Source organism: Rhizobium sp. 18055 (genome assembly GCF_902706285.1).
Lineage (GTDB): Bacteria > Pseudomonadota > Alphaproteobacteria > Rhizobiales > Rhizobiaceae > Rhizobium.
In genome coordinates this window covers 56426-219040 of the sequence record NZ_CACSKD010000009.1, presented here as the reverse complement: position 1 = coordinate 219040, position 162615 = coordinate 56426, and the positions used below count along the sequence as shown (strand labels likewise).

154 protein-coding genes, 1 tRNA gene and 1 pseudogene (1 of these 156 running past the window's edge) are annotated in these 162615 nt (G+C 62.2%); 69 read left to right on the top strand and 87 right to left on the bottom strand.

The features are described 5' to 3' along the window. From GVL52_RS17350 to GVL52_RS17340, 3 genes are all read left to right on the top strand, one after another. On the top strand, nt 1-289 hold a 289-nt coding region (locus GVL52_RS17350; RefSeq protein ID WP_160009335.1), incomplete at its 5' end, for a LysM peptidoglycan-binding domain-containing protein. A gap of 126 nt (nt 290-415) precedes the next feature. After that, nucleotides 416-1453: a ferrochelatase gene (hemH, locus tag GVL52_RS17345; RefSeq protein WP_160009333.1), complete on the top strand. Its 1038-nt coding sequence runs from the start codon at nt 416-418 to the stop codon at nt 1451-1453. Nucleotides 1454-1553: 100 nt separating this feature from the next. Continuing rightward, nucleotides 1554-1955, top strand: coding sequence for a hypothetical protein (locus tag GVL52_RS17340; protein WP_160009331.1), 402 nt, complete (start codon nt 1554-1556; stop codon nt 1953-1955). A gap of 123 nt (nt 1956-2078) precedes the next feature. Here GVL52_RS17340 and queE read toward each other — a convergent pair whose 3' ends face one another. From queE to queC, 3 genes are read right to left on the bottom strand one after another with little or no spacing between them, the layout of a single operon-like run. After that, nucleotides 2079-2816 (bottom strand): 7-carboxy-7-deazaguanine synthase QueE, encoded by a 738-nt coding sequence (gene queE / locus GVL52_RS17335; protein ID WP_160009329.1) that lies wholly within the window; start codon nt 2814-2816, stop codon nt 2079-2081. Beyond that, a complete protein-coding gene (gene queD / locus GVL52_RS17330) occupies nt 2813-3169 on the bottom strand; it encodes a 6-carboxytetrahydropterin synthase QueD (RefSeq protein ID WP_160009327.1) in 357 nt (118 codons plus the stop codon). The genes queE and queD overlap by 4 nt, the downstream gene beginning before the upstream one ends. Continuing rightward, entirely contained in the window at nt 3169-3879 is a 711-nt protein-coding gene (queC, locus tag GVL52_RS17325; RefSeq protein ID WP_160009325.1) for a 7-cyano-7-deazaguanine synthase QueC, read from the bottom strand. Before queC ends, queD begins: the two co-directional genes overlap by 1 nt. Nucleotides 3880-4090: 211 nt before the next feature. On the opposite strand from queC, the gene GVL52_RS17320 reads away from it, so the two are divergent. Both GVL52_RS17320 and GVL52_RS17315 read left to right on the top strand, forming a co-directional pair. Then, nucleotides 4091-5101, top strand: a complete 1011-nt coding sequence (locus tag GVL52_RS17320; protein ID WP_160009323.1) for an SPFH domain-containing protein — start codon at nt 4091-4093, stop codon at nt 5099-5101. A 3-nt stretch (nt 5102-5104) separates the two neighbouring features. Further along, nucleotides 5105-5560 (top strand): NfeD family protein, encoded by a 456-nt coding sequence (locus tag GVL52_RS17315; RefSeq protein WP_160009321.1) that lies wholly within the window; start codon nt 5105-5107, stop codon nt 5558-5560. A 20-nt stretch (nt 5561-5580) separates the two neighbouring features. Here the strand turns inward: GVL52_RS17315 and GVL52_RS17310 are convergent, their stop codons facing one another. Beyond that, nucleotides 5581-6576, bottom strand: a complete 996-nt coding sequence (locus GVL52_RS17310; protein ID WP_160009319.1) for an SIS domain-containing protein — start codon at nt 6574-6576, stop codon at nt 5581-5583. A gap of 139 nt (nt 6577-6715) precedes the next feature. On the opposite strand from GVL52_RS17310, the gene GVL52_RS17305 reads away from it, so the two are divergent. Further along, nucleotides 6716-8245 carry an outer membrane beta-barrel protein gene (locus GVL52_RS17305; RefSeq protein ID WP_160009317.1) on the top strand — a complete coding sequence of 510 codons (1530 nt, stop codon included), beginning with the start codon at nt 6716-6718 and terminating at the stop codon, nt 8243-8245. A gap of 18 nt (nt 8246-8263) precedes the next feature. Here the strand turns inward: GVL52_RS17305 and galU are convergent, their stop codons facing one another. Continuing rightward, nucleotides 8264-9151, bottom strand: coding sequence for a UTP--glucose-1-phosphate uridylyltransferase GalU (gene galU / locus GVL52_RS17300; RefSeq protein WP_160009315.1), 888 nt, complete (start codon nt 9149-9151; stop codon nt 8264-8266). 201 nt (nt 9152-9352) lie between these two features. Here galU and GVL52_RS17295 point away from each other — a divergent pair, with 201 nt between their 5' ends. Both GVL52_RS17295 and GVL52_RS17290 read left to right on the top strand, forming a co-directional pair. Then, on the top strand, nt 9353-10576 hold the full coding sequence (locus GVL52_RS17295) for a lytic murein transglycosylase (RefSeq protein WP_160009313.1): 1224 nt from the start codon (nt 9353-9355) through the stop codon (nt 10574-10576). 87 nt (nt 10577-10663) lie between these two features. Beyond that, on the top strand, nt 10664-11875 hold the full coding sequence (locus GVL52_RS17290; protein ID WP_160009311.1) for an SGNH family hydrolase: 1212 nt from the start codon (nt 10664-10666) through the stop codon (nt 11873-11875). 20 nt (nt 11876-11895) lie between these two features. Here GVL52_RS17290 and GVL52_RS17285 read toward each other — a convergent pair whose 3' ends face one another. The 5 genes from GVL52_RS17285 to gltB all read right to left on the bottom strand — a co-directional run bounded on the left by GVL52_RS17285 (nt 11896) and on the right by gltB (nt 21497). After that, entirely contained in the window at nt 11896-13938 is a 2043-nt protein-coding gene (locus GVL52_RS17285) for a diguanylate cyclase (protein WP_160009309.1), read from the bottom strand. A 190-nt stretch (nt 13939-14128) separates the two neighbouring features. Beyond that, the gene (locus tag GVL52_RS17280; RefSeq protein ID WP_160009307.1) at nt 14129-14761 is read right to left on the bottom strand and encodes a LysE family translocator; all 633 of its coding nucleotides are present in this window, start codon (nt 14759-14761) and stop codon (nt 14129-14131) included. A 204-nt stretch (nt 14762-14965) separates the two neighbouring features. Further along, nucleotides 14966-16420 carry a glutamate synthase subunit beta gene (locus GVL52_RS17275; RefSeq protein WP_160009305.1) on the bottom strand — a complete coding sequence of 485 codons (1455 nt, stop codon included), beginning with the start codon at nt 16418-16420 and terminating at the stop codon, nt 14966-14968. Nucleotides 16421-16472: 52 nt separating this feature from the next. Then, nucleotides 16473-16721: a hypothetical protein gene (locus GVL52_RS17270; protein WP_160009303.1), complete on the bottom strand. Its 249-nt coding sequence runs from the start codon at nt 16719-16721 to the stop codon at nt 16473-16475. A 51-nt stretch (nt 16722-16772) separates the two neighbouring features. Then, on the bottom strand, nt 16773-21497 hold the full coding sequence (gene gltB / locus GVL52_RS17265; protein WP_160009301.1) for a glutamate synthase large subunit: 4725 nt from the start codon (nt 21495-21497) through the stop codon (nt 16773-16775). 539 nt (nt 21498-22036) lie between these two features. On the opposite strand from gltB, the gene GVL52_RS17260 reads away from it, so the two are divergent. After that, nucleotides 22037-23086, top strand: a complete 1050-nt coding sequence (locus GVL52_RS17260) for a low specificity L-threonine aldolase (RefSeq protein WP_160009299.1) — start codon at nt 22037-22039, stop codon at nt 23084-23086. Nucleotides 23087-23170: 84 nt separating this feature from the next. Here GVL52_RS17260 and cyoD read toward each other — a convergent pair whose 3' ends face one another. The 6 genes from cyoD to GVL52_RS17235 form a co-directional block, all read right to left on the bottom strand. Beyond that, nucleotides 23171-23524 carry a cytochrome o ubiquinol oxidase subunit IV gene (gene cyoD / locus GVL52_RS17255; RefSeq protein ID WP_244619215.1) on the bottom strand — a complete coding sequence of 118 codons (354 nt, stop codon included), beginning with the start codon at nt 23522-23524 and terminating at the stop codon, nt 23171-23173. Next, the gene (cyoC, locus tag GVL52_RS17250; protein WP_160009297.1) at nt 23521-24147 is read right to left on the bottom strand and encodes a cytochrome o ubiquinol oxidase subunit III; all 627 of its coding nucleotides are present in this window, start codon (nt 24145-24147) and stop codon (nt 23521-23523) included. The genes cyoD and cyoC overlap by 4 nt, the downstream gene beginning before the upstream one ends. Before the next feature lies 1 nt (nt 24148). Beyond that, entirely contained in the window at nt 24149-26149 is a 2001-nt protein-coding gene (cyoB, locus tag GVL52_RS17245; protein WP_160009295.1) for a cytochrome o ubiquinol oxidase subunit I, read from the bottom strand. Next, on the bottom strand, nt 26136-27224 hold the full coding sequence (gene cyoA / locus GVL52_RS17240) for a ubiquinol oxidase subunit II (protein ID WP_160009293.1): 1089 nt from the start codon (nt 27222-27224) through the stop codon (nt 26136-26138). Before cyoA ends, cyoB begins: the two co-directional genes overlap by 14 nt. Before the next feature lie 216 nt (nt 27225-27440). Beyond that, on the bottom strand, nt 27441-27569 hold the full coding sequence (locus GVL52_RS31195; protein WP_280179109.1) for a hypothetical protein: 129 nt from the start codon (nt 27567-27569) through the stop codon (nt 27441-27443). A gap of 164 nt (nt 27570-27733) precedes the next feature. Continuing rightward, entirely contained in the window at nt 27734-28588 is an 855-nt protein-coding gene (locus GVL52_RS17235; protein WP_160009291.1) for a LysR family transcriptional regulator, read from the bottom strand. Between the two features lie 146 nt (nt 28589-28734). Between GVL52_RS17235 and GVL52_RS17230 the strand changes: the two genes are divergently transcribed. After that, nucleotides 28735-29739 carry a bile acid:sodium symporter family protein gene (locus tag GVL52_RS17230; RefSeq protein WP_160009289.1) on the top strand — a complete coding sequence of 335 codons (1005 nt, stop codon included), beginning with the start codon at nt 28735-28737 and terminating at the stop codon, nt 29737-29739. 98 nt (nt 29740-29837) lie between these two features. Here GVL52_RS17230 and GVL52_RS17225 read toward each other — a convergent pair whose 3' ends face one another. Next, nucleotides 29838-30305, bottom strand: coding sequence for an Hsp20 family protein (locus tag GVL52_RS17225; RefSeq protein WP_160009287.1), 468 nt, complete (start codon nt 30303-30305; stop codon nt 29838-29840). A gap of 435 nt (nt 30306-30740) precedes the next feature. Between GVL52_RS17225 and GVL52_RS17220 the strand changes: the two genes are divergently transcribed. Further along, nucleotides 30741-31715 (top strand): alpha/beta fold hydrolase, encoded by a 975-nt coding sequence (locus tag GVL52_RS17220; protein ID WP_160009285.1) that lies wholly within the window; start codon nt 30741-30743, stop codon nt 31713-31715. Nucleotides 31716-31901: 186 nt separating this feature from the next. Then, entirely contained in the window at nt 31902-32789 is an 888-nt protein-coding gene (locus tag GVL52_RS30930; protein ID WP_160009283.1) for a cell wall hydrolase, read from the top strand. Here the strand turns inward: GVL52_RS30930 and GVL52_RS17210 are convergent. The 3 genes and pseudogenes from GVL52_RS17210 to GVL52_RS17200 form a co-directional block, all read right to left on the bottom strand. Beyond that, nucleotides 32731-33630: pseudogene (locus GVL52_RS17210) on the bottom strand (PAS domain S-box protein); the annotation flags it as partial. The gene GVL52_RS30930 and the pseudogene GVL52_RS17210 overlap by 59 nt on opposite strands. Before the next feature lie 272 nt (nt 33631-33902). After that, a complete protein-coding gene (gene hisN, locus GVL52_RS17205) occupies nt 33903-34676 on the bottom strand; it encodes a histidinol-phosphatase (RefSeq protein WP_160009279.1) in 774 nt (257 codons plus the stop codon). A 360-nt stretch (nt 34677-35036) separates the two neighbouring features. Then, a complete protein-coding gene (locus GVL52_RS17200; protein WP_160009277.1) occupies nt 35037-35918 on the bottom strand; it encodes an N-formylglutamate amidohydrolase in 882 nt (293 codons plus the stop codon). 188 nt (nt 35919-36106) lie between these two features. Here GVL52_RS17200 and cpdR1 point away from each other — a divergent pair, with 188 nt between their 5' ends. The 3 genes from cpdR1 to GVL52_RS17185 all read left to right on the top strand — a co-directional run bounded on the left by cpdR1 (nt 36107) and on the right by GVL52_RS17185 (nt 37277). Further along, on the top strand, nt 36107-36469 hold the full coding sequence (gene cpdR1 / locus GVL52_RS17195; protein ID WP_003542883.1) for a response regulator CpdR1: 363 nt from the start codon (nt 36107-36109) through the stop codon (nt 36467-36469). Between the two features lie 82 nt (nt 36470-36551). Beyond that, a tRNA-Val gene (locus GVL52_RS17190) sits at nt 36552-36626 on the top strand. A 291-nt stretch (nt 36627-36917) separates the two neighbouring features. Further along, on the top strand, nt 36918-37277 hold the full coding sequence (locus tag GVL52_RS17185; protein WP_160009275.1) for a hypothetical protein: 360 nt from the start codon (nt 36918-36920) through the stop codon (nt 37275-37277). Between the two features lie 190 nt (nt 37278-37467). Here the strand turns inward: GVL52_RS17185 and GVL52_RS17180 are convergent, their stop codons facing one another. Together GVL52_RS17180 and GVL52_RS17175 are read right to left on the bottom strand one after the other, a co-directional pair. Further along, nucleotides 37468-38637, bottom strand: a complete 1170-nt coding sequence (locus GVL52_RS17180) for a TMEM43 family protein (RefSeq protein WP_160009273.1) — start codon at nt 38635-38637, stop codon at nt 37468-37470. A 132-nt stretch (nt 38638-38769) separates the two neighbouring features. Beyond that, the gene (locus tag GVL52_RS17175) at nt 38770-39105 is read right to left on the bottom strand and encodes a hypothetical protein (protein WP_160009271.1); all 336 of its coding nucleotides are present in this window, start codon (nt 39103-39105) and stop codon (nt 38770-38772) included. A 221-nt stretch (nt 39106-39326) separates the two neighbouring features. Between GVL52_RS17175 and GVL52_RS17170 the strand changes: the two genes are divergently transcribed. Continuing rightward, on the top strand, nt 39327-39806 hold the full coding sequence (locus GVL52_RS17170; protein ID WP_160009269.1) for a hypothetical protein: 480 nt from the start codon (nt 39327-39329) through the stop codon (nt 39804-39806). 23 nt (nt 39807-39829) lie between these two features. On the opposite strand, the gene GVL52_RS17165 is transcribed toward GVL52_RS17170, so the two are convergent. Then, complete coding sequence (locus GVL52_RS17165; RefSeq protein WP_160009267.1) at nt 39830-40552, bottom strand: hypothetical protein; 723 nt, start codon at nt 40550-40552, stop codon at nt 39830-39832. 265 nt (nt 40553-40817) lie between these two features. On the opposite strand from GVL52_RS17165, the gene GVL52_RS17160 reads away from it, so the two are divergent. After that, on the top strand, nt 40818-41381 hold the full coding sequence (locus GVL52_RS17160) for a dual specificity protein phosphatase family protein (protein ID WP_160009265.1): 564 nt from the start codon (nt 40818-40820) through the stop codon (nt 41379-41381). A 127-nt stretch (nt 41382-41508) separates the two neighbouring features. Here the strand turns inward: GVL52_RS17160 and GVL52_RS17155 are convergent, their stop codons facing one another. Then, the gene (locus tag GVL52_RS17155) at nt 41509-41688 is read right to left on the bottom strand and encodes a hypothetical protein (protein WP_160009263.1); all 180 of its coding nucleotides are present in this window, start codon (nt 41686-41688) and stop codon (nt 41509-41511) included. Between the two features lie 48 nt (nt 41689-41736). After that, nucleotides 41737-41988, bottom strand: coding sequence for a hypothetical protein (locus tag GVL52_RS17150; protein WP_160009261.1), 252 nt, complete (start codon nt 41986-41988; stop codon nt 41737-41739). A gap of 393 nt (nt 41989-42381) precedes the next feature. On the opposite strand from GVL52_RS17150, the gene GVL52_RS17145 reads away from it, so the two are divergent. Next, nucleotides 42382-43506 (top strand): DUF475 domain-containing protein, encoded by a 1125-nt coding sequence (locus tag GVL52_RS17145; RefSeq protein ID WP_244619213.1) that lies wholly within the window; start codon nt 42382-42384, stop codon nt 43504-43506. A gap of 138 nt (nt 43507-43644) precedes the next feature. Here GVL52_RS17145 and GVL52_RS30415 read toward each other — a convergent pair whose 3' ends face one another. Continuing rightward, nucleotides 43645-43812 carry a hypothetical protein gene (locus tag GVL52_RS30415; protein ID WP_200847845.1) on the bottom strand — a complete coding sequence of 56 codons (168 nt, stop codon included), beginning with the start codon at nt 43810-43812 and terminating at the stop codon, nt 43645-43647. A gap of 222 nt (nt 43813-44034) precedes the next feature. Between GVL52_RS30415 and GVL52_RS17140 the strand changes: the two genes are divergently transcribed. Then, nucleotides 44035-44235, top strand: a complete 201-nt coding sequence (locus GVL52_RS17140) for a hypothetical protein (RefSeq protein WP_160009259.1) — start codon at nt 44035-44037, stop codon at nt 44233-44235. Nucleotides 44236-44333: 98 nt separating this feature from the next. On the opposite strand, the gene GVL52_RS17135 is transcribed toward GVL52_RS17140, so the two are convergent. Continuing rightward, nucleotides 44334-45365: an aldo/keto reductase gene (locus GVL52_RS17135; RefSeq protein ID WP_160009257.1), complete on the bottom strand. Its 1032-nt coding sequence runs from the start codon at nt 45363-45365 to the stop codon at nt 44334-44336. A gap of 68 nt (nt 45366-45433) precedes the next feature. Beyond that, nucleotides 45434-46459 carry a chlorophyllase gene (locus GVL52_RS17130; RefSeq protein ID WP_160009255.1) on the bottom strand — a complete coding sequence of 342 codons (1026 nt, stop codon included), beginning with the start codon at nt 46457-46459 and terminating at the stop codon, nt 45434-45436. A 120-nt stretch (nt 46460-46579) separates the two neighbouring features. On the opposite strand from GVL52_RS17130, the gene GVL52_RS17125 reads away from it, so the two are divergent. Together GVL52_RS17125 and GVL52_RS17120 are read left to right on the top strand one after the other, a co-directional pair. Then, on the top strand, nt 46580-47230 hold the full coding sequence (locus tag GVL52_RS17125) for a TetR/AcrR family transcriptional regulator (RefSeq protein WP_244619212.1): 651 nt from the start codon (nt 46580-46582) through the stop codon (nt 47228-47230). Nucleotides 47231-47314: 84 nt separating this feature from the next. Next, a complete protein-coding gene (locus tag GVL52_RS17120; protein WP_160009251.1) occupies nt 47315-47896 on the top strand; it encodes a dienelactone hydrolase family protein in 582 nt (193 codons plus the stop codon). 75 nt (nt 47897-47971) lie between these two features. On the opposite strand, the gene GVL52_RS17115 is transcribed toward GVL52_RS17120, so the two are convergent. From GVL52_RS17115 to GVL52_RS17105, 3 genes are read right to left on the bottom strand one after another with little or no spacing between them, the layout of a single operon-like run. After that, nucleotides 47972-49489: a tripartite tricarboxylate transporter permease gene (locus GVL52_RS17115; protein WP_160009249.1), complete on the bottom strand. Its 1518-nt coding sequence runs from the start codon at nt 49487-49489 to the stop codon at nt 47972-47974. A gap of 10 nt (nt 49490-49499) precedes the next feature. Continuing rightward, nucleotides 49500-49991, bottom strand: a complete 492-nt coding sequence (locus GVL52_RS17110; protein ID WP_160009247.1) for a tripartite tricarboxylate transporter TctB family protein — start codon at nt 49989-49991, stop codon at nt 49500-49502. Then, a complete protein-coding gene (locus GVL52_RS17105) occupies nt 49988-50932 on the bottom strand; it encodes a tripartite tricarboxylate transporter substrate binding protein (protein ID WP_160009245.1) in 945 nt (314 codons plus the stop codon). Before GVL52_RS17105 ends, GVL52_RS17110 begins: the two co-directional genes overlap by 4 nt. Nucleotides 50933-51256: 324 nt before the next feature. Between GVL52_RS17105 and GVL52_RS30925 the strand changes: the two genes are divergently transcribed. Next, nucleotides 51257-51457 (top strand): hypothetical protein, encoded by a 201-nt coding sequence (locus GVL52_RS30925; protein WP_244619211.1) that lies wholly within the window; start codon nt 51257-51259, stop codon nt 51455-51457. 43 nt (nt 51458-51500) lie between these two features. On the opposite strand, the gene GVL52_RS17095 is transcribed toward GVL52_RS30925, so the two are convergent. From GVL52_RS17095 to GVL52_RS17085, 3 genes are all read right to left on the bottom strand, one after another. Continuing rightward, nucleotides 51501-52691, bottom strand: a complete 1191-nt coding sequence (locus tag GVL52_RS17095) for a HAMP domain-containing sensor histidine kinase (RefSeq protein WP_244619210.1) — start codon at nt 52689-52691, stop codon at nt 51501-51503. Nucleotides 52692-52807: 116 nt separating this feature from the next. After that, nucleotides 52808-53437 carry a response regulator gene (locus GVL52_RS31190; protein WP_280179108.1) on the bottom strand — a complete coding sequence of 210 codons (630 nt, stop codon included), beginning with the start codon at nt 53435-53437 and terminating at the stop codon, nt 52808-52810. Between the two features lie 35 nt (nt 53438-53472). Then, nucleotides 53473-54540 carry an ABC transporter substrate-binding protein gene (locus GVL52_RS17085; protein ID WP_200847844.1) on the bottom strand — a complete coding sequence of 356 codons (1068 nt, stop codon included), beginning with the start codon at nt 54538-54540 and terminating at the stop codon, nt 53473-53475. Between the two features lie 193 nt (nt 54541-54733). On the opposite strand from GVL52_RS17085, the gene GVL52_RS17080 reads away from it, so the two are divergent. Then, a complete protein-coding gene (locus GVL52_RS17080; RefSeq protein ID WP_160009239.1) occupies nt 54734-56578 on the top strand; it encodes an adenylate/guanylate cyclase domain-containing protein in 1845 nt (614 codons plus the stop codon). 38 nt (nt 56579-56616) lie between these two features. Here GVL52_RS17080 and GVL52_RS17075 read toward each other — a convergent pair whose 3' ends face one another. Next, nucleotides 56617-57126 (bottom strand): GNAT family N-acetyltransferase, encoded by a 510-nt coding sequence (locus GVL52_RS17075; RefSeq protein WP_160009237.1) that lies wholly within the window; start codon nt 57124-57126, stop codon nt 56617-56619. Between the two features lie 188 nt (nt 57127-57314). Between GVL52_RS17075 and GVL52_RS17070 the strand changes: the two genes are divergently transcribed. The 14 genes from GVL52_RS17070 to GVL52_RS17005 all read left to right on the top strand — a co-directional run bounded on the left by GVL52_RS17070 (nt 57315) and on the right by GVL52_RS17005 (nt 79843). Next, nucleotides 57315-58007 (top strand): response regulator transcription factor, encoded by a 693-nt coding sequence (locus tag GVL52_RS17070; protein WP_160009235.1) that lies wholly within the window; start codon nt 57315-57317, stop codon nt 58005-58007. Beyond that, complete coding sequence (locus tag GVL52_RS17065; protein ID WP_160009233.1) at nt 58004-59383, top strand: sensor histidine kinase; 1380 nt, start codon at nt 58004-58006, stop codon at nt 59381-59383. Before GVL52_RS17070 ends, GVL52_RS17065 begins: the two co-directional genes overlap by 4 nt. A gap of 270 nt (nt 59384-59653) precedes the next feature. After that, complete coding sequence (locus GVL52_RS17060) at nt 59654-63028, top strand: DUF2126 domain-containing protein (protein ID WP_160009231.1); 3375 nt, start codon at nt 59654-59656, stop codon at nt 63026-63028. A 33-nt stretch (nt 63029-63061) separates the two neighbouring features. Further along, complete coding sequence (locus tag GVL52_RS17055; RefSeq protein WP_160009229.1) at nt 63062-65479, top strand: circularly permuted type 2 ATP-grasp protein; 2418 nt, start codon at nt 63062-63064, stop codon at nt 65477-65479. Then, a complete protein-coding gene (locus GVL52_RS17050) occupies nt 65476-66363 on the top strand; it encodes a transglutaminase family protein (RefSeq protein WP_160009227.1) in 888 nt (295 codons plus the stop codon). The genes GVL52_RS17055 and GVL52_RS17050 overlap by 4 nt, the downstream gene beginning before the upstream one ends. Nucleotides 66364-66542: 179 nt before the next feature. Beyond that, the gene (locus GVL52_RS17045; protein WP_306440364.1) at nt 66543-67739 is read left to right on the top strand and encodes a pilus assembly protein TadG-related protein; all 1197 of its coding nucleotides are present in this window, start codon (nt 66543-66545) and stop codon (nt 67737-67739) included. A 280-nt stretch (nt 67740-68019) separates the two neighbouring features. After that, nucleotides 68020-70482 carry a glycogen/starch/alpha-glucan phosphorylase gene (locus GVL52_RS17040; protein WP_160009223.1) on the top strand — a complete coding sequence of 821 codons (2463 nt, stop codon included), beginning with the start codon at nt 68020-68022 and terminating at the stop codon, nt 70480-70482. Beyond that, nucleotides 70479-72686 carry a 1,4-alpha-glucan branching protein GlgB gene (glgB, locus tag GVL52_RS17035; RefSeq protein ID WP_160009222.1) on the top strand — a complete coding sequence of 736 codons (2208 nt, stop codon included), beginning with the start codon at nt 70479-70481 and terminating at the stop codon, nt 72684-72686. Before GVL52_RS17040 ends, glgB begins: the two co-directional genes overlap by 4 nt. A gap of 20 nt (nt 72687-72706) precedes the next feature. Then, nucleotides 72707-73969, top strand: coding sequence for a glucose-1-phosphate adenylyltransferase (gene glgC / locus GVL52_RS17030; RefSeq protein WP_160009220.1), 1263 nt, complete (start codon nt 72707-72709; stop codon nt 73967-73969). A 3-nt stretch (nt 73970-73972) separates the two neighbouring features. Next, on the top strand, nt 73973-75415 hold the full coding sequence (glgA, locus tag GVL52_RS17025; RefSeq protein WP_160009218.1) for a glycogen synthase GlgA: 1443 nt from the start codon (nt 73973-73975) through the stop codon (nt 75413-75415). Nucleotides 75416-75421: 6 nt separating this feature from the next. Then, entirely contained in the window at nt 75422-77053 is a 1632-nt protein-coding gene (locus GVL52_RS17020) for an alpha-D-glucose phosphate-specific phosphoglucomutase (RefSeq protein WP_160009216.1), read from the top strand. A gap of 10 nt (nt 77054-77063) precedes the next feature. Beyond that, on the top strand, nt 77064-79031 hold the full coding sequence (gene glgX, locus GVL52_RS17015) for a glycogen debranching protein GlgX (RefSeq protein ID WP_160009214.1): 1968 nt from the start codon (nt 77064-77066) through the stop codon (nt 79029-79031). An 88-nt stretch (nt 79032-79119) separates the two neighbouring features. Further along, complete coding sequence (locus GVL52_RS17010) at nt 79120-79605, top strand: MaoC family dehydratase (RefSeq protein WP_160009212.1); 486 nt, start codon at nt 79120-79122, stop codon at nt 79603-79605. 1 nt (nt 79606) lies between these two features. Then, complete coding sequence (locus GVL52_RS17005; RefSeq protein WP_160009210.1) at nt 79607-79843, top strand: hypothetical protein; 237 nt, start codon at nt 79607-79609, stop codon at nt 79841-79843. 125 nt (nt 79844-79968) lie between these two features. On the opposite strand, the gene GVL52_RS17000 is transcribed toward GVL52_RS17005, so the two are convergent. The 5 genes from GVL52_RS17000 to GVL52_RS16980 all read right to left on the bottom strand — a co-directional run bounded on the left by GVL52_RS17000 (nt 79969) and on the right by GVL52_RS16980 (nt 85937). Continuing rightward, nucleotides 79969-80364, bottom strand: coding sequence for a VOC family protein (locus GVL52_RS17000; protein WP_160009208.1), 396 nt, complete (start codon nt 80362-80364; stop codon nt 79969-79971). A 422-nt stretch (nt 80365-80786) separates the two neighbouring features. Continuing rightward, nucleotides 80787-81335, bottom strand: coding sequence for a sarcosine oxidase subunit gamma (locus GVL52_RS16995; RefSeq protein WP_160009206.1), 549 nt, complete (start codon nt 81333-81335; stop codon nt 80787-80789). Further along, nucleotides 81328-84336 (bottom strand): sarcosine oxidase subunit alpha, encoded by a 3009-nt coding sequence (locus GVL52_RS16990; protein WP_160009204.1) that lies wholly within the window; start codon nt 84334-84336, stop codon nt 81328-81330. Before GVL52_RS16990 ends, GVL52_RS16995 begins: the two co-directional genes overlap by 8 nt. Then, nucleotides 84333-84671 (bottom strand): sarcosine oxidase subunit delta, encoded by a 339-nt coding sequence (locus tag GVL52_RS16985; RefSeq protein WP_160009202.1) that lies wholly within the window; start codon nt 84669-84671, stop codon nt 84333-84335. The genes GVL52_RS16990 and GVL52_RS16985 overlap by 4 nt, the downstream gene beginning before the upstream one ends. Before the next feature lie 12 nt (nt 84672-84683). Further along, complete coding sequence (locus GVL52_RS16980; RefSeq protein WP_160009200.1) at nt 84684-85937, bottom strand: sarcosine oxidase subunit beta family protein; 1254 nt, start codon at nt 85935-85937, stop codon at nt 84684-84686. A 248-nt stretch (nt 85938-86185) separates the two neighbouring features. Between GVL52_RS16980 and GVL52_RS30920 the strand changes: the two genes are divergently transcribed. After that, entirely contained in the window at nt 86186-86551 is a 366-nt protein-coding gene (locus tag GVL52_RS30920; protein ID WP_244619209.1) for a BA14K family protein, read from the top strand. Nucleotides 86552-86875: 324 nt separating this feature from the next. On the opposite strand, the gene GVL52_RS16970 is transcribed toward GVL52_RS30920, so the two are convergent. The 4 genes from GVL52_RS16970 to GVL52_RS16960 all read right to left on the bottom strand — a co-directional run bounded on the left by GVL52_RS16970 (nt 86876) and on the right by GVL52_RS16960 (nt 88062). Then, on the bottom strand, nt 86876-87103 hold the full coding sequence (locus GVL52_RS16970; protein WP_160009198.1) for a hypothetical protein: 228 nt from the start codon (nt 87101-87103) through the stop codon (nt 86876-86878). A gap of 39 nt (nt 87104-87142) precedes the next feature. Continuing rightward, on the bottom strand, nt 87143-87382 hold the full coding sequence (gene rpsU / locus GVL52_RS16965; RefSeq protein ID WP_007527643.1) for a 30S ribosomal protein S21: 240 nt from the start codon (nt 87380-87382) through the stop codon (nt 87143-87145). Between the two features lie 54 nt (nt 87383-87436). After that, complete coding sequence (locus GVL52_RS30915; RefSeq protein ID WP_244619208.1) at nt 87437-87727, bottom strand: cold-shock protein; 291 nt, start codon at nt 87725-87727, stop codon at nt 87437-87439. Nucleotides 87728-87852: 125 nt separating this feature from the next. Then, complete coding sequence (locus GVL52_RS16960; RefSeq protein WP_160009196.1) at nt 87853-88062, bottom strand: cold-shock protein; 210 nt, start codon at nt 88060-88062, stop codon at nt 87853-87855. Between the two features lie 437 nt (nt 88063-88499). Here GVL52_RS16960 and rpsU (GVL52_RS16955) point away from each other — a divergent pair, with 437 nt between their 5' ends. The 4 genes from rpsU (GVL52_RS16955) (at nt 88500) to GVL52_RS16940 (ending at nt 92708) form a co-directional block, all read left to right on the top strand. Beyond that, nucleotides 88500-88724, top strand: a complete 225-nt coding sequence (gene rpsU / locus GVL52_RS16955) for a 30S ribosomal protein S21 (protein ID WP_160009194.1) — start codon at nt 88500-88502, stop codon at nt 88722-88724. 133 nt (nt 88725-88857) lie between these two features. After that, complete coding sequence (locus tag GVL52_RS16950; RefSeq protein WP_160009192.1) at nt 88858-89727, top strand: tetratricopeptide repeat protein; 870 nt, start codon at nt 88858-88860, stop codon at nt 89725-89727. Nucleotides 89728-89754: 27 nt separating this feature from the next. Next, entirely contained in the window at nt 89755-90831 is a 1077-nt protein-coding gene (locus GVL52_RS16945; protein ID WP_160009190.1) for an FAD-binding oxidoreductase, read from the top strand. Nucleotides 90832-91049: 218 nt separating this feature from the next. Next, the gene (locus GVL52_RS16940; protein WP_160009188.1) at nt 91050-92708 is read left to right on the top strand and encodes a sensor histidine kinase; all 1659 of its coding nucleotides are present in this window, start codon (nt 91050-91052) and stop codon (nt 92706-92708) included. A 41-nt stretch (nt 92709-92749) separates the two neighbouring features. Here the strand turns inward: GVL52_RS16940 and GVL52_RS16935 are convergent, their stop codons facing one another. The 7 genes from GVL52_RS16935 to GVL52_RS16905 form a co-directional block, all read right to left on the bottom strand. Continuing rightward, the gene (locus GVL52_RS16935; protein ID WP_160009186.1) at nt 92750-93142 is read right to left on the bottom strand and encodes a DoxX family protein; all 393 of its coding nucleotides are present in this window, start codon (nt 93140-93142) and stop codon (nt 92750-92752) included. A 147-nt stretch (nt 93143-93289) separates the two neighbouring features. Beyond that, nucleotides 93290-94684: an NAD(P)(+) transhydrogenase (Re/Si-specific) subunit beta gene (locus GVL52_RS16930; RefSeq protein WP_160009184.1), complete on the bottom strand. Its 1395-nt coding sequence runs from the start codon at nt 94682-94684 to the stop codon at nt 93290-93292. Between the two features lie 7 nt (nt 94685-94691). Then, on the bottom strand, nt 94692-95090 hold the full coding sequence (locus GVL52_RS16925) for a proton-translocating transhydrogenase family protein (protein WP_160009182.1): 399 nt from the start codon (nt 95088-95090) through the stop codon (nt 94692-94694). Then, the gene (locus GVL52_RS16920; RefSeq protein WP_160009180.1) at nt 95090-96238 is read right to left on the bottom strand and encodes a Re/Si-specific NAD(P)(+) transhydrogenase subunit alpha; all 1149 of its coding nucleotides are present in this window, start codon (nt 96236-96238) and stop codon (nt 95090-95092) included. Before GVL52_RS16920 ends, GVL52_RS16925 begins: the two co-directional genes overlap by 1 nt. A gap of 100 nt (nt 96239-96338) precedes the next feature. Next, nucleotides 96339-96563 carry an aa3-type cytochrome c oxidase subunit IV gene (locus tag GVL52_RS16915; protein ID WP_160009178.1) on the bottom strand — a complete coding sequence of 75 codons (225 nt, stop codon included), beginning with the start codon at nt 96561-96563 and terminating at the stop codon, nt 96339-96341. Nucleotides 96564-96766: 203 nt separating this feature from the next. Continuing rightward, nucleotides 96767-97519, bottom strand: a complete 753-nt coding sequence (locus tag GVL52_RS16910; RefSeq protein WP_160009176.1) for a hypothetical protein — start codon at nt 97517-97519, stop codon at nt 96767-96769. 147 nt (nt 97520-97666) lie between these two features. Beyond that, a complete protein-coding gene (locus GVL52_RS16905; RefSeq protein ID WP_160009174.1) occupies nt 97667-99973 on the bottom strand; it encodes a bifunctional diguanylate cyclase/phosphodiesterase in 2307 nt (768 codons plus the stop codon). Between the two features lie 367 nt (nt 99974-100340). Between GVL52_RS16905 and GVL52_RS16900 the strand changes: the two genes are divergently transcribed. Further along, nucleotides 100341-100880 carry a TRAP transporter small permease subunit gene (locus GVL52_RS16900; RefSeq protein WP_160009172.1) on the top strand — a complete coding sequence of 180 codons (540 nt, stop codon included), beginning with the start codon at nt 100341-100343 and terminating at the stop codon, nt 100878-100880. A gap of 21 nt (nt 100881-100901) precedes the next feature. Then, the gene (locus tag GVL52_RS16895) at nt 100902-102422 is read left to right on the top strand and encodes a TRAP transporter large permease subunit (RefSeq protein WP_160009170.1); all 1521 of its coding nucleotides are present in this window, start codon (nt 100902-100904) and stop codon (nt 102420-102422) included. A gap of 336 nt (nt 102423-102758) precedes the next feature. On the opposite strand, the gene GVL52_RS16890 is transcribed toward GVL52_RS16895, so the two are convergent. Further along, on the bottom strand, nt 102759-103865 hold the full coding sequence (locus GVL52_RS16890; RefSeq protein ID WP_160009168.1) for a TRAP transporter substrate-binding protein: 1107 nt from the start codon (nt 103863-103865) through the stop codon (nt 102759-102761). A 304-nt stretch (nt 103866-104169) separates the two neighbouring features. Between GVL52_RS16890 and GVL52_RS16885 the strand changes: the two genes are divergently transcribed. After that, nucleotides 104170-104949, top strand: a complete 780-nt coding sequence (locus tag GVL52_RS16885) for a gamma-glutamyl-gamma-aminobutyrate hydrolase family protein (protein WP_160009166.1) — start codon at nt 104170-104172, stop codon at nt 104947-104949. Between the two features lie 22 nt (nt 104950-104971). Here the strand turns inward: GVL52_RS16885 and GVL52_RS16880 are convergent, their stop codons facing one another. The 8 genes from GVL52_RS16880 to GVL52_RS16845 all read right to left on the bottom strand — a co-directional run bounded on the left by GVL52_RS16880 (nt 104972) and on the right by GVL52_RS16845 (nt 111817). After that, nucleotides 104972-105394 (bottom strand): hypothetical protein, encoded by a 423-nt coding sequence (locus GVL52_RS16880; RefSeq protein ID WP_160009164.1) that lies wholly within the window; start codon nt 105392-105394, stop codon nt 104972-104974. After that, nucleotides 105394-106053 carry a DUF3313 domain-containing protein gene (locus GVL52_RS16875; RefSeq protein WP_160009162.1) on the bottom strand — a complete coding sequence of 220 codons (660 nt, stop codon included), beginning with the start codon at nt 106051-106053 and terminating at the stop codon, nt 105394-105396. The genes GVL52_RS16880 and GVL52_RS16875 overlap by 1 nt, the downstream gene beginning before the upstream one ends. 125 nt (nt 106054-106178) lie before the next feature. Next, nucleotides 106179-107534 (bottom strand): HAMP domain-containing sensor histidine kinase, encoded by a 1356-nt coding sequence (locus GVL52_RS16870; protein ID WP_160009160.1) that lies wholly within the window; start codon nt 107532-107534, stop codon nt 106179-106181. After that, on the bottom strand, nt 107531-108259 hold the full coding sequence (locus GVL52_RS16865; protein WP_160009158.1) for a response regulator: 729 nt from the start codon (nt 108257-108259) through the stop codon (nt 107531-107533). The genes GVL52_RS16870 and GVL52_RS16865 overlap by 4 nt, the downstream gene beginning before the upstream one ends. Before the next feature lie 233 nt (nt 108260-108492). Continuing rightward, entirely contained in the window at nt 108493-108882 is a 390-nt protein-coding gene (locus tag GVL52_RS16860) for a hypothetical protein (protein ID WP_160009156.1), read from the bottom strand. Between the two features lie 265 nt (nt 108883-109147). After that, nucleotides 109148-110095, bottom strand: a complete 948-nt coding sequence (locus tag GVL52_RS16855; RefSeq protein ID WP_160009154.1) for a 2-hydroxyacid dehydrogenase — start codon at nt 110093-110095, stop codon at nt 109148-109150. Between the two features lie 42 nt (nt 110096-110137). After that, the gene (locus GVL52_RS16850; RefSeq protein ID WP_160009152.1) at nt 110138-111160 is read right to left on the bottom strand and encodes a LacI family DNA-binding transcriptional regulator; all 1023 of its coding nucleotides are present in this window, start codon (nt 111158-111160) and stop codon (nt 110138-110140) included. Nucleotides 111161-111298: 138 nt separating this feature from the next. Continuing rightward, nucleotides 111299-111817: a MarR family winged helix-turn-helix transcriptional regulator gene (locus GVL52_RS16845; protein WP_244619207.1), complete on the bottom strand. Its 519-nt coding sequence runs from the start codon at nt 111815-111817 to the stop codon at nt 111299-111301. A gap of 179 nt (nt 111818-111996) precedes the next feature. Here GVL52_RS16845 and GVL52_RS16840 point away from each other — a divergent pair, with 179 nt between their 5' ends. The 7 genes from GVL52_RS16840 to cysE all read left to right on the top strand — a co-directional run bounded on the left by GVL52_RS16840 (nt 111997) and on the right by cysE (nt 117237). Continuing rightward, nucleotides 111997-112788 carry a creatininase family protein gene (locus GVL52_RS16840; RefSeq protein ID WP_160009148.1) on the top strand — a complete coding sequence of 264 codons (792 nt, stop codon included), beginning with the start codon at nt 111997-111999 and terminating at the stop codon, nt 112786-112788. 70 nt (nt 112789-112858) lie between these two features. Further along, nucleotides 112859-113185, top strand: a complete 327-nt coding sequence (locus GVL52_RS16835) for a type II toxin-antitoxin system Phd/YefM family antitoxin (RefSeq protein WP_160009146.1) — start codon at nt 112859-112861, stop codon at nt 113183-113185. After that, nucleotides 113182-113580: a type II toxin-antitoxin system VapC family toxin gene (locus GVL52_RS16830; RefSeq protein ID WP_160009144.1), complete on the top strand. Its 399-nt coding sequence runs from the start codon at nt 113182-113184 to the stop codon at nt 113578-113580. The genes GVL52_RS16835 and GVL52_RS16830 overlap by 4 nt, the downstream gene beginning before the upstream one ends. 120 nt (nt 113581-113700) lie before the next feature. Continuing rightward, nucleotides 113701-114846 (top strand): GTP-binding protein, encoded by a 1146-nt coding sequence (locus GVL52_RS16825; RefSeq protein ID WP_160009142.1) that lies wholly within the window; start codon nt 113701-113703, stop codon nt 114844-114846. Further along, nucleotides 114846-115835, top strand: a complete 990-nt coding sequence (locus GVL52_RS16820; protein WP_160009140.1) for a WD40 repeat domain-containing protein — start codon at nt 114846-114848, stop codon at nt 115833-115835. Before GVL52_RS16825 ends, GVL52_RS16820 begins: the two co-directional genes overlap by 1 nt. 16 nt (nt 115836-115851) lie before the next feature. Then, a complete protein-coding gene (locus tag GVL52_RS16815; RefSeq protein ID WP_160009138.1) occupies nt 115852-116340 on the top strand; it encodes a GNAT family N-acetyltransferase in 489 nt (162 codons plus the stop codon). An 87-nt stretch (nt 116341-116427) separates the two neighbouring features. Further along, entirely contained in the window at nt 116428-117237 is an 810-nt protein-coding gene (gene cysE, locus GVL52_RS16810; protein ID WP_160009136.1) for a serine O-acetyltransferase, read from the top strand. A 28-nt stretch (nt 117238-117265) separates the two neighbouring features. On the opposite strand, the gene GVL52_RS16805 is transcribed toward cysE, so the two are convergent. The 4 genes from GVL52_RS16805 to odc2 all read right to left on the bottom strand — a co-directional run bounded on the left by GVL52_RS16805 (nt 117266) and on the right by odc2 (nt 121472). Continuing rightward, nucleotides 117266-118423: a GGDEF domain-containing protein gene (locus GVL52_RS16805; RefSeq protein WP_160009134.1), complete on the bottom strand. Its 1158-nt coding sequence runs from the start codon at nt 118421-118423 to the stop codon at nt 117266-117268. 114 nt (nt 118424-118537) lie between these two features. Further along, entirely contained in the window at nt 118538-118768 is a 231-nt protein-coding gene (locus GVL52_RS16800) for a DUF6719 family protein (protein ID WP_160009132.1), read from the bottom strand. A gap of 891 nt (nt 118769-119659) precedes the next feature. Continuing rightward, complete coding sequence (locus GVL52_RS16795; RefSeq protein WP_160009130.1) at nt 119660-120250, bottom strand: GNAT family N-acetyltransferase; 591 nt, start codon at nt 120248-120250, stop codon at nt 119660-119662. Nucleotides 120251-120338: 88 nt separating this feature from the next. Further along, nucleotides 120339-121472 carry an ornithine/lysine decarboxylase gene (odc2, locus tag GVL52_RS16790; RefSeq protein ID WP_160009128.1) on the bottom strand — a complete coding sequence of 378 codons (1134 nt, stop codon included), beginning with the start codon at nt 121470-121472 and terminating at the stop codon, nt 120339-120341. A 547-nt stretch (nt 121473-122019) separates the two neighbouring features. On the opposite strand from odc2, the gene GVL52_RS16785 reads away from it, so the two are divergent. The 5 genes from GVL52_RS16785 to GVL52_RS16765 all read left to right on the top strand — a co-directional run bounded on the left by GVL52_RS16785 (nt 122020) and on the right by GVL52_RS16765 (nt 125312). Beyond that, nucleotides 122020-122241 (top strand): antitoxin MazE-like protein, encoded by a 222-nt coding sequence (locus tag GVL52_RS16785; RefSeq protein ID WP_244619206.1) that lies wholly within the window; start codon nt 122020-122022, stop codon nt 122239-122241. Continuing rightward, nucleotides 122238-122567 (top strand): type II toxin-antitoxin system PemK/MazF family toxin, encoded by a 330-nt coding sequence (locus GVL52_RS16780; RefSeq protein WP_160009126.1) that lies wholly within the window; start codon nt 122238-122240, stop codon nt 122565-122567. Before GVL52_RS16785 ends, GVL52_RS16780 begins: the two co-directional genes overlap by 4 nt. Nucleotides 122568-122601: 34 nt before the next feature. Further along, nucleotides 122602-123495, top strand: coding sequence for a LysR family transcriptional regulator (locus GVL52_RS16775; protein ID WP_160009124.1), 894 nt, complete (start codon nt 122602-122604; stop codon nt 123493-123495). A gap of 105 nt (nt 123496-123600) precedes the next feature. After that, the gene (locus GVL52_RS16770; RefSeq protein WP_160009122.1) at nt 123601-124242 is read left to right on the top strand and encodes a DUF1007 family protein; all 642 of its coding nucleotides are present in this window, start codon (nt 123601-123603) and stop codon (nt 124240-124242) included. Beyond that, nucleotides 124236-125312, top strand: a complete 1077-nt coding sequence (locus GVL52_RS16765) for a nickel/cobalt transporter (protein WP_160009120.1) — start codon at nt 124236-124238, stop codon at nt 125310-125312. Before GVL52_RS16770 ends, GVL52_RS16765 begins: the two co-directional genes overlap by 7 nt. Nucleotides 125313-125502: 190 nt before the next feature. Here the strand turns inward: GVL52_RS16765 and GVL52_RS16760 are convergent, their stop codons facing one another. The 3 genes from GVL52_RS16760 to GVL52_RS16750 form a co-directional block, all read right to left on the bottom strand. Beyond that, nucleotides 125503-125718 (bottom strand): hypothetical protein, encoded by a 216-nt coding sequence (locus GVL52_RS16760; protein ID WP_160009118.1) that lies wholly within the window; start codon nt 125716-125718, stop codon nt 125503-125505. Nucleotides 125719-125852: 134 nt separating this feature from the next. Next, on the bottom strand, nt 125853-126566 hold the full coding sequence (locus tag GVL52_RS16755; RefSeq protein WP_160009116.1) for a tellurite resistance TerB family protein: 714 nt from the start codon (nt 126564-126566) through the stop codon (nt 125853-125855). Between the two features lie 176 nt (nt 126567-126742). Next, complete coding sequence (locus tag GVL52_RS16750) at nt 126743-127381, bottom strand: 2-dehydro-3-deoxy-phosphogluconate aldolase (RefSeq protein ID WP_160009114.1); 639 nt, start codon at nt 127379-127381, stop codon at nt 126743-126745. A gap of 155 nt (nt 127382-127536) precedes the next feature. On the opposite strand from GVL52_RS16750, the gene GVL52_RS16745 reads away from it, so the two are divergent. From GVL52_RS16745 to GVL52_RS16735, 3 genes are read left to right on the top strand one after another with little or no spacing between them, the layout of a single operon-like run. Next, entirely contained in the window at nt 127537-128025 is a 489-nt protein-coding gene (locus GVL52_RS16745) for a CYTH domain-containing protein (protein ID WP_160009112.1), read from the top strand. Then, nucleotides 128003-128911, top strand: coding sequence for a CHAD domain-containing protein (locus tag GVL52_RS16740; protein ID WP_160009349.1), 909 nt, complete (start codon nt 128003-128005; stop codon nt 128909-128911). The genes GVL52_RS16745 and GVL52_RS16740 overlap by 23 nt, the downstream gene beginning before the upstream one ends. 59 nt (nt 128912-128970) lie before the next feature. Further along, nucleotides 128971-129906 (top strand): rhodanese-related sulfurtransferase, encoded by a 936-nt coding sequence (locus GVL52_RS16735; protein ID WP_160009347.1) that lies wholly within the window; start codon nt 128971-128973, stop codon nt 129904-129906. A gap of 40 nt (nt 129907-129946) precedes the next feature. Here the strand turns inward: GVL52_RS16735 and GVL52_RS16730 are convergent, their stop codons facing one another. The 6 genes from GVL52_RS16730 to GVL52_RS16705 all read right to left on the bottom strand — a co-directional run bounded on the left by GVL52_RS16730 (nt 129947) and on the right by GVL52_RS16705 (nt 137264). Beyond that, nucleotides 129947-132157 (bottom strand): EAL domain-containing protein, encoded by a 2211-nt coding sequence (locus GVL52_RS16730; RefSeq protein WP_160009110.1) that lies wholly within the window; start codon nt 132155-132157, stop codon nt 129947-129949. A 153-nt stretch (nt 132158-132310) separates the two neighbouring features. Further along, on the bottom strand, nt 132311-132862 hold the full coding sequence (locus GVL52_RS16725; protein ID WP_160009108.1) for an NADPH-dependent FMN reductase: 552 nt from the start codon (nt 132860-132862) through the stop codon (nt 132311-132313). Between the two features lie 110 nt (nt 132863-132972). Next, the gene (locus tag GVL52_RS16720) at nt 132973-133749 is read right to left on the bottom strand and encodes a MetQ/NlpA family ABC transporter substrate-binding protein (RefSeq protein ID WP_160009106.1); all 777 of its coding nucleotides are present in this window, start codon (nt 133747-133749) and stop codon (nt 132973-132975) included. A 56-nt stretch (nt 133750-133805) separates the two neighbouring features. Further along, a complete protein-coding gene (locus GVL52_RS16715; protein ID WP_160009104.1) occupies nt 133806-134474 on the bottom strand; it encodes a methionine ABC transporter permease in 669 nt (222 codons plus the stop codon). Continuing rightward, complete coding sequence (locus GVL52_RS16710) at nt 134464-135495, bottom strand: methionine ABC transporter ATP-binding protein (protein WP_160009345.1); 1032 nt, start codon at nt 135493-135495, stop codon at nt 134464-134466. The genes GVL52_RS16715 and GVL52_RS16710 overlap by 11 nt, the downstream gene beginning before the upstream one ends. Nucleotides 135496-135890: 395 nt before the next feature. Further along, a complete protein-coding gene (locus GVL52_RS16705) occupies nt 135891-137264 on the bottom strand; it encodes a GH1 family beta-glucosidase (protein ID WP_160009102.1) in 1374 nt (457 codons plus the stop codon). A 237-nt stretch (nt 137265-137501) separates the two neighbouring features. Here GVL52_RS16705 and GVL52_RS16700 point away from each other — a divergent pair, with 237 nt between their 5' ends. The 3 genes from GVL52_RS16700 to GVL52_RS16690 all read left to right on the top strand — a co-directional run bounded on the left by GVL52_RS16700 (nt 137502) and on the right by GVL52_RS16690 (nt 139739). Beyond that, nucleotides 137502-138491, top strand: a complete 990-nt coding sequence (locus tag GVL52_RS16700; protein ID WP_160009100.1) for an acetylxylan esterase — start codon at nt 137502-137504, stop codon at nt 138489-138491. Then, nucleotides 138463-139191, top strand: a complete 729-nt coding sequence (locus tag GVL52_RS16695) for an esterase family protein (RefSeq protein WP_160009098.1) — start codon at nt 138463-138465, stop codon at nt 139189-139191. The genes GVL52_RS16700 and GVL52_RS16695 overlap by 29 nt, the downstream gene beginning before the upstream one ends. A gap of 137 nt (nt 139192-139328) precedes the next feature. Further along, nucleotides 139329-139739: a DoxX family protein gene (locus GVL52_RS16690; protein WP_160009096.1), complete on the top strand. Its 411-nt coding sequence runs from the start codon at nt 139329-139331 to the stop codon at nt 139737-139739. 183 nt (nt 139740-139922) lie between these two features. Here the strand turns inward: GVL52_RS16690 and GVL52_RS16685 are convergent, their stop codons facing one another. The 5 genes from GVL52_RS16685 to GVL52_RS16665 form a co-directional block, all read right to left on the bottom strand. Further along, complete coding sequence (locus tag GVL52_RS16685; protein ID WP_160009094.1) at nt 139923-141110, bottom strand: Gfo/Idh/MocA family protein; 1188 nt, start codon at nt 141108-141110, stop codon at nt 139923-139925. 180 nt (nt 141111-141290) lie between these two features. After that, entirely contained in the window at nt 141291-142343 is a 1053-nt protein-coding gene (locus tag GVL52_RS16680; RefSeq protein WP_160009092.1) for a sugar phosphate isomerase/epimerase, read from the bottom strand. 440 nt (nt 142344-142783) lie between these two features. Beyond that, a complete protein-coding gene (locus GVL52_RS16675; protein WP_160009090.1) occupies nt 142784-143731 on the bottom strand; it encodes a substrate-binding domain-containing protein in 948 nt (315 codons plus the stop codon). Nucleotides 143732-143808: 77 nt separating this feature from the next. Then, nucleotides 143809-144810 (bottom strand): ABC transporter permease, encoded by a 1002-nt coding sequence (locus tag GVL52_RS16670; RefSeq protein ID WP_160009088.1) that lies wholly within the window; start codon nt 144808-144810, stop codon nt 143809-143811. Between the two features lie 148 nt (nt 144811-144958). Beyond that, on the bottom strand, nt 144959-146482 hold the full coding sequence (locus GVL52_RS16665) for a sugar ABC transporter ATP-binding protein (RefSeq protein WP_160009086.1): 1524 nt from the start codon (nt 146480-146482) through the stop codon (nt 144959-144961). Nucleotides 146483-146649: 167 nt separating this feature from the next. Between GVL52_RS16665 and GVL52_RS16660 the strand changes: the two genes are divergently transcribed. After that, nucleotides 146650-147681, top strand: a complete 1032-nt coding sequence (locus tag GVL52_RS16660; protein WP_160009084.1) for a LacI family DNA-binding transcriptional regulator — start codon at nt 146650-146652, stop codon at nt 147679-147681. 53 nt (nt 147682-147734) lie between these two features. On the opposite strand, the gene GVL52_RS16655 is transcribed toward GVL52_RS16660, so the two are convergent. After that, entirely contained in the window at nt 147735-148112 is a 378-nt protein-coding gene (locus GVL52_RS16655) for a helix-turn-helix domain-containing protein (RefSeq protein ID WP_160009082.1), read from the bottom strand. Nucleotides 148113-148208: 96 nt separating this feature from the next. Between GVL52_RS16655 and GVL52_RS16650 the strand changes: the two genes are divergently transcribed. After that, a complete protein-coding gene (locus GVL52_RS16650; protein ID WP_160009080.1) occupies nt 148209-149267 on the top strand; it encodes an SDR family oxidoreductase in 1059 nt (352 codons plus the stop codon). Between the two features lie 87 nt (nt 149268-149354). Here GVL52_RS16650 and GVL52_RS16645 read toward each other — a convergent pair whose 3' ends face one another. The 7 genes from GVL52_RS16645 to GVL52_RS16615 all read right to left on the bottom strand — a co-directional run bounded on the left by GVL52_RS16645 (nt 149355) and on the right by GVL52_RS16615 (nt 158311). Continuing rightward, a complete protein-coding gene (locus GVL52_RS16645) occupies nt 149355-150137 on the bottom strand; it encodes a TIM barrel protein (RefSeq protein WP_160009078.1) in 783 nt (260 codons plus the stop codon). A gap of 159 nt (nt 150138-150296) precedes the next feature. Then, nucleotides 150297-151607: a xylose isomerase gene (xylA, locus tag GVL52_RS16640; RefSeq protein ID WP_160009076.1), complete on the bottom strand. Its 1311-nt coding sequence runs from the start codon at nt 151605-151607 to the stop codon at nt 150297-150299. 216 nt (nt 151608-151823) lie between these two features. Beyond that, the gene (gene xylB / locus GVL52_RS16635; RefSeq protein WP_160009074.1) at nt 151824-153278 is read right to left on the bottom strand and encodes a xylulokinase; all 1455 of its coding nucleotides are present in this window, start codon (nt 153276-153278) and stop codon (nt 151824-151826) included. 18 nt (nt 153279-153296) lie between these two features. Next, on the bottom strand, nt 153297-154322 hold the full coding sequence (locus tag GVL52_RS16630; RefSeq protein WP_160009072.1) for a LacI family DNA-binding transcriptional regulator: 1026 nt from the start codon (nt 154320-154322) through the stop codon (nt 153297-153299). A gap of 87 nt (nt 154323-154409) precedes the next feature. After that, nucleotides 154410-155405 (bottom strand): alpha/beta fold hydrolase, encoded by a 996-nt coding sequence (locus tag GVL52_RS16625; protein WP_160009070.1) that lies wholly within the window; start codon nt 155403-155405, stop codon nt 154410-154412. A 97-nt stretch (nt 155406-155502) separates the two neighbouring features. Then, complete coding sequence (locus GVL52_RS16620; protein ID WP_160009068.1) at nt 155503-157095, bottom strand: DHA2 family efflux MFS transporter permease subunit; 1593 nt, start codon at nt 157093-157095, stop codon at nt 155503-155505. A gap of 22 nt (nt 157096-157117) precedes the next feature. Further along, nucleotides 157118-158311 carry an HlyD family secretion protein gene (locus GVL52_RS16615; RefSeq protein WP_160009066.1) on the bottom strand — a complete coding sequence of 398 codons (1194 nt, stop codon included), beginning with the start codon at nt 158309-158311 and terminating at the stop codon, nt 157118-157120. A 155-nt stretch (nt 158312-158466) separates the two neighbouring features. Between GVL52_RS16615 and GVL52_RS16610 the strand changes: the two genes are divergently transcribed. Both GVL52_RS16610 and GVL52_RS16605 read left to right on the top strand, forming a co-directional pair. Continuing rightward, the gene (locus GVL52_RS16610) at nt 158467-159138 is read left to right on the top strand and encodes a TetR/AcrR family transcriptional regulator (RefSeq protein WP_160009064.1); all 672 of its coding nucleotides are present in this window, start codon (nt 158467-158469) and stop codon (nt 159136-159138) included. Nucleotides 159139-159380: 242 nt separating this feature from the next. Beyond that, entirely contained in the window at nt 159381-160142 is a 762-nt protein-coding gene (locus tag GVL52_RS16605) for a TerC family protein (RefSeq protein WP_160009062.1), read from the top strand. Nucleotides 160143-160226: 84 nt separating this feature from the next. Here GVL52_RS16605 and GVL52_RS16600 read toward each other — a convergent pair whose 3' ends face one another. After that, complete coding sequence (locus tag GVL52_RS16600) at nt 160227-160772, bottom strand: glutathione peroxidase (RefSeq protein WP_160009060.1); 546 nt, start codon at nt 160770-160772, stop codon at nt 160227-160229. 163 nt (nt 160773-160935) lie between these two features. Here GVL52_RS16600 and GVL52_RS16595 point away from each other — a divergent pair, with 163 nt between their 5' ends. Together GVL52_RS16595 and GVL52_RS16590 are read left to right on the top strand one after the other, a co-directional pair. Next, on the top strand, nt 160936-161694 hold the full coding sequence (locus GVL52_RS16595) for a hypothetical protein (protein ID WP_160009058.1): 759 nt from the start codon (nt 160936-160938) through the stop codon (nt 161692-161694). Nucleotides 161695-161768: 74 nt separating this feature from the next. Further along, nucleotides 161769-162615, top strand: partial view of an MFS transporter gene (locus GVL52_RS16590; protein ID WP_244619205.1) — the 5' portion only. The gene runs 29 nt beyond the window's last position; only the first 847 of its 876 coding nucleotides appear in the window; the start codon lies at nt 161769-161771; its stop codon lies off the right edge, out of view.

The following is a 162615-nucleotide window of genomic DNA, read 5'->3' as shown; positions in this document are numbered from 1 at the left end:
AGAGAAAGCCCCTGCAACCCCGGCCCCCGCAACGCCGGCTGCACCAGCAACGCCTGCCCCGGCGGCGCCTGCAGCAACGCCAACACCCGCCCCTGCCGCCGAGGCACCGGCAGCGCTGGCCCCGAACACCCCGACCAGCCACGTCATCGCATCGGGCGATACGCTCTGGGATCTCGCCAAGCAGTTCTATGGCGACGGCACGCTCTGGAAGAAGATCTCGGAGGCCAACGGCAAGCCGACGCCACGTCACCTGACGGTTGGCAAGGAGCTGCAGATCCCGTCCAGGTAAGACGATTTGTCCCAAGCTTCAAAGCCGGTCCGGGGGTTCCCCGGGCCGGTTTTTGTTCCTATAGGATGAACCATCCGGGCCGGGCTGCGTATGAACCGGTCAGAGAAGATGAGCATTGGGGTTTTGATGACGACCGTTGATACCACGCACCGCCCGGCGGACCATCCTGTCGTGACGTTCGGCAAGGTCGGCGTCCTGCTGGTCAATCTCGGCACTCCCGATGGCACCGACTACACCTCGATGCGCCGCTATCTCAAGGAATTCCTGACCGACAAGCGCGTCATCGAATGGTCGCCGTGGAAGTGGTACCCGATCCTGTTCGGCATCGTCTTGAACACCCGCCCCGGCAAGGTCGGCAAGGCCTATGAGCTGATCTGGAACAAGGAACGCGACGAAAGCTACCTGCGCACCTACACCCGCAGCCAGGCCGAACTGATGGGTGAACGGCTGAAAGACCTGCCCAACGTCCAGGTCGACTGGGCGATGCGCTACGGCACCCCGTCGATCGCCTCGCGCATCGATGCGTTGAAGGCCGATGGCTGCGACCGGATCGTGCTCTTCCCGCTCTATCCGCAATATGCGGCGGCGACGACCGCCACCGTCAACGACAAGGCCTTCCAGCATCTGCTGAAAATGCGCTGGCAGCCGGCGCTGCGCACCGTGCCCGAGTATCACGACAACGACAGCTATATCGAGGCGCTGGCCAACTCGATCACCATGCATCTGGCAACGCTCGACTGGCAGCCGGAAAAGATCCTCGCCTCGTTCCACGGCATCCCGATGTCCTACTTCAAGAAAGGCGATCCCTATCACTGTCAGTGCATGAAGACCGGCCGCCTGCTGCGCGAAAAGCTCGGCCTGTCGAAGGACCAGTTCATGATCACCTTCCAGTCCCGCTTCGGACCGGAAGAATGGCTGCAGCCCTATACCGACAAGACAGTGGAGAAACTCGCTCAGGACGGCGTCAAGCGCATCGCCGTGCTCAACCCCGGCTTCGTCTCCGATTGTCTCGAGACCCTGGAAGAAATCGCCGAGCAGGCAGCGCACTCGTTCCATGAGAACGGCGGCGAGAAGTTCACCCATATCCCCTGTCTGAACGACAGCGAGGATGGCATGCGGGTGCTGGAGACGGTGGTGCGGCGCGAATTGCTTGGCTGGGTGTGATTGGCTGCTGGATTTGAAACCATCCTCAGATTTCGCCGCGCTCGCTAAGCAAGGGCCGTTGATCATCCAGCAGGATTGGGCCGCGTGAAGGAGACCAAGAGTGCAGAAGACTGTGGATACAGATCAGGCAATTGAAGATGCATTTGGTCTATGGATCAGCAGTCTATTCAGTGCGATTGGCGGGCGAAACCCAGAGCTCCCGTTCAACAAGCACGTCGAAGTATTTTTCAGTGTCATTACGCAGCTGCTTAAAGCCGAGAGAATTTATTTCATCGCTCCCGATGCGGATTGCTACACGTCACCTTCCAATCCCCACCCTCGACTTACAATCGAAGATACTGCTGCCCGATGGAACGCTCCAGTGGAAGAGATCGTCAGTGCACTTCGGAGCGACTGGCCGTGTCACGTCGACCACCCGGACCACATAGACTTACTCGTATATTTCTATGAAATACCGGGCGTGATCTGGGTTGCGGCCGATGGGACGTTCGTCGGCTCTTAAAGCCACTTGCTAAGCTTTTTTTCGTTTGAGACGACTGCTGATCAGGTCCTGGAGTGACGTGTGAGCATCCTTTTGCCTCCCAGGCGGATGAGGGTTAGCTACACGGCACATCCTCTCCAAAACTCACACCCCTCGCTTGTTCCCCCACAACAGCACATGCAGCTGCGGCAAGACCCGCGCCGCAAACCAGCGATCATCCGTCACCTTGCGGACCAGCCAAAGCATCCGCTCCATGATCCCGTCGATATCGATCCGGGCGTCATCATCGTCTGGCGGGGGCGGCGTGTGGTTCCCCGGCTGCAGGTAGACCGGCAGATCCGGATAGCGAGCCGACGCGTCCCGCGCATAGGCATAATCCCGATCATCGAACACCACAATCTTCAGCGCCACCTGCGGCCCTGAAGCCGCCATGCGCAGACAGTCGTCGAATGCGCCCCAGTCCGTCTCCATCCCGCTCGACGGCGGCTTCGGGCTCAGCACCAGCGTATCGAGATCGGCAAACCAGTCCTTGGCGACGCTGCCCTGCGTCTCCAGCGCAAACGTATAGCCCTGATCATGCCCGTGGGCGATCAGCGGCCCGAACGGCTGGATTGCCGGATTGCCGCCGGAGAGCGAGACGGTCAGCGGCTGGCCGCCCGATAGGGCTACCACTTCCGCCCAGATTTCGCTGACCGACATCGGCCGCCACTGGTCGCGATAGTCGCTATCGACGGCATGCAGCGTATCGCACCACGAACAGCGATAGTCGCAGCCCCCGGTCCTGACGAACACGGTGGGCAGCCCGATCAGCAAGCCCTCCCCCTGGATCGTCGGCCCAAAGATCTCGCTGACGCGGATCGGTGCCTGGCGAGCCCCACTCATGGCCGGTATTCCGCCCAGGTCTTCGGCGTCTCGCTGACCCGCACCGCCGACGTCTCCGGCATCAGCGCCTTGCACCAGTCGTAAAAATGCTTTGCGAGAAATTCGGAAGTCACCCGCTCATTCCCGAGCACCTCGTTCAGATGCCGATGGTCGAAGCGATCGTCGATATAGAGCTTCAGCGGCGCCAGCTCGTGATAGTCGCGCACGAAGCCGTCATCGTTGAGCTCGGCTGCTGCAAGCTCGACCACGACGATGTAATTGTGCCCATGCAGCCGGGCGCACTGATGATCGGCAGGCAGATGTGTCAGCTGGTGCGAGGCGGAAAAGTGGAATTCCTTGGTGATGCGAAACACTACTTCACCTCCTGCGCCGAGAACCCGCTCGTCGCAGCCACCCAGAAATCGGCATCGTCATACCCGGTCGGATCGATAACGCCGGCCAGATGGAAGGCCTCACGCCGTTCGACGCAGGTGCCGCAGCGGCCGCAATGGCGAAGCCCGCCCTTGTAGCAGGACCACGTCTCGGCAAACGGCGTGCCGTTCTTCGTGCCGTCGGTCACGATATCGGCCTTGGAGCCGTTCACGTAAGGTGCATAGAGCGAAACGCTGGCATAGCCGTCGAGCGCCTCGTTCTGCATCGCCTGGAAGGCGTCGATGAAGCCCGGCCGGCAGTCCGGGTAGATGAAATGGTCGCCGCCATGCACGGCAACGGCCACCGCATCGGCCTTCTGCGCGGCGGCAAGTCCGAAGGCAATGGCCAGCATGATGGCGTTGCGGTTGGGAACCACCGTCGCCTTCATCGTCTCCTCGGCATAGTGACCGTCGGGCACGTCGATATCATCGGTCAAGGCCGAGCCGGTCAGATGGGCGCCGATCGGGCGGATGTCGATGATCTGGTGCGGCACCCCGAGCCGGTTGGCACAGGCCGCGGCAAAGTCCAGCTCCTTGCGGTGCCGCTGGCCGTAGTCGAAGGAGAGCAGGCCGATAAGCTGTTGTTCCGCTGCCACCTTGTAGGCGAGCGAAATGGAGTCCAATCCGCCGGAGCAGATGACGATTGTCTTCATGATGTCAGATCCCTTGTTTTGACCGGGTGGGCTGCGACCGGATACGAGGCGCCTTCTAGGCCAAAGCATCCCCGTTGTGAAGAACCAATCGAAACCCCATATCAGGGGGGCGACGAAATGGCGCGATCAGCGCCGGGTCGGCGAAGAGCGTGGCTTTCGGGATCGTCTCGGCTAAAGTGCGCTCATTCGATTCGGATTGCGGAGGAATTTCATGGTTTTGGGCGGCTTCGACATCATGGTCATCGCTTTGGTGATCTTCGTCATTCTGGTGCTGTTTGCCGGCATCAAGACCGTGCCGCAGGGATATCAGTACACGGTGGAGCGCTTCGGCCGCTACACCCGCACGCTGGAACCCGGCCTCAACATTATCACCCCGTTCATCGAGCGCGTCGGCGCCCGCATGAACGTCATGGAACAGGTGCTGAACGTTCCGACCCAGGAAGTCATCACCAAGGACAATGCTTCGGTCTCCGCCGACGCCGTCTCCTTCTACCAGATCCTCAACGCCGCCCAGGCCGCCTACCAGGTCTCCAACCTCGAAAACGCCATCCTCAACCTGACGATGACCAACATCCGCTCGGTCATGGGCTCGATGGATCTCGACGAGCTGCTCTCCAACCGCGATGCGATCAACGACCGGCTTCTGCGCGTGGTCGATGACGCCGTCCGCCCCTGGGGCATCAAGGTCACCCGCGTCGAGATCAAGGACATCCAGCCGCCGCGCGACCTTGTCGATGCCATGGCGCGGCAGATGAAGGCCGAGCGTGAGAAGCGCGCCCAGGTTCTCGAAGCCGAAGGCTCCAGAAACGCCCAGATCCTGCGCGCCGAGGGCGCCAAGCAGTCGGCCATCCTGCAGGCCGAGGGCCAACGCGAGGCAGCCTTCCGCAACGCCGAAGCCCGCGAACGCTTGGCCGAAGCCGAAGCCAAGGCAACGAAAATGGTGTCCGAAGCAATCGCCGCCGGTGACGTGCAGGCGATCAACTACTTCGTGGCGCAGAAATACACCGAAGCGCTGACAGCCATCGGCTCGGCCAGCAATTCCAAGGTGGTGCTGATGCCGATCGAGGCGTCCGCCATTCTCGGCTCGCTGAGCGGCATCGGCGCCATCGCCAGGGAAGTGTTCGGGGACAGCGGCAATCCGCCCGCAGCACCGGCGCCCCGTCAGGTGGCGACGCGCACGACGCCGCAGGTCAATCCGTTCAATCCGAATTCGGAGCGCTGATCGATGTTCGCCGCCATCACATCGGAGTTGGGGCCATGGAGCTGGTGGGTGATCGGCCTCGTGCTGCTCGCCGCCGAGATGATGGTGCCCGGCTTCTTCCTGGTCTGGATCGGCCTTGCGGCGATTGCCGTCGGCGCCCTGTCGCTGCTGTTCTGGGATAGCGCCTTCTGGGCCTGGCAGCTGCAGGCGATCCTGTTTGCCGCCTTCGCGGTCGCCGCCACCTTCATCGGCCGCAGGCTGACCCGGGATCACGGCCAGACTGACGAACCCTTCCTCAACCAGCGCGGTGCCAGCCTTGTCGGCCGCACCGCCACCCTGGCCGAACCGATCCTCGAAGGCCAGGGTCGCATCAGGCTGGACGACACGCAATGGCGCGTCAGCGGTCCCGATCTGCCGGTCGGAACGCGGGTAAAGGTCGTGTCGAGCAATGGTCGCGACCTGACGGTCGAGCAGGCCTGATACGATCAAGTATGCCTCGATCAGGCGACGCCGATCCTCAGCAGATCGTGGAAATGCACCAGCCCGACCGGTCGGTTGTCGTCATCGACGACAATCAGCGCCCCGATGCTGTGCTTGTTGAGCAGAGCCAGCGCCGCCGTCGCCAGCACATTGGCTTTCACCGTCTTCGGCGATGCCGTCATGATGTCGTCGACGAGCAGCTCCGACAGGTTGCGCGTCAGATTGCGCGCCATGTCGCCCTCGGTCACGATCCCGCAAAGCCGGCCATCCTCGTCGAGAATGCCGACGCAGCCGAAATGCTTGCGCGAGAGCGTCGAGATCGCCTCGGGCAAAGGCGTCCCCTTTGCCACCAGCGGCACGCGTTCGCCGGTGTGCATGATATCGGCAACGTGGCTGAGCGCTGCGCCGAGCTTGCCGCCCGGATGGAACACATGGAAGTCGCGGGCGGTGAAGCCGCGTGCTTCGAGCAGCGCGATTGCCAGCGCATCGCCCATGGCAAGCTGCATCATCGTCGAGGTGGTCGGCGCCAGTCCGTGCGGGCAAGCCTCCTGCGCGTTCGGCATCAGCAACACGATGTCGGATGCCCTGCCGAGCGAAGATGTTTCCGAACAGGTCATGGCGATCAGCGGAATGGAGAAGCGACGCGTGTAGGCAATGATATTGCGCAGCTCCGCGCTTTCTCCGCCCTTGGAAAGGGCAATCACCGCATCGCCCCTGCCGACCATGCCGAGATCGCCGTGATTGGCTTCGGCCGCGTGCATGAAGAATGCCGGCGTTCCCGTTGACGCCAGCGTTGCTGCGATCTTGACGCCGATATGGCCACTCTTGCCGACACCGGTGACGATCACCCGCCCCGATATCTCGCCGATCATCTCGACTGCCTGCAGGAAGGGACCGGCGAGATCGCCGTCGAAGGCCTGTTCGAGGGCTTCCAGCGCCCGTCTCTCCGTGCCGAGCGTCCGCTTGGCCGAGTCGAGCACGCCATTCTCGATGAGGTTTACCGCTCTCTTGATCATGCCAATGCGTTAGCCGCTTTCTCGCATTCTGTCCACCGGGACCGGTGATTGAGCGCCCGCCAGACAGCCTTCGCAACGAATGATTAACCACGAGGCTTTACGTTCGGGTAACCACTTCGAAGCATGCCGAGCGTAATTTATGGGCCATTGGAGATACACGAGCAGTCTGACGCCGCTCCGCGCGGCAGGCATTGCCGTATCCATGGCGCTGGCCGGCGGTCTGCTTCTGGCCCCTGTTGCCTCGCGCGCGCAATCCGCACAAGCATCCGCATCGCCCGCCCGCGCCGGACAATCCTCCTATGTCGCGACGCCCGATGCCACGGGTGACGAGCCCGACGATGGCACCACGGTCCCGAGCACGGCAAGCGCAGCCGACGACACGACCGCCGCCGATGCCGCCAACAGGAAGGCCTCAAGCGACGACCAGCCGAGCGACGAAACCACCGGCTCGATCCTCGACGAGGACATCATGCGGCTGAACACCCGCGAAGCGCCGCTGGACGACCGGAGACCGCGCAAGCCCGACGCCAACCTGTCCACCGAGGAGACCCCAGGCATCCGCATCGGCACCTTCGTGCTGCGGCCGACGGTGACCCAGAGCATCAACACCGAGACGCAAAAGGACGGCGGCACCAAAGAGACCCGCGCCTTCCTCGAAACCGACATGCTGACGACGCTGACCTCGGATTGGGCGCTGCATCAACTGCTGATCACCACCGAAGGCGCCTGGCAGAAGAACGTCAGCGGCGAAGGCGAGGAACAGCCCGATTTCAAGATCAACGGCGATCTGCGGCTCGACCTGCCGGCGGAGACGACGGCGCATCTGACCGGCGGCTACCACTTCTATCGCCAGGATACGGACGATCCGAACGCCATCCAGAACGCCGACCAGCAGTCGGACGTGCAAGAACTCAATCTCGGCGCGGCAATCCAGCGGGACTTCGGCATCCTGCGCGGCAGCACCGGCATCGACCTCGCGCGAACAATCTATTCGGACGCCACGCTGTCCGATGGAACGACCGTGTCGCTGAGTGACCGAAACCAGACCAGCGGCACATTGCGCGGACGCATCGGCTACGAGCTGTCGCCGGCCCTCATCCCCTTCATCGAAGCGAATGTCGGCAAGACGGTCTACGACGAAACGACCGACGCGCAGGGCTACCAACGCTCCGGCAATTCCTACGGCGCCAAGGCAGGCGTCGAGGTTGATCTCGGCGAAAAGCTGCGTGGTGAAATCGGGCTCGGCTACGAGATCGGCACCTTTGACGACGACCGACTGTCCGATCTTGACGCAACCGTTGTCGATGCCAGCGTCCGCTGGTCGCCGCTCAGAGGGACCGATATCGACTTCGGGCTGCAGACCAGCCTCCAGCCGTCCACCACTGCGGGCGAATCAGGCTACATCTCGCGGGCGATGACGACGACCGTCACGCATCAACTGCGCGACAATCTGGTTGGAACATTCCTGGGCGGGATTACCTTGCGCGACTATCCCTCGGATAGCAGCACCAGCGACGAGACGGTCTACACGACCAGCGCTGGCCTCACCTGGAACATCAACCGATATCTCGATCTGACGAGCACCATCGGCTACGAACTGACATCCAGAAAAGCCGGCGCCGACTCGCAGCAATGGCGAGCCGGCGTCGGTCTCAAGCTGAAACGCTAGAGCAACAACGGACCTCGATCAGAGGTCCTTGGTCAGCGCCTTGAAGCCCTCGATAACGGTCGGACGAATGTCCGCACGCTCGAGCGCGAAGGCGACGTTGGCGAGGATGAAGCCATCCTTGGCGCCGCAGTCGTACGTCGTGCCGCGGAAGTGATAACCGGAGAAATCCTGGTCCTTCAGCAGCTTCAGCATACCGTCCGTCAACTGGATCTCGTTGCCGGCACCGCGTTCCTGCGTTTCGAGGATCTTGAACACCTCGGGCTGCAGGATGTAGCGGCCGTTGATGAAGAAGTTCGACGGTGCCGTGCCCTTGGCAGGCTTCTCGACCATGCCGGTGATGTGGAAACCATCGCCGATCGGTTCACCGACGCCGACGATGCCGTATTTGTGGGCCTGGTCGGGCGCGCACTCTTCGACAGCGACGATGTTGCCACCGCTCTGCGCATAAAGGTCGATCATGCCCTTCATGCAGCCCTTGGTGTCACTCTTCATGATCATGTCGGGAAGCAGCAGCGCGAAAGGCTCGTTGCCGATGATCTCGCGGGCGCACCATACGGCGTGTCCGAGGCCGAGCGGCTCCTGCTGGCGCGTGAAGCTGACGGTACCAGCCTTGGGAAGCTGGCCGGCAAGCAGCGTGATCTCGGCACTCTTGCTGCGTTCGCGCAGCGTCTGCTCGAGTTCGAAGTGAATGTCGAAATAGTCTTCGATGATGTGCTTGTTACGTCCGGTGACGAAAACAAAGTGTTCGATCCCGGCTTCCAGCGCTTCGTCGACGACATATTGGATGATCGGCTTATCGACGACCGTCAGCATTTCCTTCGGCACGGCTTTCGTGGCCGGAAGAAAGCGGGTGCCGAGTCCGGCAACCGGAAACACAGCTTTGCGAACTTTTTTATGCTCTGTCACACAATCCTCCTGCGATGATTCGATCGCTTGAAATATAACGTATAATTGATTGGATTAGATGAGATTTGCTGGCGTTTTGCAAATAGTGACTGCGTTCGTTCGTCATGGTAAAGAATTTGTTGACTCCGTTCGGGTAGTCTCAGGCCCGAGCGAAAATTTCGCGCTCTGCTGTGCCTGAAACGAAAGGACGGATGACCGCCGATGACTCAAAATCACAAATACTCCCTTCGTGGTCTTGCTCTCGCATTCATCATGACCGCGTCTGCTGGTCTGGCTCCCATAAACGCGAAGGCCGACCAGCAGTTCCAGAAGTGGATTGCGGACTTTTACCAAACAGCCGCTCAAAATGGCATCAACAAGGCAACCTATCGCAAAGCCTTTGCGGGTGTGAGCGATCCGGACCCCACGGTGCTGGAAAAAGCAGCCTATCAGCCTGAATTTACAACGAAAATATGGGACTACGTAGATTCTCGTGTAAATCCCTATACCGTGCAAATCGGCCGCAAAATGATGGCAAAACACGCGTCCACGTTGAGCGCGATCGAGCGTCATTCCGGTGTCGACAAAACGATTCTCCTGGCAATCTGGTCGATGGAATCGAATTACGGCGCGGTTCTCGAAAAGGATGACAGGTTGCATTATGTGCCGCGCGCACTCGCAACGCTTGCTTATGCCGATCCGCGCCGTGCCAAGTTCGCACAAAAGCAACTGATCGCAGCGCTGAAGATATTGCAGAACGGCGACATCTCACCTGATGGAATGACCGGTTCCTGGGCAGGCGCGATGGGCCACACCCAGTTCATTCCGACCAGCTATCTGCTCTACGCCGTCGATGCCGACGGCAATGGCCACCGCGACATCTGGAATTCGATTCCCGATGCGCTGGCGACGTCTGCCAACCTCTTGATGAAAAACGGCTGGGATGCCGGCAAGACCTGGGGCTATGAAGTCCGAGTTCCGTCAAGCGCCCTGAAGCAGGCCGGCAAGACGCTGACCCTGTCGCAATGGGCAGCGCTTGGTGTGAAACGTCCGAATGGTAGCGGCTTCAAGAATGGCGCCGACAAGGCCGTGCTGAAGATGCTGGCTGGCAGCGATGGCCCGGGCTTCCTGATGACCAGCAACTTCTACACCATCAAGAAGTACAATTCCTCCGACAGCTACGCCATCGCCGTTGGCCTGCTCGCCGACGAGATCGCCGGTTATGGCGGCATGAAACAGCGCTGGCCGCGCCCGGATGGCACACTCGACGTCAAGGAAAAGTTCGAACTGCAGACCCGCCTGAAGGCACTCGGCTACTACGACGGCGAGGTCGATGGCAATTTCGGCAGCGGGTCGAAGGCCGCGATTGCAGCCGTTCAGGGACGGATCGGCATGCAGGCCGACGGCGAACCGTCCATGCCGCTCCTGAATGCGCTTCGCAAATAGGCGATCAAAATGACACGCACCGCGCTTTGGGGTGTGGACGCACGTCCCGCTCCATGAGAAAATAGCGCCGATGCGAGGCGGCTGACGATGCGTAAACGAGTAAACAAAACAATGGCCCGCTGGGGCGCCCTTGGCGCCGCCGCACTGGTATTGTCATCGGGGATAGTGCCGCCTGTCCCCGTGGCGCAGGCGCAGGAACGATATTACCAGCGCCGCTCGATCATGGATTTCTTCATGGGCCGCCGCTATATCGAGGAGGCACCGCAGGCGCCCGGAGGATATGCACCGCCAAGAACCGCTCCTCCGCAAAGGAAGAAGGCGCCGCCGAAAGCAGCCGTTTCGGCTCCGCGCCCGGCACCCGTCATCGCGCCGGAAGAAAAGACCGTACAGAAGCTCGACAATGCCCAGAAGATCCTCGTGGTCGGCGATTTCCTGGCCGGCGGCCTCGGTGTCGGCATGGATGCGGCATTTGAGGATTCACCGGGTATCCTGATCGAAACCCACAGCAACGTCGCCTCCGGCCTGGTCCGCGACGATTATTATGACTGGCCGGCGCAGCTCACCAAATTCATCGACGAGGCCAAGCCCGCCATGGTCGTCGTCATGCTCGGCGCCAATGACCGCCAGCAGATGGTCACCGACGTCGGCAAGGAGAAATTCCGCACCGACGGCTGGTACGCCGAATATCAGCGCCGCGTGCTCGCCTTCGGCAAGGACGTGACATCGCGCAAGATCCCGCTTCTCTGGGTTGGCCTGCCGGCCTTCGATTCACCCTCGATGATGGCCGATGCCGTGCAGCTGAACCAGATCTACCGCAAGCAGGTCGAATCGATCGGCGGTGAGTTTGTCGACATCTGGGACGGCTTCGTCAGCGAAGGTGGCGAGTTCATTGTCACCGGCTCCGATATCAACGGCCAGCAGGTACGCCTGCGCACCTCCGATGGAATCAACATGACAGACGCCGGTCGCCGCAAGATCGCCTTCTACGTCGAAAAACCCGCACGCCGCATTCTCGGCACCCAGGCAAGCCCGGATCTTGTGCGCCTCGACAGCAGCAACCTGCCGTCCCTCGACCTGTCATCCAACCCTGCCGACCATACCGACCCGATCGGACTCTCCGATCCCAATCTTGACGGCGGAATGGCGCTGCTGGGCGGCGGCGTACAGCCCGTCAGCAACATCAAGTCGCCGCGCGACAGACTGGTCGAGGACGGCGAAATGGCCAAGCCACCAGCCGGCCGCGTCGATGACTACAGCATGCCGGCGGCAAAGCCAGCAGCCGAGATGTCGGCGAAGTAGCGCGGACTGGATGTGCGGCATCACCGATGCTGGCGATCATCCGCCATGCTGACCGACGCAGCCTGCGGCTGGTATTGCGCAACGCAGTCTCTGCCCTCTGCTTTCGCCGTGTAGAGCGCCTCGTCCGCCCTTTTCAGAAGCTCCGCTCCCGGCAGCTGGCTTCGCCGGGTTGTGGTCGCCACACCGACGCTGATGGTGACATAGCCTTTCTCGCCCGCAGAATGCTGCAGGTTGAGCGCAGCCACAGCCTGCCTGATCACGTCGCCGCGCGCAGCCGCGCCATCGGCGGACGTATTCGGCAAGATCACCGCAAACTCTTCGCCGCCATAACGCGCAGATAGATCACCCGGCCGGCGCAGGCATTTGGAGATGGCTGCCGCGACCTCCTTGAGACAACGGTCACCCTCGGGATGCCCGTAAACATCGTTGAACGCCTTGAACCGATCGACATCGATGAACAGCATGCTGAGATCGGAGCCATCGCGATAGCTTTGCCTGCTTTCCCGCTCTACCAGCCTGTTGAACTCCCGTCGGTTGTTGAGCCCGGTGAGCTCGTCCGTCGTCGCCAGCCTCGAAAGCTGGTCGTTCGCCGCTTCCAGCTGAGCCTCCACTGTCTTGCGCTTGGCTATGTTGCGCATGGTGAAGACATAGCCGCTGTCATCGGTCATCCGACGGCCGTTGACCTCGACCCATAAGATCGTGCCATCGCGGTGGCGCACACGATACTGCTCGCTGGCGCCCTTGGCCGACGTCCGGATCTCTTCGAGAAAGCTCGCGACAACGCGCTGGTCTTCCTTGAGCACCAGGTTCTTCGGATCCTGGCCCACCAGTTCGTCAGGCTCATACCCGAGCATCTCGCGCGATGCGCCGGAAACAAACGTCCGTTTTCCCGAATTATCGACGGTGGTGATCATGTCTGCCGTGTTGTCCGCAAGCAGCCTGAAGCGCCGTTCGCTTTCGATGGTCTTCTGTTCGGCCTCGTGTGCCAGCGACAGCTTGTCGGCACTCTTGTTCAAGCTGGTCGCCAGGCCGCGGAACTCCATGGCCTGCCACCGCTCCATCGAAACCGGTGTCGAGAAATCGCCATCACCGATTCGCTCCGACATTTGCGCCAACCGCCTGATCGGCCTGAGCTGCGTCCAGTAGGCGATGGTCGTCGCAAGCGCGATGGCAACGAGAAAGGCCGACAGCGAGAAAATCAGTGCCCACAGCGATCTGCTTTTCACCTCGGAGAAAGCCTCCTGTTCGGGAAACCCACGCGCGAGTGCCAGCGAACTGCCGGTGGCATCCGAAACAGGTGCGAAGCCGAAAAAGCGCGGGACGTCGTCGAATCCGACCGAAAATGTCGTCCCTCCTTCAGGATGCAGCGCAACACCACGAATAAGGGGATGGTTAGGGAACGGCGTCCCGAAAGCGGCGATGTTCGGCCACCTGACGAGCACCCGCTCGCTTGCCGTGTCGATCAGCGCAACGGTATGGTTGGTGTTGCCCGCGATCGCTTTTGCAACCTCCTGGAAAACGTCGAGATTGAGCGATCCGAACACGGAAATTTCCTGCCCGCTGGCAGTATTCGGCAGGCGCATGGCGACCGCGACGGTCGGCTTCTTGCTCACCGGACCGACCATGAACCGGCCGACGACAAGATCATCCGCACGGGCTTTGAGCATTCGCACGGCAAGGTCATGGTCACCGAAGAGGCCGGTTGCCGCCAGCTTGTTGTGGCACACGATATTGCCGGCTGCATCGATCAATCCCATTGTCACGAACATCGGCTGGCTTGCCAGAACCTTCTGCATGAAGCCATCGCAACGCGAACGATCCTGGATTTGCAGCGGCGGCATTCCACGCAAGGTACCAAGCACGACCTTTGCATCCAGGAATACGCGCGAGAACTTGGCAGCGCCGAGCTGAGCATCATAGGTCACGGTGGCGCGCGCATCGCGGTCTGCCTCGGCGTAGGAATAGGCAATCCCGGCGCCGATCAACCCGGCAAACGGAAGAATCGCCGCAGAAATAAGTGCGATCATGCGTGAGCGTACACCCATGTTGTGAAGCACGATCATTTCTCTCTCCGTCGGAAACTGCGCCGGGTCATCCAATCGAGCTGCAATATCACGCGGCCATTAACAGATGAACAAGTGCTGATATACGGTTTCTGACGGGTCAGTTCCTCTATGCGTTCCGTTTCATGGCAAACTGGCACGAAAACATCATCGGAAACGGACGCCCTTTTGCGCCCCACGGCGCCTCCTGCTAACTCCTCTGCAGCGCCAGATGTGCTCCGAGCCCGACCAGCATCGCCCCACCGGCACGCTGAACCAGCCGCTGCGCCGAACGCGATTGCCGCAGCCTCGAGACGATGGCGCCCGCCAGCATCACGCAGACCACGTCGGCAGACGAAAAGGTGAAATTGACGATCGTGCCGAGCAGCACGAACTGCAGCCACACCGGAAAGCCGGCCGACGGATCGATGAACTGCGGCAGGAAGGCGAGGAAGAAGATCGCCGTCTTCGGGTTCAGCACCTCGATCGAGATGCTCTCGATGAACGCCCGCCGCCCGGATTTCGGATCGACGGCGGCAAGCTGCGGTTCCCCCTGCCCCTTCGCGCGAAACAGCGAAATGCCGAGCCAGACCAGATAGGCAGCACCGACAAGCTTGACCGCCATGTAGAGCACCGGCACCGCATGGAAGATGATCGACAGGCCAGCAGCCGCAGCGATCACATGCACATAGCAGCCGACATGGATCCCGAGCGTCGCCATCAACCCTGCCCGCCGCCCACGCGCCAGGGTCTGCGCCGCGGCGTAAAGCATCGCCGGACCCGGAATATAGGCGAACAGGGTGGTGGTGATGAAGAAGGTGATCAAAAGCTCGGTCGATGGCATTGCGTCGTCCTCTGTGGGGCAGTGCAGCCGTGGCGAGAGCCGGACGCACGCTGGAGCATAGATCGGTGCGCTGTCCTTTGCCATGGCTCCGCTCATTTCTCGATCGATGGCAGACAGCGTGTCAGCGGCAGGCAAAAGCCCCACAAAAAAGCCCTGGGATGCATCACGCAGCCCAGGGCCCAATGTCAATCGATCGGCCGTTTGTTACCGCGGCAGAACCGTCGAACCCATCAGCGCCTCGTCGATGGCGCGCGCTGCCTGACGTCCCTCGCGGATCGCCCAGACCACCAGCGACTGGCCGCGACGCACGTCGCCCGCCGTCCAGAACTTGTCGACCGAGGTCTTGTAGTCGCGGTCGTTGGCAACGACGTTGGTCGAGCCACGGCGGTCGGTGTTCAGCGTCAGCTTGCCGTCGAGCTCCTTCAGCACGCTGTCTGTGAACGGGCCGCTGAAGCCGATGGCGATGAAGGCGAGGTCGGCCTTGATGATGAACTCGGTGCCGGCAATCGGCTTGCGGCGTTCATCGACTTCGCAGCACTTCACGCCTGTCAGCACGCCGTCTTCGCCGACGAACTCAAGCGTTGCCACCTGGAACTCGCGAACGGCACCTTCGGCCTGCGACGACGAGGTCCGCATCTTGGTCGCCCAGAACGGCCAGACCGCAAGCTTGTCTTCCTTCTCCGGCGGCTGCGGGCGAATGTCGAGCTGGGTGACCTTTACGGCACCCTGACGGAACGCCGTACCGACGCAGTCCGACGCGGTATCGCCACCGCCGACGACGACGACATGCTTGGCACCGGCGAGGATCGGGTCCGACGCCCAGCCGACGCTGTCGATGTTTTCGCGGCCGACGCGCTTGTTCTGCTGCACCAGGTAAGGCATCGCATCGTGAACGCCAGCGAAATCGAAGCCCGGAATGCCGGCTTCGCGCGGCGTCTCGGAACCGCCGCAATAGAGCACGGCATCATGATCGGCGAGCAGCTGCTCGACCTTCATGTCGACGCCGATATTGACGCCATAATGGAAGGTGACGCCTTCACCGGAGATCTGCTCGACGCGGCGATCGATGAAGTTCTTCTCCATCTTGAAGTCGGGAATGCCATAGCGCAGCAGGCCGCCGGCCTTGCTTTCGCGCTCGAAGACATGGACTTCGTGACCGGCGCGGCCAAGCTGCTGGGCCGCCGCCATGCCTGATGGACCGGAGCCGATGACTGCCACCTTCTTGCCGGTGCGAACGGCTGCCGGCTGCGGCCGGATGAAGCCGAGCTCATAGGCCTTGTCGGCAATCGCCTGCTCGACGGTCTTGATGGCGACGGGCGCATCCTCGAGGTTCAGCGTGCACGCCTCCTCGCAAGGGGCCGGGCAGACGCGACCGGTGAACTCGGGGAAATTGTTGGTGGAATGCAGGTTCTGGATCGCTGCTTCCCAGTTGTTGTTGTAGACCAGATCGTTCCAGTCGGGGATCTGGTTGTGCACAGGACAGCCGGTCGGGCCATGGCAATAGGGGATGCCACAGTCCATGCAGCGCGCGGCCTGTTTCTGCACTTCCGGGTCCGACATCGGGATCGTGAATTCACGGAAATGCCGGATACGATCCGACGCCGGCTGATACTTCGCAACCTGCCGGTCGATTTCCAGAAATCCTGTTACCTTACCCATACTGCTGTCTTCCCTCAAAGTCATGACCGCCTCTTTCGTCAGCGCAGCCAGTTCAACCTATGTCCCATTTCGGCGTCTCAACCGGCCAAGTTTCGTTTTCCCATTCAACGAATGGATTGAACCTTGCCCACAATTCTTCCCTGGCATGCTCTTCCGCAGGGTGGATTGAGATTGTGCCGTCTCGTTCCTGACGGACCGTAACCTCTTCGCCTATCAGGAAAATCTCTTCCGGAATGACAATCATCCGAACACCGTCTTCCCGAATAACTCTGCTCTGCAAGCTTTTCGAAACTGGTCCCATCGGCGCCTCCAATATTGAGTTCTACCCATATCACAAGGCGCCGATTGTCAGCTACTCCGCAGCGATCCCCATCCGGGCCCGCTCCATGTCCTCGAGCGCACGGCGGTATTCGACCGGCATGACCTTGCGGAACTTCGGGCGGTACTCGACCCAGTTGTCCAGGATCTGCTTGGCACGGGTGGATTCCGTGTAGTGCAGATGGTTGGAGATCAGCTGGTAGAGGCGTTCCTCGTCATGGCGGGTCATGTCACCGGAGACGTCGACGCGTCCCTTGTGCGCAAGATCGCCGCCGTGATGATGCAGCTTCTCCATCATGTCGTCCTCTTCCGGAACCGGCTCAAGCTCGACCATCGCCATGTTGCAGCGCTTGGCGAAATCGCCGCTCTCGTCGAGAACATAGGCCACGCCGCCCGACATGCCGGCTGCGAAGTTGCGGCCGGTTTCACCCAGCACGACAACAACGCCGCCCGTCATGTATTCGCAGCCGTGGTCGCCCACGCCTTCGACGATGGCGATCGCACCGGAGTTGCGCACCGCGAAGCGCTCGCCCGCAACACCGCGGAAGTAGCACTCGCCTTCGGTCGCACCGTAGAGAACGGTGTTGCCGACGATGATGGAGTCTTCGGCGAGAATCTTCGAGTTTTCAGGCGGGCGGATGATGATCTTGCCGCCCGAGAGACCCTTGCCGACATAGTCGTTGCCGTCGCCGATCAGCTTGAAGGTGATGCCGCGCGCGAGAAATGCTGCGAACGACTGGCCCGCCGTGCCGCGAAGCGTCACATTGATCGTGTCTTCCTTCAGGCCGCGGTGGTTGTAGCGCTTGGCGACTTCGCCGGAGAGCATCGCACCGGCAGACCGGTCGACGTTCTTGATGGCGACGTCGAACGACACCGGTGTCTTCGATGTCAGCGCCGGCATCGCCTCTGCGATCATCTTGCGGTCGAGAATGTCGTCGATCGGGTGCTTCTGGCGCGTCGTCCAGTAGGTCTCTTCCTTCGGCGCTTCGACCTTGTGGAAGATGCGGCTGAAATCGAGGCCCTTGGACTTCCAGTGCGCCAGCATTTCATCTTTCTCGAGCAGCTCCGAAGCGCCGATGATCTCGTCGAACTTGGTGAAGCCGAGCGAGGCCAGGATTTCGCGCACTTCGTTGGCGACGAAGAAGAAGTAGTTGATGACGTGCTCGGGCGTGCCCTTGAAGCGCTTGCGCAGAACCGGGTCCTGCGTGGCGACGCCGACCGGGCAGGTGTTCAGATGGCACTTGCGCATCATGATGCAGCCGGCCGCAATCACAGGTGCCGTCGCAAAGCCGAATTCGTCGGCACCGAGAAGCGCGCCGATGATGACGTCGCGGCCGGTCTTCAGGCCACCATCGACCTGCAGCGCGATGCGCGAGCGCAGGCCGTTCAGCACCAGCGTCTGCTGGGTCTCGGCAAGGCCGATTTCCCATGGCGAGCCGGCATGCTTCAGCGAGGTCAGCGGCGATGCGCCGGTGCCGCCGTCGAAGCCGGAGACGGTGATGTGGTCGGCGCGCGCCTTGGCAACGCCGGCAGCAACCGTGCCGACGCCGACTTCCGAGACCAGCTTGACCGAGACATCGGCGGTCGGGTTGACGTTCTTCAGGTCGTAGATCAGCTGCGCCAGATCTTCGATCGAATAGATGTCATGGTGCGGCGGCGGCGAGATCAGGCCGACGCCCGGCGTCGAGTGGCGGGTCTTGGCGACGGTCGCATCGACCTTGTGGCCGGGCAGCTGGCCGCCCTCGCCGGGCTTGGCACCCTGCGCCACCTTGATCTGCAGCATGTCGGCATTGACGAGATATTCGGTGGTCACGCCGAAGCGCCCCGAAGCGATCTGCTTGATCGCCGAACGTTCCGGGTTCATCGAACCGTCAGCCAGCGGCATGTAGCGGTCGGACTCTTCGCCGCCCTCGCCGGTGTTGGACTTGCCGCCGATCCGGTTCATCGCGATCGCCAGCGTCGTATGCGCCTCTCTTGAGATCGAGCCGAACGACATGGCACCCGTCGAGAAGCGCTTAACGATATCGACCGCCGGCTCGACGTCATCGACAGAAACCGGCGTGCGGCCGAGCTGTTCGGCGCTCTTGATGTTGAACAGGCCGCGGATGGTGTTCATCCGCAGCGCTGACGTGTTCACCATCTCGGCGAACTCGCGGTAGCGGTCCTCGGAGTTGCCGCGAACGGCGTGCTGCAGCGTGGCCACCGCATCCGGCGTCCAGGCATGGCTTTCGCCGCGCATGCGGTAGGCATATTCGCCACCGATATCGAGCGTGTTCGCCAACAGCGGATCCTTGCCGAAGGCGGACGTGTGGCGGGCGACGGTCTCCTCGGCGATTGCCGCGAGATCGACACCTTCGATCATCGTTGCCGTGCCGAAGAAATACTTGTCGACCAGCTGCTGCTGCAGGCCGATCGCATCGAAGATCTGGCCGCCGCAATAGGACTGATAGGTCGAGATACCCATCTTCGACATCACCTTGAGGATGCCCTTGCCGACCGCCTTGATGTAGCGGTAGACAACCTCAGACGCATCCACTTCCTTCGGGAATTCGCCGCGCATGTGCATGTCGGTCAGCGTGTCGAAGGCAAGGTATGGGTTGATGGCCTCAGCGCCGTATCCGGCCAGAAGACAGAAGTGGTGCACCTCGCGCGGCTCGCCGGTTTCGACGACGAGGCCGACCGATGTGCGCAGACCCTTGCGGATCAGGTGATGGTGCACGGCAGCGGTGGCCAGCAGCGCCGGGATGGCGATGCGGTCAGGCCCGACCTGACGGTCCGACAGCACGATGATGTTGTAGCCGCCCTTGACCGCCGCTTCGGCGCGCTCGCAGAGACGGTCGAGCATCTCGGGCATGCCTTCGGCGCCACGCTCGACATCATAGGTGAAGTCGAGCGTCTTGGTGTCGAAACGGTCTTCCGTATGGCCGATCGAGCGGATCTTTTCGAGATCGCCATTGGTAAGGATCGGCTGACGCACTTCCAGCCGCTTGGCGTTGGCAGCGCCCTCATGGTCGAGCAGGTTCGGCCGCGGTCCGATGAAGGAGACGAGGCTCATGACAAGCTCTTCGCGGATCGGATCGATCGGCGGGTTGGTGACCTGCGCGAAGTTCTGCTTGAAGTAGGTGTACAGCAGCTTCGACTTCTCGGACATCGCCGAGATCGGCGTATCGGTGCCCATCGAGCCCACGGCTTCCTGGCCCGTCGTCGCCATCGGCGACATCAGGATCCGGGTGTCTTCGGTCGTGTAGCCGAATGCCTGCTGGCGGTTCAGAAGCGACACGTCGCGACGAAGCGCGCGCGGCTCGACCGGCTTCAGGTCTTCGAGGATCAACTGCGTGCGGTTCAGCCAGCTGCGGTAAGGATGCTTGGTGGCCAGCTCGGACTTAACTTCCTCGTCGGAAACGATCCGACCCTTTTCCATGTCGATCAACAGCATCTTGCCCGGCTGCAGGCGCCACTTCTTGATGATGCTCTCTTCCGGCACCGGCAGCGTGCCGGCTTCGGATGCGAGGATGACGCGGTCGTCGTTGGTGACGAGATAGCGGGCCGGACGCAAACCGTTGCGGTCGAGCGTCGCGCCGATCTGCTTGCCATCGGTAAAAGCAACGGCGGCGGGGCCGTCCCACGGCTCCATCAGCGCTGCATGGTATTCGTAGAACGCCTTGCGCTCGGCCGCCATCGACTGGTTGCCGGCCCAGGCTTCCGGGATCAGCATCATCACGGCATGCGCCATGGAATAGCCGCCGCGCACGAGGAACTCGAGCGCGTTGTCGAAACAGGCCGTATCAGACTGGCCTTCATAGGAGATCGGCCACAGCTTGGAGATATCCTCCCCAAACAGCGGAGAGGACACAGACGCCTGACGCGCCGCCATCCAGTTGACGTTGGAGCGCAGCGTGTTGATTTCGCCGTTATGGGCGACCATGCGATACGGGTGCGCCAGCTTCCACGACGGGAAGGTGTTGGTCGAGAAGCGCTGGTGCACCAGGGCAACCGCACTTTCGAAGCGCGGATCGGCCAGGTCCTTGTAATAGGCGCCGACCTGATAGGCCAAGAACATGCCCTTGTAGACGATCGTCGCCGACGACAGCGACACCGGATAGAAGTGGCTCTCCTCGCCGTCGAATTCGTCGTAGATACGATTGGAGATCACCTTGCGCAGCGTGAACAGGCGGCGTTCGAATTCATCGTTCGTCGCGGCGTCTTCGCCGGCGCCGATGAAGATCTGACAGTGATGCGGTTCGGTCGCGGCAATCTCGGGCGCCTTCGACAGCGAAGAGTTGTCGACCGGCACGTCGCGGAAACCGAGCAGAACCTGGCCTTCCTCGGTGACGACGTCCTTCATCACCTTCTTGAAATGCTCGATCTGCTTTTCGTCGCGCGGCATGAAGATATGGCCGACACCATATTCGCCGGCCTTCGGCAGGGTGACGCCCTGCTTGGCCATTTCCTCGCGGAAGAAGCGATCGGGGATCTGCACCAGAATACCGGCACCATCGCCCATCAGCGGATCGGCGCCGACGGCACCGCGGTGCGTCAGGTTCTCGAGAATGAACAGACCGTCGCGCACGATCTGGTGCGACTTCTGGCCCTTCATATGGGCGACGAAGCCGACGCCGCAGGCATCATGCTCGTTGCGCGGATCGTAGAGGCCCTGTTTGGCCGGCAGACCGGAGAAGGGTTTGCGCGTATTGGCCACCGCGCGCGCGTCTGCTGCTGCGAACTGGTCGATACCCGTGGATGGCGTGTTCTTCGTCATCGTTTTCCCTCCTGTCAGAGCCCGCGGCTTGCGGGCGGCTCTTCGTCGCACACCGTCCCTGATCGTAGGTCCGGCGCGTGACAGCACTGTTGCATTATCGAAGATCCGGTCGCCGGCGGCAGTCTCTCCCTCGGGGAAACCAGCCGTTGCGCTCCGCGCCTGCCATGCATTCCGTGCGGGAATAATTTTCCGCGCGTCATGAACTATAGCGTGAAACCCAACAAGTGTAAGGTTTTTTGGCGCCTCTTCGGCCGTAGCGGCCAAAATAGGACAGCAACCCTGTCCTAATTCATCAGTTCTATGCCAGAAACCTGACGGCTTCGCAAGAGCCGGGAATTAAAAAAATGATAAGGCGCGACGGAAGATTGCCGAATTGGCCGAACTCGCGACATAAAATTACGCCAATGCGTATTATATTGATTGTTGATTGCTGAATTCAATTTTTGTGATGGGTTGCGCCTCAATTGCTTGATCCAGTGAAGCTTTGGATTAAGCTCCCGATCCGAACCCGCCTTACCCCTTTCCCCTAGGTTTTCTCCATGTTTTTTGCTTCCGACAACTGGGCTGGCGCCCATCGTTCCATTGCCGAAAGGCTGCTGCAGGAATCCACAGGTTTTGCCGCCGCCTATGGCACCAGCGATCTCGATCGCCGTGTCGAGGCCCGCTTTGCCGAAATCTTCGAGCGCGACGTCTCCGTGTTCTTCGTCGCCACCGGCACCGCCGCCAATTCGCTGTCGCTGGCGAGCGTCCAGCGCCCCGGCGGCATCACCTTCTGTCATTCGGAGGCCCACGTCATCGAAGACGAATGCGGCGCGCCCGATTTCTTCAGCCAGGCCCGCCTTGCCGCCGTCGAGGGCGACGCCGGCAAGATCGATCCGGCCGGGCTGGTAAAGCGGATCGCAGGCTTCCCTGAAAACGCCGTGCATCACGGCCGCGCCACCGCAGTGACGATCACCCAGGCAACCGAGATCGGTACCGTCTACTCGCTGGACGAAATCGACGCCATCTCGGCGATCGCCAAGGCGAACAAGCTGCCGCTCCACATGGACGGCGCCCGCTTCGCCAATGCGCTGGTGGCGCTCGGTGCCACGCCTGCCGAAATGACCTGGAAGCGCGGCGTCGACATCCTCTCCTTCGGCGGCACCAAGAATGGCTGCTGGTGCGCGGAGGCAATCGTCTTCTTCAACCCGGAGCAGGCAAAGGAAATGCCGTTCATCCGCAAGCGCGCCGCCCAGCTCTTCTCCAAGTCGCGCTTCATCGCCGCCCAGTTCGATGCCTATCTGGAAAACGATCTCTGGCTCGGCCTCGCCCGCCACGCAAACGCCATGGCCGACCGCATGCGCGCCGGCATCGGCGCCAGCAATTCCGCCCGCCTTGCCTGGCCGACCACCTCCAACGAGGTCTTCGCGGTGATCCCGAAGGCTGCGGCCAAGACGGCGGAAGACAAGGGCGCGAAATTCTACGAATGGCCGGTACCGGCAGCAAGACCCGAACTGGTCGGCGCCGACGAAACCTTGATCCGCCTCGTCACCAGCTTTGCCACCGAAGCGGCCGACGTCGATGGCTTCCTCGCCTGCCTCGCATCCTGACACGGAAACGACATCGGCCCGCCAATCCTGAGATTGCCGGGCCGCATATCATCGCGTCGCCGCTGAGGGCAAAGCGTTGTCGCGTCACATCGCGTTCATCTCGCCGACGCTCATCGGCATCATGTTGGCGTTCAGGTGGTACATCACCCAGATGGTGCCGATGATCGTGATGCCGACGATGATCGCCGTGAAGATGAAGGCGAGCAGCGTCCAGCCGTCCTCGGAACGGCTGTTGACATGCAGGAAGCAGACGACGTGAACGACGATCTGCACCATCGCGAAGACGAAGATCGTCGCAGCGGTGGCCGTGGCGCTTTCGAGAGCCCCCGACATGACAAGCCAGAACGGAATGACGGTGAGGATGATCGAAAGGATCGACCCGACCCAGATGCTGCTCGCGCTGCCATGAGCCGAGGCGCCGGAATGATGTGCGGTCAACGGAGTGCTCCAAACAGGTAGACGAAGGTAAAGACGCCGATCCAGATGATGTCGAGGAAGTGCCAGAACATCGACAGGCACATCAGCCGGCGCTTGTTGTCATCGGTCAGCCCGCGTTGCGCGACCTGGACCAGCAGGGTGACCAGCCAGACCAGCCCGAACAGCACGTGCAGGCCGTGGGTGCCGACAAGCGTGAAGAAGGCCGACAGGAAGGCGCTGCGCTGCGGCGTGGCACCTTCGGCGATCAGCGTGGCGAACTCGTAGAGTTCGACGCTGAGGAAGGCCAGACCGAGCAGACCGGTGATCGCCAGGAGCACCCATGTCCGCTGGCGGTTACCCGCATCCAGCGCCCGCATGCCGATGGAAAGCACGATCGACGACGCCAGCAGGAAGCCGGTGTTGAGCGCCACCAGCGGCAGCTCGAACAGATGCTGCGGCGCCGGCCCACCCGCATAATTGCGGCTGAGCACGCCATAGACGGCAAACAGCGAGGCGAAGATCAGCGCATCGCTCATCAGGTAGATCCAGAAGCCGAGCATCGTGGCGCCGCCACTGTGCTGATGCGCCTCTTCGGGAAGGTGGTAGACGCGCCCGGCGTCCTTGTTGACGAGTTGAATGGTCATGTCAGGCCCTCACTTCCGACGCCTGCATGCGCTTGCCTTCGGCAAGGGCAATCGTTTCGGCCGGGATGAAATAGTCGCGGCTGTAGTTGAAGGTGTGGGCGATCTGGACCACCAGGATGCCCGCGAAACTGATCGCGGCCAGCCACCACATGTACCAGATCATGCCGAAGCCGAGCGTTACGGCCAAAGCCGATACAATCAGGCCGGTTGCCGTGTTGCGGGGCATGTGAACAGGGCGGAAGCCGTCCGTCGGACGCTTGTAGCCGTGAGCCTTCATGTCGTGCCAGGCGTCCAGTTCGTAGACGACGGGCGTGATCGCGAAGTTGTAGGCCGGCGGCGGCGACGAGGTGGACCATTCCAGTGTCCGCGCATCCCAGGGATCGCCGGTGACGTCGCGCAGCTTGTCACGCTTCACGATGCCCATGACGATGGCCATGACGAAGCCAAGAACGCCGATCAGGATGATCACCGCACCGATCAGGGCGATCACGAAATAGGGCTGCAGCGTAGGATCGTCGAAGTGGTTGACACGACGGGTGGTGCCCATCAGGCCGACGATATAGATCGGCGTCCAGGCAACCCAGTAGCCGATGACCCAGCCCCAGAAGGCAACCTTGCCCCAGAACTCGTCCATCTTGAAGCCGAAGGCCTTCGGGAACCAGTAGGTCATGCCGGCAAACAGCCCGAACACGACACCGCCAATGATGGTGTTGTGGAAATGCGCCACCAGGAACAGCGAGTTGTGCAGCACGAAGTCGGCTGCCGGAACAGCCAGAAGCACACCCGTCATGCCGCCGACCACGAAGGTCAGCATGAAGGCGACGACCCACATCATCGGCAGTTCGAAGCGGATTTCGCCACGGAACATCGTGAACAGCCAGTTGAACACCTTCGCCCCGGTCGGAATGGCGATCACCATCGTGGCGATCCCGAAGAAGGCATTGACGCTCGCACCCGACCCCATGGTGAAATAGTGGTGCAGCCAGACGAGGTAGGACAGGATGGTGATGACGACAGTGGCGTAGACCATCGACGAATAACCGAACAGGCGCTTGCCGGTGAAGGTCGAGGTGATCTCGGAATAGATGCCGAAGGCCGGCAGCACGAGAACATAGACCTCGGGGTGACCCCACATCCACACCATGTTCCAGTAGAGCATGGCGTTGCCGCCGAGATCGTTGATGAAGAAGGCGGTGCCGAGATAGCGATCGAGAAGCAGCAGGAAGAATGCCGCGGTCAGTGCCGGGAAGATGGCGACGGCCAGCACGTTGCTGCACAGTGCCGTCCAGGTGAAGACCGGCATCTTCATCATCGTCATGCCGGGAGCGCGCATCTTGACGACCGTCGCGACCATGTTGACCGCCGATAGCGTCGTGCCGATGCCGGCGATTTCGAGCGACCACAGATAATAATCGACGCCGGAATCGGGACTGTAGGCAGTCTCCGCCAGCGGCGCGTAGGAGAGCCAGCCGGTGCGTGCGAACTCGCCGACGAACAGCGAGATCATCACCAGCACCGCACCCGCGACCGTCAGCCAGAAGCTGAGATTGTTGAGATAGGGGAAGGCGACGTCGCGCGCGCCGATCTGCAGCGGCATCACGAAGTTGACGATGCCGACGACCAGCGGGATCGCCACGAAGAAGATCATGATCGTCCCGTGGGCGGTAAAGATCTGGTCGTAGTGGCTCGAATGCAGGAAGCCCTCATTGCCCCCGAAGGCAACCGCCTGCTGCAGTCGCATCATCACCGCATCCGAGAAACCGCGCAGCAGCATGATGATGCCGAGCACGATGTACATGATGCCGATCTTCTTGTGATCGACACTGGTGAACCACTCCTTCCACAGGTAGCCCCAGAGGCGGAAGTAGGTGAGTGCGGCAACGACGATCAGGCCGAGCGCGGCAACTGCGATGAAGGTGCCGACCAGGATCGGCTCGTGGATCGGCAGTGAATCGAGCGTCAGCCGCCCGAACACCATCTTTGTGAGGTTAAAGTCTTCCATTGGAGCCCTGCGATTCCGGCGCGCTGGGCGCGCCAATGTTAGAAAGGTCACGATTGATCGCGCGGTCGGGAGCGGTCTCGTTGAACGCACTGTCCGGTAAGGTTCGGCAGATGTTCGAGGACGGCAGCGCCATCAGACCGCCGTTGTCGCGATCCATGGCGCGATCCTTGCGCATGACGTCCGCGATGCAGGGCGAGCCGGCCACGACGCAGCGGTTGGCAACCCTGTCGAAGAGTTCGAAGGCAACGGCGGAGAAATGCATCACCGGCACTTTTTCGCTGGGTTCCTCCAGGGCCTGATATCGTGCTGTCGATAGCGTCTCGCCCGAGGCCTTTACCCCCGCGGCCCATTGATCGAACCCTGCCTTGTCGAGGCCGTGCAGCTGGAAGCGCATGTCGGAATAGCCGCGGCCGGTGTAATTGCCCGAATAGCCCCAGCTATCGCCCGGCGCGTTGAGCACGGCATGCAGCACCGATTTCATGCCCGGCATCGCATAGATCATGCCTGCCAGCGTCGGTATCGAGAGCGTGTTGAACTGGCTTGTGGACGTGATGGTGAAACGCACGGGGACATCGACCGGCAGGGCCAACTCGTTGACCGTCGCGATGCCTTGTTCGGGGTAGATGAACAGCCACTTCCAATCCATGGATACGACCTGGATGTCGAGCGGCTTGGTGTCCTTGGAAAGCGGCTTATCGGCGGAAATCCGGTCGAGTGGCCGGAACGGATCGAGGCTGTGGGTGGTGACCCAGGTGACCACGCCGAGACATGCGATGATCAGCAACGGTATCGACCAGACCACCAGTTCGATCGGCGTCGAATGGGTGAAGGTCGGATCGTACCGCTCCGGCGCTCGGCCCTTGCGGTATCGGAACGCGAAGACCACGATCATGGTCAGCACCGGAATGACGACGATGAGCATCAATCCGAGCGCGACAAGAATGAGGTTACGCTCCTGAAGAGCGATGTCCCCCGTTGGGCTCATCACCACCATCTTGCAACCGCTGAGGAAAAGCAGCGCAAGGGGTGCGACAAACCGGCGAAAGTTTCGAGATATGAATGTTTTCTGGCGCATCCGCGGAAGCTATGTTGCGCCCGGTGCGGCAGCTTTGACATAGATCAAACTTCCCGGGTCGTGCAGGCCGATTTGGCTGCGACATTTTGTAAGGAAGATAATATCTTGGCCGCTGTGCCCGCGGTCATGGCGATAACGCGTGAGCCTGCACGGTGATCCGCCGCTTAATCCAGCAGATCACCGTTGCAAAAGACGCCTTGTGATTCTCCGAAGAGGCTAGTTCTGGTGCAGCATGACGGCCGATGGCGGCGCGCCACTATCTGTCGTCGATGCGTCGTGGCCACTGACGACAATCAGCATCACGCAGGCAACCAGCCCGGAAACGAAGAGTGCTCCATATATCATCGGTCCGTTCTCCCGTTTGCCCCGAACTCGACCTTGAGCAAGAGCTAAACTAGGAGCTTGAGGTAACCAGAAACCTAAGCGACAGGGTTGAGGCATTGTTAAAATGCCGCGCAGCGGATTAACCAAGCGGCAAGCAAACCGGATTTGCATGGCATCACCGGCGCTCAGCCCGACCGCAGGCTGCGGACCTTGGCCAGGATATCGTCCGACAGCGCCGAGACCAGCGTCTGGTCCGCCCCCTTGCGCGGCACCAGCACGAACTCGACATCCTCGAGCACCGGCAGCTTGCCCTTGCCGATCTCCCTGAGCCCCGATGGCGCCATGCTGCGCGGCTGCACCAGCACGCCCATGCCGGCCCGCGCCGCCGCCGTCAGCCCGCTGAGGCTGCCGCAGGTGCAGACGATCCGCCAGGCGATCTGCTGCCGCCCAAGCGCCTCCAGCGAAATGCTGCGGGTAACGCTCGGCGGCGGAAAAGCGATCAGCGGCAGCGGCGTGATGCTCAATATATGCTCCGGATCGCGCGCCAGCCACACCAGCGGCTCGCGATAGACCAGCCGCCCGCGCGCATCCCCCAACCGCCGCTTCGCCAGCACCAGATCGATCTCGCCATTGTCCTGCATCTCATAAAGCGTGCCCGACAGCGCCACCGTCAGCTCCAGATCGACCGACGGATGCGAGCGCACGAAATCCTCGAGCACCGCCGGCAACTGGCTGGTGACGAAATCCTCCGATACGCCGAGCCTCAGACTGCCGCGCAGGCTGTGCCCGGTGAACAGCGACTGCACCTGCCCCTCGATCGACAGCATGGCGCGGGCATGCGAGAGCAGCGCCTCGCCATCGGTCGTCAGCACCACCTTGTGCGTATCGCGCGCCAGCAAGCGCCGCCCGACCGATGTCTCCAGCCGCTGGATGTGCTGGCTGACAGTCGATTGCCCCAGCCCCAGCCGCTCGGCGGCAAGCGTGAAGCTGCCCATCTGCTCGACGGCCACGAAACTGCGCAATTGGGTCAGATCCAGCATCGTCATCCCGTTTCGTGATAACTGTTATTTCTTGCATCCAGTATCATAATGGAAGAAACAGGATTGATCCATCCTTAGCCGAGTAAAGCCCAGAGCCGGGCAAAGCCCACAAAACCGGGTTAAGCCCCCAAAGTCGAGTTGAACCAATGCGCCGCTTCCTGCCCGACACCTTCACCATCCTGCTCGTCTGCACGGTCATCCTGGCCTCGCTGCTGCCGGCGAGCGGCGCCTTTGCCGGTTACTTCGGCATTGCCACCACGCTCGCCATCGCGCTGCTGTTCTTCCTGCACGGCGCAAGGCTGTCGCGCGACGTGGTGATCGCCGGCCTGCTGCACTGGCGGCTGCATCTGGTGATCCTGCTCACCACCTTCGGCATCTTCCCGCTGCTCGGCATGGGCCTCGGCTTCCTGCCCGACTCGATCCTGCCGCATCCGCTCTACCTCGGCATTCTCTTCCTCTGCGTCCTGCCGTCCACGGTACAGTCCTCGATCGCCTTCACCTCGATGGCCGGCGGCAACGTGCCGGCAGCGATCTGCTCGGCCTCTGCGTCCAACATCTTCGGCATGTTCCTGACGCCGCTGCTCGTCGGCCTGCTGTTTTCGGTCGGCGGCCATGGCGGCTTTTCCTGGAATGCGCTGCTGCAGATCTTCACCCAGCTGCTGCTGCCCTTCATCCTCGGCCAGATCCTGCAGCCGTGGATCGGCGACTGGATCCGCGCCAAGAAGAAGCTCCTGATGCCGGTTGATCGCGGCTCGATCCTGATGGTCGTCTATCTCGCCTTCAGCACCGCCGTCGTCGAGGGCCTGTGGCACACTTTCTCGATCTCCGATATCGCCGTGGTCATCGTCGCCGACATGGTGCTGCTCGCCGTGGTCCTCTGCATCACCACCTTCGGCAGCCGCCTGCTCGGCTTCAACGAGGCCGACCAGATCACCATCACCTTCTGCGGCTCGAAGAAGAGCCTCGCCAGCGGCGTCCCGATGGCCAACGTCATCTTCGCCGGCCAGGCGATCGGCGCCATCGTTCTGCCGCTGATGCTGTTCCACCAGATCCAGCTGATGGTCTGCGCCGTCATCGCCCAGAAATACGCCGCCGCCCACAAGCGCCGCGTCACCAACGCCGAAGTCGAACAGGCCGCCAACCCGGCCTGAGCAGGCGCCCCCGGCCTGATCGACACCAGAGCAACAGACAACAAAAAGGCGGCGCCCGTATCGAGCGCCGCCTTCGGCATTATCCCAATAGGGATCGGTTAGTTGGTGATCTGGGCCTCGATCGACTTCGGTGCGCTCACCGGCTCGGCGGCGATCGAAATCTTGCGTGGCTTCATGGCTTCGGGAATGCTGCGAAGCAGGTCGATATGGAGCAGACCGTTCTTCAGCGACGCAGCTGTCACCTCGACGTGGTCGGCAAGCTGGAAGCGACGTTCGAAGGTGCGCTTGGCAATGCCGCGGTAGAGGAATTCGCTGCCTTCCGCATTGTCTTCGCTCTTCTCGCCCTTGACGGTCAAAGCGTGGGCCTGTGCCTCGATCGAGATTTCGGTTTCGTCGAAACCGGCAACGGCCATGGTGATGCGGTAGGTGTTCTCACCGGTGCGCTCGATATTGTAGGGCGGATAGGTCTGGCCCTGGTCGGGCTGGCCCAGGCTGTCGAGCATGGTGAACAGGCGGTCGAAACCGACCGTGGAGCGATAGAGCGGGGAAAAATCGACGTGACGCATGGTGTCCTCCTGAGGAAGCGACTGATTGCGATAGATTGCCCTGAAACCCCTTGATCGGCAGCTTCGGGACGGTTCTGCGGACCCGTTCTGGCGTCCGCTACCATGAGATGGTGATAGGGTTTTCGGACTTCAAGACCCTGCGAATATACCCGGATTAACCACCGTGAACCCGGTATGAACGCCCGGTTCGGCATCCGTTCAGACGCGCTGCATTAGAGATTGCGTCATCGGGTTACACTGGCTCGATGGCTGGGGAGTATCGTCCCTTCGTCTCCAGCCCGATCTCCGGCCGGCATTGCGCTCCCCTCAGGTCCCGCATGCCGGCCACTTTTTTCGAGGCGATCACCGTCCCGCTTTTTTCTTTGATTTGACAGGCCGATCGCCTATCCGCTTTACTTCATTCCGAATCCGCCTGAAGGACACGCGCGAACTGCTATGGACCAGGTTCTGTTTTCGACACCCGGCAATCCGGTTCCGGAAAACCGCACGGAAGGTTTCTTCGAAACCCATGACGGCCTGCAATTGCGCTACGCCGTGTTCCGCTCCAGCGCTCCGGTGGCCAAGGGCACGGTGGTGCTGCTTCATGGCCGCAACGAATTCATCGAGAAATACTACGAGACCATCCGCGACCTGACCGACAAGGGTCTCTGGGTCGCGACCTTCGATCTGCGCGGTCAGGGCAATTCGGCCCGCATGCTGAAGAAGCGCCACTACGGCCATGTCCGCCGCTTCATCGATTACGAGCACGACCTCGATACCTTCCTCGAAAAGATCGTGCTGCCCGACACCCGCCTGCCCTTCTACATGCTGGCGCATTCGACCGGCGCATTGATCGCGCTGTCGGCCGCGCCCTATCTCACCACCCGCATCGAGCGCATGGTGCTGACCGCACCCTTCATCGGCCTGGCCGGCCAGGCAGCCTCTCCAGGCACCATCAGGCGCCTTGCCACCATTGCCTGCTCGCTGGGTTTGGGCTCGATGCCATTGTCGGGCAAGCTCCGCGAAAAGCCGTTCCGCGACAATCCGCTGACCTCGGATGAAGTCCGTTTCGAACGCAACGTGGCGATATCGGCCGCATATCCGGAACTCTCGCTCGGCCCCCCGACGGCGCGCTGGCTGTTTGAATCCTTCCGCACCATCGAGCGCGTGACGTCGCCGAACCACCTGTTCTCGATCACCATACCGACCGTGGTGATCGCGCCGACGCGCGACACCATCGTGCCCTATATCGCCCAGGAACGCCTTTCCCGCTATTTCCGCGCCGGCCAGCTGGTGCCGATCAACGGCGCCCGCCACGAGGTGCTGCAGGAGCGCGACGTCTACCGTAAGGCCGCACTTGCAGCCTTCCACGCCTTCATTCCCGGGGCCGATGCCGAGGTGGCCGAGGAGTTGGAAGGCTTCGGCACCTGAACAACCCCTCCGTGCAGGTATCGGGCAATTGCTGCGCTGCAGTTTCAATCTGGCGTAGGCGCTGAATTTTTGATCACATTTTGCGACAAAAATGTAACGCAGCGTTTGAATTTTTTACGATTGTAAGATAATAGTTACTCACTTTTTCGATAAGGGCTGAACTAATCACATAGGGGGCACCTGGCGTTGAGGGCGCAATACGTAATGGGACGATCCCTCTTCGGGATCATGATTGTAGGCTTGGCTGCGACGGGGTGCACGACGGCACCGAAGACCACCGGCAGCATACAGACGACAAAACGTCTGCAGACGGGCGCACCTGGAAAGGTGACCTACAACTACACGACCGAGGATCGCTCCTGCCTGAAGCGGGCGATGTATTTCGAATCACAGCATTCCGACCACGATGGCTACATGGCTGTCGGCAGCGTCGTGATGAACCGGCTGACATCGCCGGCCTACCCCAAATCGATCTGCGGCGTCGTCGCCCAGGCAAAGCAGTTTGCCCCCGGCGTCATGACCCGCGAAGTGAAGTCCGCAGCCGAGCCCGATCTCGATGCTGCAGCCGACGCACTTCTGAAGGGCGAGCGCAACAAGGACGTCAGGGAAGCCATGTTCTTCCACACGGACGGCCTGAAATTCCCCTACGACAACATGCATTATGTAGCGGTCGCCGGCGGCAATGCTTTCTATGAAAAGCGCGGCCCCGACGGCGAGTTGCAGACCCCCTCGCCGCTTCCGGCCTACGAAGTCGCGATGAACTACATGCCGACGCACGGTGACATGTCTGCGCAGTTCGAGTTGCTCGTGCCGCCGGTTGCTCCGGTGCCGACGCCGATGCCGATGGTCGAAGGCGTGGTCAACACCCAGTTCGAAGAGCCCGCGGCACCAACGGCAGTTGAGGCGCCACAGGCAGCAGCCGAAGCCGATGTCTTCACCATCCCGACGGCAGTGGCCGTTCCGATGCCGCGCCCGGCATCCTTTGACAATGCCCGCATGCGCGGCGGCATTGAAACGCAATGGCGCGCATCGCCGAGCGGAGACGACCGATCGACGCATTGTAGTCGGTCCTGAGCCTCTCGAGCGAGGCGATGAAGGGCTTGTCGATGGTCTGGTTCAGATCGCCGTCGGCCATCGACTGCAGGCCGTCGCCCAGTTCCCTGACCGCACGCACACGCTCGCTGACGTCGCTTGCAAACTTGACGACCTTGAACACCTTGCCGTTCATGTCGAAGATCGGATTGTAGGAGGCCTGGATGAACACCTTGCGGCCGCCCTTGCCGATGCGCGTGAATTCGTCGGCCGCAAACTTGCCGGCGCCGAGGTTGCGCCAGAATTCCCGATACTCCGCGCTACCGGCATATTGCGCATCGCAGAACATCGAATGGTGCTTGCCGCGGATTTCCTCCAGCGTGTAGCCGAGCGTCTTCAGAAAATTCTCGTTGGCGGTCAGGATGTGCCCGTCCGGCGTGAACTCGATGGTCGCCTGCGCCCGCGACAATGCATCCAGCTTGCCGGCGTCTTCGGCGCTCTTCAGCTTCGTCTCCGTGATGACAGTGGCGAACTTGACGACCTTGTAGGGCGTCGAACCCTTGAACACAGGATTGTAGGAGGCTTCGATCCAGACCTCGCGACCACCCTTGCCGATCCGCTTGTACTGCCGGCGATCGAATTCGCCCTTGCCCAGCTGCTTCCAGAACGTCGCATATTCCGCGCTCTTTGCCTCCGCGGGCTCGACGAACATGCTGTGATGCCGGCCGATGATCTCTTCGAGCCGATAGCCCAGGGCCTGACAGAAATTCTCGTTGGCAAACAGGATCTTGCCGGTAAGATCAAATTCGATGACGGCCTGCGAGCGGCTCACGGCATCGAGGACGGCTTTGGCGCCACGGCTACCGGAAGAAAAAAACTGCATTGTGACTTGCCCTAAACTGAGAAACGGGATGCCGACGAGGCAAAGAATCCGAAATGGACGTTTCGGCGGCAAGATTTGCAGCGAAACGTTTCCCGTCCATTAACAATCAGCCCATGCGCGAATAGTAACGTCATGTAATGGCAAATTTACTACTAAATATAAATTTTAAATATGCTTAAATTTGCAACGCAACCCGTAGATACATATTGCCCGGTCAAGACTGCCGAGAAGCTCGCAATACGCCAATTGCGGGCGCCTTCAGCAACCGCCGTCTACTGGTTCAAAAGAGCCATCGCTGCGTCATAGACCGCCCGGCTGCCGGCCGCGATGATCGAGCCGCCATTCTCCGGTCGCCCGCCGTCCCAGGTCGTGATGATCCCGCCGGCTTTCTCGATCACCGGAATGATGCCGCCGACATCGTAAGGCTTCAGATTGTTCTCGATGACGAGATCGATATGGCCGGCCGCCAACAGCGCATAGGCATAGCAATCCGTACCATAGCGGAAGAGCCGGACCTTGCTTTCGACACTCTGGTATCTCGGCAATTCGTCCTCGCCAAAGATATGCGGCGACGTGGTGAACAGGATGGCATCGGAAAGCGCCCCGCAGTCGCGCACCTTCAGCGTCCGTTCGCCCTCGGGGCCGGTGTAGAACGATCCGCTTTCGTCGGCGAAATAGCGCTCGCCGGTAAACGGCTGCTCGATCATCCCCATGATCGCCCTGCCATTCTTCTGCAGGCCGATCAGCGTGCCCCAGACCGGCACGCCGGAGATGAAGGCACGCGTGCCGTCGATCGGATCGATCACCCAGACATATTCGCGGTCGAGCCCGATATTGCCATGCTCCTCGCCGAGAATGCCGTGCTCGGGGAAATGCGCCTCGATCAGCGTCCGGATCGCAGCTTCAGCCGCCCGGTCGCCTTCGGTCACCGGATCGAACCCGCCCGCAAGCTTGTTCGTGACGCTGACGCCCGAACGAAAACGCGGCAGCGTCTCGGCCTTGGCAGCTTCGGCAAGGCGATTGAAGAACGAGCGATCGGGGAACATGGGCAAAATCCGTTTGATAGCGGTCGGTGGCGCTTTTCATAGCCGAAACCGGGCCCGTTGCAAACGCAAGCGGCAGTTTTTAGCCGGCTGCCTATTGTTTTTGCATCGCAATAAAATGATTGACAATTGTGCAGCGCAATAGTAGCCTCTCCTCACAGTCTTCTGACTGTAAATACCCTCCTTGGGTGTTTCCTCCCTAGACTTGGACCGCCGCAAGGCGGTCTTTTTTTGGAGCATGAGTTGAGCGGCTGACTCAGCCTACATCGATTTGACGACAGCAATTGTACGCTCGGCCGCCATTCTGGCGAAGCTTGACGAATTGGCCGTATTCAAAAAGATTGGGCGCCGCAAGGAAACCCGCTACTCGGCAGCCAGCGCCGTATCGCCGGCGAACTTCGCGACGTAATCCGCCATCTGCTGCATAAACGACGTGATCGCCCCGGCGACGACAGGGAAGTCGGCGCGCCGTTCCAGCGTCACCTCATCCACATAGATCGACCGGTTGACCTCGATCTGCAGCGCATGCAGCCCGCGGGAAGGTCGGCCGTAATGCTCGGTGATGAAGCCGCCGGCATAGGGCTTGTTGCGGATCGCCGCAAAGCCCATCTCCTCGAAGATACTGACGGCCATGCGCGACAGCTCGGCAGAGGCACTGGTGCCATAGCGATCGCCGATGATGAAATCGGGCCGCGAGGTGGCGCCGGCAACGCGGATATTGCCCGGCATCGAGTGGCAATCGATCAGCACGCCGAACCCGAACTGCACATGGGTGCGGGCAATCAGCCGCCGCAGCGCCGCGTGATAGGGCTTGTAGACCGCCTCGATCCGGTCGAGCGCCTCCTGCACCGGCAGCCGTCTGGCATAGATTTCCATGTTCTCGGCAACGATGCGCGGAATGGTGCCGAGACCGCCGGCAACCCTGAGCGAATTGACGTTGGCATAGGGGGGCAGCAATCCGTCGAACATCCGGGGGTCGAGCTCGTAGGGCTCGCGGTTGACGTCGAGATAGGCGCGGGGAAAGTTCGCGACCAGAAGCGGTGCACCGAGCGCGCCCGCGGCCCCGAAAAGCTCGTCGACATAGTGATCCTCCGAGCGTCGGATCGACATGCCCTGCAGTCTCGACTGCGCAATGAAGTCCGGCGGATAGATACGGCCGCTATGGGGGGAGTTATAAACGAATGGAATGGTATGTGATGCGGGCTCCCGGATCTCAAAAATCTCGTACTCGGGAATCTCGTGCACCTTTTTGCCTCTTAACCATGCCCACAAGCAGCTGCTTCGCGCATGTTGCCAGTTGCCAGCGTCCAAGTCCATACTATCTCATGGGGATGACGCTTTCCACAGGCAGTTCACCGGTTGTTTACTGGCCGAATTCTAGTGTAAATGACCAACGCCCCACGCATAAATTCCACTGATCAGCGGTCTGGATAATGACTCAGAAAATACTTCTCGCAGAAGACGACAACGACATGCGCCGCTTCCTTGTGAAGGCGCTCGAAAAGGCAGGCTACAAGGTCCTGTCCTACGACAATGGTGCAAGCGCATACGACCGGCTTCGCGAGGAACCTTTCTCTCTCCTCCTCACCGATATCGTCATGCCCGAAATGGACGGCATCGAGCTGGCGCGCCGCGCCACCGAACTCGATCCCGACCTCAAGGTGATGTTCATCACCGGTTTCGCGGCGGTTGCGCTCAATCCTGATTCGAAGGCACCGAAGGACGCAAAGGTCCTTTCCAAGCCTTTCCACCTTCGCGACCTGGTCGACGAAGTGAACAAAATGCTTGCTGCCTAAGGGTTCTTGCGGCGCGTTTCACAAATCCAAAAAAGCCTATTGACGGCCAAAAAGGTTTGTGGTCTATGCGCCGACATCGGATGGGCGTGTAGCTCAGCGGGAGAGCACTACGTTGACATCGTAGGGGTCACAGGTTCAATCCCTGTCACGCCCACCATCCAGATTTCAAGGGCTTAGCGAGACATCGCTGAGCCCTTTGACATTTTGGGGCAGCCGCTCATACGGCCTGTGCAGCCTTTGGCAATGACAGGTGAAAGTCTCCGCCGCGACCGTTGTCGTGTCGCCGTCGAGTGGACCGTCCGATCCAAACCGCCGCTAAAACCGCAATCCACTAAAACACAATCCTGTTGAGTAGGATTGTTCAGAAACCATTAAGCTGGCTGATGCCATGTTGTGCGCATGTTGAGAGGCTATCAGCCGCCTCAATCCCAATGGAGACGCATGCACAATGAAGAAGTTGGTTCTGTACGCTGTGGTTGCCGCAACCACGTTCAGCAGCGTCTTGGCGACCTCGGCGCCCTCGATGGCCCAACAGTATGATCGCCGCCCGCCGGGCTACGGCTATCGCAATGACCCGCCACCACCGCCCCCGCCGCGCAGGCGCCATAACAACAACGGCGCCGTGATTGCCGGCGGCCTTGCAGCCGGCGTTCTCGGCGGCCTGATCGGTGGCGCAATTGCCAATGGCGGAGGAAACTACGCAGAACCGCCACCCCCGCCGCGCCCGCGTTGCTGGTTCGAGGATCGCCCGGTGCAGAACGCCTATGATGGCGGCTCGCACATGGAAAGCATCCGCGTCTGCAACTGATCAGCCGCCTGGCTTCCAGCGAAGGCTGATCAACGGCAAATCATCACCGCCCCGGTTTTTCCGGGGCGTTTTGCTATCTGGCTTGGGGATGTGGCTGACGTGATGGCGCAGGCATCGCACCGCGAAATCTTGCGCGTCGTTGCCGACACGCAGATGCCCATCAGAGCGACCCGTCATGCCTGGCGCTACACTACACTGCCGCCGGCCGAGCCGTGACGGCGCTGCGGCGGCGCCTGACCAGCAGAAACGCAACCACGGCAGCCGCCACCAGGACGCCGATCGCCACCAGCGGCCGATACGCCACCCAGCCGATCGCGATCACCACGGCGCCGAGCAGCAATGTCAGCACGAAGGCGAACAACGACGTGCCGAAGCTGACGATCGACCCGACGAACGGGATGATATCGGCCAGCACGCCGAAGATCGCAAACATCAGCACGAAGCCGATGAACATCGCCAGCAGCCCGACCAGCCTGAGGATCCAGGTGATCACAGTGTTCTCGCTCTGCGCCGCCTTGAACATCGAGACCGCATCGGCATCGCCGGCGCCACTGAGGAAGATATCGCGGCCATTTCTGGAGATATAGGCGGTGAGCGCGTCGCCGCTCTGCTTGCCGACGAAACTTGCCTGCCGGGCGTCGATCCGTTCGAACGATATCTTCAGGTCGCCGATATCAGGGCTCGTCGATGACTGGCCGACATAGAGGCCCTGGCCGTCGCGCTTCACCGGCCGGTTGGCCGACAATCGCTTGGTGGCCTCGGCAGCGTCGGCATCGGTCAGCGACACTGCAGTGCGCTGGCCGATATCGGCCACCATACCGGCCGGCACCGAGAAGGCACCGACATGGGCGGCATCGGCAACGAAGGTCTGGCCATCCGGCATGGTGTCGGGGTTGGCATGGTCGTCGGGATGCTTGAAGCGGCTGGAATCGACACGGCCCGAGCGCCATTCCTTCTGGTAGGAATAGGTCGTGGTGGTTTCCTCGCCGCCGCCGATCTTCTTTTCCGTCTTGCTCTCGCTGCTTTCCACCCACTGGTACATCTCGACGTCACGGGCAAGACCGACGGCCTTTTCGGCCGATATGCCGAACATCTCGTCGCGGGGCACGCCATCCACGGTCACAGCCGCGCTGATGTGCACCAGCTTGCCGTCATTGCCGGGATCGCGCTTGGCGCCATCCACCGACACGACATTGGCAGCGCCCTCGGCAAGCGCCCGGTATGTCTGGATCGCCCGCCCCTCGTTCCAGATCAGCAGCACGATGCTGCCGACCAGAAACAGCAGGCCGACGAGAAGACCGGTCAGCGCCTTCTTGATGCGCCCGAACCAGGAAGTGGAGGTGGTTTCCGTAAAACTCATGTCGATCAAACCGCAAAACAGAGGGAAGGTGGATACAAGAAAGACCCGGCAACGGTTTGCCGGGCCTCGTCAGCCAAGTCGATGTTGGCGCGAGCGCCTGTTCGCGGCCTATTGGTGGCCTTATGCCTGGCCTTACTCGTGGATCGTGTACGAGCCCATTTCGCAGAGGTTCTGCGTATCGGTCGTGGTGTCGAGATCGGAGTCTTCTTCGAACTCGAATTTCATGTCGTACTTGCAGACCTCGCGACCGTCGCCGATGGTGATGTCCATGCTTTCGCCGGGGTTCAGCACCTGCTTGCCGAACACGTCGTCTTCCCACTCGTTGACGCCGACCGGCGACGTATAGAAGTTGGTCAAGACGGACTTGGTACCGTTCTTCAGCGTGAAGACCAGGTCTTCAGCATGAGATACGCCTGCGAATGCCAGAAATGCGATGGCAGAGACTGCCGACAGCTTGATATTTTTCATGATTCCACCCTGTTACCCCGTCTGGGGCGCCGACGCGTCATAGTATCGGATTGAAGGATGTAAAAGTGGTTTCAAGCGCCCATTTCTGGTGGCTTTTGCTTCCGATGCGAAGTTCCGCATCCCTGCATTGAAAGTCTAGCCCGCAGACCAATTTCGAACACAGAACAATGGCATGGCGTCCGCGCTGTGGCGTTATTGCGAATGGATGACGAGGTATTGACATGAGACTGGTAATTTTGACCGCTGGCGCATTGCTGTGCGCATCCCTGGCGCAGGCAGCGGGCGAGACACAACAGAACTTTCCGGGCGCCCCGGGCGCGCTGACGCTGGCCGGCAGATGCAGCAAGCTTGTCGTCGGCAAGGTCGATGCGTCGAAGGCCTGCGAGAACGAACTGGCAAGCGTCACGCTGGTCAACGGTCAGGTCACCTTCATCTTCACCGCCGGTGGCAAGATGCTCGGCTTCCAGGGTGACGGCACCAAGATCAAGGCCGCTTCCGCTGGCACTGTTACCTTTCCGCTCAACATGATCGTCACAGGCGCCGGCCAGAAGATGACCGGCCAGGTGAAGGTCTCGGGCAGTTGCACCATGGGCAATCCTTACGGCGGCAAGCCGGTGACCATCGAATGCACGGCCAAGAGCACCGACACCGCCTTTTCCAGCACCTTCAAGACCAACGGCAAGGCACCGAAGCAGAAATAGGCTTCACTGGCCCGGCAGCGATATCAGGCGCAGAAGGCGCCTGTGCCGGGCTTTCGCGCCAGCCCCTCGTTGACCATCTGGCCGCCGAGCGAGCGGCCGTCACGCGAGATCACCCGCGGCGAACCGGCCTTGTCGGGCTGGCCGGCGGCGTTCATCGAAAACGATCCGGCATTCAGCAGGTTCAGCAGTCTGAGCTTGGCGGCAAAGCCGACCTTGCGCTCGCCGTCGCAGCGCGCATTGTCGATGCCGGGGCTGACGATATCGGCAATGACGATCTTCTCGCCCTTGTACCAGAAGGTGCCGCCGTCGGCGACGCAGTTGATATGCTCGCCCTGCCCGCAATAGCCGAACGCCGCCTTTGCGGCCTCGGTTTGGCCGGGCGAAATCGACACCGGCACCGCCTTCTCCACGACGGCAGGTGCTTTGGCAGCGGGGATCGGCACGGCGGCGGGCGGCAGGATGCGCGAGATCGAGGAGATCGACGCCGTCTCCTTCGGCCCCGCATCGCGCTCGCGTTCACGCACCGGCATGCTCTTCGCCACGCTGACCGGTCGCGAGACGGCAGGGGCTGGCGTATGCGAGGCCAGCATCGGCTTGACGCTCTTCCAGTTGTCGTAGACGGCAATGCCGCCAACGGCGAGAACGCCGATGATCACCCACGGAACGGCACTGCCGCCGCCGCTGCTTCTGGCGCCTGATCTCGATCGTGTCGGTGCCTTGCGGCGGCGTGTCGCTGTCTTGGCCATGTTGCGAATCCCGTTTGCGGGATTATCGCCGCGCAATCCTTTCCGAAAGGTTGGCGATCACCATTTGCCCCTTCCAGTTTTGTCAAAGTGGCAAGTTTTGCGAGCGCGCCATATTTTGCAACACAGCCGCCACACGATCGTAGCAATTGACGATTAGGGTGGCGGACAGTCACGTTTCCTTGAATTGGATCGCATCTGAAAGCCCGCCTCCCCATGTGAAGGGCGATGATGAAGCGCGGTCACAGGGACTGCCGAAGTTAGAGATATGAAGCTCAGACATTTCGCATTTTTGAAATGGCCGGTGCGCCTGGTCCTTGCCGCAGCCCTGCTGGTCCTTGGCCATGCAGGCATCGGGCAGTTGACCGGAAATTTCCATGAGGTCATCCCCGGCGAACTGTATCGATCCGCCCAGCCGAGCGGCTCCGATATCGCCACCTACGCCCATGACTACGGCATCAAGACCATCCTGAACCTGCGCGACGAGAAACGAACCGCCTGGTATCAGGCCGAGACCGACGCCGCCACCAAGGCTGGCATCACGCTGATCGATTTCCCGATCTCGTCGTCGAAGGTGCTGCCGATCGCCGAATCCCAGCGGCTCGCCAAACTGATGGCCGACGCACCCAAACCGCTGCTGATCCACTGCGAGCATGGTGCCAACCGCACCGGGCTTGCCTCGGCGATCTATGTCGGCGCCGTCCGCCAGCTCAGCGAAACCTTCGCCGAATTCCAGCTCAGCCCCTATTTCGGCCACTTCGCCATCCCCGGCATCGGCCGCTACGAGATCTCCCAATCCTGGGACGAGTTCGAGGAAACGATCGGCTTCTGAGGGTGTAGGCTCAAGATGACCGGAAGGCGATCGACCGCGTACCGTTCAGCGCAGTCCCTTTCCTCCATCATCGCCAAACATGACGCCCTGACAAAAGCAGGGCATCATCTATAGAACGGATGTCCGCTCAACCGGCTGGTAAGACCTTGCCTGCATCCGGGCGCGATCCATCCTTCACCGGGAAGGCATACCCCAGCCGCGTCTCGATCGTCCGCAGATCCAGCTTGCTGTCGGCGATCTGCCGCAGCGCCTGCCATTCGTTCTCATGCTTAAGGTAGATCTCGTCAGGCACGGTATTGGTCTTCATCGTTCTCTCATCATTGATTGGGGAAGTCGCTCCAATGGAAACGCCAGCTCAGCGCTTGCCATCACTCTTGTCTTCGGACGCCGGCAACGGCCCCTTGCGGGACAGGTCGCCACCCGTCACATGGGCGGGAACGTGAATGTCGTGGTGGACGCCCGGCGTCAGGGTCAGGTCCACGTGATGCGGCGGCATCACCTGCGCATTGCGCATCCGGTTCGGCTTGGCCCGCTTCATCCGGTCAGGTGCCTGGGTGCGTTTGTCCGGAATATGGGTATCCGGGCCATGGGTGGAACTGTGCATCATCTGCCTCCCGTTTTGCATGTGAAGTCGGCTTGCATGTGAAGTCGGCACGCCTGCGATGTATCCACCGCATAACTCAACCCTAACGACGAAATGGCCGGATGGTTCCGAAGAAAAGCAGGCTGCCTGCAGGGCGTCGATCTTGACTGCGGAAATAACATCACTACCTTCCCTTGATCCCACAGCCTCAGACATCGGCTGACGGGACAACCTGGTGCCGGGCCCCTCTGGCGAGAGTTTTTACGGCGCTCTCGTGATGTCGGTACCGCCTGCAAATAAGCCGGCGGATTTTCAGTCTATGAAAAAGCACACCATGCCTTGCGCGCATGCCCGTTGTGGTATGTCGCGTTTTTCCCGCATCTTCTCTCTCGCCACCACTGGCTGCGAGGTGCGGTCATGACCCCTACCACGCAGAAATCCTCGCTCAGCTATTTCACCTGGGCCTTCGTCGTCACCGTCCTCGGCCTGATCCTCGGTGCTGCCCTCGGCTGGCAGACCACAGGCACCATCGGCGGCATGGCGACCGTCTTCTTCATCTGCACGGTGCTCGCCGTGCTGGAGATCTCGCTCTCCTTCGACAACGCCATCGTCAATGCCAACAAGCTGAAAGACATGACGCCCGAGTGGCAGCACCGGTTCCTGACCTGGGGCATCATCATCGCCGTCTTCGGCATGCGCATCGTCTTCCCGCTGGCAATCGTCGCCATCGCCGCGCAGATCGGCCCCTGGGAAGCCCTGGTTCTGGCTGCCCGCGAGCCGGCAGAATACGCCCGCATCATGAACGACGCTCATCTTCCGATCGCAGCCTTCGGCGGCACCTTCCTGATGATGGTCGGTCTCAACTACTTCTTCAACCACGAGAAGGAGGTCCACTGGATCGCCGGCCTCGAGAGGCTGATGGCGCGTTCCGCCACCATCAAGGGCATCGAGATCGCCTTCGTCCTGGCGCTGGTCCTGATCTTCTCGTCCTTCCTGCCGGAGGAAGAAGCCAGCACCTTTGTCCACTGCGCGATCTACGGTCTCCTGACCTTCCTCGCGGTCGAAGTGGTCGGTGGCCTGCTCGATGCCTCGCAGCAGACCATGAGCGCTGCCGCCAAGGGTGGCCTCGGCGCCTTCATCTATCTTGAAGTGCTCGATGCCAGCTTCTCCTTCGACGGCGTCATCGGCGCCTTCGCGCTGACGCAGAACCTCTTCGTCATCGCCATCGGCCTCGGCATCGGCGCCATGTATGTGCGCTCGATGACCATCATGCTGGTGGAGAAGGGCACGCTTGCCGAATACCGCTATCTCGAGCACGGCGCCTTCTACGCCATCCTGATCCTCTCGGTGATCATGTATGTGCAGACGATGTTCCACATCCCCGAGGTCATCACCGGCCTCGGCGGCGCGACGCTGATCGGCATCTCGCTGTGGTCCTCCATCCGCCACAACAAGAAAGAGCGTGCGGAAGAACACGCACTTGCTGAGACGCCAGAGCCGCAGACGCCAGAACTGAAGCGGGAGCCGCAGGTCCAGGCCTGACCGGCAACGAGGCTGCAGCGCCCGGCGCTGCGGCCAACCCACGCACAGAACTGAAGACAAAAATAAAGCCCGCGACCATCCGGTTGCGGGCTGTTTTGTATCCGGCGATCGGGACCGCCTTTATCACGCTATATCGCGTTAGTGGCCGTTGCGGCCGAACATGGCAGGATCGATGCCGAGTTCGCGCAGATCGCGCTGCCTCGGGCGACGGCCGGATTCGAGCGTTGCGGTGACGGCATTGGCGGCACCGATCATCGCAAAGGCGCGACCAAGGAAGCCGTCACGAATGGACTGACGGAAGGACATTGTGTTTCTCTCTTTTGCTTATCATTGACTGCTTACATATGGGCGTGCGCAGGCCTGATCACAACAGCCGCAAACTCAACCCAGCCATGCAGGAATGGGCGGGCGGGCTCGAAGTCCCGGCCATCAAGCGAAGCTTCAGGTAACTGACAGCTTTGTAGGGTACAATCGCCAGTGGTTAAACGATCGCCGCGAACAAGGCTGCAGTCCGACGAGGCAATCAAAATGACGGAAGACAGAGCTATGATCTGGCTGGCGGGAATAGCCCTTGGCGCGGTCGCCCCTTGGTTGGTCAAACGAAACGCGCTGATATACGCATTCAGGCATATTGGGGTCGCAGCGGGCATTCTGCTTTGGACGCTGATCAGCGTCGTGACCATTCCTCTGATGGCGATGGCTATTGTGGTCGCACGAGAGGTTTTCTGACACTTCCACAACATCGACTTTCGGCGCTGGCGCCAGATCGGCAGAAGAGCAGCCGCACCTTCGGCGGCTGCTCTTCCACATTATCCCGCGTCGGCCACTCAGGCCGCAGAACGCTCGCTCACCGGCCGCCGGCGCAAACCGGCCTGCATCACCGCCGGCGGATTGTAGCCCGCCTCGTTGATCCCGACATCCGTGCCCGGCGGAACGATGGCGTCGATCCGGTCGAGGATCTCATCGGAAAGCCGCACCTCGGCACCATCCAGCAACCCGTCGAGATGCTCCATCGTCCGCGGCCCTAGGATCGCCGAGGTGACGCTGCGGTGGGCGGTCACGAAGCCCATCGCCATGTGCATCAGCGACAGCCCCGCCTCTTCTGCCAGCGGGATCAGCTGCTCCACCGCATCCAGGCTTTGCTCGTTCGACATCTGCCTGGGCATGTAGCGTGCGCGCAGGCTGTCGGGCATCTCGCGGCCCTTGCGGTAACGGCCGGTCAGCAGGCCCTTCGACAGCGGGCTCCACACCATCACCCCCATGCCGTATTTCTCGCAGACCGGCAGCACCTCGCGTTCGATGCTGCGGTCGAGGATCGAATAGGGCGGCTGCTCGGTGCGGAAGCGGGCGAGACCCCGCCGCTCGGCCACCCATTGCGCCTCGACGATCTCAGAGGCCGGGAAGGTCGATGCGCCGATCGCCCGCACCTTGCCCTCCCGCATCAGATCGGTGAATACCGACAGCGTCTCCTCGATATCGGTGTCGGGTGCCGGCCGGTGGATCTGGTAGAGGTCGATGTAATCGGTCTGCAACCGGCGCAGCGAACCCTCCACGGCACGGGTGATCCAGCGGCGCGAATTGCCCTGTTCGTTCGGATCGTCGCCCATCGGCCCATGCACCTTGGTGGCCAGCACCACATGCTCGCGCCGGCCCTTCAACGCCTTGCCGACGATCTCCTCGGACTCGCCGCGGCTATACCGGTCGGCCGTATCGATGAAATTGATGCCGGTATCCAGCGCCTTGTGGATCATCCCGATCCCCTCGTCGTGATCCGGATTTCCAAGCCCGCCGAGCATCATTGCACCCAGGCAATAGGGGCTGACCTTGATGCCGGTTTTTCCAAGTGAGCGATATTGCATGACTGTTTTCCTTCTTCCGTGAAATCGTTGCGCGGTGTCGCGAACAAGCCGTTGCGCGTTTCAAGCCATCACCTGGCCTCGACCCGGCCGAGCGCCGCCAACCCGTCAAGGGCGGCACAAGCCTCCGACCAGGCAGTGTCCTCGGGATAGAGCGCGCTGCGCAGATAGGCCCATGTCAGCCGCTGCACGACGGCCACCCGCTCGATGCTCTCGTCATCCGTCTCGGCGGCGTCATAGCCGGCAATGCCGCCGAGCCCGTGTCCGCCGCCTTTGAGCGTCAGCAGCGACTTCGGGCCGGAACTCAGCCTGTAGGGATCGGCATGCCAGTCGGCGCCGCGCACTGTCAGATGCGGCGAGACATCGGCATCGCCTGTCACAACAAGCGCCGGCGTCGTCATTCCGGCAAAGCTGATATGGCGGAAGAACGAATAGTTCTCGTAGGCGTAGGCACTGAGGTCGTCCCCGCCATTGCCGGGTGCGGCCAGCAGCACACCGGCCTTGATCCGCGGTTCGGCCAGATCGATCAGCGTCCCGTCATCGGGATCGGTCAGCTGCGCGCCGAGCAGCATGCTCGCCGTATGCCCACCCATCGAATGCCCGGCAACTGCCACCCGTGAGCGGTCCAGCCGCCCGGTGATCTGCGGCACGCAGGCCTCGATCACCTCGAGCTGGTCGAGAATGCGCGTCATGTCCTCGATCCGCGAGCGCCAGAACAGCGGCCCGCCGGCACTGGCCGGATCGAGGCTCAGCGACTTCGAGCTCAGATGCGTCGGCTGGATCACCACGAAGCCATGTGCCGCCCAGAAGCTGGCAAGCGGCCCGTAACCGTTCAGCGACGACAGATGGTTCGAGCGGCCATGCCCGTGCGAAAGCAGGATGATTGGCAGGTCGCGGCCGGTGGTCGGCGCCGAAATCCGCATTTGCAGGTCGATGGTGCGATCCGACGCCAGCAGCGTCACCGGGCTGACGGACACGACCGGCGACGCCGCACCGACGGGAATGCTGGCCGCCTGGCCGATCAGCGCATGATCGCGAAAATGACTGGCCGCAGCGGATGTCGCGCCGGTGGAGGTGTCTGCGGTCTTGTCGAGCATGGTGATCTTCCTTTATCTGTCGATCTGTGGTCAACGCCGCCCGGTCGTGCTAGAACGATCAAGCGGAACCACATTCCGTTTTTATACGGAACATTGTTCCGTTTAGCAAGGCAAGATTGCGTGTCCGACGAATCCGACCATCAGCATGGTGCTCCGCAGCCTGAAAAAGGCCCCACCGACAGCCTCGGCACTGGCACTGGCACTGGCACTGGAAAGCGCGTTCGCGCCGACGCCCAGCGCAATCTCGATGTCCTGTTGCAGGTTGCTTTGCAGGTGTTTTCGGCATCCGGCGTCGATGCGCCGGTGCGCGAGATCGCCAGCAAGGCCGGTGTCGGCGTCGGCACCCTCTATCGCCATTTTCCGCAGCGCTCCGACCTGATCAAGGCCGTCCTGCGCCGCGAGATCGACGCCTGCGCCAACGCTGCTTCGGCTCTGTCGGCGGAATATGGGCCGGGTGAAGCACTGGCGCGGTGGATGCAGCGTTTCGTCGATTTCATCTCCGCCAAACGCGGCCTCGCCGCCGCGCTCCACTCCGGCGACCCGGCCTACGAGGCGCTCCCCGCCTATTTCGACCAGCGGCTCCGCCCGGCGCTCGACAGTCTGCTGGACACCGCGACCAGGGCCGGCGAGGTCCGCACCGGCATCGATTCAAACGATCTGCTGCATGCCCTCGCCAAGCTCTCGACCCCGGGACCCGATGGCGATACCGCACCGGCCCGCCGCATGGTCGCTCTCCTCGTCGATGGCCTGCGCTACGGCGCCAAACCATAGCGCATCACGCCAGCCCCTCTCTGATGCCTATACCGTATGGACTTCCCGCCCGCCTGTCATAGCTATTGGGTGAGGAGGTATCCGATGGCCGAAGTTCTGCTGTTCCATCACGCATTGGGTCTGACCCCAGGCATCCACGTCTTCGCCGAGCAGCTTCGGCACGCCGGCCATATCGTCCACACGCCAGACCTGTTCGACGGCCACGTCTTCGCCAGCATCGACGCAGGCCTCGCCTATATCGATGCGATCGGCCCGGATGCACTCTTGGAGCGTGGCGTCCATCTGGCCGACGACCTGCCCACGCCGCTGGTCTATGCCGGCTTCTCCTTCGGCGTCATGCCGGCCCAGAAACTTGCCCAGACCCGACCCGGCGCCCGCGGCGCCCTGCTCTTCTATTCCTGCATCCCGGTTACGGGCGAATGGTCCTTCGGCCCTTGGCCTGATGGCGTCCCGGTGCAGATCCACGCCATGGACGCCGACCCGATTTTTACCCGCGAGGGCGATCTCGATGCCGCCCGCGAGATCGTCGCGACAACAAGCGACGCCGCCCTCTTCCTCTATCCCGGCGACCAGCACTATTTCGCCGACAGCGCGCTGCCCTCTTATGACGCAGACGCCACAGCCGTTCTGACCCACCGGGTGCTGACTTTCCTCAGGCGCGTATAACAGCCCCCAAGACGCAAATCGGCCGGCGCGTGTTGCCACGGCCGGCCAGTTTTTGGGGTTTGGGCAGTCTTCTTGTTAGTCTTCGTTGGCCGCCAGCTGCGACAGAACCTGGCCGCGGCCACGCAAGCGAAGGATCAGCGGGATGATGAAGGCAGCCGCTGCGACCAGAAGCAGCCCGGCCGCGATCGGCGACATCACAAGCGTCGTCACGTCACCCTGGCTGATCGCCAGCGCCCGGCGCAGCTGCTGTTCGGCCAGCGGCCCGAGGATGAGCCCGACCACGGCAGGCGCGATCGGATAGCCGAACAACCGCATGATGTAGCCGAGGATACCGAAGGCGAGCAGCATGCCGAGTTCGAACACCGACGGATTGGCGCCGATGGTGCCGAGCGTCGCAAACAGCAGGATGCCGGCATAGAGCCACGGCTTCGGAATGGTCAGAAGACGCACCCACAGCCCGATCATTGGCAGGTTCAGCACCAGGAGCATCGCATTGGCGATCAAAAGGCTGGCAATCAGCCCCCAGACCAGCTGCGGATTGTTGGCAAACAGCAGTGGTCCCGGCTGCAGCCCGTATTGCTGGAAGCCGGCCAGCATGATCGCCGCCGTCGCCGTCGTCGGCAGCCCGAGCGTCAGCAGCGGCACCAGCGTACCGGCAGCCGACGCATTGTTGGCAGCCTCGGGACCGGCAACGCCTTCGATGGCGCCATGGCCGAACTCTTCCGGGTTCTTCGCCAGCCGCTTTTCGGTGGCGTAGGAGAGGAACGTGCCGATCTCGGCACCGCCCGCCGGCATCGCCCCGATCGGGAAGCCGATCAGCGTGCCGCGCAGCCACGGCTTCCACGACCGCGACCAGTCCTCGGCCGTCATCCACAGCGAGCCTTTGACGGCCTCGATCTTCTCTTCGATGCTGTTGCCCTGGGCGGCGATATAAAGCGTCTCGCCGATCGCAAACATGGCGACCGCCAGCGTCGTCACCTCGACACCGTCGAGCAGGTCTGGAATGCCGAACGAAAGCCGCGCCTGACCGGTCTGCTGGTCGATGCCGACCATCGCCAGCGCAAAGCCGATGAACAGCGACGTCAGCCCGCGCAGCGCCGAGTCACCGAAGGCCGACGACACCGTGACGAAAGCCAGCACCATCAGCGCAAAATACTCGCGCGGCCCGAACACCAGCGCCAGCTTGACGATGAACGGCGCGATGAAGGCGAGGCCCAGCGTGGCGATCAGCCCTGCGACGAACGAGCCGATCGCAGCCGTGGCCAGGGCAGGACCGCCGCGCCCGGCACGCGCCATCTTGTTGCCCTCGAGCGCGGTGACGATCGAGGCGCTTTCACCCGGCGTGTTCAGCAGGATCGAGGTCGTCGACCCGCCATACATGCCGCCGTAATAGATGCCGGCGAACATGATCAGCGAGCCGGCCGGATCGAGTTGGTAAGTGACGGGCAACAGAAGCGCCACCGTCAGCGCCGGGCCGATGCCCGGCAGAACGCCGACAGCCGTGCCCAGCGTCACGCCGACGAAGGCATAGAGCAGGTTCATCGGCTGCATGGCGACCAGGATGCCCTGGAACAGGAATTCGAAGGTATTCATCGCATGGGTCCTAGAAAAACAGGCGTTCAAGCGGCCCGGCGGGCAGCGTCAGCTTCAGGAGCTGCGAGAAGATCGCCCAGACGACGAAGCTGAGAACGATGCCGAAGGGGATCGAGAACCACAGCTTGCGACGGCCGAAACCGCGGGCGGTAAAGGCAAACATCAGGCCCGTGGCGATCGAGAAACCGGCAACCTTCAGGAGCAGCATCTGCGCCGCAAGCCCGGCGATGACCCAGACGACGGGGGCGACTTCCTGGCGCTCACGCTCCGGAAACTCGCCGCGCCACGCCTCGAACACCGTCCAGATGCCAAGTCCGATCAGCCCGAAGGCCACCACCTTCGGCGCGGTTGCCGGTCCGATGCGGTCATATTGCGCGATCACCCGCATATGCGCGGCATCCCACAGCATCACCGCAGCAACGGCGAAAAGACAGATGGCAATCACCAGCGCCGCCCAATCAGGGCGGCGCTTCGTTGCCACGGGTTCGTTGCCCATGCTCATTGAACAAGTCCGATGTCTTTGAGGATCGTTTCGGTCGAGGCGACATCCTTGTCGAGCTGCGCCTTGAACGCGTCACCGGCAAGGTAGGTGTCGGCCCAGCCCTTGGTCTTCAGCATTTCCTGCCAGCCGGCGGACTTGGAAAGCTTGTCGAAGTCTGCTGTCACCGCTGCGGTCTGCTCGGGCGTCAGGCCCGGAGCTGCAGCCACCATGCGCCAGTTCTGCAGGCTGACATCGATGCCGGCTTCCTTCAGCGTCGGTGCATCGACGCCGTCGATACGCTTGTCGCCGGAAACGGCGAGCAGGCGAAGCTGGCCCGACTTGATCTGCGATTCGAACTCGCCATAGCCGGAAACGCCGGCCGTGACCTGTCCACCCATGATCGCCGCCAGTGCCTCGCCGCCGCCGGAAAAGGCGACATAGTTGATCTTGGTCGGATCGACGCCCGATGCCTTGGCGATCAGGCCCACTGCGATATGGTCGGTACCACCGGCAGAGCCGCCGCCCCAGGACACAGCACCTGGCTCGGCCTTCAGCTTGGCCACCAGATCGGCCATCGTCTTGATGTCGGACGAGGTCGGAACGACGATCGCCTCGTATTCGCCGGTGAGCCGCGCGATCGGCGTGACGTCCTTCAGCGTGACCGGAGACTGGTTGGTCAGGATGGCGCCGACCATGACATAGCCGCCGACGATCAGCGCATTCGGGTTGCCGCTGTTCTGGCCGGTGAACTGGGCGAGACCGATGGTGCCGCCGGCGCCCGGAACGTTCATCACCTGAACGTTGCTGGAGATGCCCTCTTTCTGCATCACCGTCTGCAGCGAACGGGCCGTCTGGTCCCAGCCGCCGCCGGGTGCCGCCGGCGCCATGATGGTGTAGTCGGCCGCGAAGGCCGGCAGGGCGATCGCCGCTGCAAAAATGCTCGTCAGGAAAATGTGCTTCACGATAGATCCTCCGTAAGCGCGGCTGAGGCACCACGCATTGTTCTCGATGAGATCGGGGGAAAAGGCGCAGAAAGCGGACGTGTACCGTCCGGCATGCCTGGCAAGTCTCCTCCCGAAACTTCAACCTCTCCGCCTCCACGGAGCTGAAGTTACCGAACCCGACCACAACAAGCTGTCATTTAGCTGACGCCGGTGGTTTATCCAGTAATCCAGACACTTTTTTGCCGCAATTTAGCGCCGCAGGCCCTGCCGCATATTTCTGCTCCGCCGATGGAACCAGTTTGCGGTTTCGGCGTTAGACGAAAGTATGGGGGAGATTGCGCCATGAGCACGCACGTAGACATCAATCAAATTGACGATGACCGCCAGAACGACCGGCTGAGGGAAGTGTGGAGCGTTGCGGAGTTTTCGCGCCGCCACCGCCTTGAGAAAGCCGAGGAGCAGCGTCTTCTGAAGCTGTTCGGATCGTTCGCGACCAAGCAGGAACTTCTGTCCAACGCCCAGCGCCCTTGCCGTTTCCGATAGAGAAAACGCACTTTTGCAGCCGATATCAATCATCGCAATGCCGTTATTCGGCGGCCTTCTCGTTTGCGTGAACGATCGCTGGCATGTGCAGTGTGAAACGCGTTTCTGAAGCGTCGGAAACCACACACAGCGTTCCGCCATGCGCTCTCGCAATTTCCGCCGCAATATAGAGCCCGAGCCCAAGCCCCTCCCCCTGCACGCCACGCCGTTTGAAAGGCAGGAAGATGCCGGCGATCATCTCGCCCGGGATCGACACGCCGCCATTGGCGACCCAAAGCTCGAACACGCCGCCCGCCTCGCTGGCGCCGCAGCGTATCCCGCCATTGCTGTCACCATGCAGGATTGCGTTCGACAAAAGATTGGCAAACAGCTGGCCGAGACGGCCACGATCGACGTAAAGGTCGTTCGGCACGGCAAAGCCGGTCTCGATCCGGCGCTCCGGATAGAGCTGCGAAAACTCCGCGACGATCGCTTCCAGCATCTCGCCGACCGGCGTGAACTCCGGCCGCAGCGCCATGCCGCCGCCAAGCCCGCGGGCAAAGTCCATCACGTTATCGACGATGTTGGAGACCCGCTTGACGCTCTGCTCCATCAGGCTGAGGATCGTCTTGCCCTGCGGATCGCTCACCGACTTGCGCAGCAGCCGCGCGCCGGCATCGATCGACGCCACCGGGTTCTTGATGTCGTGGCCGAGGATGGCGATGAACTGGTCGCGCAGATGCGACGTCTCGAGCTCGGTGGTCAGCCGCTGCTCCGTCTCGACCAGATGCCGCCTGGCATCGAGATGGCGGGCGATCAGGTCGGCAAACAGCTTCGCCATGCCGATTACCCTGGGATTGTCCACCTGCGCCGGGTTCGGATCGACCGCGCACAGCGTCCCGAAGAACGAGCCGTCCCCGAGGATGATCGGCACGGAAATATAGCTCTGCAACCCGTATTGCAGCGGCGTGTGATGGCCGATCCAGATCGGGTTCTCGCTGAAATGATCGACCGCGACCAGCTGGTGATCCTGGCGGATCTCATCGCAGATGGTCGATTTGACGGTCAGTTCGCCGCCGGGTCCGAGACCGAAATCGATCATGTCGAGCACCGCGCAGGCCACCCAGCGCTCTTCCGTGACGCGGGCAACGGCCACGAAGCCCATGCCTGTCGTCGCCTGCATCACCTGCAGGATCGATGGAACGACCGCGATGGCGGCGACATCATCGATATCAGCCTGAAATTCGTGAATCACCGCAGGTTTCCTTCCCTCGACAAGACACGCACGATATCATTTCTATCGTCGCTTGCACCGTCTGTGATGCCCACAGGACATCGCCTCATCAACACCGACGCTGAGCCCCGGCCTGCCTATTCCGCAGCCTGTTGTGCTGCCAGCGGCATCAGGAACCGGGGGGAGATCAGCGACTGGCCGAAGCGGATGGCCGCGGCATAGTCGAGCGCTTCGGAAACCTTTTCCGGCCAATGCGGCTTCGACACCACGCCGACCGCGCTGCGGCTGTCGCGCACCATCTCCGGATTGCCGGTGACGAAAACCACGGTGACGCCATGCTCGTTGGAGAGGCGCTCGGCAATTGCCGGGCCGGTGACGCCATCGGCAAGCTGAACATCGACAAGCGCGACCTCGGCATCGCCGGCAAGCTCGAGCGCTTCATTTAGCGTCCGGGCCGGGCCGATGACCTTGTGACCAAGATCCTCGACCATGGATTCGAGATCGAGTGCGATCAGCAGCTCGTCTTCAACGATGAGAATGTTCATGCGGAATTGCCCATACCGATTAAATGCACGCTTGCCCGTGAGCCCTGATAACGCCCGGAGAGGCGTTTGGTTCCCAAGCCTTCGAATTTCCCAATATGGCTCGCAACTATTAAAAGAATAATATTCGGCTGCCGCCTTTTTCAGCTTCGCTGATGCAGTACAGCGAGCCGATTGATCTATGATTTCATACAGATCCTGTGGATATATATTGATGCAACGCAACCGGTAGACCTGATCTGGAACATCACGCGTGACGTCTATTGCGTGCGCAGAACTTCGTTCCAGTGGGCGATCAGCCGCGCCCGCTTCACCTGGTCGAGATAGACCATCAACCCGGGGCTGACGGGCACCGGCCGAAGCTGTGCGCCGAGCAGCGCCTGCATGGTGTTGGCGGTATTTTCGCCCGTCACCTCGGGGCTGACCGCCGGGATCTGCAGCTCGCGCGCCATGATCGTCTGCCCCTCCTTCGACATGAAGAAGGAGAGATAGCGCCGCCCGAGCTCCGGATTGGCGGCTGCCTGCGGCACCAGCCCGATCCGCGACATCACCACGGTATAATCCTTCGGCAGCACGATGCCGACATCGGGATGGCGCTTGGCCCAATCGGCCGCATAGGAGCCGAGGATGTTGTAACCGAGCACGAAGCGCCCGTCCGACACCCGCTCGAGAATGGCCGAGCTGGTCGAGTAAAGCTTGACGCCCGCCGCCCCCATCGCCCCGATCACCGACCAGATATCGCCGAACTGCTCCTGGTCGCGCGCCATGAACAGGAAGCCGACGCCGGAGCGCTCGATGTCGTAGGTGCCGATCCGCCCGTGCACGGCATCGCCCTTGCGCTTCAGATAGTCCACGAACTCCGCCCGCGAACTGGGCGGCGGCTCGCTGGTGAAGCTTGGCTTGTGATAGACGAACACGGCAGGCTCGAAGGTCAGCGCATAGGCGGTGTTGCGCCAGTTCGCCCATTTCGGCCAGGCGCCGCTCATCGCCAGGTTGCTCGGCTGCGCATAACCATCGTTGGAGAGCTTCACCTGCAGGTCCATCGCCGACGAAAAGGCAAAATCCGCCGTCCGCTGGCCGGCATCGGTCTCGCGCACGATCCGGTCGTAGATCTCCCCGGTCAGCATGTCCTCGTAGGTGACGGATACATCGGGATTGGCCTCTTGGAACCCGCGGATCATCGGCTGCGCCAGCGGCTCGTCGAGCGACGAATAGACGACAAGCACCGGCGCATGGGCATCGCCCGATACCGCCGGATAGAACACCGGCTCCGCCAGGGCCAGACCCGGACAGAGCAACAGACAGATCAGAAATGGCAGTCTCCTCATATCAGCAGATATGCATGACTGCCCGGCCGGACACAAGGGTGCAGCGCCGCGTACAAGGGGGCGGCAGCATCGCTGCACCTGCGCCATCCTCCTCCAAAGACGTAACCGCCGTCCGCGACAACAACCCCCAAAGGCGCTAGACTTCGCCCAACCCACTCGCCTGACCAATCTCGCCAAAATCGCGGAGGACGCATTGGAGCGACGACTGACAGCCATTCTTGCCGCCGATGTCGTCGGCTATTCCAGGCTGATGGGCATCGACGAGGCGGGAACCCTTGAGGCCGTCAACCGCCACCGCATCCAGATCATCGAGCCTGCCGTCAGCGGACACAATGGCCGGCTGGTCAAACTCCTCGGCGATGGCCTGCTGGTGGAATTTCCAAGCGTCGTCAATGCGGTAGCCTGCGCCGTCGATATCCAGCGCGGCATCGTGCGCGCCAACGAGGGCGTGGCCGAGGATCGCCGCATCCGCTTCCGCATCGGCGTCAATCTCGGCGACGTCATCGTCGAGGGCGGCGATATCTTCGGCGATGGCGTCAACGTCGCGGCACGGCTGGAGGCCATCGCCGCGCCCGGCGGCATCGCCGTCTCGTCCTCCGTCCGCGACCATGTAGGCACGCGCCTCGACCTACGCTTCGAAGACCGCGGCAGGCAGGCGCTGAAGAACATCCGGCAGGAAGTCCACGTCTACGCCGTGCTGTTCGACCACCCGGACGACACCCCTGCCCCCGGCGCCCCTGCCGCCGACGACCGCTCGATCGTCGTCCTTCCCTTCACCAACATGAGCGGCGACCCCGACCAGGAGTATTTCTCCGACGGCCTGACCGAAGACATCATCACCGACCTGTCGAAAATTTCAGGCCTGCTGGTCATCCCCCGCAACACCACCTTTGCCTACAAGGGCCGCGCCGTGAAGATCGGCCAGATCGGCCGCGAGCTGTCGGTGCGCTATATCCTGCAGGGCAGCGTCCGCAAGTCAGGCGAGCGCGTCAGGATCAGCGCCCAGATGATCGACGCCGGCAACGAGGATCACCTCTGGGCCGACCGCTACGACCGCGACCTGACCGACATCTTCGCCATCCAGGACGAGATCGCCCACGCCATCGTCGGCCAGTTGAAGATCAAGCTCAGGCCCGAGGAAATCAAAGCGCTCGAGAGCGACCCGACCACCAATGTCGAGGCCTACACCTATTATCTCCGTGGCCGCAAATTCGCCCGCACCATGACCATGTCCTATCTGACGCTGGCGCGGCGGATGTTCTCCAAGGCGGTCGAACTCGATCCCGACTATGCCCGCGCCTATGCCGGCATCGCCGATTGCGATTCAGCCCTTTACATCTGGTACGCCGCCGAACTGCCGATCGACGAGATTCTCGAGATGACCGAAAAGGCGCTGACGCTCGACCCCGATCTCGCCGAAGCCCACGCCGCCCGCGCCATCGCGCTCCACCACAACGACCGCGACGCGGAGGCAGACACCTATTTCGCCCGCGCGCTGGAACTCGACCCCAACCTGTTCGAGGCCAACTTCCACTTCGCCCACCGCCTGTTCAAGCGCGGCCAGTTCGAGGACGCCACCGTCTATTTCCAGCGCTCCGCCGCCCTCTACGCGGAAGACTATGTCTCACCTGTGCTGCTTGCCGCCGCCTATCGCTCGCTGGGCCGCCCGCAGGAAAGCCTCAAATGGGCAGCCGAGGGCGCGGCGCGGGCCGAGCGCGCCGCCGAACACAACCCCGGCAACTCGGCCCCTGTCCACCGCGCCGCCCTCGCCTATGCCCAGATCGGCGACCGCCCCCGCGCCATCTCCTGGATCAACCGCGCGCTTGCCATGGACCCGCACGACGTCATCACCCGCTACAACGCCGTCTGCGTCCACGCTTTGCTCGGCGACACAGACCGCGCCATCGCGCTGCTGGAAACGCTGCTGCCCAACAGCTCCTTCTACCAGATCGGCTGGTTCGACAACGATTCCGACCTCGACAACATCCGCCCCGACCCGCGCTTCCGCAGGCTGATGGAAGCGATTGCGCAGCAGTGATCGAACACCCGATCGGACCTGATGTTTCGGACCTGATGTTAAAGTGGCCGTTCGAAGAACCGCAGCAATTCGACAAGCTCTGGCGTCGTCTCATAATAGGGGCCGCGCTGCACGAAGCCGATACGCCGATAGAGCGCAATCGCCTCGGTCTGGTGCTTGCCCGTATCGAGCCGCATGGTTTGGTATCCATCTGCCTTCGCCTGCGCCATCGATGCCGCGCAGAGTGCTGCGCCGACGCCGTGACCGCGGGCTGCATCCGATACGAAAAGCCGCTTCATCTCGACGATGCCGGGCGCATTCTGCTGCTGCATGACGCAGCCGACAGGCACGCCGTCGAGCCGTGCCAGAAAGATCGCGCCTTGCGGACGACGATGAAGCTCCGGCAGCCTGGCAAGCAGCGCCTCGAATGTCTTGGGATTGTAGTAGACATCGACCGTTGCGAGGTCATCCGGGTAGCGTTCGTAAAGCCAGCTGCGAAAAGCGCGACAGAAATCCTGAACCGCAGAGATCGCCTCCGCCCCCTCCACCAACTCCACGGTAATAGCCATTCCGCTCTCCTCCGAGTGAATGCCGAAGCTCACTATGCCCGAATGGCGGTCAGAAATCGATGTTGCGGTTCGCCGGAGGCGATCTCGACACGACCGATCATCGGGCGCAACGGCGCCGGCGGCGAGAAATCACTGTGACATCGCGCAATTCTGCTTGTAGTCTCCTCGCAAAAATCAAGGGAACATCCGTGCGTATTCTACTGGTGGAGGACAATATCGCGCTGGCCGATGGGCTGTCGGCGATCCTGCGCGGCACCGGACATGCCGTCGATGTCGTCCATGACGGTGCATCCGCCAATGCGGTGACCGCCGCCGAAGCCTTCGATCTGGTGGTGCTCGATCTCAACCTGCCGGAAATGGACGGCCTCGACGTGCTGCGCGCCATGCGGGCGCGGCAGAACCAGGCGGCCGTGCTGATCCTGACGGCCCGCGGCACCCCGGAAGAGCGGGTCAAGGGGCTGGATCTCGGCGCCGACGACTATCTGATCAAACCTTTCGACATCTCCGAATTCGAGGCCCGTGTGCGCGTCCTGCTGCGCCGCCAGGCCGGCCTGCATTCGGCAACGGTGAGCTTCGGCGGCCTCACGCTCGATCTCAACTCGCGCGCCTTCTTCTCCGGCACCACGCCGCTCGATATCCCGGCCCGCGAACTCGGGTTGCTCGAAATCCTCTTCATGCGCGCCGGCAAGGTGGTCTCCAAGGAAGCGATCATCCAGTCGCTCACCGCCTTCGACGACGACATCTCCGCCAACGCCATCGAGCAATATGTCAGCCGCCTGAGAAAGCGCCTCGCGACGCACGGCCTGACGGTGAAGACCGCCCGCGGCATCGGCTACTATCTCGACAAGCTGCCCGAGCCCATATCGCCCGAGGCGTCATGACATCAGCCTATTCGCTGCGCCGCCGCCTGCTGTTCTGGCTGCTGATCTCGACCGCCGGGCTCGGCGTCGTGGCGCTGGCCGATACCTATCGCGAGGCGGTGCAGACCTCCAACATCGTCTCCGACCGCGTGCTGGCAGGCTCGGCGCTGGCGATTGCCGAGCGCGTCGTCGTTGCCGAGGATGGCTCGCTGCAGGTCGATATTCCCTATGTGGCACTGGAGATGCTGACCTCGGCAGCGCAGGACCGCGTCTTCTACCGCGTCGATGGCCCGCCCGGCGATTTCATCACCGGCTATCAGGCGCTGCCGGTGCTGAAGGAGACCCAGGGCGACGGCGCCGTCTTCGCCGATGACAGCTTCCGCAACGAGCCGATCCGCGTCGCGACGCTGCGCCGCTCGGCCTCGACAGGCATCCGCTCCGTCCCCTTCACCGTCACCGTCGCCGAAACCACCATCGCCCGGCGCCAGCTCGCCCGCGCCATCCTGCTGCGCTCGGCGCTGCGGCTGCTGTTCATGATCGCAGGCGCCGCCATCATCGTCTGGATTTCGGTCACCGTGGCGCTGCGTCCGCTCTATAAGCTCCGCGACGCGATCGGCGAACGCAGCCCCGACGACCTGCACCCGATCGAGCAATCGGTACCGAGCGAGGTGCAGCCGCTGGTCGACACCGTCAACGGCTTCATGGTCCGCCTGCAATCGGCGCTCGATGCACTGCGCAACTTCACCGGCAATGCCAGCCACCAGCTGCGCACCCCGCTGGCCATCATCCGCACCCAGCTGGCGCTCTCGGCCCGCGCCACCTCGCTGGCAGAGGCTCAAGGGGCGGCCCTGAAGGGCGACCAGGCCGTCGCCCATGCCGAGCGCATCCTGGCGCAACTGCTGCTGATGGCAAAGATCGACGCCGCCACCGCCAAGGAAGCGCTGACTGCCGCCTCGATCGACCTCACCGCCATCGCCCAGGAGATCACCGGCGACCTGATCCCGATCGCCGCCGCCGCTGGCATCGATCTCGGCTTCGAGGGCGACGGGCCGGAGACCATCCACGCCGAACCGCTGCTGATCGGCGAGCTGCTGCGCAACCTGATCGGCAACGCCATCGCCTATGCCGGCAAGGGCGCCGAAGTCACCGTCCGCATCACCAGCACCGCAGATGCCGTCCGCCTCGAAGTCGAGGACAACGGGCCCGGCATTCCGCCGGAAAAGCTCGACGCCGTGCGTCAGCGGTTTTCGCGTGGCAACGACACGGCAAGCCCCGGCGCCGGTCTTGGCCTGCCGATCGTCGAGGAAATCTGCGGCTTGTTCAACGCCCGCCTGGATCTGGAACCCGGCAGAGACGGCAAGGGGCTGAAGGCTTCGGTGACGTTCGAGCGGCGGTGATTTTTGGATGAGAGTGTGCCGTGTGGCCCCCTCATCCGACCCTTCGGGCCACCTTCTCCCCGTGGGGGAGAAGGAAAGGTCGGCGTGAACGGCCCGACACGGGTCTCTTCTCCCCTTGGGGAGAAGGTGGCGGCAGCCGGATGAGGGGGCCACCCGGCACCACCTCCACCCACGCCCTTTCCGCCTTGCTTTCTATCGCTGCATTGCACACACTGCTTTTTCGGGAACAAGAAATGCCGCACGAAGATGTGGCGCCAGATAAGGCAAGATATGTCGATCAAAGCCAGCATCTATCATCTGACGCACTATAAATATGACAAGCCGGTTCGCCTCGGCCCGCAGATCATCCGGCTGAAACCGGCATCGCACTCGAAGACGCATGTCATCAGCCATTCGCTGAAGGTCACGCCGGCGAACCACTTCGTCAACCTGCAGCAGGACCCCTACGGCAACTATCTCGCCCGCTACGTCTTCCCCGACCCGGTCACCGAATTCAAGATCGAGGTCGATCTCGTCGCCGACATGACGGTCTACAATCCGTTCGATTTCTTCATCGAGGAAACCGCCGAGAGCTGGCCCTTCGTCTATCCCGAAGACATCCGCGACGACCTGAAGATCTACATGCAGCCGCAGCCGATGGAACCGGCACTGGCAGAGTATGTCGCCGGCATCGACCGCACGCCGATGCGCACCATCGATTTCATCGTCGGCCTCAATGCCCGGCTGAAGGAAGACATCGAGTATGTCATCCGCATGGAACCGGGCGTCCAGACGCCCGAGGAAACGCTGAGGCTGGCACTCGGCTCCTGTCGCGACAGCAGCTGGCTGCTGGTCGAGATCCTGCGCAATCTCGGCCTCGCCGCCCGCTTCGTCTCCGGCTACCTGATCCAGCTGACGCCCGACCTGAAGGCGCTTGACGGCCCCTCCGGCACCGAGGTCGATTTCACCGACCTGCACGCCTGGTGCGAGGTCTATCTTCCCGGCGCCGGCTGGGTCGGCCTCGATCCGACCTCCGGCCTGTTGACCGGCGAAAGCCACATCCCGCTAGCCGCCACGCCGCATTTCCGCAACGCCGCGCCGATCTCCGGCGCCCTGTTCGGCCAGGCCAACACCGAATTCGACTTCGCCATGAGTGTGTCGCGCGTGGCCGAGCATCCGCGCATCACCAAGCCGTTTTCCGACGACAGCTGGGATGAGTTGAACGCACTCGGCGCCAAGGTCGACAGCATCCTCGCAGCAGAGGACGTGCGCCTGACCATGGGCGGCGAGCCGACCTTCGTCTCGATAGACGACTTCGAATCCGAGGAATGGAACACCGCCGCCGTCGGCCCGACCAAGCGCGAGAAAGCCGACGAGCTGATCCGCAAGCTGCGCGAACGCTTCGCCCCCGGCGGCTTCCTGCATTATGGCCAGGGCAAGTGGTATCCCGGCGAAAGCCTGCCGCGCTGGACCTTCTCGCTCTACTGGCGCAAGGACGGCAAGCCGATCTGGCAGAACCCGGAGCTGATCGCCGGCGAAGGCAAGGACACCGGTGTTGCGGCCGAAGACGCCGCCAACCTGATCGGCGCCATCGCCAGGGAGCTGGCGATCGAGCCGGAGATGATCCTGCCGGCTTACGAGGATCCGGCCGAATGGATCATCAAGGAAGGCAGCCTGCCGGAGAATGTCGATCCGTCCAATTCCAAGCTGAAGGACCCGGAAGAGCGCAGCCGCATCGCCCGCGTCTTCGAGCGCGGCCTGACGACGCCCACCGGCTACATCCTGCCGGTACAGGCCTGGAACGCCAAGGCCTCCGGCCACCGCTGGGTCAGCGAAAAATGGAAGACCCGCCGCGGCAAGATATTCCTCGTTCCCGGCGACAGCCCCGTCGGCTACCGCCTGCCGCTCGGCACCCTGCCCTACGTGCCGCCGGCCCGCTATCCCTATATCCACACCGCCGATCCCTCGATCCCGCGCAATCCGCTGGCCGAAGTCTTCGTCCCCGCCGGCCGCGCCCCGACACCTGTTCGCGCATCGACCCCGGCTCGCCCCGTGCCGGCTGGCCGCGCCATGCCCGAAGCCTCGCGTCAGAGCGACGACAGCGGCCAGACCCGCGTCGAGCAGACCGTCGGCGAGATCGGCGGCGCCGTGCGTACCGCGATCTCGGTCGAGCCGCGCGATGGCCGGCTCTGCATCTTCATGCCCCCCGTCGAGCGCATCGAGGATTATCTCGAGCTGATCGCCGCGGCTGAAAACGCCGCAGCCGAACTCGGCCTGCCCGTCCACATCGAAGGCTACTCGCCGCCGCAGGACGAGCGTATCAACGTCATCCGCGTCGCGCCCGATCCCGGCGTCATCGAGGTCAACATCCATCCCGCCTCCAACTGGCAGGATTGCGTCGACATCACCACCACGGTCTACGAGGAAGCCCGCCAGACCCGCCTTGGCGCCGACAAGTTCATGATCGACGGTCGCCACACCGGCACCGGTGGTGGCAACCATGTGGTCGTCGGCGGCGCCAATCCCGGCGACAGCCCGTTCCTGCGCCGTCCTGATCTGTTGAAGAGCCTGGTGCTGCACTGGCAGCGCCACCCCGCGCTCTCCTACATGTTCTCCGGCATGTTCATCGGCCCGACCAGCCAGGCGCCGCGCATCGATGAAGCCCGCCACGACAGCCTCTATGAGCTGGAAACGGCGCTGGCCCAGATCCCGCCACCCGGCCAGGGCGTGACGCCACTGCCGTGGATCACCGACCGGCTGTTCCGCAACACGCTGATCGACGTCACCGGCAACACCCACCGTGCCGAGATCTGCATCGACAAGCTGTTTTCGCCGGATGGCCCGACCGGCCGCCTCGGCCTCGTCGAGTTCCGCGGCTTCGAAATGCCGCCGAATGCCCGCATGTCGCTGGCCCAGCAGCTGATGGTCCGCGCGCTGATCGCCCGTTTCTGGCTGAACCCTGCCGATGGCAAGTTCGTCCGCTGGGGCACGACGCTGCACGATCGCTTCATGCTGCCGCACTTCGTCTGGCAGGATTTTCTCGACGTGCTCGGCGACCTCAAGCAGAACGGCTTCGACGTCAGCGCCGAATGGTTCAAGGCACAGCTCGAGTTCCGCTTCCCCTTCTGCGGCGAGGTCGAATACGAGGGCTCGAAGCTGGAACTGCGCCAGGCGCTGGAGCCGTGGAACGTCATGGGCGAAGAGGGTGCGATCGGCGGCACCGTGCGCTATGTCGACAGCTCCGTCGAGCGCTTGCAGGTCCGCCTCGAAACCAGCAACGCCGCGCGCTACACCGTCACCTGCAACGGCCGCACCGTGCCGCTGACCCCGACAGGTACCTCGGGCGTCTCGGTTGCCGGCGTCCGCTACAAGGCCTGGCAGCCGGCGTCGGGATTGCACCCGCTTCTGCCGGTCAACACGCCGCTGACCTTCGACATTTATGATACATGGTCGAAACGTTCGATCGGCGGCTGCATCTATCATGTTGCCCATCCGGCCGGCCGTAACTATGAGACCTTTCCGGTCAATGGTAACGAAGCGGAGGCGCGGCGGCTGTCGCGATTCGAACCATGGGGCCACACGGCAGGCGGCTATATCCCGCAGCCGGAAACCGGATCGCCTGAGTTCCCGCTGACGCTGGATCTCAGACGCCCGCCCGGATTTTGAAAGACCTTTGAACGGCTGTAGACTTAGGATTGTATGGGCAAGAAATCGGCAAGAGCGCTCCGGCAGACCAGCAAGCCCCGTATCGGCAACGATGCGGCGCTTGGCTATAAACCGCCGCCCGGCGTTGCCGACGAGATGGTCGACAGCAACGGCGCCATCCGCCCGGTCTGGCAGAACTTCATCGCCCATCTGAGCAGCATGCCGGAAAAGGATCTGACCGAGCGCTTCGCCCGCGCCGATCGATATCTGCGCGATGCTGGCGTCTTCTACCGCGCCTATGGCAGCACCGGCAGTGCCGAGCGCTCCTGGCCGCTGTCGCACATCCCGGTGCTGATCGACGAGACCGAATGGGAAACGCTGTCTGCCGGCCTCGTCCAGCGCGCCGACCTGCTCGAAGCGATCGTCGCCGATATCTACGGCCCCAACAAGCTGATCGAGGACGGCGTACTGCCGCCGGCGCTGATCGCCGCCAATCCGGAATTCCAGCGCCCGCTGGTCGGCATCACGCCGGCCGGTGGCCACTACCTGCATTTCTGCGCCTTCGAGATCGGCCGCGGCCCTGACGGCAACTGGTGGGTGCTGGCCGATCGCACCCAGGCACCGTCCGGCGCCGGCTTCGCGCTGGAAAACCGCGTCGCCACCACCCGCGCCTTTTCCGATGTCTTCGCCGAAACCCCGGTGCACCGCCTCGCCTCCTTCTTCGGCGCCTTTCGCGATGCGCTGCAGGGCATGAAGCACAGCGGCGACGACCGCATCGCCGTCATGACGCCCGGCCCCGCCAACGAAACCTATTACGAACACGCCTATATCGCCCGCTATCTCGGCTTCATGCTGCTGGAGGGCGAGGACCTGACCGTCGTCAACGGCAAGGTGATGGTCCGCACCGTCTCCGGCCTGAAGCCGATCACCGTGCTCTGGCGCCGCCTCGATTCGGGCTATGCCGATCCGCTCGAACTCGACCAGAACTCGCACATCGGCACCCCCGGCCTCGTCGAAGCGCTGCGTGCCGAAAGCGTCACCATCGTCAACGCACTCGGCAGCGGCATCCTGCAGACCCGCGCGCTGCTCGCCTTCATGCCGACCATCTGTCGCGAGCTGTTCGACGAAGAGCTGAAGCTGCCATCGATCGCCACCTGGTGGTGCGGCCAGAAGAGCGAGCGCGAGCATGTCGCCGCCAATATCGAAAAGATGGTGATCGGCCCGGCCTATTCGCGGGCGCCGTTCTTCGACGACAATGGCGAATCCGTGCTCGGCTCGGCCCTGCGCGCCACCGCCCGCGATTCGATCAGCGACTGGCTCACCACCGACGGCCCCAAGCTGGTCGGCCAGGAAGCCGTGACGCTGTCGACCACGCCGACCTGGGTGAACGGCAAGCTGATGCCACGGCCGATGAGCCTGCGCGTCTTTGCCGCCCGCACCGCCAATGGCTGGCAGATCATGCCCGGCGGCTTTGCCCGCATCGGCGCCGGCGACGATGTCGCGGCTATCGCCATGCAGTCGGGCGGTGCCGCAGCCGACGTCTGGATCGTCAGTGACAAGCCGGTCGAGCGCCACACGCTGCTGCCGACCGAAAGCAGTTTCACCCGCAACATGCCGGGCAGCCTGCCGAGCCGCGCCGCCGACAACCTGTTCTGGCTCGGCCGCTATATCGAGCGCGCCGAAGGAGCGCTGCGTATCCTGCGCGCCTGGCACGCCCGCTTTGCCGAGGCAGCCGACCCCAGCCAGCCGCTGCTCGCCGATGTCAGCGAATATCTCGCCCATGTCGATATCGACACCGAGGACGCGGTCCCCGACACGCTAATGCGCAACATCGACAGCGCCGTCTATTCCGCCAGCAACATCCGCGACCGCTTTTCGCCGGATGGCTGGCTGGCCCTGACCGATCTGGCCAAGACCGCGCGCCGGTTCCACGCGACGATTTCGGCCGGTGACGATGCCAGCCATGCGATGACCATCCTGCTGCGCAAGCTCGCGGGCTTTGCCGGTCTGGTCCACGAAAACATGTACCGCTTCACCGGCTGGCGCTTCCTGTCGCTCGGCCGCCATATCGAGCGCGCTTTGCACATGACCCGCCTGCTCGGCCACATGTCCGGCCCGGAAGCCCCCGACGGCGCGCTCGACATGCTGCTCGAGATCGGCGACAGCGTCATGACCCATCGCCGCCGCTACAACGTCAACACCGCCCGCCTGACGGTCACCGACCTTCTGGCGCTCGACCCGCTGAACCCGCGTTCGGTGCTGTTCCAGCTGAACGAGATCCTGCGCGAGGTCGAGCAGCTGCCGAATGCGCTCAGCAACGGCCAGATGTCGCCGTTCTACCGCGAAGCCATGCGGCTGCGCTCCGGCCTTGCCGTGATGACGCCGGAAACGATGACCGACGACGTCTATCGCAGCCTTGAGCGCGAGCTGGAAAACCTCTCCGATCTCCTCGCGCAAACCTATCTGGGGTGATGCCTGTGCTTTACGATCTGTCGATGCACATGGGCTATATCTACGATTCACCGGCGTCGGGTGCCCGCCACATCATGCGGCTGATGCCGCTGTCGCTGCCGGATCGCCAGCGCCTGATCGCGGGCTCGATCAAGGTTTCGCCGACGCCCGACGAACAATCGAATTTCGTCGATTTCTTCGAGCACCCCGCCACCGCCTTCATGGTCCGCGCCCACCACGAAAAGCTCGATATCCGCATGCACGCCCGCGTTCAGGTCGAGAGCCATTCGATCAGCGCCGATTTCTCGCCATTTCTGGCCGATCTGCCCGATATACTGTCCGGCGTCTGGTCGCTGAAGCCGCAGTCGCCGCATCATTTCCTCGGCAACAGCCCGCGGCTGAGCGAAACCCCTGCCATCTCGGACTATGCCCGGGGGAGCGCCAAGCCGACGCTGACCGTGCTGCAGATCGCCACGGCGCTGTGCGCCGCGATCCACAAGGACTTCAAATACGATGCCGAGGCGACATCGGTCGACACCACTCCGCTGGAGGCCTTCAAGCTGAAGCGCGGCGTCTGCCAGGACTTTTCGCATGTGATGATCCTGGCGCTGCGCAGCCTCGGCATTCCCGCAGGCTACGTCTCCGGCTTCCTGCGCACCTTACCGCCACCGGGCAAGGAGCGGCTCGAAGGCGCCGACGCCATGCATGCCTGGGTCCGTGTCTGGTGCGGCGAGACCACCGGCTGGGTGGAGCTCGACCCGACCAACAACATCCCGGCTGGCACCGACCACATCGTCGTCGCCTATGGCCGTGATTATTCCGACGTCGCCCCTGTGATCGGCGTGCTGAAGAGCTATGGCGGCCAGCGCGCCGTGCAGGCGGTCGATGTCATCCCGCTGAAGTAAGACAGCGCCGCTCCAGACCCAAAAACATGGGGTTCACCAGAAATGGTCACGGTTTCAGGCGCAGATTCGCGCTGTAAAGCGACAATTCGCTAGATTTGTAACGAATGCGTAAGTGCAACCTCAATACATGTGGCTCATGAATAGCGTCATTATTTGGGGCAACCACTCAGGTGAACATGATGAGCACCTTGCATTCTATTAAAAACAGCATTTCGGCACTTTGGCATGATCGCGGCGGCAATTTCGCGATGATGACCGCTATCCTGCTTCCGGTCAGCATCGGCGCGGCAAGCCTCGCGATCGATATTACCAACGCAACCATGTCGCAGCGCCAACTGCAGGATGCCGCAGATTCTGCAGCTCTCGCTACGGCATCGGCCTTGGCTGCCGGAAAGATCGACACGACTGGTGCATCTGCCTATGCCAAGGATTTCGTTGGCGGCCAGATGGCCAATTACATGAGCGACACCACCGCAGTTAAAAATGCGACAACGGTGACAGCGACGAAGACAACATCCTCCACCGCAACAAGCTATAACGTCAGCGTCTCCGCCAATTACAGCCTACAATTGAGTGGCCTGGCACAAGTTGCCGGTTTCAAGGCAACCAATGTCGCAGCGCTGAGCAAGACCGCCAGCGGCACAGACCAGACCAAGAGCGCACTGTCGATGGAACTCCTCCTCGACCAGTCCGGCTCAATGGCCTACGACACCACCACGTGCTCGGTCTACAAGAAAAACAGCACCACAAAGTGCAAGACCTACGTGATCAAGATGGACGCCCTCAAGGCGGCCGCCGCCAAGCTTTTCGATGCTCTGGACACTGCCGACCCGACGCACGTTCTGGTGCGTACCGGCGTCATGTCCTATGCCAATGGCCTTCTGCGCGACAATAGCGACAAGATCAAAAGCGTCAGCGCCATGGACTGGGGCACGTCCGCCAGCAGGAGTTACGTCAGCACGCTTTCTGCCAGCGGTGGCACGGATGCCACCGAGCCGATGCAGCAGGCCACGACCGCCATCAAGAAGACCAGCGACGGCAAGGACACGGAAAGCGTCCAGCACGCCAACAAGGGCAATACCAACGCCGATCGCTATATCGTGCTGATGACCGACGGTGAAATGACCGGCAACAGCAGCGAGTGGAACAGCGCAAAAGACGCAAACGTCCGTGCAGCCTGCGACGCGGCAAAAACGGCAAATGTCACCATTTTCACGGTCGCCTTCATGGCTCCGGACAAGGGCAAGAGCCTGCTGAAATACTGCGCCTCTTCCACAAGCAACTATTTTGAAGCCGAGACGATGGAAAACCTGATCGACGACTTCGACAGCATCGCCCAGACGGCAACTCAGGCCATAACCCGCCTGACAAACTGAGCCGAACACCCCATTTCACCGAACAAAAAAAGCCGCCCCGGAACAAACCGGAGCGGCTTTTCGTTGTTCTGAAAACCCCATCTATCAAACTCAGAAAGGCGATTGAAATCAAGTTCTTTCACGCATGACCCACCCGCCCTCGTCAATTTTTTCGTTTGCTGATTTTCCCTTGTTGCAACTGCGTAGTAACGGTGCATAAACTGCACGGCTAGTGCGTGAGTAAATCGATTGAAGTACCGATAACATACTGAAACCAAAACAGAATTGGCGAGCACTGACGATGACAACCGTTTCGAAGCCCACCATCCCCTCTCCCGCACCGCGCAGTTCCAAGCCGGAAATCCTCGCAGAAGAAATTATCGAGCGCCTGACCTACCGCATCGGCAAGGATGCCAAGGTTGCCAAGCCGCATGACTGGCTGACCGCCACCATCCTCGTGGTGCGCGACCGCATCATCGACAACTGGATGGAATCCACCCGCAAGGTCTACTCGACCGGCGCCAAGCGCGTTTACTACCTGTCCCTCGAATTCCTCATCGGCCGCCTGATGCGCGATGCCGTTTCGAACCTCGGCCTGATGGAAGAAGTTCGCGACGCGCTCGCTTCGCTCGGCGTCGATGTCGCCGTGATCTCCGGCCTCGAGCCTGACGCAGCGCTGGGCAATGGCGGCCTCGGCCGTCTCGCCGCCTGTTTCATGGAATCGATGGCAACCGTCGACGTTCCCGCCTATGGCTACGGCATCCGCTATGTCCACGGCCTGTTCCGCCAGCAGATGGCAGACGGCTGGCAGGTCGAGCTGCCGGAAAGCTGGCTCGCTCACGGCAATCCGTGGGAATTCGAACGCCGCGAAAGCGCCTATGAAATCGGCTTCGGCGGCACCGTCGATGTCGCCAGCGATGCCGATGGCGATCCGCGCTATGTCTGGAAGCCGGCCGAGCGCGTCATCGCCGCCGCCTTCGACACCCCTGTCGTCGGCTGGCGCGGCAAGCGCGTCAACACGCTGCGCCTCTGGTCGGCCCAGCCGATCGACCCGATCCTGCTCGATGCCTTCAACGCCGGCGACCACATCGGCGCCCTGCGCGAAAGCAACAAGGCCGAAAGCCTGACCCGCGTTCTTTATCCGGCCGACGGCACCCCCGCCGGCCAGGAACTGCGCCTGCGCCAGGAGTTCTTCTTCTCGTCGGCCTCGCTGCAGGACATCCTGCGCCGCCACCTGCAGCAGTATGACGACTTCACCTCGCTGCCCGACAAGGTGGCGATCCAGCTGAACGACACCCACCCGGCCGTCTCCATCTGCGAGCTGATCCGCCTGCTCTGCGACGTGCACGGGCTGGAGTTCGACCAGGCCTGGGACATCACCCGCGGCACCATCGCCTACACCAACCACACGCTTCTGCCCGAAGCGCTGGAAAGCTGGCCGGTGCCGCTGTTCGAGCGCCTGCTGCCGCGCCACATGCAGATCATCTACGCGATCAACGCCAAGGTGCTGCTCGAAGCCCGCAAGACCAAGAACTTCTCCGAGACCGAAATCCGCTCGATCTCGCTGATCGAGGAAAGCGGCAATCGCCGCGTGCGCATGGGCAACCTTGCCTTCGTCGGCTCGCATTCGATCAACGGCGTCTCGGCGCTCCACACCGATCTGATGAAGATCACCGTCTTCGCCGATCTGCACAAGCTCTACCCTGATCGCATCAACAACAAGACCAACGGCATCACCCCGCGCCGCTGGCTGCAGCAGTGCAACCCGGGCCTGACCGGGCTGATCCGCGAGGCGATCGGCGACGACTTCCTCGACGATGCCGAAAAGCTGACGCCGCTCGACAAGTTCGCCACCGATGCAAGCTTCCAGGAGAAGTTTGCCGCGGTGAAGCGCACCAACAAGGTGGCACTTGCCAATCTCGTAGCCGCCCGCATGGGCGTGAAGATCGATCCGTCGGCGATGTTCGACATCCAGATCAAGCGCATCCACGAATACAAGCGCCAGCTCCTCAACGTCATCGAGGCCGTCGCCCTCTACGACCAGATCCGCTCGCATCCCGAGCTCGACTGGGTGCCGCGGGTCAAGCTGTTCGCCGGCAAGGCGGCGCCGAGCTATCACAACGCCAAGCTGATCATCAAGCTGATCAACGACGTCGCCCGCACCATCAACAACGACCCGGCCGTGCGCGGCTTGCTCAAGGTGGTGTTCGTGCCGAACTACAACGTCACGCTCGCCGAAGTCATGGTGCCCGCAGCCGATCTTTCCGAACAGATCTCGACGGCCGGCATGGAAGCATCCGGCACCGGCAACATGAAGTTCGGCCTCAACGGCGCGCTGACCATCGGCACGCTCGATGGCGCCAATGTCGAGATGCGCGACAATGTCGGCGACGACAACATCAAGATCTTCGGCCTGCGCGCCGACGAGGTCGCCAACCTGCGCTCCGAAGGCCACAATCCGCGCGCCATCATCGAGGCCTCCCGCGAACTGTCGCAGGCGCTGTCGGCGATCAGCTCGGGCGTCTTCTCCCCTGACGATCGCAACCGATATTCCGAGCTGATCGACGGCATCTACGCCCACGACTGGTTCATGGTCGCCGCCGATTTCGACGCCTATGCCCAGGCCCAGCGCGAGGTCGACGAACTCTGGAACGACAAGACCGCGTGGAACGAGAAGACCATCCACAACACCGCCCGCATGGGCTGGTTCTCGTCGGACCGCACGATCAGGCAATACGCGAAAGAAATTTGGAGAGCCGGATGAAAACGCCGAAGGCGACCCCTGAAGTCAAACTTCCCTGGGAAATTTCGGCAGATGAAATAGCGGCAATTCTTGCCGGCGCGCATGCCAATCCGTTTGCCGTTCTCGGCGTGCACAAGTCAGGCAGCGTCTACGTTGCCCGATGCTTCATCCCCGGCGCCGACGAGGTGACGGCAATGTCGCTCGACGGCACCGTCATCGGCGAACTGAAGCTGGTGCATCCCGACGGGTTCTTTGCCGGAACCGTCTCGGTCAACAAGCAGGTGCCGGTGCGCTATCGCGCCCGGCGCGGCGATGCCGAATGGGCGGTCACCGATCCCTACAGCTTCGGCCCGGTGCTCGGGCCGATGGACGACTATTATGCCCGCGAGGGGTCCGATCTGCGCCTGTTCGACAAGATGGGCGCCCACTGGATCAAGCACGAAGGCGCCCAGGGCATTCACTTCGCGGTCTGGGCCCCGAATGCGCAGCGCGTCTCCGTGGTTGGCGATTTCAACAACTGGGATGGCCGCCGCCATGTCATGCGGCTGCGCGCCGGCGCCGGCATCTGGGAAATCTTCGCCCCCGACGTGCCGACCGGCGTTGCCTACAAGTTCGAGATCGTCGGCCAGAACGGCGTGCTCTTGCCGCTGAAGGCCGACCCGTTTGCACGGCGCAGCGAGTTGCGCCCGAAGACGGCCTCCGTCACCACGCCCGAACTGCTGCAGGACTGGGAAGACGAAGCCCACCTCAAGCACTGGGCCGAAATCGACCAGCGACGCCAGCCGATCTCGATCTACGAGGTGCACGCCGGCTCCTGGCAGCGCCGCAACGACGGCACGTTCCTCTCCTGGGACGAGCTGGCCTCGAGCCTGATCCCCTACTGCGTCGACATGGGTTTTACCCATATCGAGTTCCTGCCGATCACCGAGCACCCCTATGATCCGTCATGGGGCTACCAGACGACGGGGCTCTATGCGCCGACCGCCCGCTTCGGCGAGCCGGAAGGGTTTGCCCGCTTCGTCAACGGCGCCCACAAGGTCGGCATCGGCGTCATCCTCGACTGGGTGCCCGCCCACTTCCCGACCGACGAGCATGGCCTTCGCCTGTTCGACGGCACAGCACTCTACGAGCACGAGGACCCGCGCAAGGGCTTCCACCCGGACTGGAACACGGCGATCTACAATTTCGGCCGCACCGAAGTCGTGTCCTACCTCGTCAACAACGCGCTCTACTGGTCGGAGAAATTCCATCTCGACGGCCTGCGCGTCGATGCCGTCGCCTCGATGCTCTACCTCGATTACTCCCGCAAACACGGCGAGTGGATTCCCAACGAGTATGGCGGCAACGAAAACCTCGAGGCGGTCCGCTTCCTCCAGGAGATGAACACCCGCATCTATGCCGAGCACCCCGGCGTCATGACCATCGCCGAGGAATCGACGTCATGGCCGAAGGTGTCGCAGCCGGTCCACGAAGGCGGCCTCGGCTTCGGCTTCAAGTGGAACATGGGCTTCATGCACGACACGCTGAGCTACATGAGCCGCGAGCCGGTGCATCGCAAGCATCACCACAACGAGCTGACCTTCGGGCTGCTCTATGCCTATTCGGAGAACTTCGTTCTGCCGCTGTCCCACGACGAAGTGGTGCACGGCAAGGGCTCCCTGATCGCCAAGATGCCCGGCGACGACTGGCAGAAATTCGCCAATCTGCGCGCTTACTACGCGCTGATGTGGGGCTATCCCGGCAAGAAGCTGCTGTTCATGGGCCAGGAATTTGCCCAGTGGAGCGAGTGGAACGAGGCAGGCTCGCTCGACTGGAACCTGCTGCAATACCGGATGCACGAGGGCATCCGCCGGCTGGTCCGCGATCTCAACTTCACCTACCGCAGCAAGGCGGCCATGCATGCCCGCGATTGCGAGGGCGAAGGCTTCGAATGGCTGGTTGCCGACGATCACGAGAACTCGGTCTTTGCCTGGCTGCGCAAGGCACCCGGCGAAAAGCCGATCGCCGTGGTCTGCAACATGACGCCGGTCTACCGCGAGAACTATGCCGTCAAGCTGCCCTTGGAAGGCCGCTGGCGCGAAATCCTGAACACCGATGCCGACATCTATGGCGGCAGCGGAAAGGGCAATGGCGGACGCGTACAGGCGGTCAACGCCGGCGGCACCATCATTGCATCACTGACCTTGCCGCCGCTGGCGGTGATCATGCTTGAACCTGAGACTTGAAGACTGGTGGGAGGAAGATAATGGTAGAAAAACGCATTCAGCCACTTGCCCGCGATGCAATGGCCTACGTTCTTGCCGGCGGCCGGGGAAGCCGTCTGAAGGAACTTACCGACCGACGCGCAAAACCTGCGGTCTATTTCGGCGGCAAGTCGCGCATCATCGATTTCGCGCTGTCGAACGCGCTCAATTCCGGCATCCGCCGCATCGGCGTCGCCACCCAGTACAAGGCGCACTCGCTGATCCGCCACATGCAGCGCGGCTGGAACTTCTTCCGCCCCGAGCGAAACGAGAGCTTCGACATTCTGCCGGCCTCCCAGCGCGTTTCCGAAACGCAATGGTATGAAGGCACGGCCGACGCGGTCTTCCAGAACATCGACATCATTCAGGATTACGGCGTCGAATACATGGTCATCCTCGCCGGCGACCATATCTACAAGATGGACTACGAATACATGCTGCAGCAGCATGTCGATTCAGGCGCAGACGTCACCATCGGCTGCCTCGAAGTGCCGCGCATGGAAGCCGTCGGCTTCGGCGTCGTGCATGTCGACGAGAACGACCGCATCATCGATTTCGTCGAAAAGCCCGCCGATCCGCCGGCGATCCCCGGCAAGCCCGAAAGCTCTTTCGCCTCGATGGGCATCTACGTCTTCCACACCAAGTTCCTGATCGAGGCGCTGCGCCGCGACGCCGCCGACCCCAATTCCAGCCGCGACTTCGGCAAGGACATCATCCCCTACATCGTCAAGAACGGGAAGGCCGTCGCCCACCGCTTCGCCAATTCCTGCGTCCGCTCCGACTTCGAGCGCGAGCCCTACTGGCGCGACGTCGGCACCATCGATGCCTACTGGCAGGCCAATATCGACCTCACGGCGATCGTTCCCGAACTCGACATCTACGACAAGTCCTGGCCGATCTGGACCTATGCCGAGATCTCGCCGCCGGCAAAATTCGTCCATGACGACGAGAACCGCCGCGGTTCGGCCACCTCATCGGTCGTGGCAGGCGATTGCATCATCTCCGGTGCGACCCTCAACAACAGCCTGCTGTTCACCGGTGTGCGCGCCAACTCCTATTCCAAGCTGGAAAGTGCGGTCGTGCTGCCGAGCGTCAAGATCGGCCGTCATGCGCAACTCAGCAACGTGGTGATCGACCATGGCGTCGTCATTCCGGAAGGGTTGGTCGTCGGCGAAGATCCGGTCTTCGATGCCAAGCGCTTCCGCCGCTCGGAGGGCGGGATTTGCCTCATTACGCAGCCGATGATCGACAAGCTGGATTTGTAAGAGATGAAAGTTCTTTCGGTTTCGTCCGAAGTCTTCCCATTGATAAAGACAGGGGGCCTGGCCGATGTGGCCGGCGCCCTGCCGATCGCGCTGAAACCGTTCGGCATCGACACCAAGACCCTCATGCCCGGCTATCCCGCGGTGATGAAGGCGATCAGGGATCCCGTCGTCCGGCTGCAGTTCGATGATCTTCTGGGAGAGCCGGCGACGGTGCTGGAAGTCCACCACGAGGGTCTCGATATCCTCGTGCTCGATGCCCCCGCCTATTACGACCGCGCCGGCGGCCCCTATCTCGACCCCACCGGCAAGGATTATGTCGACAACTGGCGCCGCTTTGCCGCCCTGTCGCTGGCCGGTGCCGAGATTGCCGCCGGCCTGATGCCCGGCTGGCGCCCCGATGTCGTGCATGCCCATGACTGGCAGGCGGCGATGACGCCGGTCTATATGCGTTACTACCCGACGCCGGAGGTTCCGAGCGTTCTGACCATTCACAACATCGCCTTCCAGGGCCAGTTCAGCGCCTCGATCTTCCCCGGCCTGCGCCTGCCGCCGCACGCCTTTTCGGTGGAAGCCATCGAATATTACGGCAATATCGGCTTCCTCAAGGGCGGGCTGAAGACAGCCCACGCGATCACCACCGTCAGCCCCTCCTACGCCGCTGAAATCCTGACCACGGAATTCGGCATGGGGCTGGAAGGCGTCATCGAGAGCCGCATCGACGCGTTGCACGGCATCGTCAATGGCATCGACCACGAAGTCTGGAACCCCGCGACCGATCAGGTGCTGCAGACGCACTACACCGGCGCAACGCTGAAGAACCGCGCCGCCAACCGCGCCGCCATCTCCGAATTCTTCGGCCTGCACAATGACAGCGCCCCGATCTTCTGCATCATCAGCCGCCTGACCTGGCAAAAGGGCATGGACCTGATCGCTGGCTGCGCCGACGAGATCGTCGCCATGGGCGGCAAGCTTGCCATCCTCGGCTCCGGCGATCCGGCGCTCGAGGGATCGCTGCTGGCCGCCGCCGCCCGCCATCCCGGCCGCATCGGCATTTCGATCGGCTACAACGAGCCGATGTCGCATCTGATGCAGGCCGGTTGCGACGCCATCATCATTCCATCCCGCTTCGAGCCCTGCGGCCTCACCCAGCTTTATGGCCTGCGCTACGGCTGCGTGCCCGTTGTCGCCCACACCGGCGGCCTCGCCGATACGGTGATCGATGCCAATCACGCCGCACTTGCGGCCAAAGTGGCAACCGGGATACAATTCTCTCCGGTGACCGCGTCAGGTCTGTTGCACGCAATCCGCCGTGCGCTACATCTCTATGCCGATCAAAAGGTCTGGACCCAATTGCAAAAGCAGGGCATGAAATCGGATGTTTCGTGGGAGAAGAGCGCCGAGCGCTATGCTGCCCTCTATTCAAGCCTCGCCCCGAAAGGCAAGTGACAGAAAATGAACAAGTCCGTACCCACCACTCCATACCAGGATCAGAAGCCCGGCACGTCTGGGCTGCGCAAGAAGGTCCCGGTATTCCAGCAGCCGAACTACGCCGAGAACTTCGTCCAGTCGATCTTTGATTCGCTGGAGGGGTATCAGGGCAAGACCCTCGTCATCGGCGGTGACGGACGCTACTACAACAAGGAAGTCATCCAGAAAGCGATCAAGATGGCCGCCGCCAATGGCTTCGGCAAGGTCATCGTCGGCAAGGGCGGCATTCTGTCGACGCCGGCAGCCTCGCATGTCATCCGCAAGTACAAGGCGTTCGGCGGCATCATCCTGTCTGCCAGCCACAACCCCGGCGGCCCGACCGAAGACTTCGGCATCAAGTACAACATCAGCAATGGTGGCCCGGCGCCTGAAAAGATCACCGACGCGATCTATGCCCGCACCAAGACGATCGACAGCTACAAGATCGCCGATTTCCCCGATGTCAACCTCGACCGCATCGGCAAGGACGAACTGCCCGGCGGCATGATGCTGTCGGTTCTGGATTCGGTCGAAGACTATACCGCGCTGATGGAAGAGCTGTTCGATTTCGGCGCCATCCGCAATCTCGTCAGCCTCGGCTTCCGCATTACCTTCGACGCGATGAGCGCCGTCACCGGCCCCTACGCCAAGGAGATCTTCGAAAACCGTCTCGGCGCGCCGGATGGATCGGTTCGCAACTTCATGCCGCTGCCCGATTTCGGCGGCCACCATCCGGACCCCAACCCGGTTCACTGCAAGGAACTCTACGACGAGATGATGGGCGGTGACGCCCCCGATTTCGGCGCAGCCTCCGACGGCGACGGCGACCGCAACCTGATCATCGGCCGCGGCATCTTCGTGACGCCATCGGACAGCTTGGCGATCATCGCCGCCAACGCCCATCTGGCGCCCGGCTATTCCGGCGGCCTCACCGGCATCGCCCGTTCGATGCCGACCTCGGGTGCAGCCGACCGCGTCGCTGAAAAGCGCGGCATCGGCATGTACGAGACCCCGACCGGCTGGAAGTTCTTCGGCAACCTGCTCGACGCCAACATGGCGACGATCTGTGGCGAGGAAAGTGCGGGCACCGGCTCCAACCACGTCCGCGAGAAGGACGGCCTCTGGGCCGTGCTGATGTGGCTGAACATCCTCGCCGTGCGCGGCGAAAGCGTTCAGGACATCGTCACCCAGCATTGGCAGACCTACGGCCGCAACTACTATTCCCGCCACGACTATGAAGGCGTCGATACCGATGCCGCCAACGGTCTGGTTGACAACCTGCGCCAGCAGCTGCCGACCCTGCCGGGCAAGACATTCGGCGCGCTGAAGGTCGAGAAGGCCGATGACTTTGCCTATCACGACCCGATCGACAAGTCGGTGAGCGAGCACCAGGGCATCCGCGTCATGTTCGAGGGTGGCTCCCGCGTCGTCTTCCGCCTGTCCGGCACCGGCACCTCGGGCGCCACGCTGCGCGTCTACATCGAGCGCTACGAGCCCGATTCCAGCCGCCACAACATCGAGACCCAGGAAGCGCTGGCCGATCTGATCGCCGCAGCCGAGACCATCGCCGACATTCGTGCCCGCACCGGGCGCGATGCTCCCTCCGTCATAACCTGACCGGAGCGACATGGCGGGGAAACAATCGGGGCAAGGCGGAGCGGTTATCTTCGACACAGGCGTCGATTTCGCCGTCTGGTCTCACCATGCCGGTCAGATCGAACTCTGCCTGTTCGATGCCGACGACCGGGAATTCACCCGCCTGGCCATGACACGAGGCGATGACCATGTTCATCGCCTCTTCGTCGACGGCCTGAGAGAGGGCGCCCGCTACGGCTACCGCGCCGATGGCATCTACGCCCCCGACAACGGCCTGTGGTTCGATCCCTCCAAGCTGCTGGTCGATCCCTATGCGAGGGAGCTCGACCGCCCCTTCCAATACGACCCGCTGCTCGCCACCTTCGGCGCCGACACCCAGCACCTGGTTCCGAAGGCGATCGTCACCCGCGACATCAAGGTGACACCGCAGAAACCGGTCTTCCGGCCCGGCGGCTTTGTCTACGAGGTCGCGGTCAGGCCCTTCACCATGCTGCATCCGGATGTGCCGGACGCCCAGCGCGGCACGGTGGCAGCGCTTGCCCACCCCTCGGTGATCGCCCACCTGAAGCGCATCGGCGTCGACGCCCTCGAGCTGATGCCGATCACTGCCTGGATCGACGAACGCCATTTGCCGCCGCTCGGCCTCACCAATGGCTGGGGCTACAACCCCGTCGCCTTGATGGCGCTTGATCCGCGGCTGGTGCCCGGCGGCATGGCGGAACTGCGCGACACGGTGGCCAGGCTGCACGCCGAAGGCATCGGCGTCATTCTCGACCTGGTCTTCAACCACACCGGCGAGAGCGACCGCTTCGGCCCGACCTTGTCGATGCGCGGCCTCGACAATCTCAGCCTGCTGCGCCACGCCCAGTACCGCCCGGGCGAGCTGATCAACGACACCGGCACCGGCAACACGGTCGCCTGCGACCACCCCTATGTCAGGCAGCTGATCATCGACAGCCTGCGCCATTTCGTGCTTGGTGCCGGCATCGACGGCTTCCGCTTCGACCTCGCCCCGATCATCGGCCGCACTGCCAATGGCTTCGAAGGCAACGGCGAGACACTGACGGCAATGCTCGCCGACGACGTGCTCGCCGACCGCATCATGATCGCCGAACCCTGGGACATCGGCCCCGGCGGCTACCAGCTCGGCAATTTCCCGGCCCCCTTCCTCGAATGGAACGACAGGGTGCGCGACGACCTGCGCTGCTACTGGCGCGGCGATGGCTACAAGACAGGCGCGCTGGCCTCGGCGCTGGCGGGATCTTCCGACCTGTTTTCACGCAACGGTGCCACCCAGACCCGCAGCGTCAATTTCCTCGCCGCCCATGACGGCTTCACGCTGAACGATCTCGTCTCCTACAACGGAAAGCACAACGAGGCGAACGGCGAGGACAACCGCGACGGCCACAACGAGAACCATTCGTGGAACAACGGCGTCGAGGGCGACACCCGCTACCCCGACATCATCGCCATGCGTCGCGCCGACATCCAAGCCCTGCTCTCCACCCTGTTCGTCACCCGCGGCACGGTGATGCTGACGGCTGGCGACGAGGCCGGCCGCAGCCAGCGCGGCAACAACAACGCCTATTGCCAGGACAACGCCATCACCTGGGTCGACTGGGCAGCCCTCGACGACGAACTGATCGCCCATACCGCCTTCGTCTCGGCACTGCGCAAGCGCTTCGGCGTCTTCTCGCAGTTCGGCTTCTTCAAGGGCGACGGCGACGTCGAATGGATCTCGCCCGCGGGCCAGCCGATGAACGTGTCCGAATGGGAGACGCCCGATTTCGCCACGCTCGGCATGCTCCTGAGATCGGTGGACAACAGCACACGCAAGCAGGTGCGGCTGGCAGTGCTCTTCAACCGCTCGCATGCTGAGCAGGTCTTTTCGCTGCCGGGCGGCATGCACTGGCGCCAGCTGACACCCAAGGGAACCATAAAAACCGACGGCCAGGCGCAAGTTCCAGCCCGCTCCGTCGCTTTCTTTATCGAAAATTGACCCACCCGAGGATTGCAACAATATCCTTGTCGCAATCGTCACAAACCCATTGTAAGTCTTTTAACAGCGGCTTTTTCAAGAGGAATTAATGGTCAAGGAAATTTCGCTCGCAGATGTGCGTGGACTGATCGGTACGGAAACCGGCCTGTCGGACTGGATCCTCGTAGACCAGACGATGATCGACGCTTTCGCCAATGCGACTGACGATCACCAGTTCATCCATGTGGACCCGGTCCGCGCCGCACAGAGCCCCTTCGGCGGCACCATCGCCCACGGCTTCCTCACCTTGTCGCTGCTGTCGACGATGAACTACAATTGCCTGCCCAAGGTGCGCGAGCAGACCATGGGCATCAATTACGGCTTCGACAACGTCCGCTTCGTCGCCCCCGTCAGGGTCGGCGCCCGCATCCGTGGCCACTTCATCCTCTCCGACGCCCGCTTCCGCGGCGCCGGCATGCTGATGACCAGCTACGAAATCTCGATCGAGATCGAAAACGAACGCAAGCCGGCGCTCACCGCCAAATGGATCACCATCGTCCAGTTCGACCCGAAGGATCGGCCGGAAGACGTTTGAGATGTCGCCCGTCGAGATCGAGAAGACCAAGCTGATCGCCAATGCGCTCGACCGGGCGTCAACTGCCTGCTTCACGGTCGGCATCGCGACGCCGCTGGCCGGTCTCCTCTACAACTTCGGAAATTTCGGCCTCTCCGTCTCCATCCCGCGCATGGACTTCGGCCTCGGCGGTTGGCTTGTCGCCGCAATTGCACTACATATCATGGCAAGACATGTTCTGAATGGGATCGGTCGATGAGTGATTGGACATTTGCTTTTGTCGTGACGCCCGCAATCGTCGTTCTGCTGGGCTATATCGCCATGCGCCTGCATCAGTGGGACATAAGGCGCCACCATCGCGAACCGGGCGAGTAGACCGCCGCATCACGCCGCCCCATTCACCTCGATGATGTTGCGATCCGGATCGAGCAGATAGGCTTGCGGAAAGCCCGCCGGACCCTTGCGTCTGACACGCAGTCTCCAGGGATCGCCCTCCTCCGCATCCTCGCGAAACCCGTGGCTCTCAAGCCGATGGATCGCCGCCTCGAAATCATCGGTGCGAAAGGCGAAATGCGTGTCGGTCGTGTCGATGGTCGGCCTGGGTCGAAATGTGCCGGCAGGATTGAGGATAAGATGCACCTGCTGCCCGCCACAGGAAAACCATGCCCCTTCGGAGCTGAAGGGCGGCCGCTCGATCTGCTCGAGGCCGAAGACATCGCGGTAGAAGGCGATCGAACGCGAGAGATCGCTAACGACGATGGAAACGTGATGCAGCATCATCGAAGACACCTCGCAACGGTCACGACAACACTCCGATGGGAGGCTCGCGCCGACGGATCATGCGCCAATGACGCCGATCCTGCAACGCAAAGTCAATCAACTCCGCAACGGGCAGGGGCGCAGAATCACGGCATTGTCGCCAGATGGCGCCGACCCGCCGGCAACCGCTCGACGCCGGCTACCCTCTCCGCCGTCATGCTCGGCCTTGTGCCGAGCACCTGCAAACGGTCCCATTGATGCGACTGAAATGGACACTTGCGCGAAGACCTGCGGCGGACGCTTTTGGTGCGACTTGAACGACCATCCACGGACGTCGCAGATCAAGCAACGTGATCAGATTATCCTCGGTACAGGCCCGAGGACGACGCCGACGTCGCGGGAGACCGCCCGCCATAGAGCGTCATCGCCCCCGGCAACCGCATTCAATGCGCCGCGTCTGCAGCACCCTCAGTCAGCAGACCGAACACGAAGTCGCCGAACGAGCGCCAGCACTCCACCCGGAACGTGTCTTCCTCGGTCCTGAACAGCACGATCTCGGCCTTGCCGAACATCGTGCGGGTGCAGGCGCCAACCGGAAACGTCTCGAGCGACAGATCCTGCGGGCAGCCGGCCGAAATCGTGGTCTCGGCGCCCGGGCCGGAGACGATGATCGCCACGTTGCGGTGCGAGACATCGGTCGCCGAGTGCAGCACGCCTGATTTGGCGAGCGCCGCCGTCATGTCAGCGCCGCTCTCGTCGATGACAAGCCATTCGTCCGGGCCGAGCCAGAGCGCCGAGCGACCGTCCGAGCGGCCGGATGTCTTCGGCGCGTTCGGCACGGTCAGGCCGAGTGCAGCCGAAAGTGCTGCCAGCGATTGCGCCGGTGCGCGCAGCGATACGCGGCTGGCGTGAGGTGCCGGGGTCAGGCGCACGGCGGCAGAGCCGCCGCTCTTGCCGGAGAGAACGGATTTGCGAACTGCCGTATCAGCCATTGATGCGGCCTCCTTCCTTGTCAAAGAACACCATGTCGACAACCTCGACGGCAATCGTCTTGTCGGGCATCGGCACGTAGAGCGTCTCGCCCTTGCGCGCCCGGCCGCCGGCAACCAGTGCGAAGGCAATCGACTGCCCGAGATTTTCCGACCAGTAGGACGAGGTCACATGACCGAGCATGGTCATCGGCTTCGGCTGGTTCGGGTTGGCAACGATCTGCGCCCCCTCTTCCAGCACCAGCATCGGATCCTTGGTGATCAGGCCGACCAGCTGCTTGCGGCCTTCCTTGACCAGATCCGGCCGCTTCAACCCGCGAATGCCGACGAAATCGGTCTTCTTCTTCGAGACAGCCCAGGAAAGACCGGCATCATCGGGCGTCACAGTGCCGTCCGTATCCTGGCCGACGATGATGTAGCCCTTCTCGGCGCGAAGAACGTGCATCGTCTCCGTGCCGTAGACGCAGGCGCCGAGCGGCTCGGCATTGGCCCAGACCGCCTCCAGCACCGCCTGGCCGTAATCGGCCGGCACGTTGATTTCGAAGCCGACTTCGCCGGTGAACGACACGCGGAACAGCCGCGCCGGAACCCCCATGACCGTGCACTCGGCGACGCTCATATGCGGGAAGGCCTCGTTGGAGAGATCCACGCCCTCGACCAGCGGCGCGATGATGTCGCGCGCCTTCGGCCCCTGGACGGCAATGACGGCCCACTGCTCGGTCACCGATGTCAGCCACACCTTCAGATGCGGGAATTCGGTCTGCAGATAGTCTTCCATGTGGTTGAGAACCCGCGGCGCACCGCCCGTCGTCGTCGTCACGTGGAAGCGATCATCGGCCAGACGCCCGACGACGCCGTCATCATAAACGAAGCCGTCTTCGCGGGTCATGATGCCGTAACGGCACTTGCCGGGCTTCAGCGTGTCCCAGGCGTTGGTGTACATCAGGTTCATGAATTCGGCGGCATCCGGGCCGACGACTTCGATCTTGCCGAGCGTCGAGGCATCGAACACGCCGGCGACATCGCGCGCCGTCTTGCATTCGCGCGAAACCGCCTGATGCATCGTCTCGCCGGCACGCGGATAGAACCAGGCACGCTTCCAGTTGCCGACATCCTCGAACACCGCACCCTGGGCTTCTTCCCACTGGTGCAGCGGCGTCTTGCGCGTCGGGTCGAACAACTCGCCACGTGAATGGGCGATCAGAGTGCCGTAGGTCACCGGCGTATAGGGCGCGCGGAAGGTGGTGAGACCGACCTGCGGGATCGGCCGGCCGAGCATCTCGGCGGCAATCGCCAGGCCGTGCATGTTGGACAGCTTGCCCTGGTCGGACGCCATGCCGTTGGTGGTGAAGCGCTTGATGTGTTCGATCGAGTGCATGCCTTCGCGCACCGCAAGGCGGATGTCCTTGGCGCAGACGTCGTGCTGGAAATCGATGAACGCCTTGGCGCTGGTCTCCGGACCCGCCCCTTCGGCAGCCCCGATCATCCCGCCCGTCCACTGATAGGCCTGCTCGGAAGACAGGCTGATCTTGCCGCCCGACGATTCTCCTCCGGCCGACTTGCCTGCGGCCTGGGCCATCAACTCGCCGGCGGCCAGCGATTCCTCGATGGTCTGCTGCAGATCGTCGGTGCCGTTGCAGGCACCGACCGAAAGGCAATCCTGCGCATAGGTGCCGGGCAGGAAGCGCTGGCTTTCCGGCTCGAAGGCCACCTTGCCGCGCGACTGCGAGAACAGATGCACCGAAGGCGTCCAGCCGGCCGACACCAGCAGCGCATCGACAGCGATCTTGCGCGGCGAGCCGCCGCCGTTGCGGGCAACGGTCATCGAGGAAACCCGCAGCTTGCCGGCGGTGTTGACCACCGACTGTCCGGCAAGAACGTCGATCCCCAGCGAACGCGCTTCGGCCAGCACTTCAGCGCCAGGCGTCTGGCGGCAATCGACGATCGCAGCGATCTCGACGCCTGCTCGTTTCAGGTCGAAGGCGGCTTCATAGGCAGAATCATGCGCCGTATAGACGCCGACCTTCTGGCCGACGGTAACGCCGTACTGGTTGAGATACATCCGCGCCGCCGAGGCCAGCATGATGCCGGGACGGTCGTTGTTCGGGAACACCATGTGCCGCTCGATGGCGCCATTGGCGAGGATGACGCGCTTGGCGCGCACCTGCCAGAGACGCTCGCGCGGCAGGTCGCGGCCGGGATTGGCAACGTGATCGGTGACGCGCTCGGCGAGACCGATGAAATTGTGGTTGTAGTATCCGAAAGCCGTGGTGCGGGAGAGAACCTGCACATTGTCCATCGCCTTCAGGCTGGCAATCGTCTTCTGCGCCCAGTCGAAACCGTTGAGACCATCGATCCTGACGCTGCTGTCGAAACGCAGCGCCCCACCGGCTTCCGCCTGCTCGTCGCAGAGGATCACCTTGGCACCGGCCTTGGCTGCAGCCAGCGCCGCCGAAAGACCGGCGACACCGGCGCCGACGACCAGCACGTCGCAATGCGCGTAACGGCTGGCATAGTGATCGGGATCTGCTTCCTTCGGGGCGACGCCCAGACCGGCGGCACGACGGATGATCGGCTCGTAGACATGCTTCCACGCAGCCCGCGGCCACATGAAGGTCTTGTAGTAGAAGCCGGCCGCAAAGAACGGCGCCATCAGATTGTTGATGCCGCCGATATCAAACGCCAGCGACGGGAAGCGGTTCTGCGATTCGACGATCATGCCGTCGAACACTTCCTGCACCGTGGCGCGCACGTTCGGCTGCTTGCGGGCGCTGTCGCGCGATACGTCGATCAGCGCGTTCGGCTCCTCGGCACCGGCCGAGAGAATGCCGCGCGGGCGGTGATACTTGAACGAGCGGCCGACCAGGTGGATGTTGTTGGCAATCAGCGCCGAGGCGACGGTATCGCCCTCGAGCGCCGTATAGGTCTTGCCATCGAAGGTGAAGCGCGCGGTTCTGGCGGGCGTCAGCCGGCCCTTGCCGGAGATGCGATTGGTGCCGCTCATCGTGCGTCTCCTTCCGTCGCTTCATAGGTTTCGACAGCAGCAGGCGCAGGAGCCGCCCCGATCTCCGGCTTCGGCTCACCGGCTTTGTAAGTCATGACGAACTTGTCGCTGATCGTGTCGCGCACCGCATTGAAGAACCGGCCGCAGCCGTGCAGGTGCCGCCAGCGCTCGTAGATGATGCCTTTGGGATTGTCGCGCAGGAAGAAATACTCCGCGAACTCCTCGTCGGAGATCGCGGCGATGTTTTCCGAGCGCGCGATATGCGCATCGCCGGCGCCGTGGAATTCCAGCTCGGAGCGGTCTTCCTGACAGTAGGGGCAGTAGATGAGAAGCATGATATCCTCGTGTCAGTGCGCGACGGCAGCGGCAGCTGCCTCGTCGATCAGGCGGCCGGTGCGGAAACGGTCGAGCGTCAGGCCGGCGCCGAGCTTGTGCGCCTCGTCGCGGGCGATCAGATGCGCGAACAGATGCGCCGAACCCGGCGTCGCCTTGAAGCCACCCGTACCCCAGCCGCAGTTGACGTAGAGACCGGGAACCGGCGTCTTCGACTGGATCGGCGAACGATCCGGCGTGTTGTCGGTGATCCCGCCCCACTGGCGCATCATCTTGACGCGGCGGAACATCGGGAACAGCTCGCAGATCGCATCCAGCGTATGGGTGATGATCTGCAACCCGCCCGTCTGGCTGTACGAGACATACTGGTCGGTGCCGGCGCCGATCACCAGCTCGCCCTTGTCGGACTGCGAGATGTAGGCATGCACGGTGTTCGACATCACCACGCAGGGGAAGATCGGCTTCAGCGGTTCGGATACCAGCGCCTGCAGCGGATTGCTGACCAGCGGCACCCGCACGTCGGCCATCGACATGACGATCGAGTTGTGGCCGGACGCCGACACGCCGACCTTCTTGGCACCGATGAAACCGCGCGAGGTATCGACACCGGTGACGCGCCCGTCGGGCCCGCGGCGGATGCCGGTCACTTCGCAATTCTGGATGATGTGGACGCCGCGATCGGACGCCGCACGGGCATAGCCCCAGGCCACCGCATCGTGACGCGCCGTGCCGCCGCGGCGCTGTAGCGCTGCACCGTTGATCGGGTAGCGGGCGCTGGCGGAAATATCGAGCGGCGGACAGTAGGCCTTTGCCTGCTCCGGCGACATCCACTCATTGTCGATGCCGTAGAGCCGGTTGGCATGGATATGGCGCTTGAACGACTGCTGGTCGTGCACATTGTGCGACAGCATCATCACGCCGCGCGGCGAGTACATGACGTTGTAGTTGAGCTCCTGGCTCAAGCCCTCCCAGAGCTTCAGCGAGTGCTCGAAAATGTCCATGCTCTCTTCGTAGAGATAGTTCGAGCGGATGATGGTGGTGTTGCGGCCGGTATTGCCGCCGCCGAGCCAGCCCTTTTCGATCACCGCGACATTGGTGATGCCGTGCTCCTTGGCGAGATAATAGGCCGCACCCAGCCCGTGCCCGCCGCCACCGATGATGATGACGTCGTATTCGGAACGCGGCTCGGGCGAAGTCCACTGCTTGTCCCAGCCCTTATGGCCGCGAAGGGCCTCCCGTGCCACGGCAAAAACCGAATATCTGCGCATCCGCATTCATCTCCTTGGGGGAAAGATCCCTTGTCGTCGGCCATACAAATCGCAAATCCAAAAGCGGCACAACGTTTCTTTTGCGACGCGAAGTGGCTTTTGTTTTGACACGGCGAAAGATTGCGACGGATGAGGCGCGATTGCCTCGCTCGCCGGCAACGTCGCCAGCGCCGGAGCCCTGCGGCGTCACCCCGATGGAACCTAGATTGCGCACAAACGTTTATGTAGGTAACCGAAAGGATCTCGATATGAGAAAATTCATGACGACAATGGCTGCAGGCAGTTTGAGCGCTCTGATGGCGCTGACTGCGACAGCGCCCGTGCAGGCCATGCCACTTCAGCCCGTCAATGGCATTGAACAGCAGTCAAATGCACGCGGTTCGGATATCCAGAATGTCGATTGGCGCGATCATCGCCGCGGCTGGGATCGCCGTCACGACCGCCGCGACGACTGGCGCCGCCACAACTATCGCGACCGTCATCACAGCCATCACGGCAACGGCGCTGCCATCATCGGCGGCCTGGCAGCTGGCGCAATCATCGGTGGCGCAATCGCCAACAGCAATCACAACCGTTACTACTACCACAACGGCCGTCGCTATCTCCGCGATTAGAGCGTGAATGGCAACAGCAAACGAGGTCGCATGTCAGATGCGGCCTTTTTCGTATCTGGACTATTCTGGAAAGGCTCGAAAGCGATCTTTCAAGGCGATAATTTCAGCCCGAACGAGGATTGCTCGCTTCGAAGGCGTGGCAGCAGGAGCTCGCAGCCAACTGATGTGGTCGAGGCCATACTGGGCAGATGGCAACCACAAGGCCCATCGCCATCCAAAACCGCAAACAGTGGCACAGGCCCGGAGGGCCTGATGCCATTGTGCTTTTTGGAAACCCGGAGACCGGGAGAGTGCCGGTGCGCGTCGGATGACGCGCGGCACGTGTTAGGAGGAGGACGCGGTCTTGGATGCCGCCCGCTTCTTCTTTGCGGGGACAACCTCAGGCGGGGCTTCAGCAGCCTGCTGCAGGCGTAGCGCCTTCAGCTTTTCCGTCTTCTTTTCGCGGGCCGCGGCCTCGGCTGATACGATTGCCCTGGCTGTCGTGTCGGTGACAGCTGCCTTATCGCGTGATGAGAGCTTGGCCTGATTGAAGAATTCATTGTTTGAAGTCATCTGCACTCTCTCTATCTGAACGATCTGCCCGAAAGCGGATCAGCGTGCCGGACGCACAGCCTTCTTCGGAGCAGGAAGCAGACCTTCGCGCTGAAGCTTCTTGCGGGCCAGCTTGCGCTGACGACGAACGGCTTCAGCCTTTTCGCGAACGCGCTTTTCAGATGGCTTTTCATAGGCGCTGCGCGCCTTGAACTCGCGGAAGAGACCTTCGCGCTGCATTTTCTTCTTCAGAACGCGAAGCGCCTGATCGACATTGTTATCCCTGACGAGAACCTGCAAACTCTATTCCTTTCGTGCGGCAACTGGGTTGCCAGTTAGTGACGGAGCCGGAGACTATTTCCTGACCCTGATGCTAGAAGACTTGAGCCAAGACCCGGTCTCGACAATCGCCACGGTTTCGTTGCTTGGCATCGGAGATGCCGGTTGGTTGGTGTCTATATCGCTTTCGACGATACGACGATCGAAATTCTCGGTCGCGAAGCGAACCCGGTATTGCCGCCCACGACCACCGTCGGAGGGAAGCACGGCAGAAATCGTACATGTCCGTCTGGCCGTGTCCGTGCGGACGAAGCCATCTTTCAGAACGATCATGTCTCCGACAGCGAATCTGGGAGTGAGTGCCATTGTCTTCTTACCGAGCTATCGTCGCGTTTCTTAAAAAAGCATAAAAGGCCGGGTGTAAACCCGACCTCTCCCGTCAATTGCCTGCAGCTGCCGGTACATCCGTGGTCAGCCAAGGCAAATGACAATTATTCAGCGCGCAGGTTGTCTGCGGAATTCTTGCCCGAACGCTTGTCGGCAACGAGCTCGTAAGACAGCTTCTGGCCGTCCTTGAGGTCGCGCATGCCGGCACGTTCGACAGCCGAGATGTGAACGAATACGTCAGCAGCGCCATCGTCAGGCTGAATGAAGCCGAAGCCCTTGGTGCTGTTGAACCACTTTACGGTACCTGTAGTCATAACGATCGCCTTTCAATGCTCGTTATTACCCAGAGAGTATTCCCTGGGTTTGATCGATTTTGAGAGGAGATCTGACGGAGCGTTTGGCTCTTTGACAAAGGTCACAAGCAATGGTCGATGGGCCGATTATAGAGCAAAAGGTTACAGATGCAAGGAATGAACCGGAAATAGCCGTTCCCGCAATGCAACCATCAGCTTGTGCACAGCAGCATGCGACCAATCCGCGACGCTGTAAACGGAAAAATGCGCTGACGGCGAAGTTGAGCCCGGAATTGCCCGGATTTTTCCGCTCAGACCCGCTGATCCATATGGACTCACGCCCGGTGATCTGGTAATCCCGCCCCCATTCGCGAGGCGCCGCCGCGCGGAACAAATATTTCTTGCCCCGGTCACTGCGCTGACCCCGGCATCAACCGAACCAAAGGAACGTGACACTCGTGCAGGTACTCGTCCGCGACAACAATGTTGATCAGGCTCTCCGCGCTCTCAAGAAGAAGCTGCAGCGTGAAGGCGTTTTCCGTGAAATGAAAATGCACGACTACTACGAAAAGCCTTCGGAAAAGCGCGTTCGCGAACGCGCCGAAGCTGTTCGTCGTGTTCGCAAGCTTGCTCGCAAGCGGATGCAGCGCGAAAGCGGTGTTGCTAGTCCGGCTGCACGTTAAACGTTCCCGTCGTTATTTCGACGTTTTCAAATGCATGTTGGCGGGGGCGATCTGGTCGCCACCGCCTTTTTTGTTTGCTGCTTAAGCCTGCCCGTCGATGACCGGCCGGCCGTATTGGGGAAAACGAGCCCGCATGGCTGATATGATGTCGAACACCCGCTCCTTGCGTGCGCCGAACAGGATTGCCGCTCTGCCGGCACTGGCGCTTGTTGCTGCCCTTGGCCTTGCTGGCTGCACGACGAACAACACCACCGATGCCGTCATCCGCATCGACAAGGCGCAGGGTTCGCAGGAAAACATCGCCTCGCTGACCTCGGTCATCAACGCCAACCCGCGCGATCCCGAGGGCTACAACGTTCGCGGCTCCGCCTATGGTCGCGGCGGTGATTTCCGCGCAGCGCTGAACGACTTCAACACCGCTCTGCAGCTCAACCCGAAATTCTACCAGGCCTACGCCAACCGTGCGCTCGTCTACCGCAACATGGGCCAGCAGCAGCAGGCGATCCAGGATTACAACGCCGCCCTGCAGCTCAACCCGAATTACGACGTGGCTCTGATCGGCCGCGGCAACGTCTACCGCACCGCCGGCCAGGACGACGCCGCCTTCAGCGATTTCAACAAGGCGATCCAGAACGGCACCACCGATGGCCGCGCCTACCACAATCGTGGCCTGCTCTTCCAGAAGCGCAACCAGCAGGACAAGGCGATCGACGATTTCTCCAAGGCGATCTCGCTGGCGCCGAACTCGCCGGAGCCCTATAACGGCCGCGGCATCTCCTATATCGCCACCAATGACGACGACAACGCCTTTGCCGACTTCAACCACGCGATCGAACTCAACGGCAACATCGCCGAATCCTGGGCCAACCAGGCGCTGGTCTACGAGCGCCGGGGCGACAAGCAGAAGGCCGCGCGCTCCTACCGCCACGCCATCGGCCTCGACCCGAAATACCAGCCGGCCAAGGATGGCCTGGCCCGCGTAGGCGTCCCGACCGCCGGTTAAACCGACCACGAGCGACGGGAGACGACGATGGCTGTCAGACTGCAAACTGTCGGGCCACATGTCATCGTCGTCGGCGCCGGCATCATCGGCGCCTCGATCGCCTGGCACCTGACCCGCGACGGCGCCAGCGTTACCGTGGTTGCCGAAGAAAACGGCGGCGTCGCCACCCCCTGCTCGTTTGCCTGGATCAACGCCAGCTCCGGCAATCCTGATTTCTATTTCCACTTCCGCCGCCGCTCGATGGCGGAATGGAAGCGGCTGGCAACCGAACTGCCCGGCTTGCCGCTCGAATGGTGCGGCAGCATCGGCTGGGACCTGCCGGCCGACAGACGCGAGGCCTTCGTTGCCGAGCAGGGCGCCTGGGGCTACGGCATCGAACACATCGGCCGCGATCAGATCAAGGCCCGCGAGCCCTATCTTGCCGTCATTCCCGATCTCGCTCTGTCTGTCGCCGAAGAAGGCGCCGTCGAGCCTGTGGCCGCGGCCCGGATGATGCTCGCCGATGCGCAGGCGCGTGGCGCGACCCTGCGCAATGCGACGGTGCGCGGCCTGATCCGCACCGGAGAGCGCATATCGGGCGTGGTCACCTCTGCCGGCGTGATCGAAGCCGATCATGTGGTGCTTGCATCGGGCGCCGGCACGCCGCCGCTGACCGCCAGCATCGAGATCGACTTGCCGATCGAAACCCCGGCCGGCCTCATTGTTCATTCGCGGCCGCACGCCAGGCGTCTGAACGGCCTGGTTCTGGCCACGCAGCTGCACATGCGCCAGACCGCCGAGGGCCGGATCATTGCCGGCAGCGACTTTGGCGGCACCGCACCCGGCGAAGATCAGCATGCCACCGCTGCCGCCCTGTTCGACAAGGTCCGCAACAGCCTGACGGACAGCCCGTCGCTCGCCATGGATTTCTTCACCGTCGGCTACCGGCCGACACCGAAGGACGGCTTTCCGATCATCGGCAATGCCTGCGACGGCCTCTACATCGCGCTCATGCACTCCGGTGTGACGCTGGCACCGCTGGCCGGCCTGCTCGCCTCCAGCGAGATTTTGAAGGGCGAGGCCGACCCGATGCTGGCGCCTTTCCGCCTCTCCCGGTTCGCCTGAAATCGCAACGCCACACCGTCCGACGAAATGCCTGCCGACATGCTTTAGTGTGTTGCAAGCATTCGGACCTGCCCCTAACATGCAGCAGGTTCGATAGCAGGCTATCGGGTATGTAATGGCGCGTTGAGGATAGGTGTCGTGGTCAGGATGGTCGCTTTAGCGCGTTCACAAAGCACTTTCGGCGATTGCCGCTCAGTCGTTATGCGACGCTTCTGCCGATGAAGCGAAGCATGCGTTTTTTCCCCAAGGCATCGATCGGCACCTATCTGATCGCGATGGCGGTGGCTGTCGCGCTGCCGATCTTCGCGCTGGTGGCGCTGCTGCTCGGCCAGCTGGAAGACAACCAGCGCTCGATCCTCAAGCGCGAGACCGCCCAGGACGCGACCGCAATGGCACGCGCCGTCGATCGCCAGCTGCAGGACATGGCCACGACCTTGAGATTGCTGTCGACCTCGCCCGAGCTCGAGCACAGTGACTTCGAAGCCTTTCATACCCGCACCGAAACCGCCATGCGCGCCGACACGCTCTATGTGCTCGCGGTCGACAGCACGGGCCAGCTGCTGCTCAACACCCGTGTCGATTATGGCACCCCGCTCGGCAAGACGGCGAATATGCGCTCGGTCGAATCGGTGATGCGCTCCGGCCGCATCGAGGCCTCCGACGTGTTCATGGGCCGCACCAGTGGCGAGTGGGTCTACAATGTCGCCATGCCGGTTCACATCGGCAAAGTTGCAGCGCTGATCATCACCCAGAATGCCGACGATCTCGCCAAGCTGGTCTCGACCGAGGGCCTTCCCGCCGACTGGTCGGCGGCGATCGTCGATCAGAGCGGCCATGTCGTCGCCTCTGCCGGCGCCACCAACCTTGCCTTCGGCAAACCCTTCGATCCGCGCATCCTGCCCTCGCTGGTCAATTCCAGCGGCGTCTACGAGGACAAGGACGTGCTGCCCCACGCCCTGCTCGGCTACGCGCAGATCCCCGGCTGGTCGTGGAAGGCGGTGATCTGGGGGCCGGTCGCCACCGCCCAGGCCTCGATCCTCACGACATGGCGTTTCCTGATCATCGGCGGCATTGCCCTGATGCTGGTGGCCATCCTTGCCGCCTATGCGGTGGCCCGCCAGGTCCGCACCACCATCCGCTCGATTGCCGACATGGCAAACCGGATGGGCGAAGGTCATATCGTCGCGCCGATCGAAACCAGCGTGATCGAGGCCAACCAGGTGGCCGTGGCGCTGTCCAACGCCTCCTTCGACCGCAGCCAGACGGAAGACCGGCTGCATTTCGTCATGAACGAACTCGTTCACCGCACCAAGAATATCCTGGCGCTCGCCCAGGCGATGATGCGCCAGATCGGCAAGCAGACCAACTCCGTCGAGGAGTTCCAGGCCGCCGTCGCCGACCGCCTCGAGGGTCTGGGGCGCTCCATCCAGCTATTGACCAGCGAGCAATGGGCCGGCGCTTCGCTGCGCCGCGTGATCGACATTCATCTGGAAGCCTTCCCGCAGGCGCTGCAACAGATCGAGATATCAGGCACCGATTTCATGCTGAAGCCGGAAGCAGTGCAGAACCTCGGCCTCACCCTGCACGAACTCGCCACCAATTCGATCAAGTACGGCGCCCTCTCCGTGCCCCAGGGCCGCGTCAGGCTCTACTGGCAGGGCATCCAGGAGGACAAGCATGCCGAAGAGATGCTGCGCGTCATCTGGGAGGAAAGGAACGGCCCGCCGGTCACCGCCCCCGAGCGTTCGGGTTTCGGCACCACAGTCATAAAGAACCACGCCGCTGCCGCCTTCAGCGGCAACGTATCCGTCGATTTCAAGCCGGAAGGCCTGCGCTGGGAACTGACGGCGCCACGCCGCGTCCTGGAGCGCAGCTGACGCTGGGCCTGCCAGTTTCTATCGCCGCTCGGACCTCGCGCTCAAAGGCGGATCGGGATGATGTTGCGGATACGGGCATCGCGCAGATAAAGACCGCCCCAGGCAAGAACGCCGAGAATCAGGCAGATCAGCTGCGGCGGCGAGAAGATCTCGCCGAGCCTGAAATGGATGCTGATCGCCCCGCCCAGGAACCCCGTCATCAGGATCGCCCCGAGCACGGCGGTCGCCGGGATGATATAGAGCACCACGCAGACGATAATGATCAGGCCGAGCGCAGAGCCGAGTTCCGGCGGAAAGCCCGACGCCGCCATCTCCGGCGCCATCGTCTGCGGAGAGAAAATATTGACGCCGGCATCGGCAAGCAATGCCAGCGACACGACAAAACTCAGAAGCCAACCGGCAATGATGCTGAAGCGAGAGACTTCGCGGTCCATGTGCAACATCCATTCAACAACAGGGTTTATCTATGGGAATGCACGTACACGGCGAATTATTCTGAATGATTGCCTCAGGATAAGATTGATATCAAGCGGATATACGCGCGCGCCTGGGAAAATCCCCTACACCCGCGTCGCGACATCTCAGTGATTGATCGCCTTGTTGATCTCTTCCGTCACCTTCTTGGCATCGCCAAGCAGCATCATCGTCCCGTCCTTGTAGAACAGCGTATTGTCGATCCCGGCATAGCCGGAGCCGAGCGAGCGCTTGACGAAGATGCAGGTCTTGGCCTTGTCGACGTCGAGGATCGGCATGCCGTAGATCGGCGAGGTCTTGTCGTCGCGCGCCGCCGGATTGGTGACGTCGTTGGCGCCGATGACATAGGCGACATCGGCCTGTGCGAATTCGGAATTGATATCCTCGAGTTCGAACACCTCGTCATAGGAGACATTGGCTTCGGCGAGCAGCACGTTCATATGGCCGGGCATGCGGCCTGCCACCGGATGGATGGCGTATTTGACCTCGACGCCGTTCTTCTTCAGATTGTCGGCCAGTTCGCGCAGCGCATGCTGCGCCTGCGCCACCGCCATGCCGTAGCCCGGCACGATGATCACCTTGGAGGCATTGGCCATCAGATAGGCCGCGTCCTCGGCCGAGCCGAGCTTCACGCTTCTGTCGGAATTGTCGGTGGCACCCGATGACGCCTCGCCGCCGAAGCCGCCGAGGATCACCGAGACGAACGACCGGTTCATCCCCTTGCACATGATGTAGGAGAGGATCGCCCCCGAAGAGCCGACCAGCGCGCCGGTGATGATCAGCGCCAGATTGCCGAGCGTAAAGCCGATACCGGCCGCGGCCCACCCCGAATAGGAGTTGAGCATCGACACGACGACCGGCATGTCCGCCCCGCCGATCGGCACGATCAGCAGCACGCCGAGCGCCAGCGACAGGGCGACGATCGCCCAGAAGTCGAAATGGCTTTCCGAGGCGCCGAGCCCGATGATGAAGAACACGATGAGCGCCAGCAGCGCCGCATTGATCACATGCCGGAACGGCAGCATGATCGGCTTGCCGGACATCCGCCCGTCGAGCTTGAGAAACGCGATGATCGAGCCGGTGAAGGTCAGCGCGCCGATCGCAGCACCGAGCGCCATTTCGACGCGCGCCTCGGTGTGGATCAGGCCGATCTCGCCGATGCCGAAGGAGGCCGGCGTATAGAGCGCAGACGCTGCCACCAGCACCGCGGCAAGGCCGACCAGCGAGTGAAAGCCGGCAACCAGCTGCGGCATCGACGTCATCGGGATGACGCGGGCGATATAGGCACCCGCCCCGCCGCCGATCGCCAGGCCGAGCACGATCAGCGCCAGCCCGCCGAAGGAGGGCGTTGCCAGCGTCAGCGTCGTCAGGATGGCGATCCCCATGCCGACCATGCCGTAGAGATTGCCCTTGCGGCTGGTGGCCGGATGCGACAGGCCGCGCAATGCGAGGATGAAAAGGACGCCGGAGACGAGATAGAGGAAGGCTGCGATACTCTGCATCAGGGCCTCACTTGTCCTTCTTCTTGTACATCGCCAGCATTCGCTGGGTGACAAGGAAGCCGCCGAAGATGTTCACCGAGACAAGCACCAGCGCCACGAAGCCGAAGCCGGTCGCCAGCCCGCTGGTCGAAATGCCGACGGCAAGCAGCGCACCGACGACGATCACCGAGGAAATCGCATTGGTGACGGCCATCAGCGGCGTATGCAGCGCCGGCGTCACCGACCAGACGACGTAATAGCCGACGAAGATCGCCAGCACGAAGATCGCGAACTGGAAGACGAAAGGATCGATCACCCCGCCGGTGGCGGCACTGGCCACCTCTGGCGCATTGGCGGCGGCCGTGGCCACCGCGCCGACGGCGTGGTTCAGCTGCTCCAGCGCCCGGTCCATCTGTTCCGTGGCCATCACTTTTCCCCTTTCGTCTGACCGCCGAATGCCGGATGCACCACGGCACCGGCATGGGTCAGCATCGTCGCCTTGATCAGCTCGTCGTCGAGATTGAGGACAATCGCCCTGGTCTCCTTGTCGATCATCGTCTCGAGGAAGGTGACGAGGTTCTTGGCATAGAGCGCCGAGGCACTGGCCGCGATCCGCCCCGCCATGTTGGCAAAGCCGATGACGCGGACGCCATCGACATCGGCGATCTTGCCCGGCTTGACGCCTTCGATATTGCCACCGCGCTCGACCGCCAGATCGACGGCCACCGCTCCCGGCTTCATTGTTGCAAGCATCGCCCGCGACACCAGCCTTGGCGCCGGACGGCCGGGGATCAGCGCCGTGGTGATGACGATATCCTGCTTGGCGATATGCTCGGCAACCAACGCCGCCTGCTTGGCCTGATAGGCCGCAGACATCTCCCTGGCATAGCCGCCCGCCGTCTCCGCCGCCTTGAACTCCTCGTCCTCGACGGCAATGAACTTGGCGCCCAGCGAGGCCACCTGCTCCTTGGCCGCCGGGCGAACATCGGTTGCCGAGACGGCAGCGCCGAGCCGCCGCGCGGTCGCGATCGCCTGCAGTCCGGCAACGCCGGCACCCATCACGAACACCTTGGCAGCAGGCACCGTGCCGGCCGCCGTCATCATCATCGGCAGGGCGCGATCATAGACCGCCGCCGCCTCGATAACCGCCTGATAGCCGGCGAGATTGGCCTGCGAGGAGAGCACGTCCATCGACTGCGCCCGGGTGATGCGCGGCATCAGCTCCATGGCGAAGGTCGAAAGCCCGGCCTTCGCCAAGCCCGAGATGGCCTCGTCGTGGCCGTAGGGGTCCATGATGGCGATGACGATGGCGCCGCTTCTGTAAGCCACAATCTCGGCCTCGCCCGGCCGCCGCACCTTCAGCACCACGTCGGCGCCGGCAGCCGCCCCGAGCGAACCGATCCGGGCGCCAACGGCCTCGTACTCGCTGTCGGGTATGCGCGAAAACTTGCCGGCCCCCGCCTCGACGATCACGTCGAGGCCGAGCGCCTTCATCTTCTTGACGGTTTCAGGAGACGCCGCAACGCGCGTCTCATCCGCCGTGATCTCCTTGGCCACGAAAACGATATTGCCCAACCGCCCCCTCCTCCGGGTCAGCAAGGCCGCAGCAGGTCTCCCTGCTCAGCTCAAGCATGCAGTCACAAGTCTTTTTTGGAAAGTCGCCTTCGCCCGCGCTCTAGCGCAGCAGGACCATACCGGCGATGAAGACGATCAGCATGACGACGATGCCGCCAAGCAGGCCGGCACCGGCAAAAAAGCCGGCGGTCATGCCGAGCAACAGGGCAACGATGAACAGCGAACCGAACTTCGCGGCCGCCAGGAACGCGTTGTAGGTGCTCTCATGTGCATCATAGTCCATCGGCGCGCCGACTTCGGCAGGTCCGGTATTGTGCTCGGCCATGAATATCGTCTCCCTCAAATCCCGGCCGGCATGATGATGCGACCGCTGACGTCCTGCGTTTCCTCGCTCCCACGACGAAACGTCCCGCAAGAGGAATTACACAAAGCCCCGCAAAGCGCAATGCATGAGAATGCCGCAGGCAGCGGCAGTCTCATGCCTTTGAGGTTGAAGCCTTTGAGGGTCATGCACTGGCATGCGCCCGATCAGAGCGGCAGATCGGTGCCGAGCTGGCCCTGCGGCACGAAGCGCGCCGTCGGGATGATGGTCAGCGGCGGCAGCGTATCGTTCGGATTGCGCGAGAACATCATCCGCTGTTCGCTGGCGCTGGAGATGAAGAACGGATAGCGGGTCAGGAGCTTGCGCCCGACTTCGATCACGTTGGTCGCCATCAGCGTCATGTCGATCCCGTAGTTCTTCGCCAGCTGGCCTGGCACGATGGTATCGGCGTAGAACACCCGCTTGTAGAAAGCGGCATGCGGCGGACGGCAGAACTGCAGGACCCGGCTTGCCCGGAAATAGGCAGCAGCGACGATGGTCGGCCGCAGCGTCAGGTAAGGGATCCATGAGAGATCGGCGGTCATCTCGGGGTCGGCGGCAAACCGTGCCGGATCGATCAGCGTCAGCCCTGCATCCAGAAGCGAATCCATCGCTTCGGGAAAAGCGCCGCCCGATTGGCTCAGCCGATGCTCGGGTGTCACATAATGAACCCGGATGGTGCTGACCATTTCGCCATAATAGTAGAGCCCGAAGACATAGGCGTGGCTATCGAAATCGCTATCGTCAAGGAGGCCCTTGGGGGCCAGAGCCAGCACGTCGTGAGCCTTGTAGGCCTTGTAGCGCAGGCGTTCTACCTGATCGAGATCTTCGCTGCTTTCGACGCGGCGATATTCAACATTATCTAAAACTTCTAATATCTTACGGCTAAACTCACTGACACTGGAATGCGACTCTGACATTGTGACCCACCCGTTCGTTAACGGACCATTAATCATCCGATAACGAAGCAGAAGGCAAGGAATTAAGATAATTTTAATCGTATTTAAGTTGTTAAGGTTAACGGCCCACAATCGTCACGAAAATGCCCCTGTGGTTTCAGGGGTTATTCAGGCGACGTGGTTGCGACGGCGATGAACGGGGGTGCGGCGGCCGATGGCCTCCTGCAGAAGCACGATGTTCTGCGAGGGCACCGGCGGCGAGAACACGTAGCCCTGGACCAGGTCGGTCGCACGGTACTTGTTGAGGAGCGCCAGCTGTTCGGTCGTCTCCACACCTTCGGTCACGATCTTCAGGCCAAGCTCGCGTGCGAGGTTGACCGTGCCGCGCAGCAGCTTCAGCCGGCGGCCGTCCTCGACGATGTTTCGCAGGAATGAACGATCGATCTTGATGATATCAAGCGGCAGCGTGTCGAGATAGCTGAGGCTGGAGAAGCCGGTGCCGAAATCGTCGATGGCAATGGTGATGCCGCCACTGCGCAGTTCCGCCAGGATGGCGCGCACCGCGGCCGGCTCGTCGATCAGGCAGCTCTCGGTGATCTCCAGATGCAGCCGCTCCGGCTTCAGTCCGGAATTCTTCAGCGCTTCGGCAACCACGGCAAGAATGTCGGCGTCCCTGAGGTCGCGGGCCGAAAGGTTGACCGAGACCGCGATGTGATCCGGCCATGTCATGCAATCGACGCAGGCCTTCATCAGGATGAAGCGCGTGATGTCGGAAATGATGCCCATGTCTTCGGCAAGCCGGATGAACACATCGGGCGGGATCGAGCCCTTTTCGGGATGCACCCAGCGCGCCAGCGCCTCGGCGCATTCGATCCGCGATCCATCGGCCTTGAACATCGGCTGGTAGGCAATGTTGAGGCCCTGTGCGGCGACCGCTTCGCGCAGGTCCGCCTTGAGTTTCTGCTTTTCGATGTAGCGGCCATCCATCTCGCGCTCGAAGCCGGAGATGTCGCCACGCTCCTTCGACTTGCTTTCGAACAGCGCCAGATCGGCCTTGATGCTCCATTCGTCCATGGCAAAGGCATCGCTCTCGAGGATGGCAAAGCCGGCGCTCAGCGAGACCAGGAAGGTCACGTCGTCCGCTTCGTAATTGCCCTGAATCTCGGCATGAACGCGACGGATCTCCGTATCCAGCGCTTCATTGTCCTTGGCATGCGGGAAGAACAGGATGAACTGGTCGCCCATCAACCGCCCGACGATCGCCTTGCGCGAGCGCTCCTCGATGCGGTTGGCAATGGCGCAGAGAAGACGGTCGCCGGTGATATGGCCGCGCATGTCGTTGACATGCTTGAACTCGTCGATATCGAGAACCATGAAGCCGACGGGGCCGCGCTTGCGCGGGTGCTTGTTCAGATAGTCCTGAACGAGATGGCTGAAATATTCGCGGTTCGGCAGCCCGGTCAGCGCGTCGAAGCGGACCATGTGCAGGATCTTCTGTTCGGCCTTCACACGGCTCGAAACGTCCTCGAAGATCAAGACGGCGCCGCCATCGGCGCGGCGGCTGGCCGAGAATTCGAGCGACAGATCCTCGGGAAAATGAATGAGGGTGCGCGACAGCTTGCCTTCCGCGACATGCGTCAACTGGCGAAGGATCAGCTCCGGCTGCGACGCATCCATGAAATTGTAGCGCGCGCCATAGCGCAGCACCGCGCCAAGATCGCGGTCCTTGAGACGCTCCGGCGCCCCGATCTTCAGAAGCTCGCATGCCTTGCGGTTGACCACCTGGATGCGGCTTTCGGCATCGACCATGACCAGGCCGTGCGGCATGTTGTTGAGCGCGGTGTCGAACCGGTCGGCGATCTGGGTGATCTCGCGCCGCGCAATGACGTTTTCGTAGAGGAACTCGCGCACGCCGTTGGCCATCGCCCGTGTCGTCAGCCAGAACGGAATGAGGAAGATCGACAGGATGCCGCGATAGAAATCCATCGCCATCAGGCTGCAGATGATCATCGGCAGGCAGCAGGAGAATGTCTGTAGATCCACAGCCATACGCGAACCGTAGTTGCGTCCGACCACCGAAACCATGGTCGCCATGGTCACGGAAATGCAGGCCAGTTCCGAAAATGAATCGTGCAGGGTGAAGATCGCATAGCCGCTGCAGATGCCGAGCAAGGTCGTCGTGCAGGCAGCACCGGCAACCAGTATCCGCTCCCAGCGCTCGATGCCGGCGCGCGAAAGCGTGTCCTTGTCGACCCGATCGAACAGGCGGAAGGTAACCATGCGGGCACAGAAGACGAGCAGGAAGGCGGCAGCCAGCAGGATGTACACCGACGACCCTGTCTTGAAGACAATCGCCAGGCATGTCGCAATGTGCACGATGACGCCAGCAAACAGCGTCGTGCGGTTCCCCGAGAGGGAACTCACAAACGACAAATATACATCCGTAGGGACCCTGCTCGGGCTATCTGGCTTCATCCAATATTTTCCCTGTACGCAAGCACTTTATCGCCAACCCTTTAAAAATTGATTTCCTGTAAACAACAGATTTGGTAGATTTTTCTACAATTATGACGCGAACACTACAATTGAACGGCCGTTTTTGCAGCTTGTCGGGGATGTTTTGCGAGAATGCGTCCCATCCCCAGGTTGTCGTCTTCCGCAGCGGTAAACGCCGCCGGCGCCGCGGCGAGTGGCGGATGCTCTCGCGGCCACGCATCCTGGCATGGCTCGATATAAGACTATACTCCAACATCGGGGCTTTCCCCTTCCAATTTCAAAACCCCTGCTCTACCAATCGAAGCGGGAGATACGGCGTAAAACCCGTGAAAACAGGGGGAGAAGCATGCCGGTTTTTCTGACCGTCAGCCGGCTGATCGACGCCATCAGCCAGTTCATGGGCAAGCTTGCCGAATATATGGTGCTGTTCTGTTGCCTGATCAGCGCCGCCAACGCCCTGATCCGCTACTCGTTCAATTACAGTTCCAACGGCTGGCTCGAGATCCAGTGGTATCTCTTCGCCTTTGTCGTGGTGCTGGGTGCTGCCCACACGCTGCGGATGAATGAGCATGTCCGCGTCGACCTGATCTATGGGGCGGTCTCCGATAGGGCACGGCTCTGGATCGACACCATCGGTTTGATCGTCTTTCTGATCCCGGCCTGCATCTTCCTCACCTGGCTTTGCTGGCCGTTCTTCTGGCTCTCCTTCCAGCAGGGGGAAGTCTCCTCCAATGCCGGCGGGCTGATCCGCTGGCCGGTGAAGCTGATCCTGCTCGCCGGCTTCGCGCTGCTGACGCTGCAGGGGATCTCCGAGCTGATCAAGCGCATCGCAGCGCTGTCCGGCCATCTCGACATCGAAACCAAATACGAAAAGCCGCTGCAGTAAGCAGGCCCGGGAGGACAGCTATTGTTTGATTTCGGCATCATTCCGCCGGCCATGTTCGTGGGCATGGTCCTGTTCATGCTCTACGGCTTTCCGGTGGCCTTTTCGCTGGCCGCCGTCGGCCTGTTCTTCGGCATCATCGGCATCACCACCGGCCACTTCACCGAGGCCTTCCTGCAGGCGCTGCCGCTGCGCTTCTTCGGCATCGTCTCCAACGACCTGCTGCTCGCCATCCCCTTCTTCACCTTCATGGGTGCCATCCTCGAGCGTTGCGGCCTGGCGGAAGACCTGCTCGAAGGCATGGGCAAGCTGTTCGGCCGCATTCCCGGCGGCCTTGCCTATGCGGTCATCCTGGTCGGCGCCGTGCTCGGCGCCATCACCGGCACGGTCGCCGCCTCGGTCATCACCATGGGCGTCATCTCGCTGCCGATCATGCTGCGCTACGGCTATAGCCCCAGGCTTGCCACCGGCGTCATCGCCGCCTCCGGCACCATCACCCAGGTCATCCCGCCCTCGCTGGTCCTCGTCGTCTTGGCCGATCAGCTCGGCAAGTCGGTCGGCGACATGTATCTCGGCGCCATCGGCCCCTCGATCCTGCAGGTGGCGATCTTCATGGGCTATATCCTGATCCTGTCGATCGTGAAGCCAGGCTCGGTGCCGCCGCTGCCCAAGGAAGTCCGCGGCGATTTCACCTGGGCGCTGCTGCTGAAGGTGCTTGCCGGCATGGTGCCGTCGATCGTGCTGATCTTCCTGGTGCTCGGAACCATCTTCATGGGACTGGCGACACCGACGGAAGCCGGCGCGCTCGGCGTCGTCGGCGCCATGGCGCTGGCCGCCATGCACCGCCGCCTCACCTGGCCACTGATGCAGGATGCCATGCGCTCGACCATGCACATAACGTCGATGGTGGTGATGATCCTGATCGGTTCCACCTGCTTCAGCCTGGTGTTTCAGGGCATGGACGGCTCGCGCTGGATCGAGCACATGCTGTCCGGCATCCCCGGCGGCCCGGTCGGCTTCCTCATCTTCGTCAACATCTTCATCTTCGTGCTGGCCTTCTTCCTCGATTTCTTCGAAATCGCCTTCATCGTCATCCCGATGCTGGCGCCGGTGGCCTCGGCATTGGGCATCGACCTGATCTGGTTCGGCGTCCTGATCTGCGTCAACATGCAGACCAGCTTCATGCACCCGCCCTTCGGCTTCGCGCTGTTCTACCTGCGCTCGATCGCCAGCCGCGACGTCAAGACATCCGACATCTACATGGGCGCCCTGCCCTGGGTCGGCATGCAGCTGATCCTCGTCGCCATCGTGATCTTCTGGCCGCAATCGGTCACCTACTGGCTGACCAAGGGGCCGCAGGTCGATCCGAACACCATCAAGATCGAGGTCCCCGGCTTCAACGGCAACGGGCTTTCCCTGCCGCCGATGGGCGCGCCGGGCATGCCGGGACTGACGCTGCCGCCGATGAACGGCCTGCCGGGAGCACCAAGCGTGCCAGCCAAACCGGCGCCCACGGATCTGAGCCAGCCGCCGGTGATCAAATAAGCAACGACGCTTTCCGACAGCGCTTCGGTTATCGCATCGGTTGGCCCGACCGATACGCGCAACGTTGCGTCACTGGTGGCGTGATTAGATCCTCGGGACAAGCCCGAGGATGACGAAAGTGTCTCTGTTTCAACAACTTAGCGAACGAATCACACTTCTCCGCCGTCGTCCCCGGGCTTGTCCCGAGGATCTGCTGAGAGCTCGTCATACGCAACGTGAGTGGACACTTGGCGACAGGAAAACACACCGCCCCATCCGCAACGTCGCATGTCTACCGACGTGCCCGGTCCCCGGCACAAGGCCGAGGACATCGCACAAACAGCAACCGAAAAGACGTCAGATCTTCCCTGCCCGCTGCTGGATCATCATGAACGTGTCGAACGTGTACTCCGACAGCTGCATCCACAGATAGGCATCGCGCTTGAACGCCGTCTGGTCCTCGTAGATCTTCTTGAAATACGGGTTCGATGCCGAGATCTCGGTGTAGATGCCGAGCGAGGCCTGGAAGCAGGCTTCCATGATTTCCTGGCTGAACGGCCGCAGCGTCGCGCCCTCGGCCACCAGCTGCTTCAGCGCCGGCGGGTTCTTCATGTCGTACTTCGCCATCATGTTGGTGTTGGCAAAGGCGCAGGCGTCGTTGAGTGCTGCCTGGTAGTGCTTCGGCAGGCTGTTCCACTTTTCCAGGTTGAAGAAGGCATGCACCGTTGGCCCGCCCTCCCACCAGCCGGGATAGTAGTAATACTTGGCGACCTTGTGCAGGCCGAGCTTCAGGTCGTCATAGGGACCGACGAACTCCGAGGCGTCGATCGTGCCCTTTTCCAGCGCCGGATAGATATCGCCGCCGGCGATCTGCTGCGGGATGACGCCGAGCTTGCTGATCACCTGGCCGGCGAGACCGGCGATGCGCATCTTGATCCCCTTGAGATCGTCGAGCGTATTGATTTCCTTGCGGAACCAGCCGCCCATCTGAGCCCCGGTATTGCCCGCCGGCAGCCCGTAGATGCCCTGCGTGGCGTAGAATTCATTCATCAGCGTATTGCCGTTGCCCTGGTAGAACCAGGCATTGGTCAGCCGGGCATTGAGGCCGAAGGGGATCGCCGTTCCAATGGCGTAGGTCGGGTCCTTGCCGACGAAATAGTAGGAGCAGGTATGCGCCGCTTCCACCGTTCCGGCGCTGACCGCATCTGCCGCCTGCAGGCCGGGAATGATCTCGCCGGCAGCAAACGGCTGGATGGTGAAATTGCCGTCGGTCGAGGCGGCCAGATGCTTGGAGATGTCCTCGGCACCGCCATAGATCGTGTCCAGGCTCTTTGGAAACGACGACGTCATGCGCCAGGCGATCTTCGGATTTTCCTGCGCGATGGCGGGTGCCGCCAGGGCCGTTGCAGCAACGGCGCCGACGCCTGTTGTTCCTGCCTTTTTGAAGAATGAACGACGATCCATCGATAACCTCCCATATGGATGGTGCTGCGAGGCCAAACTCTCCCCACCCGCAGAACGACGGGAAGCTAAGCATGCGGACGCAGGGGTTTCAAGCGCCAGCCCATTAGTCTTTGGGATCAAGACACCAATATGGCGGGACAGGCATTTCGATCGGAATCAGCGACTTAGTGACAGCCTGTCGCGATAACGCCGGCCACTCCCCGGCCGCAACGCCGCAATTCCGCCCGCCATTGCGTGGAAACGTTGACTTCGGCGCCATTCTGGTTTCTCACATTGGCAGGCAGCATCACCATCAGGGTAGACCATGACCAAGCCCATCGTCGCCGTTCCGGCCGATATCCGCACGCTCGACGGGGCCACCTGGCACGCCGTCCAGCACCAGTATCTCCGCGCCGCCCTCAATGCCGCGGGTGTCATGGCCTTCATGATCCCGGCCTTCGAGGAAGGCTATGACATCGATGCGATCCTCGACCGCGTCGATGGGGTGCTGGTCTCCGGCTCGGCCAGCAATGTCCACCCCTCGCTCTACGGCATCGAGGCCACCGATGCCGATGGCCCCTTCGATCCGGCCCGCGACGCCACCGCGCTGCCGCTGATCCGCCGCGCCATCGACCGCGCCATCCCGCTGCTCGCCATCTGCCGCGGCATCCAGGAATTGAACGTCGCGCTCGGCGGCACGCTGGCCAGCGAAATCCAGGACCAGCCCGGCATCTGGGACCACCGCAAGCCGGCGAATGTCGATCGCGACAGCATGTATGCGATCCGCCAGAACGTCATCGTCAGGGAAGGCTCGTGCATCGCAGGCATCGTCGGCCCCGGCGAGATCAAGGTCAACTCGCTGCACCGCCAGGCGATCGCCACGACGGCACCGCGCCTGCAGGTCGAAGCCGTCGCCGAAGACGGCACCGTCGAGGCGGTCTCCGTCATCGACGCCAGGGCCTTTGCCGTCGGCGTACAATGGCACCCCGAATACTGGGCCGAAACCGACAAGCCCTCCAACCAGCTGTTCCAGGCCTTCGGCGACGCCGCCAGGGACTATGCGACAGGCAAGCTGCCGGCGGTGCAGGCGAAGGCGACGGCCTGAGCGGCAGACTACTGCGCTCGCGCTATTGCAGCCCGTTTGAGAGATGCGATGCGATACCGGTGAGCTCGCCATGCTGGAGCGCTGTATCGACCAGCGTGGCGGCGATGTAGCACGCCCGCCCGCCCAGCAGCGAAAAGAACGACAGCGACCCCAGGCCGCCCAGATAGCGGGCGGCAAGGTCATGTTTCGATGCCAGGCGGTCGAGGCCGGTTTGGATGATGTTCCGGGCCATGTGTATCCCCGCAACGGCCAGGAAAAACCCGGTGATGACAAAGCCGCTGACGGATGCGGCACCGATCAACCAGAACATCATGAGACACCCTCCATAGCCGACAAGCTCCCGTCGCAACGCCGCGCTGCCGGCAAAGGCAACACAGCAGCTGGAGAACAGCCAGCGGCAAAATCCAGTAACTGTTGCGTCGGTCCGTGCCGAAGGTTTGGCCATCATCGCATCTGCGCCACGAAAGCCTCGGCTCCCTTCTGGATGCCGACCTTGGCGGCCTGCAGCGGTGCAAGGCTCGCCCCGACATTCAGTGCGCCCGGATATTGCTTGGCGATGTAGGCTGACAGCAGACGGCCACTGCCGGCATCGTAGATCTCGACGGCATAATTGACCGAACCGGTCAGCGTGCCCTCCCGGCCGCGAACGGCCTGCACCGCATTATACGGCCCGCCCAACAGATCGAAGCGCGACACCGTGCCGAGCACCGGCGTATTCTCCTTGGCGCCGGTCAGCGTCAGCCGCAGGCGCAGTGTCTGCGGCGTCGGCCTGGTAACGATGGCAAAGCGGGTGCGCGCCTGCGCTGAGAATTCGCTCTGCATGTAGCTGGCAAGCGCCGCCTTGTCCGTGTCTGCCATCTTGCCGAACTGGTTGTCGGCACCGCTGTAGATCACCACGGGATCGACGATGATGCTGCTATACTGTCTCCAGTCGGCATTGCCCTGATAGCGATAGGGCATCCGCCCGGTTCTGTCGGCGGTGTTCGGCCGGAGTTCGGCGGCGGACGAAAGAGCGGAATAGGCTGTCGGCTCGGTGCTGGCGCAGCCGGTCGCCAAGGAACAGAGGGCAATCAACACAAGGCTGTTTTTATCGATGGTCAACAATGTCTGCTCCAAAAGCGGCTTCGAAGAGAAGCGTCTGCTGGAGACAGCGATAGACGGTCGGATGTTTAGGTGGCTGTTGTTTGATTAAGAAATGTTGCGCGCGGCGAATGCGGCGAGACGTCGTCCTATTTGGTCTTGCCCGGCAGCGAATTTGCCGGCAGCTGGATCTCGACGATCAGCCCGTTCGGCGTCCGGTCCAGCAGATTGAGGCTTCCCTGGTGATGCTGGATGATGCCCTTGGCAATCGGCAGGCCGAGGCCGAAACCGCCGCCCCTGCCGACACGCCTCGCCTCGTCGGCCTTGAAGAACGGCTCCAGCGCCCGCCGCTTCAGTGCTTCGGACAGCCCGGGGCCATCGTCGCTGATCGTCACGATCGCCCCGCCATCGTCCGCCTCTTGCAACGCCACCTCGATCGTCGCGGCAAACCGCGATGCATTGTCGATGATGTTGGAGACGGCACGGGTGATTGCCTGCGGCTGGCAGACACAGGCAAGCCGCCGCGGCCCGCTGAAGGTCACGGGAACCCCGACATCCGAAAAGTCGGCAACGACAGTCTGCAGCAGGCTGGTGAGATCGACCTTGCGCGGCTGTTCCGACGCCGGCACCTTGTTGAGAAAGGTCAGGCATTCGTCGGTCATCGTGGTGAGCGTGGTAATATCGGCCAGCATCGACCGCCGAAGCTCCGGCTCCTGCGACCGCTCGACGCGCATGCGAAGCCGGGTGAGCGGCGTTCTGAGATCGTGGCTGACGGCCCGCAGCATCTGCGTCCGGTCCTCGAACATCCCGAGGATACGTCCACGCAGCGTATTCAGCGAGGCCGCCAGGCTCTGGATCTCGGAGGCACCGACGGCATGGAACAGCTCGGCCGTCGTTTCGTCGAGACTGATGCGCTCTGCATCGGCCACAAAGCGATCCAGCGGCGCGGTGATACGCCGGCTGGCATAAAACACGATCACCAGCGCAATCAGCATGATGGCAAGGATCACCATCAGGCCCTGCATCGCCGCCCTGGTCAACCACGAGGCCGCTGGCGCTTCCGGTATTCGCAGTGCCAGTGCCCGGGCGGCATCGATGCGAAGGATCAGCACATCGGCCGGCCGGCCATCGATGGCGATGCTGCGGATCGACCGATCGGCATTCGACGACATGTGCGCGGCAAGAAGCCGGCCTGCATCGGTCGCTGCGGCAGACCCATTCCCGGAGCGGGCAGCCTCGCCCGCCGAGACGATCTCCGCGGTGATGCCGGCTCCCGCGCTGGCCTGCAGCACGGCATTTTCCACCGACGCATCGCCCGCCAGCCGCAGCTGATCGGCGACCATTTCGGCCCTTCCGGTCAAGCGGCTCGCCCAGGCGCTGCGGCTCTCATTGACATTGACCATCAGCCACAGACCGGAGGTGACGAAGGCGAGCACGATGATCGGCACCGTGGCGAGCAGGAAAATCTGGCTGCGGATCGATCTCGGCGCCATGCCCCGCGTCACGGCACGATCTCCACCTTGGGCGTAAACACATAGCCGCCCAGACGCACCGTTCGGATCAGCGTCGGCTCGCGCAGATTGGGCTCGATCTTCTGCCGGACGCGACTGACATGCACATCGATGCTGCGCTCGACCGGCCCGGCGAGACCCGCATGGGTCAACGCCAGCAGCTGTTCGCGGGTCATCACCCGGCCGGGGTTGCGGCAAAAGGCCAGCAGGATGTCGAACTCCGCCGTCGTCATCGACACTTCCACCCCTTCCGGGTCGCAGAGCTGCCGTGCCGTCGCATCGATCCGCCAGCCGGCAAACATCATCGGCGCCACGCGCTCGAAGGCGCTGGAGCGGTAGGATGCACGGCGCAGCAGGCCCTTGATGCGGGCCATCAGCTCACGCGAATTGAAAGGCTTGGTCACATAGTCGTCGGCCCCGAGTTCCAGCCCGACGATGCGGTCTATATCCTCGCGCAACGCCGTCAGCATCAGGATCGGGGTTGTGTCTGCGGCCCGCAGCCGCCTGCAGATGCTGAAGCCATCCTCTCCCGGAAGCATGGCGTCGAGCACGATCAGATCGAAATCGTGGCGGCGCAACAGCCGGTCCATCTCGGGCGCCGACGCTGCCGCATGTGCCTCGCAACCGTTCTCCGTCACCAGCTCCGCCAGCATGCCGGCAATGTCCCGGTCGTCTTCGACGATCAGGATGCGGGGTCTGTCGGAAAGGGTGCTGTTCATCTTGGTCATCGGTTTCGAGGGCGGAGAGGATGCGGACAAAATCATGTCGTTCATGCTGATCTATACGTTTGGAGGTAGGATTTGGTGAAGAAAAAGCCGGGCATCATGCGAGGCCCGGCAGTCAACGATGCGCTCTGCGTGTTTTTATCAGTCTGACTGCGGGCAGGCCTGGGGTATCAGCCTGCTCGCAGTTGCGCATCGGCTTTCCGCCGAAGGGGCAACTGGTGGTGCAGTCACCCCACGATCAGTTCGGGCGGTTGCCTGAGCCTGCGATGTTCATGATTGACGATCGATACCACGCGCGCAGCAAAGGCGGCCGCATCGAAACGCTTGGCCGCCTGCCCGCCGTCGCCGGCATCGAGCGCCTGGAATATGAATGCTTCGACATTGACGATCGGGATCTGGCACACATCGCGCACCTGCTTGATCATCGCCGTCACCGTGACGACGGCATCGTAATCGACAGCCGCCACCGCCTCGCGGAATTCGCTGAAGCTATAGGCGCTGGTGACGGCAATCCCCTTCTCCGTCAACAGCGCATTCAGCCCTGCAACCGCCTGCGCGTTGGCAAGACACAGGAGAACCTGCTTGGGTGCAAAGCTCGATTGGTGGAGATGCAGCATCGGATTGTTCCTGGGCGGTTGCGTCCAGTCCAACCTAGCAATTCTACCGCAAGGTTTTATTCCGATTTGTTAAGATATGTTGCAGGCGCGGAACCTGGCCGAGCGCGGCGGGACGGTCACCCTAGCCTTGCTCTATCTGCGTGTTGCCCAGCGGATACCGGCGGCAACGGCTCTGCGGCAGCAGCGGAATGTGGCGTCGGGAACGGCGCAGCCAGCTCCCGATCTGCCGCGCGCCAGCTATCCGGCCGCGCGGCATCGCCAACGATCAGCCCTTCACAGGCGTTTCCGCGACAGGCGTCAACGGCTTGCGATCACCGAACCATCCCACCAGATTGTCGACGACGAGATCGGCCATGGCATTGCGCGTCGGCACCGAGCCGGAGGCGATGTGTGGCAACAGCACCGCATTCGGCAGGGCCATCAGCGCGGCCGGCACATTCGGCTCGTCATAGAACACATCGAGACCGGCAGCGCCCAGCGCACCTGACGAAAGAGCAGCGGCAAGCGCATCCTCATCGACCGTCCAGCCACGACCGACATTGATGAACACGCCATCCGGGCCGAGCGCCTTGAGAATGCCGGCAGTGACGGTCTTGTGGGTCTGCGGCGTCTTCGGAACGATGGCGATCATCGTATCGACGGCATCGGCAAGACCTTCGAGCGTCGGGTAGTAATCGTAAGCCAATGCGTCGTTACGCGAACGCGTATGGTAGCTGATCTTCACCTTGAACGGCTCAAGACGCTTGGCGATCTCCTGGCCGATACGGCCGAGGCCATAGAAGCCGACGTGGCGGCCCTTCAGCGAAAAGCGCGACAGCGGATAGCTCTGACCCGGCTTCCAGTTGCCCTCGCGCAGCCAGTTTTCGGCGCGCGGGAACTCGCGGATGGTGTTGAGCAGCAGGCCGATCGCCGTGTCGGCAACCTCGTCGTTGAGCACGTCGGGTGTGTTGGTGACGATGACGCCCCTGGTGGCCGCATGCTTGGCATCGACATTGTCGTATCCGACGCCGAAGCTGGAGATCAGCTCCAGGTTTGGCAGCGCATCGATCGACGCCGCATTGAATGTGCCGGAGACGGCGACGCCGCGGACGCGCTTCGCGGTCTCGGCATCAAGCGCCGTCGCATCGGCCTCGATGACATCGAACGTTTCTTTCAGGCGCGCAAGAACGCGCTCGTGCACTTTCCCCTGAACGAGAACAGCGATGCGGGACATGATATTTCCTCTTTGATGACAGCGAGCCCTGAACGGGCCAGGTTATGACCGCGGCCGGTAAGGGCTGGTCGACTGACGGATGCGCATCTCTGGCTTGATGAGATGGATGCCGTCGGGTTCGTGGCTGCCGGCCAGACGATCGAGAAGCGCGCGCGCAGCAAGCCGTCCGACTTCGGCCTGACCGTTCCACACTGTGGTCAGTGCCGGCATCGAGATCGACGCTTCCTCGAGATCGTCATAGCCGGTGACGGAGATATCGGCACCCGGCACCAGACCGGCCCGGGCAATGCCGTTCATCAGGCCGATGGCGACCAGATCGTTCCAGCAGACGGCAGCCGTCGGCTTCTGCGGCAGCGACAGGAAATGCACCGCGGCCTCGAAACCGCCCTGCATCGAGCGCGGACCCGGAATGCGCAGGCCCGGATCGACCTCGATCTCGGCCTTGCGCAACGCATTCACATAGCCCTGGTAGCGATCGCGGCCGGTCGATGTCTGGTCGGTACCGCCGATCATCGCGATCGAGCGATGGCCGAGGCCGATCAGGTGGTTGGTGGCCAGCGATATGCCGTAGCTGTCATCGCCGCGGAACGTCGGCAGCGCCGAGCCGTCCATCGATCGCGCAACGAGAATGGCCGGCATGCCGTTATCCTCGGCAAGCTGCATGTCCTCGGGCGGCGTGCCAATGGCAGGCGACATGATGACGCCATCGCCGCCAAGCTGCAGCAGCGTCTCGATGAAGGTCCGCTGTTTCTCGACGGAATCGTAGTGGTTGGAGAGAATGAAGGTGTGCCGGCTGCGATCGAGCTCGGTCTCGATCGCCTTCAGGATTTCGCCGTAGAACGGGTTCATGATGTCGTGCACGACGACGCCGATGATGCCGGAGCGAGAGGTGCGCAGGCTGGCGGCGCGGCGGTTGTAGATATAGCCCAGCGCCCGGGCCTGTTCCTTGATCTTGTCGCGGGTGGCACCGGCAACCAGCGGGCTGTCGCGTAAGGCAAGGGATACGGTTGCGGTGGAAATGCCGAGCGTTTCGGCAATCGTCGAAAGCTTGATCTTCTGAGCCACGTGCCCTCCCCGGGACTGCGCGAGCCGACGCGACGCGCACGAAAATGAATGCGCCCGGTCAGCGTGGAGCCAAGCGTCCTTAAAATATTTAATTAAAAGATTAAACCGGAGCAGGCAATTTCAAAATTCACAAAACTGTTAGATTTCATCCGGCTCATCGAGCGCGATGGCTTCCGCCTGCAAATTGCCGTCGATCGCCTTCAACAGCCGCACCAGATTGCGGATTTCCTTCTCGGAGAAGTCCAGCGTCGCCAGGCTGTCGCAGGCAGACGCCGCCTGCTCGATCGCCGCGACGCTGCCGCGCCCGAGATCGGTGAGATAAACCTTGGTCAGCCGCGCATCGTCGGCATCCGCCTTGCGCTCGAGAAAACCCTGCGCTTCCATCCGGCCGATGGTGCGGGTCATGGTCGGCGCCTTGACGCCGAGCTTCTGCGCCAGCGCACCTGCCGTCATCCCGTCGGTTTCGGCAAGCGAAATGATGACGCCGTCCTGCCCGGCATAAAGCCCGCTCTCCAGAAGGTTGCGCGACAGCACGGTGCGCATCGAGCGGGCGGCCTGGGTCAAAGCCGGCGAAAGATCGACCACCGTATATTCGGTCTGGTCCTTCTTCTTCGACTTCTGCTTCTTGCCGTCCTTGTGCTTCTTGCCCATTGCCATCCCTTTGATCTTGCTGCGCCGCCCATCCGTTTGACGGACAGCAGACACATAAGCAGTGTAATTGGCGCCCAAGCCTTCCCCCAAACCGATTTTGATTTAAAGGCTTATGCGTTAAGCATTGAGATCGTTGCGTTATGACATTGCGCATGATCTCGTCATAAACAAGAGGCCTTAGCCGGATGATCGCGCCTGCAACCCAGTTCGAGGACAATGATCCTGAGCTTTCGCCCGATGAGCGCAGCCATTGGATCGCCGTCCTGCCGCTCGGCGCCCATGAACAGCACGGCCCGCATCTGCCCTTCGACACCGATACATTGATCGCCCAAGGCATCGTTAGCAGGCTCAAGGTCGTATTGCCGAAAACGCTCCCCGTCACCTTCCTGCCGACAGAACCAGTCGGCTACTCAATCGAGCACATGGATGTGACAGGCACGCAAACGCTCGGATATGGCGAAGCGATCGAGCGCTGGCTCGGCATCGCCGAAATGCTGTCGCAGCAAGGCATCCGCAAATTCGTGATGCTCAATGCCCACGGCGGCAACTCGCCGCTGCTGACGGTCGCCGCCACCGAAGCCCGGGTTCGCTTCGACATGCTGGCGGTCGCCACCAGCTGGACCCGCTTCGGCCTTCCCGCAGGCATCATCACGCCGGAAGAGAAAGCCATCGACATCCACGGCGGCGACATCGAGACTTCGGTAATGCTGGCGCTGCATCCGGATGCGGTGGATATGTCGAAAGCCGAGAACTTCCCCTCCAACCAATCCGACTTCGCCGTCCGCTACAGACACCTGCGCGCCTACGGCCCGCACGCCTTCGGCTGGAAAATGTCCGACCTCAGCGACCGGGGCGTGACCGGCAATGCAGCCAGGGCGACGGCAGAAAAGGGTGAGGCATTGATTGGCCATGCGGTCGCCGGGCTGGTGGAATTGCTGGCGGATGTGGATGCGTTTGATGTGGGCGTGCTGCGGTAGCGCCATTCTTGTGTGAACGGCTGCGATGCACCATATTCTGTGCAACCGTATTCTCGATCAGGAGGCAGACATGCGCATTTCACTTGCAGATGCCGAAGGCCAGCTCACGGAACTGGTGCGCCTTGCCAATCAGGGTGAGGAAGTGATCCTGATGCAGGAAGGGCGGCCGGTTGTGCGCCTTGCTCCGGTTAAGACCTTCATCGAAGACCCTATCGAAAGAGACAAATTCATCCAGCACCTGCAGGAAGAGGTTCGGAAGAAGCCGCTAAGTGCCGAAGAGAAGTCCAAAATCATCAACGAGATCCGCGATCGCGTCAAACATATGAATCTCGAGCCGGGGCCGGATGCCGCCCACAGCCAGGATTTCTTGTACGACGAGGACGGGCTGCCCAAGTGATCGTTATCGACACCTCCGCTCTTATTGCGATCATAGCAAGCGAGCCCGAAGCCGACCGATGCCAACGCATTATCGAACAGGAAACAGCGGTGCTCATCTCGGCAGCAACACTCGCTGAAGCGCTCATCGTCGCTGCGAGAAAGAAGTTTTCCGACGACATGCGCTACCTTATAGCGACGTCGGTAACTTCAGTCGTTGAGTTGACATCCGCCCGCGCCGAACGCGCCGCCCAGGCCTACACCCGCTGGGGCAAGAACTTCCACCGCGCCGCGCTGAACTACGGCGATTGCTTCGCCTATGCCACCGCCCGGGAGTTCGATTGCCCGCTGCTCTACATCGGCAACGACTTCATCCACACCGACATCACTGCGGCCATATCTGACCCTCACCCGTAATGTGATCTTATAACATACGAAACCCTTTGAACTGCCGCGTTCAACTCCTTATATGTGACGACGAATTTAAAAGCCCGGGGCCAATCCCCCTCGAGCCAGCCCCCATCTATCGAGGTTCTCATGACCGACGCCATCCCCACCCAGCCGAAGCCGATCCCCGTCACCGTTCTCACCGGCTATCTCGGCGCCGGCAAGACGACGCTGTTGAACCGCATCCTGACGGAAGCCCACGGCAAGAAATACGCCGTCATCGTCAACGAGTTCGGCGAGATCGGCATCGACAACGACCTGATCGTCGAGTCGGACGAAGAAATCTACGAGATGAACAATGGCTGCGTCTGCTGCACGGTGCGCGGCGACCTGATCCGCGTCGTCGAAGGCCTGATGCGCCGTCCGGGCCGCTTCGATGGCATCATCGTCGAAACCACCGGCCTTGCCGATCCGGTTCCCGTCGCCCAGACCTTCTTCATGGATGACGACGTCCGCGCCAAGACCGAACTCGATGCTGTCATCGCGCTTGTCGATGCCAAGCACCTGCCATTGCGCCTCAAGGACAGCCGCGAAGCCGAAGACCAGATCGCCTTTGCCGACGTCGTGCTGATCAACAAGACCGATCTCGTCACCCCGGAAGAGCTGGCGCAGATCGAGGACGTCGTGCGCGCCATCAACCCCTCGGCCCGCGTCTACAAGACCAGCCGCTCCGGCATCGATCTCGCCCGCGTGCTCGATCAGGGTGCCTTCAATCTCGAGCGTGCGCTGGAGAATGATCCGCACTTCCTCGATCAGGACCATGACGACCATGTCTGCGGCCCCGATTGCGGCCATGATCACAGCCACGACCATCATGCGCACGGCCACGATCATCACCACCATGATCACGACCACGGACATGATCATGCGCACGATCACTCCCACGATCATGGGCACGACCACCATCACCACGGCGCAATGTCGCCGATCCATGATGTGACGGTGCAATCGGTTTCGCTGCGCGGCAGCGAGATGATCGCCGATCGGTTCTTCCCGTGGATCCAGAAGATCACCCAGACGCAAGGGCCGAACATCCTGCGCCTCAAGGGCATCATCGCCTTCAAGGACGATCCCGAGCGCTATGTCGTTCAGGGCGTCCACATGATCATCGAAGGCGATCACCAGCGCGCCTGGAAGGAAGGCGAGAAGCACGAGACCCGTCTTGTCTTCATCGGCCGCGAGCTTGATCGCGAGAAGCTCGAAGCCTCCTTCAAGGCATGCGAGGCCGCTGCCTGATGCCGACTGTTGCCCCGTTTGATCTCGACGGCCATATCCTGGCCGTCGAATTTTTAGGTGATGTCCCGTTCTTCGCCAGCGCCACCGGCAGTTTCCACCGGCTGGATGGCAGCGAAAAGGTATCGGAAGCCCATCAGGGCATGCTCACCTGCATCCGCGATCCCTATAGCGAAAGCCTGATTTCCGGCGGCGAAGACGGCAAGGTGCTGCGCATCACCGCCGATGGCGCCGTCACCGAACTTGCCCATGCGCCGCGCAAGTGGATCGCCCAGCTGGCCGCCGGCCCGCAGGGCGCCATCGCCTATTCCTACGGCAAGAGCGCCATCGTCCGCCTCGCCGACGGCACCACCAGGGAATTCACCGAGGAACGCACCGTCGAGGGCCTCGCCTTCGCGCCGAAGGGCATGCGCATTGCCGCCGCCCGCTATAATGGCGTCTCGCTGCACTGGGTCGCGGCCGATTCCAAGCCCGTCGATCTCGAATGGAAGGGCGCCCACACCGGCGTCACCTTCTCACCCGACGGCAATTTCCTCGTCACCATGATGCAGGAAAACGCCCTGCACGGCTGGAAGCTCGACATCAAGCCCGGCTCCGAAGCCCGCCACATGCGCATGACCGGCTATCCCGGCAAGGTGAAGTCGCTGTCCTGGTCCGCCAAGGGCAAGTGGCTGGCATCGTCAGGCGCACCGGCCGCGATCGTCTGGCCGTTTTCCGGCAAGGATGGCCCGATGGGCAAGGCACCGCTGGAACTCGGCACCCGCGCCAACATCATGGCAACCGCAGTCAAGTTCCACCCGGCTGAAGACATCCTCGCCATCGGCTTCATCGACGGCATGATCCTCGCGGTCCGCCTCGCCGACAACAAGGAAGCGCTGCTGCGTCGCCCCGGCAAGGGTGCGATCACTGCGATGAGCTGGAGCAAGAACGGCAAGCTGCTGGCCTTCGCCTCCGAAGCCGGCGATTGCGGTGTCGTCGATATCGCCGCCTGACAGGGAGACGGACGGCATGGCATTGCACAAGACCATACCGCTCCAGGCCCAACATATGCTCGAGGCGGCCAAGCTGCGGCGTATAGCGTTATGGCACCGGCTTCCCGGGCTTCGGGATGTCCATTCGCTGCATGAGGACAGGGACTACTGGGTTACGCATCTTTTGCGAACATGCACGATTCTCGGTGCAATGGTGGAAGATCGGCTCGTCGGTGTAATAGCCTATCGCCAAGGTTGGATTGAGCAATTATACGTCCTGCCTGATTTCCAGTGCCATGGCATCGGTTCGCTTTTCATCTATCGCGTACAAGAGGCCATGGACGAGACACGACTTTGGACGTTTCAGCGGAATGCGCCAGCACGCCGCTTCTATGAACGGCACGGATTCGCTGCCGATAAAGAGACGGATGGCTCAGGCAACGAAGAGCGCGAACCAGACATTCTCTATCACTGGCACCGGCCGCCAGATTGGACTTCGCATGCTTCGAGCACTGCCGAAACATGAACAGCCGAGAGTTCGGCAGGCATGTCGGGTACAATGAATTTCGACCGACAATCCCGGCAGGATTTTTGCCGGATCAAGGACAACGCAATGCCGTCACCCTTAGGAAACGCCATCGCCGAGACCGCTGCCAACGAAGCCTCGGCATGGCTGGTGATCCGCGCCGAAGCCTTGGCGCTTGCCGAGCGTGAACCGGTTCTGCGGCCTCTCCTGCAATCGCAGGTGCTTGATGCGCAAAACAATGCCGCCATCATCGCCCGCGTACTGGCCGGGCGGCTGTCCGTCGCTGAGGTCGACACGTCGGGCCTGATAGACCTACTGGAAGGCGCGTTGACGCTTGATATCCTCGCCAGCGTCGAGGCCGACCTGCTGGCGGTGCGCGAACGCGATCCGGCCTGCACCACCACCTTGCATGCGCTGATGAACCTCAAGGGGTTTCACGCGCTGCAGATCCACCGTGTCGCCCATGCGCTTTGGCTTGACGGCCGCGTCGAGATTGCCAGCTGGCTTTCCAACCTGGCCTCGCTGGTGTTCGGCCCGGATATCCATCCAGCCGCCAGGATCGGCGCCGGCATCATGCTCGATCACGGTTCGGGCATCGTCATCGGCGAGACGGCGGTGATTGAGGACGAGGTGTCGATCCTGCAGAACGTCACGCTTGGCGGCACCGGCAAGCAGAGTGGCGATAGGCACCCGAAGATCCGCCGCGGCGTGATGATCGGCGCCGGCGCAAAGATTCTCGGCAATATCGAGATCGGCGCCTACAGCAAGGTCGCTGCCGGCAGCGTCGTGGTCAAGGCCGTTCCCGCCCATTGCACCGTGGCGGGCGTGCCGGCGACCGTGGTGCGCATTCATCCCGCCAGCGAGATTCCGGCCGAGACCATGGACCAGAACATCTGAAACCCGGCGCATGGCACCAGTCGCCTGCTCACGCCGCCTGCTCGCCCTCGGCGCATGCCTCCACCCGGTCGCGCCCCTTGCGCTTGGAATAGTAGAGCGCCTCGTCGGCCTTGTGCAGCAGCATTTCCAGATCGACATCGCCAGACTGACGCACGGAAACGCCAATGCTGAGCGTCGGAAACGTCTGCAGAGCGGGCATCTCACGCACGGCATCACGAAAAGCCAGCCGGATGCGCTCGGCCACCAGCAGCGCATTGCCGCGTGACGTGTCGCGCAAAACCGCCACGAACTCATCGCCACCCTGCCGGGCCAGCAGATCGCCAGTCCGCAGCTCCATGCCGGCAACCCTCGCAAACAGCTGCAGGATGGCATCGCCGGCCGCATGACCGTGGGTATCGTTGAGTTCCTTGAAATGATCGACGTCGAATACCAGCAGCGACACAGGCTGCGTCCCCAGCGCGGCAAACGACTGTGTCAGCCCGCCACGGTTGAGCGCCTGCGTCAGCGGATCGCGATGGGCAACCTCGGTCAACTGGTTATGGCTGCGCTCGGCCGCCATCAGCACGATCACCATGCTGCGCAGCGCCACGAAAACCACCGCCGTCGAGGCCATCCAGTTGTGAACCATGGTCGCGCCATAGGGATCCGGCCCGCTGATCTCTCCCGTGGCCGCCATGAGGGTGCGAACCAGGAAGATCGCCGTGGTGGGCAGGTAGAGCCACGCCATCAGCCCTGCCGAAAACAGCCTCTCGCGTCTGTGGATGCCGAAACTCTCGCGCAGAACGGCAAGATCGCAGAGACAGCAGATGGCCGACACGTAGAACAGCCGTGTCGAGACCGACATGTCGCCGCTCGGCAGCAGCAGCACCGGCAGGCTGGCGCAGGCAAGCACCAGACCGCAAACATGACCTGGGGCAGGCCGACCCGCAAACACCCGAACGGAAAAGAATGTCAGGAGATATCCGGCGATCGTCAGCACGTTTCCCGCCTGTATCGACACACCATATGGAATGACGCCACGCAGGGAAACGCACAGCGTGCCGAGACCGAGGACGAGATAGCTGGCGCCCCACCAGCCCGGCCAGCGGCCGAAACGCCCGGTGCCATAGGTCGCCAGATGCACGCCACCCAGCACCAGCAGCGTCATGGCCGAGACCACGTAGATGGTCCGCAGATCCAAAATCATCGCACCCTCCGAAACACATAGATTTCATCATATGTCTGGAGGCTTTCGATTTGATTGGTCACGCCGCTCAAATTTTAGCATTGGCGCGCAGAGTTCAACCCGCGATGCCTGACGCTACCGGCGAACGCAGGCCCGCTTCATCTGGTTGCGCTTCTGCGGCTTGGAGAACTTGGCGATCATCCCGGCCGGGCAGCGCTTGTCGTCGAAGTAAACCGATTGGCCCGGAGACAGTGTCGATACCGTCGGCAGCGACGTTACGGTCTGTGTCGCAGCGGATGCGCCCGGGGCACCGAGGCCGGCCAACAGAAAAGCGCCTGAAAGAAAACTGATCGTCGACCGCGTCATCTGCGCATCCTCGTTTGTTTAGTATTTCCTAAAGTACAATCCTACAGAACCCCGACATGCGCAAGCGGCCGACCTGCGCCGAACTGCAGCCAGCCCGAAATGCCGCGCGGAGAAACCCCGCGGCGGTGGCAATGATGTGGGAACAGGCAGGCGGCAAATAATGGGTATGGTGGTGTCAGGCTGGTCCGCCTGCCCGATCGCCTTCAGACTGTCCGGCTTCATCAGATCGGCAGGAACGGCTCCCGATCTGGCGTCCCCGGACGAATCAGATACCCTGACGGCATCCGATTCATCCTGTCGCGACCGTCATCGAGCGCCGGTTTATGAACGGAACGCAAACCGGTTCATGAACCCGGCTCCCTACCCGATGACATGAACAGCATAGACGCAGGCCATTGACAGGGGGACGATTCCTGCCCATATTTTCATCTAGTTGGTTGATTTTATTGCAATTTATTAGAACGAACCATGAATTTCATGCCCGCCGGAGCCAAGCTGAGGTGTTGCTAAAATATCGTTAAAATTTACCGTCACGGTTTTTTGTTCATCTACCGTTCAGAAAACTCTTGGGAAAGCCAGCTTTTGAGCCCACATTGAACTCCAGAGAACTATGGAGTGCATGAATGATTCTTAAGGCCACAGCCGCAGCGACCATATTCGCCGTCTATGCTTTCACGATGTTTTTCATCGCAGCGATACCGGAAAATATGGTCCAGACTGCCGGAACCCAATTGGTTGACGCAACCGTCATCAAGTAACCGGCGCCCCAAGAGCCGGTCGAAAAAGGCAATATGAGGGACTTAGCCCGCCGGCTTTTCCGGCGCCCTCTGAATGATTTCCTGAAATGAGAAATGAAGAAGCCCCTTCCCCAGCGGGAAGAGGCTCCAAAGGTCAAGCCGCCTTGCGGACCGGTGCGCTCGCCAGCACACGTCCAGACGGGACGATCATGCCGGCAGCGCCGTCAAGCCAGCCTTCGACAAGCTCCAGCGCCAGAAAGCGCGAGCGTTCGAACGGACCGGGCATGACGAGGTGCTGAGCCTTTGCGGCACAGAAGCCGAAGCGCTCGTAATAAGCCGCATCACCCACCAGCAGGATGGCGCCATGACCACGGGTCTTGGCTTCCAGCATGGCAGCGCGCATCAGCGCCGAGCCGACACCCTTGCCCTCGAAGGACGCATCGACCGCCAGCGGCCCGAGCAGCAGCGCGTTGATCGCCGTGCCGTCGGAATTGACGCCGGCTTCGATGTTCCACAACCGCACGGTGGCGATGACATGGCTATCGCGATCACGCGCGACCAGCGCCAGGCCTTCGGCCGGCACGCGGCCACGGCGGATCTTTTCCGACGACTTGCGACGACGGTTCGGGCCCATGGCGCGATCGAGCAAATTCTCGCGAGCCACGACATCGCCGGCATTTTCGGCGTCGATGGTGAAAACAGAATGCGCAAAGAATGCGCGGACAGAATCAAGAACAGCGGCCATCTTGGCCTCCCGTACCCAATACCGTTATCAGCGGCGGTGAACATGAATTGTGAAAGTGCCGCCCCGGCTGGCTACGGGGCGAGCGGCATTAGATAATATACGACTTCAGCGGATCGAAGCCGTTGAACGCAACCGCCGAATAGGTGGTCGTATAGGCGCCGGTGCCTTCGATCAGGATCTCGTCGCCGATCGAAAGGGTGATCGGCAGCGGGTAGAGATTCTTTTCATAGAGCACGTCGGCCGAATCGCAGGTCGGGCCGGCAATGATGCAGGGCTCCATTTCGTCGCCGTCGCGCTCGGTGCGGATCGGGTAACGAATGGCTTCGTCCATCGTCTCGGCGAGACCGCCGAACTTGCCGATGTCGAGGAACACCCAGCGTGCCGTGTCGTTGTCCGACTTCTTCGAGATCAGCACGACTTCCGTCTTGATCACACCGGCATTGCCGACCATGCCGCGGCCTGGCTCGATGATCGTCTTCGGAATCTGGTTGCCGAAGTGATCGCGCAGGCTCTGGTAGATCGAACGACCGTAAGCTTCAGCCGACGGAACGTCGCGCAGGTACTTGGTCGGGAAGCCACCGCCCATGTTGACCATCTGCAGGTGGATGCCCTGCTTGGCCAGCTGAACGAAGACACGCTTGGCATCGGCAAGAGCCGAATCCCAGGCATCGACCTTGGTCATCTGCGAACCGACGTGGAACGATACGCCGTAGGACTCCAGGCCCAGCTGGTGGGCGTAGACGAGAACGTCGACGGCCATCTGCGGCACGCAGCCGAACTTGCGCGACAGCGGCCATTCGGCACCTTCGCCATCGGTCAGAACGCGGCAGAACACACGGGCGCCAGGAGCGGCACGGCCGATCTTCTCGACTTCCTCATGGCTGTCGACGGCAAAAAGGCTGACGCCGAGTGCATGCGCACGGGCGATGTCGCGTTCCTTCTTGATGGTGTTGCCGAACGAGATGCGGGCAGCCGTTGCACCGGCGTTGAGTGCCATTTCGATTTCGGCGACGGACGCGCAATCGAAGTTGGAGCCCATGTCGGCGAGCAGCTTCAGCACTTCTGGAGCCGGATTTGCCTTGACGGCATAGTAGATGGCGCTGTCAGGCATGGCGTGACGGAACGCGGAGAAGTTGTCACGCACGACGTCGAGGTCGACCACGAGGCAGGGACCATCGGGACGTCGGGTTGCGAGAAAGTCGCGGATGCGCTGAGTGGTCATATCAATCCCTTTTCCAATTCCAGAGCTCCGGGAAAACCGGAGGACAAAGGGCCACCATTCACTCGCTTAGGAACCAGCCGGTGGAGACCCCGGAACCTGAGCAAGCGCCTGGATAGCGCAGATGATGGATCGACGCCGCGCGAGCGACACTGATCCGGCTTTGTCTGCCATGGATTGGAGGGAGTTCCCTACCGCACTTCCGGCAATGAAGGTGTGCCTCTTCAGTAACCCCCGCTGATGGAAAGCAGGGAGAGAACAAAAAGGCCCGCACCGTCGTTGCTTAGGCGTCCTCGCATTTTCCGGTTGGCCGGAATAGCGACTGGAGGGGTTAATTCCAGGTACCTTACCGATTTCCTCACCAATTCGAGGGTTCGGCGGACTCCCATGGGCACGTGCGACTTTGGGCTGAGGACGAGATAAGAATATTCGCCGTCATAATCAAGAGTTTTTTTCAAGCCTTTCAAAAAACTTCCGACAGCGGCCAAAGGGCAAATCTTGCGGGCAAGTGCGTAACGCGTTACACTTTTCCTCTGATCAGGAGGATGCCATGTCGGCCGCCGCGGAACGCATGAAGGCATTGAGGGAGCGCCGAAAGGCCAACCATCTGCGCGAGGTGCGGATATTCGTACCCGACGCAAGGGATCCCTCTGTGAAAGCCCGCATTGCTGCAGCGATAGCTGCACTCGATCCCGCTGACGAAGAAGACGCGATGCGCTGGATTGAAGCCGTATCGGAATTCGACAACGAAGACCTGAGCGACACGGAATGAGACGCGGCGACGTTGTCACCGTTGCTGCTTCGGGGGATTACGGGAAGCCGCGCCCCGCTATTGTCATCACATCGGACAATCTTCTTGAAGCACATCCATCTGTGGTCCTGTGCCAGATGACATCGACGATCAATGAACTTGCCGATTTTCGAGTTGCCATCGAGCCCAGCGCCGCGAACGGGTTGAGGACCCGGTCTGATGTGATGGCCGACAAGCCACTGACCGTTCGGCGACACCGGGTGGGGTCGGTCATCGGCAGCTTGAGCCAGGAGGATATCCAACGTCTGAACGTCGCTCTTGCCTTTGCCCTCGGATTATCTGATTGATCTCTCGCATTTAAACGGGAGCGCACCGCACCACATGGACACCCTCACCCGCATACGCGCTTTCATCGACGTCGTCGAAGCGGAGGGCTTTTCGGCCGCTGCCCGCAAGACCGGCCGCTCCAAGGCGCTGCTGTCCAAATATGTGCGCGAGCTGGAAGACGAGCTCGGCGCCCTGCTGCTCAACCGCACCACCCGCCAGTTCTCGATGACCGAGGCCGGCCACACCTATTTCCGCACCGCCTCCGACATCCTCAAGGAGATCGACAACCTCGCTGACCTCGTGCGCGAAAACAACGCGCAGCTGAAGGGCAAGCTGAAGATCTCGGTGCCGCGCACCTTCGTCGATGCCGAGGTCGGCCAGTCCCTGATCGACTTCGCCAAGGAGAACCCGGATCTGTCGCTGGAGATTTCCGCCGACGACCGCTTCGTCGACCTGATCGAAGAAGGCTTCGACGTCGCGATCCGCGTCACCAAGCTGGAAGATTCCGGCATGATCGCCCGCAAGATCTCGGATTTCCGCATCCATCTCTGCGCCACGCCGGAGTTTCTCGATCGTCACCCCGGCCTGCAGAACCCGGCCGACATCGCCAACGTTCCCTTCATCATCGACACCAATTCGCGCAACCAGGGCAGCGTCCGCTTCCAGAACCCTGACGGCACCTCGTTTGCGGTTGCCGTCTCCGGGCCGATCGAGGTCAACAGCCCGCACGCGACGCTGCGCGCAGCGCTGTCAGGCATCGGCGTTGCCTTCATCCCCGATTTCATCGCCCGCAAGCCGATCGACAGCGGCGAACTAGTGACCCTGTTCAACGACTATATCGCCACCGACCGCGGCATCTATGCCGTCTATCCGCACCGCCGCTATCTGCCGGCCAAGGTGCGCATTTTCGTCGACTATCTTCACAATTGGTTCAAGAAGCACCCCTGAGCCGTCGCAACGCAATTCCGGTCCCAATTCGGTCCCATTTTCTGGCAAGATCACGATAACTGATTTGGGCAGCCCGCTCATCGAACACCTGAAGCAAGCGGACGCATGAAGATATCGACTTTTCTGACGGCCGGGCTTTTCTCGCTCGCTCCTGCTGCAGCCTTCGCGCATCCGCACATCTTCGTGGAGGCCCGCCTCGAAGTGGTCGCCGGCGACGACGGCAATGTCGCGGAATTTCGCAACGTCTGGCGCTTCGACGAGGTCTTCACCTCGTCGGTGGTGATGGATTTCGACAAGAACACCGACCTGAAGCTAGAGCCCAACGAGCTTGCCGAAGTCGGCAAGACGGTCAAGGATTCGCTCGTCGATTACGATTACTACATGAACCTGACGATGAACGGGAAGAACGTCACCGTCCAGAAGCCCGACATCATCCATGTCGATTATCGCGATGGCCAACTGCTGATGTTCTTCGCCGTCAAGCCGGCCGAGCCGATGCCGCTCAAGGGCAACCTCACCTTCGGCGTCTACGACCCCTCGCTCTACACCTCGATCGATTTCCCCACCGACAAGGAAATGATCCTCGTCGGAGACGCCTTCAAGGCCTGCAAGCATCAGGTGGTCCGCCCCGATGCCGACCAGGTCATCTCGCAGAACAAGCAGTCGCTGACCGACGCCTTCTTCAACGATCCGACCGGCACCAACATGTCGAAACTCTTCGCAACCAAGCTGGATGTGACATGCTGAGCAGGCGGCCGACGCTTGCGCTGTGGAGCGCTGGCCTTCTGCTGCTGGCAGGCATCGCAGCCGCGCACGCGCAGTCACCGCTCGGTATCGGCACGGCGGAGCCGAGCTTCCAGCCGATCGGCGGGCCGCTGGCACCCTTGTTTCTCTACGTCAATTACGAGCAGCAGGCCTTCTACCGCGCACTGACCGAGGCCCTGAAGGCGATGCGCCAGGACCCCTGGCATCTCTGGGGTTTGATCGGCCTGTCGTTTGCCTATGGCGTCTTCCACGCCGCCGGCCCCGGCCACGGCAAGGCGGTGATCTCCTCCTACATGATCGCCAACGAGATCGAGCTGAAGCGCGGCGTCGCCATCTCCTTCGTCTCGGCCTTCGTTCAGGGCATCGTTGCCATCCTGCTCGTCGGTGGCGCCTGGCTGGTGCTGCGCGGCACGGGCATCACGCTGACCAAGGCGACGCAGGCGATGGAGATCGCAAGCTTCGTCATGGTCATCCTGTTCGGCATCTGGCTGTTGATCCGCAAGCTGCGCACCATCGTCCCTTCTTTTCGGCCCCGCCAGGAAGCGATGACATCGGGCCCTGTCAGCATGATGCTCGACTGGCAGGACAATTCGGCCCGCACGCAGGACAACGCCTACAGCTTCGGCGAGGCCCAGGCGGCCCAAGCTGGCCACAAGTTCATCTCCGGCATGGCCTGCGAGACCTGCGGCCAGTCGCACATGCCCGACCCCTCGCTGCTCGGCGCGGAAAAATTCAGCATCCGCGAGGCGTGGTCGGCAATCATCGCCGTCGGCCTTCGCCCCTGCTCCGGCGCGCTGCTGGTGCTGACCTTCTCGATGCTGAACGGACTTTATCTCGGCGGCGTGCTGTCGGTCTTCGCCATGTCGCTCGGCACCGCCATCACCGTCGCCATCCTCGCAACGCTGGCCGTCACCGCCAAGGGCACCGCCATGCGTCTCGCCGGCCACGGCTCGCGGGCGTCCGCCTGGGTGGGCAACGGCATCGAGATATTGGGCGCCGTGCTGGTGATCGCCATGGGCGCGCTGCTGCTCGGCGCGTCGCTGCAGGAATAGGCCGGTTACGGGCTAAACAATTGAAATTGTGGTCGTAGCCCCCTCATCCGACCCTGCGGGCCACCTTCTCCCCGAGGGGAGAAGAGGAGGATGGAGCGAGTGGCCGGCCAAGTGTCTCTTCTCCCCTCGGGGAGAAGGTGCCGGCAGGCGGATGAGGGGGACGCCACGCACTCTTCCGCCGAACGAAAGCCTACAGCCCCCGCCGCCGCTGATAGCGCGCCCGCAGCCAGAACACCGCGAAGAACGCCATCAGCAGGCACACTCCGACAATGATCGCCAGAACCGGCGAGTAGTTGCCGATCCACAGCACGATCGATGGGAGGAAATAGATCACCAGGCCGGCGCACAGCAGGATGATCGCCGCGGCAATAGCCGGCGAACGGCGGTCGGATGTGGGATCGGCCATGCGAAAATCTCCTGCAGATGAGGAGAATGGCCTTAGGCCAGCCGCCCGTGAAAGGCAACTGGCCCATATGTCACGCCCGCACGGCCGTCGCGCCGCCATCCGGCCCGCGATCCGGCCGTCGCGCCGTTATCCGCTCAGGCGACGGCCTTCGCCGACTTCACCGTCGCGTCGATGTGATCGAGCAGCGCATCCGGCAAGCCAAGACGGCCGGCCAAGAGGTCGAGATAGCCGCGTTCGGCGCGGGTATCAGGCTCGATGGTCAACCGGGTGGCGGTGTAGAGCTCGACCTTCTGCTCTTCGGTGCGGGCCGCTGCCACCAGCTCGTCGATATCGACGGGGTTTGCCAGCTCGTTGCGGATGAACGCTTCGGCCTCGGAGCCGAGATCGACGGCCTGGACCTTCTCCATGATGTTGGCCCGCTCGGCATCGTCGATGTGGCCATCGGCCTTGGCGGCGGCGATCATCGCGCGGATCAGCGTCAGGGCAAAATCATTGGAGAGCTGCGGCGATTCCAGGCTGAAGGCGGAGTCCGGCGGCGGCAGGGCAATCGGCTGGCTGGCAGCGGGGCCCGGCTGCGCGGCTGCCTGCGGAGACTGGCCCGACTGATAGTTCTTGTAGGCGAGGTAGCCGAGACCGGCGACCGCAGCGATGCCGCCGATCGTCGCCACATTGCCGGCAATGTTGCGGCCGGTCTTGGTGCCGAGGATCGCAGCGGCAATGCCGGCCGTCTTCAGGGGATTGTTCTTCGCGATATCGCCGAACTGGCCCGCTTTGTCGCGAACGCTGCCGGAAAGACCGGGTACCTGCGAACCGAGGAACTGCTCGAGAAGCTTCCTGGCGTCGAACATCGATATCTCCTGTGATTGTATCTTCACACGGAGATAGGGTGGGCAATCGTCAATGCCAAAGGTGCGGGCCCATTCATCACGCCCGCTCACGCGATTGTCAGAAAGCCGTGATCGGACGCCGCCTGTCGGCAACGCCCGATAATCTTTCAGTTGGGCTTTTCGTCAGGCCCGAAATATCAGGCCTTCAACGCTGCTGCTTCAGCAGCGAGCTTGGTGATGCCGGCCCAGTCGCCGGCCGCGACCAGTTCCTTCGGCGCCACCCACGAACCGCCGACGCAGATGACGTTCGGCAGCGACAGATAGTCATGGGCGTTCTTCAGCGAAATGCCGCCGGTTGGGCAAAACAGCGTGCCGGCGAGCGGCGACGACAGCGCCTTCAGATAGGCCGCCCCGCCAGCCTGCTCGGCCGGGAAGAACTTCAGCACCTGGTATCCCTCTTCGCGCAGCGCCATCACTTCGCTGGCGGTGGCAGCGCCGGGCAGCAGCGGCACGTCAGAATTGCGCGCCACGTCAAGCAGTTCCTGCGTCGTGCCGGGGCTGACGATGAACTTCGAGCCGGCAGCGACGGCGGCTTCCCAATGGGCAACGTTGAGGATGGTGCCGGTACCGACTTCCGCACCTTCGACTTCATCGGCCACGGCGCGAACGGTATCGAGCGCCGCCGGCGTGCGCATGGTGATCTCGATCGCCTTCAACCCGCCCGCGACAAGAGCGCGCGCCAGAAGAACGCCTGATTTGACGTCGTCAACGATCAGGACCGGGACAACAGGCTGCAATTTCAGGATGGAAAGGAGCTTTTCTGTCTTTTCGCCCATGGCCGTGCTTCCTTTGAAACGATTGAATTCCGGCACCGGAATAGCGCCAAGGGTCGACTTTGTCGAGACCGTAACCATCTTTGGTACAGGGGTGGGTATCAACCCGGAACAAATTGCGCTAGCGTGGCACGGTCGTCAAAAAAGGGTCTCCAGTCATGGCGAAAGAGATCGAGCGAAAGTTTCTGGTACGCACCGATGGTTGGCGCGCCGGGGCAGAAACGAAGTCTGTCCTCAGGCAGGGTTACATCGCGTCGATGGATGATCGGTCGGTGCGCGTGCGCATCATCGACAGGAAGACCGCCCGGCTGACCACCAAGATCGGCCGCTCCAGCATGACCCGCGACGAATTCGAATACGAGATCCCGGTTGCCGACGCCGAAGAAATGCTCGATGCGGCAATTGGCGTGGTGATCGAGAAGACCCGCTACCGCGTGCCGCACGAAGGCTTCACCTGGGAGGTGGATGTATTCTCCGGCCAGCACCGCGGTCTGGTGATCGCGGAGGTCGAGATGGGCGCAGAGAGCGACAAACCGGCACTTCCGGCTTGGCTGGGCCGCGAGGTCACGGGCGATTTCAGATACTCAAATCAGGCATTGGCAACCGAATTTGAGCACGACCGGCATGCCCTTCAGCATACGGCCTGATCGCGACTTCAAATCCCAATTCCGCAAAGTCGCCAGACGACAATTGCGCCACGCCATAAAAATCCTCGATGAGCGGCCGCAAGGCCTGGATCAGGCGATCCATGAAGCCAGAAAACGGCTCAAGCGGGTGCGCTCGCTCTATCGCCTCGTTTCGAGCGAAATGCCGAAATTCTCAGCCCGCGAAAACGCCCGGCTGCGTGGCATCGCAAAATCGCTCTCCACCTTGCGCGACGCCGCAGCGCTGGTCGAGACCGCCACCTATCTGCACGACCGCGCCCGCGACACCGACGAGGCTGAGGCACTTGGCCGCATCGTCGGCGTGCTCGGTGCACGACGCGACCAGATTGCCGCCGCCCAAAGCGATCCGCAAGCGATGGCGGCAGACACCGTCTGCGCACTGAAGAAGGCAATCGCGGCGCTCGACGATATCAGCCTGAAAGGCGGCCACCGCCGGCATGGGCGGATCGTCGCCCGTGGCTGGGATGATGCCATCCGCAAGGCGCGCAAGGCGCTTGCCGCCTGCGAGGGGCACGTCTCGACCGAAGCCTTCCATACGCTGCGCAAGCGCGCCCAGGATTACCGCGCCTATCACACACTGCTGAACCCGCTCTGGCCGGCGGCAATGGTCGCGAAATACAACGCCGCAACCGGCCTGATCGACCTGCTCGGCCGTGTCAACGACCTAGAACTTCTGTGTGACCTGGTCGAGACCGAGCATCACCATTTCGACAATGCCGACGACCTCGCACACCTGCTCTACGCCATCATCTTCCACCAGCAGCAGGACAGGCACGCCGCTATCGATCGTGCCGAGGAGATTTTCGGCAAGGATGCCGACGACGAAGCGACCCGCATCGAGCTGCTCTGGATCGCCTTCGGCCTCTGAATATTAGCGGCCGCTCGGGACGATTGCGCTTGGCCTCCGAAAGCTGTATTTCCAGCGCCATGACCGACACATTGACCCAACAGGCGGCGAGCCCTTTCCTCGTCGCGGCGCTTTATCATTTCGTTTCCGTGCCGCACTTCGAGAGCCTGCGCGCGCCGCTGCAGCAGCTGTGCGAGGACAATGGCGTCAAAGGCACGCTGCTGCTCGCCCATGAGGGCATCAACGGCACCATCGCCGGCCCCGATGCAGGCATCCGGACGGTGCTGGCGCACCTGCGTGCCATGCCGGAATTCGGCCCTCTGGAGCACAAGGAAAGCCGCGCCTCGAAGATGCCCTTCGCGCGCATGAAGGTGAAGCTGAAGAAAGAGATCGTCACCATGGGCGTCGAGAACATCGACCCCAACAAGATCGTCGGCACCTATGTGGCGCCGAAGGACTGGAACGCGCTGATCTCCGATCCCGACACCATCCTGATCGACACCCGCAACGACTACGAGACGGCGATCGGCATCTTCAAGGGTGCGGTCGATCCGAACACCAAGACGTTTCGCGAGTTTCCGGACTGGGTGAAGAACAACACCGGCCTGCACAACAAGCCGAAGATCGCCATGTACTGCACCGGCGGCATCCGCTGCGAAAAGGCCACGGCCTTCATGAAGGATCAGGGCTTCGACGAGGTCTACCACCTGAAGGGCGGCATCCTGAAGTATCTGGAAGAGGTGCCGCAGGAAGAGAGCCTCTGGGAAGGCGCCTGCTTCGTCTTCGACGAGCGCGTTTCCGTCGAGCATGGTTTGAAGGAAGGCGAGCACAAGCTCTGCCACGCCTGCCGAAACCCGATCACCGCTGAAGAGATCATCTCGTCGAAATACGAGGAAGGCGTCTCCTGCAGCCATTGCTACGACAGCCGCACCGAGGAAGACCGGTTGCGCTATCGCCAGCGCCAGCTGCAGATCGCGCTTGCCAGGAAGCGCGGCCACAAGCACATCGGCACCTGATCGACGGCTGCGATCCCCGCTCCTGACACTATCGCGCCGATCAGGCCGCGTTGATGCGCCGTCCGCCCGCCTTCAGGGCACGCGCATCCAGCAGCCGTTCGGTAATCTGTTCGGCCGGCATCGGTCTGCCGAAGAAGAAGCCCTGCAGCGTATCGCAGCCGAACTGGCGCACGGTCGCTGCCTGCTCCTGCGTTTCGATACCCTCCGCCGTCACTGGAATATCCAGCGAACGCGCCAGCGCCACCGTGGCCTTCAGCATTTCGCGCTGGCTGTCGCTGTGCTGGATGTCCATGACCAGCGAACGATCGATCTTGATGCGGTCGAAACCGAACTGTCTGAGATAGCCGATCGACGAGAAACCCGAGCCAAAATCATCAAGCGCGATCTTGACCCCCAGCGTCTTCAGCTGCTCGATCGCCTGCCGCGTCCGCTTCGGGTTCTGGATCATGTATCCCTCGGTGACCTCAAGCGTGATGCGCTTGGCCTCCATCTCCGTCTGCCGCAGCACATAGCGCACATAGTCGGTGAAGGCAGGGTTGCGGAACTGGCCGGGAGAGACGTTGACGGAGATCCGCAGTTCCGGCCAGTCCTTGGCCGTCTCGCAGGCCTTGCGCAGCACGAACAGGCCGAGCGCCTCGATCAGGCCACTGGTTTCGGCCACCGGAATGAACACCTCGGGCGACACCGGCCCATGCCCCGGACGGTTCCAGCGCACCAGCGCTTCCACGCCGACCATCTCGGTGGTCACGGCATCGATCAGCGGCTGATAGGCAAGCGTCAGATCGCCGCCCTCGATCGCCATGCGCAGATCGAGTTCCAGCGCGTTGCGCTCCTCGCGATCGGTATCCATGGCCGGATTGTAGAGCGTCATGCGCGCACGCCCGGCCTCCTTGGCCTTGTACATGGCAAGATCGGCGCGCCGCACCAGTTCCTCGCGATCAACCGAACCACCGGCCGAAGAGGCGATGCCGATGCTGGCACCGATCACCACCACCCGGCGGCCGATCTCCAGCGGCTCGGCCAGGAAATCCAAAATATGCTCGGAAAGCTGCAACGCCGCAGCGTCGGCCTGCCTCGAAGCGAAGGCGATGGCGAACTCGTCGCCACCGATGCGCGCCAAGACGGCACCATCGGGGATCAGCACCCTGAGCCCCGCCGCCACCGCCCGGATCAGCTGGTCGCCGGTACCATGACCGTAGGAATCGTTGACTTCCTTGAAGCCGTCGAGATCGAGATAGAGAAGCAGCACATTGTGGTGGGTCTGTTTCGCGGTCGCCACCAGCGCATCGACCGATACCCGCAATCCATCGCGGTTCAAGAGACCACTCAGCCGATCGCGATGCGCTTCCTCGCGCGCATTGATCTCCTCGCTCTTCAGCCTGCGGCCGGCCATGAACCCGATGATCAGCAGCACGATGAAGAACAGCCCGACCAGGCAGATCGCCTCCACCACCTGCCCGCGGACATCCGCAAAACCGATATCGCCGGGCGCCCGCGAGATCCAGATCAGCTTGCCCAGCGAGGTGCCGAGCGCATCGTCGAGCGGCACGGAATAGGGCGCCGCAAAATCAGGCGCGACCAGCTTCAGCCCACCGATGACATAGATCGCGCTGATCTCGTCGATCTTGCGAGCATCCAGATGGCGAATGAAGATGAGATAGCGGTGCTGGCCTTCGGCAGCAGCAAGCGCGCCGGATTTCTCACGCACCAGCGCCACGCCGGCAACGGCGATACCTTGCCTGGTGCCGATAAAGCCCGATGCCTCCGGCACGTCCCGAGGACCTGAGGCCTTCACCTTGTCGAACAGCGCCCACAGCGCTGGCGAGACGAAATCCTGCAACGAGCCATCCATCGGCTTGCCGTCGCGATAGGCCATGATCGGCGTCCTGTCGTCGTCGATGACGATCGCAATGTCGAACAGCGCGCTGTTGACCGACGCCTCGCCGTAGTTCGACACCGTCCAGTCCATGCCATCGGTGGCATAGACATTCTTCACGGCATCGTCCCAGGCGGCGTAGTCGTTGAGCGTGGCGCAGAACTGCGACACGAAGTTCTGCAGCGCGCCGGAAACCGTCGCGCGCGAGCGCTCGTCATCCAGAACATTCGATTTCTGCGCCACGTGATCCAGTGCATTCAGCACCATCATCGTGACCACAGCCACCACCACGGCAAACGAAAAAAGAACCCCCGCCACAGTCGTGTGTCGGCCAGCTCCCAAAATCGCGCTTCTTTTGCTGAAGATCGACGGCATGCATTCTCCCTATCGAGAAAGTCTGCCCGCAAGCCTTCAAAAAACGGTTAAAGCAACGATTGAACGATTAATCAGCTTTGCCTGTTGGAAGCCGGTGAAGACATCAATAAAACAACATATTTTCAATGGCTTATTTAACATCTGTCCGCGTCCTCAGACTGGCCCGCCATCTATCCGGCTGCAGAATTCTTTCAGCGCCGTGTCGAGAACGCCATGATCCATGCTCTCGCGCAGACTGACCTGCTGTCCCTCGGCATCCTTGCCGAGCAGGCTGATCCTGATATTGGCCGATGGCACGAGGGCGAACGACATCGTCTTCAGCACCTCCGTCAATTGTTCGAGTGCGAAGTCACCCCGGTGCGAGGCATGGGCAATCATCACCGGCTTGAAGGGCGCCTCGTCGCGCGACACCAACCAGTCGAGCGCATTCTTCAGCCCCCCGGGAAGCCCGTGCGCATATTCGGGACAGGCGAAAATCACCCCATCCGCCGCCCGCACCTTGGCCGCAAGTTCTTCGACGATCTCGGGCGTATTCTCGCCCTCGCAATCGGGATTGAAGATCGGCAGGTCGCCGATCAGCTCGCAGATCTCGACCGTCACGCCTTCGGGCGCATGATCGCGCAGGGCTTCGAGCAGCCGCCGATTGGTCGAGGCCTTTCGCTGACTGCCGCAGAGCGCATAGAGAAACAGTGGCGTCCTGATCATGCACCCGGTTTACCGCGCCGTGTCGATTCGCACCATCAGCCCGGCGGCCCCAACGAAAAACGGCCCGGCAGCGCCGGACCGTTCGATATGCGATCTGACGAGATCAGATCTTACCAGGATGCGATCAGCGCGCCCTTGAACTGTTCGTTGATGAACTTGCGGATGCTCTCGTCGTGGTAGGATTCGACCAGCGTCTTTGCCCATGGCGCATCCTTGTCGGCAGCGCGCACGACGATGACGTTGGCGTAGGGCGACTTCTCGCCTTCGATGGCGATGGCGTCTGTCTTCGGGTGCAGGCCGGCTTCCATGGCGTAGTTGGTGTTGATGACGGCGGCATCGACATCATCGAGCGAACGCGGCAACTGGGCGGCATCGATCTCGGCAAACTCGATCTTCTTCGGGTTCTCGATGATGTCGGCCGACGTTACCTTGACGCCAGGATTGTCCTTGAACTTGATCAGGCCCTTGGAGGCCAGAACCAGAAGCGCGCGGCCGCCATTGGTCGGGTCGTTCGGGATGGCAACGGTGGCGCCTTCCTGCAGCTCGTCGAGGCTCTTCACCTTCTTCGAATAGACGCCCATCGGGGTGGTGATCGTCTTGCCGATGCTGACCAGATCGAACTTGCGGTCTGCGACCTGGTTGTCGAGGTAGGGCTGGTGCTGGAACGAATTGGCCTGGATATCGCCATCCGCCAGCGCCTGGTTTGGCACGACGTAGTCGGAGAACTCGATGATCTCGATGTTCAGACCCTTGGTCTTGGCGACTTCAGCGACCTTTTCCATGATCTGCGCGTGCTCGCCCGGCGTCACGCCGACCTTGATGTCTTCGGCCAGCGCCGAACCGGCGGCAAAGGCCGCAAGCGCTGCGGCAATGATGAACTTCTTCATGGGTGTCTCCTTCGTATGTTTTTCGCTATGTTTATCAGGATATGCGTATCGGGAAATCAGCCCTTGCGGTTGCGCTTGTCGAAGCGCCGGGCCAGTCCGTCGCCGGCGCTCTGCACCAGCTGCACCAGCACGATCAGCACCACCACCACGACCAGCATCATTTCCGGCATGAAGCGCTGGTAACCGTAGCGGATGCCGAGATCGCCAAGCCCGCCGCCGCCGACCGCACCGACCATCGCGGAGTAGCCGATCAGGCTGACCATGGTCATCGTCAGCGCCGCCATCAGCGCCGGTCGCGCTTCGGCGAGCAGCACCTTGAAGACGATCTGGAACGGCGTCGCGCCCATCGCGCGCGCCGCTTCGATCAGCCCCTTGTCGATCTCGCGGATGGCGGATTCGACCAGGCGGGCGAAGAACGGAATGGTGGCGATGGTCAGCGGCACGATCGCCGCCCATGTGCCGATCGACGTGCCGGTCAGAAGACGCGTCAGCGGCACGATGGCCACCACCAGGATGATGAACGGCGTCGAGCGCGCCGCATTGACGATCAGCCCGAGCACCCGATTGGTCTTCGGCGCCGGAAACAGCTCGCCCTTGCCTGATGTGGCCAGGAACACGCCGATCGGCAGGCCGATGATCGAGCCGATGATGCCGGCGACCAGCACCATCTGCAAGGTCTGCATCAACGCTTTGGAAAGCAGGTTGAAGATCATGTCAGGCGACATAGCCGAGCACCTCCGTGGACAGACCGGTCTCGGCATAGAAGCGATTGGCCCGCGCGACGACGTCGGGATCGGCCGAATAGGAAACCACCAGCGACCCGAACGGCTCGCCCGAGATTTCCTCGATCGCACCGGCCAGAATGTTGACGTCGGAGCCGAGTTCGGCGACCAGCTGGCCGGTCAACGGCCTGAACGCCGTCTCGCCGAAGAACACCAGTCGCACCAGCACGCGGTCGCCGGCGGCAGGCTGCGGCTTGATGCTCGAGCGCAGCCACTCCGGCAGCTTCAGCGAGGCAGCGAGCAGCGTGCGCGTCGTCTCGTGCTGCGGATTGGTGTAGACATCGAAGGTGCGTCCGGCCTCTACGATCCGACCGGCATCGATGACCGCCACATGGCTGGCGATGGTCTTCACCACCTCCATCTCGTGGGTGATCAGCAGCACCGTCAGACCGAGTTCGGCATTGATCCGCTTCAAGAGTTCGAGGATCGACTGCGTGGTCTCCGGATCGAGCGCCGAGGTGGCCTCGTCGGAGAGCAGCAGCTTCGGATCGGTCGCCAGGGCACGGGCAATGCCGACGCGCTGCTTCTGGCCACCGGACAGCTCCGACGGATAGCGCCCGGCCTTGTCGCCGAGGCCGACCAGATCGAGCAGCGGCCCGACCTTGGCGCGGATCGCAGCCTTATCGACACCGGCGATTTCGAGCGGCAGCGCCACATTGTCGAAGGCGGTGCGCGACGACAGCAGATTGAAATGCTGGAAGATCATGCCCACCTGGCGACGCAACCCGCGCAAACCGTCCTCGCCGAGCGCGCCGACATCGACGCCATCGACCAGGACCTTGCCCGAGGTGGTCGCCTCAAGCCCGTTGACCATGCGGATCAGCGTCGACTTGCCGGCGCCGGAGCGGCCGATAATGCCGGTGATGGCGCCGCGCGCAACAGTGAGATCGACGTTCTCGACGGCGGTAAAGCCGCCCTCGCCAGATGGCCCGTAGCGCTTGCCAGCGCCTTCGAAGGCCACCATCGGCACCGAGGCACCAGGATCGCTTCCGGGTTGGCCCTTTGCCGCGGTACGGGCATCCGCCTGTTCGGCCGCTTGCTGGATTGTCATGCTATACTCTCAGGTATTGGTCTTCTGAAACTGGCGGTTCTATACCGCCGATGCGCCGATTAGCCAATCGGGCAGCACATTCGAAGACAAACACGGGTCGCAAGCATGGGGCGCGGCTTTCGTTGCAGGCGGTGAAAAAGAGGCGGCCCGCCTCTCCTGTTGCTGCAACTTATGCCGCTGCCGGATACAACTGCACAGGGATGGTTTTCCGTTTGTGCGCTGCAGCAGGGAAAATCTTACCACGCAATGTCGGGACAGCTGCGTTGCAACCAACGATATTGCGTGAGCCCCGATGTTTCCTGAGAGTATCAGCCGCCCTTGTGGTTGCCCTTCGGAAACTGCACGGCCAGATCCGTGTACCACTTGCCGCTCTTCTTCACCGTGCGCACCTGCGTGTCGTAATCGACATGCACCAGGCCGAAGCGCATGCGATAGCCTTCCGCCCACTCGAAATTGTCCATCAGGCTCCAGGCGAAATAACCGCGCATCGGATAGCCGTCCTTGATCAGGTCGGCGACGACGGCAAGGTGGTCGCTGTAGTAGTCGAGCCGCGGCTGGTCATCGACCGCGCCATCGACGACGTCCATGTTGTAGCAGGCGCCGTTCTCGGTGATATAGCATTCGGGCAACTCGTAGCGGCGGTAGAGATCCTCCACCAAGGTCTTCAGCCCCGGCGCATAGACCTCCCAGCCGATATCGGTCTTGACGTCACTCACAACAGGCGCCTCGACCGTCCAGGGAAAATCACCTGTCCTGGCCGCGTCGTCGGCGACCCGCAGCGGCGTGTAATAATTGAGGCCCCACCAATCGAGCTTCTGGCTGATGATCTGCATGTCGCCGTCTTCGATGACAGGCATCCGGTCGCCGAGGGCCTCGACGAACTGGTCGGGATACTCACCCTTGAAAACAGGATCGAAGAAGGCGCCGTTGTGGAACTGATGCGCCCGCTCGCCGGCCGCCTGATCGGCAGCACTGTCGGAGCCGGGCATGACCGACATGGCATTCAGCACCAGCCCGACCGGCACATTCGGCGCTTCCGAGCGGATCGCCTCGACGCCGAGGCCGTGAGCAAGGTTCATATGATGCATGGCATAAAGCGCCGCCTGCATGTTGCGCTCGCCGGGCGCGTGGATGCCGTAGAGGTGGCTGAGCCAGACGATGCACCACGGCTCGTTGAAGGTGGCGACGCTGTCGAGGCGGTCGCCGAGGCGGGCCATGACCGTCTTGGCATAACGCTGGTAGGCATAGGCGGTCGACCGCGCAGTCCAGCCGCCCTCGCCCATCAGCGTCAGCGGCAGGTCCCAGTGATAGAGCGTCGCATAGGTCTTGATCCCGCGCGCCTTGCAGCCGTCGACGAGGCGATCGTAGAAATCGAGCCCGGCTTCGTTCACCGGGCCTGTCCCGTCGGGGATGATCCGCGGCCAGGCGATCGAGAAGCGATAAGCTTCGACACCCATCGACTTGATCAGGTCGAGATCGTCGTCGAGCCGATTGTAGTGATCGCAGGCGACGTCGCCATTATGGCGCTGGAAGACCCGGCCCGGCATGTTGCAGAACGCATCCCAGATCGACGGCTTGCGGCCATCGGCCTTCGAAGCCCCTTCGATCTGGAAGGCAGCGGTGGCCACGCCAAAGGTGAAATCGCCGGGAAAGCGGGCGGCAAGGGTCTTCGCATCGATCATCTGGAAATCCCGTTCTTGTGGTTTCAAAGGCGGTTTAGCCAAGCGGATGGATGTTGTACAGAGTGGAAATGACAGGGCTGTAACGTTTCAGGAGCCAGTTTCGCAGCATCTCGGTTCTGTCGATTGGTGCACGGCGGTCCGGCTTCGCGCATCGGCGATGCCCTGCCTTGCCGCCGTCTCGCGCCCGGGTCCGCCCATTGCCTTGCAATATCCGGATTTTCGCTGGACAACCCTTCGATGAGCATCCCCCGGACCCATCCCTTCGCCTTCGACCCGACCTACGGCATGACGCTGGATCAGCTTAGATCGATCGTGCCGCCCGCGGCGCCAGCCGGCTTCGACGCGTTCTGGCAGAAGCGATACACCAGGGCGCTCAAGATCGACCCGCAGCCGGTGCTGAAGCAGAGCAAGCTCACCCACCCTGCCTGGCAGGTGCTTGACATCACCTACACCTCGACGGACGGCCTCAAGATCGGCGGCTGGCTGCTGTTGCCACGCGACAAACCGGCCCGCCGCGGCCTCGTCGTCGGCCACGGCTATGGCGGCCGCGAGGCGCCGGATTTCGATCTGCCGGTCGAACAGACCGCCATCCTCTTCCCCTGCGCCCGCGGCATGTCGCTGAGCGCCCATCCGCCGATCCCGCCGGAAGCGCCCGGCCATGTGCTCTACAAGATCGACAGCCCGGACGATTACGTCATCGGCGGCTGCGTCGAGGATATCTGGATCGCCGTCTCGACCCTTGTGGCGCTCTATCCCGGGCTGACAAACCAGATCGGCTACATCGGCGGCAGCTTCGGCGGTGGCCTCGGCGCGCTGGCGATCCCCTTCGACAACCGCATCGACCGCGGCCACCTGATCGTCCCCACCTTCGGCAACCGCGAGGCGTGGCTGACATTGCCGACGATCGGCAGCGCCGCCTCCGTCCAGACCTACCGGAAGACCCATCCCGAAGTGCTGGAAAACCTGCGCCTGTTCGACTCAGCCATCGCCGCCACCCGCATCAAGGTGCCGATGCTGGTGGCCGCAGCCCTGTTCGATCCGGCTGTTGCGCCGCCCTGCCAGTTCGCTGTCGCCAATGCGCTGCCGGCCTCAAAATATAATGAAATCTTCATCCTCGACGCCGGACATTTCGAGTATCCTGGGATGACGGAGCAGAATTTTGCTCTGCGCGAAAAGCTGCGAGGTTTCTTCAGGGTTCATGAACCGGGAATATCTGCGCTGGTATAGCCCGCGCCTGCATCGCGAGATGGAGCTGTTGGTGTTCGGCCATGCCGGCGCCAAGGTGCTGGTGTTTCCCACACGCGAGGGCCGTTTCTGGGAATATGAACGGCTCGGCCTCGTCGCAGGCCTCGCCAACAAGCTGGAAGCCGGCCAGCTGCAGCTCTATTGCATCGAGGGCCTGGCCAACGAGACCTTCTACGGCTTCGACCGCCACCCGGCCGACCGCATCCACCGCCACGAGGCCTTCGAGGGCTACATCCTCAACGAAGTCCTGCCGCTGATGGCCGAAAAGAACGGCCACGATTGCACCATCGTCCACGGCTGCAGCCTCGGCGCCTTCCAGGCCACCAGCCTGGTGTTTCGTCACCCGCATCTGTTTCGCAAGCTCGTCGCCTTTTCCGGCCGCTACGACCTGACCATCAAGGTCGAATCTTTCTCTGACCTGCTCGACGGCTACTATGACAGCGCGGTCTATTTCCACACCCCGACGCACTTCCTGCCGGGTCTCGACAACAGCTGGCAGCTGGACAGGCTACGACAGGTCGAGATCATCCTGACCATCGGCAATGCCGACCCCTTCCTCGACAACAACCACCATCTGAGCCGGCTGCTTGCAGACAAGCAGGTCGGCCACCAGCTGCATGTATGGGATGGCCGCGCCCATAGGGCGACCGAGTGGCGCAAGATGGCAGCGCTTTACATCTGAGCCGGCCGGATCGCACTCCGCCTCGAACACGCCCATCGTCAGGGCGTGCCCGATAACGCCGATGTCAGAAGTCGTGAATTGTCATCGCATCAGCCATCGCTAAAGGCTGAAACATTCTCCCAGTTGAAAGGATACCAATGTTCGCCTCGATCAGCGCCCTGCAGCCGCATCTCCTCAGCCTGCTGCGCATCGTCTCCTCGCTGGTGCTGTTCAGCTTCGGCACCCAGAAGATCCTGCATTTCCCGGCCGCCGAACGGGTTCCCGAGGCCGGCTCGCTGCCCTGGATCGCCGGTCTGTTTGAGCTGATCCTCGGCTTCCTGGTGCTGATCGGCTTCCAGACCCGCATCGCCGCCTTCATCCTCTCGGGCGTCATGGCCTTCGCCTATTTCATCAGCCATGCGCCAAGAAGCTTCTACCCCGCCCAGAACGGCGGCGTCGCCGCCATCCTGTTCTGCTTCCTGTTCCTCTATTTCGTTGCCGCCGGCGCTGGTCCGTTCAGCGTCGATGCGTGGATGAAGCGCAAGGGTGGCCAGGCGGTGGCTGCGTAAAGTAGAGCCAGCCCCCTCTGCCCTGCCGGGCATCTCCCCCACAGGTGGGGAGATCGGCTGGGCGGGGCCGCTCGTTCCAACGCCAATTGCCTGGCGAAGAGTAAACCACGATTCGATCTCCCCCCTTGTGGGGGAGATGTCCGGCAGGACAGAGGGGGCAGCCACACCCACCTCCCGATCAAATCAAACCTTCACCCAGGCCCCATTGCGCTTCGAAGACGCCACGCAGGCCTCGACGAACGCCACGCCCTTCACGCCGTCATCGACCGTCGGGTAGACCACGGCCTTGTCGACCGCCTTGCCGGCCTTGTGGGCGTTGATGGCATGCGCAGCTTCGGTGTAGATCGTCGCAAATGCCTCGAGATAGCCTTCCGGATGTCCCGACGGAATGCGTGAGACGCGGGCAGCCGCCGGGCCGGAACCAGCGCCGTTGCGGGTGATCAGGCGCTTGGCCTCACCGAACGGCGTGTACCAGAGATAGTTCGGATCGGCCTGCACCCACTCGATGCCGCCCTTGGTGCCGTAGACGCGCACCTTCAGGCCATTCTCGTGACCCGGCGCCACCTGGCTGCACCACAGCATGCCCTTGGCCGGCTTTTCCGAGCCCTTGGCCTTGTAGCGCAGCATCACATGCGCGTTGTCGTCGAGACGACGGCCTTCGACGAAGCTGTCGAGATCGGCAGCCAGGCTGTCGAGTTCCAGCCCCGAGACGAAGCAGCCGAGATTATAGGCATGCGTGCCGATATCGCCGGTCGAACCACCCGCACCCGACTGCGCCGGATCGGTGCGCCAGACCGCCTGCTTGGCGCCCTGCTGCTCGACGGCCTCCGTCAGCCAGTCCTGCGGATACTCCGCCTGCACCAGCCTGATATCGCCGAGTTCGCCATTGGCGATCATCTCGCGCGCCTGGCGGATCATCGGGTAGCCGGTGTAGTTGTGCGTCAGGATGAACAGCGCACCGCTCTCGTCGGCCACCTTCTTCAGCTTCTTCGCGTCGGCAAGGTTCGACGTCAGCGGCTTGTCGCAGATGACGTGGATGCCGCGGCGCAGGAACTCCTTGGCGGCGTCGTAATGCACATGGTTCGGCGTCACGATCGACACCGCCTCGATGCCGTTTTTCAGCTTGGCCTCGCGGATCGCCATCTCGCGATAGCTGGAATAGGTCCGATCAGGAGCGAGCCCGAGATCGGCACCCGATGCCATCGCCTTTTCAGGCGTCGATGACAGCGCGCCGGCGATCAGCTCGTACTTGTCGTCGATGCGGGCAGCGATCCGATGCACCGCCCCGATGAAAGCGCCGGCGCCACCGCCGACCATGCCAAGACGGATGCGCGGCTGGCGCGTCTGTTGCGTTGATGCTTCGATTGCCATTGGTTTCTTCCTTGAATTGGTTCGGTTTTCTCTTCTCCCCAGCGGGGAGAAGATGTCCGAAGGACAGATGAGGGGGTGAGCGGAGCGAGCGCCTGAGCGACAAGCGAAGGCGGCACCTGCCGCCCCCTCATCCGACCCTGCGGGCCACCTTCTCCCCGAGGGGGAGAAGGGGAAAGAACATCAGAGCCCCAGCATCCGCCGGTTGGCCGCATCGTCCGTGCCGCTACCGGCAAAGTCGTCGAAGGCGTGTTCGGTGACGCGGATGATGTGCGCCTTGACGAACTCGGCCCCCTCGCGGGCACCGTCTTCGGGATGCTTCAGCGCGCATTCCCACTCGACCACGGCCCAGCCGTCGAAATTGTTGGCGGTCATCTTCGAGAACACCGCCCCGAAATCGACCTGGCCGTCGCCGAGCGAGCGGAAGCGGCCGGCGCGCTCGACCCAGCCCTGATAGCCGCCATAGACGCCCTGGCGTCCGGTCGGATTGAACTCGGCATCCTTGACGTGGAACATCTTGATCCGGTCTTTGTAGATGTCGATGTTGTCGAGATAATCCAGGCACTGCAACACGTAATGCGAGGGATCGTAGAGCATGTTGGCGCGCGGGTGGTTCTTCACCCGCTCGAGGAACATCTCGAACGTCACGCCATCATGCAGGTCTTCGCCCGGATGGATTTCGTAGCAGATGTCGACGCCATTGGCATCGGCATGGTCGAGGATCGGCGTCCAGCGCTTGGCCAGTTCGTCGAAGGCGGTCTCGACCAGGCCTGCCGGCCGCTGCGGCCACGGATAGATGTAGGGCCAGGCGAGCGCGCCCGAAAACGTCGCATGCGCCTTGATGCCGAGATGCTTCGACGCCGTCAGCGCCATCTTCACCTGCTCGACCGCCCATGCCTGCCGCGCCTTCGGATTGCCGCGCACCTCAGGCGCCGCAAAACCGTCGAAGGCTTCGTCATAGGCGGGATGCACGGCAACCAGCTGGCCCTGCAGATGGGTGGAAAGCTCGGTGATCTCGACGCCGTTCTGGCGTGCCACGCCGGCGAACTCGTCGCAATAATCCTTCGACGATGCGGCCTTCTTCAGGTCGATCAGCTGGCCCGCCCAGGTCGGAACCTGCACGCCCTTGTAACCGGTCTCGGCCGCCCATTTGGTAATCGAATCCCAGGAATTGAACGGGGCGGAATCGCCCGCGAATTGCCCGAGGAACAGCCCGGGGCCCTTGATCGTTTTCATGTCGGATTCCTCCCTTGAGATCGACCGTAAACGTTTATGTAAATGTCTTGCGCCCAATTTTACGGGACCAAACAGGTTTGGCGCCGCAGTCCTACATTACGCGCAAGAGGCAGAAGTCAATGCGAAGCGAACTAATCATGTCGCTCGGAAGACGGCAAGAGGTACGTGCAGCATTTTTGCCGGGGATGTCAGGAACGGCGAAATTCAGTCTGTCCTGCCTTGCCTGTTTCACCTGTCATGATGAAAGACCCCTTCTGGCCTGCCGGCCATCTTCCCCACAAGGGGGAAGAAGACTCGCGGCACCGCTTTTAGACAGTGGAGCCAAAGCGGTACGGCGAAGAAGCCCCTCCCCCTTGTGGGGAGGGGGAGGGGCTGGGGAGAGGCATGGCGAGGGGCATTCACGCAATGCGCCGCCCCTGCCATTGCCACCGATCACCAGATCAGAACGGTGAATCCGGGAAGTAGAAGTCCTTGGCGTTATCCTTGGTCACCAGCGTGGCGTCGAGGATATAGGTGCCGCGGACCGGGACCTGATCGTAGAGCGAGGCAGCCGTCAGCTCCATCGCCGTGCCGACCATTGCCGGCGGATAGAGAACGTCGACGGGGATCAGCTTGTCGCCGTCCATCACCTTCTTGACCATGTCCTTGGAGCCGGCACCGGCCACCACATACTGGATGTCGGTGCGCTTGGCCTGCTCGATCGCCTGCAGCACGCCGACCGCCATGTCGTCGTCCTGGCACCAGACCACATCGATCTTCGGATATTTGGTCAGGTAGTCCTGCATCACCTTGAAGGCATCGTCGCGGTTCCAATTGCCGAACTGGCGGTCGAGAACCTTGACGCCGGAGCCGGCAATGGCCTTGTCGAAACCGTCCTGGCGCTGCTGGTCGATCGGGATCGGCAGCCCGCGGATCACAACGACCTGTGCATCGGGGGTGGTGTCCTTGATGTACTTGCCGGCGACTTCGCCGAGCGCCGGATTGTTGCCGGCGATGTAGATGTCGCGGACGGAATCGTCATTGGTGCTCGGTGCGCGATCGACCAGCGCCACGAACGTGCCCTTGCTCTTCACTTCCTTGATGGCGTTGACCAGGGGATCCGGGTCCGAAGGCAGGATGACCAGCGCGTCGATGCCCTGGGTCGCCAGATCCTGCACCGCATTCGCCTGGCTCGCCGCATCCGGCGAGGTCTTGACGATGACGGTGAGGTCAGGATGTTCGGCCATCAACAGCTTGGCGACGCGCTCGGCATGGAACACCACGCCGGAGGTCCAGCCGTGGTCGGCAGCCGGAATCGAAACGCCGATGGTCTTCTTGTCCTGCGCGTGGGCGACGCCGGCAAGCAGCGCCGCCGTCAGGATCGCCAAACTGAACATTGTCTTACGCATATCTATTCTCCTCCCATTGAACGTCAGGGCTTGTAATCCTCCAGGCTGGGGCGCCCCGTCGACCCAGCCAATTCCTCCTACCGGCGCGCCAGCGAGCGCTGCACGAGCATGGCGATGATGATGATCGAGCCCTGGATGGCGCCGATCAGATATTCGCTGATGAAATTCGACAGCAGCATGATGTTGCCGACCAGTTCGAGAATGAAGGCGCCGCAGATCGTCCCCCAGACACGCCCTGCCCCGCCCTTCAGCGCCGTTCCGCCGACGACGACGGCGGTGATCGCCTGCAATTCCCAGAGAATGCCGGTGGTTGCCGAAGTCGAGCCGAGACGCGGCACGTAGAGCAGCACGGCAATGGCGACGCAGAGCCCCTGGATGACGAAGGCGATGGTACGCACCTTGTTGACGGCAATGCCGGAATAGCGCGCCACATCGCGGTTCGAACCGACGGCGACCACATGACGGCCATAGCGGGTGCGATAGAGAATGAAGGCGGCAACCGCGGTGACGGCAAGGATCACGACGATCGGCACCGGAATGCCGGCGATCGAGCCGAAGTAGACAGGGCGATAAAGCGCCTGCTGCTCGGGCGAGCGCAGCGTGATGGCCCCGCCCTGGCTGAGCCACGTCGTCAAGCCGCGATAGATGCCCATGGTGCCGAGCGTGGCGATGAACGGCTCGATCTTGCCGAGCGTGGTGATCAGCCCGTTGGCGAGACCACAGAGCGCGCCGGCGACGATGGTGAACACCGCGGCAACGACGAGCATCAGCACCGGATTGGCGATGATGCCGGAGTTCATCAGAAGGATCATCAGGCTGGCGACGAAGGCCACCATCGAGCCCACCGAGAGATCGAGATCCCCCGAGGAGATGACGAAGGTGGCACCGACCGCGATGATGGCGATGAAGGCGCTGCGGGTGGCGACATTGGCAAGGTTGGTGATGCCGATGAAATTCGGATTGACCAGCGCACCGACGACGAGCAGCAGGGCAAGCGCCGCAAACGGCGCCACGGCCCTGAGATCGATATCCCGCCAGGAGCGCCGTCTGATCTCCCTGGTCTCCTCGTTCGCACTCATGTCCAAAGCCATCCTCCCGTCATGCCCAAGGGCATTCTGCCTGTCGTTCCGCCCTTGGGACGGTGTTGTCTCTGCCCGGCCAGCACGGTCCTCACCGCTCGCCGGCCAGTCCTTGCGGCCCGGCTGCCAGCCCCGGGCTCTGGCCCGCTTACGCAGCCTTCTTCTTCAGCCCCGCCGCATAGCGCATGATCTCCTGCTCGCAGATCTCGTCGCCCTCGAGCACGCCGACGATTCGCCCCTCGCGCATCACGGCCACCCGCGTGCACAGCCCGATCACTTCTGGCATCTCCGAGGAGACGACGATGATCGAGCGGCCGTCGCGGGCCAGCGCCGAGATGAAATGGTAGATCTGCTGCTTGGTGCCGACATCGATGCCGCGCGTCGGCTCGTCGATGATGATGATCTGCGGCTCGGTCTCCATCACCTTGGCGAGCAGCAGCTTCTGCTGGTTGCCGCCGGACATCCGGCCGGCAACGATGTTGGCGTCGCGCACCCGGATATCGAAGCGCCGTCTTGCCTTCGCCAAGGCCGCCGCCTCGCTGCCCGGGCTGAGATAGCCGTGGCGCGAATGCTGCTCCAGCGATTGCAGCGTCAGGTTCGCCATCATGTTGGAGCCGAGCAGCAGCCCCTTCGACTTGCGATCCTTGGTCATGTAGGCAAGGCCGCAGCGGTTGGCCGCATGCACGTCGCCCGAAGTGACGCTTTCACCGTGAATGACCACCTCGCCCGAGGCCCGCGTCCGCAACCCGGCGATCGCTTCCATCAGTTCGGTGCGGCCGGAGCCGATCATCCCGGAAAAACCGATGATCTCGCCCTTGCGCACCTCGAAACTCGCATCCTGGACATAGCCGGTCGAGACACCCTCGACCTTCAGCACGATCTCCTCGTCGACATCGGGCTCGACCTTGGTCGGATACAGGCTGGAAAGCTCGCGGCCGACCATCAATTGCGCGATCGATTCGCCGTCGAGCAGCGCGGTCGGCGCAGTCTTCACCCACTGCCCGTCGCGCAGCACCGTCACCCGGTCGGTCAGTTCCATCACCTCGTCAAGCTTGTGCGAGACGAAGACGAAGCTGGTGCCCTTGTCGCGCAGCTTGCGCACCTGCTTGAACAGGAAACTGGTTTCCTCGCGCGACAGCACCGCCGTTGGCTCGTCCATGAACACCACGCGCGCATCGCGGCTGATCGCCTTGGCGATTTCGACCATCTGCTTGTCGGCAATCGAAAGCGTGCTGATCAACGCGTTCTCGTCGACATGCGAGCCGAGCAGATCGAGCGCCTTGCGGGTCTCGGCGCGCATCAACTTGCGGTCGAGCACGCCGAAACGGGTGACCTCGCGACCGAGATAGAGGCTCTCGGCAACGGTCAGGTGGTCGGCAAGATTGAATTCCTGGTGGATGATGACGATGCCGAGCGCTTCGGCCGCGCCATTCGGCGGCAGCACGATCGGCTGGCCATCGAAGATGATCTCGCCGGAGGTCGGCTGCTCGAATCCGGACATCACCTTGACGAGCGTCGATTTTCCGGCACCGTTTTCGCCCATAAGCGCATGGATTTCCCCGGCGCGAAGATCGAAATTGACGCTGAACAGCACCTGCACGCCATTGAAGGACTTGCATATGCGCCGGGCCGACAACACCACGGGTGCCGCCTCGACAGTCTCCACACTCATGATGTCCTCCACTGCGGACTCCCACCCGCTTGACCCTTATGTAAACCTTTACATCGGCCATGTAAAGGTTTACATCGTTACATTACAGGGATCTGACGGCTTCACCCTTTGACGTAAGCTTCAGTCTGTGTAGTGTCGCCGCGAATGCAGCCCCAAGGCAGAACGCAGTGTCGAATTCCGCACCCGCAACCATCGAAGACGTCGCCAGGATCGCGGAAGTTTCCATCGCGACCGTGTCGCGGGCGATCCACACGCCGGAGAAGGTTGCCAACTCGACACGGCTGAAGGTGAACCAGGCGATTGCCATCACCGGATATACCACGAACGCCATGGCCCGCAGCCTGCGTCTCGGCCGTTCCAACATGATCCTGGTGGTGGCTCCCGACATCGGCGACCCCAATTTTTCCAACATCCTGATCGGCCTCGAGAACGAAGCACGCGCCCATGGCTACGGCATTCTGATCGGCCATACGCAGAATGACGCCCAGCGCGGCCTCGAATATCTCAAATTTCTGAATTCAAACCAAGCGGCAGGATTGATTCTCTTCACCGGCATCCTGCCGTTCGGCCACCAGACCATGACCGCCCGCCTGCCGCCCAGCGTCGGCGTCTTCGAACCGGTCTTCAACGGCGGCATTCCCTATGTCGGCGTCGATGATACCGAGGGTGCGCGCAAGGCGATCGACCTGCTGATCGCCGAAGGCCACCGCAAGATCGCCTTCATCGGCGACAACAGAACACGGCTTGCCTACTCGCGCCGACGCCAGGGCTATGACGACGGCCTCGATGCCGCAGGCGTCGCCCCCGACCAGCGCATCATCCTCGAAGGCGACGGCACGCTCGAAAGCGGCCGCCACGCCGTCGAGCAACTGTTCATGCGCGACACGCTGCCGACCGCCTTCATGTGCGTCAACGACCAGACGGCAATCGGCGTGATGATCGGCCTCAACGCCCGCGGCTACGACATCCCCCGCGATTTCTCCGTCACCGGCTTCGACGACATCCCGCAGGCCGTTTTCATGTCCCCACCGCTGACGACGATCCGCCAGCCCCGCACCGCGATCGGCAAACAGGCCATGGCGCTGCTGCTGGAATTTCTGGGCGATGGAAAATCGACCGAAACCGAAATCCTGCTGCGCCCGGATCTGGTGGTCCGCAACTCGGTGTCATCGCCATCGCGGCGGTGGGTGAAGCGGTGAGCGACGAGATGATCGCAGGAGGCCTGTAGCCTCAATCGGCCTGCGAAAAGCGCTCAGGCGTCCTTTGTCCGTCGCGCGGCCAGATCATCGAGCGCATCGGCATTCGCCCGTCCCCAACCGTAAAGCAGTTCGATCGGCTCGACGAAGCGCTTGCCGAGCAGCGTCAGCGTATAATCGACGGCCGGCGGCACCGTTCCGTAGACGCGGCGGGTCACCAGTCCATCGGCTTCCATGTCGCGCAGCGTCTGCGTCAGCATCTTCTTGGAAATGCCCGGCAGGCTACGTTGCAGCACGCCGGTGCGGGCGCACCCTTTGTGCCGCGTGTCCAGCACATGCAGGATCATGCTCGTCCACTTGCTGGAAAAGATCTCCAGCACGCGGCGCGGCGCGCAATCCTCGCGCCATTCGTGATCTGGCGACCCTATTCGCATGTGGTTACCTCAAGGTGTCTATGTCTCGAACAGGTGCCTTCTAGCCGCGATCGATCGAAATGACTACATCCATCGAAACAGACAGGAGACAGTCATTTGAACAGGGCATTGATCGCAGGCGCAAGCGGCATCGTCGGCAGCGCAACGGCAGACCTCTTGAGCCGGGATGGCTGGCAGGTTTTTGGCCTGGCGCGCAAACCGCCGCAGATAGCGGGCGTGCAGCCCGTGGCCGCAGACCTCCTGGACCCGGCCTCGCTGACATCGGCGCTTGCGGATGTCGCCCCCACCCACATCGTAATCTCCAGTTGGCTGCGACAATCGACGGAAGCCGAGAACATCCGCGTCAATTCCGCCATGGTCCGCAATCTTCTCGATGCCGTCAGGCCGTCCGGCTCCCTCCGTCACGTCGCGCTCGTCACCGGCCTCAAGCATTATCTCGGCCCCTTCGAGGCTTACGGCAAAGGCAGCCTGCCGCACACGCCCTTCCGTGAAGAGCAGCCGCGCCTCGACATCGACAACTTCTACTATGCGCAGGAAGACGAAGTTTTTGCCGCCGCTGCAAAGGACGGCTTCGGCTGGAGCATCCACCGCCCGCACACCATCGTCGGCAAGGCGGTCGGCAACGCCATGAACATGGGCACGACGCTGGCAGTCTACGCCACCATCTGCAAGCAAACCGGCCGCCCATTCCGCTTTCCCGGCGTCGCCGCCCAATGGGAGAGCCTCACCGACATGACTGACGCAAGGCTGCTGGCCCGCCATCTCGAATGGGCATCGACAACGCCCGCCGCCGCCAATCAGGCCTTTAACGTCGTCAACGGCGATGTCTTCCGCTGGAGCTGGATGTGGGGACGGATCGCCGACTGGTTCGGCATCGAGCCCGCAGCCTTCGACGGCGTGGTCCGCCCGCTCGAACAACAAATGGCAGACGACGCCAACCTCTGGCGGGACATCGCCACCCGCCACGGCCTCGCCGAACCCGACATCAATCGTCTCTCGTCCCCATGGCACACGGACGCCGATCTCGGTCGCCCGATCGAGGTGGTCACCGACATGTCGAAGAGCCGCCGGCTGGGCTTCCTGGATTATCAGCCCACCGACGATGCCTTCTTCGCCCTGTTCGAACAGTTGCGCGCCGACCGTCTGATCCCATAAGGCGGCGGCCGGTTACCCAGGCACGTTTGAATTTGATGGAATGCCGTTCGAACACGGCATTCCATCAGCCGGACTGGGCAACTGGACCTAAACCGTAAACGCCTCGCGAAACGCCACAAGCGCCACCTCGGGATCGCCGGAGGCGAACGCCTCCATGCCGACAGGACCCGCATAGCCCATCGCCTTCAGCGCCCCGGCAATGCCTTTCCAGTTGACCTCGCCGGTCCCCGGTTCCATCCGGCCGGGCACATCGGCGACCTGGATCTCGCCGATCCACGGCAGGCTCTTGCGGCAGAGTTCGATCAGGTTCCCCTCGCCGATCTGCGCGTGATAGAGGTCGAGATTGAGCCGCAGGCGCGGATGATCGACGCTTGAGACCAGCGCCAGCGTATCCTCGGCGCGGCCGAACGGCACGCCCGGATGATCGACCTGCAGGTTGAGGTTTTCGAGCGTGAACACCACGCCTTCCTCTTCGGCGAGTTCCACGATCCGGCAAAGCGTGTCGCGCGCCTTCAGCCACATTTCGCCCGTCAGCACCTCGATCTGCTGCACCGGCAGGCCGCCCTCGCCGAGCCCCGTTCCATGCAGGTTGAGGCGCTGCACACCGAGCCGCTTGCCGATCTTGGCCGTCTCGCGCGCCGTCTTCAGCAGTTCCGCAGCACCCTCGTCGTCCGTCAGGCGGCCCGTGCGGTAGCCGTTCATGATGGTGAAGGTGGCACCGGTCGCTTCGAGCTTGGAAAGATCGTGCTCCGGCCAGTTCCACAGGCCGACGCCGAAACCCAGCTCCTTCAATCGGCTCGCACGCCATTCGATCGGTCGGTCGCGCCAGATCATTTCGGCGCAGGCGGCAAGTTGGAACGGCGAAGTCATGGTGGGCACCTCCTCATGCGCACAAAGCATTGACGGCAATAGAGCCTATCTCAGGAGCGTCCGCAATGACGCTTTCCAGCTGAATCTGGCCTTGTTTTACAAGCGAAAAGAGCCGGGACGCTTTCGCGCCCCGGCTCCCGATGATCAGTCGAACGGCAATCAGACGTAACGGTTGACGACGTTCTCCAGCAGTTCCTGCTGGCCCGAGCGCGGCTGCGGGTTGATGTCCTTGCTTTCGACGAAGCCGGCGATGTCGCCAAGCGAATATTCGCCGCGCAGCATCTTCTGTGCCTCGGCCGAATCCCAGCCGGCGTAGCGGTTTGCCAGCGGCTGCGACAGCGCCTTGTCCTCGATCATCTTCGCCGCAGCCTTCAGGCCACGGGCGCAGCAATCCATGCCGCCGATATGGCCGATCAGGAGATCGGCCGGATCGAGCGACTGGCGGCGCAGCTTCGAATCGAAGTTGGTGCCGCCTGACGTGAAGCCACCGCCTGCCAGAACCTGGTAATAGGCCAGCGCCATTTCAGGCACGTTGTTCGGGAACTGGTCGGTATCCCATCCGGACTGGTAGTCGTTGCGGTTCATGTCGATCGAGCCGAAGATGCCGAGCGCGTTGGCCAGCGCCAGCTCGTGCTCGAACGAATGGCCGGCAAGGATCGCGTGGCCCTGCTCGATGTTGAGCTTCACTTCGTTTTCGAGGCCGTTCTTCTTCAGGAAGCCGTAAACCGTGGCGACGTCGTAGTCGTACTGGTGCTTGGTCGGCTCCTGCGGCTTCGGCTCGATCAGGATCTGGCCCTTGAAGCCGATCTTGTGCTTGTACTCGACAACAAGGTTGAGGAAGCGGCCCATCTGGTCGAGCTCGCGCTTCAGATCGGTGTTGAGCAGCGTCTCATAGCCTTCGCGACCGCCCCAGAGCACGTAGTTCTCGCCGCCGAGCTTCTGCGTCGCATCCATGCAGGTCTTCACGGTTGCCGCCGAGTAGGCGAAGACGTCAGGATCGGGATTGGTTGCGGCGCCCGACATGAAGCGACGGTTGGAGAACAGGTTGGCCGTGCCCCAGAGCAGCTTGGTGCCTGATGCGGCCTGCTTTTCGGCGAAGTAATCGACGATCTCGTTGAGGTTCCTGGTGTTCTCGGCAAATGTCTTGCCTTCGGGACGCACGTCGGCATCGTGGAAGCAGTAGTATGGCGCGCCAAGCAGCTGGAAGAATTCGAAAGCCACATCGGCCTTCAGCTTTGCAGCCTTCATCGTGTCGTCGAACCATGGCCGCAGGAACGTCTGCCCGCCGAACGGATCGCCGCCCGGCCATGTGAAGGTGTGCCAGTAGGCGACGGCAAAGCGCAGATGGTCTTCCATGCGCTTGCCCATGACCATTTCGTCTGGCTGGTAATAGCGGAAGGCCAGCGGGTTGGTGCTGTCGGGGCCTTCATACTTGATCGTCTGGATGTCGCCGAAAAATCCGGTGCTCATGATGGTTACTCCTCCTTGGTTGTCGTTCGGTTCGTGTCGTTTGGTCTTCCGGCCCAACGCCCTCTCTGCCTGCCGGCATCTCCCCCACAAAGGGGGAGAAGGCTGGTGGCATCGCCTCGCCATTTGCGAAGACAGCACCTGGGGCACGGAAGTCCCTCCCCCTTGTGGGGAGGGGTTGGGGAGGGGTCTTTCAACATCCTCCCGGTAGATTTCACCTCACCGCCCCAGCGACTTGATCGCCGGATAAAGCGCCCGGTAGCGCGCATAGACCTCGTCATAAGCCCCGCTCAGCGCCGCAACCGGCTCGATCGTGCCATCCGTTGCAGGAGGCGTGCACACCGCAACCGGGTCCGCCCCAGTCGCTGCAATCAGCCCGAGACGCGCCGCGCCAAACGCCGCGCCGAAATCGCCGTCCGCAGGCAGATCGACGGGAACGCCGAGTGCCGTGGCGATCGAGGCCAGCCAGTAGCGCGAGCGCGAGCCGCCGCCGATGGCCGTCACTCGCGCGATGTCGGTACCGGCAGAACGCAAGGCTTCGAGATTGTCGCGGATCGCAAACGACACGCCTTCGAGTACCGCCTGGGTCAGCACCACCCGGCTGCTCTCATGCTCCAGCCCGATGAAGGCGCCGCGGATGGCAGCGTCATTGTGCGGCGTGCGCTCGCCCGAGAGATAGGGCAGGAAGGTGACGCCGGACGGTGCCTTCAATGTCTCGCCGAGTTCGCCGGTCAGATCAGCCGCCGACTTGCCGGTGACGTGCGAATGCCAGTTCAGCGCATCGGTGGCCGACAGGATGACGCCCATCTGGTGCCAGGTATCGGGCAGCGCGTGGCAGAAGGCATGAACCGCACTCTCCGGCTTCGGCAGATAGGAACCGTTGGCGGCAAACAGCACGCCCGAGGTGCCGAGCGACACGAAAGCCGCGCCGTGGCTGACGGTGCCCATGCCGCAGGCCGATGCCGCATTGTCGCCAGCACCGCCGGCAACCACGACAGGGCCGGTGATGCCCCATTGGCCAGCCAGTTCGCCGCGCAGCTTGCCGGCCTGCTCGGTGCCTTCGACCAGCGTTGGCATATGCTTTTCATCGAGCCCGGTGGCGGCCAAAAGCTCCGACGACCACTTGCGCTTGCCGGTATCGAGCCAGGAAGTGCCGGCCGAATCCGACATTTCGGAAATATGCTCGCCGGTCAGCCACAGGCGCAGAAAATCCTTCGGCAGCAGGACCTTGGCCACCTTGGCGAAAATCTCCGGCTCATGCTTGGCGACCCAGGCGAGCTTCGGTGCGGTGAACCCGGGGAAGACGATATTGCCGGTCAGCTTGCGGAATTTCGGATCGGCGTCGAGGGCGGCGGCTTCGGCATAGCTGCGCGTATCGTTCCACAGAATGCACGGCCGCAGCACCTTGTCGTCGGCATCGAGCAGCGTCGCGCCATGCATCTGGCCGGACAGGCCGATGCCCTTGACGGCGGCAAGCTCCTTCGGATGCTTGGCCTTCAACCCTGCGATCGCTTCCTCGGTGGCGCGCACCCAATGCGACGGCTCCTGCTCCGACCAGCCGGAATGCGGACGCGAGACGTCGAGCGAGCCATTGGCCGAACCGATGATCTTCTGATCGCCATCCATCAGCATCGCCTTGACGCCTGATGTGCCGAGATCGAGACCCAGATACATGTTCTTCTCCCTTTGCCGTTACGGCAGATTGTCTTTTAGAAAGATATCGAGACGAATGCGCTCCTGCGCGTCGATGACGGAGAGCCCGTCGGCCTTCGCCTTCAGCACCCGGATGGCGCTGCGCACCTCGTGGCCGGCATCCTGGTTGAGAATTGCGTCGATCGTTCCGTCGAGCAGGGCTGCGCGCGTATGCGCCGTCAGTTCATGCGCAACGACCGTCAGCGACCGATCGACCGCCTTTTCCTTCAGCGCCCGGATCAGGCCGCGATTGCCGGCGCCGAGGCTGTAGATCCCGGTGATGCCGGCGTTTTTCGAAAGCGCATCGGCCACCAGCATATGCGCCATCTCAGGATCGTCGCGCCCTTCGATCACGGGCAGGATGGAGAGACCCGGAAACTCCTCGGCGATCAGCGAGGCAAATCCTTCCAATCGTTCGCGATGGTCGCGCACCAGCATCGAACCGGCAAGAACCGCGACATCGCCCCTGGCACCACCCAGAAACCGGCCAAGCAGCCGCGCGGCGGTGCGGCCGGCCGCGATATTATCGACGCCGGCATAGTGATGCCGCAGCGAACCGGTGAGATCGGAGACGACGGTGACGACGGGAATGCCGGCCTGCACCAGCCGATCGACGGCGTCGCGCACTTCGGGCGCATCGGTTGCAACCAGCGCGATGCCGGAGGGTCGCTCCGTACCGAGTTGATCGAGCACATCGACCAGCGCTGCCGGATCGAAGGCGGGAACCTCCACCGTGCGGATATGGGTCCGCTCGACCGGCGAGCGTGCGACCGCGGCCTGAACCTCGGCGTTCAGCCCATGCATGAAGGAATTGTCGCTGGCGGGAACGATGAAGACGAAGGGATAGGTCCGCCCCTTCGCGAGGTTGGCGGCGGCGACGTCGCGCACATATCCAATCTCGCGAATGGCAGTCTCGACCTTCTCGCGCGTGACATGCCGAACACCAGGACGCTGGTTCAGCACTCGGTCGACAGTCGCAAGGCTTACGCCCGCGGCAGCGGCAATATCGTGAACGGTCGGCCTCATCGCTCCTCCTGACGAGACCTTTAGCGTCAAATTTGATGTACGTAAATCAAAATTTGCAATGAGGAGTTTTTTGTCGAAAGCGCCCGCTTATTTTTCGTGGTCGCCGGCGATTCTTGCCTCGAGTTCGGCAGCCGCTTTCCGGAGATTGCGCGGCTTGCCGGCGAGGCTCTCGATCGCAGCCACCGCCACATCGCGGGCCACATAATCGGATTTGTGGCCCATATTGTGGATCATCACCAGCCGCGCACCCTTGATGACCTTGGAGAGATGGCGGGAATGGATCTCGGGCGACACGACGCTGTCGGTATCGCCTGTGATGATCACCGTCGGTGCATGAATGCTGCCATAGAGCGGCGCGTTCTTTTCCGTCCATTCCAGCAGGTTGGCGACGTCGATCGCATTGTCTCGGAATGCCACCGGACCGAGCGCCTCCAGCGCATGTGCGCCCTTGATATAGCCCGGCGGCCGCACATTGGGCGCGAACACCGAGCGCGTCGCACCGTTGATCAAGGCAAGGCCGAGCGGCGGCACGACAAGGGTGCTGAACAGCACGCCGGTGACCGGCACCTTGGCAGCATCGTAATACCAGGCGATACCGCCAGGCCAGGGGTAGACGGCCGGCGACAGGAAGACCAGGCCGTGCACCATGTCTGCATGCCTGAGCGCAAGGCTTGCCGCTACCGCCCCGCCGAAGGAATGGCTGACGATGATCGCTTTGGTGATGCCGCGTTTCTTCATCAGCGCCGCGATCGCATCCGCCTGCCCGTCCGGATAGGCATTCTCGGCTCCGCCACGATCCGACCGGCCATGGCCGGGGCGATCGACGAACAGCAGGTCGGCACGACCCTCCAGCTTCTCGCGGAAGGAGAACACCGGATCGTGGAGATTGGCGCTGGCGCCATGAATGAAAACGATCGGCGGCAATTCGGCCTTGCGCGCCGGGAGATAGAGGCTGTTCATCTTGTAGCCGCCGATATCGATCCGCTCCTCCTCTGCGGACGGATCGACCGCGAGCACCTGGCTGACGGCGATGGAAAAGACGACGGACAGTAAGGCGAGCAGTTTGGCGGATGCTTTGAACATGAAGCGGCGTCGATCCCGATGATATCGAGGACTATACGCAAAAACGCCGGCTTTGGTTTCCCAGGCCGGCGCTATTATTATTCGATTGCAAGAGGGATCAGTGGCCGCCGCCACCCCCGCCGCCGCCTTGCGGCGCCGGCTTGTCGATCAGCACGATCCCGAAGATCATCGCCACGAACAGCACCGTCAGGATCACGAAGATATCGCTGAACGACATCACCATCGCCTGCTTGGTGACCATCGCGACCATCTGCTTGATCGCAACGGCTGCGCCATCCATGCCATAGGCATCGTAATTCGACGTCATCGACTTGATCTGGTCGAGCGCGATCGGATTGCCCCAGTCGAGACCCTCGCGGATTCGCTGGTAATGCACGTCCTGGCGATTGGTCAGCACCGTATTGATGACGGCCAGACCGACGGCGCCACCGAGATTGCGCGTCAGGTTGAACAGGCCCGACGCACCACGCATGCGTGCCGGAGGCATCGTGCCGAGTGCGATGTTGTTGATCGGCACCATGCACATCATCAGCCCGAAGCCGCGCAGGATCTGCGGAATGAACAGCTCGTAGAAGTCCCAGTCCGCCGTCACACCGGTCATGATGTAGGTACCGGCGGCAAAGCTGGCGAAGCCGAGCACCATCATCATCCGCAGATCCATCTTCGTCGACAGCCTGCCGGCGATCGGCGCAGTCACAAACATTGCGAGACCGGAGACGAACATGGTCTGGCCGATCATCAGCGAATCGTAGCCGCGAAGGCGCCCGAGATAGAGCGGATAGATGTAGGTCAGCCCGTATAGGCCGATACCCATGACGAAGGAAAACAGCGAACCGACGGCAAAGTTTCTATTGCTGAAGGCCCGGAGATCTACGACCGGAAAATCCACTTTGAAGGCGCGGTAGAAGAAAATCACGCAGCCGATCGTCGAGGCGACGGCACCGAGAAGGATATTTCTGTCGTTGAACCAGTCGTTGGAATTGCCCTCTTCGAGCACATATTCCAGCCCGCCGAGGAACACGCCCATCGACACCAGTCCCCACCAGTCGAACTTCTTGAACAGCGAGAATTCAGGCTTGTCGAAATCGATGAATTTCCACGTGACGATCGTCACGATGATGCCGGGAATGATGTTGACCAGAAACAGCCAGTGCCAGGAAAAGGCATGGCTGAGATAGCCGCCGACGGTCGGCCCGATGGTCGGCGCCAGCGTCGCGATCAGGCCGATGATCGGCGAAACGATGCTGCGCTTGGAGGCGGGGAAAATGGTGAAGGCCGCCGCAAACACCGACGGGATCATGCCGCCGCCGATAAAGCCCTGGATGGCGCGGTAGACGATCATCTGGTCGATGTTCGTTGCCGTCGCGCAAAGCGCGCTGGCCGCGGTGAACCCGGCAGCGGACAGGGCAAACAGGTAGCGTGTCGAGATGATGCGCGCCAGCGTGCCCGACAGCGGGATCATGATGACTTCGGCGATCAGATACGAGGTCTGCACCCAGCCGATTTCATCCGTGCCGGCGCTGAGGCCGGCCTGGATTTCAGCAAGCGACGCCGACACGATCTGAATGTCGAGGATGGACATGAACATGCCGACGACCATCGCGAAGAACGCGATGAGCTTGCGTGGATCCATCTGATCCGTGGCAGCCGGAGTGGCGGGAACGGTTCCCATTGTTGCGCTCGCGGCCATCAGCCTACCTCGTCAGACGATATTACTTGGCGTCAGGTGCCGTACGCGTGTCGACATCGACGACGACGCTGAGGCCGGCGCGCAGACGACCGCTGTCAAGCGCATCCTGCGGCAGGGCGATACGCACCGGCACGCGCTGGATGATCTTGGTGAAATTGCCCGTCGCATTTTCCGGCGGCAGCAGCGAGAACACCGAGCCGGATGCCGGCGCGATCGACGCGACGGTGCCGACGATCGGATGATCGTCATAGGCATCGACATGGACGTTGACCTTGGAGCCCGGAACCAGATGCTGGATCTGCGTCTCCTTGAAATTCGCATCGATATAGAGTTCGCGCACCGGCACCAGTGCCATCAGGCGCTGACCGGGCGAAACCAGATCGCCTTCCTGTACCGAACGATTGCCGACGATGCCGTCATAAGGCGCCTTCAAAATGGTGAAGGACAGATCGCGGGCAGCCTTGTCGCGGGCCAGCTCGAGCTGGCGGATCGTGCCTTCGGCCTCGCGGCGCTGGGCGTGCAGCAGGGTAACGTTTGCCTCTGCCGAAGCAATGGCAGCGTCACCACCGACGAGGTTGGCGCGGGCTTGGTCGAGCGAGATATTGGCCGTGTCCAGCGACGCGGTCGTGCCGACAGACTTCGCCTGCAGATCGCTGGCGCGGGTCTGGGTGATCTGCGCGCCGCGAACGGTCGCCTCGAGAGCAACCTTCTGCGCCTTCGCCTGATCGAGGCTGGCTTCACCACCGGCAATCTGCGCATCGATGCGCTGCAGCGACAGCTTTTCGGTATCGAGCGAGGCCTGCGCCTGGGCAAGCGCCAGCTTGTAGTCACCATCATCGAGCGTCGCCAGAACGTCGCCGGCCTTGACCTGCTGGTTGGCGCTGGCGTTGACCTTGGCGACGTAGCCGGTGACCTTCGGCGAGATCGTCGCGATATCACCTTCGATGTAAGCGTCGTCCGTCGAGACCATGAAGCGGCCCGTCATCAGCCATTCGGCGCCGTACCAGCCGACCCCGGCCAGCACCACGACCCCGAGGATCGGTAGAACGAGGCTGCGCTTTTTCTTCTTCTCATCCGGAGCAACCTTCACGTCGGCCGACGTCTGGGGAGCGCGCGGAGCTTCCGCTGTGGTGACTGCTGCTTCCTGGGCCTGAGCTGCACCGTCAGCAGGCGTGCTGACTATACGAGCGACATTGGCGTTTTGACTGGACGACATGAGCGACTACCGGTAAATACGAGTTGAAGTGATCGAACTGAACGGTTCGGTTCAGTTGACATAGAGCCTTTTAACGTTCATATCAAGATGTATCGAACCACCTGGTTCGATTTTGTTAACAGAACATTCGCACCTGCGAATATGGTTAAGGAGCTATGACAGAGCTTTCCGACACATCGGTGGGGGAATTGCCATCCAGTGGTGGCAGATGGGCTGCAGGCGAAGACCCCGCCAAGCGCAAGCAAATTCTCGACGGCGCTCGCCGCGTCTTCATGAAACTCGGCTTCGACGCCGCGAGCATGAACGATGTAACGCGCGAAGCCGGAGTGTCAAAGGGTACGCTCTACGTCTACTTCGCCAGCAAGGAAGAACTCTTTGCCGCAATGATCGAAAGCGAGCGCGCCGCGTTCGTCGCATCCATGCGAACGGCGCTTGCCGAACATGACGATGTCGAATCCGGTCTGCGCGACTTCGGAACAGGCTTCATCGCCCACATGACCGACGAGAAGGTCATCACTGCCATGCGCACGGTGCTCGGCGTCCGCGACCGCATGCCGGTTCTTTGCCAGCGCTTCTTCAATGGCCCGGAAAACCTGCGAACCATCCTGCGCGATTATCTCACGCGCTACGTCGAAGCAGGCAAGCTCGCGATCGATGACATCGATCTGGCGGCAGCCCAGTTTCTCGACCTTTCCAGCGGCAGCTTCTTCAAGTTCCGCCTGTTCGGCAGCATGGAGCATGCGCCGCCGAGACACGAAGTCGAACGCGTCATCAACGGCGCCATCCGCGTTTTCATGGCAGCTTACGGCGTCAACCGCGAAAAATAGTCGAACGAGCGCTTTGGTGCTGCCTTAGCCGCCGCTAAAATCCCGCAACAGCGATCGAATCCGGACCACCGGCGTCGGCCTCACGGAAATCCGGATTCCCATCCGGGAATAAAATACCGTCAGCTTTCGTATACCCCCTTGCGCGCGCTCCAACGTGCGCTTGCCGATTTGAGCGCTTGCCAAGCCAAGGCGCAACCTTACATTCGAGCGACCGCTAATGTGGCGCAAGGGGATACATATAGATGCAAGACATCATGATGCTCGTTCAGGACCCGGCCGCATGGGTGGCCCTCCTCACCCTGGTGGTGATGGAAGTGGTCCTCGGGATCGACAACCTGATCTTCATTTCCATTCTCACCAACAAGCTGCCGCCTGAACACCGCGAGAAGGCCCGCAAGGTCGGCATCGGCCTGGCGCTGGTCATGCGTCTCGCGCTCCTCGGCACCGTCGCCTGGATCGTCAAGCTGACGACGCCGGTCTTCGATCTCTTCGGCCACGGCTTCTCGTGGAAGGACATGATCCTGATTGCCGGCGGCCTGTTCCTGCTCTGGAAGGCGACCAAGGAAATCCACCACACGGTCGATCCGGCAGAACATGAAAACGACGCGGCCGCCGCCGCGGTCACCACGAGCTTTGCCGCCGTCATCGGCCAGATCCTGGTCCTCGACCTGGTGTTCTCGGTCGACAGCATCATCACCGCCGTCGGCATGACCCCGCATCTGCCGATCATGGTGGTTGCCGTCGTCGCCGCCGTCACCGTCATGCTGGTGGCCGCAACGCCACTCGCCAACTTCATCGAGAAGAACCCGACCATCGTCATGCTGGCGCTCGGCTTCCTGATGATGATCGGCACGACGCTGATCGCCGAAGGCATGGGCTTCCACGTTCCGAAGGGCTACGTCTACGCCGCCATGGCCTTCTCGGCTCTCGTCGAGGTACTCAACATGTTTGCCCGCAACGCCAAAAAGCGAAAACGCGAAGCCGCAAAGCAGACCAAGCACTGAAGAAACAGAAGGGCGCGGCATCACACCGCGCCCTTTCCGAAATGTCAGCTCGAGAAATCCGCCGCCGTCGCCCCTGGGCCCGGATCAGCCGGCCGACAGTTCCTTGTCGATCGCCTGCACCAGCCGCTGATCGTCGGCGGTCACGTCAGGCGCAAAGCGCGCCACCACCTTGCCGTTGCGGCCGATCAGGAATTTTTCGAAGTTCCACAGCACGCCCTTGTCGCCTTCGGTTGCCAGACCGAGGCCCTCGAGCTTCTGGCGCATCGGCCCCTCGCCGGTGGTCGGCAGGCCGGTCGTCGTCAGTTCCTTGTAGAGCGGGTGCTGATCGTCGCCCTTGACCGAGATCTTCGAGAAGATCGGAAACTTCACGTCATAGGTCAGTGTGCAGAACTCGACGATCTCCGCATCGGTGCCCGGCTCCTGGCCCTTGAAATTATTGGCCGGAAAGGCCGCGATCTCGAAACCGCGCTCGCGCTTGTCCTCGTAGAGCTTTTCCAGCCCTTCATACTGCACCGTCAGCCCGCACTTGGAGGCCACGTTGACGACCAGAAGCACCTTGCCGCGATACTCGTCCAGCGTCGTGTCACGACCATCGGCTCGCTTCACCGGAACACTCAAAACATCGGTCATTATCATTCTCCAACATGAAATTGCGATGCGGAAGCTATACTCGCGCGCAGCTTTGTCCAGCCGCCGGATGGCGCCCGCTGGCAAATTCTTGCAAAGCAGATAGTTTGCCTCGGCAAGCGACTGCGGCATGCGTGAGGGTTGGGAAGCGTGAGGGTTGGGAAGAATGTCTCGTGAAGTGTTTTTGGCAGCGTTTGTCTGCCTCTGCCTGATCGCCGCCTCGATCGGCACGATGCTCACCTATTCGAAGCTGCCGGTGCATCACCGCCAGGACGAGACCAACGCCGTCGTTCGCCTGGTCGCCAACATCTTCGTGGTCATGACCTCGCTGGTCTTCAGCCTGATGATCAACTCGGCGAAGAACACCTTCGAAGGCATCGACAGCAACGTCCATGCCTTCGCCACGCAGATCATCCTCTTCGACAAGACCTTGCGAACCTATGGGCTGGAAGCCAACGAGACCAAGCAGCGCCTGGCCGTCTATGTCGAGAAGGCACTGGGAAATGCACCGCCGATCGACGATCCGCTGGTCAAGGGCGATCCAACCTCCGAACTCGCGCTGAATGAAGTCGGCGACAGCCTGTCGCTGCTCAACCCAGACGACCCAGGGCACATCGCGCTATGGAACGATGCCCGCCAGCAGTACCAGCGGATCGTCGAGCAGCGCTGGATTCTGGTGGAGCAATCCGAAGGCGTCATCCCCAGGCCGCTGATCAGCATGCTGGTGGCCTGGCTGATCCTGATCTTTGCCAGCTTCGGCTACCGGGCACCGCGGAACATCATCGTCGTCTCGATGTTCGTACTGGCCGCGCTGTTGATCTCGGCCTCGATCTATCTGGTGCTAGACATGGACATTCCCTTCTCCGGCCTGATCCAGATTTCCGACCTGCCGCTTCACCGGGCATTGGCGGAAATCCAGCGCTGACCGACGCTGTGGCCTTTCAGGAATGGCAAGACCTTGGCCTTGTCCGGCCCCGAACTGCCCCATAGGAGAACTTGATGACCATCTCCCAAACTGAACGTCCCGTCCCTCCTGGCCCAGTTCCCGCTGGCCCAGTTCCCCCGGGCATGTCCCGCCCGCTGACGCTGCTGTTTGCGATTTCGGGTGGAGCAGCGGTCGGCAATCTCTATTGGGCGCAGCCGCTGCTGGCAGACATCGCCGGCTCGTTCGGCGTTTCGATCGGCACCGCCGGCACGCTGATCACCGTGACGCAGATCGGCTATGCCCTCGGCATCCTGCTGATCGTGCCGCTTGGCGATACGCTGAACCGGCGCCGGCTTATTCCCGCAATCATGTTCTGTTCGGCCGTCGCACTGGCCGCCTGCGCGCTGGCCCCGACCTTCGCGGCCCTGCTGGCCGCCCTCGCCGCCCTCGGCCTCACCACCGTCGCCGGCCAGTTGCTGACGCCGCTCGCCGGCGATCTGGCCAGGCCGGAACAACGCGGCCGCGTCGTCGGAACCATTGTCTCGGGCCTGATCTCGGGCATTCTCCTGTCGCGCACCATCAGCGGCTTTCTCGCCGACGCCTTGGGCTGGCGCGCGATTTATGTCGCAGCCGCCATCTTCATCGTCTTCCTGGCGCTTCTGGTCGCCCGCTCCCTTCCAGCCGAACGCCCGCGCCCGGCCGTCTCATACGGCAAGCTGCTCGGCTCGGTGTTCTCGACCGTGCGCAAGCATCGCGCCGTGCAGATCACCCTCGTCATCGGTGCGTCCGGTTTTTCGGTCTTCACGATGTTCTGGACCGGCCTCACCTTCCTGCTGAGTTCGGCGCCGTTTTCCTACTCCGTCAGCCAGATCGGCCTCGTCGGCCTTGTCTGGCCGGCGCCCTTGCCGCCCAGCGCGCCGG

What these genes read in the sequence shown, in the direction of transcription:
- hemH (WP_160009333.1), top strand. Translation starts at nt 416, where the DNA reads ATGACGACCGTTGATACCACGCACCGCCCGGCGGACCATCCTGTCGTG.
- queE (WP_160009329.1), bottom strand. Translation starts at nt 2,816, where the DNA reads ATGAGTGGGGCTCGCCAGGCACCGATCCGCGTCAGCGAGATCTTTGGG.
- queC (WP_160009325.1), bottom strand. Translation starts at nt 3,879, where the DNA reads ATGAAGACAATCGTCATCTGCTCCGGCGGATTGGACTCCATTTCGCTC.
- GVL52_RS17320 (WP_160009323.1), top strand. Translation starts at nt 4,091, where the DNA reads ATGGTTTTGGGCGGCTTCGACATCATGGTCATCGCTTTGGTGATCTTC.
- GVL52_RS17315 (WP_160009321.1), top strand. Translation starts at nt 5,105, where the DNA reads ATGTTCGCCGCCATCACATCGGAGTTGGGGCCATGGAGCTGGTGGGTG.
- GVL52_RS17310 (WP_160009319.1), bottom strand. Translation starts at nt 6,576, where the DNA reads ATGATCAAGAGAGCGGTAAACCTCATCGAGAATGGCGTGCTCGACTCG.
- GVL52_RS17305 (WP_160009317.1), top strand. Translation starts at nt 6,716, where the DNA reads ATGGGCCATTGGAGATACACGAGCAGTCTGACGCCGCTCCGCGCGGCA.
- GVL52_RS17295 (WP_160009313.1), top strand. Translation starts at nt 9,353, where the DNA reads ATGACTCAAAATCACAAATACTCCCTTCGTGGTCTTGCTCTCGCATTC.
- GVL52_RS17290 (WP_160009311.1), top strand. Translation starts at nt 10,664, where the DNA reads ATGCGTAAACGAGTAAACAAAACAATGGCCCGCTGGGGCGCCCTTGGC.
- GVL52_RS17285 (WP_160009309.1), bottom strand. Translation starts at nt 13,938, where the DNA reads ATGATCGTGCTTCACAACATGGGTGTACGCTCACGCATGATCGCACTT.
- GVL52_RS17280 (WP_160009307.1), bottom strand. Translation starts at nt 14,761, where the DNA reads ATGCCATCGACCGAGCTTTTGATCACCTTCTTCATCACCACCACCCTG.
- GVL52_RS17275 (WP_160009305.1), bottom strand. Translation starts at nt 16,420, where the DNA reads ATGGGTAAGGTAACAGGATTTCTGGAAATCGACCGGCAGGTTGCGAAG.
- GVL52_RS17270 (WP_160009303.1), bottom strand. Translation starts at nt 16,721, where the DNA reads ATGGGACCAGTTTCGAAAAGCTTGCAGAGCAGAGTTATTCGGGAAGAC.
- gltB (WP_160009301.1), bottom strand. Translation starts at nt 21,497, where the DNA reads ATGACGAAGAACACGCCATCCACGGGTATCGACCAGTTCGCAGCAGCA.
- GVL52_RS17260 (WP_160009299.1), top strand. Translation starts at nt 22,037, where the DNA reads ATGTTTTTTGCTTCCGACAACTGGGCTGGCGCCCATCGTTCCATTGCC.
- cyoC (WP_160009297.1), bottom strand. Translation starts at nt 24,147, where the DNA reads ATGACCATTCAACTCGTCAACAAGGACGCCGGGCGCGTCTACCACCTT.
- cyoB (WP_160009295.1), bottom strand. Translation starts at nt 26,149, where the DNA reads ATGGAAGACTTTAACCTCACAAAGATGGTGTTCGGGCGGCTGACGCTC.
- cyoA (WP_160009293.1), bottom strand. Translation starts at nt 27,224, where the DNA reads ATGCGCCAGAAAACATTCATATCTCGAAACTTTCGCCGGTTTGTCGCA.
- GVL52_RS31195 (WP_280179109.1), bottom strand. Translation starts at nt 27,569, where the DNA reads ATGATATATGGAGCACTCTTCGTTTCCGGGCTGGTTGCCTGCGTGATG.
- GVL52_RS17235 (WP_160009291.1), bottom strand. Translation starts at nt 28,588, where the DNA reads ATGCTGGATCTGACCCAATTGCGCAGTTTCGTGGCCGTCGAGCAGATG.
- GVL52_RS17230 (WP_160009289.1), top strand. Translation starts at nt 28,735, where the DNA reads ATGCGCCGCTTCCTGCCCGACACCTTCACCATCCTGCTCGTCTGCACG.
- GVL52_RS17225 (WP_160009287.1), bottom strand. Translation starts at nt 30,305, where the DNA reads ATGCGTCACGTCGATTTTTCCCCGCTCTATCGCTCCACGGTCGGTTTC.
- GVL52_RS17220 (WP_160009285.1), top strand. Translation starts at nt 30,741, where the DNA reads ATGGACCAGGTTCTGTTTTCGACACCCGGCAATCCGGTTCCGGAAAAC.
- hisN (WP_160009279.1), bottom strand. Translation starts at nt 34,676, where the DNA reads ATGTTCCCCGATCGCTCGTTCTTCAATCGCCTTGCCGAAGCTGCCAAG.
- cpdR1 (WP_003542883.1), top strand. Translation starts at nt 36,107, where the DNA reads ATGACTCAGAAAATACTTCTCGCAGAAGACGACAACGACATGCGCCGC.
- GVL52_RS17185 (WP_160009275.1), top strand. Translation starts at nt 36,918, where the DNA reads ATGAAGAAGTTGGTTCTGTACGCTGTGGTTGCCGCAACCACGTTCAGC.
- GVL52_RS17180 (WP_160009273.1), bottom strand. Translation starts at nt 38,637, where the DNA reads ATGAGTTTTACGGAAACCACCTCCACTTCCTGGTTCGGGCGCATCAAG.
- GVL52_RS17175 (WP_160009271.1), bottom strand. Translation starts at nt 39,105, where the DNA reads ATGAAAAATATCAAGCTGTCGGCAGTCTCTGCCATCGCATTTCTGGCA.
- GVL52_RS17170 (WP_160009269.1), top strand. Translation starts at nt 39,327, where the DNA reads ATGAGACTGGTAATTTTGACCGCTGGCGCATTGCTGTGCGCATCCCTG.
- GVL52_RS17165 (WP_160009267.1), bottom strand. Translation starts at nt 40,552, where the DNA reads ATGGCCAAGACAGCGACACGCCGCCGCAAGGCACCGACACGATCGAGA.
- GVL52_RS17160 (WP_160009265.1), top strand. Translation starts at nt 40,818, where the DNA reads ATGAAGCTCAGACATTTCGCATTTTTGAAATGGCCGGTGCGCCTGGTC.
- GVL52_RS17155 (WP_160009263.1), bottom strand. Translation starts at nt 41,688, where the DNA reads ATGAAGACCAATACCGTGCCTGACGAGATCTACCTTAAGCATGAGAAC.
- GVL52_RS17150 (WP_160009261.1), bottom strand. Translation starts at nt 41,988, where the DNA reads ATGATGCACAGTTCCACCCATGGCCCGGATACCCATATTCCGGACAAA.
- GVL52_RS17145 (WP_244619213.1), top strand. Translation starts at nt 42,382, where the DNA reads ATGACCCCTACCACGCAGAAATCCTCGCTCAGCTATTTCACCTGGGCC.
- GVL52_RS30415 (WP_200847845.1), bottom strand. Translation starts at nt 43,812, where the DNA reads ATGTCCTTCCGTCAGTCCATTCGTGACGGCTTCCTTGGTCGCGCCTTT.
- GVL52_RS17140 (WP_160009259.1), top strand. Translation starts at nt 44,035, where the DNA reads ATGACGGAAGACAGAGCTATGATCTGGCTGGCGGGAATAGCCCTTGGC.
- GVL52_RS17135 (WP_160009257.1), bottom strand. Translation starts at nt 45,365, where the DNA reads ATGCAATATCGCTCACTTGGAAAAACCGGCATCAAGGTCAGCCCCTAT.
- GVL52_RS17130 (WP_160009255.1), bottom strand. Translation starts at nt 46,459, where the DNA reads ATGCTCGACAAGACCGCAGACACCTCCACCGGCGCGACATCCGCTGCG.
- GVL52_RS17120 (WP_160009251.1), top strand. Translation starts at nt 47,315, where the DNA reads ATGGCCGAAGTTCTGCTGTTCCATCACGCATTGGGTCTGACCCCAGGC.
- GVL52_RS17115 (WP_160009249.1), bottom strand. Translation starts at nt 49,489, where the DNA reads ATGAATACCTTCGAATTCCTGTTCCAGGGCATCCTGGTCGCCATGCAG.
- GVL52_RS17110 (WP_160009247.1), bottom strand. Translation starts at nt 49,991, where the DNA reads ATGAGCATGGGCAACGAACCCGTGGCAACGAAGCGCCGCCCTGATTGG.
- GVL52_RS30925 (WP_244619211.1), top strand. Translation starts at nt 51,257, where the DNA reads ATGAGCACGCACGTAGACATCAATCAAATTGACGATGACCGCCAGAAC.
- GVL52_RS17085 (WP_200847844.1), bottom strand. Translation starts at nt 54,540, where the DNA reads ATGAGGAGACTGCCATTTCTGATCTGTCTGTTGCTCTGTCCGGGTCTG.
- GVL52_RS17075 (WP_160009237.1), bottom strand. Translation starts at nt 57,126, where the DNA reads ATGGCTATTACCGTGGAGTTGGTGGAGGGGGCGGAGGCGATCTCTGCG.
- GVL52_RS17065 (WP_160009233.1), top strand. Translation starts at nt 58,004, where the DNA reads ATGACATCAGCCTATTCGCTGCGCCGCCGCCTGCTGTTCTGGCTGCTG.
- GVL52_RS17060 (WP_160009231.1), top strand. Translation starts at nt 59,654, where the DNA reads ATGTCGATCAAAGCCAGCATCTATCATCTGACGCACTATAAATATGAC.
- GVL52_RS17055 (WP_160009229.1), top strand. Translation starts at nt 63,062, where the DNA reads ATGGGCAAGAAATCGGCAAGAGCGCTCCGGCAGACCAGCAAGCCCCGT.
- GVL52_RS17045 (WP_306440364.1), top strand. Translation starts at nt 66,543, where the DNA reads ATGAGCACCTTGCATTCTATTAAAAACAGCATTTCGGCACTTTGGCAT.
- GVL52_RS17040 (WP_160009223.1), top strand. Translation starts at nt 68,020, where the DNA reads ATGACAACCGTTTCGAAGCCCACCATCCCCTCTCCCGCACCGCGCAGT.
- glgB (WP_160009222.1), top strand. Translation starts at nt 70,479, where the DNA reads ATGAAAACGCCGAAGGCGACCCCTGAAGTCAAACTTCCCTGGGAAATT.
- glgC (WP_160009220.1), top strand. Translation starts at nt 72,707, where the DNA reads ATGGTAGAAAAACGCATTCAGCCACTTGCCCGCGATGCAATGGCCTAC.
- glgA (WP_160009218.1), top strand. Translation starts at nt 73,973, where the DNA reads ATGAAAGTTCTTTCGGTTTCGTCCGAAGTCTTCCCATTGATAAAGACA.
- GVL52_RS17020 (WP_160009216.1), top strand. Translation starts at nt 75,422, where the DNA reads ATGAACAAGTCCGTACCCACCACTCCATACCAGGATCAGAAGCCCGGC.
- glgX (WP_160009214.1), top strand. Translation starts at nt 77,064, where the DNA reads ATGGCGGGGAAACAATCGGGGCAAGGCGGAGCGGTTATCTTCGACACA.
- GVL52_RS17010 (WP_160009212.1), top strand. Translation starts at nt 79,120, where the DNA reads ATGGTCAAGGAAATTTCGCTCGCAGATGTGCGTGGACTGATCGGTACG.
- GVL52_RS17005 (WP_160009210.1), top strand. Translation starts at nt 79,607, where the DNA reads ATGTCGCCCGTCGAGATCGAGAAGACCAAGCTGATCGCCAATGCGCTC.
- GVL52_RS17000 (WP_160009208.1), bottom strand. Translation starts at nt 80,364, where the DNA reads ATGATGCTGCATCACGTTTCCATCGTCGTTAGCGATCTCTCGCGTTCG.
- GVL52_RS16995 (WP_160009206.1), bottom strand. Translation starts at nt 81,335, where the DNA reads ATGGCTGATACGGCAGTTCGCAAATCCGTTCTCTCCGGCAAGAGCGGC.
- GVL52_RS16990 (WP_160009204.1), bottom strand. Translation starts at nt 84,336, where the DNA reads ATGAGCGGCACCAATCGCATCTCCGGCAAGGGCCGGCTGACGCCCGCC.
- GVL52_RS16985 (WP_160009202.1), bottom strand. Translation starts at nt 84,671, where the DNA reads ATGCTTCTCATCTACTGCCCCTACTGTCAGGAAGACCGCTCCGAGCTG.
- GVL52_RS16980 (WP_160009200.1), bottom strand. Translation starts at nt 85,937, where the DNA reads ATGCGCAGATATTCGGTTTTTGCCGTGGCACGGGAGGCCCTTCGCGGC.
- GVL52_RS30920 (WP_244619209.1), top strand. Translation starts at nt 86,186, where the DNA reads ATGAGAAAATTCATGACGACAATGGCTGCAGGCAGTTTGAGCGCTCTG.
- GVL52_RS16970 (WP_160009198.1), bottom strand. Translation starts at nt 87,103, where the DNA reads ATGACTTCAAACAATGAATTCTTCAATCAGGCCAAGCTCTCATCACGC.
- GVL52_RS30915 (WP_244619208.1), bottom strand. Translation starts at nt 87,727, where the DNA reads ATGGCACTCACTCCCAGATTCGCTGTCGGAGACATGATCGTTCTGAAA.
- GVL52_RS16960 (WP_160009196.1), bottom strand. Translation starts at nt 88,062, where the DNA reads ATGACTACAGGTACCGTAAAGTGGTTCAACAGCACCAAGGGCTTCGGC.
- GVL52_RS16950 (WP_160009192.1), top strand. Translation starts at nt 88,858, where the DNA reads ATGGCTGATATGATGTCGAACACCCGCTCCTTGCGTGCGCCGAACAGG.
- GVL52_RS16945 (WP_160009190.1), top strand. Translation starts at nt 89,755, where the DNA reads ATGGCTGTCAGACTGCAAACTGTCGGGCCACATGTCATCGTCGTCGGC.
- GVL52_RS16940 (WP_160009188.1), top strand. Translation starts at nt 91,050, where the DNA reads ATGAAGCGAAGCATGCGTTTTTTCCCCAAGGCATCGATCGGCACCTAT.
- GVL52_RS16935 (WP_160009186.1), bottom strand. Translation starts at nt 93,142, where the DNA reads ATGGACCGCGAAGTCTCTCGCTTCAGCATCATTGCCGGTTGGCTTCTG.
- GVL52_RS16930 (WP_160009184.1), bottom strand. Translation starts at nt 94,684, where the DNA reads ATGCAGAGTATCGCAGCCTTCCTCTATCTCGTCTCCGGCGTCCTTTTC.
- GVL52_RS16925 (WP_160009182.1), bottom strand. Translation starts at nt 95,090, where the DNA reads ATGGCCACGGAACAGATGGACCGGGCGCTGGAGCAGCTGAACCACGCC.
- GVL52_RS16915 (WP_160009178.1), bottom strand. Translation starts at nt 96,563, where the DNA reads ATGGCCGAGCACAATACCGGACCTGCCGAAGTCGGCGCGCCGATGGAC.
- GVL52_RS16910 (WP_160009176.1), bottom strand. Translation starts at nt 97,519, where the DNA reads ATGTCAGAGTCGCATTCCAGTGTCAGTGAGTTTAGCCGTAAGATATTA.
- GVL52_RS16905 (WP_160009174.1), bottom strand. Translation starts at nt 99,973, where the DNA reads ATGAAGCCAGATAGCCCGAGCAGGGTCCCTACGGATGTATATTTGTCG.
- GVL52_RS16900 (WP_160009172.1), top strand. Translation starts at nt 100,341, where the DNA reads ATGCCGGTTTTTCTGACCGTCAGCCGGCTGATCGACGCCATCAGCCAG.
- GVL52_RS16890 (WP_160009168.1), bottom strand. Translation starts at nt 103,865, where the DNA reads ATGGATCGTCGTTCATTCTTCAAAAAGGCAGGAACAACAGGCGTCGGC.
- GVL52_RS16885 (WP_160009166.1), top strand. Translation starts at nt 104,170, where the DNA reads ATGACCAAGCCCATCGTCGCCGTTCCGGCCGATATCCGCACGCTCGAC.
- GVL52_RS16880 (WP_160009164.1), bottom strand. Translation starts at nt 105,394, where the DNA reads ATGGCCAAACCTTCGGCACGGACCGACGCAACAGTTACTGGATTTTGC.
- GVL52_RS16865 (WP_160009158.1), bottom strand. Translation starts at nt 108,259, where the DNA reads ATGAACAGCACCCTTTCCGACAGACCCCGCATCCTGATCGTCGAAGAC.
- GVL52_RS16860 (WP_160009156.1), bottom strand. Translation starts at nt 108,882, where the DNA reads ATGCTGCATCTCCACCAATCGAGCTTTGCACCCAAGCAGGTTCTCCTG.
- GVL52_RS16855 (WP_160009154.1), bottom strand. Translation starts at nt 110,095, where the DNA reads ATGTCCCGCATCGCTGTTCTCGTTCAGGGGAAAGTGCACGAGCGCGTT.
- GVL52_RS16845 (WP_244619207.1), bottom strand. Translation starts at nt 111,817, where the DNA reads ATGGCAATGGGCAAGAAGCACAAGGACGGCAAGAAGCAGAAGTCGAAG.
- GVL52_RS16840 (WP_160009148.1), top strand. Translation starts at nt 111,997, where the DNA reads ATGATCGCGCCTGCAACCCAGTTCGAGGACAATGATCCTGAGCTTTCG.
- GVL52_RS16835 (WP_160009146.1), top strand. Translation starts at nt 112,859, where the DNA reads ATGCGCATTTCACTTGCAGATGCCGAAGGCCAGCTCACGGAACTGGTG.
- GVL52_RS16825 (WP_160009142.1), top strand. Translation starts at nt 113,701, where the DNA reads ATGACCGACGCCATCCCCACCCAGCCGAAGCCGATCCCCGTCACCGTT.
- GVL52_RS16820 (WP_160009140.1), top strand. Translation starts at nt 114,846, where the DNA reads ATGCCGACTGTTGCCCCGTTTGATCTCGACGGCCATATCCTGGCCGTC.
- GVL52_RS16815 (WP_160009138.1), top strand. Translation starts at nt 115,852, where the DNA reads ATGGCATTGCACAAGACCATACCGCTCCAGGCCCAACATATGCTCGAG.
- cysE (WP_160009136.1), top strand. Translation starts at nt 116,428, where the DNA reads ATGCCGTCACCCTTAGGAAACGCCATCGCCGAGACCGCTGCCAACGAA.
- GVL52_RS16805 (WP_160009134.1), bottom strand. Translation starts at nt 118,423, where the DNA reads ATGATTTTGGATCTGCGGACCATCTACGTGGTCTCGGCCATGACGCTG.
- GVL52_RS16800 (WP_160009132.1), bottom strand. Translation starts at nt 118,768, where the DNA reads ATGACGCGGTCGACGATCAGTTTTCTTTCAGGCGCTTTTCTGTTGGCC.
- GVL52_RS16795 (WP_160009130.1), bottom strand. Translation starts at nt 120,250, where the DNA reads ATGGCCGCTGTTCTTGATTCTGTCCGCGCATTCTTTGCGCATTCTGTT.
- odc2 (WP_160009128.1), bottom strand. Translation starts at nt 121,472, where the DNA reads ATGACCACTCAGCGCATCCGCGACTTTCTCGCAACCCGACGTCCCGAT.
- GVL52_RS16785 (WP_244619206.1), top strand. Translation starts at nt 122,020, where the DNA reads ATGTCGGCCGCCGCGGAACGCATGAAGGCATTGAGGGAGCGCCGAAAG.
- GVL52_RS16780 (WP_160009126.1), top strand. Translation starts at nt 122,238, where the DNA reads ATGAGACGCGGCGACGTTGTCACCGTTGCTGCTTCGGGGGATTACGGG.
- GVL52_RS16775 (WP_160009124.1), top strand. Translation starts at nt 122,602, where the DNA reads ATGGACACCCTCACCCGCATACGCGCTTTCATCGACGTCGTCGAAGCG.
- GVL52_RS16770 (WP_160009122.1), top strand. Translation starts at nt 123,601, where the DNA reads ATGAAGATATCGACTTTTCTGACGGCCGGGCTTTTCTCGCTCGCTCCT.
- GVL52_RS16765 (WP_160009120.1), top strand. Translation starts at nt 124,236, where the DNA reads ATGCTGAGCAGGCGGCCGACGCTTGCGCTGTGGAGCGCTGGCCTTCTG.
- GVL52_RS16760 (WP_160009118.1), bottom strand. Translation starts at nt 125,718, where the DNA reads ATGGCCGATCCCACATCCGACCGCCGTTCGCCGGCTATTGCCGCGGCG.
- GVL52_RS16755 (WP_160009116.1), bottom strand. Translation starts at nt 126,566, where the DNA reads ATGTTCGACGCCAGGAAGCTTCTCGAGCAGTTCCTCGGTTCGCAGGTA.
- GVL52_RS16750 (WP_160009114.1), bottom strand. Translation starts at nt 127,381, where the DNA reads ATGGGCGAAAAGACAGAAAAGCTCCTTTCCATCCTGAAATTGCAGCCT.
- GVL52_RS16745 (WP_160009112.1), top strand. Translation starts at nt 127,537, where the DNA reads ATGGCGAAAGAGATCGAGCGAAAGTTTCTGGTACGCACCGATGGTTGG.
- GVL52_RS16740 (WP_160009349.1), top strand. Translation starts at nt 128,003, where the DNA reads ATGCCCTTCAGCATACGGCCTGATCGCGACTTCAAATCCCAATTCCGC.
- GVL52_RS16735 (WP_160009347.1), top strand. Translation starts at nt 128,971, where the DNA reads ATGACCGACACATTGACCCAACAGGCGGCGAGCCCTTTCCTCGTCGCG.
- GVL52_RS16730 (WP_160009110.1), bottom strand. Translation starts at nt 132,157, where the DNA reads ATGCCGTCGATCTTCAGCAAAAGAAGCGCGATTTTGGGAGCTGGCCGA.
- GVL52_RS16725 (WP_160009108.1), bottom strand. Translation starts at nt 132,862, where the DNA reads ATGATCAGGACGCCACTGTTTCTCTATGCGCTCTGCGGCAGTCAGCGA.
- GVL52_RS16720 (WP_160009106.1), bottom strand. Translation starts at nt 133,749, where the DNA reads ATGAAGAAGTTCATCATTGCCGCAGCGCTTGCGGCCTTTGCCGCCGGT.
- GVL52_RS16715 (WP_160009104.1), bottom strand. Translation starts at nt 134,474, where the DNA reads ATGTCGCCTGACATGATCTTCAACCTGCTTTCCAAAGCGTTGATGCAG.
- GVL52_RS16710 (WP_160009345.1), bottom strand. Translation starts at nt 135,495, where the DNA reads ATGGTGGCCTTCGAAGGCGCTGGCAAGCGCTACGGGCCATCTGGCGAG.
- GVL52_RS16705 (WP_160009102.1), bottom strand. Translation starts at nt 137,264, where the DNA reads ATGATCGATGCGAAGACCCTTGCCGCCCGCTTTCCCGGCGATTTCACC.
- GVL52_RS16700 (WP_160009100.1), top strand. Translation starts at nt 137,502, where the DNA reads ATGAGCATCCCCCGGACCCATCCCTTCGCCTTCGACCCGACCTACGGC.
- GVL52_RS16695 (WP_160009098.1), top strand. Translation starts at nt 138,463, where the DNA reads ATGAACCGGGAATATCTGCGCTGGTATAGCCCGCGCCTGCATCGCGAG.
- GVL52_RS16690 (WP_160009096.1), top strand. Translation starts at nt 139,329, where the DNA reads ATGTTCGCCTCGATCAGCGCCCTGCAGCCGCATCTCCTCAGCCTGCTG.
- GVL52_RS16685 (WP_160009094.1), bottom strand. Translation starts at nt 141,110, where the DNA reads ATGGCAATCGAAGCATCAACGCAACAGACGCGCCAGCCGCGCATCCGT.
- GVL52_RS16680 (WP_160009092.1), bottom strand. Translation starts at nt 142,343, where the DNA reads ATGAAAACGATCAAGGGCCCCGGGCTGTTCCTCGGGCAATTCGCGGGC.
- GVL52_RS16675 (WP_160009090.1), bottom strand. Translation starts at nt 143,731, where the DNA reads ATGCGTAAGACAATGTTCAGTTTGGCGATCCTGACGGCGGCGCTGCTT.
- GVL52_RS16670 (WP_160009088.1), bottom strand. Translation starts at nt 144,810, where the DNA reads ATGAGTGCGAACGAGGAGACCAGGGAGATCAGACGGCGCTCCTGGCGG.
- GVL52_RS16665 (WP_160009086.1), bottom strand. Translation starts at nt 146,482, where the DNA reads ATGAGTGTGGAGACTGTCGAGGCGGCACCCGTGGTGTTGTCGGCCCGG.
- GVL52_RS16655 (WP_160009082.1), bottom strand. Translation starts at nt 148,112, where the DNA reads ATGCGAATAGGGTCGCCAGATCACGAATGGCGCGAGGATTGCGCGCCG.
- GVL52_RS16645 (WP_160009078.1), bottom strand. Translation starts at nt 150,137, where the DNA reads ATGACTTCGCCGTTCCAACTTGCCGCCTGCGCCGAAATGATCTGGCGC.
- xylA (WP_160009076.1), bottom strand. Translation starts at nt 151,607, where the DNA reads ATGAGCACCGGATTTTTCGGCGACATCCAGACGATCAAGTATGAAGGC.
- xylB (WP_160009074.1), bottom strand. Translation starts at nt 153,278, where the DNA reads ATGTATCTGGGTCTCGATCTCGGCACATCAGGCGTCAAGGCGATGCTG.
- GVL52_RS16630 (WP_160009072.1), bottom strand. Translation starts at nt 154,322, where the DNA reads ATGAGGCCGACCGTTCACGATATTGCCGCTGCCGCGGGCGTAAGCCTT.
- GVL52_RS16625 (WP_160009070.1), bottom strand. Translation starts at nt 155,405, where the DNA reads ATGTTCAAAGCATCCGCCAAACTGCTCGCCTTACTGTCCGTCGTCTTT.
- GVL52_RS16620 (WP_160009068.1), bottom strand. Translation starts at nt 157,095, where the DNA reads ATGGCCGCGAGCGCAACAATGGGAACCGTTCCCGCCACTCCGGCTGCC.
- GVL52_RS16615 (WP_160009066.1), bottom strand. Translation starts at nt 158,311, where the DNA reads ATGTCGTCCAGTCAAAACGCCAATGTCGCTCGTATAGTCAGCACGCCT.
- GVL52_RS16610 (WP_160009064.1), top strand. Translation starts at nt 158,467, where the DNA reads ATGACAGAGCTTTCCGACACATCGGTGGGGGAATTGCCATCCAGTGGT.
- GVL52_RS16605 (WP_160009062.1), top strand. Translation starts at nt 159,381, where the DNA reads ATGCAAGACATCATGATGCTCGTTCAGGACCCGGCCGCATGGGTGGCC.
- GVL52_RS16600 (WP_160009060.1), bottom strand. Translation starts at nt 160,772, where the DNA reads ATGACCGATGTTTTGAGTGTTCCGGTGAAGCGAGCCGATGGTCGTGAC.
- GVL52_RS16595 (WP_160009058.1), top strand. Translation starts at nt 160,936, where the DNA reads ATGTCTCGTGAAGTGTTTTTGGCAGCGTTTGTCTGCCTCTGCCTGATC.